At 44.9% G+C, this 230686-nt stretch carries 195 protein-coding genes, 1 tRNA gene and 2 pseudogenes (2 of these 198 running past the window's edge); 121 read left to right on the top strand and 77 right to left on the bottom strand.

Going from position 1 to position 230686, the window contains the following annotated elements:
* The 15 genes from DWB79_RS10580 to trhA all read left to right on the top strand — a co-directional run.
* On the top strand, positions 1–885 hold the 3' portion of the coding sequence (locus tag DWB79_RS10580; protein ID WP_016524036.1) for a glycosyltransferase family protein. 81 nt of this gene lie to the left of the window's left edge; only the last 885 of its 966 coding nucleotides appear in the window; its start codon lies beyond the left edge, outside the window; it ends in the stop codon at positions 883–885.
* Positions 882–3596, top strand: coding sequence for a cytidylyltransferase domain-containing protein (locus DWB79_RS10575; RefSeq protein WP_016524035.1), 2715 nt, complete (start codon positions 882–884; stop codon positions 3594–3596). The genes DWB79_RS10580 and DWB79_RS10575 overlap by 4 nt, the downstream gene beginning before the upstream one ends.
* On the top strand, positions 3589–5541 hold the full coding sequence (locus DWB79_RS10570; RefSeq protein ID WP_016524034.1) for an ATP-grasp domain-containing protein: 1953 nt from the start codon (positions 3589–3591) through the stop codon (positions 5539–5541). The genes DWB79_RS10575 and DWB79_RS10570 overlap by 8 nt, the downstream gene beginning before the upstream one ends.
* On the top strand, positions 5522–6556 hold the full coding sequence (locus DWB79_RS10560; protein ID WP_016524033.1) for an N-acetylmuramoyl-L-alanine amidase: 1035 nt from the start codon (positions 5522–5524) through the stop codon (positions 6554–6556). The genes DWB79_RS10570 and DWB79_RS10560 overlap by 20 nt, the downstream gene beginning before the upstream one ends.
* A gap of 622 nt (positions 6557–7178) precedes the next feature.
* On the top strand, positions 7179–7559 hold the full coding sequence (locus DWB79_RS10555) for a GerMN domain-containing protein (RefSeq protein ID WP_245541324.1): 381 nt from the start codon (positions 7179–7181) through the stop codon (positions 7557–7559).
* Positions 7560–7628: 69 nt separating this feature from the next.
* The gene (locus DWB79_RS10550) at positions 7629–8696 is read left to right on the top strand and encodes a flagellar filament outer layer protein FlaA (RefSeq protein ID WP_016524031.1); all 1068 of its coding nucleotides are present in this window, start codon (positions 7629–7631) and stop codon (positions 8694–8696) included.
* A 69-nt stretch (positions 8697–8765) separates the two neighbouring features.
* Positions 8766–9998 carry a RelA/SpoT domain-containing protein gene (locus tag DWB79_RS10545; protein WP_040859696.1) on the top strand — a complete coding sequence of 411 codons (1233 nt, stop codon included), beginning with the start codon at positions 8766–8768 and terminating at the stop codon, positions 9996–9998.
* A gap of 48 nt (positions 9999–10046) precedes the next feature.
* The gene (rpsT, locus tag DWB79_RS10540) at positions 10047–10319 is read left to right on the top strand and encodes a 30S ribosomal protein S20 (protein WP_016524029.1); all 273 of its coding nucleotides are present in this window, start codon (positions 10047–10049) and stop codon (positions 10317–10319) included.
* 277 nt (positions 10320–10596) lie between these two features.
* Entirely contained in the window at positions 10597–10935 is a 339-nt protein-coding gene (locus DWB79_RS10535; RefSeq protein WP_016524028.1) for an HU family DNA-binding protein, read from the top strand.
* Positions 10922–12559, top strand: a complete 1638-nt coding sequence (gene lnt, locus DWB79_RS10530; protein ID WP_016524027.1) for an apolipoprotein N-acyltransferase — start codon at positions 10922–10924, stop codon at positions 12557–12559. The genes DWB79_RS10535 and lnt overlap by 14 nt, the downstream gene beginning before the upstream one ends.
* On the top strand, positions 12556–12963 hold the full coding sequence (locus tag DWB79_RS10525; protein WP_016524026.1) for a bactofilin family protein: 408 nt from the start codon (positions 12556–12558) through the stop codon (positions 12961–12963). The genes lnt and DWB79_RS10525 overlap by 4 nt, the downstream gene beginning before the upstream one ends.
* Positions 12963–13466: a CinA family protein gene (locus tag DWB79_RS10520; protein ID WP_016524025.1), complete on the top strand. Its 504-nt coding sequence runs from the start codon at positions 12963–12965 to the stop codon at positions 13464–13466. The genes DWB79_RS10525 and DWB79_RS10520 overlap by 1 nt, the downstream gene beginning before the upstream one ends.
* A 522-nt stretch (positions 13467–13988) precedes the next feature.
* Positions 13989–15551 carry a transcription termination factor Rho gene (gene rho / locus DWB79_RS10515; RefSeq protein WP_206181110.1) on the top strand — a complete coding sequence of 521 codons (1563 nt, stop codon included), beginning with the start codon at positions 13989–13991 and terminating at the stop codon, positions 15549–15551.
* 73 nt (positions 15552–15624) lie between these two features.
* Positions 15625–15828: a 50S ribosomal protein L31 gene (rpmE, locus tag DWB79_RS10510; RefSeq protein ID WP_016524023.1), complete on the top strand. Its 204-nt coding sequence runs from the start codon at positions 15625–15627 to the stop codon at positions 15826–15828.
* A 74-nt stretch (positions 15829–15902) separates the two neighbouring features.
* Positions 15903–16553, top strand: a complete 651-nt coding sequence (gene trhA / locus DWB79_RS10505) for a PAQR family membrane homeostasis protein TrhA (RefSeq protein ID WP_016524022.1) — start codon at positions 15903–15905, stop codon at positions 16551–16553.
* Between the two features lie 388 nt (positions 16554–16941).
* Here the strand turns inward: trhA and DWB79_RS10500 are convergent, their stop codons facing one another.
* From DWB79_RS10500 to DWB79_RS10490, 3 genes are all read right to left on the bottom strand, one after another.
* The gene (locus DWB79_RS10500; RefSeq protein WP_016524021.1) at positions 16942–18015 is read right to left on the bottom strand and encodes an NAD(P)H-dependent glycerol-3-phosphate dehydrogenase; all 1074 of its coding nucleotides are present in this window, start codon (positions 18013–18015) and stop codon (positions 16942–16944) included.
* A gap of 55 nt (positions 18016–18070) precedes the next feature.
* Positions 18071–18586: a nitroreductase family protein gene (locus DWB79_RS10495; protein ID WP_016524020.1), complete on the bottom strand. Its 516-nt coding sequence runs from the start codon at positions 18584–18586 to the stop codon at positions 18071–18073.
* Positions 18587–18659: 73 nt separating this feature from the next.
* Positions 18660–19601, bottom strand: a complete 942-nt coding sequence (locus DWB79_RS10490; protein ID WP_016524019.1) for a phosphodiester glycosidase family protein — start codon at positions 19599–19601, stop codon at positions 18660–18662.
* Positions 19602–19717: 116 nt separating this feature from the next.
* On the opposite strand from DWB79_RS10490, the gene DWB79_RS10485 reads away from it, so the two are divergent.
* The 8 genes from DWB79_RS10485 to DWB79_RS10450 all read left to right on the top strand — a co-directional run bounded on the left by DWB79_RS10485 (position 19718) and on the right by DWB79_RS10450 (position 25826).
* Positions 19718–19888, top strand: a complete 171-nt coding sequence (locus DWB79_RS10485; protein ID WP_006188141.1) for a hypothetical protein — start codon at positions 19718–19720, stop codon at positions 19886–19888.
* Positions 19889–20182: 294 nt separating this feature from the next.
* Positions 20183–20785: a phosphoribosyltransferase gene (locus DWB79_RS10480; protein WP_016524018.1), complete on the top strand. Its 603-nt coding sequence runs from the start codon at positions 20183–20185 to the stop codon at positions 20783–20785.
* A gap of 88 nt (positions 20786–20873) precedes the next feature.
* A complete protein-coding gene (locus DWB79_RS10475) occupies positions 20874–21683 on the top strand; it encodes a hypothetical protein (RefSeq protein ID WP_245541323.1) in 810 nt (269 codons plus the stop codon).
* Between the two features lie 68 nt (positions 21684–21751).
* The gene (locus DWB79_RS10470) at positions 21752–22378 is read left to right on the top strand and encodes a ribonuclease HII (protein ID WP_016524016.1); all 627 of its coding nucleotides are present in this window, start codon (positions 21752–21754) and stop codon (positions 22376–22378) included.
* 649 nt (positions 22379–23027) lie between these two features.
* On the top strand, positions 23028–23504 hold the full coding sequence (locus tag DWB79_RS10465) for a pyridoxamine 5'-phosphate oxidase family protein (RefSeq protein WP_016524014.1): 477 nt from the start codon (positions 23028–23030) through the stop codon (positions 23502–23504).
* Between the two features lie 13 nt (positions 23505–23517).
* The gene (locus DWB79_RS10460; protein ID WP_016524013.1) at positions 23518–23985 is read left to right on the top strand and encodes a hypothetical protein; all 468 of its coding nucleotides are present in this window, start codon (positions 23518–23520) and stop codon (positions 23983–23985) included.
* A 19-nt stretch (positions 23986–24004) separates the two neighbouring features.
* Positions 24005–24832 carry a CPBP family intramembrane glutamic endopeptidase gene (locus tag DWB79_RS10455; protein WP_016524012.1) on the top strand — a complete coding sequence of 276 codons (828 nt, stop codon included), beginning with the start codon at positions 24005–24007 and terminating at the stop codon, positions 24830–24832.
* 382 nt (positions 24833–25214) lie between these two features.
* Entirely contained in the window at positions 25215–25826 is a 612-nt protein-coding gene (locus DWB79_RS10450) for a histidine phosphatase family protein (RefSeq protein ID WP_016524011.1), read from the top strand.
* Between the two features lie 849 nt (positions 25827–26675).
* Here DWB79_RS10450 and DWB79_RS10445 read toward each other — a convergent pair.
* The 5 genes from DWB79_RS10445 to DWB79_RS10425 all read right to left on the bottom strand — a co-directional run bounded on the left by DWB79_RS10445 (position 26676) and on the right by DWB79_RS10425 (position 31753).
* Complete coding sequence (locus tag DWB79_RS10445) at positions 26676–27455, bottom strand: outer membrane lipoprotein-sorting protein (protein WP_016524010.1); 780 nt, start codon at positions 27453–27455, stop codon at positions 26676–26678.
* 72 nt (positions 27456–27527) lie between these two features.
* Positions 27528–28862: an ABC transporter permease gene (locus tag DWB79_RS10440; RefSeq protein ID WP_016524009.1), complete on the bottom strand. Its 1335-nt coding sequence runs from the start codon at positions 28860–28862 to the stop codon at positions 27528–27530.
* Positions 28863–28882: 20 nt separating this feature from the next.
* Positions 28883–30415 (bottom strand): ABC transporter permease, encoded by a 1533-nt coding sequence (locus tag DWB79_RS10435; RefSeq protein ID WP_016524008.1) that lies wholly within the window; start codon positions 30413–30415, stop codon positions 28883–28885.
* A 40-nt stretch (positions 30416–30455) separates the two neighbouring features.
* Positions 30456–31208 carry an ABC transporter ATP-binding protein gene (locus DWB79_RS10430; protein ID WP_016524007.1) on the bottom strand — a complete coding sequence of 251 codons (753 nt, stop codon included), beginning with the start codon at positions 31206–31208 and terminating at the stop codon, positions 30456–30458.
* A gap of 50 nt (positions 31209–31258) precedes the next feature.
* Positions 31259–31753, bottom strand: coding sequence for a hypothetical protein (locus DWB79_RS10425; protein ID WP_016524006.1), 495 nt, complete (start codon positions 31751–31753; stop codon positions 31259–31261).
* Between the two features lie 439 nt (positions 31754–32192).
* Here DWB79_RS10425 and DWB79_RS10420 point away from each other — a divergent pair, with 439 nt between their 5' ends.
* The 5 genes from DWB79_RS10420 to DWB79_RS10400 all read left to right on the top strand — a co-directional run bounded on the left by DWB79_RS10420 (position 32193) and on the right by DWB79_RS10400 (position 40756).
* Entirely contained in the window at positions 32193–33254 is a 1062-nt protein-coding gene (locus tag DWB79_RS10420) for a flagellar motor switch protein FliG (RefSeq protein WP_016524005.1), read from the top strand.
* Positions 33242–36328: an insulinase family protein gene (locus DWB79_RS10415; RefSeq protein WP_016524004.1), complete on the top strand. Its 3087-nt coding sequence runs from the start codon at positions 33242–33244 to the stop codon at positions 36326–36328. Before DWB79_RS10420 ends, DWB79_RS10415 begins: the two co-directional genes overlap by 13 nt.
* 225 nt (positions 36329–36553) lie before the next feature.
* Positions 36554–38368 (top strand): DNA topoisomerase IV subunit B, encoded by a 1815-nt coding sequence (locus DWB79_RS10410; protein ID WP_016524003.1) that lies wholly within the window; start codon positions 36554–36556, stop codon positions 38366–38368.
* A 116-nt stretch (positions 38369–38484) separates the two neighbouring features.
* Positions 38485–39720: a M20 family metallo-hydrolase gene (locus DWB79_RS10405; RefSeq protein ID WP_016524002.1), complete on the top strand. Its 1236-nt coding sequence runs from the start codon at positions 38485–38487 to the stop codon at positions 39718–39720.
* A gap of 13 nt (positions 39721–39733) precedes the next feature.
* Positions 39734–40756 carry a KamA family radical SAM protein gene (locus DWB79_RS10400; protein WP_040859688.1) on the top strand — a complete coding sequence of 341 codons (1023 nt, stop codon included), beginning with the start codon at positions 39734–39736 and terminating at the stop codon, positions 40754–40756.
* Between the two features lie 157 nt (positions 40757–40913).
* Here the strand turns inward: DWB79_RS10400 and DWB79_RS10395 are convergent, their stop codons facing one another.
* The 5 genes from DWB79_RS10395 to DWB79_RS10375 all read right to left on the bottom strand — a co-directional run bounded on the left by DWB79_RS10395 (position 40914) and on the right by DWB79_RS10375 (position 45377).
* A complete protein-coding gene (locus DWB79_RS10395) occupies positions 40914–41126 on the bottom strand; it encodes a hypothetical protein (protein WP_016524000.1) in 213 nt (70 codons plus the stop codon).
* A 331-nt stretch (positions 41127–41457) separates the two neighbouring features.
* On the bottom strand, positions 41458–41739 hold the full coding sequence (locus DWB79_RS10390) for a GyrI-like domain-containing protein (RefSeq protein ID WP_016523999.1): 282 nt from the start codon (positions 41737–41739) through the stop codon (positions 41458–41460).
* 85 nt (positions 41740–41824) lie between these two features.
* Entirely contained in the window at positions 41825–42727 is a 903-nt protein-coding gene (locus tag DWB79_RS10385) for a TPM domain-containing protein (RefSeq protein WP_016523998.1), read from the bottom strand.
* Entirely contained in the window at positions 42721–43869 is a 1149-nt protein-coding gene (locus DWB79_RS10380; RefSeq protein WP_016523997.1) for a TFIIB-type zinc ribbon-containing protein, read from the bottom strand. Before DWB79_RS10380 ends, DWB79_RS10385 begins: the two co-directional genes overlap by 7 nt.
* Before the next feature lie 281 nt (positions 43870–44150).
* Positions 44151–45377, bottom strand: coding sequence for an SPFH domain-containing protein (locus DWB79_RS10375; protein WP_016523996.1), 1227 nt, complete (start codon positions 45375–45377; stop codon positions 44151–44153).
* Between the two features lie 286 nt (positions 45378–45663).
* On the opposite strand from DWB79_RS10375, the gene DWB79_RS10370 reads away from it, so the two are divergent.
* The 10 genes from DWB79_RS10370 (at position 45664) to DWB79_RS10325 (ending at position 58940) form a co-directional block, all read left to right on the top strand.
* Positions 45664–46707, top strand: coding sequence for a FecCD family ABC transporter permease (locus tag DWB79_RS10370; RefSeq protein ID WP_016523995.1), 1044 nt, complete (start codon positions 45664–45666; stop codon positions 46705–46707).
* Between the two features lies 1 nt (position 46708).
* Positions 46709–47473, top strand: coding sequence for an ABC transporter ATP-binding protein (locus DWB79_RS10365; protein ID WP_016523994.1), 765 nt, complete (start codon positions 46709–46711; stop codon positions 47471–47473).
* 105 nt (positions 47474–47578) lie between these two features.
* On the top strand, positions 47579–48520 hold the full coding sequence (locus DWB79_RS10360; RefSeq protein WP_016523993.1) for an ABC transporter substrate-binding protein: 942 nt from the start codon (positions 47579–47581) through the stop codon (positions 48518–48520).
* The gene (locus DWB79_RS10355; RefSeq protein WP_245541322.1) at positions 48483–49217 is read left to right on the top strand and encodes an alpha/beta hydrolase; all 735 of its coding nucleotides are present in this window, start codon (positions 48483–48485) and stop codon (positions 49215–49217) included. Before DWB79_RS10360 ends, DWB79_RS10355 begins: the two co-directional genes overlap by 38 nt.
* Before the next feature lie 140 nt (positions 49218–49357).
* Entirely contained in the window at positions 49358–50683 is a 1326-nt protein-coding gene (ssnA, locus tag DWB79_RS10350; RefSeq protein WP_016523991.1) for a putative aminohydrolase SsnA, read from the top strand.
* Between the two features lie 289 nt (positions 50684–50972).
* Positions 50973–54002, top strand: coding sequence for a putative selenate reductase subunit YgfK (gene ygfK, locus DWB79_RS10345; RefSeq protein ID WP_016523990.1), 3030 nt, complete (start codon positions 50973–50975; stop codon positions 54000–54002).
* A gap of 152 nt (positions 54003–54154) precedes the next feature.
* Positions 54155–56860, top strand: a complete 2706-nt coding sequence (locus tag DWB79_RS10340) for a heavy metal translocating P-type ATPase (RefSeq protein ID WP_016523989.1) — start codon at positions 54155–54157, stop codon at positions 56858–56860.
* A 50-nt stretch (positions 56861–56910) separates the two neighbouring features.
* Complete coding sequence (locus DWB79_RS10335; RefSeq protein WP_016523988.1) at positions 56911–57612, top strand: LptA/OstA family protein; 702 nt, start codon at positions 56911–56913, stop codon at positions 57610–57612.
* The gene (gene lptB, locus DWB79_RS10330; RefSeq protein WP_016523987.1) at positions 57609–58520 is read left to right on the top strand and encodes an LPS export ABC transporter ATP-binding protein; all 912 of its coding nucleotides are present in this window, start codon (positions 57609–57611) and stop codon (positions 58518–58520) included. The genes DWB79_RS10335 and lptB overlap by 4 nt, the downstream gene beginning before the upstream one ends.
* 9 nt (positions 58521–58529) lie before the next feature.
* On the top strand, positions 58530–58940 hold the full coding sequence (locus DWB79_RS10325) for a YbaN family protein (RefSeq protein ID WP_016523986.1): 411 nt from the start codon (positions 58530–58532) through the stop codon (positions 58938–58940).
* A 4-nt stretch (positions 58941–58944) separates the two neighbouring features.
* Here DWB79_RS10325 and DWB79_RS10320 read toward each other — a convergent pair whose 3' ends face one another.
* Complete coding sequence (locus DWB79_RS10320; protein WP_016523985.1) at positions 58945–59433, bottom strand: hypothetical protein; 489 nt, start codon at positions 59431–59433, stop codon at positions 58945–58947.
* Positions 59434–59640: 207 nt separating this feature from the next.
* Between DWB79_RS10320 and DWB79_RS10315 the strand changes: the two genes are divergently transcribed.
* The 3 genes from DWB79_RS10315 to pth all read left to right on the top strand — a co-directional run bounded on the left by DWB79_RS10315 (position 59641) and on the right by pth (position 62014).
* A complete protein-coding gene (locus DWB79_RS10315; protein WP_016523984.1) occupies positions 59641–60588 on the top strand; it encodes a hypothetical protein in 948 nt (315 codons plus the stop codon).
* A gap of 295 nt (positions 60589–60883) precedes the next feature.
* Complete coding sequence (gene dtd, locus DWB79_RS10310) at positions 60884–61336, top strand: D-aminoacyl-tRNA deacylase (protein WP_016523983.1); 453 nt, start codon at positions 60884–60886, stop codon at positions 61334–61336.
* A 60-nt stretch (positions 61337–61396) separates the two neighbouring features.
* On the top strand, positions 61397–62014 hold the full coding sequence (gene pth, locus DWB79_RS10305) for an aminoacyl-tRNA hydrolase (RefSeq protein WP_016523982.1): 618 nt from the start codon (positions 61397–61399) through the stop codon (positions 62012–62014).
* Positions 62015–62247: 233 nt separating this feature from the next.
* On the opposite strand, the gene recA is transcribed toward pth, so the two are convergent.
* From recA to DWB79_RS10290, 3 genes are all read right to left on the bottom strand, one after another.
* Positions 62248–63609, bottom strand: a complete 1362-nt coding sequence (gene recA, locus DWB79_RS10300) for a recombinase RecA (RefSeq protein WP_016523981.1) — start codon at positions 63607–63609, stop codon at positions 62248–62250.
* 370 nt (positions 63610–63979) lie between these two features.
* The gene (locus tag DWB79_RS10295; RefSeq protein ID WP_016523980.1) at positions 63980–64645 is read right to left on the bottom strand and encodes an ABC transporter ATP-binding protein; all 666 of its coding nucleotides are present in this window, start codon (positions 64643–64645) and stop codon (positions 63980–63982) included.
* Positions 64646–64682: 37 nt separating this feature from the next.
* On the bottom strand, positions 64683–65069 hold the full coding sequence (locus tag DWB79_RS10290; RefSeq protein WP_016523979.1) for a DUF4418 family protein: 387 nt from the start codon (positions 65067–65069) through the stop codon (positions 64683–64685).
* A 276-nt stretch (positions 65070–65345) separates the two neighbouring features.
* Between DWB79_RS10290 and DWB79_RS10285 the strand changes: the two genes are divergently transcribed.
* From DWB79_RS10285 to DWB79_RS10265, 5 genes are all read left to right on the top strand, one after another.
* Positions 65346–65419: transfer RNA gene (locus tag DWB79_RS10285), tRNA-Pro, on the top strand.
* A gap of 208 nt (positions 65420–65627) precedes the next feature.
* On the top strand, positions 65628–67100 hold the full coding sequence (locus tag DWB79_RS10280) for a divergent polysaccharide deacetylase family protein (RefSeq protein ID WP_016523978.1): 1473 nt from the start codon (positions 65628–65630) through the stop codon (positions 67098–67100).
* A 44-nt stretch (positions 67101–67144) separates the two neighbouring features.
* Positions 67145–68158 (top strand): tRNA (adenosine(37)-N6)-threonylcarbamoyltransferase complex transferase subunit TsaD, encoded by a 1014-nt coding sequence (gene tsaD / locus DWB79_RS10275; protein WP_016523977.1) that lies wholly within the window; start codon positions 67145–67147, stop codon positions 68156–68158.
* A gap of 303 nt (positions 68159–68461) precedes the next feature.
* Positions 68462–68740, top strand: a complete 279-nt coding sequence (locus tag DWB79_RS10270; protein ID WP_016523976.1) for a FitA-like ribbon-helix-helix domain-containing protein — start codon at positions 68462–68464, stop codon at positions 68738–68740.
* Positions 68724–69125: a type II toxin-antitoxin system VapC family toxin gene (locus DWB79_RS10265; protein WP_016523975.1), complete on the top strand. Its 402-nt coding sequence runs from the start codon at positions 68724–68726 to the stop codon at positions 69123–69125. The genes DWB79_RS10270 and DWB79_RS10265 overlap by 17 nt, the downstream gene beginning before the upstream one ends.
* 38 nt (positions 69126–69163) lie before the next feature.
* Here the strand turns inward: DWB79_RS10265 and DWB79_RS10260 are convergent, their stop codons facing one another.
* The 9 genes from DWB79_RS10260 to DWB79_RS10220 form a co-directional block, all read right to left on the bottom strand.
* A complete protein-coding gene (locus DWB79_RS10260; RefSeq protein WP_016523974.1) occupies positions 69164–70144 on the bottom strand; it encodes a helix-turn-helix transcriptional regulator in 981 nt (326 codons plus the stop codon).
* 87 nt (positions 70145–70231) lie between these two features.
* On the bottom strand, positions 70232–70918 hold the full coding sequence (locus DWB79_RS10255; RefSeq protein ID WP_016523973.1) for a hypothetical protein: 687 nt from the start codon (positions 70916–70918) through the stop codon (positions 70232–70234).
* A 162-nt stretch (positions 70919–71080) separates the two neighbouring features.
* Positions 71081–72007, bottom strand: coding sequence for a WG repeat-containing protein (locus DWB79_RS10250; RefSeq protein ID WP_016523972.1), 927 nt, complete (start codon positions 72005–72007; stop codon positions 71081–71083).
* A 645-nt stretch (positions 72008–72652) separates the two neighbouring features.
* Positions 72653–73441, bottom strand: a complete 789-nt coding sequence (locus DWB79_RS10245) for a leucine-rich repeat domain-containing protein (protein WP_016523970.1) — start codon at positions 73439–73441, stop codon at positions 72653–72655.
* Between the two features lie 12 nt (positions 73442–73453).
* Complete coding sequence (locus DWB79_RS10240; protein ID WP_016523969.1) at positions 73454–74416, bottom strand: leucine-rich repeat domain-containing protein; 963 nt, start codon at positions 74414–74416, stop codon at positions 73454–73456.
* 37 nt (positions 74417–74453) lie between these two features.
* On the bottom strand, positions 74454–76742 hold the full coding sequence (locus DWB79_RS10235) for an AAA family ATPase (RefSeq protein WP_016523968.1): 2289 nt from the start codon (positions 76740–76742) through the stop codon (positions 74454–74456).
* Between the two features lie 94 nt (positions 76743–76836).
* Positions 76837–77199, bottom strand: coding sequence for a hypothetical protein (locus tag DWB79_RS10230; RefSeq protein WP_016523967.1), 363 nt, complete (start codon positions 77197–77199; stop codon positions 76837–76839).
* Between the two features lie 58 nt (positions 77200–77257).
* Complete coding sequence (locus tag DWB79_RS10225; protein ID WP_016523966.1) at positions 77258–77437, bottom strand: hypothetical protein; 180 nt, start codon at positions 77435–77437, stop codon at positions 77258–77260.
* A gap of 303 nt (positions 77438–77740) precedes the next feature.
* Positions 77741–78703 (bottom strand): AraC family transcriptional regulator, encoded by a 963-nt coding sequence (locus DWB79_RS10220; RefSeq protein ID WP_156831517.1) that lies wholly within the window; start codon positions 78701–78703, stop codon positions 77741–77743.
* A gap of 363 nt (positions 78704–79066) precedes the next feature.
* Between DWB79_RS10220 and DWB79_RS10215 the strand changes: the two genes are divergently transcribed.
* From DWB79_RS10215 to DWB79_RS10160, 12 genes are all read left to right on the top strand, one after another.
* Positions 79067–79669, top strand: coding sequence for an MptD family putative ECF transporter S component (locus DWB79_RS10215; RefSeq protein WP_016523964.1), 603 nt, complete (start codon positions 79067–79069; stop codon positions 79667–79669).
* On the top strand, positions 79669–80409 hold the full coding sequence (locus DWB79_RS10210; protein ID WP_016523963.1) for an energy-coupling factor transporter transmembrane component T: 741 nt from the start codon (positions 79669–79671) through the stop codon (positions 80407–80409). The genes DWB79_RS10215 and DWB79_RS10210 overlap by 1 nt, the downstream gene beginning before the upstream one ends.
* Before the next feature lie 12 nt (positions 80410–80421).
* Complete coding sequence (locus DWB79_RS10205) at positions 80422–81882, top strand: ABC transporter ATP-binding protein (RefSeq protein WP_016523962.1); 1461 nt, start codon at positions 80422–80424, stop codon at positions 81880–81882.
* 301 nt (positions 81883–82183) lie between these two features.
* Entirely contained in the window at positions 82184–83371 is a 1188-nt protein-coding gene (locus DWB79_RS10200; RefSeq protein WP_016523961.1) for a dicarboxylate/amino acid:cation symporter, read from the top strand.
* A gap of 3 nt (positions 83372–83374) precedes the next feature.
* On the top strand, positions 83375–84670 hold the full coding sequence (locus DWB79_RS10195; protein WP_016523960.1) for an L-cysteine desulfidase family protein: 1296 nt from the start codon (positions 83375–83377) through the stop codon (positions 84668–84670).
* 134 nt (positions 84671–84804) lie between these two features.
* The gene (gene hydA, locus DWB79_RS10190) at positions 84805–86208 is read left to right on the top strand and encodes a dihydropyrimidinase (protein WP_016523959.1); all 1404 of its coding nucleotides are present in this window, start codon (positions 84805–84807) and stop codon (positions 86206–86208) included.
* 422 nt (positions 86209–86630) lie between these two features.
* Positions 86631–87881: a CobW family GTP-binding protein gene (locus DWB79_RS10185; RefSeq protein WP_016523958.1), complete on the top strand. Its 1251-nt coding sequence runs from the start codon at positions 86631–86633 to the stop codon at positions 87879–87881.
* A gap of 105 nt (positions 87882–87986) precedes the next feature.
* Positions 87987–89366 carry an MATE family efflux transporter gene (locus DWB79_RS10180; RefSeq protein WP_016523957.1) on the top strand — a complete coding sequence of 460 codons (1380 nt, stop codon included), beginning with the start codon at positions 87987–87989 and terminating at the stop codon, positions 89364–89366.
* A gap of 93 nt (positions 89367–89459) precedes the next feature.
* Positions 89460–90143, top strand: a complete 684-nt coding sequence (locus tag DWB79_RS10175) for a hypothetical protein (protein ID WP_016523956.1) — start codon at positions 89460–89462, stop codon at positions 90141–90143.
* Positions 90144–90298: 155 nt separating this feature from the next.
* The gene (locus DWB79_RS10170) at positions 90299–94114 is read left to right on the top strand and encodes a DEAD/DEAH box helicase (protein ID WP_016523955.1); all 3816 of its coding nucleotides are present in this window, start codon (positions 90299–90301) and stop codon (positions 94112–94114) included.
* Positions 94115–94215: 101 nt separating this feature from the next.
* Complete coding sequence (locus tag DWB79_RS10165) at positions 94216–94800, top strand: methyltransferase domain-containing protein (RefSeq protein WP_006188063.1); 585 nt, start codon at positions 94216–94218, stop codon at positions 94798–94800.
* Positions 94801–94971 carry a hypothetical protein gene (locus DWB79_RS10160; protein WP_006188064.1) on the top strand — a complete coding sequence of 57 codons (171 nt, stop codon included), beginning with the start codon at positions 94801–94803 and terminating at the stop codon, positions 94969–94971. It begins immediately after the preceding gene.
* 81 nt (positions 94972–95052) lie between these two features.
* Here the strand turns inward: DWB79_RS10160 and DWB79_RS10155 are convergent, their stop codons facing one another.
* From DWB79_RS10155 to DWB79_RS10115, 9 genes are all read right to left on the bottom strand, one after another.
* Complete coding sequence (locus tag DWB79_RS10155) at positions 95053–95532, bottom strand: GNAT family N-acetyltransferase (RefSeq protein WP_006188065.1); 480 nt, start codon at positions 95530–95532, stop codon at positions 95053–95055.
* Between the two features lie 42 nt (positions 95533–95574).
* The gene (locus tag DWB79_RS10150) at positions 95575–95847 is read right to left on the bottom strand and encodes a BrnA antitoxin family protein (protein ID WP_016523954.1); all 273 of its coding nucleotides are present in this window, start codon (positions 95845–95847) and stop codon (positions 95575–95577) included.
* Positions 95819–96160, bottom strand: a complete 342-nt coding sequence (locus DWB79_RS10145) for a BrnT family toxin (RefSeq protein WP_016523953.1) — start codon at positions 96158–96160, stop codon at positions 95819–95821. Before DWB79_RS10145 ends, DWB79_RS10150 begins: the two co-directional genes overlap by 29 nt.
* Positions 96161–96217: 57 nt before the next feature.
* Positions 96218–97789 (bottom strand): glycoside hydrolase family 3 protein, encoded by a 1572-nt coding sequence (locus DWB79_RS10140; protein WP_016523952.1) that lies wholly within the window; start codon positions 97787–97789, stop codon positions 96218–96220.
* Positions 97790–97801: 12 nt separating this feature from the next.
* On the bottom strand, positions 97802–98959 hold the full coding sequence (locus DWB79_RS10135; RefSeq protein ID WP_016523951.1) for an exo-beta-N-acetylmuramidase NamZ family protein: 1158 nt from the start codon (positions 98957–98959) through the stop codon (positions 97802–97804).
* A 36-nt stretch (positions 98960–98995) separates the two neighbouring features.
* Positions 98996–99409 carry an outer membrane protein assembly factor BamD gene (locus DWB79_RS10130; protein ID WP_016523950.1) on the bottom strand — a complete coding sequence of 138 codons (414 nt, stop codon included), beginning with the start codon at positions 99407–99409 and terminating at the stop codon, positions 98996–98998.
* Positions 99410–99585: 176 nt separating this feature from the next.
* Entirely contained in the window at positions 99586–100896 is a 1311-nt protein-coding gene (locus DWB79_RS10125; protein WP_016523949.1) for an OmpA family protein, read from the bottom strand.
* Positions 100897–100909: 13 nt separating this feature from the next.
* Positions 100910–102226, bottom strand: a complete 1317-nt coding sequence (locus DWB79_RS10120) for a lytic transglycosylase domain-containing protein (protein WP_016523948.1) — start codon at positions 102224–102226, stop codon at positions 100910–100912.
* Between the two features lie 8 nt (positions 102227–102234).
* Entirely contained in the window at positions 102235–103302 is a 1068-nt protein-coding gene (locus DWB79_RS10115; RefSeq protein ID WP_016523947.1) for a tetratricopeptide repeat protein, read from the bottom strand.
* Between the two features lie 180 nt (positions 103303–103482).
* Between DWB79_RS10115 and DWB79_RS12130 the strand changes: the two genes are divergently transcribed.
* The 3 genes from DWB79_RS12130 to DWB79_RS10095 all read left to right on the top strand — a co-directional run bounded on the left by DWB79_RS12130 (position 103483) and on the right by DWB79_RS10095 (position 105785).
* A complete protein-coding gene (locus DWB79_RS12130; protein WP_016523946.1) occupies positions 103483–104523 on the top strand; it encodes a hypothetical protein in 1041 nt (346 codons plus the stop codon).
* 117 nt (positions 104524–104640) lie between these two features.
* Entirely contained in the window at positions 104641–105225 is a 585-nt protein-coding gene (locus DWB79_RS10100; RefSeq protein WP_016523945.1) for a chromate transporter, read from the top strand.
* Complete coding sequence (locus DWB79_RS10095) at positions 105222–105785, top strand: chromate transporter (protein ID WP_016523944.1); 564 nt, start codon at positions 105222–105224, stop codon at positions 105783–105785. Before DWB79_RS10100 ends, DWB79_RS10095 begins: the two co-directional genes overlap by 4 nt.
* Positions 105786–105905: 120 nt before the next feature.
* Here the strand turns inward: DWB79_RS10095 and DWB79_RS10090 are convergent, their stop codons facing one another.
* Entirely contained in the window at positions 105906–106652 is a 747-nt protein-coding gene (locus DWB79_RS10090) for a copper homeostasis protein CutC (protein ID WP_016523943.1), read from the bottom strand.
* 200 nt (positions 106653–106852) lie between these two features.
* Between DWB79_RS10090 and DWB79_RS10085 the strand changes: the two genes are divergently transcribed.
* Both DWB79_RS10085 and DWB79_RS10080 read left to right on the top strand, forming a co-directional pair.
* The gene (locus DWB79_RS10085; protein WP_016523942.1) at positions 106853–107614 is read left to right on the top strand and encodes a hypothetical protein; all 762 of its coding nucleotides are present in this window, start codon (positions 106853–106855) and stop codon (positions 107612–107614) included.
* 2 nt (positions 107615–107616) lie between these two features.
* Positions 107617–109026 carry an MATE family efflux transporter gene (locus DWB79_RS10080; RefSeq protein WP_016523941.1) on the top strand — a complete coding sequence of 470 codons (1410 nt, stop codon included), beginning with the start codon at positions 107617–107619 and terminating at the stop codon, positions 109024–109026.
* On the opposite strand, the gene DWB79_RS10075 is transcribed toward DWB79_RS10080, so the two are convergent.
* The 3 genes from DWB79_RS10075 to DWB79_RS10065 form a co-directional block, all read right to left on the bottom strand.
* On the bottom strand, positions 108988–109239 hold the full coding sequence (locus DWB79_RS10075; protein ID WP_016523940.1) for a type II toxin-antitoxin system RelB/DinJ family antitoxin: 252 nt from the start codon (positions 109237–109239) through the stop codon (positions 108988–108990). The genes DWB79_RS10080 and DWB79_RS10075 overlap by 39 nt on opposite strands.
* 109 nt (positions 109240–109348) lie before the next feature.
* The gene (locus DWB79_RS10070) at positions 109349–110290 is read right to left on the bottom strand and encodes a GNAT family N-acetyltransferase (RefSeq protein ID WP_016523939.1); all 942 of its coding nucleotides are present in this window, start codon (positions 110288–110290) and stop codon (positions 109349–109351) included.
* Positions 110274–111608, bottom strand: a complete 1335-nt coding sequence (locus DWB79_RS10065) for a hypothetical protein (protein WP_016523938.1) — start codon at positions 111606–111608, stop codon at positions 110274–110276. Before DWB79_RS10065 ends, DWB79_RS10070 begins: the two co-directional genes overlap by 17 nt.
* An 89-nt stretch (positions 111609–111697) precedes the next feature.
* On the opposite strand from DWB79_RS10065, the gene DWB79_RS10060 reads away from it, so the two are divergent.
* From DWB79_RS10060 to DWB79_RS10025, 9 genes are all read left to right on the top strand, one after another.
* Positions 111698–114115: a Lon protease family protein gene (locus DWB79_RS10060; RefSeq protein WP_016523937.1), complete on the top strand. Its 2418-nt coding sequence runs from the start codon at positions 111698–111700 to the stop codon at positions 114113–114115.
* A gap of 19 nt (positions 114116–114134) precedes the next feature.
* A complete protein-coding gene (locus tag DWB79_RS10055; protein WP_016523936.1) occupies positions 114135–115871 on the top strand; it encodes a TrkH family potassium uptake protein in 1737 nt (578 codons plus the stop codon).
* A gap of 244 nt (positions 115872–116115) precedes the next feature.
* Positions 116116–117498: a phospholipase D-like domain-containing protein gene (locus DWB79_RS10050; protein ID WP_252722480.1), complete on the top strand. Its 1383-nt coding sequence runs from the start codon at positions 116116–116118 to the stop codon at positions 117496–117498.
* A 13-nt stretch (positions 117499–117511) separates the two neighbouring features.
* The gene (locus DWB79_RS10045) at positions 117512–118204 is read left to right on the top strand and encodes a potassium channel family protein (protein WP_016523934.1); all 693 of its coding nucleotides are present in this window, start codon (positions 117512–117514) and stop codon (positions 118202–118204) included.
* Between the two features lie 17 nt (positions 118205–118221).
* A complete protein-coding gene (locus tag DWB79_RS10040) occupies positions 118222–118977 on the top strand; it encodes a hypothetical protein (RefSeq protein ID WP_016523933.1) in 756 nt (251 codons plus the stop codon).
* 520 nt (positions 118978–119497) lie between these two features.
* On the top strand, positions 119498–120682 hold the full coding sequence (locus DWB79_RS10035) for an anhydro-N-acetylmuramic acid kinase (RefSeq protein WP_040859669.1): 1185 nt from the start codon (positions 119498–119500) through the stop codon (positions 120680–120682).
* A 90-nt stretch (positions 120683–120772) separates the two neighbouring features.
* The gene (locus DWB79_RS12205; protein ID WP_016523931.1) at positions 120773–120901 is read left to right on the top strand and encodes a hypothetical protein; all 129 of its coding nucleotides are present in this window, start codon (positions 120773–120775) and stop codon (positions 120899–120901) included.
* 68 nt (positions 120902–120969) lie between these two features.
* On the top strand, positions 120970–122379 hold the full coding sequence (locus DWB79_RS10030) for a TP0584 family protein (RefSeq protein ID WP_016523930.1): 1410 nt from the start codon (positions 120970–120972) through the stop codon (positions 122377–122379).
* The gene (locus tag DWB79_RS10025; RefSeq protein WP_016523929.1) at positions 122372–123988 is read left to right on the top strand and encodes a peptide ABC transporter substrate-binding protein; all 1617 of its coding nucleotides are present in this window, start codon (positions 122372–122374) and stop codon (positions 123986–123988) included. Before DWB79_RS10030 ends, DWB79_RS10025 begins: the two co-directional genes overlap by 8 nt.
* Positions 123989–124006: 18 nt before the next feature.
* Here the strand turns inward: DWB79_RS10025 and DWB79_RS10020 are convergent, their stop codons facing one another.
* The 4 genes from DWB79_RS10020 to DWB79_RS10005 all read right to left on the bottom strand — a co-directional run bounded on the left by DWB79_RS10020 (position 124007) and on the right by DWB79_RS10005 (position 127327).
* On the bottom strand, positions 124007–125590 hold the full coding sequence (locus tag DWB79_RS10020) for an L-lactate permease (RefSeq protein ID WP_016523928.1): 1584 nt from the start codon (positions 125588–125590) through the stop codon (positions 124007–124009).
* 29 nt (positions 125591–125619) lie between these two features.
* Positions 125620–126261, bottom strand: coding sequence for a TetR/AcrR family transcriptional regulator (locus tag DWB79_RS10015; protein ID WP_016523927.1), 642 nt, complete (start codon positions 126259–126261; stop codon positions 125620–125622).
* A gap of 79 nt (positions 126262–126340) precedes the next feature.
* Positions 126341–126910, bottom strand: coding sequence for an HD domain-containing protein (locus DWB79_RS10010; RefSeq protein ID WP_016523926.1), 570 nt, complete (start codon positions 126908–126910; stop codon positions 126341–126343).
* 141 nt (positions 126911–127051) lie between these two features.
* Positions 127052–127327 carry a GNAT family N-acetyltransferase gene (locus tag DWB79_RS10005; RefSeq protein WP_016523925.1) on the bottom strand — a complete coding sequence of 92 codons (276 nt, stop codon included), beginning with the start codon at positions 127325–127327 and terminating at the stop codon, positions 127052–127054.
* Positions 127328–127543: 216 nt separating this feature from the next.
* On the opposite strand from DWB79_RS10005, the gene DWB79_RS10000 reads away from it, so the two are divergent.
* Both DWB79_RS10000 and DWB79_RS09995 read left to right on the top strand, forming a co-directional pair.
* Complete coding sequence (locus DWB79_RS10000; RefSeq protein WP_016523924.1) at positions 127544–128044, top strand: Got1/Sft2-like family vesicle transport protein; 501 nt, start codon at positions 127544–127546, stop codon at positions 128042–128044.
* Positions 128025–128492 (top strand): hypothetical protein, encoded by a 468-nt coding sequence (locus DWB79_RS09995; protein WP_016523923.1) that lies wholly within the window; start codon positions 128025–128027, stop codon positions 128490–128492. Before DWB79_RS10000 ends, DWB79_RS09995 begins: the two co-directional genes overlap by 20 nt.
* Before the next feature lie 78 nt (positions 128493–128570).
* Here the strand turns inward: DWB79_RS09995 and DWB79_RS09990 are convergent, their stop codons facing one another.
* From DWB79_RS09990 to DWB79_RS09965, 6 genes are all read right to left on the bottom strand, one after another.
* The gene (locus DWB79_RS09990) at positions 128571–130337 is read right to left on the bottom strand and encodes an FAD-binding oxidoreductase (protein WP_016523922.1); all 1767 of its coding nucleotides are present in this window, start codon (positions 130335–130337) and stop codon (positions 128571–128573) included.
* Positions 130338–130415: 78 nt separating this feature from the next.
* Complete coding sequence (locus tag DWB79_RS09985; protein ID WP_016523921.1) at positions 130416–131972, bottom strand: FGGY-family carbohydrate kinase; 1557 nt, start codon at positions 131970–131972, stop codon at positions 130416–130418.
* Positions 131969–132376, bottom strand: coding sequence for a DUF1667 domain-containing protein (locus DWB79_RS09980; RefSeq protein ID WP_016523920.1), 408 nt, complete (start codon positions 132374–132376; stop codon positions 131969–131971). The genes DWB79_RS09985 and DWB79_RS09980 overlap by 4 nt, the downstream gene beginning before the upstream one ends.
* Positions 132373–133704 (bottom strand): NAD(P)/FAD-dependent oxidoreductase, encoded by a 1332-nt coding sequence (locus tag DWB79_RS09975; protein WP_016523919.1) that lies wholly within the window; start codon positions 133702–133704, stop codon positions 132373–132375. Before DWB79_RS09975 ends, DWB79_RS09980 begins: the two co-directional genes overlap by 4 nt.
* Complete coding sequence (locus DWB79_RS09970; protein ID WP_016523918.1) at positions 133701–135455, bottom strand: NAD(P)/FAD-dependent oxidoreductase; 1755 nt, start codon at positions 135453–135455, stop codon at positions 133701–133703. The genes DWB79_RS09975 and DWB79_RS09970 overlap by 4 nt, the downstream gene beginning before the upstream one ends.
* A gap of 4 nt (positions 135456–135459) precedes the next feature.
* Positions 135460–136218 (bottom strand): FadR/GntR family transcriptional regulator, encoded by a 759-nt coding sequence (locus DWB79_RS09965; RefSeq protein WP_016523917.1) that lies wholly within the window; start codon positions 136216–136218, stop codon positions 135460–135462.
* 312 nt (positions 136219–136530) lie between these two features.
* On the opposite strand from DWB79_RS09965, the gene DWB79_RS09960 reads away from it, so the two are divergent.
* Together DWB79_RS09960 and DWB79_RS09955 are read left to right on the top strand one after the other, a co-directional pair.
* Positions 136531–137595 (top strand): adenylate/guanylate cyclase domain-containing protein, encoded by a 1065-nt coding sequence (locus tag DWB79_RS09960; RefSeq protein ID WP_016523916.1) that lies wholly within the window; start codon positions 136531–136533, stop codon positions 137593–137595.
* Between the two features lie 113 nt (positions 137596–137708).
* Complete coding sequence (locus DWB79_RS09955) at positions 137709–139361, top strand: ComEC/Rec2 family competence protein (RefSeq protein ID WP_016523915.1); 1653 nt, start codon at positions 137709–137711, stop codon at positions 139359–139361.
* Between the two features lie 156 nt (positions 139362–139517).
* Here DWB79_RS09955 and DWB79_RS09950 read toward each other — a convergent pair whose 3' ends face one another.
* Together DWB79_RS09950 and DWB79_RS09945 are read right to left on the bottom strand one after the other, a co-directional pair.
* A complete protein-coding gene (locus DWB79_RS09950) occupies positions 139518–139868 on the bottom strand; it encodes a gamma-glutamyltransferase (protein ID WP_040859214.1) in 351 nt (116 codons plus the stop codon).
* A 142-nt stretch (positions 139869–140010) separates the two neighbouring features.
* Entirely contained in the window at positions 140011–140340 is a 330-nt protein-coding gene (locus DWB79_RS09945; RefSeq protein WP_206181001.1) for an SLC5/6 family protein, read from the bottom strand.
* Positions 140341–140431: 91 nt separating this feature from the next.
* Between DWB79_RS09945 and DWB79_RS09940 the strand changes: the two genes are divergently transcribed.
* A complete protein-coding gene (locus tag DWB79_RS09940) occupies positions 140432–141670 on the top strand; it encodes a CapA family protein (protein ID WP_016523912.1) in 1239 nt (412 codons plus the stop codon).
* A gap of 88 nt (positions 141671–141758) precedes the next feature.
* Here the strand turns inward: DWB79_RS09940 and dnaB are convergent, their stop codons facing one another.
* The 5 genes from dnaB to rpsF form a co-directional block, all read right to left on the bottom strand.
* Positions 141759–143084: a replicative DNA helicase gene (gene dnaB / locus DWB79_RS09935; RefSeq protein WP_016523911.1), complete on the bottom strand. Its 1326-nt coding sequence runs from the start codon at positions 143082–143084 to the stop codon at positions 141759–141761.
* A gap of 168 nt (positions 143085–143252) precedes the next feature.
* Positions 143253–143852, bottom strand: a complete 600-nt coding sequence (gene rplI / locus DWB79_RS09930; protein WP_016523910.1) for a 50S ribosomal protein L9 — start codon at positions 143850–143852, stop codon at positions 143253–143255.
* A gap of 135 nt (positions 143853–143987) precedes the next feature.
* On the bottom strand, positions 143988–144296 hold the full coding sequence (gene rpsR, locus DWB79_RS09925) for a 30S ribosomal protein S18 (RefSeq protein ID WP_016523909.1): 309 nt from the start codon (positions 144294–144296) through the stop codon (positions 143988–143990).
* A gap of 12 nt (positions 144297–144308) precedes the next feature.
* A complete protein-coding gene (gene ssb / locus DWB79_RS09920) occupies positions 144309–144788 on the bottom strand; it encodes a single-stranded DNA-binding protein (RefSeq protein WP_016523908.1) in 480 nt (159 codons plus the stop codon).
* A gap of 15 nt (positions 144789–144803) precedes the next feature.
* Positions 144804–145085 (bottom strand): 30S ribosomal protein S6, encoded by a 282-nt coding sequence (rpsF, locus tag DWB79_RS09915; RefSeq protein ID WP_016523907.1) that lies wholly within the window; start codon positions 145083–145085, stop codon positions 144804–144806.
* Between the two features lie 352 nt (positions 145086–145437).
* On the opposite strand from rpsF, the gene DWB79_RS09910 reads away from it, so the two are divergent.
* Complete coding sequence (locus tag DWB79_RS09910) at positions 145438–146478, top strand: hypothetical protein (protein WP_016523906.1); 1041 nt, start codon at positions 145438–145440, stop codon at positions 146476–146478.
* Between the two features lie 137 nt (positions 146479–146615).
* Here the strand turns inward: DWB79_RS09910 and DWB79_RS09905 are convergent, their stop codons facing one another.
* The gene (locus tag DWB79_RS09905) at positions 146616–147815 is read right to left on the bottom strand and encodes an integrase catalytic domain-containing protein (protein WP_016522693.1); all 1200 of its coding nucleotides are present in this window, start codon (positions 147813–147815) and stop codon (positions 146616–146618) included.
* A 165-nt stretch (positions 147816–147980) separates the two neighbouring features.
* Here DWB79_RS09905 and DWB79_RS09900 point away from each other — a divergent pair, with 165 nt between their 5' ends.
* Positions 147981–150056: a methyl-accepting chemotaxis protein gene (locus tag DWB79_RS09900; RefSeq protein ID WP_016523904.1), complete on the top strand. Its 2076-nt coding sequence runs from the start codon at positions 147981–147983 to the stop codon at positions 150054–150056.
* A 79-nt stretch (positions 150057–150135) separates the two neighbouring features.
* Complete coding sequence (locus DWB79_RS09895; protein ID WP_016523903.1) at positions 150136–151074, top strand: AEC family transporter; 939 nt, start codon at positions 150136–150138, stop codon at positions 151072–151074.
* A gap of 12 nt (positions 151075–151086) precedes the next feature.
* On the opposite strand, the gene sdaAA is transcribed toward DWB79_RS09895, so the two are convergent.
* Together sdaAA and sdaAB are read right to left on the bottom strand one after the other, a co-directional pair.
* Positions 151087–152016 carry an L-serine ammonia-lyase, iron-sulfur-dependent, subunit alpha gene (gene sdaAA / locus DWB79_RS09890; protein ID WP_016523902.1) on the bottom strand — a complete coding sequence of 310 codons (930 nt, stop codon included), beginning with the start codon at positions 152014–152016 and terminating at the stop codon, positions 151087–151089.
* Between the two features lie 274 nt (positions 152017–152290).
* Positions 152291–152953: an L-serine ammonia-lyase, iron-sulfur-dependent subunit beta gene (sdaAB, locus tag DWB79_RS09885; RefSeq protein WP_016523901.1), complete on the bottom strand. Its 663-nt coding sequence runs from the start codon at positions 152951–152953 to the stop codon at positions 152291–152293.
* A 1031-nt stretch (positions 152954–153984) separates the two neighbouring features.
* Between sdaAB and tpiA the strand changes: the two genes are divergently transcribed.
* The 3 genes from tpiA (at position 153985) to DWB79_RS09870 (ending at position 156513) form a co-directional block, all read left to right on the top strand.
* Positions 153985–154734: a triose-phosphate isomerase gene (tpiA, locus tag DWB79_RS09880; RefSeq protein ID WP_016523900.1), complete on the top strand. Its 750-nt coding sequence runs from the start codon at positions 153985–153987 to the stop codon at positions 154732–154734.
* A 317-nt stretch (positions 154735–155051) separates the two neighbouring features.
* Complete coding sequence (locus DWB79_RS09875; protein WP_016523899.1) at positions 155052–155411, top strand: hypothetical protein; 360 nt, start codon at positions 155052–155054, stop codon at positions 155409–155411.
* A 184-nt stretch (positions 155412–155595) separates the two neighbouring features.
* A complete protein-coding gene (locus DWB79_RS09870) occupies positions 155596–156513 on the top strand; it encodes a nucleotidyltransferase family protein (RefSeq protein ID WP_016523898.1) in 918 nt (305 codons plus the stop codon).
* A 98-nt stretch (positions 156514–156611) separates the two neighbouring features.
* Here the strand turns inward: DWB79_RS09870 and DWB79_RS09865 are convergent, their stop codons facing one another.
* On the bottom strand, positions 156612–157235 hold the full coding sequence (locus DWB79_RS09865) for a hypothetical protein (RefSeq protein WP_016523897.1): 624 nt from the start codon (positions 157233–157235) through the stop codon (positions 156612–156614).
* 292 nt (positions 157236–157527) lie between these two features.
* Here DWB79_RS09865 and DWB79_RS09860 point away from each other — a divergent pair, with 292 nt between their 5' ends.
* The 7 genes from DWB79_RS09860 (at position 157528) to DWB79_RS09830 (ending at position 168860) form a co-directional block, all read left to right on the top strand.
* A complete protein-coding gene (locus DWB79_RS09860) occupies positions 157528–158259 on the top strand; it encodes a hypothetical protein (RefSeq protein ID WP_016523896.1) in 732 nt (243 codons plus the stop codon).
* 235 nt (positions 158260–158494) lie between these two features.
* Entirely contained in the window at positions 158495–159646 is a 1152-nt protein-coding gene (locus tag DWB79_RS09855; RefSeq protein ID WP_016523895.1) for a lipid II:glycine glycyltransferase FemX, read from the top strand.
* Positions 159647–160007: 361 nt separating this feature from the next.
* Positions 160008–162194, top strand: a complete 2187-nt coding sequence (locus DWB79_RS09850) for a DUF4954 family protein (RefSeq protein ID WP_016523894.1) — start codon at positions 160008–160010, stop codon at positions 162192–162194.
* Positions 162195–163160: 966 nt separating this feature from the next.
* Positions 163161–163655: a hypothetical protein gene (locus tag DWB79_RS09845; RefSeq protein WP_016523893.1), complete on the top strand. Its 495-nt coding sequence runs from the start codon at positions 163161–163163 to the stop codon at positions 163653–163655.
* A gap of 18 nt (positions 163656–163673) precedes the next feature.
* Complete coding sequence (locus tag DWB79_RS09840; protein WP_016523892.1) at positions 163674–165089, top strand: SPOR domain-containing protein; 1416 nt, start codon at positions 163674–163676, stop codon at positions 165087–165089.
* Positions 165090–165160: 71 nt separating this feature from the next.
* Positions 165161–165991, top strand: a complete 831-nt coding sequence (locus tag DWB79_RS09835; protein WP_016523891.1) for an HAD family hydrolase — start codon at positions 165161–165163, stop codon at positions 165989–165991.
* A 16-nt stretch (positions 165992–166007) separates the two neighbouring features.
* On the top strand, positions 166008–168860 hold the full coding sequence (locus DWB79_RS09830; RefSeq protein WP_016523890.1) for a hypothetical protein: 2853 nt from the start codon (positions 166008–166010) through the stop codon (positions 168858–168860).
* Positions 168861–169015: 155 nt separating this feature from the next.
* On the opposite strand, the gene DWB79_RS09825 is transcribed toward DWB79_RS09830, so the two are convergent.
* The gene (locus DWB79_RS09825) at positions 169016–170392 is read right to left on the bottom strand and encodes a sigma-54-dependent transcriptional regulator (protein ID WP_016523889.1); all 1377 of its coding nucleotides are present in this window, start codon (positions 170390–170392) and stop codon (positions 169016–169018) included.
* A gap of 3 nt (positions 170393–170395) precedes the next feature.
* Positions 170396–171598, bottom strand: a complete 1203-nt coding sequence (locus DWB79_RS09820) for a two-component system sensor histidine kinase NtrB (protein WP_040859665.1) — start codon at positions 171596–171598, stop codon at positions 170396–170398.
* A 126-nt stretch (positions 171599–171724) separates the two neighbouring features.
* On the opposite strand from DWB79_RS09820, the gene DWB79_RS09815 reads away from it, so the two are divergent.
* The 6 genes from DWB79_RS09815 to DWB79_RS09790 all read left to right on the top strand — a co-directional run bounded on the left by DWB79_RS09815 (position 171725) and on the right by DWB79_RS09790 (position 178618).
* A complete protein-coding gene (locus DWB79_RS09815; RefSeq protein WP_016523887.1) occupies positions 171725–172384 on the top strand; it encodes an HlyC/CorC family transporter associated domain-containing protein in 660 nt (219 codons plus the stop codon).
* 24 nt (positions 172385–172408) lie between these two features.
* Positions 172409–173860 carry a sigma-54 interaction domain-containing protein gene (locus tag DWB79_RS09810; RefSeq protein WP_016523886.1) on the top strand — a complete coding sequence of 484 codons (1452 nt, stop codon included), beginning with the start codon at positions 172409–172411 and terminating at the stop codon, positions 173858–173860.
* A 110-nt stretch (positions 173861–173970) separates the two neighbouring features.
* The gene (locus tag DWB79_RS09805) at positions 173971–174477 is read left to right on the top strand and encodes a UvrB/UvrC motif-containing protein (RefSeq protein WP_016523885.1); all 507 of its coding nucleotides are present in this window, start codon (positions 173971–173973) and stop codon (positions 174475–174477) included.
* A gap of 1 nt (position 174478) precedes the next feature.
* Positions 174479–175579: a hypothetical protein gene (locus tag DWB79_RS09800; protein WP_016523884.1), complete on the top strand. Its 1101-nt coding sequence runs from the start codon at positions 174479–174481 to the stop codon at positions 175577–175579.
* A 16-nt stretch (positions 175580–175595) separates the two neighbouring features.
* Positions 175596–178085 (top strand): ATP-dependent Clp protease ATP-binding subunit, encoded by a 2490-nt coding sequence (locus DWB79_RS09795; RefSeq protein ID WP_016523883.1) that lies wholly within the window; start codon positions 175596–175598, stop codon positions 178083–178085.
* A gap of 83 nt (positions 178086–178168) precedes the next feature.
* On the top strand, positions 178169–178618 hold the full coding sequence (locus DWB79_RS09790; RefSeq protein WP_016523882.1) for a 2-thiouracil desulfurase family protein: 450 nt from the start codon (positions 178169–178171) through the stop codon (positions 178616–178618).
* A gap of 7 nt (positions 178619–178625) precedes the next feature.
* Here the strand turns inward: DWB79_RS09790 and DWB79_RS09785 are convergent, their stop codons facing one another.
* The 5 genes from DWB79_RS09785 to DWB79_RS09765 form a co-directional block, all read right to left on the bottom strand.
* Positions 178626–179489, bottom strand: a complete 864-nt coding sequence (locus DWB79_RS09785) for a metal ABC transporter permease (RefSeq protein WP_016523881.1) — start codon at positions 179487–179489, stop codon at positions 178626–178628.
* Between the two features lie 44 nt (positions 179490–179533).
* Positions 179534–180415 (bottom strand): metal ABC transporter permease, encoded by an 882-nt coding sequence (locus DWB79_RS09780; protein ID WP_016523880.1) that lies wholly within the window; start codon positions 180413–180415, stop codon positions 179534–179536.
* 382 nt (positions 180416–180797) lie between these two features.
* Positions 180798–181676, bottom strand: coding sequence for a metal ABC transporter ATP-binding protein (locus DWB79_RS09775; protein ID WP_016523878.1), 879 nt, complete (start codon positions 181674–181676; stop codon positions 180798–180800).
* A gap of 217 nt (positions 181677–181893) precedes the next feature.
* A complete protein-coding gene (locus DWB79_RS09770) occupies positions 181894–182847 on the bottom strand; it encodes a metal ABC transporter substrate-binding protein (protein ID WP_016523877.1) in 954 nt (317 codons plus the stop codon).
* A gap of 364 nt (positions 182848–183211) precedes the next feature.
* Positions 183212–183628, bottom strand: a complete 417-nt coding sequence (locus DWB79_RS09765; protein WP_040859208.1) for an iron dependent repressor, metal binding and dimerization domain protein — start codon at positions 183626–183628, stop codon at positions 183212–183214.
* Positions 183629–183842: 214 nt separating this feature from the next.
* On the opposite strand from DWB79_RS09765, the gene ltaE reads away from it, so the two are divergent.
* The 4 genes from ltaE to DWB79_RS09745 are packed head-to-tail and all read left to right on the top strand — an operon-like array spanning position 183843 to position 187442.
* Positions 183843–184877 carry a low-specificity L-threonine aldolase gene (gene ltaE, locus DWB79_RS09760; protein ID WP_016523875.1) on the top strand — a complete coding sequence of 345 codons (1035 nt, stop codon included), beginning with the start codon at positions 183843–183845 and terminating at the stop codon, positions 184875–184877.
* The gene (locus DWB79_RS09755) at positions 184878–185846 is read left to right on the top strand and encodes a cation diffusion facilitator family transporter (protein ID WP_016523874.1); all 969 of its coding nucleotides are present in this window, start codon (positions 184878–184880) and stop codon (positions 185844–185846) included.
* Complete coding sequence (locus DWB79_RS09750) at positions 185846–186628, top strand: hypothetical protein (protein ID WP_016523873.1); 783 nt, start codon at positions 185846–185848, stop codon at positions 186626–186628. The genes DWB79_RS09755 and DWB79_RS09750 overlap by 1 nt, the downstream gene beginning before the upstream one ends.
* On the top strand, positions 186603–187442 hold the full coding sequence (locus DWB79_RS09745) for a hypothetical protein (RefSeq protein WP_016523872.1): 840 nt from the start codon (positions 186603–186605) through the stop codon (positions 187440–187442). The genes DWB79_RS09750 and DWB79_RS09745 overlap by 26 nt, the downstream gene beginning before the upstream one ends.
* Before the next feature lie 602 nt (positions 187443–188044).
* On the opposite strand, the gene DWB79_RS09740 is transcribed toward DWB79_RS09745, so the two are convergent.
* From DWB79_RS09740 to DWB79_RS09730, 3 genes are read right to left on the bottom strand one after another with little or no spacing between them, the layout of a single operon-like run.
* A complete protein-coding gene (locus DWB79_RS09740; protein ID WP_016523870.1) occupies positions 188045–188584 on the bottom strand; it encodes an ATP-binding protein in 540 nt (179 codons plus the stop codon).
* Positions 188585–188598: 14 nt separating this feature from the next.
* Complete coding sequence (locus tag DWB79_RS09735) at positions 188599–188943, bottom strand: anti-sigma factor antagonist (protein WP_016523869.1); 345 nt, start codon at positions 188941–188943, stop codon at positions 188599–188601.
* Positions 188944–188961: 18 nt separating this feature from the next.
* Positions 188962–190614, bottom strand: coding sequence for a PP2C family protein-serine/threonine phosphatase (locus DWB79_RS09730; RefSeq protein ID WP_016523868.1), 1653 nt, complete (start codon positions 190612–190614; stop codon positions 188962–188964).
* Between the two features lie 833 nt (positions 190615–191447).
* Here DWB79_RS09730 and ftsH point away from each other — a divergent pair.
* The 5 genes from ftsH (at position 191448) to ispH (ending at position 198965) form a co-directional block, all read left to right on the top strand.
* Entirely contained in the window at positions 191448–193526 is a 2079-nt protein-coding gene (ftsH, locus tag DWB79_RS09725) for an ATP-dependent zinc metalloprotease FtsH (RefSeq protein WP_016523867.1), read from the top strand.
* A 278-nt stretch (positions 193527–193804) separates the two neighbouring features.
* Positions 193805–195742: an alpha-amylase/4-alpha-glucanotransferase domain-containing protein gene (locus tag DWB79_RS09720; protein WP_016523866.1), complete on the top strand. Its 1938-nt coding sequence runs from the start codon at positions 193805–193807 to the stop codon at positions 195740–195742.
* Positions 195743–195767: 25 nt separating this feature from the next.
* Complete coding sequence (locus tag DWB79_RS09715; protein ID WP_016523865.1) at positions 195768–196847, top strand: 3-dehydroquinate synthase; 1080 nt, start codon at positions 195768–195770, stop codon at positions 196845–196847.
* The gene (locus DWB79_RS09710) at positions 196844–198028 is read left to right on the top strand and encodes a cysteine desulfurase family protein (protein WP_016523864.1); all 1185 of its coding nucleotides are present in this window, start codon (positions 196844–196846) and stop codon (positions 198026–198028) included. The genes DWB79_RS09715 and DWB79_RS09710 overlap by 4 nt, the downstream gene beginning before the upstream one ends.
* A gap of 25 nt (positions 198029–198053) precedes the next feature.
* Complete coding sequence (gene ispH / locus DWB79_RS09705) at positions 198054–198965, top strand: 4-hydroxy-3-methylbut-2-enyl diphosphate reductase (protein WP_016523863.1); 912 nt, start codon at positions 198054–198056, stop codon at positions 198963–198965.
* A 166-nt stretch (positions 198966–199131) separates the two neighbouring features.
* On the opposite strand, the gene DWB79_RS09700 is transcribed toward ispH, so the two are convergent.
* Both DWB79_RS09700 and DWB79_RS09695 read right to left on the bottom strand, forming a co-directional pair.
* Positions 199132–201243: an adenylate/guanylate cyclase domain-containing protein gene (locus tag DWB79_RS09700; protein WP_016523862.1), complete on the bottom strand. Its 2112-nt coding sequence runs from the start codon at positions 201241–201243 to the stop codon at positions 199132–199134.
* Entirely contained in the window at positions 201240–203120 is a 1881-nt protein-coding gene (locus DWB79_RS09695; RefSeq protein WP_016523861.1) for an adenylate/guanylate cyclase domain-containing protein, read from the bottom strand. The genes DWB79_RS09700 and DWB79_RS09695 overlap by 4 nt, the downstream gene beginning before the upstream one ends.
* 156 nt (positions 203121–203276) lie before the next feature.
* On the opposite strand from DWB79_RS09695, the gene loaP reads away from it, so the two are divergent.
* From loaP to DWB79_RS09650, 10 genes and pseudogenes are all read left to right on the top strand, one after another.
* The gene (loaP, locus tag DWB79_RS09690; RefSeq protein WP_040859204.1) at positions 203277–203819 is read left to right on the top strand and encodes an antiterminator LoaP; all 543 of its coding nucleotides are present in this window, start codon (positions 203277–203279) and stop codon (positions 203817–203819) included.
* Positions 203816–205312: a polysaccharide biosynthesis protein gene (locus DWB79_RS09685; protein WP_016523859.1), complete on the top strand. Its 1497-nt coding sequence runs from the start codon at positions 203816–203818 to the stop codon at positions 205310–205312. Before loaP ends, DWB79_RS09685 begins: the two co-directional genes overlap by 4 nt.
* A gap of 53 nt (positions 205313–205365) precedes the next feature.
* Positions 205366–206805, top strand: coding sequence for a C69 family dipeptidase (locus DWB79_RS09680; RefSeq protein ID WP_016523858.1), 1440 nt, complete (start codon positions 205366–205368; stop codon positions 206803–206805).
* 358 nt (positions 206806–207163) lie between these two features.
* Positions 207164–207319, top strand: a pseudogene (locus DWB79_RS09675) (ATP-binding cassette domain-containing protein); the annotation flags it as partial.
* Positions 207320–207511: 192 nt separating this feature from the next.
* A complete protein-coding gene (locus DWB79_RS09670) occupies positions 207512–207697 on the top strand; it encodes a hypothetical protein (protein WP_016523856.1) in 186 nt (61 codons plus the stop codon).
* Positions 207694–207822 (top strand): annotated as a pseudogene (locus tag DWB79_RS12125) (InlB B-repeat-containing protein); the annotation flags it as partial. The gene DWB79_RS09670 and the pseudogene DWB79_RS12125, both read left to right, overlap by 4 nt.
* Before the next feature lie 45 nt (positions 207823–207867).
* Positions 207868–209673: a leucine-rich repeat domain-containing protein gene (locus DWB79_RS09665; RefSeq protein WP_016523855.1), complete on the top strand. Its 1806-nt coding sequence runs from the start codon at positions 207868–207870 to the stop codon at positions 209671–209673.
* 959 nt (positions 209674–210632) lie between these two features.
* Positions 210633–210872 carry a hypothetical protein gene (locus DWB79_RS09660; protein ID WP_016523854.1) on the top strand — a complete coding sequence of 80 codons (240 nt, stop codon included), beginning with the start codon at positions 210633–210635 and terminating at the stop codon, positions 210870–210872.
* A 222-nt stretch (positions 210873–211094) separates the two neighbouring features.
* Positions 211095–211964 (top strand): Rpn family recombination-promoting nuclease/putative transposase, encoded by an 870-nt coding sequence (locus DWB79_RS09655; protein WP_016523853.1) that lies wholly within the window; start codon positions 211095–211097, stop codon positions 211962–211964.
* 252 nt (positions 211965–212216) lie between these two features.
* Positions 212217–212966 carry an ABC transporter ATP-binding protein gene (locus DWB79_RS09650; protein WP_016523852.1) on the top strand — a complete coding sequence of 250 codons (750 nt, stop codon included), beginning with the start codon at positions 212217–212219 and terminating at the stop codon, positions 212964–212966.
* Positions 212967–213012: 46 nt separating this feature from the next.
* Here the strand turns inward: DWB79_RS09650 and DWB79_RS09645 are convergent, their stop codons facing one another.
* The 5 genes from DWB79_RS09645 to DWB79_RS09625 form a co-directional block, all read right to left on the bottom strand.
* Positions 213013–216474, bottom strand: a complete 3462-nt coding sequence (locus DWB79_RS09645) for an LPS-assembly protein LptD (protein WP_016523851.1) — start codon at positions 216472–216474, stop codon at positions 213013–213015.
* A 20-nt stretch (positions 216475–216494) separates the two neighbouring features.
* Positions 216495–219377 carry an excinuclease ABC subunit UvrA gene (gene uvrA / locus DWB79_RS09640; RefSeq protein WP_016523850.1) on the bottom strand — a complete coding sequence of 961 codons (2883 nt, stop codon included), beginning with the start codon at positions 219375–219377 and terminating at the stop codon, positions 216495–216497.
* 20 nt (positions 219378–219397) lie between these two features.
* Positions 219398–220141 (bottom strand): 2,3-diphosphoglycerate-dependent phosphoglycerate mutase, encoded by a 744-nt coding sequence (gene gpmA / locus DWB79_RS09635; protein WP_016523849.1) that lies wholly within the window; start codon positions 220139–220141, stop codon positions 219398–219400.
* Positions 220142–220288: 147 nt separating this feature from the next.
* On the bottom strand, positions 220289–221863 hold the full coding sequence (locus tag DWB79_RS09630) for a 1,4-alpha-glucan branching protein domain-containing protein (protein ID WP_016523848.1): 1575 nt from the start codon (positions 221861–221863) through the stop codon (positions 220289–220291).
* Positions 221864–222053: 190 nt separating this feature from the next.
* Positions 222054–222776 carry a DUF4912 domain-containing protein gene (locus tag DWB79_RS09625; RefSeq protein WP_016523847.1) on the bottom strand — a complete coding sequence of 241 codons (723 nt, stop codon included), beginning with the start codon at positions 222774–222776 and terminating at the stop codon, positions 222054–222056.
* Positions 222777–223696: 920 nt separating this feature from the next.
* On the opposite strand from DWB79_RS09625, the gene DWB79_RS09620 reads away from it, so the two are divergent.
* The 6 genes from DWB79_RS09620 to DWB79_RS09595 form a co-directional block, all read left to right on the top strand.
* Positions 223697–224911: a cation:proton antiporter gene (locus DWB79_RS09620; RefSeq protein ID WP_016523846.1), complete on the top strand. Its 1215-nt coding sequence runs from the start codon at positions 223697–223699 to the stop codon at positions 224909–224911.
* Positions 224912–224964: 53 nt separating this feature from the next.
* The gene (locus DWB79_RS09615; RefSeq protein WP_016523845.1) at positions 224965–225861 is read left to right on the top strand and encodes an ankyrin repeat domain-containing protein; all 897 of its coding nucleotides are present in this window, start codon (positions 224965–224967) and stop codon (positions 225859–225861) included.
* Between the two features lie 133 nt (positions 225862–225994).
* Positions 225995–227062 (top strand): peptide chain release factor 1, encoded by a 1068-nt coding sequence (gene prfA / locus DWB79_RS09610; RefSeq protein ID WP_016523844.1) that lies wholly within the window; start codon positions 225995–225997, stop codon positions 227060–227062.
* A 4-nt stretch (positions 227063–227066) separates the two neighbouring features.
* A complete protein-coding gene (gene prmC / locus DWB79_RS09605; protein WP_016523843.1) occupies positions 227067–228032 on the top strand; it encodes a peptide chain release factor N(5)-glutamine methyltransferase in 966 nt (321 codons plus the stop codon).
* Between the two features lie 230 nt (positions 228033–228262).
* Positions 228263–230143, top strand: coding sequence for a RelA/SpoT family protein (locus DWB79_RS09600; RefSeq protein ID WP_016523842.1), 1881 nt, complete (start codon positions 228263–228265; stop codon positions 230141–230143).
* A gap of 19 nt (positions 230144–230162) precedes the next feature.
* Positions 230163–230686, top strand: the 5' portion of a protein-coding gene (locus tag DWB79_RS09595) for a vWA domain-containing protein (RefSeq protein WP_016523841.1). The gene runs 616 nt beyond the window's last position; only the first 524 of its 1140 coding nucleotides appear in the window; it begins with the start codon at positions 230163–230165; its stop codon lies beyond the right edge, outside the window.

Below are 230686 nucleotides of genomic sequence, written 5' to 3'. Positions count from 1 at the left end.
GACAAGGCGGAAAATTTTTGCGTTGTTGTGTTAAACCGCGGCAGAAAGTATTATCGACAGCTCTTTTTTGAACAGCTCTTAGCTGAAGGATTTACCTCTGTTATTTCGATAGAGTCAAGTGCCGATGTCGGCGACATGGAAAGCCTCACAGGAAAATTTCCGCAAGTACGGTTTTTATTTCCGCAAGAAAAACTCACCGTCGGGGAGATGATTAATCTCGGCTTTGCGGAAACGTCCGCTCCATATATTATGGTATTATGGAACGATACACGCATTCCGCCGGGAAGTTTTACCGAGCGGGTACTTGAAAAGATTAAACAAGAGCATTTGTTTTGTGCAGCGCCTGTGCTGGCGAATGTGCGAGGTGAAGCGGTACCTAATCAAATGGTTCCCAGCCTGAATGGGAATCGATTTTCGACCGAACAGCTTTCCTGCATCAAAAATAAGACCGCAACTATTTATCCCTATGATTTTATGGGAATTTATAGTAGAAATAAGTGTATGCAGCTCGGCGGTTTTGATTATACTATTCAGAATCCTTATTGGCAAAACCTTGATTTCGGTTTTCGTGCACACCTCTGGGGGGAGGCGATCCGGATCTTTACGTCGTTCAGGATTCACTATGAGGGCGAGCCGCCGCCTGAAAATATTTCCGTTGATGCTTCATATCGGCAGTTTTATCTTAAAAATCTTGCACCGGAGTTGACGGGCGGAGAGGCTGCTATTCCTTTTAAATTATTCTGGAGCTATCTGCATAACTCCGGCTTAAACCCGCTGCATGCATGGCAGCATTTTTCTGAAGCGCGGCGATGGACTGAATTGAATAAGAAGCGGTTTATTACCACCGCCCGTACATTGATAGAGCATTGGGAGCCTTTTATATGAGCGTTTATTCAGGTGTTGCCGTTGTTGTACAAGCACGCCTCAATTCTTCACGGTTGCCGCACAAAGCGCTTTTGAACCTTTGCGGCAAACCGCTTCTTGCCTATACGCTTGAAGCAATGCGGGAGATTCCTGCGGAACGGTACATCCTTGCTTGCGATTATACATCGGCAGCTGATTTTGCACCGCTTGCAGAGCAATTTCATTATACCCTCATCAGCGGTTCGGAAACCGATGTGCTTGGCCGTTTTTGTTCGGTTGTTAAGCAGTTTGAAACTTCACTCCGTCCCATTACAACGATTATCCGCGCAACGGGTGACAATCCTTTTTTGTTTACTGAAGCTGCCGAAGCTTCCGTTCAGCGGTTTGTGGAACTGGGAGAGCCTGATTACTTTACCTACACCGGTCTTCCGCACGGCAGTGGCGTCGAAATTATAAAGGCGAAGAGCTTGCTTACCGCAGAACGGCTGACCGATGATGCGTATGACCATGAACACGTTGGTCCCGCGCTGTATCGGCATACCGATACCTTTATCTGTGTAAAAGAAACCGCTCCATTGCGGTGGTATGCGCCGCACTTGCGGACAACAGTCGATACGCGGGATGATTTTAACCGTGCGGAATTGATGATGCAGTATCTACAAAGGGAAAAGACTGCAATGCCTCCGTCTTCGTCCGCAGTTATGCAGGCATGCCGATATGCCGGTAGAATTGCCGTGTTTGTTCCGTCGGTACGGGAAGGGCAGGGAACGGGACATCTCCGCCGTGCCTGCAGCTTGATGCAAGAGCTTGCCCCTCAGCTACGCTGTGTGTTGTATCTCCGATCTTCATCTGAGCCTCCATTCGTTCAGGATATCATTAAGAAGATGGGAAATATTGAGACTGTTAATGAAATTCCTGAGCAAACATGCGTCTTTATCCTCGATAATTTTAGGACACAGGCGGAAGAAGTGCGGCAGCTTAAAAAAATTGCGCCGGTCATCGCCTTGGATGAAGGAGGCGAGGGGAGGGCTTTTGCCGACTATCTGATCGATATTCTCCCTACTTTACCCCATTCCATTGAGTTGTCTGACGTATCGGCGCCGAAGCCTTCGCCGGATTCATTAAATGCTTCAAATTCTTCGCAATCAGCGATGAACCGTACTACAGATCACTCCAAACATACTACGGATCAGCCTGAATCGGTTGAAGCGCTTCGGGCAAATCTCACCGAAACGGGCTTTATTGCGCTGCCGCAAAAGCGGAAACGGGACGGCGCTTTTAAAAAATATGAAAGGAACGGGAAATACTTTTTTCCCATTGAAAATGCAAAACTTTTGATTGTCTGCGGCGGAGAAGATGCCGCTCACATGGGGCTTCCACTCGCTCATATCTTTGCCGAGCTCGGTGCGGAAGTTTCCGTTATTGAGCCAAATGAAAAAAAGTATTCTCAGCAGAAAATGAACCTCTATGTGTATCCCTATTTGGAAAATCTGCGGGATAGGCTCTGCGAATGGGATATCATTGTAACACACTACGGTTTTACCGCCTTTGAAGCGCTCGCCGCAGGCTGTGCGGTTATTCTTGTTTCTCCGACCGATTATCATTATCGACTGGGGCTTAATGCAGGATTTTCAACGATGCCTGCCGGTATGCCGTCCGCTCAGGATATTAAGGCGTTGTTCAAGGCTGGTATCGGTATTCCATCGATCGTTACGCCGCAGTCAAAAGAAAAAAGTCTTGCCGATTTTATCTTGAAGCTTTCTACAGCAACTGCGCATCGTTGTCCGCTCTGCGATGAGCAGGCTTTGCTTCCTCCCGAAGGCCGGGCAGAGAATAAAACGGTTTCGCACTGTCCTGTTTGCGGGATGTACTATCCGTCGTTTGTTGCTGCAGAAAAAAAAGAGTACGGCGAACAGTATTTTTTTGAAGAATATCAAGCTCAGTACGGTAAGACCTATCTGGAAGACTTTGAATCGATTAAACGGCAGGGCTTACGGCGGATGTCGATCATTAATGCAATCTATGCGAAGGTCTTTAATGGCGGCAAGGAAGAATCGCTTTTTGAAGGCCTACATCACGGGACAAAGCGGATTCTCGATGTGGGCTGCGCTTATGGCCCCTTCCTTGCGGCTGCAAAGGAGTCCGGTTGGAATCCCGTCGGTACCGATATTTCGGCGGAGGCTGTGCACTATGTTTGTAAGACGCTCCAGCTTCCTGCTTGTCAGGCGCCTTTTCCGGTACTTCCGGCACGGTTTCCTTTTACGGTTGAAAAAACATTTACCGAACAGCATAACCAGTCGCTCAGTATTCCGCTTGAATCAGGCGGTTTTTCTGCCGTTGCAATGTGGTTTGTTATTGAGCATTTTCAGGATTTGAATTCGGTGCTACAAAAGGTTTCCGATCTTTTGATTGGAGGTGGAATTTTTGCTTTTTCCACGCCTGCGCTGTCGGGCGTTACCGGTCGGTGGAACCGCCGTCTCTTTTTTGCGCAAAGCCCGACAGACCACTATACCATCTGGGATAGGCGACAGGCAAAAAAACAGCTGGAACGCTACGGTTTCACTGTAAAGAAGATTGTGTCCATCGGGCATCATCCGGAGCGGTTCCCCCATGCAGCCAAGATAAAAAAAGGCGGCTTCCGCTGGAATATATTGATGTTGGTCAGTAAGCTCTTTAAACTTGGCGACAGTATGGAGATTTATGCGGTAAAGATGGGAGCGTTTGATGACTAAAAAACGGGTGTTTATGCTCGGCGCAGGTTTTATGCAAGGTGTTGCGATACGCGCTGCCCGCGCGCTCGGCTGCACTGTCGTTGCAGCCGACGGAAATCCGTCCGCGGTGTGTGCAACGGAAGCCGATGAGTTCGTATGTATCGACTTAAAAGATACCGCGCACCTTATCGACTATGCGCGATATTTACAGCAGAACGGCGGACTTGATGCAGTGTTTACCGCCGCGACGGATTTCTCCGCCGCAGTTGCCGCTATTGCGGCTGCCTGCGGCTTGCGCGGGCACACGCTCGAAGCGGCGCTCAATGCGACGGACAAGGTGCGGATGCGTGAATGTTTCCGTAAAGCCGGCGTACCATCTCCCGCTTTTATTGAGATGACCACCGCCGACCTTGCATCTTCGGCGGTAGTTGCTTCAAGTACTGCAGCTCCGACTGATCGTTTAGATGCAACAGATAATGTCCGGTATAGTGATGCGGGTGCAGCTACAGCCGTAACTAATGCACTTGAACGGCGGCTCGGCGAACTTGCCGGACGCTTCCCGCTGGTGGTAAAGCCCGTCGATAACATGGGCGCCCGCGGGTGTTCGCTCGTCAAAGATTTGTCCGGATTACGGGAAGCTGCGGAGACCGCATTGCGGTATTCGCGGAGCGGGCGCGTCATCGTTGAAGAATATATAGAAGGAAGCGAATTTTCGATTGAAGGGCTGGTTTTCGGCGGGCGGCTGTACATCACAGCGCTTGCCGACCGGCATATCTTTTTTCCTCCGTATTTTATCGAGATGGGGCATACCATCCCGTCGGAGTGTCCGCAAGAAATTGCCGATGAGGTTATATCGGTGTTTGAACGCGGCGTTTATGCGCTCGGCTTAACCGACGGAGCAGTGAAGGGCGACATTCTGGTGCGTGGCGGTAAGGCCTTTGTCGGAGAGATCGCCGCCCGCCTTTCCGGCGGTTACATGTCCGGCTGGACGGTTCCTTACAGCTGCGGTTTGGATATTACGGCGGCAGCGTTGACCCTTGCACTCGGCGGCTCGCCTCGGCTGCACACCTGCGGGAAGGATTCTTTCATTATCCCGCTCAAACAAAACTGTCCGTTTGTGTCTGCGGAGCGGGCATGGATTTCCATTCCCGGGCAGGTGGCAGCCGTCAGCGGCTTGGAAGCCGCACGCGCAGCGCCCTTCGTCAAAGATGTATTTCCCCGTGTTGGAGTAGGCGATACGGTGGTGTTCCCGCAGAACAATGTAGAAAAATGCGGCAATGTACTGGGCGCTGCGCCGAGCCGCCGGGAAGCGGTGCTGGCAAGCGAGACCGCCTGCCGTAAAATTGTACTGCGGCTTACTCCTCATGTTGCGGAAACCGATGCTTTCTTGGCAGAGCTGCATTCTCCTGCAGAACAGCAAATATTTCCGCCGAATTTTCTGCAATTTACGGAGCCGCTTGCTAGTGCCGCGGCCGCGGCAGAGGTAGCTGCGGATGCGCTTACTGCAGCTCCTGCTGTGGCAAGAATAAGCGCAGATGTGCTTACTGCGGATCCCACTGCGGATAGAAAACTTCAACGTGTCGCAGATTGTTCTGTAGATTCGAGTGTTTTTTTCGACCGGTTACTCGCGGATTCCGTTTACCAAGAAAAAGAAGGCTTTGTACTGCCGGACTTTTTAGTTGCAGCGTTAGGTACTGCCCGCGATCTGCAAGGCAGGTCGCTCCGTGAACTGCTGTGTCAAGCGCTTGCGGAAGAGCCGGGGCTTGCTTCAATATTGTGCGTTTCCGAAACGGCAGAAAATTCTGCGGTGAGTGTTATATCTCCGGCGGAAGCCGATGGCTCCGCTCCGGCATCTGGTTGTATTTCGATTTCATCGGCTATGCAGCGGAAGAACGGATATTGGAAAGCGCTTATCCGTGGCGGACTACAAGGATTACTCTATTGGTATGACTGCGAAAAGGCATAACAGTATACTTTTTATTGCCGGTATTTTTCTCTTTTTATCGGGTATTGCTCCCGCCTTCGCTGCGGAGAAAACCGTTTCTGCGCTTGATGCAGCAAAAACGCTCGGCGCTGATGTAACATGGGATCCGCTGTCACAGGAAATTATGTTTACGGTCGGAGACCATACGGCTCAGTGCCGGATAGGTACGCCGCTTGTGTTTTTTGACTATCGTGAAACGGTAATCGCTCAAGCTCCTCTGATGGGAACAAATGCTCAGCCGCAGCTTCCCGCAGTACTCTTTACGCAGTTGGAGGATTTTTTTAAGCAATTTGATACCGGCTCGTTTTTCCGTGTCGGCGCCATTCTCATTGATCCCGGGCACGGCGGAAAAGATCCCGGTACTATCGGGTCTTACATTGAAAATGGTAAAACTATCCCCGTCTACGAGAAAAATATTGCGTTAACCGTTTCACTTTCTCTCTATGATATGTTACGTAAGAGCTATCCCGATAAAAAAATCCTGCTGACTCGTTCCGGCGACACGTACCCTAGTTTAGAGGAACGGGTTGAGATGGCGAATAAAGTTCCCCTCAAGAAAAATGAAGCCATCCTCTATATTTCGATCCATGCAAACGCTTCTCCGTTTAACAAGGCTCCTTACGGTTTTGAGATCTGGTATTTACCTACCGACTATCGGCGCGATTTAATCGATAAAAATGCAACATCAAAAGAGATTGCCCATATTTTAAATATAATGCTTGAAGAAGAATTTTCTACGGAAAGTATTTTAATCGCAAAAAATATTTCGGACGGACTGGAAGCTCAGATCGGCAAAGAGAGTAAAAACCGCGGGTTAAAAGAAAAGGAATGGTTTGTTGTGCGGAATGCGAAGATGCCGAGCGTACTCATTGAACTGGGCTTTGTAACCAATCCCGAAGAAGCAAAACGGCTGAATACCCCTTCCTACTTGCAAAAATGCGCACAAGGAATATATAATGGTCTCACTGCATTTATCTCTCGCTTCGAGGGTCAATAGGTAAAATCGGGTAACCGCACGAGAAATATTTGAGCGGTTACCTTCCTTTTGCACGAAATTTCAAAGGTATAAGGTGAGCGTCTAAAATGGCGCCGCTCACCTTAACCGTCAAGTTTTCGAAAGAAAACTTGCTTATTGATGCGTGCGCTTTCAGCGCACCAATGCAACAGTTTCCAAAATTTATATTTTGTTCAACTGTCGCATTTTAAAGAAACAAAATTTCGTGCGGTTTATTGTTAAAAGAAGGGTAATTGCATCAGATAACTAGATAAGAATCGCAGAATAATGGACTGTTTTTGAAAATCTTTCCGTAAGCCTTTTAAAAATAGGCGGAGCAGATGCTAGGAGCCTAGCCGAAATAAAACGGAGACGTATCGGGTATACGGCGAGTATTTATTTCGGCGTAGCGACAACGCAGATGCCCTCATATTTTTAAAAGGAAAGGTTGAACAGCCTTAATTATTTGGCGGGGATTCTCAAAAAATATCTGATGCGATTGCCCTGATAGGTAAGGTATGAGATGAGTTTTTTTACAAAACCGAGGTTGATATGCTGGCTACTGCTTAGTGTAATCGCCGGAGTGTTGTCTTTATCGTATATGATGAGTCCCAAACAGGAGCGTATGCTTTTGTATTTTTCGCAAAGTGATGGCGGTACCGGTATTGAAGAACGGTATCTACCGCAACTTTACGAGTCGGAACTTGCCGTGTCGCTGGTGAATGAATTGCTGCTTGGTCCTGCTGATCATCGTTTTTTACGTTTTGCCGATCCTGAATTACTGCCCCGCAGCTGTTTTGTGCGTAATAATGCATTATATGTCGATTTGCCCGCTCAGGTTTTAACGCCGAACGTTAAAGCGCCCGACTTTTATACCGTTTATACTTTGTTTCGGAAAAATATTGCGGTAAACTGTAAAAGTATCACTACCGTTTATTTTTATATTGACGGTGTGCCGGTCTATGTAAAAAATTCTCATATTTCAGCCGATAATAAAAAGAGTTGACAAGAATAGGTATCTTTCGTATACTTATTTTCAACAGGGCATTCTTAACAATGGAAAAGGAGCTTTTGAATGAAAAGAACAAGCATACTTGTAGCAATTGCACTTCTCTTTATCGGTGCATTTGCGGTTGCTGAAGAAGCAATTTTGGTTGACTTTGCGTTATTGAACGCAGATATTCTCGCGGATAAGAACGGTGCTATGACTCAGAACCGCAGAACGGTTATGGATTATGCTACCGTCGCAGGTTCTACCTACACCGATGAGCAGAAGGCTCTGATGAGAACATCTTTGGCTATCGGTCAGTGGGAAGTAGTTTTGAACTCGTCTTCCCGCAATCCGACTGCTGTTGCAGTTTCTCATGCTACTGAAGCAAAAGTCAGTGATGAAGCGAAGAACTTTGCAGGTCAAACCTTGATGGGTGTCCGCATTGAGTTTCCTCTCTGGGCACATAATGCTAGTGCAACGATTGAACCGACTTTTGATATACCGATGTATGAACCGCTTGCACAGGTTGATGAACAAGGAAATATTCAGGAGCCGACCGATGAAGAAAAGGCTTCAGGTAAAGGTCGCTTTGAAGACGGATATGGCGTTGTTCGCAATACCGGTGTTATCAAGTCTATTGCGGTTAATACTTACGGTATGAACTTCCCCCATGGTCTTTACGTACTCATTCGCAATGAAAAGAACGAAGTAAAGCGCTATTTCATGGGATATTTGCTGTTTGACGGTTGGAAAGAGCTTGTATGGAATAATCCTGCATATTTGACGGACGTGCGTGCCCGCGAAACTCGGATCTATCCGGTATATCCGCAGTCACTTCCTTTCAGTGCTTTTGAAGGGTTCTTGGTTACTCGTGATGCAGCGCATGACGGTGGTTCATTTGTCGGTTACTTCAAAGATGTTAAGCTCATCTATGACAAAGCTGTGTTGAACACCGTACGCGATTTTGCTGATGAAGATATCTGGGGTATCCAGACAAAGATGAACAACGAGCGTATGCAGCATGAACTGTCTCGCTTTGGTCAAACACAAGTTCTCCGCTTCTTGGAGCAAGAGAAAATGGCAACCGAAGCAGGATTCACTCCTTCTGAAGGTTCTGCAGCGGCTGGAAATTCAACTGAAGCTGCAAACTAATAATGCATTAGTTGCTTAATACAATAATAGGCGGTATTTAATACCGCCTATTTTTTTGTTCTGAGTTTGATTATGTCATTGAATACTGTGTGGATACCTGATAAAAATCAATTAAAAAAGCAATATAACGATTACCATGCACATTTTGTTGTGCTGTTAAAACGTATTGAAGACCATTTGAGATCAATCGTTAAGGTATCTGCACTGCCCGCCTATAAAACGCGAGTAAAGAGTTTTGACAGTTATTATGAAAAATTATTAAAATTTCCTCCTGCCGATCCGGCAATCGAATTTCCTGTTGTAACTGATTTAATCGGTATTCGAATTGTATGTCCTTTTTTGCAGAATCTCAGTGAAGTGGAAAATATTCTTGTAAAAAATTTTACCGTTAAAGAAGTGGAACGAAAAGGAGCAGACCGTACTTTTTGCGAATTCGGCTATGAGTCTACGCATGTTTTAGCTGATATTCCTGAAAGCTTTAAGGTAGGGTTACTACTACCGGAGAATTTGATCTTTGAAGTCCAAATCAGAACAATTTTACAGGATGCATGGGCAGAAGTTGAACATGAGCTTATTTATAAATTTGAATTTTCTCCCTTTGATTTTCCGCTTAAACGAAAGTTTGCTTCGATTAACGCAAGTCTCAGTCTCGCGGATATACTCTTTCAGGAAATTAGAGATGCGCAAAACAGTTTGAATACGGAACTTGATAGACGGCGTGAACAGTTTTATCTACGTGCCGATGAATTCACAAAGGATCTGCTTGGTGATTCTTCCGAGCTTGAAGAAATATCCGCGACAGAATCAGTAAATAATTCAGCATTGGAAACAATCGATAGTATGATTTTCAATGCTATCAGAGCACATAATCGCGGAGATTTTCTAACAGCGGAAGCGTTGTATACTAAAATATTAAATCAAAAACCGAATGCATTGGTCGCATCCATTGTCTATAAACATCGCGGTATGGCGTTTTTTGCTCAAGGTTCGTATGAAAATGCATATAAGGATTTTTCTGCCAGTCTTGATGAAAACCCTAAGAATTTCCGCTCGTATTATTATGCAGGTATCGTATTGATGATGATGGATAAAAATTCAGAGGCAATTACGATGTTTACTAAGTCGCTTGAAATAAACGGATATCAAGCACACGTATATTTTAGGCGTGCTCTAGCTTATTTTCAAGAAAATCAGCTTATCTTGGCTTTGCATGATCTTGATAATGCTTCCGCGCTCGGACTCCCTTTAGAAGAGGAAAAGAAATTAAGGGCGGCTATTGCAAAAAAGATCGATATGGTTTAATATCATTAGTCTGTATTGTATGCTAGCAATTTTATTGGAGGTTTTTAAATGGCTAATAATGCATCTGCTATAAAACGTCATAAACAGAGTGAAGTTCGCCGTATCCATAATAAATCGGTGAAGTCGGCAGCACGGACATGTGCTAAAAAGTATACGCTTGCTGTTGTTGAAAAAAATGCCGAATCTGCTATGAGTTTATTAAAAGAACTTGCGCATCAGCTCGATAGTGCTGCTCGGAAGGGAATTATTACAAAAAATGCTGCTGCACGAAAAAAGTCTCGTATGCAGAAGTTGTATAATGTAACTTTTTCACAAAAATAGCGTATTTATCTTTTTACATTTTCATTATCCCTTATCCTTTTTTGATTTTATCAATAAAAGCACAGAAAATATTGCTATTTCTGTTTCTGTTTGCCGGTATTTAGCGATGAATACAATGAGGATAACGGGTAATATGATATAGATGACATCTCCTTACGCTTCTGCCTTTTTAAAACAGTAACTGGTTTTTTATATAACCGGCTGTTTGTACTGTTATTAAAAGTATTAAAAGGTTGCTTTTAAGAGAAAATTTTGTATTCCGTCTGGAAGGTTAAAGATGAGTAAACATAAACAGGTAAGCAAACAAACAAAAACAAGCATTGTTGATGCAATTTATAAAAAAACAGATCACATGTTGAAGGATATTCATTCTATAAGCGATTTGTTCTTTTCAGAAATGTTTGAAGCTTTGCAACGAGGTGAAACAATAGAGATTCGTGGTTTCGGTACGTTTTCAGTACAATTCCGTAAGGGTCGAAAAGGAATGCGGAATCCCAAAACGGGTGAATTAGTGAATACTACGGATCATTCGGTAGTTGTATTTCGGCCGGGAAAGGTATTGAGCGCAGCCGTTCGTCCGATTGTAGGGGAGAAAGTTCCGAATGCAAAGAAGTAGAAGACTTGCCTATTGGGGTGTCAATGTCGCTCTACTTGTAAGTTCTTCTGCTCTTTTTGCTTTTTCGCAGCCCGGTTTTTTAGTTTCGACAGGGCTGCCCTTTCTTGCCTATATTATTTTTGTCCCACTTCTCATTTTAGTCCGTAGAATTTCGCTCCCTTCTTCTTTTTTGTGGGGCGGAGTTTACGGCGTACTTAATTATTGCATTTTTAGTTATTGGCTATGGGGCTTTCATCCGCTTGCAATGTATATTGTTGCGCTGGAATACTTTTTTTACTATATGTTAACGATGTTCCTGCTTAAATTAGCCGATATCTATTTCACTCGATACGGTTTTATTGTACAATGGCTGATTTGGATTGGATACGAGTATATTAAAACGCTTGGTTTCCTCGGTTTCTCGTATGGTTTGATAGGTTATTCACAGTGGCAGTTTATACCGCTCATTCAGATTGCATCGATTTTCGGGGTATGGGGAGTTTCCGCCTTGGTTTGCTTTCCTTCTGTATGGATAGCTGCCGGAATAAAACCGCATTGCAAGGAGCCGGTGCGAAACTGGTTCCGTGAGTTTCGTACATTTGCATATAGAGAACGTATTCCCGCTTTGATTTGGTGCCTCTGTGTTATCGCAACATTGATTTACGGCGTGTCTATTCAACGGGATTATAAAGATTTACCGACTGCACGTATTGCCCTTATTCAGCCGAACTCCGATCCGTGGGTAGGAGGAGTCGCGTCATATAAAAGAGATTTTAAAACACTCAAAAAGTTATCAGATCAAGCTATTACCGATAATCCGGATCTTGCACTGGTCGTATGGCCGGAAACTGCTTTTATACCTCGTATCAATTGGCATTATCGGTATCGCGAAGATCGAAATACCTTTGAGCTTGTATATGAGCTTTTAACTTATATTGATCGGCAGTCGGTACCGTTTTTAATCGGAAACGATGACGCTGTAAAAGCGATAACTGAAGCGGGTGGAGAAGATAGACTCGACTATAATGCCGCTTTGCTGTTTCGCCCTCAAGAGAACGTGTTGCCTCCGCATCCCGAGCGATATCGAAAAATGCATTTGGTACCCTTCACCGAGCATTTTCCATACAAAAACACTTTTCCCGCTATTTATGAGGCATTGGTTGCGAACGACACTCATTTTTGGGAAAAAGGAGACGAACCGACCGTTTTTTCGGTGAGCGGATTGGAGTTTTCCGTTCCAATTTGCTTTGAAGATACGTTCGGCTATATTACGAGGCGTTTTGCGCGTCATGGAGCAAAGTTATTTGTCAATATGTCGAATGATGCATGGGCGAAAAGTGTTGCCTGTCAATATCAGCATTTAAGTATGAGTGTATTTCGGGCTGTAGAAACTCGTCTGCCGATGGTAAGGGCAACAGCATCGGGTCAAACGGCTGCAATTAGCCCGTATGGAAAGATTATTGCGATGATTCAGCCGTTTATCGAAGGGTATCTGTGTGTTGATGTTCCGGTGTTTACAACAAACTCGGATACGTGGTATGTGCTTTGGGGGGATATTTTGGGATTTGTAGCAGCAATAGCCGCTGTTTGCCTCTTGATTATCGGTTCAGTACGGACTATACTTAATTCTAGGAAAACTGCATGAAAAAAATCGATAAAGAAAAAAAACTAACCGTTTTAGGAAAAGAGACGGTATTTGACGGTTTTTTGAAATTTACTGAAGACCTGCATATTCAAGGTACTTTCTCGGGCGCTATAGATGCGCAAGGTTTCTTATTGATAGAAAAAGGTGCAGTTTGTAAAACTCAGTATATTAGAGCTGCTTCAATTGTTATTGAAGGTACTGTGTACGGCTCTTTAACCGCTGCCGATAAGATAGAGATGAAAGCCGGTAGCATTGTGCATGGGGATGTCCATGCTGCCCGTATTAAGATTGCAGACAATGTATCATTTGAGGGTGCCGTGCACATGATACGGGACAATGCCGGAATTGATGCCAATCTCTTTTCGATGCATCCTGAACAACTCAAGCAAAAGCTGCGTGGCTAATGTTTTCGCAGATTCATCATATATTTGACGAGCTAAAACGAAGGAATCTTTTTCTTGTAACGGCCGAATCGTTAACAGGCGGCTTGATTGCAAAATATCTTACGGATATACCGGGAGCTTCCGCTGTTTTCTGGGGAGGATGGGTTACCTATTCGGTACAGGCAAAACAGCATGTATTAAATGTTCCCGCTGAAGTTTTGGAAAGCTTTGGCGTAGTGAGCGTTGAAACTGCAGCTGCAATGGCAAAAGGAGCATTAGCCATCGCTTCGGATTCTTCAGGCAGACAGGGGTATGCCCTTGCGGTAACCGGACTTGCAGGACCGGCAGGAGGAACTCCGCAACTGCCTGTCGGTACGGTATGCATTGCATGTGCAGCTAATGAACATACTTCTTCCGTATATTCTGAAAAGTATCTGTTTAGCGGTACGCGCGATGCTATCCGTGAACAGACCTATACTGCTGCAGTGCAAATGTTGTTGCAGCACTTAAAAAGAGATTGCTAAAACCGATAAAATAATGGCGATACTCTTGACAAGATAAAAAATAAAAAGGTAGAATAAAGGAGTTACCGGTTAATCCAACGTGTAGGGGTAATCGGTGGTAACTTTGGCATTTCTTATTTCACAATGGGTATTTATTACGATGTAGCTATTATCAAAAGTAAGTCTTATTGTGAAATAATCGGAAGCACTCATTCCGCGATGAATGCAGTTATTCCAAACAGAAGTAAAAAATGTTGGTAATACAAGATGTGCCGCTAACAAGTACAAGATCATGTGATCGTGACAAAAGCTTCTGTCTTGAAACACAGTGTTTCCTAAAGGGAACCACTAAAAACCTCAGTTTTTTAGAGATGCCTTAAAGCAACTAATCAAAGCTAATCTTTCTTAGAGAATACTCCGTATCTTCTTGATATTTTTTTTAACTAAAATTTACTATGGAGAAATTTTATGACAATCTTAAAAGTACGCCGTTCGCCTTTTACTGCTGACGGAGCCGCTTCGGATTTTTCAGGACAGCCTGAGTTGAATCTGGAGCAACAAGAGGCAGCGGCTACCGTATCCCCTGAAGCCGAAAGGTTTATACATCAAACAGATAATGATGTTGAACATCCTACTGCATCCGATGAAACGCCTGAAAAAAAATTAGTAGTACGGTCGCGTATGCGCAGAAAACCATCCGGAGATGCAAGTGCGCCTGAGGCGGAGAAAAAACCGCGCCGCCAATCTTCTATGCGGAGAACCTATAACAGAGCACAGGATCCTACTGCTGTTGTTGTCGATGGAAATAACAGTTCCGAAGACAACGAGAATAAACTGAAACTGGTTATTAACGATTTAACACGTATGGGTATGCATGCCCTGCGTGATTTAGCGGCGCAGTACGGTATACCGCATGAAGATATGGTTGCGATGAAAAAGCAGGAAATTATCTTTTTTATTCTGAAAAACCATACGGAAAACGGCGGAATTATTTTTGCCTCCGGCGCTTTGGAGATTCTGCCGGACGGATACGGCTTTTTGCGTTCGCCGCAGAACAGTTATTTGTCCGGATCAGACGATATTTACATTTCGCCGAGCCAGATACGGTTGTTTAATCTTAAAACGGGAGATACCGTATACGGACAAATTCGTTCACCCAAAGAAGGGGAGCGCTTTTTTGCGCTGTTGCGAGTTGAATCGGTAAACTTTGAGGATGTATCTATTGCACAAAGCCGCATTCCCTTCGATAACCTTACTCCGCTGTATCCCCGTCAAAAACTCAATCTGGAAACAACAAGCGAACTGTATTCAACCCGTATTATGGATTTGTTCTGTCCGATCGGAAAGGGGCAACGTTCATTGATTGTTGCCCCTCCTCGTACCGGTAAGACAATATTGATGCAGCAAATCGCGAATGCCATAACGCAAAATCACCCTGAGGTATATCTCATCGTTTTGTTGATTGATGAGCGGCCTGAAGAAGTTACCGACATGGAGCGGACGGTGCGCGGTGAGGTTATCTCGTCTACCTTCGATGAGCAGGCGACGAGGCACGTTCAGGTTGCAGAAATGGTATTGGAAAAGGCAAAGCGGCTGGTTGAACACAAAAAGGATGTAGTGATTCTACTCGATTCCATCACACGTCTTGCCCGTGCATATAACCAAACGGTGCCGACTTCCGGTAAGGTGCTGTCCGGTGGTGTCGATTCGAATGCCCTGCATAAGCCCAAACGCTTTTTCGGTGCTGCCCGGAATATTGAAGAAGGCGGCAGTCTGACCATTATCGCTACCGCGCTGATAGAAACCGGCAGCCGTATGGATGAAGTTATCTTTGAGGAGTTCAAAGGGACGGGTAATATGGAGATCAACTTGGATCGCCGGTTGTCCGATCGCCGTATATTCCCTGCAATCAATATTAAGAAGTCGGGAACCCGTAAAGAAGAACTTTTGATTGATGAGGCTGATTTGCAGCGGATTTGGCTGTTGCGGAAAGTTATTAACCCGATGGATGATATCGAAATTATGGACTTACTTCTTGACAAAATGAAGAAAAGTAAGAATAATGAAGTGTTCTTGAAATTGATGAATTCCGGAACCATGCAATAATACGGCTCTGGCTGATTGATGCTGAAATGGTAAGTAATGCTCCTTTCGGGGGTAGTGTGTAAGAGGTGTTATAATGAAAAAAGATATTCATCCTAATTATGTGGAAACAACGATTACGTGCGCATGTGGAAATGTTATTCAGACCCGTTCTACAGAGAAAGATATTAAAGTTGAAATTTGTTCTGCTTGTCATCCTTTCTTTACCGGTAAACAGAAGTTAGTAGACACTGCCGGACGTATCGACCGCTTTAAGAAACGCTATAACATTAAAGACTAAAAGTCCGTTATTCCGTAGAGATAAAACACTAAAACGGATAGGTTTTAGTGTTTTGTTTTTTTATGGGAGATATGATGGCACAAATAATTGTAAAACGGTACACAACAGGTGAAGAAATTGTCAATGCAATAACTCATGGTATTGGAGCTTTGCTTTCGATTGCAGGGTTGGTGCTTCTCATTATCCGTGCCGTTCATTATGCGCCTGAGGAATATAGAGCGCGGTGCATTGTCGGATTTACAATATTCGGTGCGTCGTTAATCATTTTGTATTTGTTCTCAACGCTCTATCATGCTTTACCGCTTGGCACAAAAAAAGTATTTGGCATATTCGATCACTGTTCAATTTATATCCTTATTGCCGGAACCTATACTGCCTACTGTCTCACTGCGCTGCGGGGAGCGGTCGGTTGGGCTATCTTTGGCGTTATTTGGGGATTAGCCGTAGTCGGTATTGTACTCTATGCTATATTCGGAAGCAGAGTGCGCGTGTTATCGGTTGTTACCTATATTCCGATGGGGTGGCTTATTATATTCGCTGCAAAGCCGCTGAAAGAACAGCTCTCTTTATTAAGCTTCCGCTTTTTAGTTTTAGGCGGTGTGCTCTATACAGTCGGCTGCGTTTTTTATGCAATGAAAAAAATAAAATGGATGCACGGTGTGTGGCACCTCTTTGTACTTGCCGGAAGTATTATGCACTTCTTTTCTATCTATTACAGCATATAGTGTCTGATGTGGTGCAAGAGTAACCGTACCAGAAATATTTCAAGCGGTTGCTTTCCTTTTGCACAAAATTTTGGATAAAATTTTGCGCAGTTTATTTTTAGAAGAAAGGTAATTGTATCAGACAAATAGATAAAATCGCGGAATAAATAGGCTGGGCAACCATTTGAGCTGCATAGCAGCGAAATTCTGGTTGAACAGCCTATTTATTCGTGCGGAGGGTTTAATACCCCGACGCTTGCGTCGTAACAAAGGGTATTAAAGCCGACTGCAACCACCTTATAGAACATACAATGCGAAACGTTGAGCATTGTACCCCGACGCTTGCGTCGGGGTTGTTGATTCCGTGGGATATTCAAGATAGTGTCTGATGCAATTGCCTTGTATGCGTTTAATTCTTTGTTCCATTTAAAAGATTTTCGATAAACTCTGTCGGGCATAATTCTTTGTTCAGAATTTTGTAGAGTCCAGTACAGAGCGGCAGCTTTAAATCGTATCTTACGGCAATCTTACTGAGGTAAGCGCACGCGACGATACCTTCCGGTAAATAGCCGATAGTTCCAATTCGTGCAATAAGGTCATCGATGCCGTTAAAGGCATCTAAGACCGCTGCTGTGATAATTTCGCGCCCGAATTTGCGGTTTCTGCCGTATTTGCTTCGGCATGTAACATCAAGGTCGCCGATACCTGAAATCGATGTGAATGTTTCCGGGTGCGTTGCGCCCATTGCTCTCCCGATAATCTGAATTTCGTTTAAGCCGGCCGCCAATAAAAGTGATTCGGTATTGTCGCCGAAAAAGTCAGAGTGTTCGGTTAGCGCATCGAGCATGCCGAATGCAATAGCAATCACGTTTTTTGTCGCTGCGCATACCTGTACTCCTACAATATCAAGACTTGAGTATACCAGTAAGCTGCGCGATTTAAGGATTTCACGGCATCGGATTGAGCTTAAGGGATTTTTTGAAGCTGCAATAAGACCGGTGAGCTTTCCGGCGGCAACTTCTTCTCCGTGACTTGGACCTGCGACATAGACGAGGTGATCTCGATAAAAATCGGGTAACTTTTTTTCAAGGGATTCGATGATTAAGTGCGGTTCTCCGTACTCATCGGGGATAAATCCTTTGGTAAGTACTGCGATGAGTGGATATGTCTCTGTACCGGTATCGGTATTAAAAGGAGGAATCGTTAAGAGTCGGTTTACGATATCCATTAAATAGAGGGAGGGGCTTGCTAAAAAGAGTACAGCCGCATCTTTGCATACTTCTTGCATATTGGTAGAAGCGGAGATCGTCGGTGGTAAGATATAGTTCGGTAAATACTTTTTATTGATATGCTCGGTATTGATGCTTGAGCATACATCCTCACTCCGATTCCAGAGCATGACACGATGCCCGTTTCGACCGAGTGCACAGGCTATTGCCGTTCCCCATGATCCCGCACCGAGGATAGCGATTTTTTCATTCATAGTATGTTTTCCTATCAAGATCTCTAAAAATCTAGGCGAGTTTTTTTAAGTTGTCCTAGTGTATAAATTCTACCGGTTCTGTCCGTTCTTTCGGCGCCGGTTTTTCTGCAGGATATCCCAACGCAACAAAGCCGCATATTATATGATTGTGCGGAATATGAAAGGAGTCGAGTATCTTCCTGATTTCCGGTTCATTACATTTATCACGCAATTGGTTAATCCAGACGGCACCCAACCCAAGGGATTCCGCAGCTAAATAAGTATTTTCGATTGCGCAAGACGAATCGCATTGGCCGTATATATCATCCTCAGCAAAGCTGATCAAGAGAATGGCATCGCAGTCGTATATATGGTAATCGCTGCGGTTATGCACTTTTGCGATCGCCCGTGCAAGTTGTTGAATTTTTTCCCGATTATGTACAACCGTAAATTTTCGTGCTTGTCTGTTTTTTCCTGTCGGAGCAGCTTTTGCGCAGTCGGCAATAAGTTTTAGTTTTTCATCTTCAATTCTTTGATCGGTAAATTTGCGTATACTGACTCGCGTTAAAATTGCATTGATCACTTCATTCATATAAACCACCTCCGTATTCTCTCTATTTTACATCGCTTATACGATAAAGGCAAACCTTAAAATTGAACAGTCTTCATTGATTAATGATAATACCGATATTACTTGCAACACGGATATGGATATTCCAGCTGCGACTGGGAGCGACAATATGCTGTGCTCCGTTTTCCTGTAAAACCAACGAACTTGAACTGCCGCCATCGAGTTGGAGCGCATCGTCAGCGCCTAATTCCCGTAGCAGCCTTGCCGATTCTTCAAAGGAAAGCCCTTGGCTTCTCCGTTTATTTTCTCCTTCGACCACGACGATGAAGAGCGTTTTTCCGTTATCGGTGAGGCCGACGGCAGTTCGTGAATCTCGGCGGTGAAGTTTTTGCGGCATCACGGTACCGTTTCGGAGGATGGTCCAAAATCCCCCTACTGCATGGCGGACATCTGCCGATAAGACATCTTCCGTTTGAGAGTCGATAATGCGGGCTGTTTTATCCGCATAAAAAAGCAATGCGCCGTAGCGTTTGTTCGGCATACTCATCCGGTGGAAATCCGTAATATGAATACCAACGATAGTTCGGTACATGCTGAAAAGTAGCGAGCTTGTTTTGAATGGAGTGGCGTTGAAGGCGATGATTGTATTGCGCCTCAGGGCAAAATCCCATGTCGTTTCGCCGCGGATACAACCTTGGTTGTTTTTAAAAAGAGCCGGTTCTGATGTTATAACAGAGACAGCGGGATTGCCTAAATCTATTTTTACGACATGAACGATAAGCGGAAACTGCGGATCATTGATATCGGCAGCTTCGATCCCCGGGGATAGGGTACGCCAGCGTATTTTTGTTTGAGTGACAGGTTGATATGGCGTATCCGTGTGGGCGGTGGAAACGGTTGTGCATCCTGAAAAGCACCAAAAGCAACACAGCAATAAAAGCAGTGGGAATATCGGAAGCAGATCTTCGGAATGTTTTTGCTTATAGTGCACTCGTGTCCGTATAGGTTGGAGAAGCACCGGATACTTTTGAAACATAAACTGAGCATATCACAAAAGAGAATAAATTACAAACCTTGGTTTGCGGGGGCTTGACAGTCTGTCATAAATTTTCTATATTTAAGGACGAAATTTTTCATGAGGAGGCTTGAGGTATGGCTGGTGCAAGTAAAAACTCCCGTACTGCTGTCGCTACGCAAAAGTTTAGCTGTCCGTGCGGCGGTGAAGTTGTGTTAAAAACAATGGTTGAAAACGGAAAAATAAAAAATATCGCTGAATGTGCAAAATGTCATCGTATTGAACGCCGACCTAAAGATTTTAAATAATCTTATAAGATACACTGAAGTAGAAGGCTGCCATCGGATTTACCGACGGGCAGCTTTTTTTATGCGCTTTGCCGTGCAATAATTTGGTGACTGATGTATCGTACGTATTTAAATTATGATAGATAAAACTTCTATTGAATAAGCAACTTGAAATCGTTATACTAAGAAAATGAGAGCTTTATTTCCTATCACTATTATTTTCCTCAAAGTTGAACAACCGTTCTGATACGGCTGAGGGTGGCGTATTCGGATTTGAAATAAACTCTACATTGTAAGTAAAGTGAGGAAGCGATTATGAGCAAAGAATTTTTACCTTATGATGCGGTTCGTAATAACGGGTTCCGTTTGGCGCGCCAAATTTGGGAGGACGGTTTTATTCCTGATGTGATATATGTTTCACTACGGGGCGGTTCATCTTTGGGGAATGCTATTCATGAATGGTTTAAGTTAGTGAATAAAGATGTGAAGCCTGTTTTGTATGCCGCTGTCGTCGCTCATTCTTATTCAGATGCCAATCAACAGTCAAAGATGATGATTGACGGATGGACGTATTCACCGGAACACCTGCGGAGCGGCGATAAGATATTGTTGGTCGATGATATTTTTGATAGCGGTGCTACGATCAATTATCTTGTGTCAGCTTTCTTGGAAAAAGGTATTCCGCGGCGTGATATAAAGATAGCCGTTCATGATTATAAGGTTTTCCATAATAGAAAGAGCAGCGAACCCATTCAACCTGATTACTGGTGTAGAAAGCACGATATCTATGCCGATAAAGACAGCCACTGGATTCATTATATGAGCCATGAACTGACCGGTTTAACTCCTGATGAACTTGAAAAGTACTACTATGCGCAATATCCTGAACTGCGCGAAATTTTTAAGGGTATTTTATAAGAAGCCGATGCGCAGGAATAGTAAGCCGTTATTTTTCTTTTTTGCTTATTTCCTCTGTTCTCTTTCCCTTTTTGCTGTTGAGAGCAACTTGGTCTTTTATGTAGATACGACTGCGAAAACAACCGCCGAAAAAGGTACGTCCGATAGTCCGTTTGTTTTTCTTGAGCAGGCCGTTGCAGCAGCCTATGATCGAATAAACCGGCAAGAAGCTCCGGTAAAAAATGGTAAACCTGCGCCGGTTTCTGTTTTTCTTTGTTCCGATGTATATGTCGAAGAAGCGGTATTTCTTACCATTCCGATTAAGATAATCGGTAAGAATACTCCGGTAATTACATTCGGAGAAAATGCCGGTTTTGTCGTTGAACGTACTTCGTTGGAGATAAAAGGATGTTCGGTAAAGCGATCGGAACGGTTTACGGAACCTCGTACCGTTCCTGTTGTATACGGCTCGAATGCTTCCGTTACGCTGAATAAAGTTTCGATTACCGTAAAAGAGGGTGGCGATGCAGTGATACTGCGCGATAGCCGCATGACCTGTACTGATACGTCTTTTACTTCCGAACAAAGTGCGCAGGCCGTATTGGTGCGTGCAAAGAAAAGTACTGTGTCCGCGCTACGCAGTACTTTTTCGGCATCGGGATTAATGGTGCTATGTTTTGATTTTGTAAAAACACAGTGTACGCTGACCGATACGGTTTGTAGTCTTGCTGCGCATTATACCGGAAGACTGGCTGAGCTTACCGGTTCAACCGTAAAAGTGCGAAAATTGCAATGCTCATATACCTCGCCTTTATTTGAAATGATGGATGCGGCCGTCATTGCCGATAATGCTTCTAAAGTCGAATTGCCGGAATCTGTTGAATTAACCGGATTTGAGGAAGCACTTGTTCGTAGATAACGCATCATAGAGATAAATGCGCATCGTGGCGGGGACGGTTAAAATAAACAGAACAGGAAAAATACGTGATGTTGTTTTGCGGTATTGATGAAGCGGGGAGGGGAGCGTTGGCAGGTCCTGTATACGCTGCCGCTGTTATTTTGCCCGCTTCCTTTGATGTTTCTATATTGAATGATTCAAAAAAGCTATCCCCGAAGCGACGGGAAATTGCGCGGACAGCTATTCTTGACGGTGCATTGTATTGGCAGATTGCATCGGTTCCTTCAGAACAAATAGATAAAATCAATATTTTACAAGCAACGCTTGCTGCAATGAAGGAAGCGTTTGAGGCTCTATTTGCACAGTATGGGCGAAAGACTTCAAATGCGCTTGCCGATAACGAAAAGGATTTAACGGTTATTGTTGACGGTAATCAACTGCCTGATATTGGCGGTAATTTCAAACTTATTGCGGAGCCTAAGGCTGACGGGCGGTATCCGTGTGTGATGGCTGCTTCTATTCTGGCTAAAACCGAGCGGGATCATCGTATGATGGAATATCATAAACAATATCCGCTCTATCGCTACGATCTGCATAAAGGCTATGGGACAAAACTGCACCGATCTCTTATCGGGTTATACGGCGCTTCACCTATCCAGCGGCAGAGTTTTAAGTTCAAAAATGTTCCGTCTAATCTTACAGCTGATCATATATAAGGCGATAGCTCTGCATTTTAAAAAGAACCTCGTATGTTAAGGTATTTCTAAACTTTCCGATTCTTATTTTGTTTTCTCGGTTGTTGTCGTATCCTTTTTAGCTCCTGTCGGCGACTTCTGTAAATTTTTCTGGAGTCTGCTTTGTAGTGAGGGAAGTCTCGGTTTTTGATACTGCACAATATAGAATACAAGATTTAAGTATAATATAAGTAGTACAGTAATGATAATCACTTCGGGAGAAATAACCACATTCTTTATCAAGGTAAAAAGTTGTGAGAAGCTCATATTAAAGGCATCGGCAAAAGTACGGATAACTTAAGATATTGATACTTGTGCAGAGAGTTTAATGCCCTGATGTGCTGCGCTGGGGTATTGATTTCTATATATAACGGATCGTAATGAGTTGGTAGATAGGCAGGGATTCCGCATTATAAATAAAAACACATGAAATCTATGTTCTAAACCATAGAAAAGTCTTTACACTTGAAGGTATGAAGCCTTTTTTACGATTAAAAACTTGGTTTTTTGTTACGTATAGCAGTGGTTTCACTGAATTTTATCTACAAAAGCTTATAATGCGGAATCCCTGGGTAGATAGGTAGCGGATATGTGTGTTTACGGTTATAATATGTAACAGAGAGGTTTGTTTATGAGAAGAGCTGACAGAGAAGTAACGGATTATCAACAAATAAAGTCGATTATTGAACAGGCAAAGGTGGTGCATATCGGAATGATCGATAATGACCGTCCGTATGTAGTACCGATGCAGTATGGTTTTGTATTTGCCGACGGTACGTTGACTCTCTATGTGCACTGCGCAAAAGAAGGTCGGAAACTCGATATTCTCAAAAAGAATCCGTGTGTTTTTATTGAACTTGAAACGAATGTTGCAATTGTTTCAGGCGGCGGTATTCCGTGTAAATACGGTTCTGAGTATGCAAGCGTTATGGGAGACGGAACAGCGGTCATTGTTGAAGATGTTGCGGAAAAGATTGTGGGATTGCAGCTTATGATGAAAACTCAAAGCGGCAGAGACTTTGAAATAACCGAACAGATGGCAGCATCGGTTACGGTGCTGCGTATCGATGTTCCGTGTGTGACGGCAAAGAGCAGGGCTAAAGCTTAAAAGGAGAACCTCTATGTGTGAAGAGTGTTATGTAAACGAAAATAGAATTACCCCATTGCTTAATCCTGTAGACTGTTTGGAACATCATACACAATATATTTGCGGGACATGCGGACGGTGTATTTGTATTGATCGTGATCCAAAACGTGGATTACAAAGATGGAATTTCCCGTTCAAGTCATTGGAAATTGCAAAGCTCTATTTACGGACAGCGGATTATACGAAAAAACAATCCTGCGGTATTTACGAAATAGAAAACAGTAATGGGAAAAAATCCTATAAAATTTTTCCTTCATATAATGATGTGTTGTTATTTTTAAAGAAACACAAAGACAAGCAATGCAAGCACACTGTACCTCTTTTTACCATCGGAGAATATAAAGAGTATCCGCATACACAGGTACGCAAGTTAACTGCTGCAGAAGTACGGCAATACATGAGTGAGCGTGAACACTCAGAAAATTGGAATGTAGAAGCATAAAATGTGGAGAAAATAAGAGATGACGAAAATCAATAAATCCTTGTTTGCCGTACTCGTGATTTATATATTGTGCTTTATATTCCGATTTATAGAGTATTTTATTATTCGTACGGATCAAACATTTTGGGGAGAGGCATTTTTACACAAACTTTTAGGGATAGTTGTTTTATTCATAGCAGCTAAATTATATAACTTTAAAGCGCAAGATATCGGATTTAATAAAAATAGAGCTGTAAAATATACATTGATGGGATTGCTGTTTGGAATTTGTATATATGTATTAGCTTATAGTATAGAGATTGTTATAGCTGTTTCAAATAAAAATTTTCAGTCATTACAATTATATGTCAGTTCTTATTCTGTAGATAAAAATATAGGAAATCAAACTTCACTACTCTTTTTTGTAATTTGTATTATCGGGAATATCATTAATGTGATTATGGAAGAAGGGATATTCAGAGGCCTGTTTACAAAAATGCTTGAGAAAAATCATACATTTTTTGTATCTGTGCTTATTACTTCTGTTTTGTTTGGGTTATGGCATTTTATCGGACCTGTAAGAAACTATTTTGACGGCAGCAGCAGTATTGAAGGTATGTATGTAAATATTATTCTATTGGTTACTGCTTCCGGATTTATCGGATTTAAATTTGCTTTATTAACAAAATTGACCGGCTCTATTTATATGGCAATGGGTGATCACTTTGTAAATAATACAATCATCAATATTTTTCATATTGTTTCTTCTACAGGATGTGATGAATTGATGTTTTTAAGAATTGCAATTGCCCAATCCGTGTCATTTATAATTGTTCTATTTGTCTATCTGCATAAAAAAAGATTGTAGTTAAGAACTGTGTATCCCATCATTCATTGTACAACATTGGCGGTACAGTAGCGATTCTGTTGATTAAGCAGTTGCTATTTTTTACAAAAGGCAGTGTTTCAAATGTTTGATTTTTCAGCATATTGATTAAACAACATGCCGTATCAGTTGGACGACCTGTTCCTTTTCCTCATATAAAATACTGCAAATCATTTTTTAGATATGTCCTGTTATCTATCATTGACTTTTTACACTCTTTTTCATACCATTATTATCTCGTTCTAATAGATTCTAACAGAGCTTATTCTGTTACACTGACTATCTCCGGTAGTGCTGCACAAAGATTAATCCTCAACACACACAAAGCACACTGTAGCGGGAACATATGAGGTTATGCGCCATAATGCTTATTTTGATACGACATGCACACGTGCTTTTTAATTGGGAAAAGAAATATACGGCTGAGGGCTTTGCTAAGGCGCAGGCTGAGTATGATAAAGCACCAATAGAACAGATACGAGATTCTCAGCTTCGGTCTATCAGAGATGGATTACCGGAGCATTTTGAACTTTATACGAGTACGTTAAAAAGAAGCATTGACACGGCGGCACAGCTCTTTCCTGATAAAACACCGATACAATTGCCGGAGCTTTCGGAAATACCGATTTATCCGTATCGAGATTCTGATAAGCCGCTTTCTCTATGGCGATGGCTATTCTGGGGACGAGTGCAGTGGTTTTGTAACAATCCGCGGCAGGAAAGAACAAAGCAGAAAGTCGAGCATGAAATCGAAGCATTGATGTCTATATTTATAGAAAATAAAAATATGGTGATTGTAGGACACGGATTTCAGATGCGGACAATGTTGAGCATACTTGCACGACGCTATCCCGTTCAAAAACCGATGCATATAAAAAATTTGGATAGAGTGAAATGTTTTGTTTATGAGAAAGATCAACAGTGTTTGAGTTTTCTGAGAACAAGTTTTTCTAACGAAAAACTTGCGACTGTTTAATACCACCGCCGTCCGTGGCAAGTTCAAAAATTGACCTCCTTGTCAATTTTTGAACGCGAATTTTGGCAAAGCCAAAATATCGCTATTGCTGGGAACCACCGCCGTCCGTGGCGTTGTTGACCAGTGTACGTCCGTGTACACTGGTCAACGATAAGTTTTTCTAACGAAAAACTTACTACTGAGTAGAATCTACTGCCCTCCTTGGCAGTTTTGATACGTTGAGGATTAATTTGTGCGCAGTAATGAAGTAGATGTACCCCTCCAGCGCGTTTGGAAATAGCCTGTTGAGAAGCGTACATCCGTGTACGCTTCTCAACGACGAGATTTGTGCATAACACAAATCTCGCTACTGCTTATCACCACGGACATCCTCACCCAAGAATGTACGTCCTGTACATTCTTGGGATGCAAGTTTGCAAGCAAACTTGTTACTGCATGGAACCACCGCCATCCGTGGCGGTACTGATACGTCGAGGATTTTCAGTAGCGGCACGGATGCTGCTGGTTATATCAGTAGCGATGTTTCGCGGTGACGCGAAACTCGCTGCCAAAAGCGTACAAGGATGTACGCTTTTGGCAATGCGACAACGCAGATGTGCCCCTCCAGCGCGTTTGCAAATAGACGGCACAGATGCTAGGAGCGCACAAAAAACACCCGCAGGCGTACTTGTTGTACGTCGAGGACTGTTTTTTGTGAAGCGACAACGCAGATGTACCTCTCCAGCGCTTTTGCAAATAGACGGCACAGATACGAGGCACGAGCACAAATTAACCGCAGGCGTATCTTTGATACGTTGAGGATTAATTTGTGCGCAGTAACGAAGTAGATGTACCGTTTATTTGCAAAAGTTAATTGATCTTTTCAAGATAGGCCTTCGTAAACACCACATCCGGAATTGCAGAGGTGTCAAAATCGGAGAGTATCTGCGTGGTTTTTTCGCCCTTGTTGATTTCGTTAATATAGATGGATTGAGCAGCCCAGTTATAATTACCGATTTTGACATATTTCGGGATCAGCGTCGTGCGCATGAGGCGTCCGCTTGAGCCGTAGCTTTCGATTTTTAAGATAAGAGGATCGGTTTTGCGCACGTAGTATTTTTCTTGTGCATACCGCGCATCGGAGAGCAACGCTTTCAGCATTACTGTGTAGACCTCAAATTTACCGAGCTTTGCTTCTCCTATATCCATAATTTCATACGTCCGTCTAAACTCCGACCGCTTCTTTACATCCGAAACGCTTGCGTCGGAATCTCCAATTGCACGCTTAAGCGACGAGTGTGTAAATTGATGTGAGGTAGGATCATACACCCAGAGATTATTCTTTTCCTGCATGTAGCCTGTTCCCTTATCCGCTTCAGGCGCAAGCTGTACAAGCGTCGTTTGATCTTTTGTATCGCGCCGGAACAGTTTAAACTGATGAGCGGATTTTGGCTCATTCGGTTTTTCGATAATGAGCGAAAGCGTACAGGTTATGTCTTTATCAAAGTTACCCGCTGAGTACTGCTTTTCCAAAATACCGTACATCTCTTCCGTGCTTGGTATTTGCGCTGAAAGCGAGAGCGGCAGTACACATAAGACCGCAGCAAAAAACACTGCGGCATGTTTTTTTATCATCATTTTGTAGTTCATCATATTCTCCTCTTAATAAATTCGAGATGCGTTTTTCTGTTTAAATCATAGGGAACCTTCATTATATTCTGATTACTTGCTCGACCGCAGCGCTTCTGCAGGGATCATGTTGGCAGCACGGATTGCAGGGCCAAGTGCTGCAAGAATTGCCAGACACGCGGTCAGTAAGAATTTCAGACAGATAACAGTCGGCGACAATATCCACAAGAAATGCCCGTTTGTGGTGAGCATACTGAATACTGAGTCAATCGATATGGGGATAAAGCTGATAATCTGCATAACAAGCAGCGCAAGCACAAATCCCGATGCGGCTCCGATAACCGAAAGAAAGCCTGCCTCTGCAAGAAATAAGAGGCTTACCTTACCTCTGCTGATGCCGCAGGAGCGCATCGTACCGATTTCGCCCTTCCGCTCATGCACAACCATCCTGAACGTATTGGAGATACCGATCATCGTAACAAGCAGCAATACCAGCAGCACCCCGAGACTGATCCACTGTATCGTCTGCGAGAGCGTTACCATCTGCGGCGCAAAATCATAGAAGGTCATAACGGCATATTTTGTACCGTCCCACTTTCCCTCATTCAACTGCCGCAGCAGTTCCTGCCCGGGAGAGGTTGGATTGAACTGTGCCGCCAGTTTACGGCTGGTAACGGGACCGTATTCGGCAAGCCGGTTTTCAAAAATAGACGCAACGGCATCCTGCTGGTTTTCATCTTTTAAGAAAATCCCCATCTGGACAGCATACCCCGCGGGTACCTCGGCAATTTTATTGAGATAATCGAAGTTCGCATAAAACTGCATTTGATCAAATTGACTTTGATCTTGATAAATGCCCGCTATTTGAAATTCCGCAACCGTTGCTTGCCCATTTAATGTAGTCGTTTCATAGAGAATTATATCGTTTAAGGCAGCATTCAACGCATCGGCGGTTTTTTCAGGGATAAAAAGGGCGTTTTCTATTTTTACATTTTCCCATCCGCCTTCTTTAAATGCGAAACTATTGCGCAAGGCTTCTTCCTCATCGAATTTACAACCTGCAATTTGAGCAGTGAGCTGCTTTCCGGCAAAAATAAGCGTTCCGTAACGCTGTACACGCACCGTTGTATACAGCGCATCAATTTTTTCTTCTTTTATAATCTGTTTGATTAAATCGACGCTTTCGGGAGGCAGATACTCATTTGCTTTATCATCCTCTGTTTTATCGGGTGCCTTTTCAGCCCCGACTACATAGACATGCCCGCCGATAGCCTTTGCAACCTGATACTCCAAGCTTTTACGGGCGCCTGCCGACAGTCCGTCGATCAGTGTTACAATCAAAAACGCAAATACAATTGCGATTACTAGCAGCGCACTGCGCCGTTTTTGTCTATTTAAATTCCGAAATGCAATCTTTAATATATTCATAATCTTTCCTTAACAATGCTTTACTTGTTGAGAGCTTCCAACGGGCTGATCTTGAGTGCCATACGCACCGGATACCAGTTTGCGATAAGACCGGCTGCAAGCATTGCGTTGAGCGTGCTCACTATTGTAGTAAAGGATACGGCTGTTTGCAGCTTATAGCCGCCGAACAGCGTTGCAACGGTATCATTTGAAAAACGGATTCCTAAGGCGTTAAAGATAAGACCGGCGATAACCGCCAAGACAATACCGCAGGCTGCCCCGATAAACGACAGCAAAAACGATTCCGTATAAAAAAGTCGCCTGACAAATGACTTCTTTGCACCGATTGCCCGCATCATACCGATTTCTGCTGTTCGCTCCATAATGGAAACAACGAGTGTATTCATAATGACGACAAGTACGACAACCGCCAATAATACCAACACCACTATCATTAATACTTGGGTTATCTTAATCGCGGCCGCAAATTGCGACATCGCTTTATCCCACGGGAGTGCCTGTGCTAAAAGTCCCTCTTCTTCAAACCATTTATTCAAATCCGCAATCGTCTGCGCTGTTTTGCGGGAATCCTTCAGCTTTACCGCCGTAAAGTGCCACGCATCGGTATCCGCCATATTGAGCTGATTGCGCAGCTCGGTACTGCCTAAAATACCTTCCACGTCGGCAGCGGTTTGTCTTTTTTCGGTAACCCGTTCCGCCTGTTCGGTGATTCCAACGGTATCCTCCGAAAACAGTTCGTCTTCCGATTTTTCCGACAAACTTAAATCGATATTTTTCGGAATTTCCGTAACGGTACGCGCACCCATCGTTACGCCGGCAAGCATACGTGCACTGTTGATGTCCGCATAGAGGATGGACTGTACCGCAGTGTCAGGATGCGCGAACGTAAAAAAGCCACTTACCCGTACTTTTCGCAGCTTTGCTTTTTCACCGAAGCTCATCACCACCACTTCGTCGCCGACATGTAGTTCCCGTTCATAGTATTTTTCGTACTTTTCTTTTATTTTCTCAGGCAGCATAATAAACTCCGCGCTGTCTGAATCGGGGAATTCGCCTTCATACAGCTTAATCGTCTCAAATGTTTTTTTATACGAAGAAGGTTCGATACCGAGCGTAACCGCATACGGCATATACGAAAAGTTCTCACCCTTAGGTTCCCACGTGTCAGAAAGATCGGCAGGTTTAAGCATACCGTAACCGGTAACAATCCCCCGCGTATACACAGCTGTTTCCGGCATATCATGTAATTTTGCCTCTATTTTTTCGAGCTTCGATAAATATGGCATTGACGGTAAGCTGCCGGTATTCACCTTTTTAAAGGCTCCGGCAAGTGTAACGTACACGTCTTTATCCGCCGGCTTACCGGTGATAAAAATATCTCCGCAGAAATCGCTTTCGCATACGTTCTTTGTCTGCTGCTCCGCGAAGTTCAGTACACCGAGTCCCAGCACCACCAAAAAGCTGCCGAGTCCGATCAAAATCATAATAATCAGCGTCTTTGTCTTATGCGAAAAAAGATTTTTTAACGCCAACTTAAAAATCGTTTTATTCATTGCATCCTCTTCAATTTAATTCATAATTAAAAATTCGTAATTATGCATTAACCTTCGTGTCCTCGACAACGTTTCCGTCTAAGATTTTGATACGGTGGTCGGTCATATTGACGATTTTTGCATCATGGGTGGAGAAGATAAAGGTCGTGTTAAATTCACGGCTCATGTCTTTCATCAGACTGAGGATTTGATCGCCGGTTTTTGAATCGAGGTTTGCAGTCGGTTCGTCCGCAAGCACCAATGCAGGTTTTGTAACCAAGGCACGGGCAATAGCAACACGCTGCCGCTGACCACCTGAAAGTTCGTTCGATTTATGGTGCGTCCATTCGCTTAATCCGACTTTTTCGATGAGGTGTTCAATCCATTCCTTGCTCTTTTCTTTGCTTTCCTTGGCCTTACCGAACAAGAGCGGAAACTCGATGTTTTCGTATACGTCCAAAACAGGAATCAAGTTAAAGGACTGAAAGATAAATCCCAGATATTCATGGCGCAGCTGAGTGATCCGCTTATCGAGCTTCGGCGGAATTTTTAATCCCTTGTTTTTCCGTTTGGAAAGAGAGGCAAAGTCTTTTTCTTCATAAATTGTTTCTCCGTTTATAATAAGCTCACCGGAGGTCGGGGTGTCGATCAGTCCAATCATATTCAGCGTAGTGGATTTCCCCGAGCCTGATGGTCCCGAAATGGAAACAAACTCTCCGCTGTCGATAGAAAAGTTAATTCCTTTTACCGCTTCTACCAAAACCTTCCCTAAGGGATAGGTTTTGCGCAAATTCTTAACTTGTACAATGGTCATATATAATCTCCTAAATAAATAGACAATGTTGTGAGTGATATTATGATGAGCTATTTACTATTGTTTTCCGTTTCAATAGGTATCGGTTTGAGTAATTCAGATACTTCTGCCCGGTATTTTTGCACGAGTTTCAAGTCGTCCGGATGTATGTTAAAAGGAATATCAGAATCTCCGTATTCGATGCTTAATGCGGTATATACAATTACCATAATTTGCAATAGTCCTGTTTTTCCATCAAGGCCGTACTTCCGAAAAAGCGCTTGCAATTTTTTCGGTGCCGGATTCTTTTTAAGAAAAGCTGCCGCTTGATGAGTATCTTCTTCAAGCGCATCCCTGAAGGCTTCGAACCATTGAGCCTCCGTAGAATTCTCATCATATTGAAAGGTATTGAGCTCTTCAAGCAGCTTATTATGATTTTTGATAAATCCTTTCACAGCTTTTTCAGTTAAAATCGGTTTTACCTGAGGCGTTTGCGCCTGTGCATACAATCCGGTCATAGTGAAAATAACGAGCAGCAGCCCTGCTGCGATACTGGTTTTTGTCATATTATCTCCTACGTGGTTAACTATAGTAGGGAACCTCTAAAAACTGATTCGCAGTCCGCAAGGCGGACAAGTTAATGAATTTCCTTACAGAACAAGCCGATAGGCTTGCAGTTTTTAGAGGTTTTCCTTAGACTTAATTTGCGATGTTTCAGTTTAAATCATTACAATATAAAGACTTAAACTGAAACTCGTCGGGCATCTCTAAAAAGCTAACCGAGTTTTTAGAGATGCCCAGTAAACATAAGAAGGTTGAATACCGTTACGAAAAATATGGTGTATTCCGTTTTTTTATGTGCGGCATCTTATGGAATCACTGTCTTACGGTCGCCATATTTTTCGAGATATTTAGGATAATAAGTTCGTAATATGAGGTCAAGTATAACGTCAGCGAAATGCGATGTTGATACTCGACTGGTTTTCCATTATATTGGGAGATAGTATGAGTGATCTGGAAAGTGAGATACAGCGGCGCGGATTAATAAAGGTATCGCGTGAGGGTGATCAAAAAGAAAGCCCTTACCGCCGCGTTGCAAAGTTTTTATATTTAATCGGAGAGGCGCAAGCGGCAAAGGTTCTGCAAAAGCTCACCCGCGAGCAAATCGAAAAAGTAGTAGCGGAAATGCTGACCATCCGCTATGTCGACAAGGACGAAGCCGCCTATATTTTAAGCGAATTTACGGCGCTTTATAACGAAGCGAAGAATTCCGTCGGCGGCGTAGAAACCGCTCAAGGAATTCTGACGGCGGCTTTCGGCGGGGAAAAAGCGCAGGAGATTATCGAGCGGGCAATACCGCCGGCTGCCGAGCGGCCGTTCGATTTTTTGGACGGTATCGACGGAGAAAAACTCAAGCGGCTCTTAGCGGACGAAATGCCTGCAACACAGGCGCTCGTGCTTTCTCAACTGGAACCGAAAATAGCGGCCGCCTATATTACCGGTTTAAACGATGCGGAAAAAAAAGACATCGTGCTCCGCCTCGCGCGGCTTAAAACCATTAGTCCTGAAATTTTGCAGACGGTAAGCACTTCGATGCGCGAAAAGTTTACCCGCATACGGACAGGCTCAGCTACCGAAGCGATTGACGGACGCGCGGTACTTGCCGCTATTTTACGGCGCAGCGATTCGGAAACGGAACAGTTTATTTTACAGAACATCGCAGAAGCCAATCCCGAACTTGAACAAAATATCCGCGAACGGCTTTTTACTTTTGAAGATGTGCTCATTGCGGACGACCGCTTTTTACAGAAAAAATTATCCGGTATGGAAAGCTCGGTTATTGCCGCGTTAATTTCTTATAAACCGGAAGTCTTTGTCAAAAAAATCCTCGATAACATTTCTAAAAACAGACAGCAGTTCATCCTTGACGATCAGGCGTCGAACCCCGTTTCCGTGCGGGAATGCCGCGAAGTTACCAATCGTTTTTTACAGGAATTGCGGAAAAGCTGGGAAGACGGCGAGCTGCTCTTATTCGGAAAGGACGGAGATGACGTATGGATAACCTAATCCACGGGTTTAAAATTATTTCAAAAACAGCGCTTGACGAAATGCAGGCGGAGGGTATTCTTGCGCAGCATTGCGAAACCGGACTTGAGGTTTATCACATTCATAACGATGACAGTGAAAATTTATTTGCGTTTGCTTTTATGACCCCGCCTGAAAACAGTTCGGGCGTTGCGCATATTCTGGAACATTCGGTACTCTGCGGTTCAAAAAATTATCCGCTGAAAGATCCTTTTTTAATCCTTTCGAAGCAGAGCGTTAAAACGTTTTTGAATGCGATGACATTCCCCGATAAGACCGTGTACCCTGCGTCGAGCATCCTTGAAAAAGATTATTTTAACTTGATGTCGGTGTACGGCGATGCGGTGTTTTTTCCGCTGCTCAAACGGGAAACCTTTGAACAGGAAGGTCATCGGCTTGAACGAGATGAAAAAGGGAACCCGTATTTTTCCGGCGTGGTGTTAAATGAGATGCGCGGCGCGTATGCGGATTTCGATTCCGGCGTAGACCGTGAGCTGCGGCATTCTCTCTTGCAGGGGACGGTGTATGCGCACGATTCAGGCGGCTTTCCGCCCGATATCGTCAAGCTCAGCTATGAGGACTTTTGCGCTTTCCATAAAAAATACTATCATCCGGTAAACTGCAAGGTCTTTTTGTACGGTAACATCGAAACCGAAAAACAGCTTGCCTTTTTGCAGGAACGCTTCTTGCGGTTTTTTGAACCGGCGGAAAAGCCGCCGCTCATTCCGGCTATTACGCCCTATCCCACACCCCGCGTGTTTTCGGCAACGGCGCCCGCAGGCGAAGGAAAAAATCCCGACAAGCTCACGGTAACGATGAATTGGCTGCTGCCCGAAAGCGCCGACATCGACCGGTTGATGGACTGTATGTTTTTGGAAGAGCTGTTGCTGGGACATGACGGAGCGCCCTTGCAAAAGAAACTACTCGACTGCCCCTTCGCCGAGGATGTTTATCCGTACAACGGCGGACAGGCAGACCTGAAAAACATCTGCTTTACGCTCGGCCTTGCGGATATTGATAAAAGTGCGGAAGGGCAGTTTGAAGCCTTCATCCTTTCCGGCCTTGAAGAAATTGCCCGGAACGGTTTTGAACCTCAGCTGATTGAAACCGCGCTCAATTCTCTCGATTTTTATAACAGAGAAATTACCCGTTCCGGCGGCCCTTTTTCGCTGGTTTTGATGCGGCGGGCGCTCCGCGGCTGGATACACGGCTTTGCGCCGGAGACTTCGCTCCGTTCCATACCTGCTTTTCAGCGGCTGAAACAACGGCTTTCCCAAAACCCGCATTACGCTCAAGACCTCATCCGTACGCTGCTGCTTGATAATCCCCATCGGACAACCGTTTCCGTACGGCCGGATATTCACTTTTGCGAGAACATCGATGCAAGACTTGCTCAAGAAGCGCACCAAGCAGTGCAAAGCCTCGGCAGCGTAGAACACCATTCGGGTTCCGCTGAAAAAACAGCCGTACACGTTAGCGGGCAAAAAGCGGATGCGGATACGGGGCTTAATACCAATGCGGCAGCCGATGCGGATACGGGTATTAATCCTGAGGCGGATGCTCAAGCGCAACATCTTATTCCGCATATTTCAAAAGAGGAGCTGCCGCCGGTTGAACCGCCGATACCCGAACGTCTCGAATATTTCGGCAAAGTTCCCGTTATCATCCATGAACAGCCGACAAACGGTATCACCTATATGGACATCGCAGTTCCCGTCGATTCGCTTTCAGCGGAGGACTATACATACCTGACGCTCTATACGTCTGCGCTTTCCTCGATGGGAACAAAAACGCAGAGCTGGGATGCCGTTGCGGCGGAATTCGCTTACCTGACGGGAGGATTTTCCGCGGTTACCTTTTCCGCAGGCAGGCACCGGACATCCGAAGCCGCGGTGTTTTTTGATAATGAGCTTCGCACGGAAGATGTGGCGGATCGGGACTGGATTTTTATCCGCTCCAAAATGCTGCCCGAATATATCGAACCCGCGGTAAACCGAATTTTTTCGTATCTTAACGATATTTCTTTTGCCGACGAAAAGCGGTTGAAGGATGTTTTTATTCAGCTGAAAAACGATCTTGATCCGCTGCCGTCATATTCGGGGCATACGTTGACTGCGCTGTACGCAGCTTCTGCCTATTCCGGTTCAAAACGGGCGGAAAATCTCTGGATGGGGATTCCTCAACTGCGTTTTCTGCGCGGGCAGTATGCGGCGCTGGAGCAAAAACCGGCGGCAATCGGTGAACTCGCCCGTAAACTTGAAGAAATACACCGGAAACTGATGCGCTCCGGCCTTATCGTGAAGGTGTGCGGAACTGCCGCCGATGTAAGCGTTATCAAAAAAGCGCTCACTTCCCATTTACCGCAGTTTGATTTTCCGCACCGCAGTACCGACGGCTTTAGAACCGAAGCCTTTGAAAAACCGGCGGCGCTTTCGGCCTTTCCCAGCGCCGTGCAGGTAGGATTTGCGGCGCAGCTTCTGCCGGTTACATTCGATGAAACAGAATACGGCGCTGCTATCGTCTATGCCCAGTGGCTTGAGACGGGGGCATTGTGGGAGGCAATCCGCGTAAAAGGCGGTGCGTACGGCGTTTCGGCATATCCCGATTCCGCAACGGCGCTGTTTACGATGACTACCTACCGCGACCCTGCGCCGCTCAAATCCTTGCGCAGTATACGGGATTGTATCGAAAAAAGCATCGCGGCTCCGCTTACCGACTCAGAACTGGAGGCCTTGATTACCGGCACGTACAGCACAGCGCTCCAGCCGAGAACCCCGGCGCAGAGAAGCGCGGCGACGTTCTCGCGCCTCTTAAACGGGATAACCCATCAGGCGCGGATGCAAACAATCGAAGGTATTATTTCCTGTACACGGGAACGCATGAATCGGCTTGCCGAACGGCTCGCCGCAAGCGTATCGGGAAGCGCCGCGCTTCCGGCAACGACGGTTGGAGGTATATCCGGCGGTACCGCTGCGGTAATTTGCTCCGATGCTGCGCTCCGGCAAACGGCAGACAGCGCAGGGCTTCCGCTGCTCAGCATTATGCCCTCAATTTAAGGATAAAATGTATATGGGGATGTTCCAAAAGTTGGTTACTTTCGGAACATCCCCGACGAGTTTAAAATTAAGTCTTTATACAGCAACGACTTAATTTTAAACATCGCATCTAAATCTAAGGAAGCTGTCCAAAAACTGAAGTTTTTAGACAGCCCCGACTAAAAACTTTTTCGGATTTTCACCATCTTATCCTACAAAAGTTTTATGGGAGGAATTTAAAACAACATGGCTGCAAAGAATACGTATGATGAATCGAAAATAAAGACGCTTAGCTCATTGGAGCATATCAGGCTCCGCACCGGTATGTATATCGGCCGGCTCGGAAACGGCTCGAACCCTGATGACGGTATTTACATCCTGTTAAAAGAAGTGCTCGATAACTCCATCGATGAATTTATTATGGGGAACGGAGACCGCATCGACGCGCTGCTGAAGGACAACAAAGTTACCGTGCGGGATTATGGACGCGGCATTCCGCTCGGGAAGGTCGTGGAATGCGTGTCGGTCATCAACACCGGTGCGAAGTATAATGATGAAGTCTTTCAGTTTTCGGTGGGCTTGAACGGTGTCGGCACCAAGGCGGTGAACGCACTCTCCGAATATTTCCGGGTAGTTTCCGTCCGCGAAGGGAAATACGCCGAAGCGGTGTTTGAGCGGGGGGTGTTAAAGCACGAAAAACAAGGAGATGCCAAAAAAGGTATTAAGAACGGCACGCTCGTGGAGTTTATTCCCGACAGGGAAATATTCGGCGACTATACATTCAATCTCGACTTTATCGAAAAACGGATGTGGAACTACGCCTATCTGAACGCCGGCCTTACGCTCACCTTTAACGGCGCTTCATACATATCGGAAAACGGCTTACTCGATCTGCTCAATGCGGAAATCGGCGAAGAGACGCTCTACTCGATTGCTCATTTTAAGGAAGCAAAGCTCGAATTTGCCTTTACCCATACCAACAACTACGGCGAGACCTATTTTTCGTTTGTCAACGGACAGTATACCTCGGATGGCGGCACGCATCTTTCCGCCTTTAAAGAAGGCTTGCTGAAAGGTATTAACGAATACTACCGCAAAAACTACAAGAGCGAGGATGTCCGCGAAGGCACCTGCGCGGCGGTGGCGGTTAAGGTGCAAGCGCCCGTGTTCGAAAGCCAAACGAAAAATAAGCTCGGTAATACCGAGGTGAGGCCGTGGATTGTCAACGGTACCAAGGCCGCTGTCGTGGAATGGCTGCAAAAAAATGCCGAAGCCGCGCGGAAGCTGGAAGAAAAAATCCTTGCAAACGAGCGACTGCGGACAGAGCTGAACAGTGTTAAAAAAGAAGCGAAGGCTGCCGCAAAAAAAATTGCAATGAAAATCCCGAAACTGAAAGACTGCAAGTTTCACCTTGGGGATAAGCAGTACGGCAATGAGTCGATGATTTTTATCACTGAGGGAGACTCGGCTTCGGGTTCAATGGTTTCGAGCCGTGACGTCCTTACGCAAGCGCTTTTTTCGCTGCGCGGTAAGCCCGAAAATATGCACGGCAAAAAACGCGCCGCCATCTACAAAAATGCGGAGCTTTATAATATGATGATGGCGCTCGGTATCGAAAACAGCCTTGAAAGTCTCCGCTATAATAAGATTATCATCGCAACCGATGCCGATAACGATGGCTTTCATATCAGAAACCTTTTGCTCACCTTTTTCCTTACCTACTTTGAAGAGCTGGTGCTGAGCGGGCGGATTTTTATTTTGGAAACGCCGCTTTTCCGGGTGCGCACCAAAAAAGAGACTTGCTATTGTTATTCGGAAAAAGAGCGGGATGTCGAAATGAAACGGCTCGGTGCAACGGCGGAAGTTACCCGTTTTAAGGGATTGGGAGAAATAAGCCCGAGCGAATTCGGTCAGTTTATCGGAAAAGATATCCGCCTTTTACCGGTCAGCATTCAGACTGTGAAAAAGATCCCGGGCGTTCTTGAGTTTTATATGGGAAAAAATACCCCCGAACGCAAAGCCTTTATTATGAAAAATCTCCTTGCGGAAATCGATGCGTAGAACGATCAATCTTCTTGTTTGCAGAATAGCTATCAATATGGTATAGTAGAAGCCTCTTTTGAGAGTGCTTTGCTCTTTTGAAAAGAGTTTAATTTCATTACGTATGTGGAGGTTGTATGTCAAATTTTTTATCGGTTAAAGATTTTATTGCTCAACAAAAAGATAAGATGATTGAGCTTGAACGGCTTTTGTGCTCCATTCCTGCTATGGCTCCGGAGTCGGACGGCGACGGGGAATTGAAAAAATGTGAAGCGCTGGAAGCGTATTTAAAAAAGCTCGGCTTTACTCAATTTGAACGGTTCGATGCACCCGATACGCGGGTCTCCTCCGGTATCAGACCGAACCTTGTGGTTACCATTCCGGGCAAAGACGATTCAAAACGGGTTTGGATTATGGCGCATACCGATGTGGTACCTCCCGGAGAGCTCGCAAAATGGGAAAGCGATCCGTGGGTTCTGAAGCAGGACGGTGATAAAATTATCGGGCGCGGTGTAGAGGATAACCAGCAAGGACTGACCGGAGCGGTATTCGCCGCCTATGCATTTCTTGCATTAAAGATTCAGCCTGCTCACACCGTAAAATTGTTGTTTGTTGCTGATGAAGAAGTGGGTTCGAGATACGGCGTTATTTATCTTTTAAATAATCATCAGCTGTTTAAGCCGCAGGATATTATCGTTGTCCCTGATGGGGGAGATCCTTCGGGCGAGACGATTGAGGTTGCGGAAAAGAACCTGTTGTGGTTAAAGGTTGTGGTGCATGGAGTGCAAACGCACGCCTCTCGCCCCGATTTAGGAAAGAATGCGCACATTGCGGCAGCAGATTTAGCGCTCCGGTTGAATGCTTTGGAAAAAGTTTTTTCAAAGCAGGATAATTTATTCGAGCCGCCGTATTCGACCTTGCAGCCGACAAAAAAAGAAGCGAATATCCCGAACATCAACACCATTCCGGGCGATGATGTCTTTTATATGGATTGCCGTATACTCCCGTGTTACACTGTTGCGGAAGTGATGGAAAAGATAAAAGTCGAGGCAAGTGCGATAGAAGCCAAATACGGCGTACAGGTTGAGCTCATTATCGATGATTCGGCGGAATCGCCTGCAACGCCTGTCGATGCCGAGGTCGTTACGATGCTGTCAAAGGCTATCGAAAAAGTACACGGCAAAAAAACGCAAACCATCGGTATCGGCGGAGGAACCGTTGCGGCTCCGCTCCGTCAGGCAGGTTTTAACGCCGTCGTATGGAGTACACTCGACGATATGGCGCATCAGCCGAATGAATACTGCATTATGAAAAACTTAATCGACGATGCACAGGTACTGGCAGCATTGATGTACGGAGTCGATGCGCTGTAAGTGTGACGGAGGTATGAACGCGGAACAATCCGATAACTGGCGGAATGAGAATTCCGCCGATAGGGTTATCCGCTTGCCGGAACATATTTCGCCGGCGTTTAAAGCCTTGATTACCTCCGCAGCACCTGCCGCCGCTGCTGCGCTGCGTCGGCAGGTTCTTTCCTCCGACGACGAAATTGTTGTGTCGGAGGAAGAGCGGGGCGACCCGCTCGGCGAGGCGCGCTATTGCGTTACCCCGTATCTGGTACACCAATATCCGAACCGCGTGCTGCTATTGAGCACCGGCCGCTGTATCTCGTATTGCCGGTACTGTTTCCGGCGGGAATTTACCGCCCGCTCAAGCGGCTTTATTTCCGATGAGCAAATCGGAGCGGTAACATCATATCTTAAAACACATCCCGAAGTACAGGAAATTCTGGTTTCTGGCGGAGACCCGATGAGCGGTAGTTTTGAGCAAATAAAGCATCTGTTGGAATGCCTCCGTTTCGTCCGTCCCGATTTGCTGCTCCGCCTTTGCACCCGTGCGCCGGTCTTTGCACCGGAGCTTTTTACCGAAGACCTTATGGCGCTTCTCCGTTCCGTCCGTCCGCTCTGGGTGATTGCACATATAAACCATCCGGCGGAACTCGGCACGGCGCAGCGGAAAGCCTTAACCCGCTGTATCGATTCGGGGATTTCCGTGCAAACCCAGACCGTATTGCTGCGCGGCGTTAATGATAATCCCGCCGTTCTTGCGGAGCTTTTCCACGCGCTGGTATGTATGGGGATAAAACCCGGGTATTTGTTTCAAACGGATTTGGCGCGGGGGACGGCGCATTTTCGCGTACCGCTTGAAAATGCCGCGCTTATATGGAAAACAGTACGTAAACGCCTTTCCGGTTTATCGTTACCGCAATTTGCAGTCGATTTACCGAACGGCGGAGGAAAATTCCCGCTTTCCGCACTGCTGCTCTATGAGGATATTGTCTCCCCGTTAAAAGATGGCCGTTTTTCGGCACGTGGTATAGACGGAAAGACCTATACCTATCCGAGCTAAGGTGTATTGCCTAATGGTGGTCGAGGAGAGCCGGTATGTCTGTATTTTAACTGTTTTGTATCGCAACATACGGCAAGCTGTGTACTTGCGACACGGGATAATTGCATAACCACAATATATTGAAGCAAAAATGAACCTATAAAACATAGGTGAAATTCTATAGGAGAGTGATGATGAATCTAAACATCAGTGAAATAAATGGCAAATTTTTTAAGTAGGCGGTAACCGTACTGGTACTTGTTGCAGCATTAGGGGTGAGCAGTTGTGAACAAGCTAATGGAAACAATACTAAAAAACCGAATACATCGGTTGTCGTGCGGTTTGATGATAGTACTATCGAGGTGTATAAAGCGGGGGTAGTCAAATTCATCCAGGGGATATCCTGCCTGAATGAACCCGGATCGGCTTTGAGCTGTTAAAACCGCCTGCTGGACAGCAAGTAGATAAATGGGAGATAAACTCAAAGAGACTGCTGGATGACGGGTATACGATAGTAGCTACTGATGCAGTTGAGGATGCCGGTAAAAAAACTATTGTAATAACGTATACATTAAAACCGCTTTAGACCGGTAAATGGTAGATCGCTTATATCTTTTCAGTGTTTGTCGGCATAAAACTTTATAGCAAGCTTTTGAGCAGCTCTATTTTGAGCTGCTCAAAATGCCGTCTTTAGTGAGTGCTGTTTTTCCGGCAGTTCACTCCTACGCCTTTACAATAGGCACCCACAGCTCCATCGTATAATTGGGGCTGCACATATCCCCTTCCGAATATGCTTCAAAGTCGGGGGTACCGGCATGGCAGTAGCCTTGTTCGGGGAAGAAGGTTTCCATGACGTACTTCCACCCTTGGTGGATGCAGTCAGGGACGGCGCCTTTCAGCTGGACTACCGCGTATTCGGCTTCGGGAATGTGCATAACTGACAAACCGAGTTCGGCTGCTCTTTGTTCGTTTCGGCAATCATACACCGTCCCGATAGTTGCCATACAAAAAAAGAGGGGAAAGGGTAGGGCATCTCTAAAAAACTAACCTTGAGTTTTTTAAGATGCCCGAAAGGCACCCGCTTAAAACTTAAAACGATCTTCCGCCGCCGCCGTGAGAGCGTCCGCTTGACGACGTATGTGTGGAGCTTCCGGAGCTGCCGCTTGAATTGTTTTTAGGCCGTACCGTGCTTATCGTATTGGTACTGATGAGCGGATCGTTTACGGAATCAAAATGTACTTTTGTTTGCTCCGTCCGATTGTAGTACGGTTTTGCGCCGGCGATTTTATAGCGTTTTAATAAAACCAAGAAACTGATTAAAAACACGAAAACACCGGTTCCGAGGGCAAATAAGAGACTGCTTTTCAGTTTTGCAGCAGCTGCTTGTTCCGGCGATTGGATTATGGTGTTCAGCTTATCGATATATGCATTGATACCGGCGGCATAATTTCCGTCCGCTGCTCCTCCGTCGATGAGCGCATCGAGCAGATCATCGATACGGGAATCGGTAACGGTATTGATCGTACGCTTACCTGAGGTTGAAATATGCGCTTTTCTTCCGCTGCCGTCGCCGTATCCTGTTACGATTAACAGCAAGATTCCATCGCGGTCTTCTCCGTAGCCGTAGCCGCCGTAATCAAAGAAATCATCTGCATAAGCTTCCGCCGTCAAATCACCGGTGTCGGGAACCAGTACCACTGACGCATCCGTTTTGAGGCTTTCGGAAAATTCCGTAAAGCGTGCCGCTATTTCCTGTTGTTCGCTAAGAGTCAGAATGCCCGCCATATCGACGACCGGTCGTCCGGCAAATTGTTCTATCGGAATAAAAAGTTCGTCTGCATCCCATTCGGTTTCGCTCCAATCAGCCTCGTCCGAAGTGCTCGTCTCTGCATAAAGAAGTATAAGGGGGAGAAAACAGCAAAAAAGAGCCGTAATGAGCCGTTTTTTGTAGGCATATTTTTTTGAACATACCGGCGTTATCATTGTTACCATATAAACATCCCTCCTAAGAACATGAGCGCACCGAATACTATGCCGAGAAGCCCCGATGTCAGTGCTGCTTTTGCCTTATCCAGCGGCAGTTCGCCGCAGGTTGTACCGGTTTGTCCGTTTACAGCAAAAACGTACGGCTTACCGTGATAGACGTAGGTAAGAATCCACGAGGGGAGTAACACATACCGTTGCTCACGGACGGAATACGCTGTTGAATCTTTTTCCGATTCAAAATGAGTACACGACGTTGACTCTTTGATAAGTGCCGCTGTGGTCTGTTTTGCTTGTGTCATTAATGCAGGTGTTATCGCTTCTTTATCTTCGGTGTATTGTTCGGCAAAGAATCCTGCCAAATACCCTGTGGAAAAATTCTTCATCTCCGATTCATCGTAGGGAGTAATGGTATTGAGTAACGATTCATCGATTTTTGAAAATGCGAGCTTTTGCAGGTTGTTTACGGCGATATCACCGGTGCGGTCGATTTTGTATTTATCGGTTTTTACAAAGTCACGATTTCCGCTTGACCAGCGGGTAACGTTCACACCGACCGCATGGTAGTCCACCTTTGCATCGATGTCCGCTTGCCAATACGGAAGGTAAATGCCGGTAATTTTTTCCTGCTGCATTTCGCTTGTAAAACCTTTTGGCGTAAATTTTTTCTTTCCCGCCCATTCCAGAAATTTCTGCACGGCAGTTTTTTTATCGACCTTAAACGGGATAATGCGGTCGGGTTTAAAATCACCCTTGAGCCGGTCGGTTATAACGACCGGACTATGGCAGTAGTAGCAAAAAGCTGCTGTCGAGGTATCTCCCGCAACCACTTCTGCGCCGCAGTTGGCGCATTGGTATGCCTTAACCGCCTGTCCGCTTTTTCCGCTGCTGTTGCCGGAAGCGGTATCTTTATCAGGAGTTCCTCCGCTGTCATTTCCCGTACCGGATTCTGGTGCGGCATTATGACCGGCAGAAGCATCACTGGCGCTTTCGTCTGCTGCACCAGTTTTAGCTTGCAGTTTTTCAAGATAGGCAGTCAGTTCTTCTTCCGTATGCTCGGTAAAACAGTATCCGCATTTAAATTTGCCCAATCGTGGATTAAACTCCACCGGTGCCCCGCATGCAGGGCATTTGTAGTTTATTACACTCATCTCATTCCTCTGTCAGGGTAACCACATCAGATTTTTATAAATTAATACGCCCACAGAATAGCTAGGCTGTTCAACCCACCTTTCGCCACTTTGTGGCTGCAAGAGGGGTATTCACAGCCTAGCTATTCTGTGGCATTTGGTCTATCCATCTGATGTGTTTACCCTTCTTCTGAAACATAAAGCGAAATTTTGTACAAAATTTCGCGGGACAAGAAGGCAACCGCTTTGGAGATTTTGTGGCGGTTGCATCGATTTCTCTTAGCTACAGCTTCGCAGTTCTGTTAGAGTTTTGAACCGCACTCGGAACAAAACTTTGTTCCCGGCTTGACTTCTGCACCGCATGAAGGGCAATTATTTCCTGCCGGTTTCGGCGTGCCGCATTCCGCGCAGAATTTACCGGTATTCTTGTGTCCGCATTCGGTACAGAACCATTCGCCTGCCGCTTTTCCTTGAGCGGCTTGTCCCGCCGCGGCGGTTTGCTGACCAGCCTGTTGTTGAGCTGCTTGCTGCATTTGCATCTGCTGCATATTGGTTTGGCTTGCCTGTCCCATAAAGTTTCCGCCTGCGTTCATGCCCATTCCCATGCCCATGAATGCCATACCGGCGCCTGCCTGATTGGAACCTGCTGCTTCCATACCCCGCGCAATAGCCCCCTGCACATACCCTTCACGGATAGAAGGATCGCCGAGCATTGCGCCTTTGTTTCTCATATTGATGAGTTCTTTGGAGCTGTCGTCATACGTGATGCTTGCGATACCGACTGCCAGCACCTCCATACCGCGCAGGTCTTTCCACGAATCATCGAGAATTTGCGACATGTGCTTACTGAGGATCGTTCCCTTTGACGGAATAAACGAAATCCGCTCACCTTCCATCGACATCTGGCTGATTGCTGCCTGCAATGCCTCTAAAAATTCGGTTAAATACTGCTCATTGATTTCATCGATATGTACGTGTGTTGCATTTCGGGGGCAGGCTTCTTTAAAGAATTTGATGGGATCGGTTATTTTGATAGAGTAGTTTCCGAATGCCCGCAAAAAAAGCTCCGCATTATAGAAATTATCAAAATACTGAAGCGGATTGGGCGTACCGAACTTAATGCCCTTGATTTCCTGCAAATTGATGTAGAAAACTTCCTGCTTCATCGGTGTTGTTCCGCCGAATTTAAAACGGCTGAACGTTTCTTTTAAGGCATCGCCGAAGCTGCCGCTGAAAAGAGATGGCGCGGAACTGTTATCAACTTTAAAATATCCCGGCTCTGCCGTGTAGTCGATAATTTTTCCGCCGTCTACCAGCATCATAAACTGATTTTGATTAACGTGGATAATCGATCCGTTAGAAATCACATCGCTTGAACCTTTGGTATTCCTGTTACGCTTATCCGTGCGCACCGGTACACCCTTTGCGAGTACAATGCCCTCGCCCATATCATCAGCTTCAACAACTTCAAGCCACTGATCCGCTAAACCTCCGCCTACCGCGCTGAGCGCTGCTGTTATCAATCCCATTGCATTACTCCTCTCTGTTTCTAAGATCTCTATACTAATATTTTATAAGATCTATATTAGTATAGAAATGAAGAACCAGTAAAGAGGGGGAGATAAGTAGAACATGGAACTCAGTTTTTAAAAAGGCCACTCAAAAAATAAGCAATAATAAAAGATGGGATGGGATACACGTTTGCGACGAATGATGTCCCATGGGATGCCGGGAGGTAAACTTCTTGCAGAATGTATTAAAATATGCTATAACAGCACTAGCTTGTAAACCGAGGCAAACAAGAAGAATACATTGATGCTGCAAAAAAAATTCTCTGTTGAAACAGTAAAATATCTTGTTTTATTTTTATTCCTGATAGCGATAACGGTTTTTTCCATATTTATTGCTGTTTCGCTCGGCCCTGTTAAAATCGGATTGGCAAATACGTACCGGATTATGCTGGGAAAAGCAGTTGCCCCCAATTTACTGACCGGTCTTTCAAACGCTGCTATTGCGATTGTATGGAATATGCGTGTACCGCGGGTTTTACTCGGGTTTTTTACCGGTACAGGGCTTGCCGTTTGCGGATGCGTTATGCAGACAACGGTCAACAACCCGATTTCCGAACCGTACATTTTGGGTATTTCTGCCGGTGCGACATTCGGGGCTGTTGTCAGTATCATTCTCGGCTTTATTTCTGCCGTAGGGCTTGGAGCCTTTCTCGGCGCGATTGCCGCGACCGTATTGGTGCTGATCATCGCTTCATCACAGCGAAAGATGACCACGACAAGTCTCATCTTATCAGGTACCGTGGTAAATGCCCTGTTTACGGCGTTTGCCAATTTTATCATTTCAATTGGGGCAAATTCTGACAGTATTATGACGGTTAAGTTTTGGACAATGGGTTCTCTTGCCGGTACTTCATGGTCATCACTCCCGTTACCGCTGCTCGTAGTCAGCCTTTCGTATTTTTTTTTCTTCTTACAGTACCGCGTTTTTAATGCAATGATGATGGGCGATGAAGTCGCGATAACGTTGGGAATTTCGCTCTACTTCTATCGGTATCTTTTTATGGCAGTCATTGCGGTAATAACCGGTGTATTGGTGTCTGTCTGTGGTATCATCGGGTTTGTTGGGCTGATAACCCCGCATATTGCCCGTACACTTGTGGGAGCAAACCATCGTAGACTCTTTCCCGTCGCGGCGCTCTTGGGTGCGCTTTTTATTATCTGGGCGGATGTATGTGCGCGAATATTGATTCAAAATGCGGAATTGCCGATCGGGATATTCACCGCATTGGTTGGAGCTCCCTTTTTTATCTTTATTGTTGCAAAGCACCAACGGGGAGCAGGGCAGTAATATGGATTTGATGTGCAAGGATGTCCACTGCAGTATCGCTCATAAAGAAATTTTACGAGGCATATCGCTCCATGCGGACGGGCATAAATTTTATACGATACTTGGCCCAAACGGGTGCGGTAAGACGACGCTCTTAAAAAATATCTACCGGATTATCAAACCGGACTCGGGTGCCGTGTATCTTGACGGAAAAGACATCCGTACTGTCCGCCTCAAGGATTCGGCAAAGGAAATGGCGGTTGTCACACAATTTAATACGCTGAATTTCAACTGTTCGGTACAGGATATTGTGATGCTGGGGCGGACTCCTCATATCCGCTTTATGCAAACCGAACGCGAAGAGGATTTTAGCATTATACAGGATGCACTGGCAAAGGTCGGGATGTTGACTCGAAAAGATCAGCCGTATCAATCGCTATCAGGGGGAGAAAAACAGCGGGTTGTGCTTGCCCGTGCAATCGCTCAGCAACCTTCTCTCTTATTGCTGGATGAACCGACCAACCATTTGGATATAAAATATCAGCTGGAGATATTGCAGATTGTAAAAGATTTACGGATTAACGTACTGGCTGTGCTGCACGATATACAGTTGGCATGCCGGTATTCTGATTATTTGTATTTGATGAAAGACGGGGATATTTTATATGAAGGAAGTCCTCGCACAACTATTACCGAAGAATCCATGCTGACGATCTACGGTGTCCGGTGCAATATCAGCTGGACAGAGGATTCGCAGGCGATGATTCACTATAGGGGGCCGCTATAATATCTTTGGCTATGCTATCTTTGATAGATAGAAAAGATATCGGTATCTCTAAAAATCTATATCTCAGTTTTTAGAGAGTCACACAACTCTCAGGAGGTTATTCAAATGAAGCAATGTATTAGTATTGCATTGGCTCTTTTTCTTGCTGCCGCAGTGAGTGCGGAAACGGCATATCCGGTCAGTGTTACCACCTATGACAAAGACGGCAAAGCGATAACACAGGTCTTTAAGCAAGCGCCTAAAAAGGTTATTACCAATAATCTTTCAATGACGGAAATGCTGATCGAACTCGGCTTGCAGGATCGTATTATCGGTATGCTGGATCCGGATAATGCAGTGACCGGTAAGTATAAGAAAGCGATCGATTCTATCCCTCATATCGGGAATAAGAAAACTGTTTCCCGGGAAGTGGTATTTTCGTATGAACCGGATGCAGTGCTCGGTAGAAACATGATGTTTTCCGAAAAGTCTTTGGGTACGGTGGGCTTTTGGAATGAAAACGGTATCCCGATATATGCACAAAAAGCTTCGGTTTTAAATATCAAGCAAGACCTTCAAAATATTATCGAAGATGTGAGAAATCTTGGCATTATTTTTAATGTACAGGACAAGGCAGAAGCGTATGCAAAGCAACTCGAACAACGTTTGAATGCTGTGCTGCAACATATTTCAACAAAGGGGACTTCTTTAAAGAAGGCGCTTATTATGTGTGCATATAATGGCACAACGTTCGGGGCGTATAAATCTGCATTGCAAGAAAGTCTCCTAAATGTACTCGGTTATACCAATATTGCAACGGGTACGTCAGGGCTTACGACAGAAAATCTGATAACTATGAATCCTGAACTGATCATCTATGTAACGAGCGACCGGAATAAAAAATTAGACGCAAATGCGATTTCGTCTTTGCAGGCAAATGTAGTACTAGTTGACGTACCCGCTATTGCTCAGCGTAAAATTATGACGATTTCCTATGATGAGCTGATGGACTATGGTACGGCTGTGCTGAATGCCTTGGAAGCTGTTGATGCCTTCCTGCGGAAGTAGCTTCAGTACGAAACGCGATATAACGAACCATATCAATCTGTCCGGTATAGACATTACCGTGTCGGAACCTGCAGAATATAACCTGCAGCACCGTTATCCTGCGGTTTTTGTCAACGACGGACAGATTGAATATCTGAAATCACTGGCCCCGAGTATTTTTTTGTTCGGGCTGCACGCACGCAGCCGATTTGACGACTATACACCATGGGCTGCCGAGTCATTCCGCACCGATTGTCCTCCTTTTGGCGGCAAGGGCGCGGAATATCATCATCTATTGTTCAAGACACTACTGCCCGAACTGAAAACTAAATATCCCCTTGACGATTCGAGGCTTGCATATGGCGGCTATTCCCTCGGCGGCTTAGCTGCCGTGTGGAGTTTATTCGAATATACCGATATACCGTATATATTTTCCCTTTGTGGTTCGTTTTGGTATCCCGGATTTCTGGAATACTGCCGTGAACACAAAGTTTTGCATAGCAATGCCGCTGTCTATTTGCTGAACGGAAAGAGAGAGGGCGGAAAACACGGCAACCGGTTAGAGAATGCGCCGAAATACGCAGCAGAAGTACATCAGGCGCTTAGAACGCAGATAGCACATACAACCGTTGTGTTCGATCCGTTCGGGCATCACGATAAAATGCTTGAACGCTTCAGGGCAGTACAGCAGTGGCTTACTGAATGCTGGCAGCTGTAGAGCGATATTGATTCGTGCAGAGAATCAGTTAATCATAAAAAAATTTAGGCCTTCCAAAATATTTTTAGTTTTTTTCTTGCGTTTTCTCCGATTCTATGGGATACTGAAAAGAGTACAAACATCAGCGGAGGGTTAATTCTATGTTATTAGTTGGAAACGGTATGCTTATCACCCGCGATCCGAACAAGCCTTTTATCGAAAACGGCTGTGTTTGCATTGAGGGAAGTTCAATCAAAGAAGTCGGTGCCGATGCCGAATTGCGGGCAAAGTACCCCGCAGCGGAATATATCGATGCAAAAAAGCGGTGCATCATGCCTGCCTTTATTAACACGCATCATCATATTTATAGCGCTTTTGCCCGCGGCATTGCGTTAAAAAATTACAATCCGCAGAATTTCTTGGATATTTTGGAAGGGATGTGGTGGCATCTTGATAACAACCTCCTTTTAGAGGATACAAAATACAGCGCTTACACGACGCTGATCGACTGTATTAAAAACGGCGTAACGACGGTTTTTGACCATCATGCAAGCTACGGCGAAACAACGGGGAGCCTTTTTACCCTCGCGGATGTTGCCGAAGAGCTCGGTTTGCGGGTGAACCTTTGTTATGAAGTTTCCGACCGGAACGGCGAGGCAGAGATGAAAAAGGCGGTTGCAGAAAATGCCGAATTTATCCGTGCTTGTCAACAGAAGAAAAATCCTATGCAGGCGGCGATGATGGGACTCCATGCCGCATTTACCTTGTCAGATAAAACACTCGAATATTGCGCTTCTCAGCTTCCGGCGGGCGCTGGGTACCACATCCATGTTGCGGAGGGTATGTCCGATGTGTTCGATTCGCTGCAGAAACACGGAAAACGGGTTGTACAGCGTCTCTACGATTTTGATATCCTCGGTAAAAACACCTTTGCCGTGCATTGTATCCACATCAATCCTTTGGAAATGGATTTATTGAAAGAAACCGATACAATGGTTGTGCATAACCCCGAATCGAATATGGGCAATGCGGTCGGCTGTCCGCCGGTGTTGGAAATCTTTAAGCGCGGCATTTTGATCGGGCTCGGTACGGACGGATATACGAGCGATATGCTTGAATCGTACAAGGTTGCGAATATTCTGCACAAGCACAACACCTGCGATGCCACCGCCGCGTGGACGGAAATCCCCGAAATGCTGTTTACCAATAATGCAAAGATTGCCGCGCGGTATTTTGACGGTGAACTCGGCGTCCTTAAAGCGAGAGCGAATGCTGACGTAATCGTTACCGACTATAACCCGCTAACGCCTCTCCATGCCGGTAACGCGAACGGCCACATTCTGTTCGGTATGAACGGTCGCAGCGTGGTAACCACTATTGCGGCGGGCAAGGTATTGATGAAGGATCGCGTTGTTACCGTCGCCGACGAAGAAGCCGTCTTTGCCAAAGCGCGGGAAGTCAGCGCCGCCCTGTGGAAGAGGTTGTAAGACTATAATTCTTAATTATGAATTATGAATTATGAATTCATAATTAACTTGGTATCCATAAGAGTATGCATCTGAGGAATACCTGGGCATATCTAAAAACTCGGTTAGATTTTTAGATATGCCCGGCGAGTTTTAATTTAAGTTCTTATAGTACAGTAACTTAAATTAAAACATCGCAAATAAGCTTAAGGAAAACCTCTTAAAAACTGAAGTTTTTAGAGGTAAACGGAGCAGTTATTTGGACTGCAATTGTATCGAATTTATGATGATACAAGGGAGAAAATAGAGTATGAGTGATAGAATGAACCCGATACCATTCAAGAATTTGATGGAATGGATTAAAACGGAGTATCAAACCGAAGGAACGATTTTCGGCGTTAAAAAACTGTACCGCGCCGATTCCAAACGTTATTTGGAGCTGTTCGGGCAGCGGTTTGAAAACCCGCTCGGACCGGCTGCGGGGCCGCACACACAGTTGGCGCAAAATATTGTCGCTGCGTATGCTGCGGGCTGCCGGTTCTTCGAACTAAAGACTGTGCAAAAGTTAGACGGAGAAGACCTGCCGGTTGCAAAGCCGTGTATCAATGCGGCGGACGAATGTTACAATGTCGAATGGTCTACCGAGCTGCGCGTACCGCAGGCTTTTGACGAATACGTAAAGGCGTGGTTTGCGCTTAAAGTGATTTCGCAGGAATACGGTCTCGGCAGCCCCGACGGTTTTATCTTTAACATGAGCGTCGGCTACGACCTTGAAGGGATTAAGACCCCGAAAGTTGACGCCTTTATCGAAGGAATGCGGAACGCCTCGAATACGCCGGTGTGGAAGGAATGTACCGGCTACCTTTTAAGCCATACCGATTTGTTCCCGTCCGTGTCGGAAGCCTTCCTCCGCGGATTGCCGACGCAGGTGTGTACGTCGATTACGCTTTCCACCTTGCACGGCTGTCCGCCTGCCGAAATCGAACGCATTGCGATGTATCTCATTACGGAAAAACACCTCCATACCTATATCAAGTGTAACCCTACGCTGCTCGGCTACGAGTTTGCCCGCGACCGTATGAACAAGATGGGCTATGAGTATATTCAGTTTGACGATCATCACTTTAAAGATGATTTACAGTTCAGCGATGCGGTACCCATGCTTGAGCGTTTATTGCAGGAGTCCGATAAACGCAGACTGATGTTCGGGGTTAAGATTACCAACACCTTCCCCGTAGACATTGCCCGCGGGGAGCTGCCCGGACAGGAAATGTATATGTCGGGACGGTCGCTGTTCCCGCTGTCCATCGCCGTTGCGCTGAAACTGTCGGAAGTCTTTAACGGAAAGCTCCGTATTTCTTATTCGGGCGGCGCGGATTACTTTAACATTGCCGATATTTACGAAACAGGGATTTGCCCCATTACGATTGCAACAACGATTTTGAAGCCGGGCGGATATGCGCGTTGTCAGCAGCTGGTTGGCGAGTTGACAGCCAAGCCGTTTAACAAGGATTTCTCCATCGATGTTGAAAAACTGCGCCGCCTTTCAAATGCGGTTGTTGAAAATCCGCGCCATCGCAAATCGGTCAAACCCGAAGCCTTCCTCAAGATTCCTGCAAAGGTGCCGCTTGCCGACTGTTTTGCCGCTCCCTGTATTTCCGGCTGTCCCATCAATCAGGATATCCCCGCCTATATCAGGCTGACCGGCGAGCAAAAATACGAAGAAGCGCTCCGTGTTATCACCGATAAAAACCCGCTGCCGTTCATCACCGGTACGATCTGTAACCACCGCTGTATGACCGGCTGTACGCGCAATTTCTATGAAGATCATGTGCATATCCGTGCCGTTAAACTCGAAGCGGCGCGCCATGCCATCGAAACTGTGAAGCAAAACCTAAAGGCGCAAAAACCGGCGCAGAAAAACGGAGCGAAGGTTGCCGTTATCGGAGCCGGCCCTGCCGGTCTTGCAGCCGCTTATTTCTTAACCCGCGACGGAGCGGACGTTACCGTGTTTGAAAAGAAAGCGCGCGCCGGCGGTATCGTGCAGTACGTCATCCCTGAGTTCAGAATCCCTGCCGCGTCGATCGGGCAGGACGTTGAGCTGGCATCTTCCTTCGGCGCTTCTTTCGTGTATAACAGCGAACAGCGTTCCGTTGAAGCGCTGAAAAAACAGGGCTTTACCCATGTTGTGTTTGCTATCGGCGCGTGGAAGCAGAGTGCGCTGGCTTTGGAAAAAGGCGCGGCGGCAAATGTTATCGAATTCCTTGAACAGGCGAAGCAAGCGCCCGAAACGCTCAAGCTGGGGAAAAACGTCGTTATCCTTGGTGCGGGGAACACCGCGATGGATGCCGCCCGCGTTGCAAAGCGTACGAAGGGGGTTGATCATTCCTTTATCGTATACCGCAGAACCAAGCAGTTTATGCCCGCCGATGCGGAAGAATTGGAACTCGCCTTGGAAGACGGGGTTGAATTTAAAGAACTGCTTGCGCCTGTTTCGTATGAAAACGGAATTTTGCGCTGCGAAAAGATGAAGCTCGGTGAACGAGGCGCAGACGGTCGGCAAAAACCGGTACCGTCGGGTGAGTTTGTAGACATCCCCGCCGACACCGTGATCGCATCTATCGGTGAAAAAATCGACACCGATCTCTTTGCGGAATCCGGTATTGCGCTGGACGGGAAGGGTAGGGCGCAATACAATCCCGCTACGTTTGAAACGAATGTGAAAAATGTATATGTCATCGGGGATTGCGCCACGGGGCCTGCCACGGTTGTACAAGCTATTGCCAATGCAACCAAAGCGGCGAAGGCGATTATCGAGTCGGTAAAGGCGCAGGCGTGGACGGCGCAGTTTACAACGCTGAACTATAATCCCGTTACAGCATCGGCGTATTCAAAGCGGGCAATTTTAATGCCGATGAACCTTGCCGCATCCGACGGCGTTGCAAAAGAAAGCGTCCGCTGTTTGGAATGCTCGACTGTTTGCGAATCCTGCGTCGATGTGTGTCCGAACCGCGCGAACCTTGCGCTCACGGTACCCGGTATGCGTATGAAGCAGATTGTTCACGTGGACGGTATGTGTAACGAGTGCGGCAACTGCGCGACATTCTGCCCCTACGAGAGCGCCCCGTACAAGGATAAATTCACGCTGTTCCACTCGGAAAAAGATTTCCTCGACAGTACAAATGAGGGCTTCCTCTATCTTGATGATGCGCGCAGCCGATGCAGAGTACGGCTCTCCGGAGAAGTCCGCGACATCACGCTTGCAACGGAAACCGCTCTTCCCAAAGAGCTCTTGCAGATTATCAATGCGGTAAAGACGCAGTACGCATATTTACTGTAGAGTATTTCTAAAAAACTTGGTTGGTTTTTAGAGGTTTCATAGAGGTTCAGAGCGAAGCGTTTAGATAACTCAAGGTCAATCGTATCGAAAGATGCGGTTGACCTGCTTAACCTTTGCTTGCCTTTAGCACCGTATTCTACTATACTAACGGTATGCAAACGCACTATTTCACCGTTACCGGTATGAGTTGTGCGGCCTGCTCTGCAAATGTGGAAAAGGCTGTCGGTCGTCTTGCCGGTGTAGAGACGGTGCAGGTCAATCTTTTAACAAAGCGGATGGCTGTCACCTATAATCCCGATACCGTTACCACACATACGATTATACAAACGATAGAAAAAATCGGCTATGGAGCATTTCCGCTGTCTGAGGAGAATACGGCACGACCATCTGTTCAGCAGCCTGATTTTGAAATCGCCGATGCCGAAAAAAAACAATTCATCTTCTCCCTTTTCTTCCTGATTCCGTTGATGTATGTGTCAATGGGACGGATGCTCAAGCTGCCGCTTCCGGTTTTTTTTGCAGGAGCCGAGAATGCCCTCATCTTTGTCTTTACGCAATTTCTGCTCACGCTGCCGGTTCTGGTGTTGAACCGTCGCTTTTTTATCAACGGGCTTACGAGCTTATTCCATCGTGCGCCTAATATGAACAGTCTCATCGCCGTCGGTTCCGGCGCCGCAGTTATCTACGGAGTGTTTGCGTTGTACCGGATCGGATACGGCTTAGGGCACGGTCAATTAGATGTCGTGCGGCTCTATATGAAGGATGTCTATTTTGAATCCTCAGCGATGATTTTAACACTGATTTCCTTGGGGAAATTTTTAGAAGCGCGGGCAAAAAAGAAGACTTCAGAAGCGCTAGAAAAACTGATTCAACTTCGGCCGGAGACCGCACAGGTGTTACGAAATGGCACGGAAATTGAAATTCCGGTAGAAAATATTGTGGTCGGCGATGCAATCATTATCAGGCCGGGACAAACCTTGCCTGTGGATGGTACTATAATTGATGGAAGCACATCGCTTGACGAATCGGCTGTTACCGGAGAGAGTATGCCGGTCGAAAAAACGGTCGGAGATTCGGTAATTAGCGCCTCGCATAATATATCGGGTAGTTTCATCTTCCGTGCTGATAAAGTAGGTAATGATACGACATTGGCGCGGATTATTGCGCTTGTTGAAGAAGCGTCCTCATCAAAGGCTCCGGTTGCAAAGCTTGCTGATGTTATCAGCGGTTATTTTGTACCGATTGTTATGCTGATTTCGCTCGCTGCCTTTATCGGCTGGCTTATCGCAGGCGCTTCTTTTGAGTTCGCACTTTCGACCGCTATTTCCGTGTTGGTTATTTCCTGTCCCTGTGCGCTCGGACTTGCGACGCCGACTGCGATTATGGCCGGTACCGGCAAGGGCGCTCAACTTGGTATCCTTATCCGTTCGGCGGAAGGGCTCGAACTCGCTCACGATGTTACCGCCGTTCTGCTTGATAAGACAGGAACTATTACAGAAGGAAAACCGACGTTGCAGCATATTGAAGTGTTTTCCGAACAATACACCGACAATGATATTTTGTGGATTGCCTACAGTCTTGAACATTTATCCGAACATCCGCTCGCCTATGCAATTATCATGGCTGCAGAAGAAAAAAAACTATCGCCGTTTAAAGTGAGTGATTTTATGGCGATACATGGAAAAGGAATCTGCGGAACGGCTATAGTCAATGAGCTTAACGGAATCTCGTTAATCGAAAATGTAAGAATCGGCGCCGGAAATACGAAACTCTGCAAGGAATTGGGTATTCCCGTATCGGAAGCGATCTATACGCGGCTTGCGGAAGCTGCCGAAAAAGGCGCTTCTCCGTTGTTGGTTATAATAGGTGATGAATGTGTCGGGCTTATTGCCGTCGCCGATCCGGTAAAGGAAGGCAGCATTCGAGCTATTCACGATTTCCATGAAATGGGTATCCATACGGTTATGCTTACCGGAGATAATCAACGGACGGCAGAGGCTATCCAAAAAATTGTCGGTATCGGAGATGTCGTAGCGGAATTGTTGCCGCAGGACAAAAAAGCAAAAGTCGAATATTATCGGTCGAAAGGCTTTTCGCCGGCTTTTATCGGCGACGGCATTAACGATGCTCCCGCACTGACTGCTGCGGATGTCGGTATCGCAATCGGCGGCGGCACGGATATCGCGATAGAAAGCGCTGATATCGTCCTGATGAATAACAGCCTCGAAACGGCGGTTACTGCAATTCAGCTCAGCAAGGCGGTTATGCGTACCATTAAACAAAACCTATTCTGGGCGCTTTTTTACAATTCGCTGTGTATCCCGCTTGCGGCAGGTCTCTTTTATACTCTATTCGGACTCAGGCTCAGTCCCATGTTTGCCGCCGCCGCAATGAGCTTCAGCTCGGTGTCGGTTGTTAGCAACGCATTACGGTTGAACGGATTCCGTCCGAAACGCATTGCGCAGGAGGCTCATAATATGCAATACTGCGGTGCTGTTCCTACCGGTAAAAAGTACGATGATGCACAGCCTGCCACGTGTAGTGTACAAACTGATGCCTGCATCCGTTCTGCCGCCGAACCGGAATCGCAAACGGAAGTAAAATCGTCGGCAAAACCTGAAAATATAACTCATAAGGAGAATATCGATATGAAGAATATCACGTTGACTGTTGAAGGGATGTCCTGCGGGCATTGTTCCGCTCGGGTTGAAAAAGCGTTGAACGCTATCGAAGGGGTATCGGCAAAAGTCGATTTGGATGCAAAGGCTGCCTCTGTTACCTATCCCGATACCGTAACAATCGATGCGCTCAAAGCTGCCGTAACGGATGCAGGCTATTCGGTAACCGGCTCACACTAAAGCAATCGAAACTGTTACGTACGGTGTATATCGACTTTCATTTTTTCACTATGTATAGATTACGGCAGCAGCTCTGCGTCCTTGTTTCTTTTTTTCTGATTGCCTCGCTTGTATCGGCGGCTCCGGCAAAAATTACTTTTTCTGCCGATAAGCTGCAAGGATCGGGCGGAAAAGGACAAACCTCAACCTCACTGACCGGTAACGCCAAGGTAAGTGTTGATTCTCTCAATATTTACGGTGAGCGTATCGAATTGTACGGTAAAGATTACCGGTATATTAAGGCGAGCGGGAGCGTAACCGGAGAAGATGCTGAAAAAGGCTTTACGTTTTCCGCCGCTTCGTTATCTTATGACCGTGAAACGGAAGTCGCTGAGTTCATGGGACAAGCAAAGGTCGAGGATACCAAAAATAAGGTGGAAACAGCCGCCGAACGTATCGAATACAATCAAAAAAATGAAATTATCCTTTTACAAATGGCTGTAAAATTAAAGAGCAAGGATATTGCCTGCGATTCGCTTTTTGCCATTTATAACCGGAACACCTCTATGCTTGAATTAACAGGGAAGCCTACGGTTAAGAAGGGCAAAGATGAATTTAAGGCCGCTCGAATTTCAGTCAATCTTGATACCGAGGATATTAAGCTTGAAGGTAAGGTGAGCGGTTCGGTTACCGAAGAAAAAGAAGAAACAACAAAAACGGAAACTCCCCCAAAGGGAGAGATTTCGTCAAAGGAAGAAACAAAAACGCCATGAGTGACGACCTTAACGATTTGCTCCAAGAAGATGTACTGCAGCATGATATTGAGTATTCCGAACAAAATACGGAAATGGCATTGCTTAACACCGAACCGTTTCAAGATGCCCAGAGCGATGATGAGCCGGTAAGGAGCAATTCTTTGTATGCCCCTCAGTATTCTGCAGATTCTAATACGCTTAAAAGTATATTACGTGCAGAAGGTTTGAATAAATCCTTTCGTAAAAAACGAGCTGTTCGCGATGTCAATTTTTCTATGGCGCAGGGAGAAGTCGTCGGCCTTCTCGGCCCGAACGGGGCAGGAAAAACGACAAGCTTTTATATGATTGTCGGCTTCTATACGCCGAACTCCGGCGGTATCTACCTCGATGACCGCTGTATTACCAATCTTCCGATGTATAAGCGCGCCCGCATTGGCATATCCTATCTGCCGCAAGAAGCTTCCGTATTTCGTAAACTCTCCGTCGAACAAAATATCGATGCTATTTTGGAAACACGAAAAGATTTAAGCCGCGCGGAACGGAAGGAAAAACTTGATTCGCTTTTGGAAGAATTCGGCATTACCGCTAATCGGAAACAGCCTGCGTATACCTTGTCGGGTGGAGAGCGCAGGCGTACCGAAATCGCGCGGGCGCTGGCTATCGAACCTAAGTTTTTATTGCTCGACGAACCATTTGCCGGTATTGATCCGATTGCCGTACACGATATCAAGCTGATTATCAGATTGCTTGCTCGCCAAAATATCGGGGTGCTTATTACCGATCACAATGTCCGCGACACTTTGGAAATTACCGATCGTGCCTATATTATCAATAAGGGTGAAATTGTTGAGCAAGGGCCGCGTGATGCTATTTTGGAGTCCGAGATTGCACGGAAAGTTTATCTCGGTGAAGAATTCAGAATGTAGGGAGATACTATGAAATATATTTGGATTATAGCCGGTTTCCTTTTTTTAGGACTTGGCGTACTTGGTGTGGCCTTACCTATTTTGCCGACTACCCCCTTTGTGATTGTGTCGGTCTTTTGTTTTGCAAAAGGTTCAAAGCGTCTGCATAAATGGCTGCTTTCCACTAAGCTCTATCAAAACCATGTTCAAAGATTTAATGAAACCCGCTCAATGACACTCAAAAGTAAAATAGTTATTTTAGGGTTCGCTTCTTCAATGTTGATTGCCGGGTTTTATTTTTCAAAGAATATCTATGCCCGTATTATCATCATATTGCTGATATGCATAAAATATTATGTATTTATTTTTAAAATAAAAACCGCTCCCGACTCGACAAAAGAAAAGGTGCCGGAAGCGATTGTTATTGATTCTGATCGGTAGAAGACTATTGAGCTTCTTTCTCATTCAATGAGATTTCGTCTACGGAATAGAATTGCATGGAGAGCTTTTTCCCCATACCGTCTACCGCCAAGGTAAGGTCACAGTATTCGGGGCTGAGTGTTCCCGTCAATAGAGCCTGAGGTTTTGACATCGCAACCTTATAGATTCCGGTAAGACCGTCAATAATGTATGCGCCGGTCTCATTTTGTATTATCTCTTCTCGACGAATAATAAATTGAAAAAATGAAGAGAACGGCATTTTTCCTAGTTTAAACTTATCCGACCGTATTTCAATATCTCCCGATGGAAGGGTAGTTACGATCAGTATTACTTGGTTTTCGACAGTTTCTTTGTCTATAGTACTGTAAATCGTTTTTTCTGCACCATCGGAAAGAGCTTTCACATTGACTATTTGGCGATATAACACAGTGCTTTCAGCGCCGAATACAAGAGTAGCGGCACTCAGATAAAAAAAAGTTAATAAAATTTTCATGTGTTGTATCATAATAATGACATAAAAAATGTCAAGGTATGGTTACAAGGGCAGCTCTAAAAGCTAACCGAGTTTTTAAAGGCTAGGGCATCTCTAAAAACTCGGTTAGATTTGCTTCGCATCCTTCGGAATAGAGGTACCCGTATATTTAATTTTGTTATTATACTATACTTAAACCTCGAATATTCGCAAGCGGAAGGACGTAATATGAAGAAATATATAGCTATATGCACCATCATGATATGTTGTTTGAGCCTTTATGCTCAAGCTCAATCAAAGTTAATTTTTTATATTCCAACTGAGACTGAGTTACAGTATTTTATGAACTTATATGCGAAGTTAAAGCATATAGAAGATAATACTGCTGTTGATGAGCTGGAAGAGTTATATCAGGTATTCGAAAGTAAAAAATATTATGAAACATATCAAAGCTTGTTATTCGAATCATATTTATTAGCTACCCGTAATCAATCGGTAAAGAATATAATGCTTAATTTTTTTCAACGAGAAAAGATACATACCGATTTTGCTGAAACATTAAAGCGGCTGTATACCAGTAAAATAGAAACTGATACAACTAATGAACGAAAGAATTATGTGCGTTATAATTATAACAATACATTATTTGATGAAAATATTAATTTTTTTAATATGAACGAAGTATTGACGTTTAATGATACGCTCGGTTTAATGCTTTTTGATAATGATTGGCTTCAAGTCAATATCGATATACAGCAAAACAATACACAAGACTTTTCTTTAATATATGGTGGAGGCTCTCATTCGCTCAAGATTTCTTTAAAAAAGCTCGAGAACATTGACTTTGAAACATTTCAGAAAAAGGAGATCAACGGAGCCTCTTCTTATAAAAACCAATCTTTAAAATACCAAATTTTTGAATTACCTCAAGAAGGAATTCTATTACGTTCCGGTGCTGATCATATTGCCATGGCAGTCGGAAACGGTGTTGATACGGCTTTTAAAAATGTAGAAAATTATTCATCGATTATATTTCTGTATTCCAATAAGCATAAAGCGGGCTATGTGATTCACCATTTTATGAATATTTCATCAAATAACAATAATTATAGTATACGCGACAGGCTTTTTAACCACATAGTATTTCAGAGTTTATTAACTTTTATCAATAGCTGATATATGCAAACCATATTGCAGAGTGATAATATGGCGTTGAACGGTGAAAATATAAAAAACTTACATTAGGGCATCTCTAAAAACTCGGTTAGATTTGCTTCGCATCCTTCGGAATAGAGATGCCCGACGAGTTTTCAATTAAGTCTTTATTCAATAATAACTTAATTGAAAACATCGCAACTAAATCTAAGGAAAACCTCTAAAAAACTGAGGTTTTTAGAGGTTCCCATTAGTGATATGGGGCTGTCTCAAAGTTGGTTACTTTTTAGACAGCTCCGTGTGAGGAGTGTGTGCTATGAGAGCAGTAATACAGCGGGTACGGTCGGGAAGTGTGGCGATTGAAGGTTTTGAGACACAGACCATCGGCAAGGGCTTTGTGATTTTGCTCGGTATCTGTCCTGAAGATACTGAGGACGATATAGATTGGTTGGTTAAGAAAATCGTACAGATGCGGATTTTCGAAGACGATGAGGGGAAGATGAACCGAGCTCTTGCGGATGTGCAGGGAGACATTTTGCTGGTCAGTCAGTTTACCTTGTTTGCCAGTACCAAGAAAGGAAACCGCCCGTCCTTCAATGCGGCGGCGGGGCCTTCGATTGCAATCCCGCTCTATGAACGCTGTATCCGCAAACTGAGCGAAGCGCTTGGTAAGCCGATAAAAACCGGACAATTCGGAGCGGATATGCAGGTAGAAATTCACAACGACGGACCGGTTACGATCATAATCGACACGAAGGTAAAAGAATAAGGCAGCTCTAAAGCCTCAGGTGTTTTTTTAGAGGTGTCCTGTAATGAAAGGTCAAAAAAGATGATTTCGTTAATAGCATTTTTGGGAAATGTCGGGCGGGAGTATGAACGCACCCGGCATAACGCAGCGTGGATTGCTGCGGATCGTTTATCTATTTGCAGGGGAATTTCGTGGCAGCATAAGTTCAGCGGACTGTACGGGCGTTTTCCGGCAGCAGTGAGCGGGGGGCAGGCTGTCCATGCTTTAAAGCCGGAAACATATATGAATCTATCGGGCGAATCAGTAGGGGAGGCTGCCCAGTTTTTCAAAATTCCTCCGGCAGAAATACTTGTTGTACACGATGAGCTTGAACTGCCACCTGCCGCCTTGAGCCTCAAGTGGTCGGGAGGGCTCGGCGGACACAACGGGCTTCGCTCAATAAAGGCTGTGTTGGGTACGTCGGACTTTTGGCGGCTCAGAATCGGTATCGGGCGTCCCGGCGGGAAAAAAAGCAGCAGCGCCGATCATCCCGATATCGCAGGCTATGTGTTGTCTCCTTTTTCTCAAGAAGAATTCACCCTGCTGGATGCGGCGCTGCCTCAGCTGGAACCGCTTTTTACCGCGCTCATCACCGAACGGAAGGAGCCGCAAACGCTGCTTTCCGCATGGACGAAGGTGCTGCCCTGCACATCAGTGTAAGCTCCAAACTCTAACACAGGTCTTCCTTTTGCGTGAAATTTTCCTAAAATTTCACGCATCTTTTCCCTGCAGGAGAGAAATCACATCAGACAGATAAATAAAAATCGCAAAATAAATAGGCTATGAGACCATTTGAGGCGCAAAGTGGCGAAATTCTGGTTGAATAGCTTATTTATTTTGCGGGGAAATATAGCAAAACAGTCTGATGCGATTACCCTGTGATATCAGGCCGTTTAAAAGAGCTCGTTGTCGCCGTCAAAAGCGCTGCCCGGCTTTGATTTATGGGCAGCGGATACTGCTGCAGAATCGGCATTCAAACTTTCAGTTTTGCCGGTAGCGAGAGCTGCTTTTTCGAGCATAGATTTTTTCCCTGTCGGAGCGGCTTGAGCATCGGCTGTTTTATCAGCCTTTGCCTCTTCCGGTTTTACGGCAGATGTCACCTTTGACGCCCCTGTCTGTGCCGCCGCCGATGCTTCACTGGAACCGGACGGTGTTTTGCCCGCAGCGCCGGAATCGGCGGCTTGATCGGTTTTTACAAAACTCGACACGTATTTTTGGTTGGGGAACAGCTGAGCACGCAAGGTCTTTTCAAGATCGATTGCGATATCGGGATTATTCTCCAAGAATTTTACGGCGTTGTCATGCCCCTGCCCAATCTTATCTTCTTTATACGAATACCACGCGCCTTTTTTGTCTATCAATTCGTATTTTACCGCGCAGTCCAGCAAGCTGCCGTATGGTGAGATTCCCTTGCCGAACAGGATTTCCAGCTCAACCTTCCGGAACGGTGGCGCGACCTTATTCTTGACAACTTTGATGCGCACCTTGTTTCCCCATGCTTCATCTTCATCCTTGCCGAGTACCTCGCCTTTACGGACTTCGATGCGTACCGAAGAATAGAATTTGAGCGCATTACCTCCAGTGGTGGTTTCTGGATTGCCGTACGCAATACCGATTTTCATGCGGATTTGGTTGATAAAGATGAGAATACATTTTGACCGCGAGATAATCGCCGTCAATTTCCGCAGCGCCTGACTCATCAAACGTGCCTGCAAACCCATGTGTGAATCGCCCATTTCGCCATCGATTTCCGCTTGCGGCGTAAGGGCTGCTACCGAGTCCACGACGATGACATCCACCGCACCCGATCGGACGAGGTTTTCGGTGATTTCTAAAGCCTGTTCTCCTGCATCGGGCTGGGCGACCCACAGTTCGTCGATATTGACACCGAGTTTTTGCGCATACTGCGGGTCAAGGGCATGTTCGGCATCCACAAACGCCGCAATACCGCCCCGTTTTTGCGCTTCGGCAACAACATGGAGGGCAAGCGTAGTTTTTCCCGACGACTCTGGGCCGAATATTTCGATAATTCTACCGCGCGGATAGCCGCCGATACCGAGCGCTTCGTCGAGCAGGATGCTGCCGGAAGGAATTACTTCAATACCGCTTGCTGCCGTTTTTGAGCCGAGCTTCATCAATGAACCCTGTCCAAACTCCTTTTCGATTTGTAGGCGTGCTGCTTCCAACGCTTTCAGCTTTTCATCGGCATCAGTAATATTGGTTACCTGATTTATTTCTGATTTTGTTTTTGCCATTTATGGCCTCCATAATTATAGTGCGCTCGGCTGGTGCCGTCAGAACATTACTAATGACGTTCTGCAAAAGTCTCTTTACTTCCGACACGTTTTGCCCCGCTGCAGTGCTTCTTATCTTTGTTATATATCGTCATTGCGATTTTGGCTTAAAAAAACTGCTGAAAATCACTTTTTTTAGAAATTTTTACAAAGAATCGAGTTTTTTCCTGACCGATATGTTTTTAATCGGAAGGACATCTGACAATACTGCTGTAATCATTTATAAAAACACTTGTTATCAGCTTTGCTGATAAGGCGTCTATGTATATAGACTATCATTTAGTCTTAATTTATAGCATAAGACACACAAGAAAGCAATATTATGGAAAATCTATGCTTTTGAAAGGGTACCGGCGTCCATCCGGTAAGTTGTACAATTCGGATCTAAGATATTGGAATCATGCGTTACGATAAGCACGGCAGTTCCAAGTTTGTTTATATCTTTTATAGCCTGCATAACACCGGCGGCCGTTTCTGCGTCGAGGTTTGCAGTCGGTTCATCAGCGATGAGTAGCTTGGGATCATTCATCAACGCACGCGCAATAAGCATCCGTTTTGCTTCTCCGCCTGAAAGATTTTTCGGCATTTCATCTTTTAAATGAGCTATTCCCATCACTTCCAATAAGCTCAGCGCTCTCCCTTCGGTATCGCCGTCCCGGTTAAATAAAAAAAACGGTACGCGGACATTATCAAGTACTGAGAGATTCGGTAAAGCGCCGAGCGATTGGGGGACAAATCCTATCGACTCGTTACGGTAATAGCTTTTTTCAGTATCGTTCATCATTGTGATGTCATTATTTTCAAATAAAACAGTCCCCGAAGTCGGTTCTAAAATGCCTGAAATGAGGTTCAGCAACGTCGTTTTTCCCGAACCGGAGCGTCCGACAATAAATACAAAATCGGAGGTGTTGATGCTAAAATCGGCATCTCTGACGGCAAAAAAATCGGAACCATTTCTGGTAAACGTTCGGGAAAGCTGTTTTGTTTGCAATAACATACTGTAATAATCCTATAGTATAGTGAAATAGTAGAATTTATCTTTTTCTGTTAACGAACAGGTAGGCAGCATTTATTACTATCAATATAATCGCTAATAATAAAATGACAGGCTTGGTATGTACATTACAATGCATTGCGGCATGTTTGCAAGTACCGATGACAACTGTTTGCAATAATATCAAGCAAGTACCGAGCCCGATATTGGAAAATGCGATACCGATTCGTGAACGTTTGCTCAGTAAAAATATGATGCCTAATGCAGTAATCAATCCTCCGAGCATTCTGACTGCTTCGCCCATCCAATGACACTTCATAAAGCTGCCGTCTGCTTTAGGAAAACAGACATGCGCAAATCCAAAGGGAGCTAATAGAACGAGCAAACCGATGATAACGATTAACGCTCCTACAATATATTTTTTCATAGTATAACCTCACAAGCACATTTGTAAATCTGTTCGGAAACTTCCGTTTCTGAACAGATTACTTTGAAATGCGATTTCGAACTCGTCGACATATTCGAAAACGAAGTTATCGAATATGCCTAGTATATACGGAATACTGCAAAAGTCAATCTGTGGTTACATTATTCTCCGAACATTCTATCGATTGTTTCGGAACAGAATGCGACGTGATGCAATGCGACGTATTGACATAACGGGACTTTATCGATAATATCTATTTCTGTTATTGAAACAAAACGGGCAATAGCGCAGTTGGTTAGCGTACAAGTCTGGGGGACTTGGGGTCGCCGGTTCAAATCCGGCTTGCCCGATTATTTTCTCTATTTTATTTCTATCCTTATCATATCTTTCCATTAAAACGGCTCTATCTTAGAGTATAGAGATTTATTAACGTATACGATAAATGATTTCTTTATAGAACAAGCTGATAGGCTTGCAGTTTTTAGAGGTTCCCCGATAGCGGCTGCCCTGTACAAATACCGCTTGACATTAAGCCGTACTGTTTTTATGCTTTTGCCTATGCCCGAAAAAGAAGATAAAGTAAAAACAAGCAAAAAAACGACACCTAAAAAAACCGCGGCGAAGGGGCAGTCAAAAACCAAGAGCCGCAGCAGTACAACAGTAAAGAAAAAATCACGTAGTTCTACTGCCCGAAAAAAGCGTTCGATAGGAAATATTATTGCCGCGTTGGTGATATTGTGCGTTCTGCTTTTGGGTTTTAATCTTGTTTTAGTGTTAAAATTAGTGCCTAATCTTAAAAATTCATTAAAACAGGATACCGGCACGGCGCAAACTCAAGTACAACAGGATAAACCCTCAACCGAACAAAAACGGAATGAATCGCTTACGGCAGCACAAGAACCTTCACCGCCGGTTACCGTGCCGCAGGTTGCCGCACAAACACAGCCGCATACCGATTCCGCGGTGCAGCAAAAACGGCAAAACACACCGGCAGCGCAGCAAAAAACGGCGTCATCACAGGAGAAAGCGCCGGCTGCAAAAAAAACAATACCGGCTGCACAACCGGCACCGCATTCGCCTGCTGCTGCATCTGCGCCGGCATCCCATACCGCTTCTGCCGCACAGAAAGATACTGCGAAGAAAGAAAAACCGGTAGTCCATCCGGCTCCGCAAAAGAATACCGTACCGGAGAAATCCGTTGCACCTGATAAAAAAAATACTGCATCGAAAAAAAACAGCGTACCGGAAAAACCTGCCGTACCCGATAAGAAAAAAACCGTGCAAACAATGCAACCGGTGCAGCCTGCTGCAAAACCGGAAAAGCCGCGCAAGCGTGCTCCTTATGCAGGGAACCTCACCTTTGTATTTGACGATGCGGGGCACAATCTCGACCAGCTTGAATACTTTTTGCGGCTGCCATTCCCCTGTACTATTGCAGTTTTACCCGGATTGCGCTACTCTAGCGAGTCGGCGCGGCGGATACGCAAGGCCGGAAAACAGGTTATTCTGCACCAGCCGATGCAATCGGTCGATCTGCATATTAATCCGGGGCCGGGGGCTGTTACGCCGGGACTTTCTGCGGAGCAAATCAAAAAAATCGTCAGAAAAAATCTCGAAGAAATTTGGCCGGTAGCCGGGATGAATAATCACGAAGGCTCGCTGATGACGGCGGATGAGGCAGCGATGAGCGCGGTCTTGGATGTCGTAGCGGAAAAGCATATATTCTTTTTGGATTCGCGGACAACCGCTCGGTCAGTCGTTGCGAAGGTTGCAAAGGAGAAAAACATGGCTGTCTGGGAACGGGCAATTTTTATTGATAACGATAAGAGCCGCGCTGCAATGGAAACGCAAATTAAAAAAGGGTTGAGCATTGCGAGACAGAAAGGCTCTGCCATCATGATCGGCCATGTCTTTACGGTTGAACTTGCAGAGCTTTTAACCGAAATGTATCCTGCGCTTATCGAAGACGGATTTTCGCTTTCGGCAATTGCTCAAGTTGCACAAAAAGGCACGGTTAACTTCGGCAACTAAAAGAGGATGTCCAAAGTTAATCATGGAACAATAGGAATAACAGAATGAAGATACTTGGAATAGAAAGCTCCTGCGATGAAACGGCAGCTGCCGTCGTGGAGGACGGACATAAAATCATCAGTTCGGTAGTGGCAACTCAGATACCATTTCACGAAGCATATAAGGGTGTCGTGCCTGAGATTGCGAGCCGTAAGCACACCGAATGGATATTACCGGTTGTTAAAACCGCTTTGCAGGAAGCGGGTGAAACTTTGCAATCGATAGACGGTATCGCCGTAACCAATAGGCCGGGGCTGATGGGGTCGCTGTTGGTAGGGCTTACCTTTGCGAAAACCCTCGCATGGGCATGTAATAAACCTTTTATTGCTGTAAACCACATGCTCGGGCATCTGTACGCAGCGCATCTTGAGCAGGACATTCCCTATCCCTACCTTGGTCTTTTAGTGTCGGGCGGACATTCGCTTATCTGTAAAGTATACGATTTTGATTCAATCGAAGTGCTTGGTAGTACCATCGACGATGCGCCGGGCGAAGCATTCGATAAGGTTGCGAAATTCTACGATTTCGGTTATCCGGGCGGCGTAATTATCGACCGGCTGGCAAAAAATGGCGATCCCAAGGCTGCAAACTTCCCGATGCCGATACTGCACGAATCCGGCCGCCGGTATGACGTGTCCTATTCAGGCTTAAAAACCGCGGTCATCAATCAAATCGATCAATTCTGGAATCCCGGATATGAAAAAACGCCCGAAAATATCGCGGCGGCCTTTCAATCAAGAGCCGTTAAAATATTACTGCGATCCCTGCTGCGGGCGGTAGAAGACACGGGACTGCACACGATTGTCGCAGGCGGCGGCGTCGCTGCCAATTCGCTGCTCCGTGAAAAACTCGCTGAACAAAAAGGTTTAACGTGCATCTTTCCGCCGCTCAAGCTCTGCACGGATAATGCCGCCATGATTGCCGGAGTAGGTTACCGCTATTTAGCGCGCGGGGATAGAAGCTCCCTCGATTGTCCTGCAAGCGCCCGTGTCGAAGGATTTAAACGCCGGAAAATATAATCAGCAATGAATTTTGATTCGTGCGGAGGGTTTAATACCCGCCGTTTCTCTACCGCCACGGATGGCGGTAGTTCTACGCAGTAGCAATGTTGTGGCAGAGCCACAACTTGCAGTCAAAACTATACATCCGTGTATAGTTTTGACGAACGTTCTGCGTCGTAACAAAAGGTATTAAAGCCGACTGCAACCACCTTATAGAACACATAGTGCGAAACGTTGAGCACTGTGCCCCGACGCTTGCGTCGGGGTTGGTGATTGATTATTCATGCAGTCTATCGTATAGTATGTCTGTGGAGGTATGTTATGGCTATGTTACAAGTCCGTGATATAGATGACCGCTTATACGACAGATTAAAATTTGCCGCAAAATGCGATAACCGCTCGATTAGTCAACAAGTGATTTCTATTTTGCAAGATTATTTTACTTCTATTCCTATAAAAACAAAAAATGCCACAGAAGAATTTTTGAAGCTTGCCGGTTCATGGGAAGATGCCAGAAATACAGAAGAAATTATTGATGATATGAGGGCAGCCCGTGTCAATTCAACAAGATTTGAGGTTTTAGATGGCATATTTGATTGATACTGACATTATAATATTTGCACTTCGCGGCGACAAAACAGTATTAGCAAAATTTGAAGAAAACAAGACAATTCCTATTTCTATTTCAATGGTTACTTATGCAGAACTCGTTTTTGGTGCAAAACGATCTCAGAATGAACAGACGAATATGATAAAAGTAAATCATATTCGAGAAATTTATCCTATCGAAGAATTAAATGTTGGCGTTATGGAAGTATTCGCTGATATAAAAGCAAAAATGTATGCAAAGGCAATAAGAATAGAAGATATGGATTTATTTATTGCAGCGACAGCAATGTACAATGATTTAACTTTAGTAACAAATAATACGAAACACTTTGAGAATATTCCAGGACTGAAATTAGAAAATTGGAAAAGAAGCTGACAACTATACGGCTCGAAATTTTTTGTATTCCTGCATATTCATTGCATCCGCCTTACCATAGCCTGTATTTCCGCTTGCCAGTCTTGCACAAAATCCTCCGGTTCAAGCGGCTGTGCGTTTGAGCCGTGAGACAATACCCATTTCAATATCCGGTACCCTTGCGCTGCGGAAAAGACCATTTCAGTTTTCCCTTCTTCATCATATTCGGTAATTTTTTGATCGTCCGCCCATACGGAATCTTTTATTGCGAGGCGAGACTCGCCGTAGAATGCAATACGGTAGGTAACCGTTTCCGGTTCCATAAATGAGCCGAATCTTCCGCCGCCGCAGCGGGAGATAAAGTCGTAATTTTCAGGAAGTGTGAAAAGCTCATCAGTAATGCAAAGATGTTCAATACGCGGAATATAAAAAAGCCGTTCCGCTTGGCGTTCCTCTGCATAGCCGAATAGAAAATATCGCCCGTCATCAAAAAGGAGCTGATACGGACGGACACGCCGGTGTACCTTCCCGCTATCCAACACGCCGCAGTAATCGAATTCGATCGTGCGGTTTTGAATCATCGCTTGGTAGAGTGCAGTAAATACCGCTTCATCGATAATAGCATAGGGCATCGGCGGAACGGCGATACGGTCAATAAAGGCTCTCGTTCCTTGCCTTTGCGGAAACGTAATAACATCAATTGCGTCAACGAGTTCTTTGTAGATCGGCGTTCCCTGATATTGCTGCAGCAGCGTTTTTGCAGCAACAAGCGCTGTTACATCTTTTTGCGAAATATTTTGAATCGGCATTTCATATTTTTCGCTGTAATAAAATCCTTTCTTTTGCGCATTATATGCAATGGGTGCATTAAACCGATCCCGTAAAAACGTTATATCGCGATTTATTGTCGGAATACTGTACTCCAGTTCTTTTGCAAGTTCGGATGCATTAGGAAAGCATTCAGCTTTTATCCGATTATGAATATACGTGAGCCGTTCTAACATTTGATGGGTGATCGCACGGTTTGGGGTCTTTTTCATAGTGTTATTATAGTAGGAAATGGGAGATTTTGGAATCTGCAAAAAACGTAAAATGTTTTTGCAGATTCCGGCGCTTTATGGTTATTCCTATAACTTCAATTCACTCAAATATCGGGAGACATCAAAGTATTTTTTTAAGAATTTATGCCATTCGAGAGGATAATACCCGCTCCTTGTGCCGCTTGTGTGCCTTAAAAAAATCATGTCGATAGATTCACCGTCTAACTCGATTTTAAAATATCGGGGATAAGCCTGATTTATTTTATCATCTCCCCATTTTTCTTGTTTAACAACAAGTCCATCATACTCCAAGCGTGCCAAAAAATTACTCGATTCTACACCCAATGAAATCACCATTTTAGGTTTAAGGACTTTCATCGTTTCAAAAATGATTTTCCAACCGTTTTTAAAATCATCCGCAGTCGGGCGTTCTTCGCTTGCGTTAAGAAGCCGCTGAATAATGACTTGGTAGACAAAACTGTCTGAAATTGCCGTCATCTCTTTTTTGTTCAGCTCTTCATCATAATCTCTATTCAACAGCGTTTTTTCAAAATTGCGGATAACGTTTGTTCCTTCCTCGCCGTTTTGATGCATACCGATAAAGCTGCGGGTAAAATCGATGCCGTATTCATCAGGACTGTCGCCTGCGCAAAGATAGTGGCTTTCTCCCAATACCATCAGCTTTGTCTGACTTGCGGAATAGTTCTTTCCTATCCACGGCAGCCAGTGAAGATTGTTAATCCGTAAAAGCTGTTCATCGATTTTTTTGTTCATTTTTTTTCTCCTCATATTTTCGTACGACATTTGAATATTCTTGTCTCTTATCTTCTGACCCTAGGATTACTTCACCGTTCTCATCAAAGATAATATCAAATTCGGAAGAATATAAATATTTATCCGACCATAACTGTAGATTTTCTATCGGGATAGTTTTAATCAATTTTCCATCAAAAGAAAAAATATTACCGCCATAAAAAAATTCTTTCCTAATTTTACAATACCTAAATTGTTAGTAAAATAATCACCTCTTTGAGTTATTATCTCCGTATTGTCTTGAAGATTTCTAATTGTCAGTTCTTCATCGTCGTAAATAAGATAACCATCTCTAAGATAAAAATAAGATTCTGGAAAATCAGCTCCGGTTATTTTAAATTCATATACCACATCGCCCTTTTTGTTTATGATAAAAAATGAATTAAATGATTTTCTAATCCATGAATATCCACCGATAAACGGACTAGGCAACTTTGAGTGATGATGACATTTGAATTTTGGCTTTATTGCAATCTTTCCCTGATTATCCATGAATCCCCATTCTTCTTTTGCATTCTGAACAGCAATAAGCCCCTCACTGAAACCATACGTTTCAGGTACGTTACGTACATCTACATAAACTTCAAACAGTTCTTTAAATTCTTTATTTACTGCTATGGTTTTATCATCTGCATACACAATTGCAATATCTTCTGAAAATGGGTAAGCTCTATAATATCTTGGTGAAACAACTTTTCCTTTTTTATTTACAAAATATTTTTCCGCATACCATGTTGTTATTAAACCAACTTCTGAAGAGAAAGGTGTCAATATTGTTATCGGACCTCTCATGCCTGTAGTATCTATATCTATTTTTTTCCCGTCCGGCGTTATATAAAACTTATTTTCCTTAAAATCTTCTGCTATTGCCACGCCATTAATAAATGGCATGACTGTTTTATATTGAGCTTTTATGATAATTTTTCCGTTACGATCAATATAGCCATACGTATCTTTTTTCCATTCATCTTGATACGGAAATAAATCTTGGCTGTAGAGTGTTAAGACTACAGTGATACAAAAATAAAAAATACCTATAATTTTTTTCATACAGAACTCCTATTGTTTTCAAAATATATGAACAGTTGGCGAATCTTTTATTACCAACTGTTCATTTTCCCTTTATAACGCGGGATGGTGTTTCTTATACGGGCTCTTGCTACAGCTGCCACTTGTCAAACTTGATAATGAAGAATATTTCGCTCCACAAAACTTACAGGTATACTGACTTTTTTCAGCCCCTTCATACAACTCGTGGTATTTTCCTTCCGGATTACGAGAACAATGACCGGAAGTTAAACTTGAAACGCTTGAATAGTTTGTACCACACCATTTACAATAAAATTTCTGTGCCATAATAATCTCCTTTTGGCATTTATTTTTCGAATTGAATACGCGCAACTTATTTGTTGTTCCTGTACAAACAGCATTTGCTGAATTTACATGAGCCGTCATTTTGTTAACATCGTTCCAATTCAATCAAATCTCTTCCATAATACCCCCCCCCCCCCCCTCAAAAGTCAAGTCTAAAAATATTTTTTCTTGAGCTTTATTTTAGTAATTGTCCCAACGACTATACTAATAGCATAGTTAGTCTATCAGACGGTGATAGAGGTAAAAAATCTTTTTAACAACTGATATTGTTCGATATTGCCGCATGGCGGGATTTCAGTTATAGCTTGCTTTGCCTTGATTTTATTCGTGCGGAGGGGTGAATACCTCACCGCTCAATCGATTTATGATAATGTGTTCATCTTGTATAGAACTGTCAGAATACTTTAGTAGTTTTTTTACTGCATTGCTTGCTACGATAAACTGTGCGTTGCTTTGAATATTACAAAAGGCATTATTTCCGATTTCAGTAACGCTATCGGGAATTCTAATAGCTGCTAAGCGGCTGCATGCACCAAAAGCTTCCTCACCGATTTGCGTAACGCTGTCCGGTATGGTGATGCTTGTTAAACCGGTGCAGCAAACGAAGCTTCTGTATTCAATTGAGGTAAGACCTTTTTCGATATTCAACTCCGTTAGACCGCTACAACAGACAAATGCCCACTCGCCAATCTTACGAACGCTGCTCGGAATTTTGATAGTTTTTAAACTGCTGCAACTCTTAAACGCGAGGTTTCCGATTTCGGTAATGCCCTGCGGTATGGTGATAGTGCTTAAATGAGTGCAATTAAAGAAAATACCGATACCGATTTTTGAAATACCGCTTCCAATAATAATCTCTTTTAAATCGGTACAATCGCGGAAAAGCCAGTCACCGATTTTAGTAACATTATCAGGTATAACAATACGTGTGAGACCGCTGCAGCTTTCAAAAGCGTGATGAGCAATTTCCGTAATTGTATCCGGTAATATAAGACTTCCAGTAAGGTAGGCGCTATTTGTTACGCCGATAACTATCCCGTCTGTTATTTCCAGCAACTGTACATTTGATTCTTCTTCAGCAGTAAGCCGTAATGCAGATATCTGTTCCATATTTTCATTATCCTATAAATTCGGATTAACGGTAATTTGTCCGTTCTGTATATCGCTGCCGCAAGTTTGTAACAGCGCTTTTATCAATTCATTTTTTACGGTAACCCGTGCATCAGGTTTGATATGCGAAAAAGCGTCGTATCCGATTTCCGTTAAAAGCTCGGATTTTATGATTATAGTGTCTAACTTTTCACAGCCGTCAAATGCACCTTCTCCAATTTCGGTAACCCTATCCGGTATGATAACAGTCGTTACATCGGTGCAACCGGCTAGACAATAACCGCCTATTGCGGTAACGTGCTCCGGTACCATGAAAGTCTTTACGGGGGTTGCTTGTACAAGGGTTTTCATATCTTTTGTATAGAGCATATTATCTTTACTACAATAGACCGGGTTTGCTTTATCGACGGAAATATCCGTTAACTTTGTGCAATAACCGAAAGGTCCCATGCCTATATCAGTAACACTGCTTGGTATAATAATATGTGTGACATTGCTGCAATAGCAAAAAGCGCCCATAGCGATTTTAATAACGCTATCCGGTATGGTAATGCTTGTTAAACCTCTACAGCGGGAAAAAGCCCCGTAGCTGATTTCGGTTACACCATAAGGTATGACCACACATCCTGTTGCAACAGCCCGTAAAAGTATTTTCATATCTTTTGTGTACAGTATATTTTCTTGACTGCAATAGGCCGGATTATCAGAATGAACGGTAATACCAGTGAGGTTCATGCAGCGGAAAAAAGCGCCGTATCCGATTTGAGTAACGCTGTCCGGTATGGTAATGCTTGTTAAATCGGTGCAGCCGCTTAATGCTTTTTTTCCAATTTCCGTAATTGTATCCGGTAATATAAGACTTCCAGTAAGGTAGGCGCTATTTGTTACGCCGATAAGTATCCCGTCTGTTATTTCCAGCAACTGTACATTTGATTCTTCTTCAGCGGTAAGGTGTAATGCAGATATCTGTTTCATATTGTCCTCCGTTTATGTTTCCTAAATTACCTATCAGTTATGCATTGATACTAAATCCGATCATTTTTTGTATGCCGTTTTTTTCTTGCTGCATCTGTGCTAATTCAGTAATAATATATTCAGAAGTTATTTTTTCTTGCGGCATAAACCGTGCTTTTCCATAGAGTGCGTTAAAATCCCCCGGAGTAACGGATTGCCATTGGTTGAGCTTTTCTATTTGATCAGCGTTAAATGACACATTAGGGAAATATTTCATCAACAACGTTTTTATTCCGTTTGCAGCAAGGGCTTGAAACTCAACCATAATATGAAAGCGGCGCTGCAATGCAGGATCCATGATGCTGCGCATATTGGTAGTGCAAATCAATAAACCGTTAAAGGCTTCTATCTGCATTAAAAATTCATTGACCATTGTCCGCTCCCAAGTATTTTCTGCATTGAAACGGTTGGTAAAAAATGAATCAGCCTCATCAAATAGCAGTATCGCATTCTGTCTTTCTGCTTCTTCAAAAGCCTCTTTAATATTCTGTTCACTTTCGCCGACATATTTTCCTAATATATCAGAGGCTTTTTTTAGAATAAGCTCTTTAGCCAAAGAGTTTGCAATATATCGTGCAAATTCTGTTTTTCCGGTACCGCTTAATCCGTAAAACAGCATACGGATTCCGGCGGGAACTTCTGTTTGTGCAGAATCAACATACGCTGTTGCATTTTTTATCATCGTGAGAATATCATCCGGTTCGATAGAGGTGTTGAGCGCTCCAATATCGTATGTCATCTGTATTTTTCTGCCGGCATGGGAACTACCGTATACAAGCCCGGAATTTGCTTCAAGCGTATTTTTTACATCAATAACGATTTTCTCTTCAGTTTGACTGCTGCAATTAACACTATTCACCGCTTTTATCATATTATCGATTGAGGCTCCTGTTATACGGTAGTTGTCGCAGAGATCGACAAGTGTATGTAAGATTTTGCCGCTTATGTTGCTGTTTTGTAATTTCGACTGTGCGATTTTTTTCAAAAGCGATTTCGGCATTTCATTAAACTTAATTGAATACGTAAAACGGCGCAAAGTAGACATATCAAGAAGATCAGTATAATTAACAATCCACACGACTTTATTGACATTATTATCAAGCATCTTATTTACAATTCCTTTTTGAGTAATGCTTGTGAACATCCTAAAATGCGGCTCAATTGTTTTTAAGATATTTTCAGCTTCGTCAATAACAAACAGTGTATCTTTTTTAGGAACAGAAAGAAGACAATGTAAGCGCTGCAATGCTCTATCGGTATCCAGCTCATTTTTAAATATAAACAGTCGCAGTCCGCTTTCTTTTGCAAGTGTTTTTGCAAATTCCGTTTTACCGGCTCCGGGACTTCCGTAGAGTAAAATATTTGATGGAAAGTTACTTTTTAGAAATTGTACTGCTAAATTTGAGTGCTCTTTTTTTATAGAGTAGCTATTGAGATTAAAGGCAGCGTTTGTTTTTTCTTCTTTTAATGTTCCGGAAAAAAACGCATCAAAATTTTTATTGTAAATACAATAAATACTTTCATCTTCGATATACCCGTTATCTTGCATTAACCCGAATGAAATAAGCTTTTTATCATTCTCAAATAAGCTTCTTATTGCTTGTAAAGGCGTATTAATACATTTTGCGTATAGCGTTATTTTATTTTCTGTGTCTTGGAATAATACATCCCCATAAAAATTATAGAGTTCATAGATTGTCCATGTTCTATATGCTGCCGTAAGCAATACCGCTTCTTGGTGTGAAAGATGTAATGTATCAAACAGAAATTCAACAGGAGTTATATCATTAAGTATCTTGGTTATCCGTACTGAAACATTTATTTTCTGAGGAATGATATATGTATCATTGTTATTTATCTTGGCGGAAAAGAAAATAAGCGCGATAATTTTAGCAAGGTTTTCTCTCTGCATAAAAACACAACGGCAAAGATTTATCGTAAAAATGGAATCGGTCGTAAAATTGTCGATGGCAGCAGCGATTTTCGTATCTTCTTTAAAATTTACATCCAATTTACTCCCGTATTCAAACGGATGATTGTAATTCTTTCCCGGCGTAAATACCGTTAGCTGTTTTTCCTTTATCCCTTTTTGAATAAATGCTTGCACAATTGTTTCAGCTTGTGTTTCTTTTTTTAGACGCACAATGAGTGCCTGTAATAATATCAGTAATGATTTATACTTATCCAGATGTTTACTATTCGAACATAGATTATAAAGATACCCGGCTACAGCCATACATTCCTGCTTACTTTCATCATCGATAAATCTTATTATATCCGTCTGCATAGTTCCCCTCGCTTCCCATTCAGTAATTGTCCCAACTGACTATACTAATAGCATAGTTAGTCTATCAGGCGATGATAGAGGTGAAAAAATCTTTTTAACAACTGATATTATTCGAATAGTGTTCGTCTTCTTCATAAACGATGTGATTGACTGGAAGCTCAAATTTTTTCTCAATAATTTTTGCATGTTTTATTAAAAACCAATTGCCATGATATACATAATATTTACCAAGTACTATATTATATGAGACCCTGCCTCTTGGTAATTTCCAATACTCATCTCTGTACCTTTTCGGTAAATAGTGCAAATACCCATTTTGTTTTAATTTCTCCCATACATTACTATGGTCTTCTTGAGATAGTAGCCAATCACCATATTTTTGTGCAAATGTAATGTCTGTTTTATCGACATAAAATAAATCAGATAAATCGGGAAGAAGCCAAAATATACCAACCATACTTAATACCAATAATAGGGCATCTTAGTTGCCTGCTGATTCTCTCCTCTGTTCTAAATTATTTTTTTTCGATAGCGTCTTTCAAGAAGTCTGCGAATGTTTTTTTATCATGTTGTTTTTGAAACCAATTCGTATTTTTTTCCGCTCTTTCGAACCGTTTGACCCCAAAAACCGGCTCTATATAATGAGGGCTACAATTATTAAGCCACTGTTTGCCGCACCAAATAACTTTTTCCATCGGTGTTTCTCCTTAAAAAATTAAAATCGAACATACACTAGATTTTCAGTAATTGTCCCAATTAACTAATAGCATAGTTAGTCTATCAGGCGGTGATAGGGAAGTAAAAATTTTTAAGCCGGTGTCGTATCTGGATTTTAATGCGAAAAATTATGAAACAAGAGAAACTTTAAAAGGTCTTTTACACAGTTAGCTTTACAGCTGGGAATATCTGTACAGCAAAAAAAGTCTGAAAATACGCTAGCGGAACGATTCAAAGAACTGATCACACGGGCGCACCAAAAAATCGGTAAACAGACGGTATCATACGGAAGATATTTGAACCGATGCTCGGTATTCAGCCGGCGATTGATGATACAATTTTCGGAATGCACGAGAAAATTTTCCGGCATTCGCATAGCCGAGATGTGCAGCAATACCTCCGATTGACAATGCTGGTTTAGATAGTAACAAACATGCATATTGCATCCGTGCTTTTAAAATATACTCACGGGGCGAAAGACCATAAAGGAGCCGAAAAGTTCGGCGGAATTTTGTATGCCCCATAGCTGCTATACTGCATAATTCTTCCGAGCGTGGAGGGTTTAGAATAGAATGCTCAATAGCAAACCTGACTCGCTCCAAGGCCTTGCGTTCAATGGGAGAAAGACAAGCCTTAGTCCGGTTTAAAGAAACACTTACTTGTTTTCCGTGCCGCTGAACATTTCCTGCAGCAACAGACAGAAGTTCCCACACCTTGCTTTCATAGTAGAGGCTTGATGTTTCTCCTGAAAGAATCTTGTGTTTAATCTGAAGAAAAATGCTGCCGATTTCCGGTGTGTTATAATTACATTCGTGCCAAGAAAACAAGGCTGCATAATGCAAGCCGTCAGATGCATACCGGCTTTGAAGGAAAGGAAGAAAATAATCTTCAAGAAGAAGTACCGATACATACCGGATTGGAATACCGGCCCGATAGAGAACCCGTCCTTTGGAAGGGCGATTTAGATATAGATTTATTCCTTCTTGAATTACGGCAGTGCGCTTTCCATTTTGAATGAGCTTTACTTCCCCTGACTCCAAATAATACATTTTTATCATTTTATGTTCGAGTTGGTATTGGCGCTCCATATCGTGATATGGAGTCCAGTCACTAACGGAAAGAAAAATGCCTTCAGCCGGCTGCACCTGATACATGATACCGTGTCCTGCCTTTGCCGGAGGATAGTAGGTATGAATAGTTCCGCATTTTTTTTCATCCGTTTCATTAAAATGGTAGTCTCTCATATAAAAAGAGGCATCTCCCAAATTATGAAATGTCTGCTGTTGATTTCCCTCTGTCACAGATTAGATTCCTCACTTTCAATAATGTCCCCAAACATCTTTTTTTATGTCCTTAAACGCCGCGTATATGGTAATGCTAAAAAAGATAAATTGATATATAACCATTATTTAGCATATATACAAAAAGCTTGTAAGCTTGTTAGGTCTGTTTGACAGCGCCTCACCGGATAACTATAGTAGCTCATACTCGTTAGCCGTGCCTAACTATCAAAACATAGCATATTTTAGTCATGATGCAAATGGGTACGAATGGAAAAAAATAAAAACCATTATTTTTCCTAACTATGATATGAGGAGGATTTCTCTATGGCAAATGAAATGAGTAAAAAAGGTCTTACAACACGGGACTTGATTACTACCGGAATTTTAGCAGCGCTTTATGTGGTTTGTGCCTTTATCGGCGAGCTGATATTCGGATTTTTTCCCGTTTTGACATTTCTGTGTCCATTGTCGATTGCACTGCTCTGCGGACCGGTTTTTATGTTAATTATTGCTAAAGTTCCGAAGCATGGACCTATTTTCATTACCGGCATTTTAGTAGGCGGTGTTTTGTTCGTAACGGGAATGTATTGGCTGATGTGCTTAGCATATATCATTTTAGGAGTAGCAGCAGAATTAGTAGCAGGCTCTACGAATTTCAAAAGCAAGACCCGAAATTTATTTGCTTATATGATTTTTGTCATCAGTCCTATTTTTTCCTATGCAATGCTGTGGATCAATCGTGATGCGTATGTAGACTATCTCGTGAAAAATGGAACGGAGCAGGCGTATATGGATACGATGATTGCCAACGCGCATCTATGGGTACTGCCTGCTATGATTGCCGGCAATTTGATCTGTTCATGTATCAGCGGAAAATTTGGGCAGCACTTACTCAGAAAACATTTTGAAAAAGCCGGGTTGGTGTAATGACTGCACCGTTTTCGGCGGATATTTTTTGTAAAACACAGCACTTGGATCCCCGAACAAAGTTTTATATGCTGCTCGTCGGTACCGTAGACCTCTTTCTTGCGCCGACAGTATATTATGAGGTTGCACTGGTAGCACTCATTACGATAGTCGGATTGAGCTGCGGAGAAAAACGGTTTACTTTAAAAATGACCGGAATATACACATCCCTTATAATCTTATATCAAATAGGAATTTATGGGATGACCGGCTGGCTGCAAATCGCCATTGTAACATTTACCTTTTATATTCGGAAAATATTTCCTTGTGCGATGATGGGCGGCATATTAGTTGGAACCACGCAGGTGAATGAATTTATGGCAGCGATGCATCGTATTCACGTCCCTAAGTCTGTCATCATTCCTATGACGGTGATGATTCGATATATCCCGATGGTTCGGGAAGACTGGGGCTTTATTCACGACGCAATGAGAATGAGGGATGTCGCGCCTACCGTGAAAAGTTTGTTGACTCATCCTATTCGTACTGTTGAATGTATTTATGTTCCGATGATGATGTCCGCCCTCAAAGTGGCGGATGAACTTTCCGCAGCCTCTATTACTCGCGGGCTGGAAAACCCAAAGCAGAGAAGCTGTATGGCGGATATTCGTTTTACGTGGAAAGATGTTGTGTGTGCTTTTGCTTTTACCGTTTTTTTTGTGATTTCTATCCTATTTATGATAGGGCGGAATAACGCATAGGATGATTACAGCATGATAGAGATGGAAAAGCTATCTTTCAGTTACCACAACTCCGTGCAAAACGCGAATATATCTCACATTGACTTAACAATTAGCGATGGAGAATGTGTATTGCTGTGCGGCCGGAGCGGATGCGGAAAAACGACATTGATCAGATTAATCAATGGTCTTATTCCCTCTTTCTATTCCGGAGAATTATCCGGTTCAGTATTGATTAACGGAAAGTCTGTTCAGGCAACACCTCTGTATCAACTTGCAGAACACATAGGCTCTGTATTTCAAAATCCCCGTTCACAGTTTTTTAACGTAGACACAGACAGTGAAATGGTATTCGGCATGGAAAATCTCGCTTGGACGAGAGAAAAGATGACAGAGCGGTTGAGTAAAACAATTCGTGATTTGCAAATCGAAACACTGAGCGGAAGACGGGTTGCTGCGTTATCGGGCGGAGAGAAGCAAAAAGTTGCATTCGCTTCTATCTATGCTCTTTCGCCTGATATTTATTTATTGGATGAACCTTCTTCCAATTTGGATACGGCAGCCATCGAAAGCTTGCGAAAAATAGTGGTATTATTAAAAAAGCAAGGAAAGACTATTGTGATAGCTGAACATCGGATCCATTATCTTAAAGATATTGCGGACCGCATTCTCTATATGGAGCATGGAACGATCCGGCAATCCTTGACATCGGGGCAAGTATGTAACATTTCAGAAGCTGATCGGTGCAATATGGGATTGAGAACGATGGACTTATCTCACATTTGTATTCCCGATAGAGTACGGAAATACGAAAAACCCATATTAGAAATTCAGAATCTTTGTCTTGCACATCATGAGCATACAGTACTTGCCGGAGTTAATCTTTGCGCTGTACCGGGAGAAATCATCGGGATTATCGGACATAATGGTACGGGAAAGTCAACATTTTCCCGTGCCTTGTGCGGCTTACACAGAGAGACGGCTGGAACGGTTACGTGGAATGGCAAGATACTGAGTGCAAAAGAGCGTTTGCAGCATTGTTATATGGTGATGCAGGAAGTGGGCTATCAACTTTTTGCAGACACCGTGGAAAAGGAGTGCTGTTTCGGTATACAATCTCCGGATTATGAAGCTGCCGAACAGGCGATGGAACAGCTTGGTATTTGGGAGTACCGGGATGTACATCCCAGCACGCTTTCCGGCGGACAAAAGCAACGTGCAGCAGTCGCGGTAAGTATGGTATGCCGGAGAGACATTTTAATTTTTGATGAACCTACCAGCGGGTTGGATTATGACAGTATGGTCAATGTTTCCCGACTCTTTCAAACTCTCTCTGCTATGGGCAAAGTGCTTTTTGTCGTAACACATGATTATGAGTTTTTGATTTCCGCTTGTACCCGTATTTTACACTTGGGGGACGGCGGCATTGTGGGGGATTATGCCATGTCTCCACAGAACGAAGAAAAACTTAGCGCCTTTTTTTTCTCATCATAGAGCGTTTTTTCGTATCATATCCCAAAAATTGGAAGTACATTTCTATTGCAGATTCGCCAAGGATGCCATCGTTCAGCAATGTCCATCCGTGGACATTGCTGAGCTTCGAGTTTTTATTAAAAAAACTCGATACTGTTTAAAGCCCCCGACATCCTGTCAGAGCAGCGATGTTTTTCTTTTCTTTATATAATTTGACAAATGGAAAAAAGCAGGTATATAATATCCCCGATTGTGAATTGCCCTGCTTCATTTTGACTGAGGGGCAATCACTGTTGTAATTGTAGAGAGGAGGTCTACTATTATGGAAAAACAAAGCGGTAGAAAATTGGGACTGTTACCGCAGCTTGCTTTGGGGATTCTTGCCGGTGTGTTGCTCGGGTTGTTTGTACCCGCTCCGGTGATGGGGATTATTGCGACCATTAAAAGGTTGCTCGGTTCGCTGATCTTTTTTGCGGTTCCGCTCGTTATCTTCGGTTTTATTGCTCCGGCAATTTGCGATTTAAAAGCAAATGCGGGGAAAATGCTTGGTGTCTTTTTGCTGATATCGTATTTGTCCGCAGTCGGGGCATCTTTGTTTTCGGCTGTAGCCGGATATATTCTTATTCCATTCCTGCATATTCCGTCACAGGCTGCCGAATTGGTGGAAATACCCTCTACGGCGTTCTCGCTGAACATACAGCCGATTATGCCGGTTATGACCGCGCTGGTATTGGCTATCTTAGCCGGTATTTCGGTTATTTGGACAAAGGCTGCTGCGGTTGAAAAACTCTTAAAAGAAATTCAGGCAATGGTACTTGAAATTGTAAACCGCGTTATCGTACCGGTACTGCCGTTCTTTATTGCGACAACCTTTGCCGAGCTTGCGTACAGCGGTAGCTTAACCCGCCAGCTTCCCGTATTCTTGAAAGTTATTATTATTGTACTCATCGGTCATTTTATCTGGATGACGCTGTTGTACCTCATCGGTGGTGCGGTTTCAAAGCAGAATCCGCTTGAAGTGGTAAAGCACTACGGCCCTGCGTATGCCACCGCAGTCGGTACGATGTCGAGCGCTGCAACCTTGCCGGTTGCATTACGCTGCGCGCATAAATCCAGTGCTCTTCCGTCTGATATCGTTGACTTTGCTATCCCGCTGGGAGCGACAACCCATTTATGCGGTTCCGTTCTTACCGAAACATTCTTTGCAATGACGATATCTCAGATGTTGTACGGCTCGGTTCCTTCAATCGGAACAATGGTCTTGTTCTCATTCCTGTTCGGTGTATTCGCTGTCGGAGCGCCCGGCGTACCCGGCGGAACGGTTATGGCTTCGCTCGGTATCGTTATCAGCATACTCGGTTTTGACGAAATCGGTACCGGCTTATTGATCGCCATCTTCGCCCTACAGGACAGCTTCGGTACAGCCTGCAATGTAACCGGAGACGGAGCGCTTGCGCTTATTCTGCGTGGTGTATTCTATAAACCGGATGGAACGTTAAAACAGGCGTAAGGTATGGAACTCACGGACTTAGACTGTAATCAATTTATTGCGATCCTTCAAGAAGAGTTGGTTCCTGCGCTCGGCTGTACCGAACCGATTGCCATAGCGTATGCGGGCGCTCATGCTCGTGCTTTGCTCGGCGAAATTCCCGACCGTGTGTGTATCAAAAGCAGCGGTAACATTATTAAAAATGTAAAGAGTGTTACCGTCCCTAATTCGGGCAATATGAAGGGAATTCCGGCGGCGGCGGCAATCGGTATTATCGGCGGCAATCCCGATAAGGGACTTGAGGTTCTTGCCGACATAACCGAAGCCGATATCGCTCGCACCAAGGAATTTTTGGCAAAAATTCCTTGTAAGGTTTCCTTGTTGGATACGGTAGCTTCTCTGCATTTTATTGTAGAAGTTTTTGCCGGTGCCGATAGCGCATCGGTTGAAATTATCCATCAGCATACGAATATCGTGCGTAAAACAAAAAACGGAAAAGACATACTATCCGTTCCGTTTGATCCTGCCAGTGCAAATGCCGCGCTGACAGACCGGTCGGGATTGTCGGTAAAAAAGATTCTTGAGTTTGCCGATACGATAGACCTCGACCGCGTCCGTCCGATACTGGAACGCCAGATCGATTATAATACCCGTATTGCGCAGGAAGGATTGGAGCACCGCTACGGAATTAACGCGGGGGCGAATCTCCTAAAGGCTGCTGAGGCTGAGCAGGCCGTTACCCTAAAAATCCGTGCACAGGCTGCTGCCGCGGCGGGTTCCGATGCTCGTATGAGCGGCTGTACTTTGCCGGTCGTTACCAATTCGGGCAGCGGCAATCAGGGATTGACGGCATCGCTACCGGTTATCGTGTTTGCCGAAGAAAGAAAGCTTCCGCATGATAAGCTGTTACGCGGGTTACTGGTCAGTAACTTGATTGCGATTCATCAAAAGACGCGGATCGGACGGCTTTCCGCCTATTGCGGAGCTGTCAGTGCAGGTTGCGGAAGCGGCGCTGCCGTTACATATCTTTCAGGCGGAAGCTATGAACAGGTATGCGAGACGATTACCAATACCCTTGCAGTTGTGTCAGGAATTGTCTGCGACGGTGCCAAGCCCTCGTGTGCCTCGAAGATTGCCACATCGGTTGATGCGGCGTTGAATGCGCATTACCTTGCAATGCAGAACCGAGTGTTTGAACCCGGCGAAGGTATTGTAAAAGGCGACATAGAAAAGACCATCGCCGGTGTAGGCGCCGTTGCTGCCGACGGTATGCGGGAAACCGATAAGGTTATCTTACGCATTATGGTGGACGACGATTAAAAATTAAATACAAAAATGCCGATTGGGTCATCGTAAGTCTGATCGGCATTTTTTGTATATGAAAAGTTGTATAGAGATAACTCTAAAAATCTAACAGGGCTTTTAGAGCTGTCCATAGATAAGGAGGAGAAATTGTGAAAAAGACATTGATAACGGGCGGTACGCTCGTAACCGAAAACGATACGTTTAAGGCGGATATTGCAATAACCGGCAGCAAAATAACCGGAATCGGACATTTTAATCCCGTCGATTTTGATGCCGTGTATGAAGTTCCCGGCTGTTATGTCATGCCGGGGTTGATTGATGCACATACACATCTTGAGTTGCAGCAGTCTCCACAGTATCGTGCCGTCGATGACTTTTACACCGGTACCGTTGCAGCAGCTTGCGGCGGTACAACCTCCGTTATCGACCATATCGCTTTCGGTCCCGCCGGATGTAATCTGCATTATTCCATAGACCGATACCATGAGCTTGCAAAAAAAGCGGTTATCGACTACGGCTTTCACGGCGTTATTCAGCATGTGGATGATGCAATTTTGCAGGAGCTATCCGGCATCATTAAAAATGAAGGTATTACGAGCTTTAAAGCCTATACGACCTACGGATTTAAAATTGACGATACGGGCTTTTACCGCTTGCTGCAAACCGTGAAAGAAGCGGGCGGTATTTTAACCGTGCATTCGGAAAACGATTCGCTTATCAATTATCTCCGATCGAAATTCGTAAAAGAAAAGAAAATGCTGCCTATTTACCATGCACGCAGTCGTCCTAACGAAACGGAAGCCGAGGCTGTTTCCCGCCTTATTCATTTTTCGGAAATGGCGGGGGATGCGCCGTTGTACATCGTGCACCTTTCTACGGGAGAGGCGCTTATCAGCGTTGTAGAGGGACGGCAACACGTTAATCGGCTGTTTGTAGAAACCTGTACGCAGTATCTGACGCTTTCGGAAGAAAAATACGGAAATGAGAACGGCAGTCCCGATGATCCTGAAAATATCGAAGGGCTGAAATATATCATGGCGCCGCCCCTGCGCAGAAAGCAGGATATAGAAGCGCTCTGGATTGGACTTGCAAACGGTGATATCCAAGTCGTCGCAACCGACCATTGTCCCTTCCTGTTAAAAGAGAAGATGGATACTAAGGGCGATTTTACCAAGGGGCCGGGCGGCGCTCCCGGGATTGAAGAGCGGGTGCGGATTATTTTCTCCGAGGGCGTACAAAAAAAGCGGATTTCGTTGGAGCGCTTCGTACAGGTGATGGCGGCAAATCCTGCCCGCATCTTCGGTATGTATCCTCAAAAAGGCTGCCTCCTGCCCGGCGCCGATGCCGACATTACGATTATCAATCCAAATGCCGAAGAAGTGCTGACAAAGAAAAACCTGAAAAGCGCCTGCGATTACTGCACCTATGAAGGGATGAAGGTGCAATGCACCATCGATTCCGTATTCAGCCGTGGGGAATTAATCGTAAAGAATAACGAATTTTTAGGCGAAAAGGGCAGGGGACAATTCATCTTTAGAAAACCGCCGTTTTAAATTGAAAATCCTCGACATCAGTACCGTCACGGATGGCGGTGGTGTAAAGTAGAATTGTGTTTAGACGTAAGACTAAACACGCAGCCAAAGAATGTACAGGACATACATTCTTTGGCGTGTCCTCGCTTTATTTTTGCTCGCACCTTTTAATTTCGGAACGGACAGGGATGTTCGTGAAATTAAGCAGAAGTTATTTTCAAAAGGCTAACAGAATCAGCAATAAATGCAACGGAAAGCGGAAGTTTTTGGATAATACCACAACATTTATAATGTAATTTTCTTATATATTATATATTTTAAATATCAAGAGCGGTCATAATGCAGAATATTTGGCAGGCGGTATGCATATTTTAAAAAGTTCTTCCATTTTATATTATTTTACAGTATATTCATGTTTTATTGTTTTTAGATAGGAGAAATATATGAAAAAACCATTAGTACCGATTACCTTGCTCTGCGGATACTTAGGCGCGGGCAAAACAACCTTGATGAATATGATTCTTGCAAACCAAAAGGGTTACAAGGTAGCAGTTATTGTCAACGATATCGGCGAAATCAATATCGATGCGAGTTTGATAGAGAAGGACGCCAATATCACGGATAAAAGCAGCCTTGTGCCGCTTACTAACGGTTGTATCTGCTGTACGCTTAAAACTGACCTTGTGATGCAGATTGAAAACCTCATTGCGTCGGGAAAGTACGACTACCTTCTCATTGAATCGAGCGGCGTGTGCGAGCCGATGCCGATTGCGCAAGCTATTGAAACAATCGAAAACGGTTACTTGGATAATGTTGTCAGCGTTGTCGATGCAAAGCGGCTGGTGGATGAGTTTTCCGAGGGGGCGCAGCTGTTAAAAAAGGATATGGGAGAAGAAGATATCGAATCGCTCCTCGTCCAACAGATTGAGTTTTGCTCCACACTCATTATCAATAAAAAAGATTTGGTAACGGAAGACCAGATGAAAAAAGTGCGGGCAGTTGTCAATAAGCTCCAGCCCCATGTTAAAGTGATAGAGACAACACGGTGTCAGGTACCGCTGGAGGATCTGCTTGCAACAAAGCGGTTCGACTTTGAAAAAGTTTTTGAAAGTGCAGGCTGGGTTGCCGAGCTGGAAAAACGTGCGGAAGAGTATGACGACGACGACGATGAGGAGTGTGAGCATGACCATGAGCACTGCGATCACGACCACCATGACGATCATGAACACTGCGGCGACGAGCACGAACATCACGGACATGATGAGCATGAAGGGCATGGGCATCACCACCACCATCATCACGAACATAAGCATGAAGGCGCGGATGAGGATGAGTATGGTATCGGCTCTTTTGTGTATTACCGCCGCCGTCCTTTTAACAGGGAAAAGCTTGAAAAATATGCAGGGGTATGGCCGCGCAACATTATCCGCTCCAAGGGAGTAATCTGGTTCAGCGATGAGCAGGATATGGCTTATGTCTTTGAAACCTCCGGACGGCAAATTCAAGCAGGTCTTTCAGGCAGATGGCTCGCAACCGCTTCTAAGAGAGAACAGGAAAAAGTCCTCGCCCAAGAACCTCGGATGAGGGAAGAATGGGACGAAAAAGTCGGCGACCGGATGATTAAGCTCTGCATTATCGGGCAAAAACTGGATAAAAAAAAGATTTGTGCGGACTTGGACGCTCTGCTCGATTGATTAAAAAGAGTTCTATACAAATACTGTTTTATATTTTTGTTATAGAAAGAACCTTTAAAAACGCGAGTTTTAGAGGTTTGCCTGAGATTCTCTAAGGTGAGGTAAATGGAAGAAGTAAAGGCAAGACCTATCGGTCCGGCTGAAAACAAGATGGGCGTTATGCCGATTATGAAGCTCATCCTCAATATGTCGTTGCCGATGATGTTTTCGATGTTCATTATGGCGTTGTATAATATCGTGGACAGTATCTTCGTGGCAAAAATCAGCGAGGATGCATTGACAGCCGTATCGCTTGCCTTTCCCATTCAAAACCTGATGATTTCCTTTGCCGTAGGTACGGGTGTCGGCGTTAATGCGCTACTGTCCAAACGGCTCGGTCAGCGGAATCAAGAGGATGTCAATAAAACCGCAATGAACGCCGTTTTTCTGGCAGCCTGTAACTTTATCGTTTTTTTTATTACAGGAATTTTACTGGTACGCCCCTATCTTGCCTCGCAGGGAGTAGACGCCGGAATTGTTTCCTACGGGGAAGCGTATTTGGACATCGTACTCCGTATGTCATTTGCGCTCTTTTTCGGTATTACGTTTGACCGGTTGCTCCAATCGACGGGACTGACGTTGTATACGATGTACTCGCAGCTTTCCGGTGCGATTTTCAATGTCGTATTCGACCCGCTGCTGATATTCGGGATTGGACCGTTTCCGAAAATGGGTATTCGGGGCGCGGCACTCGCAACCGTATTGGGGCAGATTCTCGGCCTCTGTGTATCGATTTTTTTTAACGTAACAAAAAACCATGAAATTCAGTTTAAGCTTAAAAACCTTCTTCCCGAACCACGCATCGTTGCGGAAATTTATAAGGTCGGCGTGCCGTCTATCCTTCTCAGCTCGATAACATCGATTACCACCTACTTTCTCAACATCATCCTGAGCGCTTTTTCGAGCACTGCGATTGCGGTGTACGGCGTATACTTTAAGCTAAATAGTTTTATCTTTATGCCGGTGTTCGGGCTGAATAACGGTATGGTGCCGATTATCGCGTACAACTACGGAGCACGGAACAGGAAACGGATTACCGCTACGATACGGAACGGTCTTTTGCTTGCGATGGGGGTTATGCTTTTCGGGATGGCGCTTTTTGAATTGTTCCCTGCGCAGCTTTTGGGGCTGTTCGACGCATCTCCTGCGATGCTCGCGATCGGCGTTCCTGCAATCCGCATCATCGCATGCAGCTTTCTCGGTGCGGCGCTCGGTATTACCTTTTCTTCGGTATTTCAAGCATTCGGTAGCGCGGTCTACAGCATGATCGCGACGTTTGTGCGTCAAATCGTTGCACTTCTCCCAGCGGCATATCTGCTTTCGCTGTCCGGTGATATCAATGCTATATGGTGGTCGTACCTCATTGCCGAAGTTGTTTCCATCATCGCGTGTATCTTTTTTATGCGCCGCATTTACAAAGAGAAGATCGAACCACTGCCGTTGTAAGGTTTATTCCTGCGGAGGTTTTAATACACTGTTGTTGTGCAACGTACACTCTACGTTGTCATAAGAAGAAGTTGAATAATAAAGGAGTTTACCATGAAAAAGATTGCTGTTTTATTGCTGCTGGTGTTAGCGCTAGTGGGGTGTGGAAAAAAAACAGCAACATTTATAGTTGACAATCAATCCGATTGGAGAGTAGTCGTATCCATCACAAATGTAAAAGAGTTGGGTAAAAAAGTTGATAAATCGTTGTATACAATATTAAAGCGTAATGATCCGTATAGAAGCTCGGCACATTCAAACAGAGTTGTTTTTGAAGTTTATGAGGGCAGTGTATGCGAACTTATTAGCGTAAATGGAGCGCGGATAAAAACACAAACTAATGACAGAATTGTTTTTGAGAATAGTACTCCGATAAACGTGCTTGTTGTAAATGAAACGGGTAAAAATATCTTTCTTAAAAACGATGCCTGTATAAAAAATAATTTAGAAGATTATTTTTATTGCGGAGATGTTATAACATCGGATCGTAGAAAACTCCCGCGGTATTATTATGTGCCTTTATTTACCACTCAATTAATAACTCCTCAAAATACAATCACACATCCTGTTCCTATTCAATTTTTTGCATGGCAATTATCGCAGATAGACGATGTATCTGACGAAAATGCATCAGAGGCGATAAATCGGCTCGCTGCAGAAACTATTAAAATAACTGATAATTGGAACCCGTTAAAAACCTATTGGAAAAAAACGGGTGATAGTTTATACCTTTTTTAACTAACTAATTTTTAAAACAATAACCTTTTCTTTCAAAGTTATAATAGGTAAATACAGACTTAGTTGGTTCAGGCATATTAGGGGAATTTTTATAATATCATTAAGGATTACTTTCTCAGCTGGTATCTTCGCTAAAAATTCGATAAAATCAGTCTATGGCACGCAGTAAGTACGGAACAACGCCGTGGGGCGCATGGTTTTTACGGATGCTCGAAAGTTATGACGGCGACGGGCGGGTGTCGCGGGGGAAAAGTTATGCGAATACCGGCAAGGTAGACTCCCTTGTGATTAGCGGCAATAAAGTTGCTGCCCGTGTCGCGGGGCATTACGACCCGTGGTACTATATTTCGCTCACCTTTCCCCGTATTTCCGAGCCGAATCAAAAAAAATTGGAAAAAATCTTAACGGAGCATCCCGCCGACTTCATCGCGTTGGGAAACGGTACGATGACGGAACGTCTTGTAACGCTCTTTGAGGCAAAGGATATACGGTTTATTCCCCGCCGCTGGAGCCTTATCGAAAGCGATTGTTCCTGTCCCGACTCAGCCTCTCTGTGTAAACACATCGCTGCGGTGCTGTATATACTCGCGAAAGAAATCGACCACGATCCGCGGCTCCTCTTTCAGCTTGCGGGAATCGATCTTGCCGAACTGCGGGCAAAAATACTGCCCGCCGCAGGGAATATGTCCGCCGAACCGGCTCTAACCGTCGTACCGGAGCAGGGCGCATCACCGGCGGATAATACGGCGGCGGATTCCGCAATGGATGTTACACCGGCGGCAGGTACTGCGATATTTGAAATACCAAATACTGATACGGTTGCTGCCGGTGGAACAATAGCCGGTCAAGTATCCGATACCGCGCTTGAAACACCGGTAACCGGTAATGCCTCAACTGCCGGAGCGCAAAGGAAAGCGAGGCAATCCGGCGCGGCGGGTAGGGCAACTAAAACATCGCCCCTTCCGGTGCCGTCAGACCCTGAATACGAACATCCGGTGCCGCTATCCCTGCGCCGTGCGGATGAGCCTGCACAGGACGTACCGGCGGAGCTTCCCCGCTTTCCGCTTGAAGAATCGTTTTTACCGCTGATTTCCGCGCTGCTTCCGCCGCTTACACCCTTCTATGATGATGACTTGGTTGCAGCCTTTAAAGAGCTATATCATAAACTAATTGTCCGGCAGAACAAAGAATTCGAGTTGACGCTTGAGCAGCGGATTGCCGTTTTAATGAAATCCGGTACGGACTGCGCCTCGGCGGCAACGCTGTGCGGTTCAAGCCGCCTTTTGTACACGCAGGTTCGGCTCGATACGGCAAAACTGCCGAAGCAAAAAACGGCAGGCGTTCCGGCTTTTCCCTTGCAGAAAGAAGCAGCGTTGCAGCTCCGCGTGCGGCTTCCGAACGGTACGGAGGCGGCGCTGACACTCGTGCAAGCACTTCACCTCCTGCGCGGCGTTACGCCCCTTACGGATTCTCCTGACGGTATGAAGGCGGCATATACGGTACTGACACTCGGAGAGCGGCTCATCGCCGAATCCGCACTGCTGCCGGCGGTGTTTCTCGATCCGGTAACGCGGAAACTGGCGATATTTTGGAAGCCGCTGACTTCGGCGCAGGCTGTTTCCGCAGCAATCGACCGCTGCGCTTCCTTTATTACCGAAGCATTTTTTCCGCAAGTTAAGAGCTGGGGCAGGCGGTACTGCGCCGAACTGCTACTGACGGCGTTCCTCACCGAATATGTACATACTACCGGTTTTATGCCCGCCGGTATCCGCCAAGCGGAACAGGGAATTGCGACTCTCTTTTTCCAAGGCGCGACTATCAATACGAAGGCGCCGGGTATGCGCCGCCTTCCCGCATCGATTACCCGCTGGCTTGCCGCGCTCTACTACGACAGCAACAGCCTCCGTTTTCGGCTCATTTTAGAGGAAGCGAAAAAATCCGACTTTCAGATTTCCGCCGAGGTTTGCCACAGCGAAGAAACGAACAACCGGTTCGTACCGTTTTCCCGTATCGCCGACTCCGTACAGCTGGAAAGCAAAACGGTGGAGTTCGCGATTGCGCTTTCCGCATATCTGCCGAAATTAACGGAGATGATCGGGCAAAAGTCGGTTCCGCTTACGCAGGAAGAGACGGCGGTGTTTTTACGGACGGCGGCGCCGCTCCTCTCCCGTTTTGGGATAGAGGTCGTGCTGCCTAAGACATTGCAGCGGGCGCTGAAACCGCGGGCGGTGTTCCAGCTGAAACGACAAAAGGGAGCCGGCTCCGTACAGTCGTACCTCAGCCTTGATAACCTGATGGACTATGACCGCAGCATTATGCTCGGCGATACCGTAATCAGCGCCAAGAAATTCCGCGCATTGATGAAGCAGAGCAGCGGTTTGGTGAAATTTAACGACCGCTACATCCTTGTCGATCCCGAACACACGGCGCGTCTTCTCGAAACCATGCAGCACGAAAGACCCGATATCAACGAGGTCATACAAGGGACGCTGACCGGAGATACCGTAATGGCGGACGGCGCGCCGTTTTCTTATTCGCTCTTTCGGGAAACGGATGCCGCAGTGCCCCGCACATTGCAGGCAACGCTCCGGCCGTATCAGGAAAAAGGTTTTCAGTGGCTCTATTCTACCATTAAAAGCGGTTTCGGCTGTCTATTGGGTGATGATATGGGGCTCGGCAAAACGCTGCAAGTTATCGCCCTCATTCTCAAATTGAAAGAACAAGGCTTTGAGCATAGCGGCATCCTTATCGCGGCTCCGGCAAGTCTTTTGCCGAACTGGGAATATGAGCTGCACACCTTTGCTCCGTCGCTGCGTTGTACAATCTTGCACGGACAGGGGCGGCGGTTTTCAGCAAAGTCTGACATTCATATTACGACGTATCAGACCCTCCAGCGGGATGTAAAAAAACTTTCTGAAAAGATCTTTGACTGCCTTATCATCGACGAAGCGCAGGCGGTTAAAAATACGCAGACCAAAAACGCCCAAGCGCTCAGGTTCGTGCAGGCACAGTCCCGCATCGCGATGACCGGTACGCCGGTTGAAAACAGTCTTGAGGATATGCGCGCCTTGTTCGATTTTATCATCCCGGGCTATCTCGGCTCTGCGGAAACCTTCCGTAAAAAATGGCGCATACCCATCGAGCTGCACGGCGATGCGGAGACTGCGGAATCATTCCAAAAAATTACTGCGCCGTTTTTACTCCGTCGCCTTAAAACCGACCCTGCCGTTATTTCCGACTTACCGGAAAAAGTGATTACGCCGCAATACTGCCGTCTGACGCCGGAGCAAATTGCGCTGTACGAAAGCCTTGTTGAAACGCAGCTGAAAAGCGTGTTGAAGACGGAAGATGGGATTCAGCGGAATGCGTTGGTACTGAAACTGCTGACCGCCTTAAAGCAGGTGTGCAACCATCCCCATGTCTACGACGAAAGCTTTCAGACCGATATCGCGCTTTCCGGAAAAACCGCCGCGCTGATGCAGCTGCTCGGCGAAATATTGGACGCCGGCGAAAAGACCTTAATTTTCAGCCAATACACGCAAACGCTCTTTTTACTGCGGAAGCTGATACATGAGCAATTCGGCGATGAGCCGCTCCTCTTGCACGGACAGATGCCGCTTACCGCACGGAAAGACGCAGTCGAATCGTTCCAAACCGATCCGGCACAGCGCATCTTTCTTATTTCGCTCAAGGCAGGCGGTACCGGCTTGAACCTTACCGCTGCGACCCGCGTTATCCACTTTGACCTCTGGTACAACCCTGCGATAGAAGATCAGGCGACCGACCGCGCATTCCGAATCGGGCAGCACAACACCGTATTTGTGTCCCGTTTTATCTGCGCCGGTACCTTTGAAGAAAAAATCGACGAGATGATTCAAAAGAAGCGGCATATTTCTCAGATGACCTTGAGCGGCGGCGAATCGTGGATCGGCAAGATGAGCAATGAAGAACTTGCCGAGTTGTTTCAGTAAAGAACCGCAACACACTTAAGCGTTTTAGGAGATGCCTCATTGTAAACAGTTCACATGGAACGGTATAGTCTAAAAGAGCAAGCGAGGATATAATCATTTGAATGAGTTACGATAAGAATGCGGTGAAAGAAGCCGTCAAAGAGCATTACGAAAATCTGGCACAGGGAAGCCTTTCCGTACATGGTGAGGCTGAAAAGATAACGACTTCGATAGGCTATGCCGCACAAGATTTGGTCGGCATTCCGAAAGAGGCCGACCTCGGGCTCGGCTGTGGAAATCCGCAAGAAGCTGCCAAGCCCCGCTTAAACGAAACCATTCTTGACTTAGGATGCGGAAGAGGACTTGACTGCTTTATAGCGTCAAAAGCTGTCGGTAAAAACGGAAAAGTTTTCGGGCTTGACAGCTCAAAAACTATGATCAGCCGCGCTTCGGAAATCGCCGTAAAAAACGGGTTTACCAATTGCGAATTTATACTTGGCGAAATTGAACATATTCCGCTTTCCGATAGTTCCCTCGATCTCATCATGAGTAATTGCGTGATAAATTTGTCAACGGATAAATATGGAGTGTATTCAGAGCTTTACCGCTGTCTTCGCAAAGGCGGAAGAGTCGCGATTTCCGACATCACTTTAAAGGCTGCTTTGCCGCACGAATGGATCTCTGATCCCGATATGGTAAAAACGTGAGTGGGGGGAGCTTGGTCTGCGGAGCAGATAAAAGACACCTTTGAAAAAATCGGCTTTATCAACATAATCATACGTTCAAAAGATGTTTCAGACGAATACGCAAAGAAATGGGGACACGGCTTGGCAATAAAAACCTATATCCAAAGCAGCCTCATTTACGCAGAAAAATAAATGTTATACCCTTTCGTTCCGGAACGCCTTCGGCGCAGCTCCCATCGCTAACCTTTGGGATAAAAACACAGGCTCCACGCCCTAGAGTTTGGGCAGAAAGTCTTTGTAAATACCGGGGGTAGAGCCATCAATTAAAACCGCGCCGACGGTTTTTTGATAGAAGGCTTCGGGGCCTACTCCTCCGATAATGGCATAGGCATACCCTTCGTTGCGTAAGGCATGGAGCGATGCGAGCAACAGCGCTTTGCCGATTCCTTTCCCCTGTTCATCTTCCAATACCTTTGTAGGGCCGAAAAAGTCGGGCGCAGTTGCGTTATAGCACGCATATCCGAGTATGTTCTGCCCGCGGGTAGCGATAAAGCAGCTCACCGGTATGCGGGAAAAGCAGGTATCGCATTCGCCTGCTGCGCTTAAAGTGGAATGTTCTTTTACCCATTCAACGATTCGGAACTTATCAGGCGTCATCGCGCGCCGGATATGCACATCGTATTTCCGCTGCAATTCTGCGTAAAGCTCTTCTGCCGGAGGCAGCCGGAGCAAGTTTACCAACATATCAGCCATAGTTATTTCCTTTATCGCATCAGATGAAAACGAGCGCTTCATTCAAAGCTGCGTTACAGGACAATTATTCAGACGAGCCCAACGCAATGCATTATTGAGACGAGCTTGATAATTTTTTTTGCCTACGCTTTGCAGCCAATCTAAATTATCAAGGTCTATACGCATTGTAATCACTTTCTGAGGCGGCTTCCAATACTTAAAATACCCCGTTGCAAAATCTTCTTCTGTCAGTTCGGGTGCGTCTTTCAAATTAATTTCATCATAAGACTTCCCATTCGCCTCACATTTAGCGATAAAGTCTTCTAATGTGTTCATAATACATCTCCCGTTCTTTTGGTGTAGCATCGCGAGCTGTAATCAAGTGAATACGCTCCTCATCGGTAAAACTTACCTGTAAAACAAGAAATTTATCAGCTAAATTTCCGAGTCCGAAATATCTTTTCTGTGTGTCTGTAGAATGTTTTCGATCATACATTTCAAAGAAAAACGGGTCATTAAAAACAGGCTCAATTTCCTTGAATGAATAACCGTGATTTATTACATTTGCAGCATCTTTTTTTGACCACCATTCAAAACGCCCGTCTATGATTAACTCGCCTTTTAAATCTTTTCCTTCGTCTTCCGGCATTCTTGATCATCCTGTTATATTTTAAATTATATAAATACAATCTGTCAATATAAGGCATTAAAGATATTTCAGTATTATCTCCGGGATAGCAACGCTGAAATGCCCTTCCGGTTTGGCATTCGTTTTGAGCATCTCGGTGATACAGGATAGCACCGTGTTGCTGTATTCATAGGCAGCGAGGCCGCAGACGTTATCGGGCAGACAGCCGAGGTCGTAGGGATTGCGCAGGGCAACGGCGATCATCGGTTTATGCAGGCGGGCGAGGGCTTGGATCAATTTGAGCTGTCCCTGTTTTACGTGTCCGTTGTAGCTCGCTGCGGCAATACCGGTGGCCGATTCCGCCTGCGCAACGATTCGCGCGATTTCCGCTTCGTCAGGGTCGATGGACGTATCGATACCGACGCCGCCGAATGCGGTTTGCATGGAACGTGCAAAGCTGATTGAATTATCGACATCGTTCGACGCATTGGTAACAATGAACGGCTGCGGGCCGGTAAAAAACGGTTTGCTGCCGAGGTTGGGAAATCCGCTTTCAGGGAGATGATAGCCCGTCAGCGTTTTGCGCCGGAGACTTGCAATGGTTTTTCGATATTCTTCCATCGTTTTTTCCGACAGCGGCTGTGCGGGTTTGAATTGCTTTTTTAAATCGATAATCTTTCCGGCTGCCTGTTCGATGGTTGCTACAGAAATCTGCTTTTCCGCACAGGCGCGCGTTACCGTTTCGATGGCGGCGCAGGCAGTCGGTATGGTGTGGGAGATAAAAATCAGTTCGATACCTGCATTGATTGCCGCCGCAGCGCTTTCCGCGGTGCCGAAGTACGTTTGCATCGCCTTCATCTCCATGCAGTCGCTGATAACCAATCCGCTAAATCCGAGCTTTTCTTTTAATAAGCCGGTTACGATTTTTTTCGAGATGGTTGCAGGGAATTGCTTATCGATGGCAGGAAAGAGAATATGCGAGATGGTAACTGCGGGAAGCAGTCCTGTTTTGATGACCTGCGCAAAGGGTGCAATTTCCATCTCTTCCAGTTCCGCTCTTGATTTACGGACGGTCGGTAACGTGAGGTGCGAATCGACTGATGTATCGCCGTGCCCGGGAAAATGCTTTGCAGTGCTGAGTACTCCTCCTGCGGTGAGTCCCCGTACCATCTGGAGACCGTAGCGGCCGACAAGGGTAGGGTCATCTCCGTAGCTACGTACCCCGATAACCGGATTATGCGGATTGGAATTGACGTCCAGCACGGGACTCAAGTCAAAGTTTACGCCGTGTGCATGGAGAATTTCTCCCGTGATTTTACCGGCAGTGTAGGCGTTCATTTCATCGCCGGTTGCCGCCAGTGCCATTGCTCCCGGCACGTTATAGTAGTCTTCGGCAAGCCGTGAAACAGCGCCTCCTTCTTGGTCAATTGTGATGAAGGCTGGGTGTCCGGTTTCAGCGGTAATCAAGGTTTGTATATCTGCACAGAGCGTCTTGAGCTGCGCGAGACTTGTAATGTTATGCTTAAAGAGAATGACATTGCCAACCTTGTATTTTTTTACCAATGCGATAAAATCTTCCGGCATTTCCGTTCCCGGAAAACCGCAGGCAAACATCTGTCCGATATATTCGGTTAATATTGTGCTGTTCATAGCTGTTCTCTCCTACGAGTAGATAAAAAACGGTCTGATACGCCGGTAAAAAGCTTCCGCTTCTTTTTCAAATATGCTGCACACTTCGGCTGCGGAAGAGGCTGTCCGCAATAGGCTGTCTCCGCCGAGCCGGTCTATCGATGCCGAAAGGTTTCCGTCCGCGGCGGTTGCTTCCGGAGCGGGCAAAAATCGGAAATCATTGGGATAGGCGGTTTTAACGGCAAACAAAAGCGTTACGCCCGTTTTAACCGGCTCGAAGGCTTTGTAGTCGGTGATAAAAAGCTGTACGCCATAGCACGGCACACCTGCATACTTGGATGCGGAAGGGGTAAAACGGGCGGGTAAAAAATGCACGCCGCGTAGCTTTGCAGCATTCATCGTATCGGCAAGTTGTTCCGCATCGATATACGGAGCGCCGATAAGGGTAAACGGGTTTGCGGTACCTCTACCTTCCGATACATCAGTACCTTCAAACAACGCGGTGCCCGGATAGGCGAGCGTATTGTCAAAGTGCGGCAGGTTGGGGGAGGGCGGTATCCATACGCGACCGGTTTCGGTAAAAAGCATATCGCGGCGCCATTGTGCCATCGGCACAATGTGCAGCGGGCAGCGCAGCTGTTCCTCCGTGTGTACCATTCGTGCAAGTTCGGCGGCGGTTAAACCGTAGCGGATACACAGCGGGTACATACCGACAAAACTTTCAAAGTCTTTTTTTACGATGTTGCCTTCTGTTTTAATGCCGCCGAGTGGGTTAGGTCGGTCAAGTATAATAAAATCCTTACCCTGTGCCGATGCAGCCCGCATTGCGAGTATCAATGTAGAAATATAGGTATAAAATCGGACGCCGGCATCCTGAATGTCGTAGACCAAGGTATCGATATCAGCCAGCATAGCAGGCTTAAAATCTTGCCCGTCCTGCCGGTAGAGGCTGTAGAGCGGAATACCGGAAACGGATGTGTTTTCGCCTTCCCACACTGCGCCGGCGTCTTCGCAGCCGTAAAGCCCATGCTCAGGCGCAAAGAGGGTGCGTACCGTATATCGCCCTGCAAGTATTTTCCACGAAGGGATAAAATCTTTAGAAAGACCGGAAAGCGAAGTGATAACACCGAGTTTTTTCCCTTTAAAAAGAGAATCGAAATCACATATCCGATCTATTCCGTTCAATACCATAATACAACATTAACACAGTGCAAAAACCGGCGGAGTTTACTTCTTTGTCTTGATGCGGAGTTTTTCCGCAGCGCGGGTATGGTCGATTTTTGCAAGTTTATAATAATCGGGCGGTAAATGCATTGCCATCGGTCCCTCATATTTTGCAATGATCTTTTCAAGTATGGTATACGCATCTTTCCATTGGTGTTTTTTGATATGCAGATGCGCAATTTCATATTCGGCAGCAACGCAAGCGCTCTCATCGGTTGCGAAACGCTTTAAGATAACTTCATAATAGATGCGCGCCGCACGGTAATTCCCCGAATCAAAGGCTTCCTGCGCTTTTTGCGTTAGATCTGCAGGGGTAGAATCTTCCGGTATTTCGGATTCTTTAGGGACAGTCATACACGAAAAAAGACTGAACGTCATAATCATACAACACAAATATGCAATATGTTTTATCTTCATACATAAACTCCTCGTCATCTCTAACAACTCGGTTAATTTGCTTCGCATCCTCCGGAATAGAGATGACCAACGAGTTTCAGGTTAAGTCTATGTATTATAATGACTTAAACTGAAACATCGCAGATTAAATCTAAGGAAAACCTCTAAAAGCTGAAGTTTTTAGAGGTTTATTCCCGTTAGTCGCGCAGGATGGTAATTTCTACGCGGCGGTTTTTTGCCCTGTTTTCGGAAGTATCATTCGGTGCAATAGGACGGGTTGCTCCGTATCCGGCGGTTTGCATTCTACTTGCTTCGATCCCTCGTTTTGCAAGTTCTTCAGCAATTTTGTCTGCCCGCTGAAGGGAAAGAATACGCTCACCCTCAGGGCGGTTAAGGTCTGCCGTATGTCCTTCGATTAAGAAGTGCGTATTCGGGCCGACTTTTTTAAGCGCTTCTGCAATTACATCAATACGACCTGTTTCGTCGGGGAGAATTTCAGGCGAATCCGCCACGAATCGGATATCATACATAGTAATTTTAATAATATTTTTAGGCGCTTTGACGCTGATACTTTCGGGTTCGCGGTCTAAGAAGAATTTTTCTATATCACGGTACATAAAGTAGAACTGTTCATCTTCAAGCGGATACGTCGGAGAAACTTGTAACGTGTCTTTATCGCATACAATAACGATCTTCCCTTGGCGCAACAGTTCGATATTTTCCTTTTTTGCAAGAATCCGCTCCGCATCTTCGTTGCTGATAATGGGATCCGTTCGGTTATCGCCGAATACGCCGCGTGCAATGATCCGCAAAGGCTCCGTACCGATCCTGTCCCGATATTCACTTTCATCCAAAGTACCGGTATATAAAACGATACCTTGTTTTTTTGCCTGAGCGGGGGTTACGATGTTCTTCTCGTAAATCAGATTCATGTTTTTATTCCAGATTTTCGGAAACAGACACGGATTGAGCTGTTCGCTGGAATACTCGCCGTGTACGGGAAGCTGCCCGCGGGCATCGATTAAAATGCCGGTATATACCTTGCTCGCCGTACCGAGGGGAAAAAATGACGGAGTATACGGCGCATTGTGTTTTATAAAGAGGTTTGCAAGTCCCTGTAAAGGATTTTGATGATAGACAATAGCTGTTTGTAATTCTTGAGAGAGAATAGGCGCTGTGCTTTTACCGTTGTTGATAACAGTATTTATATCGGTGAAAGAAATTTTTTCCTCTGCTAGATAGTTGCCGATCCTGTGGGAAGAATCCACCAATATAGAAAGATAGGCATTCTTTAAGAGAGAAGAACGATTCTGTTGAATGAGCCGTATTGCCGCATTTCTATCGGTCGGCAGGTACAGTCCGCTTTTATTTAAATCTATCGTGATCTTTGAATCTACTTGGGCGGTTTCCCAATTTTGTACTGTTTGAGATTCCATCCCTGACGGATAGCCGTAGCAGAAGATCGAAGTACATAAAACGAAAACGGTAAGGGAGAGTGAATATTTCATAGATACGTCCTCGTTACAGTATCGGCACTTTTAGGGTATTCCCTAACTTGAGGACACTATTTACCGATAGATTGTTCTTTTGGGCTAAAAGTTCGACTGAAACCGAGTATTTTAACGCAAGTGCCCACAGCGTATCGCCCTGCCGGATAGTATGCGTACCGTCAAAATTACCTGCCTGCGCAGTGCTTTTGCCCGAATAGGTTCCGACCGACTTTAATGCAGGAATTAAAATAGTCTTTCCTATTTTCAGTGTTTCCGGTTTAAGACCTGCGTTGTAGTTCAAGATGCTTTGAACGCTGACTCCGTAGTGTTTTGCGAGCGCATAGAGGGTGTCGCCCGATTTTATACGATACTGATAGTATTTTATCAGCAGTTTATCCGATTGGCTGAGAACTGTTTGTGCCGCTTCAGTATAAGCCGAGGGGAGGCGCAGCTGATATTTGATGCTCGGCGGCGTGATAAAGTAACGGAGCGAAGGATTGAGTTTTCTAATCGCTTCGGATTCAAGTCCGAGCTCTTCTGCAAGCAACCGTACATCGATTGCCCGTTTGATTTCGATGGTGGAAGTGGGCTGATGGTCTTCGGTCTTTCCCCAATCGATGTTGAGTTCCTCGCTGCGGGAAAGTATTTCCGCAATGGCAAGAAACTTCGGCACATAGTACAGTGTTTCCTTTTTTAGATATCCGTGTTCTGCGAGATACCAATAGTCCGCCTTGCCGGCTTTTTTGATAGCGGTTCGTATTGTTCCTACTCCGCTGTTATAGGCAGCGAGTGCAAGCGGCCAGTCATTGAATTGACTGTAATTCCACTTCAGCTTTTTGACCGCAGCGACACTCGTTTTCCATGGATCGCGCCGCTCATCAACCCAATCGTCGATATGGATGTTAAAGCCGCCGACACTGTTCCTCATAAATTGCCAAATTCCGACGGCGCCTGATTTTGAAGTTGCTGTTTCAAAAAAACCCGATTCGATGACAGGCAGAAACAGCAGTTCGGCAGGCATATTTTCCGCTTCCAGCAGCTCGATGATAAAATCGCGGTATGGAGCGGAACGCTTCATGATTTTTGAAAGGTAGTTGTAGCCGTCGGTACACATATACTGCTTGCGGAATTTTTCGATTAGCGGGTGACCGTGAGGAATAAGCGTATTATGTAGTAATGTATTGCTTTGGAAATTTTGTAAAAGTGATTTATTTAAGACTTCTGCATCCGAGATTCCCGGTTTGGGCTGGGTGCTCGCATAGATAGGGTGAATACACAATGCCCCTGCTATGATGCCGACGCAGAAGTGTTTTATATGCGGTGTTTTACCGGTAAAACGTATACACATACACATCCTCAAATTTTTTCTCCATAATAGATGCCTGCCCATTCCCAACGGCCGTGAATTGCCGGATCGGCAGGAAAGTTGATTTTTCTAAAGTAGAGGTACCATGTACGGATGTATTGATTCCAACCGGAAGTCCTTAAATAAGCTTCGTAAGGGGTTGAGGACGGATCCAGTTCGGGGGCAATACTGATAGCACTGCCGTACATAAAATCCTTTAGATTCGTATCAGGCTGTTGCTGCGTATCGGATAACTCCTGCTTCCACGACATCGCAAAGAAGTTCACCTTTGAGCGGCACCGTTCCAAGGTCGTATAGTCCCGTGAACGGATTGCTGTCTTGATAGTCTTTACAAGATCGTCGAGCGTATTGAATGTCCAGCTTTTTGTCGATGTACTATAGTCGACAATCTTGCGCGCATAGCCGTAACTGTCGGGAATCCCCGGAATGATAACATCAAACCGGTGCAGATTTAAAAATTGCGTATAAGCCTGAATCGCGAGCTGCCATTCCCCTTGTTTTTCATAAGTCTGTGCAAGCATAAAATATGCTTGTGCAGGATCGAACTCATTATAAAAATCGGTCAAAAGCCGTGAATAATAAACAATCGATTTTCTGCCGGTTCCGACAAGCTCTATCAGATTTTTTAGGCAGAGTAAGTGGATTGACTGTCCGTTCACCATCATATCTGAATAATTTTGAACGGCATATTCAAAATAATATGCGGCAATAGCGTCTTCTTGAGCTTCCCGATACGCTGCCGCAAGCCGTAAAAGAAAGTAGGCATTATACGGATTGTCCGGTTCTGCGTCAATAACGGATTGCAGGAACACTGCCAGTGATTTTATTTTATGCTCAGCTTGTAAATGAGAAGTAATTTTGTCGATAAGGGCGAACCGTATTTGAGCATCCTGTTCTTTTTCCAATAAAGCGACCAAGGTTTTCTGTTCTTTGCGGTGTTCGCGTAAGCTGGTATAGAGATAGCCGAACCGATCCTGAGAACAGGAACAGCATAAAACTCCGACACAAAGCGCGGAACAGACAAGCAGGTACTTTTTAAACCGTATCACGGGGGGCATACTATCACAGCCATTGTATATTGACAAGACTCCGATAGATTAGACTAGGATGACCATGCAACCGCATTGGAAATATATCAAGCGGTTGCTTTCCATTGGTGCAAAATTTATTTAAAATTTTGCACCGTTTTTCATTACCTTGACAGGCCGTTTTTTATTTACTACCATTATACTACTATTATGCAGTCGGATGCTTTTAGATTTCAGGCACAAGAAGATTTTTCCAAGGCGCGCAATAAGGCATGGATCAATGAGATGCAGAATGTTATGCATCCCGATAAAAAACGGCTTCTCTCTTTGAACGACGTAAAAAAGATTTTAAAGCCGAAGAATGAGGTGTATGTCGGGCTTAAAACGGTTCCGATCAACAAGATAGTCGGCAGTGAGGGGCGCTATAATGATTTTGACAACCGTTTTTTACCCCGTTCAAATGAATTGAAGCAGCGGTGGGTTAATGTCGATCAAGCTCATTTGTCCGACATTGTATTGCCGCCCATTCAGCTGTATGAGCTCGGCGGATTGTATTTTGTTCGGGACGGGAATCACCGAGTGTCGGTAGCAAAGACGCAAGGCGTTGAGTTTATCGATGCCGAAGTGATCTCGCTGCAAAGTGAGGTGCAGCTGCCGCCTGATGTCAGACTGGATACGCTGCTTACTGCGGTTATCCGTTACGAAAAGCGGGTGTTTTATAATGAAACACATTTTGGTGATCTAACCGATTACTGGGATTTGGACTTTACCGCAGCCGGCCGCTACGATGTCATCTATAATCATATCCTTGTCCATAAGTATTATATGAATGAGCAGCAGCATACCGAAATCGATTCGTGCGGAGGGTTTAATACCCCGACGCGCTGCGTCGTAACAAAGGGTATTAAAGCCGACTGCAACCACCTTATAAGAACAACATACTCCGACGCTTGCGGCGGGGTTGTTGATTTTAGCGATGCGCTGATTTCTTGGTTTAAAACGGTGTATCTTCCGGTTATCGCTGTGATAGATAAATATAAGCTGCTTTCCGATTTTAAAGATCGGACGAAGAGCGATATTTATGTCTGGATTGTCAAGCATTGGGATAGGCTCAAGCAAAAGAACGGCAACGATTTCAGTCTCGATGATGCCGCTCGGGATTTTGTTGAATTAGAGAAAACGGCAAAGGCTCAAGCTCCTTCAGCTCTTTCAAAGCTTAAAGCAAAGTTTTTGAGGCTTTTTAAAAAGTAGTACATAAAACCTGTTCGAAAACGCAGTTATCGAACAGGTCTATAGATGCAGGGCGTAGACGTAAATCGTCAGGTATTAAACCCTCGGCATGGATAAAAACAAGGAGGCAGATGAGCTATGAAAGACGGATTGATGCGGTATGTGCAGTTGTTCACTGCTTTTTTTAAGATAGGGCTTTTTACCTTCGGCGGCGGTATGAGTATGCTGCCGATGCTGCAGAAAGAATTGGTAGAATCGAAAAAGTGGCTGACGGAAGAAGAAATCCTGAATTACTTTGCGATAGGGCAGTGTACGCCGGGAATTATTGCGGTGAATGTTGCAACGTTCTGCGGGTATAAGCGCGCTGGTCTTTCGGGGTCGATTGTGAGCACGATAGGGATTGTGTGTCCTTCGTGGATTGTCATTACGCTGATAGCCGGTTCCATCTCCCGCTTTTCCGATATTGTATGGATACAGCGCGCAATGAAAGGCATCTATGTTGCTGTTGCCGCCCTGCTTGCCCGTGCGGTTTTTACTTTCGGCAAAAAGATTATTACCGACTTTGTTACCGCGGGGATTGCCGTCGGCGCCTTTCTCGCGATGTCCGTGTGGAATGTGTCTGGTATCTTGATAGTACTTGCTGCCGGTATTATCGGGTTTTGTGCGCAGATTATCAGAAACGGCAAAAGAGCTTCCGTCCGCCGTAAGAAGGATAAAGAATGAGCTTGTTCGGTTTGTTTTTCCTTTTTATGTATATCGGTCTTTCTACCATCGGCGGCGGACTGGTTGCCATCAGCTTGATGCAGCAGGAGCTGGTTTCCCGATCAATTATCAGTTCGGAGCGGTTTATTGCGATGATTGCCGTTTCGGAATCGACCCCCGGTCCGATCGGCATCAATATGGCGACTTATGTAGGGTATGAGTTGTATGGTATTTGGGGCAGCCTTGTGTTGACTGCCGGAATGGTGCTGCCGTCGCTGATTGTCATTGTGTTAATCGCCCGCTTTACCCAATCGTTTCAAAATGCGGCACCGGTTAAGAACACTATGTATGGGCTTCGGGCGGGAGCTGCGGGGATGATTGCCGCTGCGGCATGGAATGTACTTGCCGTTGCAGTATTCACATTGCCTGCCTTTTACGCTTCGCGGCAGTGGACGGAATTGGTTGACTGGAAAGCTGCAGCCGTCTTTTGCCTTTTCTTACTTGTGCAAATACTGTTTAAGCGGCTGCATCCTATCTTTTTAATTCTTGCCGGCGCTGCGGTCGGCCTTGTATTGTTTTAAAAAACGTATTGGTTGTATCTGCTTCAGGCAATCGGAGAATTACACCGCCGCCGGAGCCGGCAAACCCGTACAAAACCGATGCAGCGCTTATTTGTGCAGAGGGGTTCATATCCCCAGCGCTTATTTTACGGTGCCGATAATTTCGGACATCGCGCCGAGGTCGGCGGTTTCAAACCGGTCTTCCGGCGGGTAGAGTGCGCCACCGTAGTAGATGGCGGGATTCTTTGCCGTCGAAGGTTCGGCAACGGCTTTTAACGCTGCAAAGTGAATCTGATTGACGCCGGTGCCTTTTACGAGCTTCGCCGCATTTTTCTTTGTAATGCCGCCGCCGGGCAGAATTTCTATCCGGCCTTTTGCATGCTTAACCATCGCAGCGATCAGCTCCATGCCTTCGTAGGCGGTCGGTTCTTGTCCGCTGGTGAGTACACGGGTAAAGCCGAGATCAATCAGGATATCAAGCGTTTTAAGAGGATCGGGTACGACATCGATGGCGCGGTGGAATACCTTTTCTTTATCGCCTGCAATTTTGATGAGGGCTTCGCATCGCTTTTCATCTATCGTTCCATTCTTTTTTAAAAAGCCGAATACGATACCGTCTGCTCCGTTGTCGATAAACAGTTTTGCATCTTCTTTCATCGTCTTAAATTCGGATGCGGTGTATAAAAATCCTGCGGCGCGGGGGCGAACCATTGTCATCACTTTGAGGCTTGTCTCTTTTTTAACAAGGAGAAGCGTTCCGAGCGAGGGTGTTAGTCCTCCCAAAAACAAGGAAGAATTTAATTCAATTCTTGCGGCGCCGGCTTTTTCGGCTGTAATTGCATCATCGAGCGAGCCTGCGCAAATTTCAATGGTAATAGTGCTTTTCATTCCGTAATTATAGAATACCCCTTATGAAAGGTCAACGATGTGTTTCGCACAGTAAGGCAGGAAATCGCTTAAAATATTTATAATGCGGAATCCCTGTGTATTTCTTCGGTCTTTCCTAAAAAATATATTTTTTCGTTGTAAAAACATCGGATATTGATTATGATTGGTGCAGTCATTATTCATCAAAAAGGGAAACCGGTATGAAACAATTCATCAATCTTATTCGCTCCATTGTATCCGATATGAAGCTTCTGGGAAAACCGTTTATAAACTATACTCTTGTCTATATAGGTTTGGCAGTTGTTTCAAATATCATGTCTATGTTTACCGGTTCAAATGAGGCGGTGAATTCTTTTATCACGCTTTTAATTCTTGCCGTAGCTGTTTTGCAAACAGCCGCTATTGTCTATTTTCAACGCGCATATATAAAACAACAGATAGGGAATGTTGTTTTCAATTCTATTTTTGCCGTAATTCTACACCTCTATGTTATTTATCTTATTCAGTTGATTATTATCACCATACCGGTTGCCGTAGTTATGCTTACTTTCCATTCGGCACAACCGGAAGCATCTGGGTTTGCCTCCGTTATGGATTGGATAGGTAAAGGGGTGGTTTTTATTCTTCTTTTATATTGGTTCAGCCGATTGGTGTTTGTACCGACCATCTTGGTGTATAAAAAAGAAAGTATGAAGATGAAGCATATTATCGCCGAAAGTAAAGCTATTTTCAAAAAAAATTTTTTTGTTGTTCTGCCGTTTTTCTTTATACTGTATGCAACGGCTTTTTATGCCGGTTTTACTATTATGGACAATCCGCAGTATACGCCGTCATTAGCGCGCGTTATCGTTTTAACCTGTAATGCGTATATTTCTTCAATTTTGTATTGTAAACTGGTCATTAACTATCAGCTGCAAATGGCAAGCAGGTATTTGCCCCAGACAACCGGTACGCAGGAGTAAACATGGAAACGGAAAAACAACGGACACAGATTTTAAACGGCAATCTGTGGAAGATTTTAATAGATTTTTCATGGCCGGCAGTTATTGCGATGTTCCTGCTTGGAGCGAACAATGTGCTTGATGGAATATTTGTCGGGCGCTTTGCGGAAGAAGGCTCGCTTGCGGGTATTTCTATTGCGCTGCCGCCGGTGATTGCGCTTACCGGCTTCGGGCTTCTGATCGGAACGGGAGCGGGTTCTCTATTAAGTATAGCGATCGGTGCGGAAGATACCGATATTCGGCGGCGGCTATTAGGGAATGCGAATGCGCTGGTGCTTATCGCTTCGGCGGCGGTAATGCTGTTAGGCTTTCGTTTTTCGCAGCCGCTGCTTTTTGCGATGGGCGGCAGGGGAAATGAACTTGCACTCGGCGATGTGTATTACCGGACCCTTTTATGGGGGGCGCTTCCTTGGATATATGCCGTTGCACTCAATACGCTGATCCGCGCTGAAGGTAAAATGAAAACCGCGGCCGTCATTATGGCGATCGGTTTGGTGGTAAACGGGCTTTCAAACTATGTGTTGATGGTTTTGCTCAAGCAGGGCATTAAGGGGGCTGCAATCGGTACGAACATCGGTATGATTGCGCAGGCGCTGATTTGTATGCTGTATGTGAGCCGTTCACCGCTGGTACGGCAGCTCATTGATTATTCAACTGAGGCTCCCGATGCTTCATTGTCCCGTGTATATGCTATCAGGTTTGATAACGATATTATCGGCAAGATTGTCCAGATGGGGCTATCCGCTTTTATTATGCAAATTATGATGGTCTTGCAGAGTATGTTGGTGTTGAACGTTATTACCCGTTACGGGACTGCTCACGATATCGCTTTTTACGGTGTGGTTACCCGCCTGTTCAGTTTTGTCATACAACCGCTTGTCGGATTTATGATTGCGATGCCTCCCATTATCGGTATTAATTTCGGAGCGGCGCAGTCCGAACGTGTGATTGCCGCATTTAAATGTTTTGTAACGGCTTCTTTTATACTCGTGCTTCCCTTTTGGGGTTTTGCGCTCACCATGCCCGAAGCGGCAGCCGGTGTTATGATGAACCGCACATTGATTACCGCGGAAAACAGTATACAGATTAGGATATTTATGGCGCTGCTGCCTGTGATGCCGCTCACGTTTTTAACGTTAAGTTTTTTCCCCGCAATCAATAAAGGATTAAGCAGTTCCATAATTGCCGTTATGCAGCAAGTTGTACTGTATGTTCCCGTGATGCTGCTGTTGCCCCGTTTTACCGGTGTCCGCGGTGTGTACTACGGTACGCTGTTCATTGAACTGGTAACAGCAATTCCGATCCTCATTTTAATTAAACGCGAATTCCGGCTGTTAAGAACAGGTGTAACTCGCTGGGTAAAAGCGGAGTAATGGGATACTTTCTAATGCTCTTTTATCAAGCACTGCGCTGTTTTTAGGAGAATAGAATGGATCAGCTTTCACTTTAAAAGGTATACGTCTTTCTCTCCCAAGCTTTTTCAGATAAATATTGATTGCCGTAGATAGGGATATACCAATATCTGCACATACTTGTTCTGCACTCCTTTTTACATCATCATCAATTCTCAAACTAATTTGTGCCATAACTGCATACTCCTCCTTTTTAGTGTATTGTATAGCAATAGAGTTTATTTGTAAATATTTTGCATTACATGTGCTTTCTATCTTTCAGCAAAAATTGCAAGTCTTTCCCTCATTCCCCTATCTTCGCCCCCGCCTTCCAGTAACTCATTCTAAACAGCCCACACTGCTCAAAGCCGAGCTTTTCGTATACGCGGAGGGCGGCCGTGTTGGCGGTTTTTACGAAGAGTGCGAAGCCGTGCGCTTCTGTGCTGTGGGTATTAATAAGATGCGCAACGGCGGCTGCGGCTAATCCTTTATTTCGGTATGCGGGCAGGGTATAGACGCCGCCGATTTGGAACCAGTGAAAGCCCTGCGCATTGGTTCCGGCCTTTGCGACGATGCGCCCATCTGCTGAGACCTTGTAGATGTATTCGGTTGTAAGGCGGGCGCGCAGCGACAGTTTACAGACAGCGGGGTTTATCGGGCGGCCTTCGTAGGCAACCTCGGTATGTTCATAATCGAGCTGGAGCGGGAAGAGTTCTGTAAGATCATTCTCCGTTGCGCGTTCAATGGACAGTGCGGCATTCAGCTTGGACTGCGCGGTTTGAAAGAATATATCCGTACAAGGTTTTGCGTGGCGCATGAGGTAGTAATCTACGGCGGCGTCGAGCTGGATATGCGCTGTTTCGGACATAACCCGCTCAAAGAGGAGCGTATGCTCGCGGATGCCCGCAACGGCGTGGAGTTCCGTGTAAGGAAAGTCCTCACTTAAAAAAAATCTGCCGAGAGCTAAGACCGTTTCCTCAGGGATGTCCGTATCGATGCAGTGGAACAAAAGCCCGTATGTACTGAACAGTAAGACCCCGCAGCAGATTTTTTGCGGTTGCAGACAAGTTTGCCGTTGCGGGCAGGTATAGATAGCCGCCGCCTTTTTATACCGCGGAGCATAGTCGGGGTACAAGCAAAGCCGCAGCTGCTCTGCAAGATCGATGCAGCGGTATTCGTGCTGCCGCACGAATGCAGCCGCGTCATAGATAGTCTCCGGGGTCAGCAGTTCAAAACAGTAGTGCATACCGGTTAAATGCCGCGGCTGCTGCGGCTTTGTCCTGCCTGCCGATACTGCGGCCGCTGCCCAAGAGTTCTGCTGCGAGGGCATCCTCTGCGCGCAGTTGCCCGAAGCCTGCGAGTTCGGAGTAGGGGCGGATGTAACAACAGAACGGCAGCGGTCGCACCGGCTGTGTGGGGGCAGTAAGAGGCTGCGATGCCGCTTCGGCCGAAGTCGGTTGGGGCGCGGCAGTTGCCGGAGCTGCGGATGTGGAAACAACGGGAGCCGTTTTAGCCGAGCCGTTCCCGTCGGCACCTGCTGCTTGATCTGATGCTGCAGCAGAGAGGGCGGCCGTGTCCGCCGCTGAATTGTCCTCAGGCAGAAGTTCAGGATTGTGTTCCCGCATGGTTTGTATCCATCCGTCGGGGGCGGACGGCAGCGGCTCTTCTTCGGAAAGGCTGAAAAACACACCGGTAAATACGCCCGGATTTTCCGTACAAAAGTGCGCGGCTAAATCGGTATAGATTCCTTCCGTATATAAAAATATCCGCTTATTGCGTCCGTAACGCGCAACCGTTTGTTCAAGAAAGTCGGCAAAGAATGCAGCCGTCTGCGGGTCATCTTCTTTTATTAAATATCGCTGCTCTTTTTTCCCGATAAGGTGCAGCAGCTTGCGGTAGAGTTCGATGCGCGGAATAATGCCGCGCGGTTTCAGTCGAGTGATTTCCGCAACGGTATAGCCTTGATCCGCCAGAAGAGAGGCGAGCGTTTCCGGCCGTTCGGTGTATGGAAAAGCTTCGGCAATAATCACCAGCGCTCTTTTATCGGCGCCGCCCTGCCGCTCAATCAACAATCCTTCGATAGGATTCCGCGAAGCGGAAGAATCAGGTGAAGCGGAATCGGCGGTTTGTTCGGCTGTACCTTTATCGGTAGCGGCGCTTGTTTTGTCGGTTAATTCGATAGAACGGACGGTTAGCGGATATTCGGTTCTGATACTTGCTTCCGGTGCAAATCTGAATGCGCAATACGCTACTCCGCAAAAAAGGCACAGTAACACAATGCGCAGCATCATCGATGCGATGCCGTAAAAATCGTTCAGCATCCCTTGGAAAAACGCAATCAGTCGTATTATTTCCGAGAGGCAGACAATCAGTACAAAGAGAACGAGAATAAAAAGATAGAGGACAATTCCCTGTCCGATGATAATACAGATACAGACAAAGAGGCTCAGAAAAGGTAGAATAGGAATTGCGCGGCCTTTTTTTAAGCTTTTTGAAAACGGGCGCAGTAATACCGGCAGTAAGAGGAGCAGAACTACAAGCTCGCTTAGTAACAGATCGGTCATATTTTTTCCTTTTGGGAACCTCTAAAAACTATACCTGAGTTTTTAGAGGTGCCTTTTGTATCTCATAATCATTGAGGAGAGTGAAGCTATTGAATACATCATCAACGTCAAACATCCCGCAGCAGGCTTCGGCACAGGAGCTTCCGCTTTCAGAAATTCAATTCAATATACCGGAATCGAAAATCGCCGCATTAAAAACAAAGGCGCCGCATAAGCCGATTGTCGGGCAGCTCCGCGCGGTGTCCGCATTGGAACTCGGCTTAAATATTCGGGACGACGGCTACAACATTTTTATTATGGGAGCGCCGGGAACAGGCCGCCGGACGGTTCTCTCTTCGCTGCTCAAGGACTATAAACCAAATACCGCCGCCTTGCAAGATATTGCGTATGCGCATAACTACCGGCATCCGGCGGAACCGATCGCGCTGTTTTTTCCGGCAGGTGAGGGCAAGAAGTTTCAGCACAGCCTCAAAAATGCGGTTGAAGCTCTCTATAAACAGGCGCTGCAGATTGAAAAATCTGAGAATTTTTTGTCGGCTCAAAAGAAGATTATGTCGGCGGTCGACAGCGATGAAAATTCTCTGCTTGCAAATTTTGAAGTAACGATGCTGTCGCGGGGATTTAAACTCTTGCAGCTGAAAGACGATTCCAATCAATCCGTCGATTTGATTCCGCTCATTAAAGGAAAAGAGGTTCCGTTCGGGGAGCTGCAGCTGCTGGTTGCGCGGAAGAAGTTTTCCGAACAAGCGCTCAACGATTTGCGTGAAACATATTATCGCTCGCTTGATGAGCTGGCCGATCTTTTTGCCCTGCTGCGGAAAAACCGAACGGAGGCGGAAGAAAAACTCAAGCAGCTCTACATCGATTTACTCAAACCGATTATTGCGGCGGAGCTTGGACAGGCTCGTGCACTGTTGAACGGCTATCCTGCCGAAACCGATACGCAGAAAAAACACAACGAGAAGATTGCTTCTTTTTTAAAAAAGACCGAGGCGGATTTGATTGCCCGTGCCGTGATGTATGCAGCGCCGTTTAAGTCGCCGCGGCACAAGAAGGCTTTTTTCGGACGGTATGCAATCAATCTGATTTGCGAAAATACGGAGGATAAATCCTACGTTATCGACGAAAACCAACCGAATTTTTCCAATCTTTTCGGGACGATTGAAGGACACGGTGATGAAGAAGACGGACTGCTGAACGGTCATTTACGGTTGCGCGGCGGAGCAGTACACCGTGCCTTAGGCGGCTTTTTGGTGCTGCGGCTGAAAGACCTTTTGGAAGAAGAAGATTCGTGGGTGTATTTAAAGCGGGTGCTGCAGTCGGGACGTATCGCCGTGCAAGCGCCGCCCGCCGGTACGCATACGCCTTCTCTTTTAAAGCCCGAACCGATTCCTGCACAGCTGAAGGTTATCATCATCGGCGGCGAATATTCCTATGAGATTCTCTATCAGGAGGATCCCGACTTTTATAAGCTGTTCAAGGTATGCGCAGAATTTGATTCGGTGATGCCGCTGACGGATGAAAACTTGGCCGCCGTCTTGGCGCTCATCGAAACCTTTGTAAAAGACCGGCATTCGCTGCCGTTCAGCGATTCGGGGTATGCGAAGTTGCTTGCATATACGGTTGAACTTTCGGAGAGCCGGCATTTGATTTCCGCTCAGTTTACGAAGATTGCGGATTTTGTTGCGGAGGCGAATTATACGGCGAAACAACAATCGTGCGAGCTTATCACCGATGAGATCATTACCAAAACAATCGAGCGGCGGCATTACCTTGCGGCCTTACCCGAAGAAAAATTCGCCGAGATGGTGCAGCTCAAAGAGATTTTAATCGACACATCCGGTACTGCAGTGGGAAAAATCAACGGGCTTGCCGTAGAGGAGCGCGGCTTCCATACCTTCGGCATACCGGTGAGCGTTACCGCCCAAGCATCGCCGGGTACCGCCGGTATTATCAACATCGAGCGGGAGGCAGGGCTTTCCGGCGAAATTTACGATAAGGCGCACCTCATCATCAGCTCGATTCTCCGGCAAAAATATGCGCCGGATTTTCCGCTGTCGATTTCCGCCGCAATCTGCTTTGAACAATCCTACGGTATGATCGACGGAGACTCCGCTTCCTGCGCCGAGCTTTTCACGCTGCTTTCCGCAATCGGGGGCATCCCGCTCAGGCAGGACATTGCGGTAACCGGCAGTTTGAATCAGCTCGGCATGGTGCAGCCGGTTGGCGGTATTTCGGAAAAGATAACCGGCTTTTTCGACACCTGTGCGATTCTCAGGTCTACCGGTACGCAAGGTGTGATGATTCCTCAGGGCAATAAAAACAATCTCTTTTTGCCGGAGCGCGTCATCACCGCAATCGCCGAAAAGCGGTTTAGAATATGGGCGGTCAGCAATATCGATGAAGGTATCGAGCTCTTGAGCGGTATGGATACGGCGGATGTTACCGTCCGCGTTTCTGCCGCGCTGCGGGACTTTGCGGAAAAAGTGAAAGCATTTAGGAAGTAGGAAAAAGGATTGAACTGATATGAATACCATAGTAATCAAACTCCGTGCAAATCTTTCAGGCGTTGCCTTTATACTTAGTTTAGCAGTGCTTTTTTTGCAGCAGTTCTATGCTTCCCTTGCCGCTACTATCGTTATCCACACACTCGATGCCGTGATCTTGCTTCTTATTATTGCAGAAACGTTTTTGCCGATGCGGCATGAAAAATACTTTCAGCAATATTTTCAAAAACATGCGGCGCTCTGTGTAAGCACCATCCTTTTTTGTGCCGCCTTTATCTTTTTTAAAATAAAGATCGGTTTTATTCCTACGTCGTCGGAACTGATTCTGATATTTGCACTCATAAAAAATATTTTCCTATTCGGTAAAATCATCAAGAATACGGCGGACACAGCAGGCGGAACAGAGCGGGTGATGCTGAACCCTGCGGGAACATTGCTTATTTCTTTTTTTATGGTCATCATTACCGGAACATTTTTGTTGATGTTGCCCGCAGCAACGCCCGGCATGGATCATTTGGATTTTTTGACTGCCTTATTTACTGCGACCTCTGCGGTCTGCGTTACCGGTTTGAGCATTATCAATGTCGCGACGGAATTAACGACAGTCGGCAAAGTTATCCTTATTTTGCTTATTCAGATCGGCGGACTCGGCATTATGGTGTTTTCGTTTTTCGGGATGCTCGCTTTTAGACGTAAACTGTCTATCGCAGAAAAGTTGGCCGTTTCGTATATGGTGAGCGAAGATGATATGTCGGGATTGTTTAAAGCGCTCCGCGTCATTGTTGGTTCTACATTTTTGGTTGAAGCAGTCAGTGCCGGATTTTTATACCTCGGATTTTCTCGTACTATGGGGGTGTCTGCCGAAACGCTCGGTTTTGCAGCGTTCCATGCGGTATCGGCATTTTGTAATGCCGGTTTTGCACTCTTTCCGAACAATCTCGAATCTTTTACCGGCGATCCTATTATCAGTTTAACAATCAGCTTTACGATTATCCTCGGCGGTATCGGCTTTGCAGTTATGTACGATACGGTACGCAAAATAAAAACCGGAGCACAAAATGTATTTAAGAAGAAAAAGACAACATTTTTTCTTCCGCTCAATACGCAGATCGTGCTTGTAATGACCGCGGGTGCGCTCTTTATCTCTTTCGCGGCGTTTTATCTGTTGGAGCATACCCACGCAATGAAGGATTTCTCTCTGCATGAGCAATATCTTGGCGCTTTCTTCCAAGCGGTTACACTACGGACGGCTGGCTTTTCAACGGTGTCCTTTGCTTCGCTGACCAATGCAACATTGCTGATGATGATTTTTGTAATGTTTGTAGGCGGCGCTTCGGGCAGTACGGCAGGCGGTATTAAGCTGAACACCGTTGCGGTGGTTTTTGCATTTTTCCGCTCATTCTTAAAAAACGATCGGACAGTCATCATCAAAAAAATGTCGATACCCGATGAACAGGTAAAAAAAGCGTTTCTTATTTTAGGATTTGGTCTGACGATTGTGTCCGCTGCCATATTCGTATTGACGGTAACCGAATCGCTGCCGTTTTTACCGATGGCGTTTGAAACGGTTTCCGCCTTTGCAACAGTTGGGCTTTCTACCGGTCTAACGGCGCAGTTCAGTGTTGCCGGTAAAATGATACTGATCTTTCTCATGTTTATCGGCAGGGTAGGACCGCTTACCATTCTCACCGCCGCTGGAAAAAAAGAACACAGCGACACCATAGAATATCCGTATGGCGCTATTTTGATTGGGTAGGGGAGAGCGAAAACATAGCTTTTCTATAAGTGAGGGAAATACGAAAGAAAAGAAACAGAGAAAACTTAAATATTTATATTTACTCAAAAAAGGACACAAGGGACTTGTACGCGCGCTGTTTAGTCGTTTAGGAGTGTTTCTTGTCTTATTGGGTTTGCAGGCGTTTATTTTATTGAGCATCCCGTATCGGTTTAAAGAAATCTTCTCTTATTATTCTTTCGTTCAGTCCTTATTCATTGTTGCGATGGTGCTGTATTTACTCAATTCAGATATCGATCCTACCGCAAAGATTACATGGCTAGTTGTTATTATGCTGCTTCCGGCATTCGGGGCTTTATTGTTTTGGTATACTCAAAGCGATCTTGGAAACCGTTTGGCACGAAAACGGCTGAATAATCTTTTAGCGCTGACGCAAGACAGTATTCCGCAAGATATGCAGGTTGCAGAGGCTCTGTCGGTACAAGATAAGGGGATAGCGGGGCTCGCTCATTATATGCGTCATACAGGGTGTCATCCCGTGTTTAATCAAACTGAAGTAACCTATTTTCCCTCTGGAAAAGCTAAGTGGAAAGAAATGCTTATTCAACTGAGACAGGCAAAGCATTTTATCTTTTTGGAATATTTTATTATAGAAGAAGGGCTAATGTGGGGGAGCGTTTTGAAAATATTGGCGCAAAAGGTGAAAGAGGGTGTAGATGTCCGGCTTATGTACGACGGAACCTGCGAATTTTCTACATTGCCCCATGACTATCCTGATCGTCTGAAAAAATTGGGTATTAAATGTAAGATATTCGGACAGCTTACTCCTTTTCTTTCGACACATTATAATTATCGAGATCACCGTAAAATTCTAGTTATTGACGGGAGGGTCGCGTTTAACGGCGGTGTTAATTTAGCAGATGAGTATATCAATGTTATTAATAAATACGGATATTGGAAAGATGCTGCCGTTATGCTGCACGGCGCTGCGGTTAAAAGTTTTACATTGATGTTTTTGCAGCTATGGAGCCTGCACGAAAAAGAATGGAATTTTAATGAGTATTTGGATGTTCCCATTAAAGCCTTGCCGGTTTCTGCAGCCGGTTTTGTTATTCCTTACGGCGACAGTCCTGCCGATGAAAACAGAGTCGGTGAGTGTGTGTATATGGATATCCTTAACAGAGCGCATCGGTATGTACATATTATGTCGCCCTATCTTATTTTGGATGGGGAAATGGAAACGATGTTAAAGTTTGCTGCAGAGCGCGGTGTGGATGTTAAGTTGATTTTACCGGGTATACCCGATAAAAAAGCTCCCTATGCATTGGCAAAAACGCATTATGCTTCTTTGTTGGCTTCGGGAGTACAGATTTATGAATATACGCCGGGCTTTGTTCACGCAAAAGTTTTTGTGTGCGATGATCGGGAAGCCGTTGTCGGTACCATCAATTTGGATTACCGAAGTTTATATCATCATTTTGAATGCGCTACGTATTTATACGGTGTAGACTGTATTGAAGATATTGAAACGGATTATCAATCCGTATTAAAACAGTGTCGTGCAGTAACGGTTGAAACTATCCGGCATGAAAAATGGACGGTTAAAGCTTCCGGCATTGTTCTTAAAGCTATTGCGCCATTGATGTAACAAGGAGAATACGATGGATGTACAACAAAATTTTGCGGTTATCGGATTAGGTGAATTCGGTATTCGAATTTGTGAAATGCTTGCTGAGGGAGGCGGTTCGGTTGTTGCGTTTGATCATGATGCGCAGGCTGTCGATCGGGTAAAAAAAATTGTTCCGGCGGCAATGGTGATCGATACTACCGACGAAAACGCACTCAGAAAGGCTCCGCTCGACGATATCGATGTTGCCATTGTTGCAATCGGCGATAATAAGGAAGCAAGTATTTTAACAACAACACTGTTGAAGGAACGGGAAATTCCCTATATCGTAGCGCGGGCGGTTTCTCCCTTACATGCGATTGTGTTGAAGCGGGTTGGAGCTAGTAGAGTATTAAAGATTGAAGAAGAATCTGCCTCCCGTATTGCCAACGAATTGATTAACCCCGAAGCGCTTAATTCGCTTTCGGTTATCGAAGGATATGGAATCTGTGAAGTAAAAGTACCGAAGTTTTTTATTGGGAAAACACTGTCGCAGGTTGCGATCAAAGAAAAATTCAATCTAACCTTAATTATGGTTGTCCGTCTTGAACTCGATATCGATACGGTTGGCAATCCTTTGAATCGCGAAGCGATGTATGAACCGGATGATAATCTTGAATTACAAACAGGCGATAAACTATTTGTTTTCGGCAGCCTCGAAAAGATTGCGGAATTTAGAAATATCTAAATAATAAGGATACATTCATGATTATTATCGGAAAAAAGAAATTGATCGGTGCGGTGTTTTTTTCGTTTGCACTTATTTTAGCAACTGCAATTTGGGGATATAAAGTTGGAATGCAGAGTTCGCTTAAAAGTGATTCGGAACTCGTGCTGTTTTTTGGATTTATCGGAGCAGGGATAGAACTTTGTTTATTAATTGCAATGTTTGTCTATGCAAAGAGAAAAGAAAACGACTTTTTAATGGTTGCAAAGGCTATTCAGCTGAACGGCGTATTGTCGGATTCTCGTGCAAAAAAATTGGGCAACTTAGGCATTACGCTGCAGGAATCTCTTAACGATGCGTATCAAATTACCGCACAAAAAAGTTTAAAGATTGCGGGATTAAACGGTCTTGTTGATGAACTCTTGCTGATAATCGATCGTCCGCTTCTGGTTGTAAGTCTGACCGGAAGTATCCTTAATTTTTCTGCTAAAGCACATGAGAAAACGGGATGTAAACAAGGCGATGCGCTTTCCGACATTGCGCCTGCCATTAGTATTAAAGAAGCAATTCAGAATGCTTCACATACGCATACTGCCGTACAGCAAGATACGCATATCGTGTGTATGCCGGTGTTCTCTGCTACCGGTACTTTGTCATTCTTTTTGGTTGATTTATCCGATCAGCCGATCGTGAGCAAGGTAATGGAAAACGTCAAGCATTTAATACAAAAAACGGATACCGAAAAAAAACAGAAAAAGCCGTTTTTAAAATTCTTCCAAAAAGGGCGTGAGTAGCTAAGGGGAAACGCATCAGACATTTTGTTGATAGTCCCGCAGAATAAGTAAGGTTGGGGATGTCCCAAAAGTTGGTTACTTTCGGGACATCCCCGTCGAGTTTAAAATTAAGTCTTTATACAGCAATGACTTAATTTTAAACGTCGCATCTAAATCTAAGGAAACTGTCCAAAAACTGAAGTTTTTGGACAGCCCCCTCTTCGCGGTTCAAATGGTCTCGCAACCTCACTTATTCTGCGATTTTTATATGCTGGTCTGATGCGTTTTCCCCTTCTTCTTAGATAAAGTGTGCGAAATTTTATTTCCTTAAAATGCAACAGTTGAACAAAATATGAATTTTGGAAACTGTTGCATTCGTGCGCGAAAAGCGCACACATCAATATGCAAGTTTTCGAAAGAAAACTTGACGGTTAAGGTAAGCGGCGTCATTGTAGACGCTCACCTTATACCTATGAAATTTTGCACAAAAGGAATACAGCCGCTTAAAATATTTAAGAGCGGTTGCCTTCGGGAACAATATATGAAGTATTTGGATTTTATAAACGAAAAAAAAGAAAAAACGGCGATTGGGCTTATGAGTGGAACGTCTGTTGACGGTATCGATGCGGTGTTGCTGACTATTACCGGCAGTGGACTCGATACGCGCATTGCGGAGTGTGCTTTTCTTACTGTGCCTTATCCGCAAGAAGTACGACAGCGATTATTGGCGCTTGCTTCCGGTTCTTTCGGCGGCAGCGAAGAATTAAGCGCGATGAATGTTTATCTTGGAGAGCTGTCAGCAGAAGCATGCTTTGCCGTATGCAAAAAGGCGAATATCGATATCAGTACGGTTGATTTTATCGGTTCGCATGGACATACGGTTTTTCATGCACCGAATGAACGATATTATTTTGGCAAGAATATTAAAAGCACGCTGCAAATCGGTGAAGCCGCTGTTATTGCAGAGAGAACCGGATGCGTTACGGTTGCCGATTTCCGCGTTCGGGATGTCGCGGCGGGCGGGGCAGGGGCGCCGCTTGTTCCGTTTACCGAGTATCTCTTATACCGAGAACCCGATACGGTAATCGGCTTGCAGAATATCGGCGGTATCGGCAATATCACGCTTTTGCCTGCCGATGCCGATATGGACGGTATTATCGCTTTTGATACCGGTCCGGGCAATATGCTGATAGACGGCTTGATGCGGCTTATCACCGGCGGTACGCAAAACTATGATGAAGACGGCAAATGTGCCACCGCCGGTGCCGTCGATTCGGTATTGCTTGATTTTCTTAAAACGGATCCTTATTTGCAATTAAAACCGCCAAAGACCACCGGCAGAGAACATTATTCCGAAGCGTTTATACAAGCGTTGTATGATAAAGGTACATCATTGCAGCTGCCGCCGGAAACAATTGTGAGAACGGCAACCTATTACACTGCGTATTCAATCGCGTATTCGCTTAATACATTCGGATTGCCGATGCCGCAAAAACTGATAGTCGGCGGAGGCGGCTGCAGAAATCCTGTTATCTTAGATCATCTGCGGCAGCTGCTACCTGAATGTTCCGTGCTAACCAATGAGGATATCGGTAAAAACAGCGATTCAAAAGAAGCATCTGCTTTCGCTGTACTCGCAAACGAAGCGCTCTGCGGTAATCCGAATAACGTTCCGTCTGCAACAGGTGCAAGGAAGTTTGTCGTGATGGGAAAGATCAGTATATAAAAGGGACGGTAAAGTTTTAAAAGACAAAAACAATTTATACGAAATGGATGAAAAAGCGCTTTAGGGCAAGAAGCTGTGGGAGGGGAAAATATGATTGAAAAAACGTTTAAGACTTTAAGTGGTAAAGGAGCCGGTCACAATTCAAATACGGACAGACCTGAGATTGTAAATGATTTAATTGATAGTTTTGTAGAGAAATTAGATAGATTTGCATTATAAATTCTTATTTAAGGCAGTTATTCCATAAATCATATAAAAAATTTTTTAAAAGTGCCGATGATGATGATATGGAATCTACGAAAAATTTTTCTGAAGAGTTAGAGCACCACATAGCTATACAACGGGAAGAGTTTAACAAGCATTTACTTCCGCAGTTGCAGCAAAATTATGCAGCGCTCGGCAGTGTGGTAAAAATCCTCCGCAGCAATTTGTTAAAAAAGGGTTTGGTCTATGACGATCCGTATAAATACGACAGCCGTATGACCGAAATAAAAGTTCCCAGCAATGAAGCTTTTGCAGACGGCGAGCGGGCTGCTATCGTCGGTTCCAGATTGGCACAGTATCAAACGATGCTCGATTTTTTAACTAACTCCTATCAGTTTAATTGTTCATTCCTGACGCCACAGCGTATTGCATCAATGCTTGCATTGAATAAAACTTTCCAATGGTCAGCGCTTAATGAAAATTCAACGCTTGCAAATACTCGTGCACTAGCCGAGATTTGTAAATCGCTCCACTCCGTCTCCGATACGCTGACCGGCGGGCTATTGCGAGATTCACTTGGACACCTTGCAAAGCTTGATACGGAGATCAATAAAACACTCCGTCAACTTGCTCGTCTACATCGTGAAGAATATAAACTAACGATCAGAAAAAATTTACCGTCCGATTTAACGGTTACGCAAGCGGATATAGCAAGTCCGATTAAATTATTAAAAACTCTTAAAAAAGCCCTTACAACAAATGATGAAAAACTTCCCTTTTATCATGATCTTGTAATGGAAGTTATTAAAGAAGATTACGGTCCCGATTCGGCACATCTGCAACGGGAAGTATTGCGCCATTTGAATGTAGCGCAAAAAGAAAATGTAAAAAACAATAAACAGGAAAATATGCGACCGGTGCTTATAACAGGACTTCGTATTCTCGGTACCACCGGTAATCATTTCGACACTTGTCTCACCAAACTTATGGCTAACCAAGAAGTAGTATATAAATCGCGTACGACGATTTTTACCAAGTTTTTGGAAGCTTTGAGGCGTGCTTTCAATATGGAAGAAAGAAAACATGAAATCACTATATTGATTAAAGACCCTATCAGCAATTTGCAAAAAAAAGAAATAATCGTACTGGAAGATTTTACTGATAATTTAGCAAAAACAATTCGTATTTTTAGAGTTCTTGCATCGGGTACCTCCGACTTACAGCAGCGTTTAACCGGTATGAACAATGAACAATTACTTGAACTCTTAAACAAATACATCGTTATATGTAATGGATATTTAAAAACCCTCGGCGGATTGGATGATTATTATAAATCCACTGACGTTATACTGCGTTCAAAAATGAAAGGAATAAAAATAGAATTGACCACAATTCGAAACGCTGTTATAAAAGCAAATCAATGCAGAGCAGAGTACAATGCGAGTGTTGAAGAATATTTAAATATGAAAGAACTTGGATTGATTCATGAATAAAAAAAATATAGTATTGTTTCTTATTTTATGTATATTTCCATTTGTTGCATGTGCAGAAAGTGAAACTTATCCTCAAAACGAATTTATCGTTTCGGTTACTACCGGTATTCCAAACTTACATCCTCATGCTGCATATAATGCAAATGAGGCGCAAATTCTAACCGGCTTGTATGAAGGACTGTGTACCTACGATCCTTATACGTTACAGCCGGTCGCCGGATTAGCAAAGGATTGGAAGATCAGCGCAGACGGTTTAACGTGGACGTTCACATTGCGGGATAAGCTCACATTTGAAAACGGCGATCCTATCACCGCTCAAGTATTATGCGATTCATTTATCAATTTGTTAAACCCTAAGCTTGATTTACCTTATGCCTCACTTTTAGATTGCGTTAAAGGAGTAAAAGAATATCGTACCGGAAAAAGTTCCGATATGTCGGCTATCGGCTTATGTGCGGAGTCCGATACTTCATTAAAAATCTCGCTTATATATCCGGCAGAACAATTAGCTAATATACTCTGCCATCATGCATTTTCAGCAGTACATCCTTCGCAGTTTAAAGCAATAAATCAATGTGCGGGTAAATCTTCATTTGCGAAGCCTTCCGAAGCTTTTAAACCGATCGCGAGCGGTCCATTTAAAATAGAAAGTTTTACCGCCGAAAAAATTCGTCTCATAAAAAATTCTACTTATTGGGATTCTGAATCGGTACGGCTCCCTGCAATCAGTATACTATTGGATGAAGATGCCGATAAAATGACGGAAGCATTTAATCAAGGAACTGTTCATTGGCTTTGCGGGTCAGTCAATTTAAATAAAGTAGCGGCGGCATATACCATCCATATTACGCCGATGTTTGCAACCGAATTTTTTTATTTTAAAACAAACACAGCGCCATGCAATAATCAAACGCTCAGAGAAGCGCTGCTTGCAGCACTCCCTTATACCGAATTGCGCAAGGATTATTTAATTCCTGCTAAGACGCTGGTATTTCCTCTCACAGGATACCCCACAGTACCGGGTATTGATAAACAGGATACGGCAAAGGCGGAAAAGCTTTTAAAAAATCTGCCGCAATCACAGACAACAGAACCGGTAAAAATTCTCCTGCCGGAAACAGCATTCTATACCGAACAAGCGGCATTGCTGAAAACTGCATGGCAAAAAATAGGAATTTCAGCAGAAATTACAACCGTTCCTTTTGAAGAATACTACGATCGGTTAAAAACAGATGACTATCATTTAGCCGTTATTTCGTGGATTGGCGATTTTGCAGATCCGCTTGCTTTTCTGGAATTATTCAGGTCGGATTCGACTTTAAATGATTCAGGCTGGCATAATACCGACTACGAAAACTTTATCAAAAAAGCATCGGCGGAACAAAACCGTAAAACCAGATTTGAATATCTTGCAAAAGCGGAACAGTTGCTGTTGGATTCGTCAGTTCTTATCCCGCTTTCTCATATTCCTGCAATCAACGTAATCGATTTAAGTGATATAAAAGGCTGGTATGTAAACGCAGTTAATATCCATCCGTTTAAATGTATCCGCTTTGCACAGCCGGATCCGCTCCCCGGAGTTGCATTACATTCCAAAGAGAACCGCTGAACGGAAATGTGCAGCGGCTCACATCAGTAACGAGCCGACAAAACAGATTACTCCGGCAAGCAATGCATACATAACAAAATATTTAAACACTGCCGCGAGAATTTTGCTGTCGGAACCGGTAATACCGATAGCTCCTGCACCGATTGCAATATTCTGCGGACATACCATTTTACCGATACCGGCGCCCATCACATTTGCTGCAGTAATCCAATAGGGATTTAGATTGAGCGACAAGGCGGTTTCTAACTGTAAATTCCCAAAGAGGACGTTGGTAGAGGTACCCGATCCTGTTATAAACGCTCCCAGTACGCCGATAAGCGGTGCAACAAAGGGATACACAGGGCCGGTTGCAACAACAGCTGAGCGTGCAATATCGGAGATCATCCCGCTGTATATCATCACCTTGGCAGTTGCTAAAACACTGCAAATCGTTACAAAGGTTCTCCAATATTTTTTTAGGGTAAAGCCTAACACACCTGCCATTTCGGATAACGAAGCCTTTTGAATAAGCCCTCCGCAGATAGCCGCTATAAATATCACCACTCCCGGAGTATTTATCCAGCTGAATGTGAGCGGCTTGCCACCGTCTCCCGTATATATTAAGAACGAATGTTTGAAATCCTTGATGGCGTTGTGTACGGGAGGGCAGATCTTGGAGGTAAGAATTAACAATATAAAGATGAGTACAAACGGCGCCCACGCTCTCAGGCCTTCGGCAAAACCGATATGTGCAGCTGGAGCTGGTATTGTTGTCCCTTTCGCAGCAGTTTTTACGGAATATTCCGATTCTATTTTTGCGGTACCGCAAGCCTCGTTACCGTTTCTTTTGCTGAATTTTACTACAATGATTACGCAGAGCATCGAACAAATTGAACCGACAATAGTCGGAAGTTCAGGGCCTAACAACTGTGCAAAAAGAAGATAGGGAGCAACGAACGACAGCGATGCGATTAACGTAATATGCCATACGCCTTTTAATGCCTTTATTCCTTCGCCGCAGATCACCACTGCAAAGAATGGCGAAAGAAATGTATGCACGGCCTGTATGAGCGCGGCATTTGCAGCAAGCTGTTGCAAGTCCAACCCCGTAATGGAGGCAAGTGTTGCTGTCGGCACTCCTGCCGAGCCGAACGCAGTCGGTGTCGTATTTGCAACAAGACAAGCTGTTACCGCGTTGATGGGATTAAGACCTATTCCGGCAAGAATCGATGCGGGAATAGCAACCGCAGTACCGAACCCTGCCATGCCTTCCATAAAATTACCGAAACCCCAGCCGATAATCAGCATCAGTATTCTTTTATCATCGGAAATACCGATCAACATCCCTTTGATCATTTCCATAGCGCCGGTTTTTATCGTTAAATTGTATGTAAAAAGAGCGGCAACAATAATCAAACATATAGGCCAGAGCGCATACGTCGCTCCTTCGAGCATAGCGGACGAGATATGCAGGAGAGGTAATTTCCAATACAGCGCCGCCAAAATCGCTGTTATAAGCAACGCAATACCGCAGGCATTACAACTGCTCATCTTGAGCTTGCTTAAAGAAATAATAAGCCAGATAATCGGTAGCATTGCAAGTATAAAATTAATCAGTGGCATACATCATTCCATCCTTCAGGGTAAACACATCATCGGTTAATATGGTTGAACAAATCTTGATGCCGGTCGAAAAAGTTTTGCATTGCGGTAAGAATCATTGCACGGATTTTTTCTTTATTTTGATTAAAGATGTTCTTATCGCTGAATAATTCATGCATTACCAGCATACCGTGAAAAATTTTAAGAAGGAAATACTCTTGATGCCGGATGATATTCATAATTTCTAATTCTTGTTGGGGCGGGTAGTGTAACGTTTTTATAAACAGTTCAAAAGCCTGTTTTTCCAATTGAAAATACAGCATTTCATAATCGCGGTCATAAGGGATTTCTGCTAAAAACATCAAGTAGAGTTTTTTTTCGGGTACTTCATCAAAGAGCTTTGCCATACAAGCGTCTGTCATAACCTCGGCAAGCGATTCGGTACCTGCCGATTCTTGCACAATCTTTTCGGTTCGTTCGTACCGGAAATAGTTCCCGTTTTGCATAATATCAAAAAGGATTGCCTTTGTCGTTTTATAATATTGGTATACGCCCCCCTTGGAAAGCGTTGTGCGTTTTACCACATCTTCCATTGTTGTATAACGAAAGCCCTTCTCTAAAAATACTTTTTTTGCAGCTTCTTGTATCTCCGCCTTTCGGACAGATTTCGATTGCCGTTTAAACTTAGCCATAGAATATATACATCAGATAGACTTACGTGACCGCAAGATTGAAAAGCTTCAACACAAACGGCTCGCGCGTATCTATACATTAAAGTCCGAGCTTATCGGCGATGCCGCACATCGCTGCAAGGGCTAATTCAGCAAATTCCGGAAACGGTATCCCGATATTTTCTATTGACATCATTGCGCCTCTATCGGCGCCGGCCGCAAATCCGGTTGCTTTCATTTTCTTGACAATGGATTTAACCTTAACGCTTGTAATCTTTTTATCGGGATAAACAAGTGTAACGGCAGTAATAAATCCGGTAATAGGGTCGGCTGCATAGAGTGCTTTTTCGAAAAGCGTTTGCGGTACGGCGCCCGTATCGGGATTGTGAGCGATAATGGCGCTGTACATTTCCTCGCAGCCGAAATTCTGTTTCTTTAACAGCTCAACCGTTACGGGACCGTGCCGTTCAGGGTGCTCTTGCCAGTTTGAAACGTCCATATCCAAATCGTGAAGCAGGCCGGTAATTCCCCAGAGTTCCTCATCTGTCGGATTAAGCCGTTTTGCGAGCGCACGCATAACAGCTTCAACAGCAAAGGAATGCGCTATGATATGTTCAGTTGTAACATATTGGTTGAGTAATGCCTCTGCTGTATTTCTATCAATGTTCATAGATGTCTCCTAGGAACCTCTAAAAAACTGAAAATTTCTATCGGCTTTTTCTTTACGGAAATAATTTATCATATTACTTTTTAAAGGCTCTTTTTATTCGTGCACAGGTGGTAATATTCCATCACTCTGCGTCGTTGTGTTTTAATGTGCGACTAAACCGGCGTATTCCGAATGTTTGTTGAACCAATCGGCTGCATACGAGCATTGAGGACGTATCTTCTTCCCGTTCTTTTGGGCATAGTCTACGACTTCTTTAACGAGTTTCCCTGCAATGCCTTGCCCGCGTAAAGAGTTATCGACAAAGGTGTGGTCGAGGCAAACTGTCGACGCATTCTCCTGCGGAAATGTGACCTCGGCAATAACTTTTCCGGCATCGTTTTCCGCATAAATTCTATTTTCTTGACGTATAAATTCCATCGTACCCTCCCAAAACTTAGGTAAATAAAAGCCGTGCTATTTGTACGGCTTTTATTTTACACTCCTTATGGAACGTAGTATGCCATAGAATAGAAAAGAATTTCAATATGTACCCGGCATTATCATCATAGTAACAGTAATTAGACTGGGTTGACAAAGCGAATGGCTCAATTATAATAGTGCCTTCGATTCCGAAAATTTTTATAGGAGGAAAAAATGAGCAATGTCTATAAGACACGCCCGCACAGAGTACTTGTGAATCTTGTTTTTGGTGCGGGGGCAGCTCTCTTTGTGACTTTTATTGCATCAATTTGGCTTAAAAGTTTTGTATTGTTGCTATTGATAGCTTTAGCAACTTTCGCCGGCTATATTTGGTTGGTAATTATCGGTAATATGATTGTTATAGAAACCGACGGCGATACATTGACAATAAAAAAGGGTAATAAAATCGATACCTATTCGATTTCCGCTACAGCGATACGGGCAAAAACCGTTAGTTCGGGCGGTGATACGGAATGTTCGCTCTATCTTACCCGGCAGGGAGAAAATGAAGTACTGATTGACTGCGAATTAATCGGTATTACGCAGTTTATAAAGTTATTGGATGATTTGGGAATCAATAGAGATTCCGTAACTAAACTCAACACGGAAAATACTGATGAACCGGCTAAATTGACAACCGTAAAGGAGAAAACACATGGACACCATCATGAGTAATACAAGTTTTTCACATATCTATTATTTTATTCTTATTCCGATAGGGCTGCTCGCTTATTTTGCATTTGCAATCTTTAAAACAAAGAAGGATAAACAGCGTGTTACAAATTGGCTGAATGAGCATCCCGATGCGGTAAAAGTGTATATCGGTAAAACAAGTTCGGTAACCGGTATGCTGGCGAGCGCGGCACAGCAGATAACCGTCAGCAGTGTTGACGGGGAGCCTCCGCTCTACTTTAGAGAAAAACTTTCAACCGGATTCTATGTTACTCCCGGAACGCATATCGTCGAATCGTCTTTTTCAAAAACTCGACCGGGGGTTCTGTCTCGTTCCGTTACAACAACCTACGGTGCAAGTAAACAGGAAATTACAGTAGAGGCTTCCAAAGCCTATAACTATTTCTTTAATACGAAAGAAGAAGCCTACGGGTTTGAAGAATTGCATTAAAAACGAAAGCCGATTAGACTGTACGGTTTAATCGGCTTTTTTTATTTTTATCGGCTCCGTTATTTTGAGCAATACCCCTTAATACGCAGGATTATCCCATGTTCTGCTGCAGAACTTCGGTTTGCGCTTTTGCTCTTCGGTCATGTCGATGCCGAGGGTGCCGCCCGGGTTCATAATGTTGTCGGGGTCAAAATGCTTTTTTAACGCACGGAAAATGTTCAGCCTATCCGTGCCGATCGACTGCTCCACCCATGCCGCCGTCATCTTGCCGACACCGTGGTGATGGCTCATTGCAGCGCCCTGTTCCATGATATTATCAAAGATACCGAACTGATATTCTGCATATTCTTCTTTATCACGGAATTTCCCAATAAAGATAAAATAGAGATTGGCTCCCTGCTCATACGCATGGGAAAGGTGTGTCATACAGACCGTGTGCGGGCGGGATTTTGCAAAGGCGCGTACCTTTTCATGCACCCTGCCCATCATCTCCCATGTAACGGAGCATTCCATCGTGTCGATGATAATGCCGTAGTCCTGCAGCGATTCCCGTAAATAGGGGTCGGTAAAGCGGCCTTCTTCCCATTTGTGCGCGGGATAGCCGGTGAGGTATAATCCACCGTGAGCTTTGCTGATTTTTTTTACGATGCGGAAGAGATTTGAAGAAAAGCCTCGTTCTCCTTCCGTCCAGCCTAAAAACATACAGCGGTCATGCGCTTTGTATCCGCGGAGGTTCATCAAGCTTTCGAGCGGGGTGCCTTCCACGCCGTAGAGCTTCATCATTGCATCGGTTTCTTCGGGGTCGGATAGGCGGAACACGGAAGGATAGCCTGCTTCGGCTTGCATAATTTCCCGCGCGGCGTCGCGTCCGCTCTGCCAGTCCTTAAACATAAAACTGAAATACCGGCGGTTCTCCGCAGTCAGGCGGGAAATTTTCAGCGTTACATGCGTCAGTACGCCGAACGCTCCCTCCGACCCCATCATCAGCTCATCGATATCAGGGCCGACTGCGTGGGCGGGAAGTCCGTAGCTTTTAATGATGCCGGCGGGGGTAACATAAGTCTGCCCCATCACGATATCGTGAATATTACCGTAATAGGTTGAGTTCTGACCGGCGCCCCTCGTTACCGTCCAGCCGCCGACGGAGGAGTATTCAAACGACTGCGGAAAGTGTCCGCAGGTGTAAACGTGCCGTGCGCCGAACCGGGTTTTTGCTTCGCTCAAGATTTTTTCGAGCTGGGGGCCGGACATTCCCGCTTCAACCGTGATGGTTTGATCGGTTTCGTTAAAGTTAATCACTTTATTAAAGTTCCGCCGCATATCAAGGCTGATGCCGCCCTTAAACGCTTCCACGCCGCGGGTAACGGAAGAGCCGCCGCCGTATACATAGAGGGGGATGTGCTGCTTTTGGCAGTATTCGACAATCTGCACGATTTCTTCATGACTTGAAGGATAGAGCACTGCCTGCGGGGCATTTTCGGTGATGTTCTCCCGCAGCCGGTAGAGGTCGTACATGGTTTTGCCGTAAGCTACGGAAAGCCGGTTGTATCCCTTGGTGCTTACATTCTCTTTACCGCACACGGATTCAAAGAATGCGACATGCTCCGGTTCGAGCGGCGGCGTCGCTAATGTTTCGGGTACCGCTTCATGTCCGTCGGCGCCCTTCCGCTGAAAATCTGCATCGGTTAAGCCGAGCTCACCTTTCATAAAGGTAAAGAGCCTTTCATTCGGTTCTTTAAATTCGTTGGGATCTCCCCATTTTAAAATCGAACGGAATGAAGCCGGCGGCGGGGGAACTTGCTCCCATTCCGGTTTAAAATTCTTGTATACCTTACGTTCTGCCATAGCCATCTCCTATTTGAATTTATAATAGAGCACCTCTTAAAACTCGATGATATTTTTAGATGCTCTCGATACTACTTTTTATGACGGATAACCGGTTACTTCCCGTATCCGTTTATATATGTGCTTGAGGATAGGATATATCTGCGTGTATATTTTATAGAGTTCATCATATAATTCACGGTTATCCGGTGAAGGGGTAAATTCCCGTGCGATATGAACCATGTTTTTGGCGCTTTCTTCGATGCTGGAATAACACCCTGTTCCGTACGCCGTTAAGATTGCGGCACCCAGTGCGGAAGTTTCCGTTGTCGCACCGCGGACAAGCGGCTTGTTTAAAATATCCGCCGTGATACTGCAGATACGGTCGCTCTGCGAGGCGCCGCCCGAAACGGCAACCTTTTGTACGGGAATGCCGCTTTGCCGTTGCAGTTGTTCCAATCCCTCCCGCAGCGAGTAGGCAAGCCCTTCGATGATTGCCCTGTATATTGCGTGCCGTCCGTGTACGTCACCGAACCCGATCATCGAGCCTTTTGCATAATGATCTTTGAGGCTTGCTCCCCAATACGGTTGCAGCATCAGGCCGTAGCAGCCGGGTGGTGAGGAGTCGAGGAGACGATCCATAATTTGCTCCGGAATAATACCGGTTGCCGTCGCCTTTGCCCGTTCCTCATAGCCGAGCTCGTCCTTAAACCAGCTGATCATCCAGTAGCCGCGGAATATTTCGATTTCCGGTACCCAACGCCCGGGATAGGCGGCGCTGTATGCGGGCAGGAAGCGGATAGGTTCCGTGTAGCGGTCGGTGCATATTTCTACCGTCGCCGTTGTGCCGAAACTGAGGGATGCCGTTTCCGCATCGAGGCATCCCATACCGAGCGTTTCGCATGCCTTATCACTGCCGCAGGCGATGACCGGTATACCGGCAGGAAGCCCCGTTTCCAGAGCGCCTTGGGCGGAAACTCGTCCGATCTCTTTCCCGCTTTGGACAACGCTGCATTTTTTATCATCATCTATCGGAAATATCTTTGCCGTGATGTGTCCGGGCGATGCCCACTTTTGTTTTTTGTGATCAAAGGGAATGTGTCCGACCAAGGATGAAGGGGAATCGGCGGCAATTCCCGTAAGCCGGTATTGCAGATACCCCGATACCATCAGTACCCGCCAAGTTTTCTTCCAAATTTCCGGCTCGTTTTCCTGTATCCAGTTGCACTGACCGTCGCTTTGAGAATGCATGATTTTTTCGTAGTAATCGACTGCTTTCAGCGCTGCCTTCATAATGAAATTCGGATGATACCGGCCGCGTGCCTTTCGGGTATCGAGCCATGTGATTGCAGGGCGCAGCACGTTTCCGTCTTTACCGATGAGAATAACGGTGTCCCGCTGAGCTGTTACGCCGATTCCCTTTGCGCGGGCAATTAAATCGGGATGACTGCTTTTAAGTGCCGCTACGCCTGTGCACAGCGCACCCCACCATACTTCAGGGTCTTGTTCCGCCCATCCCGGCCGCGGGCTGACGCACGGTTTATACATGATCTGTTTCTTTGCAAGTACCGAACCGTCTTCCGCAAAGATGATAACACGTAGGCTCTGGGTACCGCAGTCGATTGAAATAATCGTCGATTGATTGTTCATAATCATTTGGCCTCCGTACTTGCACAGGCGAGAATCGGTATTTTTGTCCCGTTTTCAGCGGTAAGCTGCGCAAGACAGTCGCCGTACCGCACCGGCGCTGCGGCGGTAATACTGCGGATTTTTTCTATCATAGATGTCATCTCCTCAAGCGGAATTTCGCATCCGGTTTTTACCGGCAGGCGGATAAACTCAGGCTCACCGAATCCTGTCGTTTCCCCATTATGCCGAGCCGGCTTGCAGGCAACGGTAGTAGTGAGCGTTCTCATAGGACACAGCACTTCCTGTTTGCCGTAGATGGCTCCCTTAGGACAGCTGTTTCCGCTTACTTCTATTATATTCGTTGCATCATTGATTGTCACGGTTAATACACAGCCGCGCGGGCACGCAATACAAATCAGCTCTTTGGTCATTCCGCCTCCTTTGCCCGATGCGCCGGTTCTGCGTCTATCAGCGAAACGGACAGTTGCTGCGTGTAGGCCGGTATCGATGCGGTATCCACTATAATCCGCTCCATCTCCGGCGGTTTTAGCGACCGGTATGTTTTTTTTAAAAGAACCTTTGAGCCTGTTTTTGTTTCCGCTGTAATCGTCAATATCGCTTGTTCCCGCTGTGCTGCAGATCGGAAGTACAGCACCGCTTGGTTTCCGTCCGGTACGATACGGGCAGGCGTTTGATACAGCAGCGTTTTATCGGCACAGATGGGAATATCCGCAGGATATTTAGTAGGATACTCAGACTGTGCTGGCTGCGCCGCCGCACGTTCTCCCGCAATACTGCCCGACTCGGAAACATAGTCTACAAGGTCGTTTACATGCAGGGCATTTCCGCAGGAGAAAAGCCCCGGAACGGTTGTTTCCATATATTGATTAACCTGCGGCCCCTTTGTCCGCGTGTCCATTTTCGGCGCAAGACTGTCGAGGATGTCATTTTCGGGAATAAGCCCGACGCTCAATATGAGGGTGTCGCAGGGAATATACCGCTCCGTACCGGCGACCGGCTGCATCCGTCCGTCAACCTGCGTTACGGTTACGCCCTCCAAGCGTCCTGCCCCGTGCAAAGCGCTCACCGTCGTAGAAAGGTGGAGCGGAATACCGTAATCTTCAAGGCATTGCACGATATTGCGGGTAAGTCCCGACGGTTCGCTCTTTACCTCGTAGACACCTTCCACACTACCGCCAATATGTGCGGTTTCGAGGGTGAGCCGCCGCGCCATAATAAGCCCGATGTCTCCGCTGCCCAAAATGACAAACCGCTTACCGGGGATGTATCCCTTTAGGTTGATAAAGGCTTGCGCCTGCCCTGCGGTGAATACCCCCGAAGGCCGGTCGCCGTGGATAAACACCTGCCGGTCGGTACGTTCTCTACAGCCCGTTGCGGAAATGAGCGCCGTGCAAGAAAGGGTAAAAATACCGTTCTGCGGATTGGTAAAGGTCAGCTCAAAGCCGCCGCCGTTCTGCTGCACGATACGGATAACAAAGGTGGATACGAATATGTCGATGTTAGAGTGTTGGATGAGCATATCGCGGTACCGCCACGCATATTCGGGACCGGTCAGCCGTTCTTTAAACCGAATAAGTCCGAAGCCGTCGTGAATGCACTGCTTTAAAATCCCACCGATATGTTCTTCTCGTTCTATCAGTGCGATGCTGCACTGAGGGGCTTTTTCGGCAGCGGCAAGAGCGGCAGCCATACCGGCAGGCCCCGCTCCAATCACGATAATATCGTAAAAACGTTTCATAATGTTGCTTTCCCTTTGTCTGCCGGCAGCGGGTTGTTCAGTATATACGACGAGCCGCCTTTTTTAGTAATGCGCTCAAGCGGGATACCGGCTTCCCTGCTGATGATTTCCATTACCCGCGGCGTACAAAAACCGCCGTGACAACGCCCCATACCGGCACGGCACCTCCGTTTTACCGCATCAAGACTGATATTCTGCATACCGAGCGCAAGGCAGCTGCGTACCGCATCCCGTATCTCCCCCTCGGAAATTTGCTCGCAGCGGCAGACGATTTTACCGTAGAGCGGATCCTGTTTGATAAGCGTATGCCGCTCGGCATCGTGCATGGCGGCTGTTTCGCGGGGTGCGGCGCGGCGAGATACAAAGTCCGGTTTTTCTTTGAGGGTGGCAGGAAAGCGCCGGAGGGCAAGCGCCGCAATATCTTCCGCGATTGCCGGAGCGGAAGCAAAACCCGGCGATTGAATGCCCGCCGCATGAATCAAGTTGGGTACCTTTTCGGATGCTTCAACGATAAAGTCTTCCTCCCACGTCGCTGCACGGATCCCGCTATAATACGCGATGATATCTCCCCGCGAAAGCGTTTTATTCATAGACATCTGTTCAAGCAAACTGCGTTCATCTTCGGCATCGGTACCGTAGTCTTCGCGGTCATATATCTCATGCGCAGTCGGCCCGACAAGGATATTCCCTTCTATACAGGGGATAATGCCGCCGCCTTTTGAATGTTGTTTTGAAGAGTTAAGAAGATTGGGCTTTCCGATAATGGTGTGCTGGAAACTTTTTTTCTTTTTATCGAGGATGATATCCATACCCTTTCGGGGATGAATGGAAAAAAAGCGGTCTCCGGCAAATTCCGCAATTTTATCCGACCATACGCCCGCTGCGTTAATGACGAGGCGGGCGTTCAGCGTACCGCGGTTTGTGTGCACTGCCGAAATCAAGTCGTTCGTTTTATCAAAACCGGTTACGGCGGTTTCAAAGAAAAACGATACGCCGTTTGCCGCAGCGTTTTCTGCAAAGGCAATTGTTACTTTAAAAGGGGAGGCAATGCCGGAGTAGGGCATCCAAAAACCGCCGTAGTATTCCGTACTCAGGTTCGGTTCCATGTTTTGTATCGTTTTTTTATTTCGATATCCAACCCGCCCGTCAACACCGTTTTTTGCCGCTCTCCAGTGCATAAACGGCACAAGGAGTTTCAGGAGCGGGGAATCAAACAGCATAAAGCTGCCCGGCCATTCGGTTTGAAAACCGAGTTCTTTGTCGAGCTTGCGGTACAGACGATTGCCGCGGGTGTTCAGTTTGCCTTTTATTTTGGAAGGACTGTCTGCAAAGCCGGGATGAATCATACCGTCGTTGCGGGAGGACGCCTGCATTGCACAATCACACTCTTTTTCGAGAACGGCGATTGTTAAATCATAGCGGGATAGTTCCCGTGCGATTGCGCATCCGACAACCCCGGCGCCGATAATCACGATATCGAAAATCTTTCCTTCCAAAAGATTATCCCGCGCTTCCGGCATCCGCATCGGCGGTTCAGCCTTTCCTGCAACGGTTATATCGTTGACTAAACCCTTATATCCGGGGCGATGCTTACATTTTTTTACAAAAAAAACACCGGCTGCATATCGTTCTTCAACCGTAGGAGCGTCTCCGGTCAATATTACCGACCGGCCATCCCATTCTGCCGAAAGTTTCAGCTGAGGATGTTGTTTCATAATCTTTTGCTCGAGTTTTTGCAGATATGTTTTCATGATACTATACTCCATTACTCGATTCTAAAACGGTATATGCGCCGATTGAAGTCATTTTCTCAAGCAGCGCCACTGCCTCTTGCCGGTTGCCGTCAGCAATGTAAGCAATGAGTTGAGATTTTAAGGTTGCAGCCGTCTGAATACTGCCGGTATTTTCGGTAAAAAACTGCTCAAGTTTTTGATGATAGATTTCTCGTGCCGAATTAAAAAGCAGGAGAAATATCGTATTGCCGCCCGCTTCGATAATTGCACGGTAAAAGAGAAAATCCAGTTCGGTGAGTCGCCGTATTTCGGCAGGGCGTAAACGTCCTTCATTATTTTTCTTTTCTTCTTTGTAGATTTTGTCCAATTTTTCGATGAGAGACGAATTGGTTTGTTGCTGCGCCATATCGGAATCAAAATACTGTTCCAGAGACTTTGTCAAAATCATCTGGCGGACTTCTTCCAAATCAGCATCGATACGGGCGGCAGACTGAGGTGCCGAAAAACGATAAAGGCTTGAAAGCAGGGGCAGCGCACCTTCTTCTGTAAAGTTATTGACAATCCAGCCATGCCGCGGCCGAATGGAAATAAGCCCTCTCGCACCAAGTTCCAAAAGCCCCTCGTGGATGACCGGTCGAGAGACACCCATTTGCTGTGCCAGTTCCCGTTCAGGCGGCAGCTGCTCTCCCGGTAGGATAAGGTGCATTAACAGCAGCGTTTCCATCTGTTCTATAAAACGTTCTTTATTGCTTTTGACAGTTGCTTTTTTTTTCTTTTTCATGTAATCTCATATATATAATAGCAGTGTGTGGTAATACCACCAATTTTCTATCTACTATAACATGGAAAAAAACGATTTGTCAAATATTTGTCAAAATTTTTATAACTATTTTAAAAACCGGCTGTTTAGTATGGTGCGTTAAAAAGCATTTCGTACCACCTACCATGATTTTTCCGTACTTTCCTTGTTTTTCATCATGATGGTTTTTATTCGTGCGGAGGGTTTAGCCCCCTGCAGCCTGCGTTGGATAGAACACACAGTGCGAAACATTGAGGTTTGTACCCCGATGCTTTCTTTGTAAAGGAGAGAACTATGAGTATGAGATTACGTTGTAAAGTAAATCAAAAAGAGGCCGATAAAATTGCAGCTTTTTTAACGAATGTGTCGGATCGGCTGCTTTTTCATATTCCTCTCTATGAAATCGGTAAAGCTTTCGATATATCGCGTGAAAAAATATTGGATATTTTTATTCAAGGTGTTTATGACGGAGTGTTCGTATTAGAGTGGATTTATCATTGCCCTACCTGTGGGCACATTGCGTATGAGGCACCGTCTCTTCATCAAGCTTCGTCACAAAATTTTTGTACGGTTTGTAATAAAGTCTTTAATAATACGCTTGACACCAATATTGAGGTTTGCTTTTCAATTCATCCCCGGCTCAAGACGCTTGATCCTATGTTTAAACTGAATTATATTGCTGATCTAGGTAAAAACATCCGGGACGGGAAATATCGGACGTGGGATACCCCCGATGCGGTACGGGGCGTTGAGATTATTCAAAATAATTTGTATCGTGAATTGATGAGTTCCGAAGTGCTTATCGGTGACCAATCGCTTCCGCTGACAAATGTAACGATCCTCTTCGCGGAGATTACGAACTCGACGAAACTTTATACTTCATTAGGCAATAAAAAAGCATTTTCAGTGATAAAAGAGTATGTGAAGCTTCTTTTTGGTGCGATTGAAAAGTGCCGCGGCGTGCCGGTTATGAAAAGCGGCGATGTCGTTATGGGGGCATTTATCGACCCCGGTAAGGCTTTCCAAGCCGCTGTGAAAGCATTGTGGCAGTTGATAAAATACTCTCAAAATAAGCCGATAAACGAACAACTGGAAATTAAAATGGGCTTGCATAGTGGTCCCGTGCTGATGGTAACGTTGAATAATCGGCTCAATTATGTCGGTTTGACTGTCAATACTGCCATAGATATAAAAAATACTGCGCTTCCGAATGAGATTGTTATTTCAGAAGCTCTTTTTAAGAACCCTTCTGTTAAACATTCTATTCTGTCCTTTACTGATACTGTACAGAAACAGCAGATACGATTTAAGGGAAATCCGGAGAATCATACGCTCTATCATATAAAAATACCAAATTAAAGGAATCCTGAAAACGTAACTTTTGGGCGGTTATGTTTTTCTTAGATTTCCTTTGCCGCTGATTTGTAGCCATTTTGCGCCTCGTGTCGTATAAGAAATCGTAAGAGGTAAGTATGGATAGACATGTTGTTCCGCCTGTTACGATCATAGCCGTTGCGGCGGCGGTGTTTTTTTACGGGTTGTATGTATTTGCGCAAACTGACGGCAGAATTACATCTTTTGTCTTTATAACGACATTCTTATTACTGTGTGCTTTCTTGCTGTTCTTAGCGGCAGTACCGATAGCCGCTCAGTTGACGCACCGAAAATTCCAACCGCAGCACTGTCGTCAGAAACAAGTACGAGCCATGGTACGGTTTGCGCTGTGTATAATGGCCGGTGCTGCAATCGGCTCGTATGCTGCGCGTACTCTGCAAAGAGAACAGCGCCCTCCGCAAACGCTTGCTTCGCTGTCTACGGTACGGACGCTTATTGCAGAGTTAACCGGTGAGGCTGTTCCGGCTGGATCCGATTATTATCGCATACCAGTCAAATTGATTGCGTGCAGTACCGGCCGCAGTGAACAGTTTTCCGCATCGGGTTCCGTGCAGCTCTTTGTTCCGACAGCGCTTGTCCGCGGAACATATTCAGGAGGTATTACCCGCATCGGCGAAGCGGAACAATCCGAAAAGACGATTCCGTTGTTGCGCGGTACGGCGGCCTTTGCTGACTATTTGCAGAATCCGCAAGAATGCCGGTTTTATGTACAGGGAATGAAGCTTGCAGTTCAAGGAAAGTTCGGTAAGACGGGAACGGTATTTTATGCGCGGCCGGTGCAGCCGGTATTTCTCGGATGGGACTCTCCGCTCAGCCGCCTTCGTGCGTTTTTCCGCTTTGCTTTTATGCGGATGCTATACGGTTGGGGGGAGGCGGGCGGTCTTTTGCTTGCGCTGCTTGCTGCAGATAAGGTGTTCTTACCGGCGGAATGCATCGCAGCGTTCCGCAACGCCGGACTTGCTCATATTCTTGCGCTGTCGGGGATGCACCTTTCGCTAATCGGGACGGCGGCGCTGCAAGGCGGCAGAATATTCGGGCATAAGAGCCGAGCTGCATGGTTTTCGCTTGCGGCGGTTTTCCTGTTTGTCTGGTTTGCGGGCTCTGCTCCTTCGTTAAACCGTGCATTGGGAATGGTATGTATCGCTGCTGCAGGAAAAGCGATCGGGTTAAAGCCGCCGCCCTTGTCCGTGCTGTGCGGTATGTTGACTGTGCATATCGCAATCGCCGGCTCCGAGGCAATAACGCTCGGGTTTATGCTTTCGTATGGAGCCTGTGCAGGGATTATCATCTTTGGCGATGCGTGTGTCCGTCTCATGGCAGGAAAAATACCGCCTGCTCTTGCAGGCAGTATTTCAGCGTCTGTCGGCGCACAGCTTTTTACCGCTCCGATTGTTATCTCTGCAATCGGGAATATCGCAGCGGCGGGAGTAATTGCTTCATGTGTGGTTAGCCCGCTTGTTTCGGTTTTCCTCATCGCGGGGCTTATCTGCATTCCGCTTGCGCTTATCTTCCCGTTCAGTAGTCCGCTGCTGGGATACGGATTGAACGCCGCGTATCGGATAATTTTTACAGCAGCGGATTTTTTTGCACGCCTTCCGGTTATCGCGCCGAAAAGCGGAATGCAGCGTGTGATATTTTCAGCCGCGGCGTTTGCGGTTGGGGTATGCTGTGCGGTTCTGGCGTATGTTCAGCGTAAGCGGACAGCAGCCGCTTTACCTCGATTGACATAAGCACGGGAACAGAGCTTAAACTAAGCCCTGCTGCTGAACGGGGCTGGCAAAAAAGTAACCAACTTTTGAGACATCTCCGTATGTTGAAGTCGAATACCGGGCATCTCTAAAAACTCGATTAGCTTTTAGAGATGCTCTACTATATTTCCGCAAATCCTATGCCTCCATAATGGAAAAATGAGAGGTGTTTCCTTTATGCTCGTCGAATGCAGTGTCGATGCCCGGTTTATACTCTTGTGCCGTTTTATTGATATGCTCATATTGTAATTTTGCATAATCTTTGCTGAGAATTTTATGCGTGTCGATTTTGATAAAATCGGGATCACCTAAGCCGATACTTCTGTCTGCAAAAGCAATCTTCATTGCTTCCGCCAATAGATGTATGTACTGTGCCGAATTATGTCCTGCTTTTTTTATATCCCCATTTTCCAACTTGATTGCATCTTGTGCAACCGCTTGCATTGTCATTGTACCGAATTTTTTTAACAAGACATCTAAGCTTTTCAATAACCCCGGAACGGCAACCGATCTTCCGCCTATATCCTTCCATGTTGATAGACGGCCGATCCCATGCAGACGGCCACATATACATTTTCTTTTCCTGCATACGATTATTTACCGCCTTCTTTATATGTCAGTAACGAAACGATTATTCCAACGCCGTATGTAACGATGACAACCGTGTCGCAGCGATAATCATTGTAACGAATGCAAAGATAATACCGCCGAAGAACGGTGAGGTAAAGGTTTTAATCGCATAGGCAAATGCGCTTGTTCCGTCGCCTAAATCAGCTCCCGAAGCTTTTGCAAGCATTCCGCAGGTTGCCGTAAAGAAACAAATCGGTGCTGCAATAATATATCCGAGAATGGAACCGGTGCGGGCTGCTTGCGGGGTTTTTGCCGCCAATAACGGCTGAAGTACCGATTGCATAACAGCCGTACTGATACACCCTCCGAATATCCATGCGATGATTTGCAACAAAAAATGCTAAAAAAATGTTTAGTCTTGTTTCGCAACTTGAATATTTTTAATATTCCCCACATACTAATAGGGTTAGGAGTAATTTATTATGCGCCGATTAGCCGCTTTCGCATTTCCTATTCTTTTTTCGTGTTGTGTTATCGCTGCTTCTCTACAAACCGATGATAGCCAAACCGGTTCAGACGATACCGTTTCTTCCACAAATAATAGTACTCGTTCAATTCGAAATTCCTCTTATGCGCCACCGCTTGTAATGACCTTTGCCGGCGATCTTATGGCTCATAGTATAAATTTTAATATGAGTATGTATGATTTAATATACAAAGATGTGGAAAAAATATTACATGATGATGATTTAAGTTTTGTAAATATTGAAACACCGGTGTGTGATACGCTGCCACTTTCGACCTATCCCTGTTTTAATGTGCATACGTCGTATTTACGCGCTGCCGTCCAAGCAGGTTTTGATGTACTCGGCTTTGCAAATAACCATACAAACGATCATGGTAGAACAGGTATTGACGGGACACTTACTGCGGTGCGGACAGTACAAAAAGAACGGACCACCGCCGATATACTTCCTCCATTCTTGATATTTTCCGGCTTAAAAAACTCTGAAACTGATCATATACAAGTAACACCTTTCTTCTATAAAGGTTGGAATATACTTTTTTGTTCCGTTACCGAGATTTTAAATTCTTATGATTCATCAAAGAATCGGCTTTATTACAGTGCACCGACACAACAGGGGAGGGCAGCGCTCCTTTCGGCTATTAAAGAGGCTCGCACCCGATATCCTTGCGATTTATTTGTCTTGGGGCTTCATCTCAATGAACCTGAATACGGACGTACTGTTTCCAAAGCGAAAAAAAAGTGGTTTAAACAACTTGGGGAAGCAGGAGTCGATATTATTTGGGCGCATCATCCGCATGTGATGCAGCAGTGGGAGATGATAACGGTCGAACGACCTTCTCTTTTGCACGAAACCGTTATTTCGGAACAGTGTAATGTCTTTTGTATGTATTCTATGGGAAATTTTATTTCAGGGCAGCGTTGGCACACACGGTATGACGACCCTGCATTCTATCGTGAATACACTGGTGATGCCGTGCTGTTGCAACTAACATGTACGCGGAACAAAGCGGGGAGGGCGGATTTTTCGGTTTTTCCTATGCTTATAACCCAATACAACGAGCCGGCATATCCGGTTGTTAAGCGTTTTACGCAAGAGTGGATCGATACACTCAACGAAAAAGAAAAAAAATATTTTACGAAAAGGCTTGAGCTTATGCAGGACTACCTTCCGATAAATATGACCGTCGAATAAGGCTTTTTTGGGGTGTCTTCAGCAGTATTAGGGCACCTCTAAAAACTCGGTTAGATTTGCTTTGCATCCTTCGGAATAGAGGTGCACATTATTCATTTCGCGTTTTGGAAACAAAACGGGTACATTCGCTGATAAACTCAAGATTAACGGTTGCGACTGGACCATTACGCTGTTTTGCAACAATCAGCTCGGTATCGGGGCTTTCGCGTTTTTCTCGGTGTAAAAACATGACGACATCAGCATCCTGTTCGATTGCGCCTGATTCCCGCAAATTAGCAAGTGTCGGTGCAGTTCCTTCAGCATCGCGGCCTACCTGTGATAGTGCTATGACGGGAATGTTGAGCTCGCGGGCGAGGCTTTTAAGCGATTGAGAAATCTCTGCAAAACGTTCATGGCGTGGGATAGCATTATTTTCCGAAGAAATTAAGCCGAGGTAATCGATAAAGATAATCTTTACCCCTTCCTGCAAACAGAGCTGCCGAGCCATCGCCCGCAAATCGAGTAGCTTCATATTAGGCATATCAACGATATAGAGCGGTGCATCATAGAGTCTGCCTGCTGCATCTTGAAGTTTTTGAAAATCGGCAGTCTGTAAGTTCCCCGAACGGATTTTTGAAGAAGACACCCGCGATTCCAGAGAGAATAAACGGTGTATTAGCTGCATATTGGACATTTCAAGTGAAAAGAAAGCCACCGGTATTTTTTTTGTTACTGAAATATAGTCGGCAATGGTGAGCGCTAGCGCCGTTTTTCCGATTGAAGGGCGTGCTCCGATGATAATAAGCTCAGAATTTTGAAAACCGCTGGTAAGGCTGTCTAAAAATTCAAAGCCGGAAGGAATACCGGAAAACTCATCGCGATGCTTTGCTCGTGCTTCGATAATCTCAATAGCTTCAAGGATAAGATCTTTTGGAGTATGAAAGGTCGCCGATTGCCCCGCATCGGTTAAATCAAAGATATTTTTCTGCGCCTGTTCCAATACGGAAGAGTATGCAACGGTTTGGTCAAAGACATCGGCATAAATCTGATGCGAAACTTTTAGAAGCGATCGTCGGATAGCCGCATCAAGGACAATTTTTGCGTAATAGGCAACATTCGCAGTGCTTGGGACGGTATCGGTGAGTGAAGCGATATACGCTGTGCCGCCTACGGAATCGAGGAGCCCTTCTTGCCGCAGATGTTCGCTGATAACGAGAAGATCAACCCTGTGTCCCCCGTTATAAAGATCAACAACAGCTTGAAAGATTTTTTGGTGGGCAATGGTATAAAAACTTTCTGCACGGATATACTGCAAAACCGTCCCGATGGCGTCAGAATCAAGTAAAATAGCTCCGAGTACGGCCTGCTCAGCCTCCGTATTATTCGGCGGTATTTTATCCTTTAATGAAGACATCTGCTTTATCATATCCGACATTTTATTTTCCTCGATATTTTTATATATGAGGGCATCTCTAAAAAACTGAGGTTTTTAGAAGGTTCCCATGTTGCCCTAAAAAATAAAAGAGAAGCTCTTAACAGAACTTCTCTTTTATGATGGGTGATACACCGCTGTTTCTCTATAAATAAATATAAGAGAAGTAGGTTATTCTTGCGTTTCGGCAGGCTCTTCTGCTTTTGCTTCTTCTTGGGTAGCTTCAGTTTGAACGCCTTCCGCTACTTCCGGCTTCGTTTCGGTTTCTTCCTGACGGCGGCGTGAGCGCTTCTCCGGTTTCGCTTCGACTGCTTTTTCAGCTTCAGGCTGAGCTTCTACCACGATGGGGAGAACTGCAACGGCCGCTTCATATAGTTTGAGGGTTGCGCTATAATGTCCCACGCTTTTAAAGGTAAGACCGGGCAGTTCAATGCGCTTCCGTTCGATTTCAAATCCGAGTTTCTGCAACTCGTCTGAAACTGTTTGGTTGGTAACCGCACCGTACAGCTTCCCGTTGGGGCCTGCAGGCATTACGATTGTCAGTGTCAACGCTTCAAGCTGCTCTTTTAAACCGGCAGCATTTTGCCGCTTAACAGCTTTCCGCTGCTCTATTTCTTCTTTACGGCTTTCAAAATGGGCAAGGGTAAAGGAATTGCAGGGAACCGCTAAATTCCGCGGAAACAGATAGTTACGAGCATATCCTTTGGCAACGTCCTTAATATCGCCCTCTTCTCCGAGGTATTTGACATCTTCATTTAAAATTACTTTCATTTCAAGCTCCTTATAAGCGTACCGATAGAACGGTACATAATGATAAAAAACAGCCAACCGGATTCCAGGAGTTGGAAGCCGGCAGCAGATAATTTAAACACTCCTAAAAACCGGTGTTTTTAGGAGTATCAGCTGTTAGTCCACAACGTAGGGGAGTAACGCAAGTGCACGTGCACGCTTAATTTCAAGCGCAAGCTTACGCTGATGTTTTGCGCAAGTTCCGGTAATACGGCGCGGTAAGATCTTTCCGCGTTCGGTAATAAAGCGCCGCAAAGAATCCGGATCCTTATAATCAATTTTTGCTTTTTGTGCACAGAAGCGGCAAACTTTTTTACGGAAAAACATCTTTCCTTTTTTATTACCTTGCCGTTCTTCTCCTCCTTCACGAGGATTTTCCTGTGTATTTGTATCTACTTCAGTGGTATTCAGTGCTTCATCTGCCATGTTCGATTCTCCTTAAAATGGAATATTGTCATAATTGGCGTTATCAAAATCGGCTTCATAACCGTCATTCGACGGCGGCGTATTTTGCCGAGCCTGATATGCCGAAGGTGCATTTGATCGCTGATATGTTTCCCTGTTGCCGGTATTCATCTGCTGGCCGCTTCCGGAACCGCCCCCTAAAAGCTGAAGATTATTCGCGATAATTTCTACTTTACTGCGGGATTGCCCATCTTGTTCCCATCGGTTTTGCCGAAGTTCACCTTCAACAGCAACCTGCTTTCCTTTTACAAGGTATTGATTAAGCGCTTCGCCCTGTCTGCCCCAAAGTACGATGTCGAAATAGTTTGCTTCTTCAACCCATTCTTCACCGTTTTTCCGCCGCCGGTTAATTGCAATCGAAAACTTGCATACGGCAGCTCCTCCTTGGGTATATTTTAACTCTGCATCACGGGTAAGCCTACCGACAAGTATGACGTGGTTTATATCTGCCATCAATATTCTCCTAAATTATTCATCAATTCTGATAAATAAAAAAGTCAAAAGGTTTTGATTGAGCTTAAACTTGCGGTCTATTTCGATAATCCTATCCGGTTCGGCATGAATATTGAACAATACATAGCGACCTTTTGTTCTTTTTTTGATTTCATACGTTAATTCGCGATCTCCGAACGGGTCTTCGGAATCAATTTGGACGCTGAAGTCACCCAAAACGGATCGGACGTCTTCAATGCCCGGCTTGAACTGCGCTTCCTCAATAGGAAAGACAATCATCAATTCATACTTTCTCATGTGCCCTCCTGATGGCCATTAGCCCCGCATTTACTACGGGATGGAGTTATTTATCGGGTTTTAATCCCGAAATAGCATTTACCGCCTTTTATACAGCAAATAGTAATAAAAGCTATCATAAGAGGCGTAAAGCATGCGTTCCACTATAGTATAAAAAGACTGGCTTAGTCAATTGCCCGCATTGCATCACGTTAAATCTAACCGAAAAAGATGGGATATGAAGAGAGATGGTATCCCCTTAGCTCAAGCGGAACCGGTTAGGCTAACGTATCAGTCTGTTTTTTTAATTGATAATTAAGAATGTGCCGATAGGCTAAACACACTGCGCGTTGTATGATATACTATTTTTGCTGTGAAACGTATTAAGCATTTTTATACTATTTTATCTTTGTTTCTTATTTTATCGCTTTCCTGCCCTGCTCAACCGCTTACCGGTATTTGGGAAAATTCGGAACGCTTTATTGAATATACAGGGAAAGCAGACGGAACCACAGAAGATACGCTGCGAATAGTCTTGAAGACATATTATCGCTTTGTGTATGAGGATATGGGTACCTACCCCGTCAAGGTAAAACAAGAAGATACGGGAAATATTTATTCATTGAATATCCGTTATCAAGGATTTAGAACACCGGTTACGACGAGTGTATGGGTACATAACACTGGATTATTTTCATCATTTTATAAAAAAACACCCCATAATATTGTTACTGACACACAACAAAGCCGATCCTCTTTAGTATCTGCAGGGGCGAATGCAGATACGCAACCGATGCGCTCCCCATTAACGGCGATTTTGGACGGCTTTTGGGTTGAGCAAGGCTTTCGAGATGGTATTTTGATATATCAGCAAGAAGCTCCGGCGTTTTTCGATGCCTTTTTCTTCAATGGTACACAGTACATAAAATTCCGCTATTGGACAGGTGATTTTGAATATAAAGAAAAATATGCAAGGTTTGCATTCGATGACGGATTACAAGTAACCGTACCGAAGTTTATCCGGCAATATGATACCATATACAGCTGCATAACTGATAACGGGTCAAAGCTTAAAAACTATGAAAAAGGCAGCGTATTGATCAGCGATGGCGGCAATGGTATACAGCAGCTAACGCTTACACCGCAAGGCGGCGGGGCGGGAACCCATGCCGTTGGCGATGTGTATCCTCACCAAAAATACCCGAAGATACAAGGTCTTCCTTTATATTATGATGAAACGGATGGCGCTTTTGCATTCGGCGAACCTTTTTTAACCCGATCATCAATTTCAGACTTGCAGGAAGAAATAAAACGGCATAACAGTCTCAAACGGCCGCCGCCTGAACCGCTTCTTAAAGCCGATGAACTCGATTTTTATTGGGAGCGGATTAAACAAATACGCAAACAAGACTAATGTAGAGCAACCGCATCGAACTCTTTCTGCTATGCATAATTATGAATAGACAAGACAATGCGCGCTCCGTATTTACTCACGTAAAAATCTAACCGAAAGGATTGCGGTTACTCAAGTAAAAATCTAACCGTAGCACTCTATGTCCAAGGTTGAGCCATAGAGATAAGTTTACTTTGCAAGCTTTGCGTTGTTTCAAGCAGCTGTTGTAAATCCAAGTTGTTCTTCCTGCGGCACAGCTCAGCTTTTACCGCCTCGCTTACATCAGAGCTTTCCATCAGCCTGCAATACGGAGTCTTTGCCGTATCATATTTTTTTATGACCTTTGCGTCTATCCGTTTTTTTGAAATAATTTTCATCGAAGGAAAAAAGAAATTGACGAGCTTATTATACTGCTGATAAAGGTCAGCCATAACCGCTCGCGCAGCTTCTCCCTCAAAGCGATAGTAACCGACAATGTGCCTTACGACACTATCATTTTTCTGTTCAACAAAACAATTATCATTCTTTTTATACGATCGGCTCCGAGTGAAGATAATCTCATTACTTTTACACCATTGCAACAGCTGTGTATTTTTGAACTCACTTCCGTTGTCGCTATCAATACCTTTCATCTGAAACGGGAGCTTCTCTTTCACATCTTCTATTGCTTCTTTTACCCAACGATGAGCTTTGTTTAAAAGGGCTCTATTTTCCGTCCAGCCTGAATGAACATCGGTAAGGGTAAGCGTGCAAATATACTGTCCTTGGGTACTTATGCCGCAGTTGGCAACGGTGTCAACCTCAAAAAAACCCGGCTTCCGTTCATCCCAATCGAAAAAGGTACGGATGGGGATGAGCTTATTAAGATTCTTTACAGGTCGTGTTGTTGAAATACCGCGGATGGAATGTTTTGGGATTTCCGGTTTAAGAATCCTGCCGACTGTCGCGCTTGATATGCGGGCGAGTTTTGCTTTCAGTTTTTCATCATAGCTGAACTTTTGAGCAAAGTAATCGATATTATCCCGAATGAACGGCACGAGCCGTTTTGCACACAGATACATCGAAAAAATCCACAGCCGGATGACTTCTTGTTGTACGTCTTGACCGTAGTATTTTTCATAGTTCCGCTTTTTACGTGTCTTTGTAATAACCTGTACGCTCTGTCTTGCGACATTGTTAAAGTGCGTGAGTTTTACGTATGCACTGTTTTTCAGAACGTGAATGGCATACTTTCGATTGTAACCGGTTGTTGCGATGAACTCATCGAGGATTTTCGTCTTTTGTTTCTTTGCTGCCGTACAATACCGTTTTGCCGTTTCTTCGCTCAATTTCTTTTTTGTTTTCATGTCTAACCCCATTGTGCCCTTCCTTTGGGCTTCTATTTTGGGTTAGATTTTTACGTGATGCACCGCTTCTTTTTCGGTTAGATTTAACGTGATTCAATGCGCGCTCTAGCTATAAAAATAAAAATACGGTACACTTATCGTACACTCAAATTTTTCTTACTCTGCTGGAGAGATTCTATGAAAATACGGACATCAGTTAATTTGTTTTTGGTAACGACGCTGGTTATTGCTGTTTGCGGAGCGTTAGCTTTTAGCGTTATGCAAGCGAGGGCGTACATTGAAAATAATTTTTACAAAACCGTACCGTTTATGCTGGATGCTTCGTCTTCCGAATTACAGACAAATCTTACGGTTGGCTTAGCGCTTTCACAAGATTTAGCGGAAGAGCCTTATTTGATAGATTGGTTTGAAGCGTATGAAAAAGATGAGAAAACCGGTACTCATGTTATCGATAAAATGCTAAAACTTAGTAAAGACGAGCAGTTTTCTACCTGTTTTGCTGCTTCGAAATTAACCGGTGGTTACTATGTTGTTGATAATAATAAACAGATAAAAAAAGATGTGCTTACCGAAGCCGATGATTCATGGTTTTTTACCATGCTGAAAAATCCGCAAACGTTATTTTGTAGTGTCGATTACAATAGAACACTCAATGAAATAAATTTTTGGTTTGATATAAAAATATTTAATTCGGCAGGAGAAGCAATCGGATTCGCCGGTATGGCGGTTGATTTGCAAAAAGCCGTTGCTAAAATAAATAAATCACTGCCCAGTCCGCAATCTTGGATCGGCGTTATCGATAATACCGATACAATATCGCTTTGTTCAAATGTTGACTTTACAAATAAAAAAATCAATACGGTAACAGGTACTCTTTCAGACTTAACGGGCTATAGCAATCTTCAATACTATGATGACGATTTGCTCGGTAGAGTTATTATTGTAAAAAAACAGCTCTCCGATTTGCCATATTATACTATCATGGCAGTTCCTGTAAAAGATTTTATACCGCCTATTCTTTCGATTTTAGGATATTCTCTTTTATGGACAGCTGTTCTATTGATACTTATGATCATAATTAATCAGTTTATGCTCAGCTATTTATTCGGACGGTTTATTAAGCTCCATACTATTTTTGATAAAGTTGCGGAAGGAGATTTTACCGTTCAAGCTGCAGTGCATTCTGATGAACTCGGTTCTATCGCATTATCGATGAATAATGCAATAGAAAAAATCCGCGCTTCTTTTTCGGTCATAACCGATACGGCAAAAAACATGCAGTCAGTTAGCCAGACATTGTCTACGCGGATGCTAGATTCTGCTGCAGCGCTTAATCAAATAACAGGAAATATTGAAAACGTGAAAGATAGAGTAATGGTGCAGCATACGGAAGTTAATGAAACCGCTGCAAAGATAGATGCTATTACTCAAACGATGTCAAGTCTTGATTTCCACATTGACAATCAAGCTAAAAGTATCTCAGGTTCATCCCTTTCAATCGAAGAAATCATAAAAAACATTCAGACTTTACAGGAACGGGCTGAAAAGAATCTTCAATCGATTAAAACCCTTGAAAAAACAACGCACACCGGTAAAGAGACCGTTGCTATGGTTGTTGAGGTTACAAAAGTAGTAACGGAGCAATCCGAGGGGCTTCTCGATGCTATTACGGTTATCCAAAATACGGCAAGTCAAACAAACCTTCTTGCGATGAATGCGGCAATTGAGGCAGCGCATGCCGGAGAAGCGGGAAAAGGGTTTGCAGTTGTCGCTGATGAAATACGGAAGTTGGCAGAGGAATCGGGTGCTCAAGGAACAAGTATTACAAAGGTCTTGGAAGAACTCAAACATAAAATCGAAAGTCTTAACGGTGCCGGCCCTCTGGTAGCGGAGCAGTTTGAAAAAATCAGTGCTATGATGGACTTTATCTATCGGCAAGAAGACGGCATGATCCGTACTATGAAGGAGCAAATGCAGGGTGGTGAAGAAGTTTTAAATGTAATTAATGGAATGAATACCATAACATCTAAAGTAAAAACAGATTCAAATGAAATACTATCCGAAGCGACCGATATTTCTGCCGGTATCAGAAAACTTGCCAATCTGTCGGAGGTTATTACACAAAGTATGGCGGAAATGGCGACCGGAATAGCGGAAGTCAACAACGCGATGAAAGAAGTAAATACTATCGCGATAAATAATCAGAAAAATGCAGCGAGCGTTACCGGAGAAATCGGAAAGTTCAAGGTGTAAAAAGCTCGTGCCTTTAAGTGCCCGTTTACCTAAAACGGGTACTCGAATAATTTACAAACCGGTAGAGTAAGGAGCATACATGGAAAGTTTCTTTGTAGCATTTAATGCAGTTATGCCGGTCGTTCTCTTAGTTGTTTTCGGCTATTTTCTTAAACAACAAGGGTATTTTAGCAAAGAAACGATAGCCCAATTAAATAAGTTATGCTTTGACTTACTCTTACCGATCGTAACCTTTAATAATATCAGAAAGACAAATTTAAATGAAGTTTTCGATTTGAGGTTTGTTCTGTATGCCGCAGGAAGTATTGTAGCTGCTATCTTCTTGCTTGTTTTCATCGTACCGCTTTTTGAAAAAGATAAAAAAAAGCAAGGTGTTATGATACAGGGAACATTCAGAAGTAATTTTGTGATGCTTGGGATTCCGCTTTCTTCCTATATTGCAGGAGAAAACAGCGCAGTGTTGGCATCAATGCTTATTATGATTATTATTCCTATTTTTAATGCTGCAGCCGTTGTTCTGCTCTCAATTTATGGTGGCTGTGCTGTCAACAAAAAGAAGTTGATAATAGATGTATTAAAAAATCACATGGTGATTGCCTCTATTGTAGGGATTATGATGTCCTTGCTGCACCCTCCTATTCCGCATTTTTTAGATAAGTCGTTGATGGATATCGGTAAAGTAGGCAGTATATTCCCCATTATCGTACTGGGTGCAATGCTTGATTTTTCAAAAGTTTCGGCAAATTTTAAAAATCTGTTGATTACCGTTGCAGGCAAGCTCATCGGTATGCCATTGATCTTTATTACGCTAGCTGTTTATCTCGGATTTCGCGCCAATGAGATTGTGGCGCTCATCGCTCTGTACGGTTCTCCTACGGCTGTTATTTCAGCAGTTATGGCTGAACAACTCGGTTGCGATTATGAACTTGCTGCTCAAGTCGTTATTTTCTCAACGGTACTGTCGTGTATAACTATTTTTGGGATTGTCTTTATACTAAGCTTTTTGAAAGTAATATAAGACCATCTTTCATCAGCTACCGCATGAGCCGCAGGTACTGCATGGACTGCCGGTTAGTGGCGAGCGCGTACCGAAGACTTGCCGTTCAAAGGTTTGACCGGTTGGGGTTATCGCTAAACCTCCTTGAGCGGTTTCGCGAAGCGATGCCGGAAGTCCGTCACCAACCCGTTTGAGAGATTCGATGGTTTCGTCAACGGGAATTGCGCTTTTAATCCCTGCAAGTGCCAGTTCCGCAGCGGTAAAAGCAAGTGTCACGCCGGAAGCATTCCGTTTAATGCAGGGGATTTCCACGAGGCCTGCAACGGGGTCGCACACCAGACCCAATATGCACTTGAGGGTTATTGCCACGGCATGCGCTGCCATCTCCGGTGTGCCGCCTAAGAGTTCCACAATACAAGCAGCCGCCATTGCGGAAGCGGTGCCGCACTCAGCTTGGCAGCCGCCTGAAGCCCCCGCAATCGATGCCTTATTTGCAACCACCATGCCGATAGCTCCGGCGGTAAACAGCGACAGTACTACTTCTTTCCGCGGGATACCGCGTACTTTTAACAAGGCGCCTAATGCCCCGGGTAAGATTCCACAAGAACCGGCTGTAGGAGTTGCAACAATTTTCCCCATCGCGGCGTTTATTTCGGATACTGCCATTGCCATCTGAATAGCATTTGACATAAGATCTCCGCAAAGGTGTTTACCTTCCGCAATCGTCTGTTTTAGACGGTATGCATCTCCACCGGTTAATCCGCTGGTCGATTTAACCCCCTGTTTACTACCGTTCTCAATTGCCTCTAGCATGACTGTCAAGTTTTCTTCCATTCGCATAATAAGCGATTCTTCCGGCTGTTCAAGCTGAGCTGCTTGATCTTCTAATACAATCTCCCTGATACGCTTATGCTGCGTTTCCGCCGTTTTATATAATTCGCTGATTGATTCATAACTAAGCATCGCTGTCTCCCTGCTCCGGGTAAACGCATCAGACTATTTTTGACGTCCCCTGCAGAATCAGTGAGGCTGTTCAACCAGAATTTCGTCGCTTCGCGTCTCAAATGGTTGCCCTGCCTCACTGATTCTGCAGCATTTTGTCTACACGTCTGATGTGTTTACCCTCCTTTTAAAATAAACTGCGAGAAATTTTTTCGAAATTTCTCGCAAAAGGAAAGCAACTGCGTCAGATAGTATTAGCGCGGTTGCCATGAATTCCTTTATAGGTTGCCGTTTTTTAGAACGGTCGAACAAAAATCACCTTGGTAACGCCGGGTATTTTCTCGATAGCGGCTTGCAAGTCTTCTCCAAGGGAGCGCCCGTCAATCTGTAATGTCATGATTGCGGTTCCGCCCTTTTTGTCCCGAGCAAGGTTGAAATTATAGACATTGAGTTTATACTGAGCCATCAATGCAGTTACTGCGGCGATCATTCCCGGTATGTCATTGTGTACCACGATAATCGTCGGAGATTGACCGGTAATTTTTACCTCCCGACCATCTATTTTAGTGATAACGATGTTGCCGCCGCCGACGGATGCTCCTTGTACGCACACGGTTTTTCCGTTTGCATCGGTTAAGGTGATTTCAGCCGTATTCGGATGAGCATCGGGAATTACCGTCGGTTCAAAAGTAATGGCAAGTCCGATTTCTTTGGCTATTTGCAAGCTCCTTCTGATGCGTTCATCATCAGTTTGCATACCCATAATTCCGGCTGCGAGTGCACGGTCAGTTCCGTGCCCCTTGTACGTTTGCGCAAAAGAGCCATGCAGTCTGATATATGCCTTTACTGCAGGGGTACCCAGCAACAGTCTGCTCATTAAACCAATTCTTACCGCTCCGGCTGTATGGGAACTGGATGGGCCGATCATGATGGGACCAATTATATCAAATACATTCATTGTATCATCCCTCTTTTGTTTATTAAACCTGTTCGGAAACTTCCGTTTCGGAACAGGTTACCTTGAAATGCGATGTTCTAAATCGTACCATTTGTGCGATTTAGAACTCGGCGACCTGGGGATGTCTCAAAAGTTGGTTACTTTTTCGACATCCCCGCGAGTTTAAAATTAAGTCTTTATACAGCAATGACTTAATTTTAAACATCGCATCTAAATCTAAGGAAACTGTCCAAAAACTGAAGTTTTTGGACAGCCTCAGATCTATTATAACCGAGAATATGTAATAAAAAAAGTCCCGATTCCGTTTACGCTGTAGGATAGAACACGGCAGGTAGAACGGTCCCCTTTAAAAACCGGTAAAGGTACGGTATAATGAAATATCTGAAAGTTTTTATAGGAGCTATGATAAAAAGCATCGCCTAAAATTGCGCCGGTACTTTTTATCTCAAGTTTGCGGTGCAAACTTGATTCGTGCGGAGGGTTTCATACCCCGGCGCTCTGCGCCGTAATAAAGGGTATGAAAGCCGACTGCAACCACCTTATGAGAACAACATACCCCGATGCTCTGCGTCGGGGTTGTTGATTATTTACATGTGCGCGTAATGCGCGCACGGCTAAAAACTTTTTCGGATGTTGATTCGCTGTCCGCTTAAGCGGACAAGTTAATGAATTTCTTTGCAGAACAGAGCCGAAGGCTCTGATATTTCCTGCAAAAGTTTTTATAGGAGATGAGATAAAAAGTACCGTCTGAGATGTCGCCGGTACTTTTTATCTCAAGTTTGCGGTGCAAACTTGATTATTTACATGTGCGCGCATTGCGCGCACGGCTAAAAACTTTTTCGGATGTTGAAACATCCTGCAAAAGTTTTTATAGGAGATGAGATAAAAAGTACCGTCTGAGATGTCGCCGGTACTTTTTATCTCAAGTTTGCGGTGCAAACTTGATTATTTACATGTGCGCGCATTGCGCGCACGGCTAAAAACTTTTTCGGATGTTGAAACATCCTGCAAAAGTTTTTATAGGAGAAGGTATGCGTAGATATTTTATTGCAGGTAACTGGAAAATGCACAAAACAAAGGGAGAAGCCGTAGATTTGGCAAAAGGTGTGGTGGAGGCTGTCAAAGGCGGAAAGCACAAATACATGATTGCTCCTTCCTTTACTGCTCTTGATGCCGTTTCTCAGGTAGTAAAAGGAAGCAATGTTTTGCTTGGTGCGCAGAATATGAGCACCGATGAGCAAGGCGCTCATACCGGAGAAGTGTCCGTATTGCAGCTCAAGGATCTCGGTGTACAGGTTGTTATTCTCGGCCATTCGGAACGGCGTCATATTTACGGGGAAACCGATGCAATGATCAACAAAAAGGTGCGGCTTGCATTGCGGCACGGGCTTGAAGTGATTCTTTGTGTCGGCGAATTGCTGGAAGAACGCGAGGCAGGTCAGGCGGAAACTGTCTGCGCAACTCAAACCGAAAAAGGATTGGAAGGCGTAACCGCACAAGAACTGGCACGGGTTACTATTGCGTATGAGCCGGTCTGGGCAATCGGTACCGGAAAAACGGCAACTCCAGAAGATGCCGATGCGATTCATGCGCATATCAGATCCGTCATTGCGAAGTTATACGGAAAAGCTGCTGCCGATGCAATGGTCATTCAGTACGGCGGTTCGATGAAAGCCGAAAATGCCAAAACATTACTTGCTAAAGAAAATATCGACGGTGGCTTAATCGGCGGCGCCGCACTTAAAGCCGAAACCTTTGCTCCAATCGCTCTATGTGAATAACGCGGAACAAGGCAACCGTACCGCTACTATTTTCAAACGATTGCTTTCTTTTTCATTCGAAATTTTGTTAAAAATTTCGAATGGTTTATTTTAGAAGAAGGGCAACCGCATCAGGTAGGATAGATAAAAATCGCGGAAAAATTGAGACTATGAGACCATTTGAACCGCGAAGAGGTTCAACTCTGGTCGAATAGTCTCAATTTTTCCGCGGGATTGTTAAAAAAATGCCTGATGCGTTTGCCCTGACAGTCGATATTGCAAAGAACGATTTTTCCGTATATACTAAACTCGTTTATTACTTTATAGGAGGATCTATAATGAACAAGAAAATACTTGCGCTATGCGCATTTATGTTGCTCGCTGTTGTCCTGTCTGCACAGACTGTACAGCCTAAAAAGCAAAAAATTAAGGTTGAAGGGCGTGCAAATGCCTCTCTTTATCTAACTGAAATTTATAAAACCGATAACTGGGCAGAATACTATTGTGTATACGAAGAAGATAAGAACACATTTGACGAAAATGAAGCTGAAAAGGTTATGTATGAATTCTTTTCAAATTACAAACGGGATAAAGGCTTTTCTTCCGTTGAAGTTGAAGATTTGAAAGGAGCAACTACCGGTAAGACTACAACAACAATGGAAAAACGTGTTATTTTCCGTCACGTAAACAAACGGTAAACATACGAAAACCTCTAAAATCTTGAGTTTTTAGAGGTTGCCTTTAAGCTTATGTGCATTTAGGGTGTTTTTATAGTGTGATTAATGAACTTTTAGAACGCTGATTGATCCTGAAACGGGTTAATCGGCGTTTTCTTTGAAGCGTTGAATGTATAGAAGTGAGTATTTATGGAGGTAAAATAGAATGAAACCTACATTGTTGGTTTTAGCAGGAGGAATGGGGAGCCGTTACGGCGGTGTTAAGCAAATAGATGCGGTGGGGATGCATAATGAAACATTGCTGGATTATGCAGTCTATGATGCCATGCATAACGGTTTCGGAAAAGTAGTATTTGTTATTCGAAAAGATATTGAAACAGATTTCCGTGCCCGTTTATTTGACCGAATTGCTCGCAATTGTGATGCAGAATATCTGTTTCAGTCCATTGATTCACTGATTGATCCTAAAGAACTCCCTCAAACGATAAACCGCAAAAAACCGTGGGGTACCATTCACGCCGTGCTTTGTGCGGAGAATTCCGTTAAAACTCCCTTTGCTATTATCAATGCAGACGACTATTACGGGCGTAAGGCATATAAGACGATGGCAGATCACTTGTCAACTTTAGACAATTATTCCCCTAACCATGCGATGGTCGGTTATATTTTGGAAAATACGATGAGCGAATCCGGTTCCGTATCTCGGGGGGTATGCAATGTTGAGAACGGAATGCTCGTTTCTATGAAGGAACATACCAAGATTTCTTACGGTGAAGAAAACGGCAAGAGAGTGATCCTTTCCCAGCTCGAAAATGGAGTAACCCATTTAACCGGTAAAGAAACCGTTTCTATGAATCTCTTCGGCTTTAGTCTGAAAGCGTTTGAAGGTTTCCATGCATTCTTTGAAGCATTTATTAAAAAGAATATTGCAAGCGAAAAAGCCGAATGCTTACTGCCGGAAGGCGCCAGTACGCTGGTTACCAAAGGACTTGGCACAATCAAATGTTATACCACCGATGAACGCTGGTTCGGTATGACCTATCCCGAAGACCGCGAAATCGTGAAAAAAGAAATAGCACAAAAAATTAAAGAAAACTATTATCCCGAATTCTTGTGGAAATAATCGGACATATTATTCGGACATATTATAGAGAGGGATCGTTTTGAATTTCCTGAAAATGCAACAACTGAACAAAATTTATACTTTGTTCAGTTGTTGTATTATTGAACATTCTGCGGTCGAAGCATCATTTGTTCCCGTTCGATTTGCTCCATCTCTACCGCATATACTTTATTCAGCTCTCGATATTCGTCGGCAAGGGAACCGCTGATCAACCGCAATAAAGTCATACGATGCGATACTTGTTCATTCAAAAAGCTGTTAAATTCCTCCAGTTTGTTTTCCGTATCGATGGCGGCGAGAGTTTCGCAGCCGGTAAGAAAGGTGTGCGTCATATACAGTATGCGGGCAACAGGATCGGCAAATTGATAGCATTTACGTCGGTTTTTCCCCGCAGCTTTTTTTAGTGTATCTTCGGCTTCCACCATTTCACGGAAAAGTTTTACCGCTTTAGTATTTCCTGCCCGTTTAATGATTTCGCGTATTTCTTTCGATTGTTCTTCTGCCGGCAGCGGTCTAATGCTGCCGGATTCCGTTTTTTCTATCAACAATGAGCTTGCAGGTTTTTGCGGTGCAATATAGTTTGAAAGTTTAACGAATGGGATTGCAAAGGAATCGGCAAGCGACCGAAGTTGTTTGATCTCCTTTTTTGATAATATAAAGGTAAAAATAACGCCGATTATCATAACAGTGAAAGCAAGATGTACCGGATTGAATTGCAGCATAAATCCTCCGTATCTTTTGTACCGCAGTTCCGTTGACTCGTCAATAGAAACCTGCTAGGCTGACGGTGTAAACGCATCTGGTACTTCTTTGAATACCCCCGCAGAATAAGAGATGTTATTCGACCAGAGTTGAACCTCTGCGCGGTTCAAATGGTCTCATAACCTCTTTATTCTGCGCTTTTCATCTAATCTGCCTGATGTGTTTGCCGTCTGCTAGAAAAAAATGTGCGAAGTTTTAAATAAATAAAACTTCTCACGAATATGGCAATTCACGAGGGGATGTATATATAGAATGAAACAAAATAAAACAAATACCCGTGCGCGGGGCGGGGTGACGGTTATCTGTTTTCTTGTAATTCTTGTCGGACAGTTCTATCTGTTACGTAATGTAATTCATACGGAGTCTTTTTCTTTTATTATGATGCCTTGGAGCGCCGAACTTTTTTTTGCATTGGTTTTGATTGCAGCGATTATCTATTTGTTTATTCAGCCGATGGGATGGTACACCAAAAGACGGCTTGCTGCGGCGTTTATACTCCTTATCGCATATAGTGCGCTTACTATTCTCTATTATGAGGTGTTTAAAACCGCTTATCTTACCGGCGCTTCTTTTGAATACGCGAGCAGTGCAGGCGGACTTGTCGGACTTAAATTGGTGCTTGCGGTTGTCGGCGTTACGGCAGGTATTCCTGTCGCAAAACCTATCGACGGACGCGAATATGCAAAACGGCTCCGCGAAAAGGTGGAAAAAAACAATGCTCAACTGACAAAAGAAACCGCGAGCGGTGCGCAGCAAGATTTAATCCGTACAATCAATACATTAAAAGAGACAATGTCCCCGGAGGAATTAGCCGCTTTCTTAAAGGAATTAAAGAGTGCCGATATAGAAAGCGTCTGCAATTCCGGTACTCCTGCTAAAATTTCTTCTGCCCCAGCAGATTCCGATGCTACTTCTTCGTACTCCACATCGGAAGCACAAACCCCGCTTGCAGAAAAATGGCGCGGATGGGGCGGGGGAGCGTAAGCGGATTGTTTTTCTACAGATTAGGTGGTACTCTGATAAGCTAAAACCACCCATGGATTCCGCATCATAATGGCCTAAATTATTGTATGATAATGACTTGCTATAAAATATAATAAAAAATGAGACGCATAAGTTATTATAATATATAGCTTTATAATTTAAATGCGGAAGCCCTGTAAAACCACCTTCAATCCTTTGACAAAAGCTTCTTTTTCCGCTATCGTTTTTGCCAACTATGAATACATTGACGATAAAAGAATGTACCGATATGACGGTGAAAACTCCTGCGCAGCATTTTCTGCAGAGCCGTTTTTGGGCAGAATTTAAAAAGGAGCAAGGCTGGACATATCGGCAATATGAGGTACATAGTCCGGGTACCCGTTCTTTTTTACTCACGGTTTTATTGCGGCAATTGAGTCCCTTCGGTTTTCTTGCCTATATTCCGATGGGTCCGTCTATCCTCATTACGAATGATCCGAGCCTCCCCGAAACGGCGGAAAAACGGAAGCTTTTTCTGGTAAACCTTGCGGAAAAGCTTGTACCGTTGCTGCCTGCTTATGTTTTTTTAATTCGCTTTGACCCACCGTGGGAGTGTGCAATGAAAACTGGAGAAACACAAAAGTTTTCTTCTCAAGATTTTCCGCTTATACCTTGTACCGGCGGAAAAACGCCGTGCAGCTTGCGTAAAGCAGCTTCCGATATTCAGCCGCCCGATACGATTCAGCTTGATTTACAACAGCCGCTTGACGTACTGCTCGCTCAGTGTAAACCGAAGTGGCGCTATAATATCCGGCTTGCCGAAAAAAAAGGTGTGCAGGTACGCTGTTTTTCCGGAAGCCAGGCCGAAGACGCGATACCCGTTTTTTATCAGATTTACCGTGAAACTGCGGCAAGGGACGGCATTGCTATCCATAGCGAAAACTATTACCGCTCGCTTTGTCGGCTTGCCGTCGATCCTGTATTCGACGCCGAACATATTCTTATTTCGGTTTATATTGCTTATTTTGAAGAGAAGCCGCTTGCTGCGATTATCACGCTTTTTTCTTCGAGCGGAGCCGTCTATCTGTACGGCGCTTCTTCAAATGAACACCGTAACCTAATGCCTTCATACCTACTGCAATGGCAGGCAATTCAGAATGCGCAAAAATACGGCTGTAGCTCTTATGACTTCTACGGAATTCCCCCTACTGACGATTCGCACCATCCAATGTATGGTCTGTATCGGTTTAAAACAGGATTCGGCGGAACTATTATTCATCGAGTAGGAACACTTGATATTCCGGTACGAGGCTTCCGCTATCGCCTCTACTCTTATGCGGAGCGATTACGAATGTTTTGGTTTAAAACCGTCAAAAAGAAGATTCGCGTTCATAATCGAAAATCGTAGTGCTTCGGTTTCATATTAGATTTGAGAGGAAAAATACGGCAACCGCATCGTAAATATTTTAAGCGGTTGCCTTCCTTTTGTGCGAAATTTTGCTTAAAATTTCGCACAGTTGATTTCGAAAAAAAGAGCAAACACATTAGACAGGCAAATCAAATTTCGCAGAATAATGAGGCTGGGATTTTTGAAAATAGTCTTACCGTTTGTCTTTTAAAAAGAAACGGGGCATATCCAAGGAGCGAAAACAAATTAACCGCAGGCGTATCTTTGATACGTTGAGGATTAATTTGTTTGCAGCAACGAAGGAGATGGCCGTTTATTTTTAAAAGACGTCTAATGTGTTTGCTCCAGCATTGGAGGAAGTATGCCGGTACGTGTTATAACATCGGATAACTTTGGGGTCAATTTTGTCAATAAATCTTTTCTTACTTCAGGGCGGGATGAATATACCGTTCGTTTTATGCAGAATCCTGCCGAAAAGCATCGATGGCGGCCGCTCACCTTTAACGAAGTTGAAACGCTCATCAAGAACGGAAACACCTGTACTAACTGGAATACCTTTTTGGTGGAAGATCCCTTTACGCCGTCGCTCATTAAAAACTCACTTTTTGCGGGATTGGTGCGGATTTCCTCTTTAACCGAATGTTATCTGCGCTACCATGATTTTATTGTTCCCGCGGGGATTACCAACAGCAAAATTATCTCCTGCGATATCGGAGCAAATTGCGCCGTGCATGACTGCGCCTATCTTGCGCACTATATTGTCGGGAATACCGTCATTTTAAACAGAATAGATGAGATGGCGGCAACCGATCATGCCAAGTTCGGCGAAGGGGTCATTAAAGACGGGGAAGATGAAGCAGTCCGCGTTACAATCGATGTGATGAACGAAGCGGGCGGACGGGAAATTCTCCCCTTTGCGGATATGATTTGCGCCGATGCGTTTATGTGGGCGCGGTACCGCGACGATGCAAAGCTGATGGCGCAGCTGAAAAAGCTGACGCAGGATTCTTGCGATTCCGCCCGCGGTTATTACGGTACCGTCGGCGATAACGCAGTGATTAAAAGCTGTAGGATTATCAAGGATGTCCGATTCGGCGAGGCGGTCTATATTAAGGGCGCCAATAAGTTAAAAAATCTGACCATCCGGTCTTCCGCAGCAGAAGCGACCCAGATTGGGGAAGGAGTTGAGCTGGTCAATGGGATTATCGGATACGGCTGCCGTGTGTTCTACGGCGTTAAGGCAGTGCGCTTTGTGCTCGGAAATAACTGTACGCTCAAATACGGCGCCCGCCTCATTCACTCCGTAATGGGAGATAATTCAACCATCTCTTGCTGCGAAGTATTAAATGCGCTGATCTTTCCCTACCATGAGCAGCATCATAACAACTCATTCCTTATCGCTGCGATGATTCAGGGGCAGTCCAATATGGCGGCCGCCGCTACGGTAGGTTCAAACCACAATACCCGCGGCAACGACGGAGAGATTATCGCCGGTCGGGGATTTTGGCCGGGACTATCCGCAACGCTCAAGCATAACTGCCGGTTTGCTTCCTTTGTGCTGTTGAATAAGGGTAATTATCCTGCCGAACTGGATATTCCTTTTCCGTTCAGCTTGGTCAGCGATAATCTGCGGGATGACTGCCTCGATATTATGCCTGCCTATTTTTGGATGTATAATATGTATGCGCTTGCCCGCAATAACGATAAATTCAAGAAACGGGATAAACGGAAAACAAAGACGCAAAAGATTGAAACCGAGGTGCTTGCCTGCGATACCGCCGGAGAAATTATGTATGCAATGAAATTGCTGGAACACATCTTTGAAACTGCATGGACGGCGGCAGGAAATCAACCCGAAAGCGCTCAACATCTTTTGAGCCATAAACGGGACGAACTGAAAAAACTGCCCCTCACTGCCGAAAACATCGAACATTCCGCCCGCCCGGTGAAGATTCTGCACGGCATTGATGCATGGTATGCGTACCGCGATATGCTCGTATGGTACGGGGTAACCGTTTTGGCAAAATACATCGATGAAACCGGTGCCGACGGTGAGGTGCTTAGCCGTAGTGGTGTATGGAGCCGGTTCAATATTCAAAATGGAACAATCCCGTGGGTCAATGCAGGCGGGCAGCTGATACGCGAGGACGAATATGACCGGCTTCGCAGTAGAATTGGGGCAGGGGAGCTTACTTCGTGGCACGCAATCCACGCCGAATACGACCGGCTCTGGGAACGGTATCCCTTTGACCGCGCAGAACATGCCTATAGCGTACTCTGTCGGCTCGTCGGAGTTTCCGCCCTTACCGGATCGCACTGGCAGGCTTACCTTGACGAAGCGCTCCGCTTGAACCGTTACATCGAAGCTCAGGTTCTTATCACCAAGAAAAAAGACTACACCAATCATTTCCGCGATATTACCTACCGGAATCGCGCGGAGCGGGATGCTGTACTCGGCTATGTGGAAGACAACGCCTTTGTGCAGCAGTCCAAGCAGAATGCACAGCACTATGTTGAGCTTTTTGCACGGGTAGGGGAAAGGTTGTGATGGAATTATGACATGGAGAAAGCTATGGTTTGTAATGTAAATGAAAGGTTCTATAATCCGTATACAAAGAACGGCAAGACACCATGGCAACTGCATTAAAAATATCTTCAACGGGTGCCTTCCTTCTGTGCGAAATTTCATAGGTATAAGGTGAGAGTCTACAATGACGCCGCTCACCTTAACCGTCAAGTTTTCTTTCGAAAACTTGCGTATTGATGTGTGCGCTTTTCGCGCACGAATGCAACAGTTTTCAAAATTCATATTTTGTTCAACTGTTGCATTTTAAGGAAATCAACAACCCCGACGCAAGCGTCGGGGTATGTTGTTCTCATAAGGTGGTTGCAGTCGGCTTTAATACCCTTTGTTACGACGCAAGCGTCGGGGTATTAAACCCTCCGCACGAATAAAATTTCGCACATTTTTTCAGCGAAAGGGTAAACGCATCAGACAGAGTAGAGGGAACCTCTAAAAACTTCAGTTTTTAGAGGTTTTCCTTGATTTTAATTTGCGACGTTTTTAATAAGTCATTTATATTTATAGACTTATTAAAAACTCGACGGGTACCTCTATTCCGAAGGATGCGAAGCAAATCTAACCGAGTTTTTAGAGGTGCCCTAGATATAAATCGCGAAAAAATTGAGACTGTGAGACCATTTGAACCATCTTCAACTGTTGTACATCCGTGTACAACAGTTGAAGGCGAGTTTTGGTGCGTACACCAAAACATCGCTGCACTGATAGGAAGTCAGTGGTTCCAAACAGTATCGAGTTTTTCATCAGAAAAACTCGAAGCTAAAAAATGTACAAGGATGTACATTTTTTAGCGATGCCATCCTTGGCAGTTCTGGTCGAATAGTCTCAATTTTTTCGCGGGGATATTAAAAAAGCGGCCTGATGCGTTTACCCTGTCTCGTTTATCCTTTATCCTTTTTTTATTTTGCCGATATTGATTACGGAGAATATACTATGAAAAAGCGGATACCGATAGTGCTTTTATGCTGCACTATGCTGTATGGTGCGGTATATGCGAAAACAATCGGTTTTGCTTGTATCTATAATTCCGATGCACCGACCGGAGCAGACGAGCTTACGGCAGCGCTTGAAACAGAGCTTTTTGATTTCTGTTTTGATCAAGGGATGATAGCAACCAGTAGCGAATATATAGTAGAAAACTATGAACGGTACAAGGATAATGCTTCTCTGCTCAAACGCTTCGATTCATCGATTGACTATTTAGTTGCGCTGTATTGCGAATATCAGCAAGCTTTTGGCGATACTGTAAATAGACAAAGACCGGTCATTGAATGGAAGAACCTCGAATGGAAGTTCATCGATTTTTCCTCTCAAAATATCATTTTTGAAGAGAAGATCGACCCGAAAACAATACCGGAAATTGAATTAAGGCGGAAAATAAAAAGCGCCGGTCAAGCTATCGGTACAAGTATGTTGGAAACTTTATAGGGTAAAAAGGGGATACAGATGATCAAAAAAACAATAACTGTCCTGAGTATGTTGGTACTAAGCGCTGCACTGATGTGGGCAATATGGGAAGGTAATGCGGCTGCGGGATCACAGGAAGATTTTCCTTCAGGGCTCTTTGCCTCCAGCGATTTATTCCCTAAGTATACGCTTATCGAAATTACCAATTTGGAACAAAATACCACATCCCGTGCCGTGGTTATTGGCGATATGGGATCTGACGGATTACTGGTAAAAGTGTCACCCGATGTGGCGAAAGCTTTATCAATCAAAGAGGGAAGCATCGCGCGTGTGCGAGTATCAGTACCGCCGCTTGTAGCCGAGGAAGGCGCCGATCCGGTACTGTTAGGTAAAGTTGAAGAAAAACAACCTGTTCCAACGGCGACCCCTGCAAAACCGGCAAAAGAGAATTCTCAATCTATCCCAGCAGAGGAACCGGTGCAAACCGAAACGGAAGAACCGATATCACCGATAGCTGAAGTTGAAGAACCTGTACAGCCTGAACCCGTACCGGAGGAACCGGTGGCTCCGATAGCCGAAGTATCGGAACCCGTTTTACCGGAACCGGAAATCGTACCGGCTCCTGCTGCCGTTTCCGAGGTACCCGAACCTGCAGTGTTTTCTGCATCATCCGAATATTCTGCAGAGGCTGAAAAACCGGTGCCGGATGCCCCTCCCATGCAAGAACCGCCGATGCAAGAAGGAAGCGAATCTTCCGGAGAATATACAAAACCGGTACTACAAGTTGCAGAAATAGCTGCTCCGGAAACTGCGTCGGAGTTAAATGAGTTTCTGTCACCGGTACCGGAAGTGTCAACGCCAATTGAACCGGAACCGGTAATTGTCGATGAAGCGAAACCTGAAAAAGACGAGGAAGAGCCGGTAGCTGAACCGGAGCTTCTTGCTGTTGAGCCGACTGAAGAACAGGCAGAAGAAACGGAGGAATTGCAAGACGAACCGGAGGTTGTTGTCGCTCAAGAAACTGCGGTAGAGAAAGAGTTGGAAAATAACACTACTGAAAATGAGTTGATGACAGAAAATCATGTTATGCTGGTGCCATCGGAGCCGCGCGAACCGGTGAGAGAATACATCCCTGTTCCGAAAGAACCTGAAAAACCGGCAGTACCTGTTGAACCGGTCGTTACGCAGCCTGCAGAAGAACTCTATACTGCGAATGTTTTGACAAAGGGATCATTTTATGTACAAGTCGGACGGTTTAAGGATATTCTGAATGTGGAAAGCTTTGTACAAATGTACGGTAAACGGTATCCCGTTGCTATAGAAAAATCTTCTACAGTGAAAGATGTCTTTTACAAGGTTTATATCGGACCGCTGAAAAAAGATGAACGAGGCGCAGCCTTGGAAACCTTTCAAAAATTAGGCTTTAAAGATGCTTTCTTAAAAAAGGCGCCATAAGATACAACAGGGCGCTGCGTTGCTAAAGATAACAAGGTGATGAGCGGCGTCCTAACATAAAAGGGGTGGGAATGGATTTTCAACGGAAAAAAGACTTTTTAGTCTGTATCGACAGCGACGGCTGTGCTATGGATACAATGAACCTCAAGCACTACCGTGCTTTCGGGCCGGAGCTGGTAAAAATATTTAATTTGCAGGATCATGCGGAACCGATTCTGCACTATTGGAATAAGGTAAACCTGTTCAGCAAAAAGCGGGCAATAAATCGCTTCAAGGGCTTTTTTGAGGTATGTCGGTATATCGATAAGCATTTTGTTCCCGTTGACGGATTGGAAGCGTATGAACACTTTCTCAATTCGGGCGGACAGTTGTCAAACGAAGGCATCAGGCAGGCATATCAAACTATCGGTCATCCTATTTTTGCACTCGCAGAACAATGGTCGATTAATGTAAATAAGACTATTGCTTCAATACCGCTGGAAGATCGAATTCCATTCCCCTATGTTTACGAAAGTATCGAAACCATTTATGCCGTTGCCGATATAGCTGTTGTCAGTTCTGCCAATAATGCGGCGGTTACTGCCGAATGGGAGCAAGCCGGTTTAACAAAATTTGTGAACGGTATTTTTACGCAAGAAAACGGCAGTAAAAAGCAAGTGCTTGCCTCATTGAAACAGACCGGCGGATATAAAGACGGATGTATATTAAAAATCGGTGATGCTCCCGGAGATTTACAGGCAGCGCAAAGTAATATCGTGTTCTTTTATCCGATTATTCCTGAAAAAGAAGCAGAGAGTTGGCTTCAGTTAAAAAACACCTACTTGCACCTCTTTATCAATGAACAATATGCCGACTGTGAACAACAGCTCATTGACCGATTTTATTCTGAACTTGAAGATTAACTTTTGAGGATTAACCGTGAATCAGTATAGAAAAAATATATCGAAATTATTAGTAATATTCTGTTTTTTCATTTCTGTAACAGCTCCGGCGTTTACAGAACAGCTTCAGTCTGTCAAAACCAAGTATTTTGAAATTATCTATAAGGAAGCATCGGCTCCTTCTGCAGCGCTGCTGACAGAATATGCCGATGGTTATGCCGATGAGATATGTGCTGCTCTACAGCAAAAAATCAAAGGGCGCATACCGGTGTATCTTGTATCCGATACGGAAGAACTCAACGGATATTTTACACGGAGACCGCATCGCCGTATTGTCATCTATGATGCTGGTATTACGGATGGAACACTCGGTAATTTGCCCGACACACTCTTGCAAGTTTTTTACCATGAACTTACTCACGCCCTTACGCTTGACGTTCCTTTTTCTCTTTTAAATATTTTACCGATGTCTTTTGTAGAAGGAGCGGCTGTTTCTTTTGAAAGTTTGCATGGACAAGGGCGTTTGAATGATCCGTTGATTCGGCAGTATTTAATTCAGAATAAAATCGATGGTACAACTCCAACGTGGAAAGAAGCTGCAAGTGCACGGGATATGTATCCAACCGGATTATGGCCGTATATCTATGGCGGTTATTTTGCCGACTATTTGCAAAAACTGTATGGCATGGAGACATATTCAAAACTGTGGAAACTGGGATGGAGACTTTTTATACCGGGAAAATTTAAGTCTATTTATGATAAAGAAGTAAGCGCCGCATGGAATCAATTTATCAATACTATTCCGATGCCGGAAAAACTGAATGAACCGGTTCCCTTTGCCCCTCAGACAAAAAAATCGGGATATAGCGCTCTTGCAGCTTCCCATGACGGTTTTGCCTATTATGATTTTGACAATCAAGCAGTATATTTTACGCACGTAAACATCGATAATGCAGATAATACCATTGAAGTCTCCGCCCCTATTAAGCTTTTTACGGCGGATTTTTCGTTAAATCAACTGTCTTTTTCGGAGGACGGCTCCCTTCTTGCTGTCTCGGATTCTGTTGAAACAAGTAGTAAGACATGGCAAAAACGCTCACGTATTTTTGATATGAAAAAACGTCGGTTTATCGGTAAACCGATACTATCAAGTATGGCGGCGTGTTTTGTCGACGATCAGACACTCTGTTCAATAATGTTAAAAAATCAATCGTTTTCTGCAGTGTTGATTGACCGCACTACACAGGAAGTTAAAAAAGTTTTATATACGGCCGGTCCCGGCCAATCCTTTGCCTCATTATATAGCCCCTGTTATATCGGAGAAGGGCAGGTTGCCCTTATTGCAGCAAATGGGGTAAAACGTACTATTTTACGTATCGATACCGAAACAGGCATGCTATCATCATTGCCCGAACAAGACATCCCGTATGCAATCCGCTACTTACAATCGGTAAAAAGCGGTAATGAGTATGTCCTTGCTTTCTCTTGGGCTGAGATGAATATGCTCTATCGGCTCGGCCTTTATTACCCTAAAAGCGGCACCGTAAAAACACAGCAAACCGATATTTCCGGCGGTGTGTTCTTTCCTATTCTACTGCCGGAAAAACAGCAGCCCTCGAATGAGGTCGGCAATCATTCCATCATTTACGTAGGGCAGCACGGTACCTATCACCGTTTATATACTATAAAGGAAGCGGATCTTACGGTAAAGACTATCCAGCCGGCAGCTATGACTATTCAGCCGGATATACCGGCATCGACCACCAAGCTTCCTCATCTTGAGCTTCTCAATCCGAGCAGGTATCAGCCGCTCACATGGCTGTGGCGGGCAAAGGTACGGCCGACAGCCAATATTCCTGCCAATATACGGCGTTACGGAGGATACGGTATCGGGATAAAACTGGCTATGCTTGATCCTACGGAGACAATCGAAGTTAATTCTTCATTGCTATTTCTGCTAAAGCCCTTTTTTACACAAATAAAAGCCGATGCAGCCCATCACTTTAAGCCTATTTCGTTAAATATGAATGTCTTTGATCAACTTGATACAAAGACGTTTACCTACCGTAAAACCGGATTTGGCGTCGGTGCAAGCAGCGTTATTCCGCTTTCCTATTCATGGGAAATGTTTAAACTCTCTTATATGGCAACAGCAGCATGGATAGCGCCTCTATCCGATATCGGTAAAACCTACTATCCGCTTCCATACAAGTATACGGTACTTGCACATGAAGGGCAGCTTTATTACCGAAATGTCCGCAGTTCCCGCATAATACGCTCTCCTTTTTTTGCAAAGGATTTACAGGGCGTCATCATATCAAGCTCTCTTGCACATGCATACTGCGTTGAACAAAAAGCCAATGCTGCCGTTTTTCAGGCATCGTTTGACGGCTATATCCCTGTAGTACCGCTTCGCTTTACTTTGAGCGGTTATCTTGGATTCAATGCACAGTTTAATCCTTTAAACGGAACATATTCGCATATTGCTGCTCATTACCCTGTTACGGAAACCAATTATTTTCCCTCTTTTGCGGCATATAATACCGATGCAATGCGGCAGAAATTTGATTCGCTTGGAACAGGTAAAGTGTCGGGAGGAATATCCGGTGTATGCGATCTTACATTTTTCAGCTATGACGTGCAAAACGGCAGTTCTTTCTTACCGCTGTTTATAAACCGTATATCCTTTCATACCGGCTATGCATGGATACTGACAGGGAATTTCGCTTCAAAAGCGCATAGCGGCGGCTTTCTCTATTTGGATACCCTCTATGTAAACTGCCTTGTGGCATTAAACAGATCGGTAGAGATTGGGGGAGAGTATATGCATCCGGTTCGGACGTTTTTACGGCCGGGAGTTTTCCGATTTGTCGTTGGCGTAAACCTGTAAGAGCTTTGTTTTCAATGTTGTCTGCCGGTTTACTAGACCTGTTCGATAACTTCGTTGTCGAACAGGTAGACGAGTTCAAAATTGCACAGATAGCATGATGCGTGAACATCGCATTTCAAGGTAACCTGTTCCGAACTGAAAGTCTCCGAACAAGGTTACTCCGCACCCGAACCGGCGGCATCGGTAGCATGTGCCGCAAACTCATCGAGCTTTCTATGCAGGGTTTTGCGCCCGATGCCGAGTATATCGGCGGTTTTCGATTTATTCCCGTTATAAGCTGCGAGGGTTTCCATGATGATGTGCCGTTCCGCTTCGGCGAGGGGAGTGCCGATTTGGATGCGGATGGAAGAGGTTTGCTCCGCTTCGCGTACCGGTTCGGGTAAATCGGATAGGCGAATGGTATCGTCAGAACTCATCACGACAGCGCTTTCCAGACAGTTCCGCAGCTGCCGGATATTACCGGGCCAGTCGTAGGCGTAGAGCGCCGCGCGGGCTTTCGGCTCAATGGCGGTAATCTGTTTTGCGTTTTCTTCCGTAAATTCCTTGATAAAGGCGGCAATCAACAGCGGGATATCCTCTTTCCGTTCCCGCAGCGGTGGCACGTGGATGTGGACGACATTCAGACGGTAATACAGATCGCTTCTGAACGTACCGGCGGCGACTTCCTTTTCAAGATCGCGGTTGGTTGCCGTAATAAGACGAGTATCTACCGTGATTGACTTTTCGCCGCCCACCCGCTCAAACTGCTTTTCCTGCAGTACGCGCAGTATTTTTATCTGCAAACTCTGATTGATTTCTCCAATTTCATCCAAAAAGATCGTGCCGCCGTCCGCGAGTTCAAAGCGTCCCCGCTTTTGACTAACCGCACCGGTATATGCGCCCTTTTCGTGCCCAAACAGTTCGCTTTCCAGCAAGCTTTCCGCAAGCGCGGCACAGTGTACCTTAACATAGCTGTTGTTTTTCCGCGGAGAAAGGTTGTGTATTGCACTTGCGATCAGTTCCTTGCCGACGCCGCTTTCGCCGGTGATAAGCACGGAGGCGCGGGAGGGCGCCACCTTTCTGATCATCTCAAAGACATGCTCCATCGCCGCGCTCTTCCCGATGATGTGCTCGAATGTTTTATCCGACTGCATTTGCTCGACAAGTTCACGGTGCTGCAATACCAGTTCACGGTTCTGGAGAGCGCGTTTTACTAGCAAAGAAAGCCGATCAAGGTCGAGCGGCTTGGTTAAAAAATCGTAAGCGCCCATGCGCATCGCTTCGACGGCGGTTTCGACGGTACCGTGTCCGGTCAGCACGATAACCGGCACGCCCGGTGTTTCCGAAGTTACCCTGCGGAGAATTTCCTGCCCGCCGACGCCCGGCATCCGCAGGTCGGTGATAACGAGATCCACCACCTCAGACAGCGCTTTTTGCAGGCCGTCAGTTCCGTCTTCCGCAGTCAGTACCTCGTACCCTTCGTCCTCAAGCGCCATCTGGAGTCCTTCGCGGATATTTTTTTCGTCATCGATAACTAAAATTTTAAACTTCATGCCTTATACTCCTGTGTTGCGTGTACTGTCGGTGCTTTGTGCGGTGCGGGCTTCCAATAAGAGCGGTTTTTCGCTGCGGGTAATGGGTAAAATAAATGTGAAGCGGGTGCCTTTTCCCACTTCCGAATGTACCTGAATATCTCCGCCGTGCTCTTTCATCACCTTATACGTCATCGTAAGCCCAAGCCCGCTGCCGTCCGGTTTTGTTGTAAAATAAGGTTCAAAAATTTTATGCAGTATATCGGGTGGAATGCCTTTTCCCGTATCGGTAATGGCGATATATACGTTTTCTTCGTCATACCGTGTGGTGATGCCAAGTTCTCCGCCCGAAGGCATCATCGCGGCTTTTGCATTGGTTAAGATATTCATCAATGCTTGCCGTAAAAAGCGTTCGTCCGCTTGAATAATCGGTAGTTCACTGTCAAGCTGAGAAACAAAAGAGATGCCGGCGGCGGAAAATTCTTCCTGAAAGGTTGTAAAAAGATTTTTGATAAGTTCGTTAACATTGACCGGTGCAAATTCGCATTGGAGCGGTCGCACAGCAAAGAGAAAATCTACGACTATCTTATTTAACCGCTCGATTTCTTCTTCCACTACATCAAGGTGTTTTTGCGCCTTTGCGTTAATTTCCAAATTACATGCTTTAAAGTTTTTCCGCAGCAGTTGGACGTGGATACTGATGGCCGCAAGCGGATTTTTTATTTCGTGAGCAACTGCCGCCGCAAGGTTGGTAAGGCTCGCAAGGTTTTCAAGCCGCCGGTTATTGATTTCTTCCCGCTTTCGCTGCGTAATATCTTCAACGGTAATAATCGTACCGCGTACTCTTTTTTCTTTTACGAGCGGCAGTACCGAAATTTCAATATATTGGTTCCCCTCGTCGGCAACAATAACAAATTCCTCTGCCGTTCTCGCTTCTTCATTCCGTATCACCATATAGATAAAATCCGCTAACTTTGCATCGGAAATAGATTTCCACAACGGTCGGTCGGGGCTTTCCGTAAGCGGGATGCCAAGGATACGTGAAGCAGCTCGGTTGGTTTTTATGATCGTATGATCGGAATCCAGAATGATAACGCCGTTGGTAAGCGAATCCATCATCGCATCAAAGAGCGCATAATCATCGACAATCAACTGAATAAAAGAGCGCAGCTGCGAATCGTTCATACGCGGCAGTTTCTGCAGCGCACGGCTCATAAATTCTCTCATGTAGCAAGTATAACGCAAAACGGTAAAAAGCGCAAATTTTAGCACTATCTTATCGGGATAACTACATTCGGTGTTTTTTTAAATTAACTCTTTTCTTTTGAGAATTTCAGTGTATAATATTCGATAATGAATAAATTAAAAGCGAAACTGAACAAACAAAACCTTAGACGATATTTAGGTTTGATGGCGAGTTATACGGAAATTTTACTCGCATTGGTAGTCATTATCGGGATATTACTCCTCTGTATTCGGGTTCTGGTACAGCTGAAAGGCTTTATCATCAGTACGTTTGCAGGTACGGAGGTTCCCTCATTTGCGGAATTTCTTTCGACGGTATTCGAGCTGGTTATCGGTATCGAGTTTGTAAAGATGCTCACAAAGCATACGCCGGGTAGCGCTATCGAGGTGCTTTTGTATACGATTGCCCGTGCGCTCATTATGGATCATAGCAGTATGCAGAGTTCTCTGTTAGGTGTTATCGCTATCGCAATCCTTTTTGCCGTCCGTAAGTATTTCAATGATCCTGAAGTACATAATCATGAAACCGGCGGTGATTATATCGTAAACGGCGGTATCAGTATGACAGAGGTTAATAAGCGGCTTGATGCCGATTTTGACGAATCCTACGGGCACACCGTTGCGGGTTATCTATTCAATTATTTACAGGCGATTGGAAAAAAACCGACAGTCGGATGCGAAGCTCAAATCGGTGAGTATATGTTCCAAGTATATGATATGGAAGGAGAACTCATCCGGCATATTAAGATAACTCCATTAAAATCATAAAAAAAATAATAGAGAGGGTCGCAGATGGCTGAGTATGAATGTTTGAGAAAAGATTCTTGTCCGATCCGCTTGGATGCGGAAAAACAGCTTGATTCCATTATTGAAAATATGTTTGACGGTATTTACATCACTGACGGAGATGCCAATACGTTGCGGGCAAATAAAGCTTATGAAGTGATTACCGGTATTTCTCGCGACGATATCATGGGCTGTAATATGAAGCAGCTTGAAGAGGGCGGTACTATCTCTCAGTCGGGTTCTTTAATCGCAATCCGGACAGGTAAGCCGGTAACGCTCCGGCAAAAATTCAGTACAGGGCGTCAGGCACTGATTACCAGTACGCCGGTATTCGGCCCGAACAATAAGATCGAAATGGTAATTACTAATGTCCGGGATATGACTGAAATTCATCATCTGAGGGAAGAAATAGAATTCCGGAACGAGGAACGGCTGCGCCTGCATAAAGAATTGGAGCATATCAGAACTCAATTCCTCGATAAAACGGATTTTATTGCCGCCGATAAGGTAACGCTTTCCCTTATCCGTATGGCGGATAAGGTTGCTCCGCTTGATACAACGGTGATGATCAGCGGTGAAACAGGTGTCGGTAAAGAGGTATTTGCCCAATATGTCCATAGCCAAAGCCGCCGTAATAAAAAATCGTTTATCAGTGTGAACTGCGGCGCTATTCCCGCAAATCTGATAGAAAGCGAGCTATTCGGCTATGAACGGGGCGCTTTTACCGGTGCTGATAAGAACGGCAAGGCAGGGCTTTTTGAGGTTGCCGATCAAGGAACCATCTTCCTCGATGAAATCGGTGAGCTGCCCCTGAATATGCAGGTAAAGCTGTTGCGGGTTTTGCAAGAACATGAGGTAAAGCGTATCGGCGGTACAAAACCCATTCCGGTAGATATACGTGTCATTGCGGCGACAAACCGTAACTTAGAGGAAATGGTCAAAAAAAAGAAGTTCCGCAAAGACCTGTATTACCGGATGATGGTGTTTCCGCTGCACATTCCGCCGCTCCGCGAACGCCGCAACGATATTATCCCGCTGGCGGAGCTGTTCCTTGAACAGCTCAATCGGAAATATGCATTCCGTAAATACTTTTCTGATGCGGCGCTCCGGCTGATGGTTGAGTACGAGTGGCCGGGAAACATCCGCGAGCTGCGGAATATTGTGGAACGTGCGGTTATCGTTACCGACAGCGACGAGATTACGGCTATGAATACGTTTATTACTCCCTGTAAACAGCAGGCAGAACCTTTGTACATACCGGTAAAGCAGCCTGATAGCGTACACAATTTAAAGGCTGCGCTTGCGGATATAGAAGCAGAATATATCGATTTTGCGTATAAAACCTACGGTAATGTGCGGCTTGCGGCGGAAAGTCTTGGAATGTCTCATGCGACCTTTGTCCGTAAGCGCCAACGGCATACCGCATCTCGCGAAATAAACGAAAAACCCTCAGCATAGCGAAGCAATTAAAACCTTAATACTGCCGGCTCCTTGATTTTATCAATCATTGCCTGTATGCTTCTAGCGTATATGCAAGGAAATAACATCACCTTGAGGAGTAGTGCAGCATGATATGTCAGATATGCGGAAAGCATAATGCCTCTATGCTCGTGCGGCAAATTATAGACGGAAAGGCTAAAGAACTGTATATTTGCAGGGCATGCGTTAAAAGGCACCATCTTTATTCCGGTAACAAGGAAATGCATCTTTCGCTTAAAGCTATTTTTGACGGGCTTATACCTCAATTAGAAACTTCGGAAGAGGCAAGGGATAGTGTTCACCCTCTGGCGTGTCCCGATTGCGGAATGCCGCTCAGCCGTGTCAAAGAAAAGAAAATCCTCGGCTGCCCTCGCTGTTTTTTTTATTTCCGCGATACCGTACTAAAACTTATGCAAGAAACTTCCGGAGAGGTCTTTTATGCAGGAAATCTCCCCCCTCAGCCGGAAACGTTTTCGGGCACGGCAGTTTCGTTGCAACATCTTGAAGAGGAACTGCAAAAGGCGGTAGAAAATGAAGAGTATGAACTGGCAGCATACCTCCGCGATAAGATAAAAGAACAGGAGGTGTCATCCTAGTATGTTTGCCGCTTCGAATGCATGGTATACCTATTCCGGAAACGACAACGATACGGTTCTTTCTTCGAGGGTACGTATTGTACGGAATTTAAAGAACTACCGCTTTCCTCCGACACTCGGAAAAGAAGATGCGGAAACGGTATACCGGACTGTCGTATCTGCATTTCAAGATCTGCCTCCTTCCAACGGTTTTCATCCCATCCGGCTCGATACCTTGGATGCAATAGCAAAAAAGATTTTTGAAGAGCGGAATATCATTCCTGCCAATCTGGAGCGAAATTTCGGTACGGGGGTTATTGTCCGTGACGATGGTATTCTTTCGGCAACTGTGAATGTGAAAGATCATATTAGGCTTTCAGCATTCTATGCGGGTTTTGAACTTCAAAAATGCTTTATGCTGGGAAAGAATATCATCGATACATTGGCTGAAACGCTGGAGTTCAGCGCAGTGCAGGATTTCGGGTATTTATCTTCGGATGTGATGAATATCGGGAGCGGGATTAAATGTTCGGTTTTGTGTTCGCTGCCCGGTCATTCGCTGACGAACAAAATACAGGGAAAGATAGAGGCGCTTACAAAGCAAAATTTTGAAGTACACGCCTATTATGCACAGAATACTAAACGGCTGCTCGGTTATTTGTACCTCATTTCTACTAAAAGCGCCGCGGGCTATACCGATGAGGTGCAAATCAGTATGATAACGTCTGCGATTCGGGAACTCATCAATGAAGAGCGGGAATTGCGGGATTCATTGGTAAAAACGCAGCTGTGGCGTATTCAAGATGATGTCATTAAGGCGTTTAGTATTGCGAAAAATGCATACTTGCTCGATGTAAAAGATACAATAGACCTTGTATTCAAGATAAAACTCGGCATCAATCTCGGCTTTATCGAAGGTTTAAGTCCGGAAGCCTGTCTTGCGCTTCTGTATCAAACTCAAACCGCCCATATCGCCTTTTTGATGTTGAACGGTACGTTTCATCTTGAAGAACCCTTTCAGCTGGATGAACTTCGTATTGAGCGTATCCGCGCGATTTTAGTACAGGAGATCTTAAAACGGGCTGAGCTGCGGATACAAAACTCCGCAAAAAACGGACTGTAGAAACAGGAGACATACTATGCATACTCTTTCACAGAATCTTTATGAATTGTTGACGGTTTTTAGCCAGCAAGAAGCTCGGCGAGTGAATGCCGACACGGTAGAACCTGAACATATACTGCTTGCGCTCATCACAAAAAAACTGGGGCGCGGATACCGCTTATTGGAGAATCTCCATGTCAATTTTTTGACACTGCAGCTGCGGCTGGAGCAAAGTACGCCGATACGGGAAGGCGAGCCGGTGAGGGGAGAAATTCCTTCATCAAATAGGGTCAAACAGCTTGTCGATACCGCTGCCGCTCAAGCCCGGATACTACAGCAGGAAGCCGCCGGAACGGAGCATCTTATTCTGGCCTTTGCTCAGATACAAGAGAGTATTCTTGCGCATTTCTTTTTACAGCAGGGGATTTTTCTCGATGATGTGCAGCAGACACTGAATCAACTGCGCGGTACGGATACTCGGCGTGATAAACAGCCGCAGGAAAAAAAGAAACACAGTATATTATCCGAATTCAGCAGAGACCTCACGCAGATAACCCGCGAAGGCCTCCTCGATCCCGTGATCGGTAGAGAACGGGAAATGCGCCGTGTGATGCAGATTTTATCCCGCCGCAGCAAGAATAATCCCGTCTTAATCGGAGAACCCGGCGTCGGAAAAACCTCGATCGTCGAAGGGCTCGCGGCGGCGATTGTGAATGAGCAGGTACCTCGCTCGCTGTTCGGGAAGCGGGTTATATCGCTCGATCTTGCCTCCGTCATTGCCGGCACCAAATACCGCGGACAGTTTGAGGAACGCATCAAGCGCATCATCAAAGAAGTCAGCGAGGCTAAAAATATCATTCTATTTATCGACGAGCTGCATACCCTCATCGGTACCGGCGGCTCTCAGGGTGCGCTCGATGCGGCTAATATCCTGAAGCCGGCGCTTGCCCGCGGAGAAATACAGTGTATCGGTGCAACAACGCTTGACGAATACCGCAAGTATTTTGAAAAAGATTCCGCCCTTGAGCGGCGCTTTCAGTCCGTGCTGATTAAAGAGCCGACAAAGGAAGAAACCTGTGCGATTCTCGGAGGGCTTAAAGCAAAGTATGAGCAGCATCACCATGTTCATTATTCCGACGAAACCATTAAAAAGATTGTAGAGCTTTCGTCCCGCTATATCCCCGACCGTTTCTTCCCCGATAAGGCAATCGACGTGATGGACGAGGCGGGCGCTTTGAAGAAAATGGATACTACCGAGCTGCCTCAAAATATCACGACCATCGAACAGCGGATTGCGGAGCTTGCCGGCGAAAAGAAGGACTTGGTTGCAGTACAGGATTATGAACGGGCAGCTGTCGTGCGCGACGAAGTAAAACTCTTAAAAGTTCAGCTGGAAAAAATCAAAATGCGCTGGTTGAACCAAGAAAACGAAACAATGCTTGAAGTAGACCCTGCCGACATTGCCGAAACCGTCTCTTTAATGACGGATATTCCGCTCAAGAGTGTCGGCTCCGACGAAGCAAAGCGTCTTGCCGAAACCGAAAAAGAGCTGCACAAAACTATTATCGGACAGGATGAGGCAATCGGTATTATCGCAAATGCGCTGCGCCGTTCCCGCGCAGGAATTGCATCGGCTGACCGGCCTATCGGCTCGTTCCTCTTTTTAGGACCGACAGGGGTAGGGAAGACGCTGCTCGCAAAGGCGCTTGCCGAATTCCTCTTCGGCTCTGCGGAATCCCTTATCAGGGTCGATATGAGCGATTACATGGAAAAGCATGCCGTTGCACGGTTGGTCGGAGCGCCTCCGGGGTACATCGGTTTTGAAAACGGCGGAATGCTGACGGAAAAAATCAGACGGAATCCGTATTCGGTTATCCTGTTTGATGAAATCGAAAAAGCACACCCCGATGTCTTTAACCTGTTATTACAGGTGCTGGAGGAGGGGGAACTGCGGGACAGCCTCGGCCATACAGTGAGCTTTCGGAATACGGTGATCATTCTTACCGGCAATGTCGGCACGCGAAATTTGATGGACGAACCGCTCGGCTTTGCACGGGAAGAAAACCGCACCATCGACTATCAGAGCATGAAGAAGTCTGCAGAACTGGAAGCAAAAAAAATCTTTAGTCCGGAGTTTTTAAACCGACTCGATTCGCTGATTGTCTTTACTCCGCTTTCAGAAAAAGAGATAGAGGCTATTTTCGAGTTGGAGCTTTCCAAATTGACAGGCCGCCTCGCTGCAAAACAGTTACAGCTTAGAATCACTGATAATGCCCGCGCCTATTGTATAAAGCACGGCTATGATCCATTGCTCGGCGCCCGTCCGATGCGCAGGCTGTTGCAAACCGAAATAGAAGATGTCCTCGCCGTCAAAATCATTGCGGGGGAGTTTACGCCGGATACAACCGCTGTCATCGGCACGGACGGAAATACACTTACGATAAGCATTCAAAACGACAGAGCGGCGATTCCGGCAACAACCATCACCTTACTTCCCGCCGTGTCTACGGAACCGCAGGAAGGGTAGTTAAAACAGCGCTACCTGCATTATCGGAAGCGCCGAAAATGCAGGAATTATGATATATACCTGTGAAGAGGAGCGTTTCGCTTATGCTCATTGTAAGCGCCTGCCTTGCAGGATTCCCCTGTAGGTATGACGGAAAGAAAGCAATAAATCCTGTCGTGCAGCAGCTTGTAAAAGAAGGAAAAGCAATACCTGTCTGTCCGGAGCAGCTTGGAGGCTTACCGACACCGCGTTCGGCAGCAGAAATAAAAGCAGGAAAAGTCATCAACAGTGACGGCGATGACGTAACCGAAGCATTTGAAAAAGGTGCTGCTGTAGTTTTAGAAATAGCACAGCAGTATGGTTGTACAGATGCCCTGCTAAAAGCTCGTTCCCCTTCATGCGGAAAAGGTTTGGTTTATGACGGGACTTTTTCCGGAATACTCACTGCAGGAAACGGGAAAACGGCAGGTTTACTTATGAAAAATGGGATAACCGTAATGACTGAAGAAGAATGGAGCGATATCGATCTCCCTTTGCGCTTTTTGAAGCACTAAGCGAGTCCTAAGCGAGCGCTAAACGTGCTTTCCGCGCTGCCCGGCGGTGTGCCAACATACCGTATTTAGGAGCAAACACCATCGCGCAGGCAAAAAAGAACGACTCCGTTAAAATGATACAGGCGCCGGTTGCTCCGTTCAGGTAATAACTCACGTAAGTACCAATCAAAGAACTCATCACAGCGGAGCAAGCGGAAATAAGGAGCATCCGGTTCAGCCTGTCCGTCAAAAGATATGCAATACAGCCGGGGATAATCAGCATCGCAACTGTCAGCAAAATCCCCGCCGCCTGCAGCGATGCAACAATGGTCAGCGCCGTCAGCGAAAGGAACAGGTAATGAATAGCCTGCACATTCAAGCCCACCGCCTGCGCATGGTTTTTATCAAACAAGTACAGCAGAATATCCTTCCGTTTCATAAGCACCACAACCAGCGTCACCACCGAACACACAATCGCCTGTATCATATCGCCTCGTTCGATTCCCAAAAGGCTCCCGAACAAAATATGCATAAAGTGAATGTTCGAACTCACCTTCGTCACCAAAATCAGCCCGATCGCCATCAGCCCCGTAAACACCACCCCCATCACCGAATCTTCATGGATACGGCTCCGGTCTTTTATCCACCCCGTCGCAGCCGCATTCAATAGCCCCGCCGTAAACGCCCCAACCCCAAGCGGAATATGCAAAAGATACGCCCCTACAATTCCCGGCAGCACCGCATGAGAAATCGCATCCCCCATCAGCGACCAGCCCTTTAAGATCAGATAACACGAAATAAGGGCGCAAACACCCCCAACCAACGCCGCTATTACGAGCGCCTTTATCATAAATCCATACGTAAACGGCTCTAAAACCGACATTAACCACATAGACCTCTCCTCAGTTTTGCGTCCGTTGTGCCTCTGCGGTGCTATTACACAGAGGCACAAACCTCATTCTTTTGCCCAAAAAATGCTTTTATCGAACGTGCTGCCGTCCGCCGCGCGGAGATGATGCCGTGATGCGGCGCAAAGAACAAAATGGCCAAAAATAAAAAGAATTGCAGCGCAACAATACACCCGCCTGCCGAGCCGTTCAGATAATAGCTGATATAGGCTCCTGCTGAAGCAGTGAGTGTCCCGATGACCGCCGCAAGCCCCATCATTATCGGAAATCTGTCTGTGAGCAGATATGCGGCAGCACCCGGCGTTACCAGCATTGCCACAACCAGCACACTGCCTACCGTTTGCAGCGCCGCAATCGCCGTAACCGCAAGAAGAGTGAGCAGCAACAGGTAGAGCGCATTGGTGTTCAGTCCTATCGAGCGGGCGTGCGACGGATCAAAAGAGAAAAGCCGCAAATCTTTCCATTTCAGCAAAATGATGATAAGACTTCCGCCTGCAATAATCAGCGTTTGCACAATATCTCTGTCGGCAATACCGAGAATATTTCCCATAATGATTGTCGTAAGGCTGATGTTACTTGGGTACAGTGAGATCAGCAGCACACCGAGCGCAAAAAACGTGGTATAGACAATACCGATAACTGCATCTTCGCGAATCCGGGTCTTGTTTTTAACAAAGCCCATAACCAATGCCGCAAGCATTCCGCTGATAAACGCGCCGACTGAAAACGGAATACCGATAATGTAAGCAACTGCGACTCCCGGCACCACCGCATGGGACAGCGCATCTCCCAAAAGCGACCAGCCTTTCAGCACAACAAAGCATGACAGCAGGGCGCACACCCCGCCGACACCTCCGCTCACCAAAATCGCTTTCACCATGTACTCATACTGAAAAGGAATCAATAACATATCACTCCATCAAGGCAAACGCATCAGACTATTTTTTTAACACCCCGCAGAATAATGGGGCTGTTCGACCAGAGTTGGGGATTTCCCAAAAGTTGGTTACTTTCGGGAAATCCCCGTCGAGTTTAAAATTAAGTCTTTATACAGCAATGACTTAATTTTAAACGTCGCATCTAAATCTAAGGAAGCTGTCCAAAAGCTGAAGTTTTTGGACAGCCTCAAATGGTCTCACAACCTCCATTATTCTGCGATTTTTATATATTTGTCTAATGTGTTTGCCTTTCTCTTCAAAATAAACTGTGGAAAATTTTTAATAAAATTTTCCACAGAAAGGAACGCAACCGCTTTAAATATATCGGGCGCGGTTGCTTTTTCAAAACCGCCACTACTCAACAACATTTCTTATGCCCTTGAGGTACGGTTTGCCCTCCTGCTTGGTAATTAACGCGCCTTCATCGTCGGTGAATACCCTTATTTCGTGCGAGCTTTCGTCCGGGTTGTCGGTATGATCAATCTTAATACTTCGCAGCGCTCCTCCGAATGCTTTGATCAGGTTTTCAGCGGTAAAGGTTGTTTCCGTCGCACCGGAAGCAATCACCGTCCGATTGATGATTACAACATGGTCGCAAAACTCAGGGATGGAACCTAAATCGTGTGTAGAAACAAAGATCAGATGCCCTTCGTTTTTGAGCTCACGCAGCAGCTCGATAATCGCTGTTTCCGTTTTAACATCAACTCCGGTAAACGGCTCATCGAGCAATATGATTTTTCCCTGCTGCGCAAGCGCCCGTGCCAGAAATACCCGCTTTTTTTGCCCGCCTGAAAGTTCGCCGATCTGACGGTCTTTAAAATCGACCATCTGTACCCGCTCTAAGCTGCGCTCGGCCATTTCTTTATCCTTTTTGCTCGGAATACGGAGAAAATTCATATAGCCGTACCGCCCCATCATCACCACATCCCACACACTAACCGGAAACGACCAGTCCACATCTTCAGACTGCGGCACGTATGCAAGTAAGTGCTGTTTTTGTGCCATACCAATCGGTTTTCCGCAGATGGTTACATATCCGCTCATCGGTTTAATAAAGCCCATGATTGTCTTAAAAAGCGTGGACTTTCCGCTGCCGTTTACCCCGACCAATGCGGTAATCGTCCCCCTTTGCAGGGAAAAGGAAGCATTGTGCAAGGCTACATGTCCATTATTGTACGCAACACTGACATCCTTTACTGTAAGTTCAACGGGATATTCCTGCTTACCGTCCATAATTCTTTCCTTATTATTCGTGCGGAGGGTTTAATACCCCGACGCTTGCGTCGTAACAAAGGGTATTAAAGCCGACTGCAACCACCTTATAGAACATACAGTGCGAAACATTGAGCACTGTACCCCGACGCTTGCGTCGGGGTTGTTGATTAGCCCGATATTGCAGCGGGCATATTTCCGTACATCCGCCATCACCGTTTATCTAAATCTCTGCGGATTACCGTGCAAGACTATCCTGAAATCCCTTCACTATTGCTTCCGCATTGTATTCCAGCATCTTGAGATACGTCGGGGCATCTCCGTCTTCGTAGGTTAACGAATCGACATATAACACACCGCCGTAATAGGCTCCGGTTTCCTTACAAACTTGCAGCTGCGGCTTATTGCTGATGGTGCTTTCGGAAAAGGCAACGGGAATATGATGCAGCCGAATGGTATCGACAACCTTTTGAATTTGCTGTGGGCTGCCTTCTTCATCGGCGTTGACCGGCCACAGGTACAGTTCTTTCATATTACAGTCGCGGATAAGATACGAAAAAGCTCCTTCGCAAGTGACCAGCCAGCGTTGCGATTCGGGAATTTCGGAAAGCTTTTCAGTCAAGAACGTATCGATCTTTTTGATGCTTTCGCTGTACGCAGCTGCATTGGCATTATAGGTCTCCGCATTTGCAGGGTCTAAACTCACAAAGGCTTTCCGGATATTTTCCACATAGATGAGTGCATTTTTCGGCGACATCCACGAATGCGGGTTCGGCATCCCGTTGTACGGTCCTTCCCCAATACCCATCGGTTCAATCCCGTCACTGAGCGTAACGCTCGGTACATCTTTTACATTGCCCATAAATTTTTCAAACCAGCGTTCAAGCCCCAAACCATTGCGCAGAACCAAATCAGCAGATTGAGCCTTCACAATATCAAGCGGAGTCGGCTCATATTCGTGAATTTCCGCCCCCGGCTTGGTAATTGATTCTACCAAAAGCTTATCGCCTGCAATATTCTGCGCCATATCCTGCAAAATAGTGAAGGTCGTTACCACCCGTTTGGGGCGTTCTGTATTCGCTTTATCTGCAACCGCACTATTCTTTTTTGAACACCCCATCATACCGGCTGCACCGATAATAAACGTTAGCGCTATGAATATAATTGTTGCCCATTGTGTATGATTTTTCATACAAGCTCCCTTTGGAAAAATTATTCCAGAATAAAATTTCTATTTTTAGTAGTATATACTACATAAAACGCTTAAAAATATGTAGTAAATCCTACATATTTTCTGCTATAAATGTAGTGCAGGCTACGGTTGTTTGTCAAGACTGTCACTGGGCATCTCTAAAAACTCGGTTAGCTTTTTAGAAGATGCCTCATCAACAAAGCTGATAACGAGTATTTTTTATAAATTGTTATATTATAATAATTTATAAAAAATACATCGCAAATAAATCTAAGGAAAACCGGTGAGCAAAGCTCACCTCTAAAAACTTCTGTTTTTAGAGGTTCCCACTATGATTTGAATGCTACCGATAGCATCTCGATTTTTAGAGGTTTTCTATAAACTTCTTCATACATTCCAATGTTTCGGAACTGATATGATGTTCCAATCCTTCGGAATCGAGTAGGGCAGTTTTTTCGCTTACGCCGAGTTTCAGTAAAAATTGAAGTACGATTCCATGCCGGATAGCACATTCGCGTGCTAATGCACAGCCTTCTTCGGTAAGATATATCGGTTTATGAGTACCGCTTTCAATCAAATAATTGGCTTTTAACCGTTGCAGCACCTGAATAACAGACACATGGCTTACGCCGAAATATCGTGCAAGATCCATAACGCGGCATTTTCCGTTTTCGTTACTGATTTTGGCGATAGCTTCCGTATAATCTTCCAGTATTTCTATTGCGTGATCCGCTCGCGTCCGCGAAAACGCCGCCGATGCTTCCGTTTTTTCTTCCATCATTATTCAATCCGATTTTTTACAAGATACCCCATTTAGAGGTACCTATAGTATATGCTTCGGCGGCTATCTTTCAAGTGGGTATAGGGTATCTCTAACAACCAGCCGAATTTTTAGAGATTTCTATTAATGCTTTTATAATGCTTTTAACAAAATATCGTGAATATTGAAAATGTCTGTATTGCATCTGAAGGGGTTATGAGATACACTTGAATATATGAATTACATTGATTTACGCAGTGATACCGTTACGTGGCCAACCGAGGCAATGCGGGAAGCTATGGCGAAAGCTCCGGTCGGCGATGATGTGTATGAAGATGATCCTACCGTTAAGGAACTGGAACAATATGCCGCAAGTATTACGGCAAAAGAAGCAGCGCTCTTTGTGCCTTCCGGCGTATTCGGAAATCAGTTGGCGCTTTTCACGCATTGTCCCCGCGGTAGTGAGGTCATTTTAGATGATCAATGTCATATCGTACAGCACGAAAGCGGAGCCGCGAGTATTATTGCAGGTGTACAACTGCGAACGATCGATGCGTACGGTTCTATTCTTTTGCCGGAATCAATCGAACCGCGAGTTCGCATTGGGGATGATATTCATGAACCTAAAACAAGCCTTATCTGTTTGGAAAATGCGCACTCAAACGGAAAAGTATTTTCGGTAGAGCAGATGGAACAGGTGAGGAGATGCGCAAACCGCTATCATATTCCCGTTCACCTTGACGGCGCGCGTCTGTTCAATGCAGCCGTTTCTTTAGGTGTTGAAGCGAAGGAATTGACACAGCATGTCGATTCTGTTATGTTCTGCCTTTCCAAAGGATTATGCGCACCGATCGGCTCTATTTTAGCGGGAAGCCGCAAATTTATCGACCAAGCGCGCCGGAACCGCAAGATTATGGGCGGCGGTTTGCGACAGGCAGGTATTCTTGCTGCTGCAGGCTTAATCGCTTTAAAAGAGATGCGATACCGCCTCGATACCGACCATCAGAATGCGGGAATGTTGGAAAAACTCTTAAGCGATGTTGATAAAATAGATATTGCGCATGATCGCAGGGACATTAACTTTGTGTTTTTCAAAAATAGCACAGATGCACAATTGGATACCGAAGCCTTTGTCGAATATATGCACGGAAAAAATATTTTGATCAATCCGTGCGACCGCGACGGATATTTCCGATTGGCAACGCACTATTGGATCACAAAAGAACATATTCAATATATTGCTGACACAATTAAAGAGTTTTACGCCTAAATGCAACCGACCGATCAAAATACGCTTATACAGGATACACGCACCAAGATTGTACGTACCGCCTCTTTTGTCGCGCTCGGCGGTAATTTACTGCTTTGCGTACTAAAGCTCACCGTTGGTCTTATAACCGGTAGTCTTGCGGTGCTGGGAGACGGTATCGATACTGCAACCGATGTCGGTATCGCCGTGATGGCAGTCCTTGTCAGCTTTATCATCAATAAGCCGTCTGACTCCCGCTATCCATGGGGGCGTCAGCGTGCCGAAACTATTGCTTCTATGGTGTTGGCATTTATCATTATGTTTGCCGGCATTCAACTCTTTATCGCCTCAATCAATAAACTGATACAGGTTCATAAGGGAGCATTGCTTCCGATGCCGCAGTGTATTGCGATAATCGTAACGGCGGTATCTATTGCCGGTAAGCTCCTCCTCGCGCTTAATCAATATCTCCTTGGTAAAAAAGCCCAGAGTTTGATGATACTCGCTAATGCACGCAATATGGTAAACGACATCGTCATTTCGTCATCGGTACTTGTCGGATTTATCATTTCTTTATTATTCCACGCGCCGTATTTTGACCCACTTGTTGCATTGCTGGTTTCCTGTTGGATTATCAAATCGGCTATTACACTCTTTATTGAACTCAATGTTGAATTGATGGACGGCAATACCAATAAGCAGCTTTATGAGCAGCTTTTTAGCGCCGTAGCCACCATCCCTGAAGTTAAAAACCCTCATCGGGCGCGGATACGCAAGATGGCGAATTTGTGGGATATCGATTTGGATATCGAGGTGGACGGTTCCATGCCGGTAAGTGAAGCGCATGTTATTGCAGAAAAGACTTCATTTGTTATTCGCAATGCTCTCGGAAATGTCTATGATATTGTGATCCACATTGAACCGTATAATTCCGATAGGGACGGAGAGTGCTATGGGTTATCGGTAGAAGATGTAGGGGGCATAGAATAGTGCGGAAAAAATGGTGCGGAGCATTTTTTTTATTGATACTGCTGCCGCTTTGCTCGGAATCTCTACGGGATCAAAATAAGGCGTATTTTGACTCCATTCAATGGGAAGCATTGGGTGATGATTTGACCATTCCGCCCATTTCCGAACCGTATACTATTGAAGGCGGTCGGCCTATTCCGTATGCAGATACTATCGATGACGGAGATATTTTGCCCTCATTACCGCAGCTTGGTATATTGGACTATCAGAATATTCCGGAAGATTTATTAAGCTTTTGCGATACCATTACGGCAGCGATTGTGGCAAAATCACTTGACCCCGCTGTATTCACTGTACAAAAAGCCTTTTTACCGCATCTCGGGCGTTTTATGATAGAACATTTTCCGGATTTTTCCTATGCTTTTTATGGGCGCCCATCATTTAAGCAGGACGGTAGCGCAATAATACTGATGCGGCTTGCTGTAAAACAGGTTGCTGTAGAAGTGCCCAATGAAAATCAAGATGCAGTGATACCACAAGATGCGACTGCACAGATTGGAGAGCCGGAGCAAACGCCCCTTCCTATGGAAACTACTGAAAGTACCAACGATACCGAAGATGTCAAAGAAGGTATCGAAGAAATGCCGGAGAATATAGCTGATGTTCCAAACCTGTTTTCCGATAACGAACAGCCCTTGTTTATTATGATGGAATTCGGCGCAGTAAAAGAAGATACTGTATGGAAAATTTCTTATATTGATTTTAAGGGGGCAGAATATGCAGATTCCGCTCTCACGGATTGAATATGACTATATCATTGAAGCATTCTTACAGGAGTTACCTCCGCTCCTTCTGCAATCAGGGGTGCTTTTTTATATGGTACCGTCCGGATCCTATACGATAAAAAACAGCAAGCTCTATTTTCAAGTACTTCCCGAATTTATCGGAAAAAAAACTTCTGTTTTTTTTGATCATAAAAAACGAAGCATTGTCTTTCATACGGCTGTGTATGCAGATGTCGGTAGCTGCTATGTAACGCTTCCCGATATTGCATATAGATACGACCCTGAAAAACAGCCCCAAAATAATGTTTTTGCAGAAATTCATATACCGGATAATCCTCCGATTACCGCACAGGAACACGAACATTTTCCCCTCGATTCGATTATCCACACAGATCTGCATCTGCCTCCCTTTACCGACTTTTTGCCCTCAGCGTATCAAACTGCCGCGCAATTTACGGCGGAAAAAACAGTAACACAGAATATTTTTCCGCTTTTCCTATACCGGTTGCATGAATTTGAGCAGCAAACGTTTATGATGTTTAACCCATACACATCAAGCGGGCTGTATATGTTGTTTGTAGACAGTAAAATACTCATCTGCGGATGCAGAGACCGTTATGCCGTTTCAATCGGAAAACGGCAATCGCTCAGATTTGTTCTGCATTTTCCTCACCGTACCATTCATAGCAAAGGACACAGCTTATTTTCCCATTTTCTCCCCAAAAGCAACTGTGCTGTTCTCGGCTTTGTGTTTGAAGATCTTTTCGAAGAGGATAAACGTTTTTTATATGAGAGGGTGTATCATGAGAAATACAACCCCTTGTCCTTTTGAAATATACGGTGCATCTGCGTTGCTCGTTCAGCGAAGTACATCCGTGTACTTCGCTGAACACAAGTTTGACCGGTGTCAAACTTGTTTCTGCTTAATACGCGCGGCATCCGTGCCGCTTTTGAAAGTGCTCAACGTAGCAGAACCGCCATGGACGGCGGTGGTTCTACGCAGCAGCGTGTTTGCGCAGCAAACACGTAGGTAAAAAATGTACAGGACGTACATTTTTTACCGTGCCTGCGGTTAATTTGTGCTTGCGCCTTGTATCTGCAGAACGGACAAGGATGTCCGTGGATCCCGCAGCAGCGATGTTTTTGCAACGCAAAAACTCGCGTCCAGAAGTGTACACGGATGTACACTTCTGGACAGGCTATTTTTAAAAGGCTGACGGAAAAGGACAGTTCAGAACGCCCACGGATGATGGGCGGGGTGTTAATCAGAAGCGAGTTTTGTGTACAAAACTCGTCTTTTTCCGACATACACGGATATATGTCGGAAAAAAGTGTACACGGATGTACACTTCTGGACAGGCTATTTTTAAAAGGCTTACGGAAGGAAAGGTGGCAACACACCCCCGATGCTCGCGTCGGGGATGTGTGATTATTTTATTCTATTGCAATACCGTGGCGTTTTTTAGGGTATTGTTTCAGCATCGCAATCGAGTTACGCTTATCACCGAATACGAAACCGCCGTTCCAGTACTCAAGGGCAGCAAATAATGCATTTCCACCGTCATTATCATCGCTCTGAGCCGTTCTAAAGGAAACATAATCGCCTAGATTGGTAAAATCCTGTTTATACAAACATTCAAGCCGTTTTCGGTTAAATTCATTCCATTTTTCTATATCTTTGAAGCCGGAACCTTCATCTTCTACGATGAGGTGTGCATGTTCGGGACTAAATTCGTACCACACCTTCACTTTCTTTTTAGGGTCGCATTTATTTCCATGCTTTACGGCATTTTTGATAATCTCGCTGATTTGCTGTTCAAGCAGGTTAATTCCTTTAATCTCTAACGGAGCTGACTGTACAATCAACAGAGTAAAATAGCGAATTTGCCGAAAATCTGACGGGAATTCCTTATATAGCATACCGGTCTTATCAAACAATGGATCATTTCCATCAACACGTAATTCTTTGATCATATTATAACATTCTCCTATTGGCTATCGGCTAATTTTTGCAGTGCTTCTTCCAAACTATTGGTAATTGGAAAGAAGCCCATCAACTTTGTTAATTCGATAACTTTTTTTACCGAACCATGAATATTGGTAATATATAATTTTAAGTTTTTCTTTTTTAAGGTTGAACATATATAAATCAATGCGCCGATACCGGAAGAGTCGATATATTCAACTTCTTCAAGATTGAGTACAATACATTGAATCTGACGTTCAAGCATCTTTGTAATCAACTCCTTTAGTTTATACGAATTGTATAAATCCATTTCTCCGCTTACATCGACAATGTATATATTCTTGTTTTTTCGGATTTTCAGTTCCATATTCTGTTCTCCTTACCTCTATTTCACTTTAATAATCATCACCGTCTGATCATCGTGAGGTGATGTTTTCCCGATAAATGTTTTTATTTGCTTATTAATTTTCTCAGTAATTGCTTTTGCAGGCAATGCAGCGTTTGCAGCCAAAAGCTCCGCAAGAGCTTTTAATCCAAACGGCTCTCCCCGTTCATTGAGTGTTTCAATAACACCGTCGGTAAACAAAACGGCTATATCTCCTTTTTCAACAGGAATCTTTTTACAGGTATAAACCGATTTACTATCCACACCGATAGGATCCGATTTTTGTTCAAGCCGGACTAATTTCTTTGTCGAATCTTTCCACAAGAGGAGAGACTGCGTTCCGGCGTTTACATATTCAATACTTTTCTCTACAGGAATATACGCCAATAACGATATACTTGCATAGTGGTCAATCGATATTTTTCCGGTAATACCCTTATTTAAAATATCGAGGATACTCTGAGTATTCTGTGCCGTATTGGTGATAAGATAAAGCAGTGAGCGAAGCATTACCATAACGATACAGGCGTGAATACTTTTTCCGGCAACATCTGCGATAATACAGAAAAGCCTATCTTTCTGATTCTGAATAATATCATAGTAATCACTACAAACGCCTCGCGCCTGATTAAAAAGCACTGAAAAATTCAAGTCCGCCGTGTCAACAAGCTTCTTAGGAAGCAAGATTCTTTGAATGCGGCTCGCAATATCAGTTTCGTTTTCGATAGTGTTTAATTCCGTTTCATCCTGCAAATCATATATCAGTCTAAGCGCCGCCGTTGCATAGCTGGCCAATATTTCGCCAATCTGTACGTCGGATTCTGTAAACGGTGCATGCTCGGTACTTCGTGATAAAGAAATCAACCCCGCTACCGTATCTCGATATACCATCGGAAGGGTTAGTAATGATCCCGGCATAAGAAACGGTTCTTCTCCGTTGATAACAATTCTACTATCTTCCTGTGCATGCGGAATTAAAATCGATTGTGCCGAACGTGCCGCCTCGCCGAAAAATGAATTATTGAGTGGAAATTCCGCATATCTAAAATTAGTGGCAACTTGTTCTTGCTGGTGCGGCACATCATTGGGTAATTTATACGGCGGCGGATAATTTCCACTATACGCTTTAACGCTGAGTACGTCTTCAAATTCACCGATGGTAAGAATGACACCTCCATCCGCAAAAAGTTGTTCGATCATTATTTTATTGATAAAACCGAGAATACCGGACGTATCAGTTTGCTGTCGTATCGCTTCGGCAGCTTTTATCAGGAATGTGTTACCAACCGGTAATAATTCTTTTGCCCTCATTGCGGTTTCATCAGGACGTTGTGCCTTAACCAGTTCTTCTTGTATCAACTCCATCTGCGTTTTGAGTGCTGTATATTCCCGCCGGTAAACCGCATCGTTTGACGCAATAACCACTAATAGTATAAAACAAAGAGCGCTGAGTGCCGTTGGCACAAGGGGAAGAGACGTATATCTAAATAACAAAGCGGCTGATATAGAAAAGAGCATAATAACAATCAGCGCAATATTATATAACCGTGCCGATTGCATTCGTTTTTTATTCTTTACTGCCCGTATTCCGAAAAACAAACAGCATATTATACTTACCACAAGAAACACCGTTGCGGCGGAAACCATTTTCATAAACGTAATTCTATCATCTATTGCCGGTATCGTCAATTATAAAACTTGGTCAACTTAGGGTAAACACATCAGTTCGTTTTTTAGCGACCCCGCGGAAAATTTGATACTATTCGACCAGAGTTGAACCTCTTCGCGGTTCAAATGGTCTCACAGTCTCAATTTTTCCACGGTTTTTATCTACTCTACCTGATGTGTTTACCCGCTTGCCGGAAAAATGTGCGAAATTTTATTCGTGCGGAGGCTTTAATACCCCGATGCTTGCGTCGTAACAAAGGGTATTAAAGCCGACTGCAACCACCTTATGAGAACAACAACCCCGACGCTTGCGTCGGGGTTGTTGATTTCCTTAAAATGCAACAGTTGAACAAAATATGAATTTTTGAAACTGTTGCATTGGTGCGCGTCAACACGCATCAATATGCAAGTTTTCGAAAGAAAACTTGACGGTTAAGGTGAGCATCTACAATGACTCCGCTCACCTTATACCTATGAAATTTCGCACAGAAGGAAGGCAACCGCTAAAAATATTTTTAATGCGGTTGCCCTGTTTCGCAACTTTTCACTCCGGAGCGACTTGTCTATATTGTTTTTTTTGAGTATGTTATGCCGTAGGGCATCTCTAAAAACTCGGTTAGATTTTTAGAGATGCCCGGCGAGTTTTAATTTAAGTCTTTATATCATAACGGCTTAAATTAAAACATCGCAAATTACATCTAAGGAAAACCTCTAAAAACTGAGGTTTTTAGAGGTTTTTCGTATAGATAGGAAACCTCCACTACCTTCACCGGAGTTTTGAGCAGAATCCTAGAGTAAAAGATGAGGCAATGGCAGTTATGAATCAGAATGATGATAAGAATAAACAGGATCCGAATGAACGAGATCCCTTTAATTTTTTTAAGTTAAGTCCTGAACCGTCTAATAACAATAATAACAACAAGGATCAAAAAAAACCTCGATTACCTTTTATCGCTATTATTGTCGGCGTGTTTATCGCTCTGCTTATTGCAAACCAGTTTTTGATGAAGCAAGATGCGAATGTTATTCCCTTTTCGGAGTTTAAAGATCGCGTTGCATCGGGTGAAATCGTCAAAGTCATTATGGGACCGACGTATTTTATCGGGCAAACAAAGACGCAGGCGAGCAGTGAGCAAACTCGCAGCAGATTGCCGTTTTTGTCGGCAGATACGGGAGACGCTTATCAAACGGTCGGGATCTATTCGGAATCTTTTTTACAGCTGCTGGATGAGCACAATGTCATTTATTTAGTACGTCCAAAAGAAAATAACTTTCTCGTCGATTTTTTGGTACAATGGATACTGCCGTTCGGTTTTATCTTCCTTCTTTGGCATTTTGTGATGAAGCGTTTCACCTCGAATCTCGGTGGTCTCGGCGGCAGTATCTTTTCCGGCGGGCAAGCGCGATCCGCAGCTGTCGAGGAAGGAAAAGTTACTACCCGCTTCAGCGATGTCGCCGGTGTTGATGAGGCAAAAGAAGAACTGGTTGAAGTTGTAGACTTTTTAAAATACCCTCAAAAATATACCGAAATAGGCGGTAAAATACCTCGGGGCGTCTTATTGGTTGGCCCGCCCGGTACCGGAAAGACCTTACTGGCTCGCGCCGTTGCAGGGGAATCCGGTGTTCCTTTCTTTAGAATCAGCGGTTCGGACTTTGTAGAGATGTTCGTCGGTGTCGGCGCCTCCCGCGTACGCGACCTTTTTAAACAAGCACGGGAAAAAGCTCCCTGTATCATATTTATCGACGAGCTGGATGCCATCGGTAAGTCTCGTCTGAATTCCATTCATTCAAACGACGAGCGGGAGCAGACGCTCAATCAGCTGCTCGTAGAGATGGACGGATTCGATAACAGCACAGGGCTTATTTTGCTTGCGGCAACCAACCGGCCTGATGTTCTAGACCCCGCGTTGCTTCGTCCCGGACGTTTTGACCGGCAGGTAGCGGTAGACCGCCCCGATATGAAAGGACGGGAACAAATCCTCAAGATACACGCCAAGAATGTGAAGCTTTCTAGCGGAATTGATCTCAGCGATACGGCGCGGATTACGAGCGGTTTTTCGGGCGCCGATCTTGCAAACGTGATTAACGAGGCTGCGTTGCTCGCAGTACGCGGCGGTCGTAAAGAAGTTGTTGCGGAAGACCTCAACGAAGCGGTGGAAAAGGCCATCGCCGGTTTGCAGAAGAAGAGTAGGGTAATCAAGGAAAAAGAACGCCAAATCGTCGCATACCACGAAACCGGACACGCTATAACGGCCGCCTTTACCGAAGGGGCGGATAAGGTACATAAGGTTTCCATTATACCGCGCGGTATTGCAGCGCTTGGCTATACCCTAAACATCCCCGAAGAAGACCGCTTCCTGCGCACTGAAAAGGAATTGCTTGCAGAGGTTGACTGTCTGCTTGGCGGGCGGGCTGCCGAATTTGTGCAGTTCGGCGTTGTTTCTACCGGCGCTGCAAACGATCTGTCACGCGCTACCGATATTATCCGCGGTATGATAACCGACTACGGTATGAGTGACCGCTTTAAAAACGTTGCGCTTTCAAAGCGGGGCAGCGGATACGGAGCAGGAGACCCTCAGCTGGTGCGCGAATACTCTGAAACGACGCAGCAGTACATCGATGAAGAAATTGCCCGCATTATGGAAGAGCGATACGCTGTAGTTGTAAACCGATTACAAGCAAAAAAGTCTCTGCTGGATTATATTGCAAAGCGACTGCTTGAGAAAGAAACGATCGATAAACAAGAATTTGAGGATATTATCAAGGCGGAGTCTCAGTTACCGCGGCAATCCGTCCTCGCAGAGCCGGAATCTGCACTGTCTGGGGAACCGGATATGTCCGTCGAAACGGATAAGCCCGCTGCCGATAGTTCGGATTCATCTACTTCTCATCAATAATCAACATTAAAAATACTATTGGGTGTTTCTAACAACTGGCTGAGTTTTTAGAGATACCCAATACCTAAAAATAACGCTTTCATCGACTGATAAACAAGGAAATTCATTAGTTTTTGAAGGTGTTATTTTGGACTCCCCCTTATATCTCCAAAACTCCGCACCAAAGGATGCATTCACTTAAAATTTTTCTGATGCACTTTGCCCTGAATACGAAATTTCATGCTTCCATAATCAGTCAAAATAGTATACAATAAATGTTGTTTTAGTAAGGATGATCCGTGAATACCTCAAAAAAAAATATGCATTTATGCTTTTGCGTACAGCTTTCTATCTCCTATTTGCAGCAGATTGATAAAAACGATAATGCATCGCTGTATAAAGCTTTTTTTTCCGGTATTCAAGCGGAAGAAAAGCTGCCTTTAACTATTTTTGCGACAGGCAGCTTTTTAGAGTGGCAAAAAGGGAAGCGCCAAGCTTATTCAATGCTGTTAAACAATATGCTCTCCCGCAAACAAATTGAACTCTTGAGCGGAGGTTACTACCAACCGTATCTGTCTCTATTACCTGCCTCCGATGTTATCGGTCAAATTGAAATGATGACTTCTGTCATCAGAACTCATTTCGGAAAGCGGCCGCGAGGTATCTTTTTAACCGCTTCTGCTTGGACACCATCGCTCATTACTCCGCTTATTCGGTGCGGTATGGAATATTGCCTTCTGGACTATCGCTTGTTTCCGACAGATACGGAACAAAACAATCAAAATGCATTTTTCTCTTCAATAATTGTTGAAGATAAGGGGAAAACGATTACGGCGTTCCCCTATATTCCCGATGATCCTGATTTTATAACCCGTACACCGCAAGAATTTTATGAAAAATTAACAGCAGAGGCTTCTTCAACCGGCGATTCTATGTGTCTCCTGTTTTTGCCGATTACAACATATATAAAATGCCTCGAAAAAAATAAAGATGGATCGAATTGGTTTTCTTCCTTTGTGGAGCTGTGTAATAAACCTGAATCGGTCATACGGCTAACCCATACGGCTGAATTGATGAAGCGCCGGCATCCGCATCCACCTATGTATATTGCTCCGAATACTATTCTCTGTGATACCCCGACGGGACATGCAACAAAACGAGCCGTTACGATGCAGCGTGATGCTTTTAAAATTTATTCGAAAATGATGTATGTGAATATGCTGGCAAACGGTATAAAAGGTGATAAGGCACGTAAAAAATATGCCTTGCAAGAGCTATGGAAAGCACAAAACGCCGAGCTTTTTGCACTGGAGCCTTGTATTCCGGAATATCATAATGAATTGCGCCGTATTGCCTACCGGAAGCTGCTTGTTGCCGAGAAGCAGACACGGTTACCGGGCGTATTTACTGAAGGGCTCACTCGGTACGATATCGATATGGACGGCCTTAAAGAGTTTTTATCTCAACGGTCATCATTAAATATGTATGTGCATCATCACGGTGGGAAGATTTTTGAATGTGATGTATTCTCCGCTTATAAAAACTATTTAGATATGCCGCTCGATCATTCGGGGATGTTTATCGATTATCTCTTATCGGAAGCATCTTTGCAGCGCCTCAAAGATGGGCAATCGGAAGCGCTAACAACCGTGTTTTCCGATAATACGTATCAGGAAACCGAAATTAATACAATCCGTTCTGAACTCAAACTGTCAACTTCCGGTTTATTTGACGCTGATATCGAACAATCTGTTTCATTACGTAAACAATATATGTTTTTTCCAGAAGGAACTCAGGTTCAATATATTTTAAAAAACGACAGCCCTTTTAATCTTTCCGCTTATTTTGTCGTTGAAATCGACATTGCATTGGAAGGAACCGATTCCATTATGCCTTCCTTATCGCTGTATGATTGTGAAGAAAACCAAAAAAAAGAGCGCAACCTTACGACAGAGGTATTCAATAAAGTATCATGGATACAGCTTGAAGACCCTGAAGGAAAGATCCAATTTACAATGGAAGCAAATGAAGTACCCGGTCTTATCGTTATTCCCGTTTATGGTATCTGCAAAAGAGCAGCTGAGCCGATCAGACAGCTTATACGCGGCATGCGAATGTTTTTTTATTGGCGAACAGACTTAAATCCGCATTACGAGACGGAGAAACTGCTCTGGTTAAAAATAAAGAATAGAAAAATATCGCGAACGACGGCTCCGGCAACCTCACACGCCGACTAACTTTTACCACTTTAGCAAAGAACTAATGAAACAATTACCACAATCATTTTCGTTTTCTACGCCGCACGGGACTACGCAGGTATGGTATTCGGATACCATTCGGCTTCCTCAACTTTCGGAAGAAAAGGGGAGGGTAAATGCATTGTATGTATGTGACGAACATACGCTCCCACTCTTACGACAAGCTGAATATTTTTCCGTGCAAGTACCGCTGGTAGTACTGCCGGCAGGGGATGAAGCAAAAAACTTAAGAACCCTTGCTCTTATTGCCGAGAAAGCAGCAGAATACGAACTTGACCGACAGGCCTGTTTTGTCGCCTTTGGCGGCGGAGTAGTATGCGACATAACCGCCCTTGCGGCTTCGCTCTACATGCGCGGTGTACAGTGTATTCTTGTACCGACAACCGTACTCGCGATGGCCGATGCAAGCATCGGGGGTAAAACGGCGGTGAATCTGTCAGGTTATAAAAATCTTATCGGTACGTTTTACGCCGCCTCATCGATTATCCTCTGTTTTCCGGTACTCCATTCCTTACCCGAAGCCGAATACCGTTCGGGACTTGCGGAAATACTGAAAACTGCCGTCCTCTACGATACCGAACTGTATCAAATGTTTGTAACCCAACATGATGATATTATCCACAGAGATAGTGCCTGTATTTCGAGGCTAATTCGTCGCGCCGCGGAGGCTAAGGCGCGAGTTGTCGAGCGGGATTTTACCGAACAAGGAGAACGCGCTTTTTTAAATTTCGGGCATACCTTTGCCCATGCGCTTGAAAGTTTGGCTCATTTTTCTATACCACACGGAGATGCTGTTGCATGGGGTATGTCCCGCGCCTTAGCCGTAGGACTTCGTCTACAGCTCACTGATAAAAACCACGCCGCATCTCTTACAAAGATTCTCAACTGTTACAACTGGTGTACAACTTCTGTATACTTTGGCATACAGGTTGACACCGATTCTTTTGCAGATGCAATTATTGCACGTATGAAAAAGGATAAAAAGAACCGCGGCGGGATGATTCGGCTTGTTCTTCAGGAAGATATTCTCAAAACACAGGTACGCGAAGTCGACACTTCTATAATACGGGAGGTACTGATATGATTTATTTGGATTGGGCTGCATCGGCAATGCCATATACCGATGAAATTGAAGCTGCTTACCGTGAGGCAACGGCGGTATTTGCAAATCCCTCGGCTCAACACCGGTTCGGGAAAGAGGCACGGGATATGCTAGAAAAAGCCCGCAGCCGCTGTGCCGCAGTGCTCGGGGTTCCCGCCGAAACGCTCTATTTTACCTCCGGCGCATCCGAATCAAACAGTCTCGTACTTCTATCATTATTAACCCGTCCGTCAACCGGTAGTCTTGTTATTAGCAGTATTGAACACCCATCAGTACGGGAACAAGCCGCCGTATTGGAGCACTGCGGCTGGACGGTTTTAAAAGCTCCTTCCGATAAGAGCGGCTGCATTACCCCCGATGCAGTATTGCATACTCTACGGGAAGATACCATGCTGGTTGCAATTATGGGAGTTAACAATGAAATCGGATCTGTTCAGCCGGTTCGGGGCATTGCAGAGGCTCTCAAAGCACACACAGCCGGAAAAAGACCCATTCATTTTCACGTTGATATGGTGCAATCGATCGGAAAATTACCGGTAGTGGAGCTTGGGCTTGCTGATGTACATTCCGCTTCGATGAGCGCCCATAAGATTGGCGGGCCGCGCGGTATCGGACTTTTATATCTAAAACAACCCTTAAATTCCGGTATCCGCGGAGGCTCACAGGAGCGCAACATTCGACCCGGAACGGAAAACCTTGCTGGAGCCTGTGCGCTTGCCCGCTGTCTTGAAAAAACATATACGGATTTTCAGCAAAAATTTGAGCGGGCAGGGGAGTTGTCTCGATTCCTCATCGAATCGTTGTGCCGAATCCCCGAATGTTCGATTATCCCTGCTGCAAGAACGTCGGTCGAAATATCGAATGACACAGTACCGAATAGTACTAAATGCGCCCATACATTTTCACCGTGGATTATACAAGTAAGTTTTAAAAATGTTCCGGCAGAAATTATGACACGATGCCTTTCTGATCGCGGTATCTTTGTTTCAGCCGGTTCGGCGTGCTCTTCAAAGAAAAAAGTTCGCCCGATATTGGCGGCTCTTTCCGTCAATCCCGAAATTGCGCAAAATGCCGTACGCATTTCCATCGGACAGAGCACGGAAAAGAGCGATCTGGAACAGTTTATTTTTGCTGTGAAAGAAATCATCAAAGATTTTAATTAAGGCATAAAGGATAAAAAAGTATAAAATGATGCAATCCGATACACCGATACCATATCCGCAAGAACAGCATCGACAGGTGAAGCGTGCGAAAGTGCTTGGTTATTGTATGGGGGTGCGAAGGGCGGTGGAAGCGGTATATCGCGCCCTTGCCAAATATCCTGACAAAACGGTTTACACATACGGTCCGCTCATTCATAATCCGGTAACAATGCGGCTCTTAGAAGCGAGAGGTGTGCGCATTGTTAATCCTGACGAGGAGCTGAAATCTCAGATTACGCCTGAGTCGCCGATTATTATCAGGGCACACGGTATTGCCCCACAAAAACGGCAAGAACTGATAGCCTGCGGTGCAATCATTATCGATGCAACCTGCCCGCGTGTTATCGCGAGCCAGCTGAGGGCTGTGCAGTATTCCCAAAAAGGTTATACGGTCATTCTTGCCGGAGATAAAAATCACGGAGAACTGATAGGGATTAAAGGATATGCCCTGTCAGTTCCACATAGCAAGTGTATTATTGTGCAGACGGCTGCAGAAGCAGAAAAGCTACAGTATGACAAAGCGCCTACCGTTCTTATTGCCCAGACCACCATTAAGCGGGAAGAATATCGTGCAATTGCCGAAATTCTCCGTAATAAAATTCCAAGCCTTGCCGTTTTAGAAACCATTTGCCCTGCGACCGACGAGCGGCAAGAGGCGCTCCTTGAACTTGTTAAAGAGGTTGATGCCATACTCGTTATCGGTGGCAGTAATTCAGCCAATACGCGCCGTCTGTTGCAAACCGCCCTCGATAGCGATAAACCGGCATGGCTTGTCGAATCCACCGATGACATTCCGCAGGAAGTTTATCAGTACAGAACAATCGGCCTTGCTGCTGGGGCTTCAACCCCTGACAGCAGTATTGATGCGATCGAAGAGAGATTAGGCAAATTACTGTAAAATTGTGTGCTACACAATATATCTGCCTTTATATCTATTTCAATCTATCAATAATGAACGTTCTGTCTACTAGATATTGTTGTTAATGTAGAAAGAAAGGTCATTTTGAGAGCCTCTCTTTACGTCAGTTTTAGAGGGTTTGAACAATATGGTTTATCTAAGCCACTCAAAGGTATAAGAATGAAGGGCTGTTTTGAGAGCCTCTCTCTCTAAGAAGGTTATATATTATCTCCTGTATCTCTTTTTGATAATATAGCGCTAACGGATCATCGGGAAATATTTCCAATGATTTTGCAATATATGTTTGGGCATTTGCATAGTTTTTTTCTTTGATTTTTTTTAATGCTTTTTCAATATACGACGCTGTTTTTTGCTTTTTACTCTGAATATCAGGCGCATCACAATCATATACTTCATAAATAATAGTTTGTTCCGTTTCAGTAACAACCGGCGCCTCTTGAATACACCGTATGTGAAAATTTTCAGGATGCTGAAGTGATTTTAAAATCGATTCGGAAATAATAATGGTGTTAGAATAAACTTTTGTTGCAGCCTGTAATTCTTCTGCCGTATAACAGGTATTCGAAATAACAACGCTGTCTAACCGGCTATCACTTCCGATAACTCCTAAAAGGATTTTTCCAGTATCAATTCCTATTCCTGCCCTAATTGCAGGGAGATTTCTTAATTGTATATTTTCTTCTTGCAGCTTTTTCTGAATTTCAATACCGCATAATACTGCCGCATCAGGTTTCTCGGAAAATAATGCGGTAAAACCGTCACCGAGAAATTTCATAATAACACCGCCATATTTTCGAATAATAGGAGCAACTAATGCAAAATATTTATTAAGCAATACAAATACTTCATCAGGTTCAAGTTGTTCCGATATGCTGGTAAAAGACCGAATATCAATTGAAAGTACAGTCATAGACAATTCCGAGGAATCGCCGGTATTTATTTCAGTAATACTGTTTTTCTGAAGAAACATCAGTAATTGATTGGGGAAAAATCGGCGTAACGCTGTTTGAATTTTTTTCAGTTCCTCTACCAGCTGTTCAATTTGATGTATTGCTTTCGCGTATCCGTCAATACTCATAATAACGGCAATAATAATTGCAACCATTGCGCCTTCTTGCAGGAGCAATTTCCCCGAAACAACCCATTGGCTTACCAGTGTATCATATAATGCAAAACCGGCAAGAATGCATAATACAAGGGCAATCCATACGGCAGATTTTTCTCTTTTAACTAATGCACGGATAATAATCGCCGCATCATAAATGATAGCAATGAATAAAAGTGCTTGTTGGATATATAAATAACAGGATACAAGAAGCGTAGGAGCTGTAACAATAAAAGCAGTTGATAATAGGCAAAGTACAATAATACCCCGATAAACAAATTTATACTGAATATTAAACATCTTATTAATAAATATCGTAAAAAATAATGCTGCTAATGGCATTGAGGTATAGCGTAAAATAAAATACAACTTCCATGGAATTGCAGGCCAAATATAAGCAAGAATATGCGGATAGAATACACTAATTCGGATACTAATCGTTATAGCAGTAAATGCGAACCACAGTATATAGGGCATTTTTTTATAATTTAAATGCAGTATGATAAAAAACATACTGAACAATAGCAGTACCGTTGATGCAATATTATAAAATAAAAGATTGAATACAAAAGATCGATTTAACATCTCAGCGGAACCGAGGATAATCGATTTGTCTGTTCCTCCATATCGGTTATGAAAATTAGATATATTTATGATAATATCAGCCGTACCGTTTTTTGACGGCTTAAAAGTTGCGATACTGATTGTTTTTCCGGGTATTTCTGTTTTAGCCGAAATACCGGGTTGCCCCTGCCCTGCCCTATCAACACCGTTAATAACAATAGTACAACTTGAAAGAATATGATTGACTTGCAGACCATATACTCTATTCGGATTGAGCCCTACGACACGCAGCCCGTATGAGGCATACCCTAAGTCGTTTTTCAATGAAGTTTCACTGAGTCTTCCCGGTAATGGTGCATATAACGGTCGTGTATTATCCCTAAAATAATAGAACTGATGAGGGGTAAAATGCCATTGACCTTTAATATTGAACACATCCCGATCGTTATGCGCTGGCAATGTTAACAACCCATGCTGAACTGTTACCGTATGTTCCCTAAGGTTCTGTATCGGCTTTTCTCTACTAATAAATGTTAGCATAAGGAACATACAGAAGAAGGGAGACGCGCCGAGAAGTATCTTTTTCATAGTAGATTAACCTCATAAACATTTATTAAATTTCTTTTACCCTTGAACTTTATTTTTCCGTAATAAAAGCAGGTATGGGTACGCCAGTAACTTTCAAGAAGCTGCTCCCTAACAGTTTCACTGATAATGATATTAACCTTTTTTTCAGTTGCATAGCTGTACATTCGAGAAGAAATATTTACCACATCGGAAATAACCGTTGTATCCATTCGTTCCGACTCGCCAATAGTACCCATCATTAATTTTCCATAATGAATTCCTGATGAGATCTGAAGTGGGGGTAAGGATTGTTCCTGCCTATGTATATTAATTGTTTTAATAAGCTGTGTAATTTCAATAATACAATCTACTGTTTCCTCTGCAGTGCCATAAAAAAGAACCATTAATCCGTCTGTTAAATACTTATCAATAAATCCGTTATATTTTTTAATAATAGGATTAGCAGCCTGAATGATGGTGTTATATAAAATTAACAGTTCTTCACGTGCGCTACTTGATGAAAGCTTGGCTTTAATACCGAGATGGATAAAAGCAATAAACATATTTTTATCAATATTATCGCCAAGCGAAACATCCGTAACGTTTTTCTTATTTAAAAATTGCAAGAACTCATCCGGAAAGAATCGTTGAAAAGATATATTTGTCTTTTGAATCGATTCAATCATCTGTTCTTGTGTTTTGAAAGCTTCAGAAAAATGCTTAATAACAATAAATGCCATCGGAATCATCAGCAGTAATAGTCCAAAATGAGAAATAAAGGGAGCATTAATAAGACCGTTTGAAATTAAACCGTCAAATATTGCTGCACTGATAAACAATAAAAATGAAATTAAAAATGTCAGTGCGAATGGTTTTCGTTTAATTAACGCATGAGCAACTACCGCACATACAATTGATGAAAGGAATAAAATATACAGCTGTACAATCAGTAATGCTCCGACAAATACCGGTAATGGCGTAATGAGGGTCATTAAAACGTACAAGAACAATGGAATAGTCAAAAAATAAAAAAACTTTGACGGTTTTTTGATAAACAGATTAAGAATAAAAAGGAATGTAAAGATGGCACAAAGTGGAAACGTCAAATACCCTACCCTATACATAATATCTGCCGATACATTCGGAAAAAAATCTCTTAACAAAAAATCATTGTAACAAAGTGTCCTAATAGCAAAGCTATAACAAAGCAATCCGAAGATGCCGGCAGTGGTTTCTCTCCGATAAAAGAGAAATAAAGAAACAAAGAAAGTAGCCATACTGAATAGGACAGAAAATATACTAGAGGAAACAAGTTTATCCAATACTGTTCTTGTTTGCAATGTTGAATAAAGACCGAAAAGGAAAGGCGCTTCCATCCCGGGATTTCTATCATGAAAGTTCGATAAATGAACGACAATAGTCGCTTCAGTTTCATTATTAAGCGGTAAGATAACCGTATCGTCATGCCAATCAAATATTTCTTCTTTAAAACTCTTTCCGGGAACTCCCGATGTATAAAATAAGTTGCCGTTTAGATATACGGTAAAAGCCGATGATGTACGTGTAAAACGAATCGCATATATTTTCTCTGGCTCAAATCCGCAGATTCTAACTGCATACGTAGCATATCCTTGTACCGGCTGGGGAGGCGTATACGTTGTCCAGCTAAATTCAATCGGCTGAAAATGTGTATACATCTCAAGAGGCATAACTGCAGAAACAAACTCTTTTTCTGCATAAGCCCATGAACCTTTTAGCGAATAGACCGTATCTTTATCAATATCTGAGATATCATAAATTCCATTTGAGGCATAAAGCCGAGCTTCCTTTGTACAAGAAATAGTATAAAGAGTCACGGTAAGCAGCATAAGAATGAACACTCTATTTTTAATTTTCACAATTCAATCCTTGACTGTTATATTCCGGTACGGCAACTTTAATAAATTTTCTTAGCCTACTATATAAATGAGGTTATGTCTAGGATAATTTCTAAAATGTTTGCCTTGTCTTGCCCAATAGAGCTTTTTTTTCTTTTATGTTATACTGAATACTCTATGGATTATTATGCAGTGCAGGTAAAAACGGGCAAGGAACCGGAGCTGTTAAAGAAAATACGGAAACTAAATGAAGAAAACCATGAAATAGAAGCCTATTTTCCACGCCGCGTACTGTATATTAAAAAGAAAGGTATACGGCATAAAGTTGATGCACCGGTTTTTCCCGGCTATATTTTTTTAGAACTCGATGACTTATCGCTTCCGCTTTGCTGGCAGCTGCGTAAGACACCGAATTTTTATCATTTTTTGCCGAATAATCAAAATCCGCTGCCGCTTGCCGATAATGACCTCGCGCTTTTGCGCCATTTTCTTTCGTTCGGAGAAGTTACTGCTCCGTCTAAAGTATACTTTGACGCGAATGCACGGATATGTGTTGTAGAAGGGGCGCTGAAAGGGCTTGAAGGAAAAATTATCAAAGTTGATAGAAGAAAGCAACGGGCTAAGGTACTGCTCGATATGTACACCGACAGCTTTCCCATCGATTTGGCTTTTGATGTGATAGAGCCGGCAGCTGCCGGTTTAGGTGGAGGGGAGAGATGACAGCGCAAAGTAATAAAGTACAGCCGACCGTGTATATTATCGGGGCGGGGCTAGCGGGCACCATGATTGCCCATGAGATAAAACGAAAAGGTATATTCGGCCGCGTCGCAGCGTTCCTTGACGATGATCCGCAGAAAATCGGCAGTAAGATTGAAGGGATTCCGGTGCTCGGACCGATTCAAGATGTTGCCCGCCTTATCAGAGTAGAGGCGCGGGATGAACTGTTGATTGCTATCCCAAGCATAAAAGCAGAGCGATTACGCGAAATATATGCGATTGTAAAAGAGGCGGGATTTACTATCATCAAATTACTGCCCGGTATTTCGCAGATTGTAGACGGCAATGCGCACCTCGTGCAGGCTCGTGAAATTAACCCGCAAGACCTGCTCGGACGCACACCGATAAAAATCAGCTTAAAGAACAGCCTCGCCTATCTGCGCGGAAAGCGGGTACTGATTACCGGCGCAGGAGGTTCCATCGGCAGTGAGCTTGCACGCCAGCTCCTTTCAGGCGGAGCCGAGCGACTTTATTTATTCGGGCATGGGGAAAACTCAATCTACCAAATCGATAAGGAGCTGCGCCTCTTACAGGAAGAAGGGGTCGGCGACAAGGCGACGATCGTGCCCATCGTAGGCGAGCTGAAAGACCGTGATTATATGCAGTATATCATTGAGAAGCTCCGCTGCGATGCGGTTTTCCATACGGCGGCTTACAAGCACGTACCGCTGATGGAAGCAAACCCCGTCGCCGTCATCGAAAACAACGTGTTCGGCACCAAGAACCTGCTCGACGCCTGTATCGAAAACGGTGTCAAACGCTTTGTGCTTATCTCGACGGATAAGGCTGTTAATCCCGTATCGATTTACGGGGTTTCGAAGATGCTCAACGAGAAGATGGTACTTGAAGCCGCCGCGCGCGTCAAAGAAAAATACGGCAGTCCGGATTATGCCTATATGTTTGTCCGGTTCGGAAATGTACTCGGTTCGCGCGGCTCGATTTTTCCGCTCTTTGTCGAACAGGTAAAAAAAGGAGGCCCTGTAACGGTAACCTCACCCGATATGATGCGCTTTTTTATGACCATACCGGAAGCCTGTTCGCTAGTACTACAGACGGGCGGAGTGGGCATCAACGGGCAGTCATACCTACTGGATATGGGCGAGCCGGTCAATATTCTGGAAACCGCCCGCCAACTGATACGGTACATGGGCTACGAACCCGAGAAGGACATACCGATAGAAATCATCGGGGTACGTCCGGGAGAACGATTGGAAGAGCCGCTCACTTCGGAAACGGAGTACACCGAGCCGACCGATTATCCGAAAATTCTTCGCCTGCAAAACCATGAAGAATACGGCCGCGATACCCTTGGCAAACTGCTTGCCGCACTACACCCCGTATGCTGTCCTTCGGGAGATCCGGAGCTCTATCGGAATAAAGAATACCTGACACGTATCCTCTGCGATGCATGTCAGTCGCTTAGGGATGCGCAGTAAAAGCACTCTTCTTGTACATTAAGTCTAAAAGGTTTTATAGGAGATTACATTATATGAACAACACACATCATCAATCTTGTACCACCATATTGGTGGGTAAAAAGGCCTCAGTTGACGGTTCGGTGATGATTGCCCGTAACGAGGACTTTCACGAAGCGGTTTCGGTTAAGCTGTTTACCGTGATGCCTGCAAGCGAGGTAAAAAACCGTACTTATACGTCGAAGAACACCGGCGTTACCGTTGCGCTGCCGGAGAAGGCGCTCCGCTGTACTTCTACGCCTCAGGCATTTCAGCTGCTGAAGGGCGATGAAGGAGAATACGGAGAAGCAGGCATCAACGAAAAGAATATTGCCGTCAGCTCCACCGAAAGCGTATACGGCAACCCGCGCGTACTTGCGTTTGATCCGCTCGTGCCGGATGGCATCGGAGAAGATGCCATCCACAACATCGTAGCGCCGTTTATCAATTCCGCGCGGGAAGGGGTCGCCTTTTTAGGAAAATTGATTGCGCAGTACGGTTCGGCGGAAGGCAACGGTATCCTGTTTGCCGATGCGGACGAAGCATGGTATATGGAAATCCCGTGCGGACATTACTGGGTCGCGCAGCGCATCCCTGACGACTGCTATGCGGTTGCGCCCAATCAGGTCTGTATCGAAACCATCGATTTTTCAAACGAGCGTGATTTTATGTGGGCGGACGGTATTCAGGCATTTGTCGAAGCGCATAAGCTCAATCCCGACCGCGCAGGTTTTAACTTCCGGCATATTTTCGGTACCTCAACCGAGAAAGACCGTGTGTACAACACGCCGCGCGCATGGTTCGCGCAAAAATACCTAAACCCCGAAATAGAGCAAAGCCCCGTATCCAACGATATCCCCTTTATCAGAAAGGCGAGCAGGTTGATTTCGGTAGAAGATGTTCAGTATATCCTGAGTTCGCATTACAACGAAACCGTCTACGATCCGCTCGGTAAGGCGGGAACCGATTACGAAAAAACACGGTTTAGAGGCATCTCCCTTTCCCGCACGGCGGAATCCCATATTCTCCAGCTGCGTCCCGGCGTACCGGAAGGCATGGCTGCTATCCAGTGGCTCGCATTCGGCACCACCGCCTTTACCCCCTATGTGCCGTTTTTTACCAATATCAACGACACGCCGAAAATCTATAAAAAAAAGACGGCGACCGTTTCGCTCGAAAACGCCTATTGGCTGTTTAAAATCCTCGGATTCCTGACCGAAAGCCGCTATCCGGCATTCCGCGATGCAAATACAACCTATCTGAACGAGATGCAAACCTACGGGTTTAAACGAGTCTATGAGGTTACCGAAGCTGGCAAAGCCCTAACCGGAGAAAAACTGACCGAATTCCTTACCGCAGAAAACGAAAAGACCGCCGCTTACGTCATTAAAAAGACCAAAGACCTGATCGCGCAGCTGATGCTGGAATCATTTAACTACTCAAAGCTCAGCTTCAAAATGGATAAAAACCTGTAAAAACTCAGGGCAAACGCATCAGACGCTTTTAAAATTTCCCCGCAAAATCAGGAAGCTGTTCAAGCAGAGTTGAACCTCTTCGCGGTTCAAATGCTTGCCCAACCTCCTGATTTTGCGATTTATATTTACTCGTCTAAAGCGTTTGCCCTTTTTCTGAAAAAAATTGTGCAAAATTTTAGATAAAATTTTGCACAAATGGAAGGTTTATTTTCAGCCGCTGAAATAGCGCGGCTGAAAAACACGGCGAGTTTGCTTAACGCAAACTCGCTTATTAACGTATGCGCGTTCCGCGCACCAATGCAGCAGTTTCCAAAGTTCACACTTTGTTCAACTGTTGCATTTTAGGGAAGGTAAAAATATGCTTACGATACGGAATGTTTCAAAAACGTATGGACGGTCGGCGGGAAAGGCGGTTGATAACCTCTCTTTTGAGGCGAAAACTGGAGAGATTTTCGGCTTTTTGGGGCCGAACGGGGCGGGAAAAACGACGACCATCAAAATGACCACCGGTGTTACGATCTTTTACTGTAACCATGGTTCTTTTTAAGCAACCAGAGTTCTTTTTTCATTAAAATTGCTTTATTAAGAAGATTTTTTCTATCATACATACTATCATACATAATGGATAATTGTTAATTGATAATGCGTAATGGGTAATTTGTAATTACACATCACCAATTACCCATTAAAAAGACAGGAGGTTTATATGACAAAATTGAGAACCGGCAAAAAGGCGCACACCTTGAGAGGAGCCGCGGCGCTCATCATAGCTGCATTTTTGACACTGCTTTTTACCGGCTGCCCCAATGCAAACGGAAATAAGCCGGTAACGGCCAAATACAAGGTAACCTTTAACGTAGACGGGGGGGGGGCACCCTTACCGCAAAGATAGGTGAAACGGAAATAAAAACTGATACTACCGTCGAACAAGGCAAAACTGTAACCTTTACCGCAACGCCTGACACGGGTTACAAAGTAAAGGGCTGGACGCTTGACGGCAAACCGGTAAACGGCGCCGACAATTCTTATCAGCTTAAAATTGAGAAAGCGGTAACCGTAAAGGTGAGCTTTGAAAAACTCCCGCCCGGCAAAGCCTCGTATACGGTAAAACACTATCAGGAAAAAATAGAAGGCGGCTATCCTGCAGAACCGGCAGAAAGCGAAAATCAAAACGGCACGGTAGGAGCCAACGCCGCATACACGGCAAAAAACTACACAGGCTTTACCTACAAGTCTGCGCTTACCAAAGTAAACAACACCGTACAGACAGAAGGTACGATAAATGCTGACAGCAGCACCGTCGTAGAACTCTATTACGAGCGCAATACGGTGAACGTAACCTTTAAACTTGCAAGCGGCAATGTCAGCGGCAATACGGCCGATATCATAAAAACAGGCAAATACGGAACAGCCTTGACCGCACCCGCTCCCGAACGAGAGGGTTACGCTTTTAAAGGATGGTCTCCCGCTCCGCCGTCCCCTTTAGCATTCCCCGCCATAAATACGGAATACACGGCACAGTGGAAGATAAACAAATACCCCGTAACCTTCAACGTAGACGGCGCCGGAGGCACGCTTAAAGCAACGGCGGACGGCGTAGCGGAAACGGAGATGAGTCCCATAGCCGTTGAGCACGGCAAAACCGTAGCCTTTATCGCAACGCCGGCCACTGGTTATCGTGTAAAGGGTTGGACGCTTGACGGAACAGCCATCGCCGAAGCAGGCACAAACACGGAATACACGCTTACTGTAACAAAGCCTGCCGCCGTTACCGTAAGCTTTGAGCCAAAAAAAGCCCTCCTCACCCTTGAGGCAGGCAAAAACACCGTCAAAGTGAAGGCAAAGACAGCTGACGGCAAGCCCATAACTGTGGAAGGCTGCACCGTAACCGAGCTTGCAAACGAGGCGGAAACCACACTGACCGCAAAAGTGGCGGGAACACAAATTGCCCTAATAGGAGAGCTCACCGAGCTTAACTGTAGAGGCTCAGAAGACACTAGCAATAGATCGCTGGTTGCCCTTGACGTGTCAGGATGCACTGCCTTGCAAAAGCTTGACTGTGCCAAAAACCAGCTCACCGCCCTTGACGTGCAAGGCTTAAAGGATTTGCAAGAGCTTAACTGCAGAAGCAATCAGATACCTGAGCTTGACGTGCACGGCTTAACCGCATTGCAAAAGCTGGAGTGCCAAGGCAATAAGATTACCGCCCTTAACGTGCAGGGCTTAACTGCTTTGAAAGAGCTTGACTGCCAAAGCAATAAGGAGCTTACCGCCCTTCACGTGCACGGCTGTACCGCCTTGCAAAAGCTTAACTGCCGGTTCAATAAGCTCACCGCCCTTGACGTGTCAGGCTTAACCGCATTGCAAGAGCTTGACTGCCAAAGCAATCAGCTCAAGACCCTTAACGTGCAAGGCTTAACTGCATTGCAAAAGCTTTACTGCGATGACAATCAGCTTGCCGACCTTGATGTGTCAGGCTTAACTGCTTTGCAAGAACTTATCTGCCACACCAATCAGCTTACTACCCTTAACGTGCAAGGCTTAACTAAATTACAACAGCTGTACTGCTCCAATAATCAGCTCACTGCCCTCAACGTGCAAAGTTGCACCGCTTTGAAAAAGCTGGAATGCTACAAAAATAAGCTTAATGCCGATGCCTTCACAAAGCTCTTTAACGATTTGCCGGCACGTGAGGTAAGCGACAAGGCAAAGGCTCTGCTTTATGCCGACCGAGCAGGCGTTACCGAAGAGAACTGCAAAGACTTCAGCACTCCCGAAAGCCTTAAAAAAGCCTTTGAGAACGCAAGAGATGTAAAGCACTGGAAGATGCAAAAAGCGAATCACTTCGGATTCGGGGAAGACATTTAAGAGAATGGGGAATTGGGGATGTCTCAAAAGTTGGTTACTTTTTGGACATCGTCATCAGCATAGCTGATAGCGAGTTTAAAATTAAGTCAACGTCAAGAAATTGACCTCCATGTCAATTTCTTGACTGCAAGTTTTCTTGTGAAAACTTGCTTCTGCTTAGTTCCACTGCCATCCGTGGCAGCTTTGCAAAACGGACATGGATGGCAGTGGTTTGCCTCAGTAGTGATGTTTTGGCTTTGCCGAAACTCGCCGATGAAAAATGTACAAGGAGGTACATTTTTCATCACAACATCGCATCTAAATCTAAGGAAACTGTCCAAAAACTGTTTCGCCATCCGCTTTAGCGGATATAATGAATAATTTCCTTACAGAAAAAGCCGATAGGCTTTCAGTTTTTGGACAGCCCCGGCCGCTTTCGCGTTGGAGAAAACTTCGACTCGGGGGCGGTTTTTTTGTAAGTATAGGAGGTATCGTTCATAATTCCTTTAAAGATCTACTAATTTATGGTATATTCTTTCCAGCGTACATCCTTGTACGCTGGAAAGAGCGAGTTTCGGCTTTGGCCGAAACATCGCTACTGTTGAGAACCACCGCCGTCCGTGGCGGTTCTGAAAAGCCTTTTGGAAATAGATGGTGTAGATACAAGGAGTTAGGCAAAAAAGTACCGCAGGCACGTTAAAAAATATACATCCGTGTATATTTTTTAACTGCGAGTTTAGCCTTACGTCTAAACTCGTTGCTGACTTACACCACGGACATCCGTGTCCGTTCTGACACGTTGAGGATGTTCAGTAGCGGCATCCATGACGGTCCTGAAACGCCTTTTGCAAATAGGCGGAGCAGATGCTAGGAACTTAGCCGAAATAAAGCGGAGACGTATCGGGTATACGTTGAGCATTTATTTCGGCGTAGTGACAACGCAGATGCCCGCATATTTGCGAAAGAGGAGGTAATAAATATTGTTAATAGCCGAATATGATTATGAAACAGATATTGCAGTACAGCGAGCCGAAGAACATGAAATCGCCTTTGCCGAAGGCATTGAACGAGGTATTGAGCAAGGTATTGAACAAGGTTTTTCAGAAGGCTCATACCAAACGAAGCGTGAAACGGCCGTAGCATTTAAGCGCCTTGGAATCGACATTGCTAAAATAGCCGAAGGAACAGGTCTTTCTGTTGAAGAAATCGAAAAGCTTTAGAAGTGCGCAGTAATCAATCGGTGATAGGTAAACAATGGATAATTGATAATTCCTTTAATTGGTAATGGGTAATTATGGAAACCACACCAGAGGGATTTTTTATGCTATGGTTGTTATAAAAAAACACCATAGCAACCGTTTTAACTCAACAATTCCATTTCAAAATCCTATTTCAAAATCCTATAATCTGTGCTATAATACCGCTTGTGAGAGTAAACCGCTATGACTACAGCAAACAGAAAATACAAAGATTCGGTATTTGTTGACCTATTCAGTGAAGATGAAAAGGCTAAAGAAAACTTTTTATCTCTTTACAATGCCTTGCATCATACTAATTTACCGCTTTCCTGTCCTGTAGAAAATATAAGGCTTGATAATATAATGTACATGAACATTATTAATGATGTTTCCTGCCTTGTAGACGATAAGATTATTGTATTGGCAGAACATCAATCGACAATAAACGAGAATATGCCCTTACGCTTTTTACAATACATCGCAAGACTGTATGAAAAACTGCAAAAACCAACCGACAGGTATTTAAGAACACTATCAAAAATACCGACACCTGAGTTCTATGTATTTTACAATGGCATAGAAGATTATCCGGAAACGATAACGCTCAAACTATCCGATGCTTTTATTACAAAACCTGAACAGGTACCACTGGAGCTGACAGTACGGGTACTGAATATAAATAAAGATAAAGGCGGCGAAATACTCAAGACGTGTAAAACGCTCGACGAATACAGCCTTTTTGTAGAAGAAGTGAGAATCCAAACACAACTCGACCCTGAAAACGGCTTTACTAATGCGGTAAAAATATGTATAGAAAAAGGCATCTTAAAAGAATACCTACAAAGAAAGGCACGGGAGGTAATCAACATGTTAATAGCCGAATATGACTATGATACGGATATTGCAGTACAGAGAGAAGAAGCAGGCAGAATAGCTTTTGCCCAAGGAATATCTCAAGGTTCCCGCCAAAAAGCATTCGAAACGGCAAAACTAATGAAGCTTGAAGCTTTTGATATTGATATGATTACAAAGATGACCGGTCTCTCCCATGAAGAAATAGAAGACCTGAACTAATTCATAATTCTTAATTTAATTACCCATTACCAATTATTAAAAGAGGGGGTAGCGGAGGATACTTGCCGCCGCTTGTACCAAAAAGAAGCAAGATTTGAGGGGAACCGAAAATCCTTGCTCCGATACGACAGAGAAGGCGGCAAGAGCCGGAGCTCAGGGGGAGACTTCCCCCACCTTATAGATAGCACAGTATACAGTAATTACAAATTACACATTAACCATTACAAATTATCAATTAACTAAGGTGGCAAGATGCTTACAATACGAAATGTTTCAAAAACGTATGGACGGTCGGCGGGAAAGGCGGTTGATAACCTCTCTTTTGAGGCGAAAACTGGAGAGATTTTCGGCTTTTTGGGGCCGAACGGAGCGGGAAAAACGACGACCATCAAAATGATCACCGGTGTCATTGCGCCCGATTCGGGGGATATTCTCATCGGCGGTACCGATATACTGAAATATCCGCTGGAAGCAAAGCGGAAAATCGGGTATGTAACGGACAATCCCGAAGTGTTTGTGCAGTTTAAGGCGCTCGAATACCTCAACTTTGTGGCTGATGTGTACGGTGTTTCTACCGAAAAGCGGCAGAAGCGGATTGCGGAGTATACCGCGCTTTTTGAAATCGATACGGTACTGAACACGCGCATCGCAAGTTTTTCGCACGGAATGAAGCAAAAGCTGCTCATTGCGGCAAGCCTTATCCACCAGCCGGAATTGTGGATTTTGGATGAACCCATTGTCGGGCTTGACCCTCAATCCGCGTTCCGCCTGAAAACTCTGATGCGGAGCTACGCCGATTCGGGAAAGACGGTGTTTTTTTCCACGCATATTATGGAAATTGCCGAAAAGGTATGCGATAAACTCGCGATTATCAACAAAGGGCAGATGCTGTTTTGCGGGTCGCTGCCTGAACTGCAAGCACAGCGCGGCACAAACGATTCGCTTGAGCATTTGTTTTTAACGATGACGGAAAGAGGCGCTTCAACTGTCGTTCCTTCGTAAAACAGCAGGCATCTTCTAAAAGCTAACCGTGTTTTTAGAAGATGCCCTATTGTATCGCGCCGCGTTCAACGGAGAATTTTCCTTCTTTCTTTTTCGCTTCAACTTTTATATCGCTAATGGGATTCCATGCTACGGCAAAGGTGATGGTCGGACTAAATTCATAATATTTACGGGAACCTGTATTCTTTACCTGAGGTTTAATTTCACAGTTGAGTTTTAATGTCCAATCCTTGAGATAGTGGGTAAAACCTATATCAAGCGATTGCAGTTTAAACCCTGAAGCTTCCCGTTTTGACCTATCCCAAAAATAAAATGACTGAGCCAAATCGGTAAGTACATTGGTATTACCGGGAATAACAACCGGCAAATTGAGTGCTTTTTGAAAATACCGCGCGATAACATCGTTTCTGCTTGATGAGCCAAAAGAAAAATCCCAAAATTCATGGATATTAAAAATGATCTTAGGTGCAAACGTAAAATAGCTGTCGGTAATACGGACTAAATTAAACTGTAAAGTTGACGACAATCCAAGCTGTATTTTGATACGGTTTTTCCATGCGTAAATAGTAAAAGGATTGGAAGTGTTGGAAAACGAAAATCCCAAAGCAAAGGGAATAAACCGTTTTTCCGTACCATTCAATACCCATCCGCTTCCCGGTACAAGCTTTTGCGGTACTTCCCTGCTTTGGGTATAAAAGGCGGAAATATATTTCCATCCAAAAGTGATATGCAGCCGCTCATTCTTTTTATCTTCAATATTATAAATATATGTCTGTGCCATTTTTATATCATAAGGCAAAGCCCAATTCAGTTCCATTTTAAACGGATCCCAAAACCATTTTTTCTTTGTTTTTTCTTTTTCAAACAGTTTTGTCGAAGCAGCCAAGGTTCCATAAGGAAATGACACATTGAGCGAAGTGCTATAGGCTTGCAGCAATGGAGGAAGGTTAACGGAAAAGGTGAGTTTTTGCGTATATTTTTCTGCAAGTATAACACCAAATACCGCCGAGCCAGTATGGGCAGTGATAAAATCTTTATTCCACTTTACCCTCTGTGTCTCCCATTTAGGATTACTATAAGTACCGGTAAATGTATTTTTTGCTAAAATTTCCGTGATACTCCAACTAAATGATATGGGTTTAAATAAATCGGTATACACAAAAGGATTGACGGTTACTGAGTTTTCATTCTTCAACGTGTACACATTCGATTTAAAGTTATTGAGTTCTAAAATCGGCTTTTTACTTACATCCCGTGTCCAAGGATGCCGCTGATAATTTCCTGAAATAATAAGGTTACTCGAAAGCGAAATAAGATTTTGCGAATAGGATAGCGTACCTCTTAAACCGGCGCTCCCCTTTAATTGATAATATCGCGATTCATAGTCCTTCCATTTTATGTCTTCGGGATTATGCCACTGCGAAGAAGCAAAGGTTGTTTCCTGTAATGCAGAAAAATCACCTGAATAACTGAGCGAATATGTGATACTATGATCGAATTCTTTGCCGTACACCGGTTTAAACACCGGAATAAAAGTATCAAGAAATTCCATTTTGTCTTTTTTTTGATTTTCTGCCTGTGCCGAATTAGCATTTTCGGTTTCCGATGTTTCCGATGCTGTTTTATCTTGTGTTATAAACGGATGGGCGATACCTTCCACGTCGGGATTTTTTTTCACCGGCGCTTCATTAAACATAGTATTGGATAAAAGGGTTCCTGAAATTGAAATTTTTCCTTCCGGTTTAAAAAGTGACGGATAAAAGAAATCCTTCTGGGGAGCATGCAACTCTTCAGGAGTAACTGATTGCTTAGTTTTTGAAGAAAAATCAACGGTCAATGATGCTGTATCCAAATTAAAGGAAGAAATCCAAGGACTAATTTTCTTAAATGACGGCCGTATTGAGCTATTTATTTTCCAAGAAAAGGAGGTTTCACGTCCAATATCAGCTCCTTTTGCTAAATTTTCTTTGTTCAAAAGATAATTAAACCAATTCATATCCTCCGATCGGTCAAAAAAATCTTTCTTAAAATAAGGGTCGGAAATAAAGGGCATATTTATCGAAAGTTGAAACGGTGCCTGCGAAATTCCAAAATTGATATGTGCTCTGTACCGAAACGGTACCTGCATTCCCATAAAAAAGCTTTTATTGTAATGTCTTTTTCCATGTGTATCATAGGTACTATGTGAAATACCGCCACTGCCGACTCTATTCAGAGGAAAGAGTGTTCGAGACATCCCAAAAAAAAGTGAAAAATCAAGCTGTCTAATCGGCGTATTTTTAGGGACTGTCTTTCCGTCTATGCCGATTAAACCGCCGAGCTGTGAATAAGTATCTGCAATGAGTTTAATATATGCAGGGCTGATATCGGTCGCATCTTCTTCCATATTCTTAAAAAACAACCCAATCCGTTCTTGTTTTTTAAGCCGATCGCTTTTCATAAAATTAGAGAATGAACCGGATTTCTTTGAATCGGTATCGAGTGGTTTCCGGCCAAGTAAATACGTTGTCGTTTGTACAAAGTACCCTTCCCTATTGCGAAAACCGAACACGGGGTGGAAAAGCATTTCATCGGCAGGATGATAAAAAAATGGTAGATACAATATCGGTACAATTCCAATGGAGAAATAACCGTTAGCAAAAGCCAGTTCATTACCCGGCAACATCCAAATCCGGCTTGCGCGGATAGACCACAGCGGTTCTTCGTCCGGATCGGGATTTGTGCTTAGTACGGCATCTTTAAATCCTGTTGCACCGCTCGAATCGCGTCCGACTGTTGCCGATTGAATAGTAAAAGGGTTTTGACCTTGTTTCCGAGGTGCCTGTTTAATCGTACCGTCGAGGAATATACCTTCCATTTCATCGATATTAAATAACAATAATTCGCCGATAAATTCTTCTGCGCCATCGGAACCACCGGTCTTTCTGCTATACCGGACATTCCCTTCCGCCTCAATCGTATTTTCGGAGCGGTTATACACCAACTTATCCGCCTCAATCGTAGAAACGGAGGAGCCTTCTTTTACCGAAAGCGAAACGCCGCCGGTAAACACAATAATATTGTCTTTTTTTTCTTCAACAGCCTTTTGAGCCTCTTCGGTTGTTACCTGAGTTTGAGTATCAGATGTGTTTTCTGTGTCATTGGTTCGTTCTTCCGGAGATTCCGCATCTATCCTACCGGCAGATATATCGGCTGCGGATTGCTTACCGGCATCCGCTTGCTTTGCAGCAGCATCCGCAGTAGGTACCTCTGCCCGAGATGATGCTTGAGGAGAAGCTGCACTCCCCCCGTTTCCTTGGTCTGTTTTATCTTCGCTGCTATTTGTATCCGCTTTCTCATCGCTTTTATCCGGTTTAGTACCATACTGCGCCTTATTCTCTTTTTTGAACACCTCCATGATGCGCACGGAATTGATGGTAATAACCTTAGGCTCTTTCGCGATCTGCGCATAGAGAGAAGAGAGAATGAATAAAAAAAGAAAAAAAACGGAAACAAGCGACTTTTTCATTATAATGTTGTCTATAAAAACTATGAACTTTTTTGCCGATGTCGGTCAAGCATCTCTTTAATGTAAAATCCCGTGTAGGACTTTTTCACTTCGGCAACTTCTTCCGGCGTGCCTTCTGCGATAACGGTACCTCCGCGGGAACCTCCTTCCGGACCAAGGTCGATGATATGATCGGCTTGTAGGATGACATCGAGATTGTGCTCGATCATTAGGGCGGTATTACCCTGATCCACCAGCCGCTGAATAACCTCCATCAGTTGTTTAACATCAGCAAAATGCAGTCCCGTTGTCGGCTCGTCCAAAATATAGAGCGTTTTCCCCGTCGAGCGCTTGGAAAGCTCGTGCGCCAGTTTAACCCGCTGCGCTTCGCCGCCCGACAGCGTAAGCGCCGACTGCCCGAGGCGGATATAGCCGAGCCCTACCGAAAGGAGGGTTTGCATTTTGCGGGCGATCTGCGGCACGGGAGCAAAGAACTCGGCGGCTTCTTCGATGGTCATTTCGAGCACGTCGGAGATGTTCTTCCCCTTGTACCGGACATCGAGCGTTTCTTTGTTAAACCGCTTGCCGCGGCACACATCGCAGGTGATATACACATCGGGTAAAAAGTTCATTTCGATTGCGATAGCGCCGTCGCCTTGACAGTGCTCGCAGCGGCCGCCCCGCACATTAAACGAAAAGCGTCCCGGCTTATAGCCCCGTGCTTTGGCTTCCGGCAAGTTTGCAAACAAGTCACGAATCGCAGTAAACACCTCTACATAAGTCGCAGGATTCGAGCGGGGCGTTCTGCCGATCGGGCTTTGATCGATATTAATAACCTTATCGATATGCTCAAGACCTTTTATCTTTTTGTATGCACCCTCCGGCAAGCCGCTGCGCATCAGCGCATTGGATACGGCGGGGTACAGTACATCCGAAAGGAGCGTGGACTTTCCCGAACCGGAAACGCCGGTGATGCAGGTAAAGGCTCCGAGGGGGATGGAAACCGAAACATTCTTTAAATTATGCTCGGTTACTCCCTGCAAAGTTAAAAAGGCGCCGTTTCCTTTCCGACGTTCCGCAGGAAGTTCCATGCAGAGGGTTCCCGCAAGGTACTGACCGGTAAGGCTTTCCTTTACCTGCATCACCTCGTCGGGTGTACCCGCCGCTACAACAGCGCCGCCATGTACCCCTGCGCCCGGGCCTAGGTCTACGATGTAGTCGGCGACGCGGAGGGTTTGCTCGTCGTGTTCTACTACGATGAGCGTATTGCCGAGGTTGCGCAGGTACAGCAGCGTATCGATCAGCCGCTGATTATCCCGCTGGTGCAGTCCGATGGACGGTTCATCGAGAATGTACAGCACCCCGATTAAGCTGGAGCCGATTTGGGTTGCAAGCCGTATCCGCTGCGATTCCCCACCGGACAGCGTCGCTGCCTTCCGTTCAAGGGTGATGTAGTCAAGCCCCACGTTTTTCATAAATTGGAGGCGGGAGGTTATCTCTTTTAGAATTTGGTGCGCGATGGTCTTTTCCGTAGCGGTCAGCTTGAGCTTTTCAAAAAACGTAATTGAATCGCCGACGGAAAGGCTGCTTAACTCGTAAATATTTTTACCGCCGACGGTAACGGCCAAGGCTTCGGGCTTTAAACGCTTACCGCCGCAGTGTTCGCACGTCGTAACCGCCATGTATTTTTCATAGGATTCCCGCTGCGCTGCCGAATACGCTTCGTTATACCGGCGCTGCATGTCAGCATAGATGCCGAGCCATGGACGGCGGTACTTTGACTTACCCGACCCGTCCTGCCGTTCGTACACAAATTCAATCGGTTCAAGGCCGGAACCATCCATGATAATCTTTAAATCTTTTTTTGATAAATCTTTTACCGGTGTGTCGAGTGAAAAACCGAAGCGGCGGGCAAGCGACTCAAAGCGAGTGCGGTTCCACGCAGAATCAGGATTGTAGGGCAAGAACGCCCCCTCGTTAAAGGACAGCGAGGTATCGGGAACCATCAGCTTAAAGTCGAAACGCTGCTTATGCCCCAATCCGGTACACTCGGGGCAAGCGCCGTAAGGGTTGTTAAACGAAAAAAGGCGCGGCTGCAAATCCGGCATCGAAATACCGCAGTCGGGACAGGCATTTTTTTGCGAAAAGAACACTTCCGTTATCGGATCATCCGCAGTCTTTTGCCGTAACGCTATCAGCGTCCCACCGGAACTTTCCAACGCAGTTTCCACCGACTCCGAAAGCCGTTTGCGGACATCGGCAGACAGCTGAATACGGTCGACGACAATCTCTATGGTGTGTTTTTTTTGTTTATCGAGCTTAACGCCGTCTTCCAAATTAACCGTCAGTCCGTCGATGCGCGCACGGAGAAAACCCGCCTTTTGGGCGTCTTCGATAATCTTCTGGTGTTCACCCTTCTTGCCTTTGATAATCGGCGCGAGGATTTGAACACGGGTACGGTCTTCCCAGCTCATAATCGCATCGATAATTTGATCGACCGTTTGCTCCTGAATCTCTTTCCCGCACTGCGGACAATGCGGATGCCCCGTTCGGGCATACAGGAGGCGGTAGTAGTCATAAATTTCCGTTACCGTGCCGACCGTCGAGCGCGGATTACGGTGCGTAGTCTTTTGTTCTATGGAAATAGCCGGAGACAAGCCTTCGATATAATCGACATCGGGTTTATCCATACGGTCTAAGAACTGCCGCGCATACGCCGAAAGGGATTCCACATACCGCCGCTGCCCCTCGGCAAAGATGGTATCAAAGGCAAGGGAGCTTTTTCCCGAACCGGAAAGCCCCGACACCACAATAAGCTTGTCGCGGGGCAGCTCCACATCGATATTTTTCAGATTGTGCTCGCGCGCACCTTTAACGATGAGTTTATTGGCGTGCGCACGGTTCTGTACTTCATTTTCTTGCATGATAAAGATTAAATTAACGCTTATTTCGCCTTGCCTTGGTTCGCAACGGCGTTTATCTTGGCATTGATTTTTTCCTGATCTCCCAAATAGACCTTGCTCACCACATTAAAATTAGTATCAAATTCATAGACAAGCGGAACACCCGTCGGCAAATTCACTTGAATAATCTCTTCATCGCTGAGGTGCTCAAAGTATTTAATAAGCGCACGGAGCGAATTTCCGTGGGCGGCAATCAGTACGCGCTTACCTGCCAGCATATCCCTTTTAATTACCGATTCAAAATACGGAACAGCTCGTGCAATCGTATCTTTCAGGCTTTCGGTACGGGGCAGTTCCGCTTTGTCGATGCCGCGGTATGCAGTTTGGAGATACGGACAGCGCGTATCATTTTCGGCGAGGATGGGCGGCGCAATATCGAAGGAACGGCGCCAAATTTTCACCTGCGCTTCTCCGTATTTTTCAGCTGTTTCAGCCTTGTTCAGTCCTTGCAAATCGCCGTAATGCCGTTCGTTCAGCTTCCATGTTTTAACGACGGGAAGCCAGTTGCGATCAAGTTCGTCCAATACGAATTGCAGCGTATGAATCGCCCGTTTTAAGTATGAGGTATAGCAGATATCAAAGTCAAAACCGGCAGCGGCAAGCGCCTTTCCGCCTTCCTTGGCTTCCTCTACACCCTTGTCCGACAGTTCCACATCAGTCCAACCGGTAAACAGGTTCAACTTGTTCCATTCGCTTTCGCCATGACGTATAAGCACTAATTTCATTTCTTACTCCCATAAAAACTTTTGCAGGAAACATCAGTTTCCGAAAAAGGTTTTAGCCGTGCGCGTATTACGCGCACACGTAAATAATCGAGTTTGCTCATGCAAACTCGAGATAAAAAGCTCCGACGCTATTTTAGGAGGAGCTTTTTATCGTACCCCATAAAAACGGTAATTCATCTCCGAAAATATCGGATATTCTTTTTCTCTTTTAATCAACCGGTCGGTACCGATCGAACCCGAACCGAGCGAATCATATACATCGGTAAAGGCATCAAGATGTTCTTCGCACTCCGCAGCGGCGTATTCTGCAGAGGTTTGAGCATCCACCATCAGCGGCCAATCCATTGACTGCGCAAGCAATAACTCTTTCGCTGCCATATTCAGCATCCGCTCTTTAAGACCTTGGTCATCGGGGAAACGTCCTGCGAGGTCAATCATCCGTTCGGTAGCCTTTTGAATGCGGGGAAACATCCAATCATTTGAGCTATTGATCAGTTCATCTGCATATCCGCTCGGCAGGTTGGAAGCATAAAAAGGATTAATGCTCTGTATCCGCCGCACTTTTTTCAGATATTCGGTAGGTAAGGCGCACTGCATATCGTGCCGCTGCGCAAGTTTGCGGAATACTGCTTCCAGCCACCACATTCCTTCCATCCATGTTTTGCCAAGAAATCGGAGCGGAAGCACGGAAACGGAGCATAACGGATCTGGCTCGATATCAAGCAATTCAGCAGCCTCCGTTAATACCGCATCACGGTTTGCGATGAACCGTTCGGCATCTTTTTCCGCCTGCAGTGCACCTACCGCTGCGTCATAGTCACCGCCGCCTCGCCGATGATAGCAAAATCCCGTTGCACGCCGCCCTTCTTTCACATCGAACAGGGGCGAAAGCGCTTCTCCGTCGAGTTCGAACCCCGCATCTTTATCCGTATCGAGGTAATCGGGGTGCAGATAAAAACCGGTTTCAGAATGTGCAATATCGGCGTATGCAGTACTGTCTTTTCCAAAAAAAGAAAGACCGCTTTCGCCCATTGCGGTGGAAAAGATACCGTTTACCGGCGGACGGTCGGCAAATAAAAAACTCTGGCTTTCCAATACGGTATAATCGAGACCATACGACTTGATAATGCTGTCTAATCCCGTATCATATCCCATTGACGGAAGCCAAAATCCTGCAGGCACCGCCGCAAAATCTTCCCGAAAACTACTAAGTCCTTGTTCAATCTGCATGGTAAGCGCTTCCGGCATATCCTGATAGAACGGAAAAAAGCATGGCGTTGCCGATGTTGCGAGCAGCTCAATATATCCTTTGTTGGCAAAGAAATTTATTCCGCTTAAAATATCTTTTTTATAACGGGTATGAAAATCTTCCCGATTAAGCGTTAAAAATTCAAGATACCGCCGGACAAGATCTTCCCGAGACGTTCCTGCTGCCCGCTTCAATTCCTGTTGCGCAAAAACGATATGCCGATCCAAATATGTACCATACCGTTTTTGACACAAAGGGGATTTCAACATTTCGCACAAAAGCGGAGAAATGACAAGCGCACACTTAAATGGAACGGCATTGGCATCCAAACGGTTGCACATCCGTAAAAACGGTAAAAAACCGTATGACAGCATCTCATATAACTGTGTCGCCTCAAGCGGCTCGTTCTCATCCTCATGACGAATATACGGTACGTGAGCATGAAAAATAAAAAGTAATGTCTTTTTAATCATCGGGTACCTCGAATATACTGTTCTTCGAACACAAGGCCGCTTAGGACTTGTACACAACTGAAGTTTTGTACAGTTTCCTTAGATTTATCTGCCATGCCTAAAATTAAGTCATTGCTATATAAAGACTTAATTTTAAATTCGTCTGGGATGGCGAAAAAGCAACCACCTTTTAAGACATCCCCAAGCTTTTTTATCTAAAGGCCTGCCGGTAATGCTGAAAGTGGGACTTCTTTAAAGCAGCCAATCCCGATAAACTGATTATCTTATTCACCGCATTTTGTGAAATGCAAAGCCGTTGCGGAATATTTTTCCGCTGCATGCCGACGATATTCGATTGTGCTAATATCTGTTCACGACCGTTCGTAAAATGAGCCATTAAATCGATACGATGCAAATATTCTTCAAAAGAGACATGCACATAGTGCCTGCGGTCATCCTTGAGCACCTGTATATCAAAAAAATCCAACGATTTTGAAGTATTCTCAGGATCGAGTGAATGCACTCGCAGTGAAAAAAAAGAAAAATCTTTCGCTTCCGTTAATTCGGTAAAAAGGCGTTTATGAAAATCCCAAAAGACAAAAAACCACAGCGGATTCTTTAAGATAACCCGTATTTCAGTCATGTTATAACTGTAGGTTGCCTCATGAGGTTTTATAGCCGCAACAATGGAATCACCACTGTATTCATCATTCGCAGTACCGTCATCAAGATCGAGCAATTCGCCAATCAAAAGATGCCGCGTCAAATCCGACGACAAAAACAGCCCATATTGGTCTGCCAATGCAAAAAGAGCATCCGTCGACAGTGTTTGCAAATAAGATCTGGTAAATTTCACCGCATTACCCATTAGGGCATCATCTAAAATATTCACCGTTATGTCAAGACTCAAGTCTTTTGAAAATATACGGCGCATCTACTTCGTTGCTGCGCACAAATTAATCCTCAACGTATCAAAGATACGCCTGCGGTTAATTTGTGCTTGCGCCTTGTATCTACGTCGTCTCTTTTCAAAAGCGTTGCTATATGGTAGGGCGACCAACTTTTCTGCGAAGTCCGATATATCCTTTTAATGCATTTGCCTTACGTTAAAAATAAACTTGCCGTAAGCCTTTTGAAAATAGCCTGTCCAGAAGTGTACCTCCGTGTACACTTCTGGACGCGAGTTTTTGTTCCACAAAAACATCGCTCCTGTATAAAACCACTGCCATCCTTGGCAGTTCTGAAGATGCTAGGAGCCTAGCCGAAATAAAGCGGAGACGTATATTTGATACGCGAGCATTTATTGCAATAGCAGCATAGTAAACAGCCTTTCCGTAAGCCTTTTGAAATAGACGATGCAGATGCTAGGAGCGTACAAAAAACACCCGCAGGCACGGTACAAAATGTACATCCCTGTATATTTTGTACCTACGTGTTTGCAGGGCAAACACGCTACTAACTAGAACCACCGCCGTCCTTGGCAAGTTCAAAAATTGACCTCCTTGTCAATTTTTGAACGCGAATTTTTGCTGTGCAAAAACATCGCTACTGCGTGGAACCACGGACATCCTGTCCGTTCTGATACGTTGAGCATTTTCAGCAGCACCATAATAAAATAGCCTTTCCGTAAGCCTTTTGAAATAGACGGCGTAGATGCTAGGAGCCTAGCCGAAATAAAGCGGAGACGTATCGGGTATACGTTGAGCATTTATTTCGGCGTAGCGACAACGCAGATATGCCGTATATTTCAAAAGGAGGTTGCGTCTTTTAACCATATACTATAGTATAGAACACCTCTAAATTCACAATCGCCTTTCGGCGGCGCACCTTCGCGTATCAAAGATGAGCAAACAGATGAATATAATCGATTTTATTTACAACATCGTTAAAGATCTTAATTTACCGACTACAATCCTGATATCCTTTGCACTGATATTGATAAGCGGCTTTTTAGTTACTCGATTCACAAAAAAGATACAGCTGCCGAAGGTGAGTGGATATCTTCTTGCCGGAATACTGATCGGCCCGAACGGATTACATTTAATCCACCGCCATTTTATCGTCAACTTGGACGTTATCTCCGTTATTGCGCTTAGCTTTATCGCTTTTGATATGGGACGCTACTTTAAACGGAGCGACGGCAGAAAGGAATTTCGAGATGTTGTATTTATCACACTCTGCGAATCTCTGTTAGCGGGATGCTTAGTTACCGTCGTTATGCTCTTCGTCTTTAAAATGAGACTTTCGTTCTCGCTTTTACTCGGCGCGATTGCAACAGCGACTGCTCCCGCCAGTACCATTATGACGATAAAAGAATACAACGGGAAAGGTCCGTTTGTCGATCTGCTGTTGCGTATTACCGCCTTTGACAATGTTGTCTGCCTTTTTGTGTTCAGTATTATGGTTGCCGTCGTCAATGCGCAGGAAAGCGCTGTGTTTAATATTATGAGTATTGTGGTACCGATTGCCCTCAATGCCGCAATGCTGATGTTAGGCTTTATTACCGCCCTGTGTATGGAGTTTCTCATTACGGAAAAACGGAGCTTTGACAATCGCCTCATTTTAGCCGTCGCATTTCTTTTCTTGATTTCCGGTATCTGTTCATACTTCGAGGTAAGCCCACTGCTCGCTTGTATGGTATGCGGCGCCGTGTATTACAACCGGACAAACGATAAAACTCTGTTCGACCAAATGAATAATTTTTCTCCTCCAGTGATGAGCAGTTTTTTTATCATTTCCGGTATGAATATGAATATTACTGTTATCGTAACAGCAGGGGTCATCAGCATTACATATTTTTGTACCAGAATATTCGGGAAATGCATCGGTGCATACACGCCGTGTAAAATACTGTCACTTGATAAGAAGATAACGGACAATATGGGGTTTGCGTTGATACCGCAAGCAGGTGTTGCAATCGGACTTGCATTTATGGGAAAAGCAATGCTGCCGGAAAAAGACGGACTTATCCTGTTTAATATTATTCTGGCTTCTTCAGTGTTATATGAATTGGTAGGACCGGTAACTGCGAAGATAGCTCTGATACGCTCAGGCTCAATTGAACATTAGCGCTTCAAGAATTATTGAAATGATTTCTGTTTTACGATATATTACACAGTGATATGAAAATTGTTGTCCTGTACGAAAAAACGGAAAAGAAAATCGCCGAAGCTGCCGCTCATATTATTGAATCTCATCAATGCGATGTCGTACACTATCAAGCTGATAGGTTATGGGAAGATGGCGTATATTCTCCCACAACTCTACTACAGGATGCCTCGCATATTCTATTTATTTTTGGTCAGCATACGTCCTCATTAGCCCCTACTTTTATTTTCTTTTTAGGTCTTGGTATCGGAAAAAATCTGCCTATATTAACATTTGGACAGAAAAATACCGTAGCTTTCCCGGAAAACTGCAAACAATTTATCATTCCTTTGGCGCTTGATATATTTGAAGATTATTTTATTAAAGAGCAGCATAATTTCTTAACAACAGAACGAAAACGGCTTGCTCGTGAACAGTTGCTGAATAACGGCTTTCCTTGTTGCGAATCAAATTTTGCTACAGCAGTACAAGAAGGTAAAGACGAAATTGTTCGGCTCTTTTTAGAGGCAGGTTTTAGCGCTTCTCAACGAGACACGCGCGGTACTCCGGTGCTTTCGCTTGCAATTAGAAACTCACATTACGAAATTGCCTCATTGATACTTGAATATGGAGCAGAGATAAATCTTTGTGCCGAAGACCGTTCCTATTCAGCGTTGATGGAAGCTGCTCAAATCGGTGATTTAAAAACGGCTCAGTTGCTGCTCTCAAAGAATGCGGATACAAACATTCAGAGCAAAGATGGTCAGACGGCATTAATCCTCGCCGTCGGCAGAAAAGATATTCCGATGGTACAACTCCTCATCAAGCACAAGGCAGATTGGAATATTTCTGATCATTTAGGTATGTCTGCGCTCGGATATGCAAAGCTGTTCAACAATAAAAAAATTTTAGCAGCTATGAAGCAGCCTTAGCTGTGTTCCGACACTATTTAACATTAGAACATCTTTAAACAGCTCACTAAGTTTTTAGAGATGCTCATTAATTTCTCCAAAATTTTTATCAGCCGTTCCATTCGGCTAAAATGTACGATTAAGGTGAATGACTATGAAAGAAAAACTTGAAAGTTTATCAGTTCGTTGGAAAGAACTGGAACAAGAAATACAAGACCCTGCGTTAATTAAAAACCAAAGCCGCTACAAAGAAGTAATGCGTGAACATGCCTATCTTTCAAAGCTGATGGAAGAATATACGCAGTATCTCCGGTTTGAAGAAGAAATTACACAAACCCGTGCAATGATGCAGGAAGAAACCGACCATGAGCTGAAAGAGATGGCTCGAGAAGAGCTGCATAACCTTGAAGCGCAGCTGGAGCAAAGCGAGAACAACCTTAAAGTCTTGCTCATTCCACCCGATCCGCTGGAAGAAAAAAATATCATTATGGAAATACGCGGCGGTACCGGCGGAGAAGAAGCGGCGCTCTTTGCAGCGGATCTCTTAAAAATGTACACGCACTATGCGGAATTGAAAAACTGGAAATACGAAATTCTTTCCTCAAATGAAACCGAGCTGGGAGGGTTTAAAGAAGTAACATTGTCCATTTCGGGGAAGTATGTGTACGGAAGTCTCCGCTATGAATCGGGAGTACACCGCGTACAGCGCGTACCGGAAACGGAAGGCTCGGGGCGTATTCACACGAGTGCGGTAACCGTCGCGGTTTTGCCCGAAGCGGAGGAAACGGAAATCGTTATCAAGCAGGAAGATCTGCGCATCGATGTTATGCGCGCAGGAGGCCCCGGCGGTCAGTGCGTCAATACCACCGACTCCGCCGTGCGACTTACCCATATCCCGACCGGTCTTGTTGTTATCTGTCAGGACGAAAAAAGCCAGATTAAAAACAAGGCAAAGGCAATGCGCGTATTGCGGAGCCGCCTCTACGATATGGAAGAAGCGAAGAAGCAATCGGAGCGGGCGGAAGACCGAAAAAATCAAGTCGGTTCGGGCGACCGCTCGGAACGCATCCGTACCTACAACTATCCGCAAAACCGCGTAACCGACCACCGGATTAACCTAACCCTCTACAAGCTCGATGCGATTATGCAAGGAGACCTCAACGAAATCGTCGAAGCGCTCTGCATCGCCGCCCGCGAGCAAATGATGAAAGCTCAAGCATAACCGGATGTTTACCGTCGCCGATGCCCGCCGCTGCGCCGTCGATTTGTTTATGCAGTCGGTAATACTGAAAACGCAGCCCCGCTCGTCTTTAACGCTCGATGCGGATGTCCTGCTGCAGCACTTCCTCAATAAGCCGCGGGCATGGCTTTTTGCCCATGATGACGCCGATATTTCCCCGATACGGGAACTCTTTTACGCAGCGGCGGAGCGGCGCTGCACCGGTTTACCCATTGCCTATATCACCGGCGAAAAAGACTTTTGGGGGCTTTCATTTCAGGTTACCCCCGATGTGCTTATCCCCAAGCCCGATACCGAACTGCTGGTAGAGCGGAGCCTTGTTATCATAAGAGAAAAAGCGGCGGCTCTCCGGCAGAAGCAAACCTTGTTCATACTCGACCCCTGCACAGGCTCAGGCTGCGTTGCAATATCTATCTTACATACGCTAGAATTGGAAGGCATCAGAAATATATGCTTCATTGCCGCCGATATTTCCCCCGCAGCCCTCGCCATAGCCCGCCTCAATGCACAGCGGCTCCTTCCAGCGGAAACTCAAAGGCGGCTTTACATCTTCGAAGGAGATATGTGTACATTGCCGGAAACAATCGCCCGTGTTAGAGAATCTCTATCTCCATCTTCCCTGCTCCCCAATATTCTCCGCTTCGACCTTATCGCTGCCAATCCGCCGTATGTACCCTCCGCACTGACGCAAGAACTGCTCAAAGACGGCCGGAATGAACCGGCATTAGCCCTTGACGGCGGCTCCGACGGTCTTGATTTTATACGGATTTTGACAAATAATACCCGTACTGTCCTAAACCGCAACGGAGTTCTTTTAAGCGAGGTAGGAGAATACCATGCCCAAGCCGCAAGCAAGCTCTTTGAAACAGCAGGCTTTTCGGACATCCGTATCTATCAAGATTTAGCAGGCCAAGACAGACTAATCGAAGGCGTATCGGAGCAACCGCTCTAAAACCATTTTGGCGGTTGCATTCCTTTCGCGGAAAAATTTTCCAAAATTTTCCGCAGTTTATTTTAAACGAAGGGTCATCACAGCAGACCAATTGATCAAGACCGCAAAATAATTGAGGTTGTGAGACCATTTGAACCGCGAAGAGGTTCAACTCTGGTCGAACAGACTCAATTATTTTGCAGGGATATTCAAGAAACGTTTGCCGTGGTGTCCCTGAGGATGATGACACGATGATACAAAAAGTTGAAAACTTAAGTAGTCTTGAACATTTTTTTGCGCAGTATCCCTGTTATGCGGAAGCGGAAAATCCTGAAGACGCCGCACGGATTACCGCGGCGTGGAATCTTTTGCTTACAAACCGTATACCCGATACGACAGCAGACGCCCCCATTCCGCACGACGCCGCCCATTCGCTACGCATGGCACATAGTCTTGCCGCGCTTGAAATGGATTCCGAAAGTATCATCTGCGCGCTGCTGTACAGCGAAGACGGCAGTTTTACGTTACCGGATGAGCAACTGCGCGCTCAATTCGGGAATACGGCGGCGGATATTTTGAATGCGGCGGCAAAGTTCTCTGATGTAAAGCTGTATAATAAAAGCAAAGAACATACCGATACCGTGTGCAAGATGTTCTTTTCCCTTGTAAGCGATTTACGGGTTATGATTGTCCAACTTGCCGACCGGCTCGATAAGATTCGGTATATTTCCGAATACCCTGCGGAATGGCAGCGCAGTATCGCCGGCGAAATCAGTGAAATCTGGGCGCCGCTTGCCCAGCGGATGGGTATTTCCACCGTTCAAAATGAGCTTGAAGATTTAAGCCTCAAATACATCAACCGCGAAGCCTTCGATCAGATAAAAACCGTTGTTGCGGCAAAGAAAAAAGAACGGGAAGCCTTTTTACAAAGCGCCGAAAAAACCATCTATCAAACGATGGAAAAAGCGGGTATCAAGGTTAAAGTGCAGAGCCGTGCCAAGCATTTTTGGTCTATCTACCAAAAGATGAAAAAGCGGAACAAGGCGGCAGATGAATTGTACGACCTCCTCGCCGTGCGGATTTTATGTACCACGGTGAACGAGTGCTATACCATCCTCGGCCTGATGCATACGGTATGGAAGCCGCTTGAAGGCCGCTTCAAGGACTACATCGCTATGCCGAAGGCGAACGGTTATCAAAGTCTCCACACCACCGTTATCTGCAAGGGCGGCCAAACCTTAGAAATCCAAATCCGCACGCACGAAATGCACGAAATAGCCGAGCGCGGCGTTGCAAGCCACTGGGTGTATAAAAAACACAGCAAGAACAAAACGGCGAACGAGCAGGAATTATCTTTTGTGCAGCAGGTCAAGTCGCTCGCACAACAGCGCTTTAATAATGAAGAATTCCTCGCAGAACTGAAAAGCGATTTATTAAGCGATTCGATTTTTGTGTTTACTCCTAAGGGTGATATTATCGAGTTGCCCGCCGGTGCAACCGCCGTCGATTTTGCATACCGTATCCATTCGTCGATAGGGGAAAAGCTCGTATCCGCGAAGGCCGACGGCGCCATCATCCCGCTTTCTCGCCCGCTCAAAAACACGCAAGTGGTAGAGGTTATCACACACCCGAACGCGCACCCCACACACAACCAGTACGAAAACGCCCATACGACGCGGGCACGTCAAAAAATCCGCGCATGGCTCCAACTGCACGAAAATCTGCTCCGTACTGAAAAAGAAGAAAAAGGACAGCGAACGGATCTTACGGAAGATTCGGCAAAAGAAGCGCAGCGACCGCCCAAAGAAACACCGAAAGAAGCTGAAACAACAAAACGGGAACTCGAAGCAGCTCAAAAAGATCCTCAAAAAAACCCCGCATTGCGGATACGTATCGGCGGCTCTACTAACTTTCCCGTGCGTTTTGCCGGATGCTGTAAGCCGACCTCCGATTCCGCTATCTGCGGCTATGTCGCCAACGGCAGAGGAGTTATCATCCATCGGAAAAACTGTATCAACCTCACAAGAATCCCCGATTTGGAAGCCCGCCTCATCGACGTTGAGTGGGATATAAAAGAAAGCAAACAGAAAAATCCTGAAAAAACGCAGAAAAAAATTAAGCCGCATAAGTAATCCGTTCGATATTAAAAGTATGAAAAAGAACGGTATTGTTACGGTTATTGCGCTTATCGGATTCCTGTTTCCATTATTCGGGGCGGATTTAGAGCTTGACCAAAGCGATCTTGCAGTTATTCAAGACCCTAAAGGAGCCGGGTATCATTTTTATATTCGGAAAAAACCCGATATCGCTTCCATCTTGATGACGGAGACGACAAAGGATCCTCAAAAGCGGCTTGATAACTTTGCCTACCGCGATTTCCAATACAACAGCATTAACGGCGATGAAAAGCGTATCCTGAACGGCAAAGAGCTGGATACCCGCGGAAAGCGGCTTTACAGCCTGATAGACTCCAGTCCCGAAAAAGACACGCCGCTCGGCGAAGCATTTCATATTTGGGTACCATACATTATCTGTTACGGCTATGAATGGGACAGACACGGCGAAGTGCAGGTATTGGACGGCACGTTTTTTAATATCCGTGCATTTGAAAAACCCTACGCCGATTATACCGGCTCTTTTAGCGATAACCCCTTCGTTCTTCGTGTAACGCAAAA

Source organism: Treponema medium, assembly GCF_017161265.1.
Lineage (GTDB): Bacteria > Spirochaetota > Spirochaetia > Treponematales > Treponemataceae > Treponema > Treponema medium.
The sequence above is the reverse complement of the archived record's forward strand: the minus strand, read 5'-3'. Positions and strand labels throughout refer to the sequence as shown.

Coding starts and splice junctions, on each gene's coding strand:
- DWB79_RS10215 (WP_016523964.1), top strand. CDS start 79,067: ATGGCAAATGAAATGAGTAAAAAAGGTCTTACAACACGGGACTTGATT.
- DWB79_RS10490 (WP_016524019.1), bottom strand. CDS start 19,601: ATGTTTCAAAAGTATCCGGTGCTTCTCCAACCTATACGGACACGAGTG.
- DWB79_RS09795 (WP_016523883.1), top strand. CDS start 175,596: ATGCATACTCTTTCACAGAATCTTTATGAATTGTTGACGGTTTTTAGC.
- DWB79_RS10260 (WP_016523974.1), bottom strand. CDS start 70,144: ATGAAAAAGACCCCAAACCGTGCGATCACCCATCAAATGTTAGAACGG.
- DWB79_RS10380 (WP_016523997.1), bottom strand. CDS start 43,869: ATGAGTGTAATAAACTACAAATGCCCTGCATGCGGGGCACCGGTGGAG.
- loaP (WP_040859204.1), top strand. CDS start 203,277: ATGGATTATTATGCAGTGCAGGTAAAAACGGGCAAGGAACCGGAGCTG.
- DWB79_RS10135 (WP_016523951.1), bottom strand. CDS start 98,959: ATGGTATTGAACGGAATAGATCGGATATGTGATTTCGATTCTCTTTTT.
- rplI (WP_016523910.1), bottom strand. CDS start 143,852: ATGAAAGTAATTTTAAATGAAGATGTCAAATACCTCGGAGAAGAGGGC.
- DWB79_RS10365 (WP_016523994.1), top strand. CDS start 46,709: ATGGATTTGATGTGCAAGGATGTCCACTGCAGTATCGCTCATAAAGAA.
- DWB79_RS09850 (WP_016523894.1), top strand. CDS start 160,008: ATGCCGGTACGTGTTATAACATCGGATAACTTTGGGGTCAATTTTGTC.
- DWB79_RS10410 (WP_016524003.1), top strand. CDS start 36,554: ATGGCTGCAAAGAATACGTATGATGAATCGAAAATAAAGACGCTTAGC.
- DWB79_RS09990 (WP_016523922.1), bottom strand. CDS start 130,337: ATGGCAGAACGTAAGGTATACAAGAATTTTAAACCGGAATGGGAGCAA.
- DWB79_RS10435 (WP_016524008.1), bottom strand. CDS start 30,415: ATGAATAAAACGATTTTTAAGTTGGCGTTAAAAAATCTTTTTTCGCAT.
- DWB79_RS10560 (WP_016524033.1), top strand. CDS start 5,522: ATGACTGCGAAAAGGCATAACAGTATACTTTTTATTGCCGGTATTTTT.
- DWB79_RS10145 (WP_016523953.1), bottom strand. CDS start 96,160: ATGCCGGAAGACGAAGGAAAAGATTTAAAAGGCGAGTTAATCATAGAC.
- DWB79_RS10255 (WP_016523973.1), bottom strand. CDS start 70,918: ATGAACAAAAAAATCGATGAACAGCTTTTACGGATTAACAATCTTCAC.
- DWB79_RS10320 (WP_016523985.1), bottom strand. CDS start 59,433: ATGAAAATTTTATTAACTTTTTTTTATCTGAGTGCCGCTACTCTTGTA.
- DWB79_RS09960 (WP_016523916.1), top strand. CDS start 136,531: ATGAGTATGAGATTACGTTGTAAAGTAAATCAAAAAGAGGCCGATAAA.
- DWB79_RS10010 (WP_016523926.1), bottom strand. CDS start 126,910: ATGAACATTGATAGAAATACAGCAGAGGCATTACTCAACCAATATGTT.
- DWB79_RS09645 (WP_016523851.1), bottom strand. CDS start 216,474: ATGAAAAAGTCGCTTGTTTCCGTTTTTTTTCTTTTTTTATTCATTCTC.
- DWB79_RS10005 (WP_016523925.1), bottom strand. CDS start 127,327: ATGGAATTTATACGTCAAGAAAATAGAATTTATGCGGAAAACGATGCC.
- DWB79_RS09710 (WP_016523864.1), top strand. CDS start 196,844: ATGATTTATTTGGATTGGGCTGCATCGGCAATGCCATATACCGATGAA.
- DWB79_RS10470 (WP_016524016.1), top strand. CDS start 21,752: ATGTTGTTTTGCGGTATTGATGAAGCGGGGAGGGGAGCGTTGGCAGGT.
- DWB79_RS10440 (WP_016524009.1), bottom strand. CDS start 28,862: ATGAATATATTAAAGATTGCATTTCGGAATTTAAATAGACAAAAACGG.
- DWB79_RS10055 (WP_016523936.1), top strand. CDS start 114,135: ATGAATACCATAGTAATCAAACTCCGTGCAAATCTTTCAGGCGTTGCC.
- rpsR (WP_016523909.1), bottom strand. CDS start 144,296: ATGGCAGATGAAGCACTGAATACCACTGAAGTAGATACAAATACACAG.
- DWB79_RS09785 (WP_016523881.1), bottom strand. CDS start 179,489: ATGTGGTTAATGTCGGTTTTAGAGCCGTTTACGTATGGATTTATGATA.
- DWB79_RS10360 (WP_016523993.1), top strand. CDS start 47,579: ATGAAGCAATGTATTAGTATTGCATTGGCTCTTTTTCTTGCTGCCGCA.
- DWB79_RS09940 (WP_016523912.1), top strand. CDS start 140,432: ATGCGCCGATTAGCCGCTTTCGCATTTCCTATTCTTTTTTCGTGTTGT.
- DWB79_RS10325 (WP_016523986.1), top strand. CDS start 58,530: ATGAAATATATTTGGATTATAGCCGGTTTCCTTTTTTTAGGACTTGGC.
- DWB79_RS10090 (WP_016523943.1), bottom strand. CDS start 106,652: ATGAAAAGCACTATTACCATTGAAATTTGCGCAGGCTCGCTCGATGAT.
- DWB79_RS09905 (WP_016522693.1), bottom strand. CDS start 147,815: ATGGGGTTAGACATGAAAACAAAAAAGAAATTGAGCGAAGAAACGGCA.
- DWB79_RS09670 (WP_016523856.1), top strand. CDS start 207,512: ATGACAAAATTGAGAACCGGCAAAAAGGCGCACACCTTGAGAGGAGCC.
- uvrA (WP_016523850.1), bottom strand. CDS start 219,377: ATGCAAGAAAATGAAGTACAGAACCGTGCGCACGCCAATAAACTCATC.
- DWB79_RS10045 (WP_016523934.1), top strand. CDS start 117,512: ATGGATGTACAACAAAATTTTGCGGTTATCGGATTAGGTGAATTCGGT.
- DWB79_RS10150 (WP_016523954.1), bottom strand. CDS start 95,847: ATGAACACATTAGAAGACTTTATCGCTAAATGTGAGGCGAATGGGAAG.
- DWB79_RS09780 (WP_016523880.1), bottom strand. CDS start 180,415: ATGTTATTGATTCCTTTTCAGTATGAGTACATGGTGAAAGCGATTTTG.
- DWB79_RS10415 (WP_016524004.1), top strand. CDS start 33,242: ATGGATAACCTAATCCACGGGTTTAAAATTATTTCAAAAACAGCGCTT.
- DWB79_RS10210 (WP_016523963.1), top strand. CDS start 79,669: ATGACTGCACCGTTTTCGGCGGATATTTTTTGTAAAACACAGCACTTG.
- DWB79_RS10080 (WP_016523941.1), top strand. CDS start 107,617: ATGGAAACGGAAAAACAACGGACACAGATTTTAAACGGCAATCTGTGG.
- DWB79_RS10175 (WP_016523956.1), top strand. CDS start 89,460: ATGAAAAAGATTGCTGTTTTATTGCTGCTGGTGTTAGCGCTAGTGGGG.
- DWB79_RS09965 (WP_016523917.1), bottom strand. CDS start 136,218: ATGAAAAAGAAAAAAAAAGCAACTGTCAAAAGCAATAAAGAACGTTTT.
- DWB79_RS09875 (WP_016523899.1), top strand. CDS start 155,052: ATGAACAAGAAAATACTTGCGCTATGCGCATTTATGTTGCTCGCTGTT.
- DWB79_RS10020 (WP_016523928.1), bottom strand. CDS start 125,590: ATGCCACTGATTAATTTTATACTTGCAATGCTACCGATTATCTGGCTT.
- DWB79_RS10015 (WP_016523927.1), bottom strand. CDS start 126,261: ATGGCTAAGTTTAAACGGCAATCGAAATCTGTCCGAAAGGCGGAGATA.
- ftsH (WP_016523867.1), top strand. CDS start 191,448: ATGAATCAGAATGATGATAAGAATAAACAGGATCCGAATGAACGAGAT.
- DWB79_RS12205 (WP_016523931.1), top strand. CDS start 120,773: ATGATTGAAAAAACGTTTAAGACTTTAAGTGGTAAAGGAGCCGGTCAC.
- DWB79_RS10025 (WP_016523929.1), top strand. CDS start 122,372: ATGAATAAAAAAAATATAGTATTGTTTCTTATTTTATGTATATTTCCA.
- lptB (WP_016523987.1), top strand. CDS start 57,609: ATGAGTGACGACCTTAACGATTTGCTCCAAGAAGATGTACTGCAGCAT.
- DWB79_RS10180 (WP_016523957.1), top strand. CDS start 87,987: ATGGAAGAAGTAAAGGCAAGACCTATCGGTCCGGCTGAAAACAAGATG.
- DWB79_RS09815 (WP_016523887.1), top strand. CDS start 171,725: ATGAATAAATTAAAAGCGAAACTGAACAAACAAAACCTTAGACGATAT.
- DWB79_RS10390 (WP_016523999.1), bottom strand. CDS start 41,739: ATGGCAACTATCGGGACGGTGTATGATTGCCGAAACGAACAAAGAGCA.
- DWB79_RS10430 (WP_016524007.1), bottom strand. CDS start 31,208: ATGACCATTGTACAAGTTAAGAATTTGCGCAAAACCTATCCCTTAGGG.
- DWB79_RS09765 (WP_040859208.1), bottom strand. CDS start 183,628: ATGATGGAAGAAAAAACGGAAGCATCGGCGGCGTTTTCGCGGACGCGA.
- DWB79_RS10270 (WP_016523976.1), top strand. CDS start 68,462: ATGGCTATGTTACAAGTCCGTGATATAGATGACCGCTTATACGACAGA.
- DWB79_RS10280 (WP_016523978.1), top strand. CDS start 65,628: ATGCCCGAAAAAGAAGATAAAGTAAAAACAAGCAAAAAAACGACACCT.
- DWB79_RS10195 (WP_016523960.1), top strand. CDS start 83,375: ATGGAACTCACGGACTTAGACTGTAATCAATTTATTGCGATCCTTCAA.
- DWB79_RS10200 (WP_016523961.1), top strand. CDS start 82,184: ATGGAAAAACAAAGCGGTAGAAAATTGGGACTGTTACCGCAGCTTGCT.
- DWB79_RS09900 (WP_016523904.1), top strand. CDS start 147,981: ATGAAAATACGGACATCAGTTAATTTGTTTTTGGTAACGACGCTGGTT.
- DWB79_RS10400 (WP_040859688.1), top strand. CDS start 39,734: ATGAACGCGGAACAATCCGATAACTGGCGGAATGAGAATTCCGCCGAT.
- DWB79_RS10480 (WP_016524018.1), top strand. CDS start 20,183: ATGAGCAAAGAATTTTTACCTTATGATGCGGTTCGTAATAACGGGTTC.
- DWB79_RS09620 (WP_016523846.1), top strand. CDS start 223,697: ATGAATATAATCGATTTTATTTACAACATCGTTAAAGATCTTAATTTA.
- DWB79_RS09775 (WP_016523878.1), bottom strand. CDS start 181,676: ATGGACGGTAAGCAGGAATATCCCGTTGAACTTACAGTAAAGGATGTC.
- DWB79_RS10445 (WP_016524010.1), bottom strand. CDS start 27,455: ATGAACTACAAAATGATGATAAAAAAACATGCCGCAGTGTTTTTTGCT.
- DWB79_RS10455 (WP_016524012.1), top strand. CDS start 24,005: ATGACGAAAATCAATAAATCCTTGTTTGCCGTACTCGTGATTTATATA.
- DWB79_RS09650 (WP_016523852.1), top strand. CDS start 212,217: ATGCTTACAATACGAAATGTTTCAAAAACGTATGGACGGTCGGCGGGA.
- DWB79_RS10575 (WP_016524035.1), top strand. CDS start 882: ATGAGCGTTTATTCAGGTGTTGCCGTTGTTGTACAAGCACGCCTCAAT.
- DWB79_RS09770 (WP_016523877.1), bottom strand. CDS start 182,847: ATGAAAAATCATACACAATGGGCAACAATTATATTCATAGCGCTAACG.
- DWB79_RS09805 (WP_016523885.1), top strand. CDS start 173,971: ATGATATGTCAGATATGCGGAAAGCATAATGCCTCTATGCTCGTGCGG.
- recA (WP_016523981.1), bottom strand. CDS start 63,609: ATGGCAAAAACAAAATCAGAAATAAATCAGGTAACCAATATTACTGAT.
- DWB79_RS10525 (WP_016524026.1), top strand. CDS start 12,556: ATGAAAAAAATCGATAAAGAAAAAAAACTAACCGTTTTAGGAAAAGAG.
- DWB79_RS09745 (WP_016523872.1), top strand. CDS start 186,603: ATGCAGATTCCGCTCTCACGGATTGAATATGACTATATCATTGAAGCA.
- DWB79_RS10035 (WP_040859669.1), top strand. CDS start 119,498: ATGAAGTATTTGGATTTTATAAACGAAAAAAAAGAAAAAACGGCGATT.
- ssb (WP_016523908.1), bottom strand. CDS start 144,788: ATGGCAGATATAAACCACGTCATACTTGTCGGTAGGCTTACCCGTGAT.
- DWB79_RS09975 (WP_016523919.1), bottom strand. CDS start 133,704: ATGAAACGTTTTTACGATATTATCGTGATTGGAGCGGGGCCTGCCGGT.
- ltaE (WP_016523875.1), top strand. CDS start 183,843: ATGAATTACATTGATTTACGCAGTGATACCGTTACGTGGCCAACCGAG.
- DWB79_RS09995 (WP_016523923.1), top strand. CDS start 128,025: ATGGACACCATCATGAGTAATACAAGTTTTTCACATATCTATTATTTT.
- DWB79_RS09810 (WP_016523886.1), top strand. CDS start 172,409: ATGGCTGAGTATGAATGTTTGAGAAAAGATTCTTGTCCGATCCGCTTG.
- DWB79_RS09865 (WP_016523897.1), bottom strand. CDS start 157,235: ATGCTGCAATTCAATCCGGTACATCTTGCTTTCACTGTTATGATAATC.
- DWB79_RS10220 (WP_156831517.1), bottom strand. CDS start 78,703: ATGAGAGACTACCATTTTAATGAAACGGATGAAAAAAAATGCGGAACT.
- DWB79_RS09970 (WP_016523918.1), bottom strand. CDS start 135,455: ATGAAAACATATCTGCAAAAACTCGAGCAAAAGATTATGAAACAACAT.
- DWB79_RS10240 (WP_016523969.1), bottom strand. CDS start 74,416: ATGAAACAGATATCTGCATTACACCTTACCGCTGAAGAAGAATCAAAT.
- DWB79_RS09715 (WP_016523865.1), top strand. CDS start 195,768: ATGAAACAATTACCACAATCATTTTCGTTTTCTACGCCGCACGGGACT.
- DWB79_RS10170 (WP_016523955.1), top strand. CDS start 90,299: ATGGCACGCAGTAAGTACGGAACAACGCCGTGGGGCGCATGGTTTTTA.
- DWB79_RS10000 (WP_016523924.1), top strand. CDS start 127,544: ATGAGCAATGTCTATAAGACACGCCCGCACAGAGTACTTGTGAATCTT.
- DWB79_RS10295 (WP_016523980.1), bottom strand. CDS start 64,645: ATGTTATTGCAAACAAAACAGCTTTCCCGAACGTTTACCAGAAATGGT.
- DWB79_RS10070 (WP_016523939.1), bottom strand. CDS start 110,290: ATGCACTACTGTTTTGAACTGCTGACCCCGGAGACTATCTATGACGCG.
- DWB79_RS10550 (WP_016524031.1), top strand. CDS start 7,629: ATGAAAAGAACAAGCATACTTGTAGCAATTGCACTTCTCTTTATCGGT.
- DWB79_RS09700 (WP_016523862.1), bottom strand. CDS start 201,243: ATGAAAAAGATACTTCTCGGCGCGTCTCCCTTCTTCTGTATGTTCCTT.
- DWB79_RS10030 (WP_016523930.1), top strand. CDS start 120,970: ATGGAATCTACGAAAAATTTTTCTGAAGAGTTAGAGCACCACATAGCT.
- DWB79_RS10460 (WP_016524013.1), top strand. CDS start 23,518: ATGTGTGAAGAGTGTTATGTAAACGAAAATAGAATTACCCCATTGCTT.
- DWB79_RS09835 (WP_016523891.1), top strand. CDS start 165,161: ATGGATTTTCAACGGAAAAAAGACTTTTTAGTCTGTATCGACAGCGAC.
- rpsT (WP_016524029.1), top strand. CDS start 10,047: ATGGCTAATAATGCATCTGCTATAAAACGTCATAAACAGAGTGAAGTT.
- DWB79_RS09790 (WP_016523882.1), top strand. CDS start 178,169: ATGCTCATTGTAAGCGCCTGCCTTGCAGGATTCCCCTGTAGGTATGAC.
- DWB79_RS10465 (WP_016524014.1), top strand. CDS start 23,028: ATGAGAAGAGCTGACAGAGAAGTAACGGATTATCAACAAATAAAGTCG.
- dnaB (WP_016523911.1), bottom strand. CDS start 143,084: ATGTCGGATATGATAAAGCAGATGTCTTCATTAAAGGATAAAATACCG.
- DWB79_RS10375 (WP_016523996.1), bottom strand. CDS start 45,377: ATGGGATTGATAACAGCAGCGCTCAGCGCGGTAGGCGGAGGTTTAGCG.
- DWB79_RS10340 (WP_016523989.1), top strand. CDS start 54,155: ATGCAAACGCACTATTTCACCGTTACCGGTATGAGTTGTGCGGCCTGC.
- gpmA (WP_016523849.1), bottom strand. CDS start 220,141: ATGAAATTAGTGCTTATACGTCATGGCGAAAGCGAATGGAACAAGTTG.
- DWB79_RS10355 (WP_245541322.1), top strand. CDS start 48,483: ATGCCTTGGAAGCTGTTGATGCCTTCCTGCGGAAGTAGCTTCAGTACG.
- DWB79_RS10225 (WP_016523966.1), bottom strand. CDS start 77,437: ATGGAAAAAGTTATTTGGTGCGGCAAACAGTGGCTTAATAATTGTAGC.
- DWB79_RS09955 (WP_016523915.1), top strand. CDS start 137,709: ATGGATAGACATGTTGTTCCGCCTGTTACGATCATAGCCGTTGCGGCG.
- DWB79_RS09895 (WP_016523903.1), top strand. CDS start 150,136: ATGGAAAGTTTCTTTGTAGCATTTAATGCAGTTATGCCGGTCGTTCTC.
- DWB79_RS10130 (WP_016523950.1), bottom strand. CDS start 99,409: ATGAAGATAAAACATATTGCATATTTGTGTTGTATGATTATGACGTTC.
- DWB79_RS10385 (WP_016523998.1), bottom strand. CDS start 42,727: ATGGTAACAATGATAACGCCGGTATGTTCAAAAAAATATGCCTACAAA.
- tpiA (WP_016523900.1), top strand. CDS start 153,985: ATGCGTAGATATTTTATTGCAGGTAACTGGAAAATGCACAAAACAAAG.
- tsaD (WP_016523977.1), top strand. CDS start 67,145: ATGAAGATACTTGGAATAGAAAGCTCCTGCGATGAAACGGCAGCTGCC.
- DWB79_RS09860 (WP_016523896.1), top strand. CDS start 157,528: ATGAAACAAAATAAAACAAATACCCGTGCGCGGGGCGGGGTGACGGTT.
- DWB79_RS09615 (WP_016523845.1), top strand. CDS start 224,965: ATGAAAATTGTTGTCCTGTACGAAAAAACGGAAAAGAAAATCGCCGAA.
- DWB79_RS09840 (WP_016523892.1), top strand. CDS start 163,674: ATGATCAAAAAAACAATAACTGTCCTGAGTATGTTGGTACTAAGCGCT.
- ssnA (WP_016523991.1), top strand. CDS start 49,358: ATGTTATTAGTTGGAAACGGTATGCTTATCACCCGCGATCCGAACAAG.
- DWB79_RS10140 (WP_016523952.1), bottom strand. CDS start 97,789: ATGAACAGCACAATATTAACCGAATATATCGGACAGATGTTTGCCTGC.
- DWB79_RS10495 (WP_016524020.1), bottom strand. CDS start 18,586: ATGAATGAAGTGATCAATGCAATTTTAACGCGAGTCAGTATACGCAAA.
- DWB79_RS10115 (WP_016523947.1), bottom strand. CDS start 103,302: ATGCCCCCCGTGATACGGTTTAAAAAGTACCTGCTTGTCTGTTCCGCG.
- DWB79_RS10405 (WP_016524002.1), top strand. CDS start 38,485: ATGTCAAATTTTTTATCGGTTAAAGATTTTATTGCTCAACAAAAAGAT.
- DWB79_RS09980 (WP_016523920.1), bottom strand. CDS start 132,376: ATGACCAAAGAGCTGATTTGTATTGCGTGCCCGCGCGGCTGTGTATTA.
- trhA (WP_016524022.1), top strand. CDS start 15,903: ATGGCACAAATAATTGTAAAACGGTACACAACAGGTGAAGAAATTGTC.
- DWB79_RS12130 (WP_016523946.1), top strand. CDS start 103,483: ATGCAGTCGGATGCTTTTAGATTTCAGGCACAAGAAGATTTTTCCAAG.
- DWB79_RS10420 (WP_016524005.1), top strand. CDS start 32,193: ATGAGTGATCTGGAAAGTGAGATACAGCGGCGCGGATTAATAAAGGTA.
- DWB79_RS10395 (WP_016524000.1), bottom strand. CDS start 41,126: ATGAATTTGACTACCCCCGCTTTATACACCTCGATAGTACTATCATCA.
- DWB79_RS09600 (WP_016523842.1), top strand. CDS start 228,263: ATGATACAAAAAGTTGAAAACTTAAGTAGTCTTGAACATTTTTTTGCG.
- DWB79_RS10335 (WP_016523988.1), top strand. CDS start 56,911: ATGTATAGATTACGGCAGCAGCTCTGCGTCCTTGTTTCTTTTTTTCTG.
- DWB79_RS10040 (WP_016523933.1), top strand. CDS start 118,222: ATGATTATTATCGGAAAAAAGAAATTGATCGGTGCGGTGTTTTTTTCG.
- DWB79_RS10520 (WP_016524025.1), top strand. CDS start 12,963: ATGTTTTCGCAGATTCATCATATATTTGACGAGCTAAAACGAAGGAAT.
- DWB79_RS10230 (WP_016523967.1), bottom strand. CDS start 77,199: ATGGTTGGTATATTTTGGCTTCTTCCCGATTTATCTGATTTATTTTAT.
- pth (WP_016523982.1), top strand. CDS start 61,397: ATGATTTCGTTAATAGCATTTTTGGGAAATGTCGGGCGGGAGTATGAA.
- DWB79_RS09630 (WP_016523848.1), bottom strand. CDS start 221,863: ATGATTAAAAAGACATTACTTTTTATTTTTCATGCTCACGTACCGTAT.
- DWB79_RS09755 (WP_016523874.1), top strand. CDS start 184,878: ATGCAACCGACCGATCAAAATACGCTTATACAGGATACACGCACCAAG.
- DWB79_RS10485 (WP_006188141.1), top strand. CDS start 19,718: ATGGCTGGTGCAAGTAAAAACTCCCGTACTGCTGTCGCTACGCAAAAG.
- DWB79_RS09625 (WP_016523847.1), bottom strand. CDS start 222,776: ATGCGCCGTATATTTTCAAAAGACTTGAGTCTTGACATAACGGTGAAT.
- DWB79_RS10075 (WP_016523940.1), bottom strand. CDS start 109,239: ATGGCACAAATTAGTTTGAGAATTGATGATGATGTAAAAAGGAGTGCA.
- DWB79_RS10570 (WP_016524034.1), top strand. CDS start 3,589: ATGACTAAAAAACGGGTGTTTATGCTCGGCGCAGGTTTTATGCAAGGT.
- ispH (WP_016523863.1), top strand. CDS start 198,054: ATGATGCAATCCGATACACCGATACCATATCCGCAAGAACAGCATCGA.
- DWB79_RS10535 (WP_016524028.1), top strand. CDS start 10,597: ATGAGTAAACATAAACAGGTAAGCAAACAAACAAAAACAAGCATTGTT.
- DWB79_RS10120 (WP_016523948.1), bottom strand. CDS start 102,226: ATGTGTATACGTTTTACCGGTAAAACACCGCATATAAAACACTTCTGC.
- DWB79_RS09845 (WP_016523893.1), top strand. CDS start 163,161: ATGAAAAAGCGGATACCGATAGTGCTTTTATGCTGCACTATGCTGTAT.
- DWB79_RS10085 (WP_016523942.1), top strand. CDS start 106,853: ATGAAACAATTCATCAATCTTATTCGCTCCATTGTATCCGATATGAAG.
- DWB79_RS10125 (WP_016523949.1), bottom strand. CDS start 100,896: ATGAAATATTCACTCTCCCTTACCGTTTTCGTTTTATGTACTTCGATC.
- DWB79_RS10050 (WP_252722480.1), top strand. CDS start 116,116: ATGGTGCTGTATTTACTCAATTCAGATATCGATCCTACCGCAAAGATT.
- DWB79_RS09730 (WP_016523868.1), bottom strand. CDS start 190,614: ATGAAAATGGTTTCCGCCGCAACGGTGTTTCTTGTGGTAAGTATAATA.
- sdaAA (WP_016523902.1), bottom strand. CDS start 152,016: ATGCTTAGTTATGAATCAATCAGCGAATTATATAAAACGGCGGAAACG.
- DWB79_RS09740 (WP_016523870.1), bottom strand. CDS start 188,584: ATGATCAAAGAATTACGTGTTGATGGAAATGATCCATTGTTTGATAAG.
- DWB79_RS10500 (WP_016524021.1), bottom strand. CDS start 18,015: ATGAATGAAAAAATCGCTATCCTCGGTGCGGGATCATGGGGAACGGCA.
- DWB79_RS10245 (WP_016523970.1), bottom strand. CDS start 73,441: ATGGAACAGATATCTGCATTACGGCTTACTGCTGAAGAAGAATCAAAT.
- DWB79_RS10065 (WP_016523938.1), bottom strand. CDS start 111,608: ATGACCGATCTGTTACTAAGCGAGCTTGTAGTTCTGCTCCTCTTACTG.
- DWB79_RS09870 (WP_016523898.1), top strand. CDS start 155,596: ATGAAACCTACATTGTTGGTTTTAGCAGGAGGAATGGGGAGCCGTTAC.
- DWB79_RS10095 (WP_016523944.1), top strand. CDS start 105,222: ATGAGCTTGTTCGGTTTGTTTTTCCTTTTTATGTATATCGGTCTTTCT.
- rpmE (WP_016524023.1), top strand. CDS start 15,625: ATGAAAAAAGATATTCATCCTAATTATGTGGAAACAACGATTACGTGC.
- rpsF (WP_016523907.1), bottom strand. CDS start 145,085: ATGAGAAAGTATGAATTGATGATTGTCTTTCCTATTGAGGAAGCGCAG.
- DWB79_RS10450 (WP_016524011.1), top strand. CDS start 25,215: ATGCTTATTTTGATACGACATGCACACGTGCTTTTTAATTGGGAAAAG.
- DWB79_RS09735 (WP_016523869.1), bottom strand. CDS start 188,943: ATGGAACTGAAAATCCGAAAAAACAAGAATATATACATTGTCGATGTA.
- DWB79_RS10100 (WP_016523945.1), top strand. CDS start 104,641: ATGAAAGACGGATTGATGCGGTATGTGCAGTTGTTCACTGCTTTTTTT.
- DWB79_RS10165 (WP_006188063.1), top strand. CDS start 94,216: ATGAGTTACGATAAGAATGCGGTGAAAGAAGCCGTCAAAGAGCATTAC.
- DWB79_RS09655 (WP_016523853.1), top strand. CDS start 211,095: ATGACTACAGCAAACAGAAAATACAAAGATTCGGTATTTGTTGACCTA.
- DWB79_RS09685 (WP_016523859.1), top strand. CDS start 203,816: ATGACAGCGCAAAGTAATAAAGTACAGCCGACCGTGTATATTATCGGG.
- prmC (WP_016523843.1), top strand. CDS start 227,067: ATGTTTACCGTCGCCGATGCCCGCCGCTGCGCCGTCGATTTGTTTATG.
- lnt (WP_016524027.1), top strand. CDS start 10,922: ATGCAAAGAAGTAGAAGACTTGCCTATTGGGGTGTCAATGTCGCTCTA.
- DWB79_RS10425 (WP_016524006.1), bottom strand. CDS start 31,753: ATGACAAAAACCAGTATCGCAGCAGGGCTGCTGCTCGTTATTTTCACT.
- DWB79_RS10155 (WP_006188065.1), bottom strand. CDS start 95,532: ATGGCTGATATGTTGGTAAACTTGCTCCGGCTGCCTCCGGCAGAAGAG.
- DWB79_RS09825 (WP_016523889.1), bottom strand. CDS start 170,392: ATGAAGTTTAAAATTTTAGTTATCGATGACGAAAAAAATATCCGCGAA.
- DWB79_RS10265 (WP_016523975.1), top strand. CDS start 68,724: ATGGCATATTTGATTGATACTGACATTATAATATTTGCACTTCGCGGC.
- DWB79_RS10555 (WP_245541324.1), top strand. CDS start 7,179: ATGCTTTTGTATTTTTCGCAAAGTGATGGCGGTACCGGTATTGAAGAA.
- DWB79_RS09985 (WP_016523921.1), bottom strand. CDS start 131,972: ATGATTATGAACAATCAATCGACGATTATTTCAATCGACTGCGGTACC.
- DWB79_RS09800 (WP_016523884.1), top strand. CDS start 174,479: ATGTTTGCCGCTTCGAATGCATGGTATACCTATTCCGGAAACGACAAC.
- DWB79_RS09820 (WP_040859665.1), bottom strand. CDS start 171,598: ATGAGAGAATTTATGAGCCGTGCGCTGCAGAAACTGCCGCGTATGAAC.
- DWB79_RS10250 (WP_016523972.1), bottom strand. CDS start 72,007: ATGAAAAAAATTATAGGTATTTTTTATTTTTGTATCACTGTAGTCTTA.
- DWB79_RS10290 (WP_016523979.1), bottom strand. CDS start 65,069: ATGAAAAAATATATTGTAGGAGCGTTAATCGTTATCATCGGTTTGCTC.
- DWB79_RS10235 (WP_016523968.1), bottom strand. CDS start 76,742: ATGCAGACGGATATAATAAGATTTATCGATGATGAAAGTAAGCAGGAA.
- DWB79_RS10205 (WP_016523962.1), top strand. CDS start 80,422: ATGATAGAGATGGAAAAGCTATCTTTCAGTTACCACAACTCCGTGCAA.
- ygfK (WP_016523990.1), top strand. CDS start 50,973: ATGAGTGATAGAATGAACCCGATACCATTCAAGAATTTGATGGAATGG.
- sdaAB (WP_016523901.1), bottom strand. CDS start 152,953: ATGAATGTATTTGATATAATTGGTCCCATCATGATCGGCCCATCCAGT.
- DWB79_RS10315 (WP_016523984.1), top strand. CDS start 59,641: ATGAAGAAATATATAGCTATATGCACCATCATGATATGTTGTTTGAGC.
- DWB79_RS10185 (WP_016523958.1), top strand. CDS start 86,631: ATGAAAAAACCATTAGTACCGATTACCTTGCTCTGCGGATACTTAGGC.
- dtd (WP_016523983.1), top strand. CDS start 60,884: ATGAGAGCAGTAATACAGCGGGTACGGTCGGGAAGTGTGGCGATTGAA.
- DWB79_RS09855 (WP_016523895.1), top strand. CDS start 158,495: ATGAATACATTGACGATAAAAGAATGTACCGATATGACGGTGAAAACT.
- DWB79_RS09680 (WP_016523858.1), top strand. CDS start 205,366: ATGAACAACACACATCATCAATCTTGTACCACCATATTGGTGGGTAAA.
- prfA (WP_016523844.1), top strand. CDS start 225,995: ATGAAAGAAAAACTTGAAAGTTTATCAGTTCGTTGGAAAGAACTGGAA.
- DWB79_RS10370 (WP_016523995.1), top strand. CDS start 45,664: ATGCTGCAAAAAAAATTCTCTGTTGAAACAGTAAAATATCTTGTTTTA.